This window comes from Planctomycetaceae bacterium (assembly GCA_021371795.1).
In the GTDB taxonomy this organism is placed as follows: Bacteria; Planctomycetota; Phycisphaerae; order Sedimentisphaerales; family UBA12454; genus UBA12454.
Genome location: JAJFVK010000013.1, coordinates 173,015 through 386,316 on the forward strand (window position 1 = coordinate 173,015; position 213,302 = coordinate 386,316).

The window sequence follows — 213,302 nt, forward strand, 5'->3', positions numbered from 1 at the left end:
TAAATACCTTACCTTCGCACTGGGCAGCGAAGAATACGGCCTGGAAATCCTGAAAGTCCGTGAAATCATCGGATATATGGATATTACAGCCGTCCCTCAAACACCTTCTTATGTGAAAGGTGTCATCAATCTGCGCGGACAGGTCATCCCTGTCGTTGATTTACGCACAAAGTTCGGAATGGAAACCGCACAAGTAACGGAAGAAACTTGTATTATCGTCGTCGAAATACATCAGGATGGACGTAAATTCAGTACCGGTATTGTAGTTGACCATGTCCAGGAAGTGCTTGATATAGATGGTGAAAACATCGAAGAAGCACCACAATTCGGCGTTTCAGTCAACACTGATTTCATTCTCGGCATTGGCAAAGTCGGCGAATCTGTAAAGATTCTCTTAGACATTGACAAAGTACTGGGCAGTAGTGAGCTTGAAGGTATCGGACAAGCATAGCAAAAAGTGTTCTGTAAAAAGTATCCAAAGTAAGTATCCAATTTTTTGGCAAAAAGTATTTTAAGGAGACTAAAAATGTTTAAAAATATGAAACTCGCGACCAAAATGTCGCTTGGATTCGGAGTATTAGTTTTCATCGCAGGCCTATTAGGTTATGTCGGTTGGATGGGACTAACAAGTGTATCTGAAAAGACGGATATTCTCGTCCAGGGCAACAGTTGCCAGCAGCTATTAGACCTTTGCGCAAAAATTCGCAGAGATTTCACAATTAATGGCTTTGCAAAAGATGAAAAAACCGGAAAAACAGCCGCAGACAAATGGTTCGACGCCTATGAGCAGTTTACAAAAGAGATTAACACTCTGACAAACATTAAAGGCTTGAATTCCACTAATAAGGAACTGGCAAGCAGTACTTTCAGCAAATCCAAAGGCTATAAAGACGCTTTCGAGGGCCAGGTAGAAGCTCAAAAAATGAAAGACGACGCCTTTGCTGAATGGGGCAAAGTCGGCAATGAAATCACTAAAGAAATCGCAGATACAAAAACTAAAGTCATTGACCCTGCAAGAAACGCCGCTCAAGAAGCAAAAGATACAAATGCCATGATTAAATGGGCAAAAGTTGATGATAAACTTAATGCCGGAATCGTAGCTAATTTCCTGCTCTTGAGAGTTCAGGCAGTCTATTTGGTTGCAAAAAATACTGACACTCAATACAACAATTACGTCACGCAGCTTAATGTTTGCAAACAGGCCAAAACTGATTTTACTGACCTGGTAAAAGGCAACAGTGAGCTTGAACAAGTCGCTGCCAAAATAGGTGACTATTTCGGCAAATATGAAACAGCCGGTGCAAACTATTACAAAGGTATGATCGCATATTCCAAAGCAGATAAGGATATGATAGTCAGTGCTGCTGATATGGTTCAGCTTGTTTCTACTCTTAAAGAAAACCTGATGAAAGAACTGAACACATTAAGCACACGTACAAATACTCTTATGATTACAATGGCATTATGCGGCATAGTTCTTGGCATAATACTTGCGTATTTCATTACCAAAAGTATTGTGGGCCCAATCGGCAAAATCATAGCCGGTTTGACCGATGGAGCCGAACAGGTTGCTTCCGCGTCCGGCCAGGTTTCAAGTGCTTCGCAGTCTCTTGCTGAAGGCGCTACCGAACAGGCCGCTGGTCTGGAAGAAACATCTTCAAGCCTTGAAGAAATGTCTTCTATGACAAAGCAGAACGCTGACAACGCACAGCAGGCAAATACGCTTGCAAGCGAAACACGCAAAGCCGCAAATAACGGCTCTGAAGCTATGGGCAGAATGAGTTCAGCTATTCGTGACATACAAAAATCATCTGATGAAACAGCGAAAATCATTAAGGTCATCGATGAAATAGCTTTCCAGACTAACTTACTTGCATTAAATGCCGCTGTTGAAGCCGCTCGTGCAGGCGAAGCAGGCAAGGGTTTCGCAGTTGTCGCTGAAGAAGTTCGCAATCTTGCGATGCGTTCAGCCGAAGCCGCTAAGAATACAGCTAATATGATTGAAGAGTCTGTAAAGAATTCAAAGAACGGCGTTGACATCGCTAATGAAGTCGGCAAAGTTCTTGAAGAAATAGTATCGAGCATCGGCAAAACAACCGACCTCGTCGGTGAAATAGCCGCCGCTTCATCTGAACAGGCACAGGGCATTGACCAGGTCAATACAGCCGTCGCCCAGATGGATAAGGTAACACAGCAGAACGCTGCCAATGCTGAAGAGTCTGCAAGTGCTTCTGAAGAGTTAAGTGCACAGGCAGAACAGATGAACCAGATAGTACAGGAACTGGTAAATCTCGTCGGCGGAAACAACAACAAGTCAGAAGCACGTCAGGCTCCGGTAGTTCATAAGACTGCACAGAAGCATTTGACAACTTTTGACCATGCGATACATCATGTCGCCAGTGGCACAGCCAAAAAGGTTGAAAAGAGAGCCACAACAGCACAGAAAGCCGCTGCTGCAAGGGCTATTCCTTTGGATGACCACAACATAAAGACGGATGATTTCAAAGATTTCAACAGCTAACAATTAGCTGACTGAAATAACTTATATTCCAGGCAGGTACATCATACCTGCCTGGATTTTTTTTGCTCTAAAATATTCCTGAAGCCGCTTTACAATAATGTTCGCATTGATATAATGGCTCAGTGGAGTTAAATTAACAAGGATGTAATTATGAACACGCCGCTTTCCGAAAACGAATTAAACGCAATAAACGCATACTGGCGGGCAGCAAATTATCTTGCAGTCGGACAAATCTATTTATATGACAACCCCCTGCTTAAAGAACCGCTGAAAATCGACCACATCAAGCCTCGCCTGCTCGGCCATTGGGGAACAACACCGGGTCTTAATTTTATCTATGTTCACCTCAACCGCATTATCAAAAAATACGACCTTGATATGATTTATATCGCCGGCCCCGGCCACGGAGGCCCTGCTATGGCGGCCAACACGTATCTGGAAGGAACATACACTGAATTCTATCCGGGCATTTCGCAGGACGCTGAAGGAATGAAAAAATTCTTCAGGCAGTTCTCTTTCCCCGGCGGAATACCCTCGCACGCAGCGCCTGACATTCCAGGCTCAATTCACGAAGGCGGCGAATTAGGCTATTCTGTCTCGCACGCATTCGGAGCGGCTTTCGATAATCCCGATTTGATTGTCGCAGCAGTTGTCGGCGACGGCGAAGCTGAAACCGGCCCCCTTGCGACCGCGTGGCATTCGAATAAATTTCTTAATCCTGTTACTGACGGAGCCGTTCTGCCGATTCTGCATTTAAACGGTTATAAAATCGCCAATCCAACTGTTCTGGCAAGAATCCCGCAGCAGGAATTAGACGATTTATTCAGGGGTTACGGCTACAAACCATATCTCGTTGAAGGCAGCGAACCGACAGAGATGCACCAAAAAATGGCGGAAACGCTCGATACGATAACTTCAGAAATAAAAGAAATTCAGCACAACGCTCGCAACAACAATAAGACGGAACGCCCAACTTGGCCGATGATAATTTTTAAAACTCCAAAGGGCTGGACTGGCCCAAAGGAAGTTGACGGTAAAAAAACCGAAGGCTCATGGCGCTCGCATCAGGTGCCCTTCTCACAAATGTCGGAAAAACCGGAGCATGTTACATTACTTGAAAACTGGATGAAGAGCTACAAGCAGTGGGAACTTTTCGACGATAACGGTAAATTCAAGGCTGAATTCGCAGAACTTGCGCCAAAAGGCAACCGCAGAATGGGGGCTAATCCGCACGCCAACGGCGGACTGCTGCTGAAAGATTTAAGAATGCCCGATTTCCGCGATTATGCGGTCAATATCAACGAGCCGGGAAGTATGAGAGCCGAATCGACCAGAGTGCTCGGGTATCTCCTGCGCGATATAATGAAACTCAACAGCGAAAATAAAAATTTCAGAGTATTCGGCCCTGATGAAACCGCGTCTAACAGACTCGATGCGTTATTTGAAGTTACAGGCCGAACGTGGATGGGGCAAACACTGCCCGAAGACGATGAAAAACTCTCGGCGGCCGGCAGAGTAATGGAAATTCTTAGCGAACATACCTGTCAGGGCTGGCTTGAAGCATATCTGCTGACCGGTAGACACGGCTTCTTCTCCTGCTACGAAGCGTTTATTCATCTTATTGACTCAATGTTCAATCAGCACGCAAAATGGCTCAAAGTTACGCGGGACGAAATCCCGTGGCGGCGGCCGGTTGCTTCGCTGAATTATCTTTTGACTTCGCACGTCTGGCGGCAGGATCATAATGGTTTTAGCCATCAGGACCCGGGCTTTATAGACCACGTCGTAAATAAAAAAGCCGACGTTGTGCGAGTTTATTTCCCGCCGGATGCCAATACCCTGCTGTCCGTTGCCGACCACTGCCTGCGGAGCAGAAATTACATCAACGTTATCGTCGCCGGCAAACAGCCGGAACTCCAATGGCTGAATATGGATCAGGCTGTTAAGCATTGCACGTATGGAATCGGTATCTGGGAATGGGCAAGCACAGACAGGGGAACTGAACCGGATGTCGTAATGGCCTGTGCCGGCGATGTACCGACGGTTGAGACGATGGCAGCCGTGAAAATTCTGCGGCAATATGCGCCGGATTTAAAAATCAGAGTCGTCAACATTGTCGATTTAATGACGCTTCAGCCGAACGAGGAACATCCGCACGGCCTGACAAATAAAGATTTCGACGGCATATTTACCGCTGATAAACCTGTTATCTTCGCTTATCACGGCTATCCGATGCTTATACATCGTTTGACGTACCGACGAACAAACCATAAAAATATCCACGTCAGGGGCTACAAGGAAGAAGGTACAACAACAACGCCTTTCGATATGCTCGTACGAAACGATCTGGATAGATTCCATCTTGCGATAGACGCTTTTGACAGAGTGCCAAAACTGGCCAATATCGCCGCTTACGCCAAACAGGAACTACAGTACAAAATAATCGACCATAAAAATTATATTTTAAAGCATGGTATCGATATGCCTGAAATCAGAGATTGGAAATGGAAGGACTAAAATAATTTTGAAAGTTACGCTCTGTAAACAAGGCTTGCAAATGACGGTTTATCCGCGTCTATAAAGTTGCGTCATTTGCGAGAGCTTGCGCGATATTTCGGCGGTGAGCAATCCGTCTTTTAATCGCCATCGCCAATTGCCCTGCCTTTTTGCGGGATTGTTCATTCGGCTTTGCTGTCCAAGATTCAAAATATCCTGCACAGGAAAAATCGCAACTCTGGCGGCAGAGGCCATTGTCCGCCCGATTAATTCCCAGTTCAATTCACCAATAGGCACCCTTTTGCCGAGATATCTGAAAAGATTTTTCTTCTTTTTCGCCTCTGCTTCATTTGTAAACCAGCCGCGAATCGTGTTATTGTCGTGCGTACCGGTATAAACTACGCTGTTTTCAGTATAATTACTCGGCAGATGTTCGCTTTTGCCTTTGTTATCATCAAAAGCAAACTGCAAAACTTTCATACCTGTCAAATTCAGCTTTTTTATCAACGCCTTGACGTCTTTAGTGATATGCCCCAAATCTTCAACGATTAAATCAGCGTTTGGAAAATTTTTAAACAGCGTATTAAAAAAGTCCTCGCCCGGCCCCGGCATCCATTTACCGTTTATTGCGGTTTTATCTTTTCCTGGAATTTGCCAGTATTTTACAAGCCCGCGGAAATGGTCTATGCGAACCACATCAAATAATTTCAGATTTTGCCCGAATCGCTGCATCGGCCATTGGTAATTTGTCTTTTTTATTCTCGCCCAATCATAAATTGGATTACCCCATAACTGCCCTGTTTTGCTGAAATAATCAGGCGGAACGCCGGCTTTAAAAATCGGCTTTTTATTTCGCAGTTTGAAAATATCCCGATGCGCCCATACATCCGCACTTTGATATGCGACATAAATCGGAATATCGCCAATGATTTTTATTCCGCGAACATTACAATATTCTTTCAGCGCAAACCATTGCTTGAAAAACAAGTATTGCAGGAATTTTTCTTTTTCTACACATTGTTTTATTTTGTCGTCTGTTGTTTTTTCAGACCATTTCGCCCAGTCAGAAGTTTTGTATTCCTCCGTCATCGCGGCAAAAACAGAATAATCATCAAGCCAGTATTTATTTCCACGGCAGAATTTTTTAAAATCTTTTTTATCAGAATGTGATTTGAATTTATTAAATGCTTTATCGAAAAGTTTTGATTTGTAACTGAAGACTTTTTTAAATTCCACGCGATTTTTCGAAAAGGCCGGCGGATTGCTTATATCGGCTTTATTCAACAAACCGGCTTTGTACAAAAATTCCGGACTGATAAGCATCGTGTTGCCCGCAAAAGCTGAAAGCGAATCATAAGGCGACCAGTCTTTGAATCTGTTCGGAGGCGTAAGAGGCAGAATCTGCCAGTAAGTTTGGCCGCTTTTTTGTAAAAAATCTGCGAATTTAAAAGCCTGCGGGCCGAAATCGCCGATTCCGAACCTGCTCGGCAGTGAAGTGATATGCAGTAATATCCCGCTTGCTTTGTTTTTCACGTGTTTTTATAAATTCATTTTGGTATGTATTATATTTAGAAGTGATTTGGCATTGACCGGTTTTTGAAGTACGCCGCTTAATCCCAATTCTGAATAGTCTGTGTTCTGACTCAAACTGTCGCCGACACTTGAAAGCATATAAATCGGCGCCTTGTTGTTCAGCAGTCTGATTTCCTTTACAAAATTCAATCCCGCGTCAACTTCCTCCATCATTAAATCGACAAGAATAAAATCAGGTTTTGATTCCTTATATTTTTTCAGACCATCCTCCGCAGAATATGCCTGAACCATTTCCATCCCACTTGCCTCAAGAATAATTCTCAAACCATTAAGCACATCAGGGTCGTCATCAATCGCAAGAATCACAAATTTCTTGTCTGCCATCTGCTTTCCCTTTCATTTCCTGAAATCTTCCAGCACTTCTGAAAAAGGCCTCAGCGCCCTTTCAAATATACCAAGAATATACGCTATTGCAACTCCATAATTTGTAATCGGCACATCTTTTTTTCGGCACTGCTCTATCCGTGAAAGAATCTGCCTGCGGTTGGTCATACAGCCTCCGCATTGCAATACAAGCTTATATTCCACAAGGTTTTGCGGAAAATCATTACCCTGATAAACATCAATTTTAAGCTCTCCCCCGACATATTGTGTCAGCCAGCGGGGAATTTTTACTCTGCCGATATCCTCGGCAATTGGATGATGCGAGCACGATTCAGCTATCAAAACCTTATCGCCGGGCTTTAAATTATCTATTGCGTGAGCGCCTTTTACAAATGCGTTCAGGTCGCCTTTGTATCTTGCGAAAAGTATTGAAAACGAAGTCATCAGAATATTGTCAGGCGTATCGCCCGCGACCTTCAAAAATGCCTGCGAATCGGTAACAACAATTTTCGGCGGATTATTTTCAAACCTCTTGAGAGCATCGCTCAATTCACGTTCCTTGACAACCACACAGTAAGCGTCATTATCAAGAATGTCGCGAATGCACTGAACCTGCGGCAAAATCAATCTGCCCTTCGGAGCCTCTTTATCGATTGGAACAACAAGTACCGCAAGTTCGCCCGGCTTCAAAAGGTCGCCCATAATTGTCGGCGTATTTATAAAATCTTCAGGAGCGGCATCTATCAACGCCTGCCTGAATTCCAAAATTCCTTTATTTTGATTAGCACAGGTCTGAACACAAACAACGTTCGTCAATTTTAGTTTTTCAATTACATCCTGTCGGACAGGTGCGATATCATATTTATTAAAAACAGCAATAACAGGCGTTTTGCGCTCTTTCAGTTCATCGTAAATGCCCTGCTCAAAACTGCCCCACTGGCCGTTATCGCTTACAATTACGCACAGTTCGGTTCTGTCGAAAACCTGTTTCGTTTTATCGATACGCATCTGCCCCAGAGCGCCGACATCATCAACACCTGCGGTATCGATAAACAGTACCGGCCCAATAGGCAAAAGTTCCATCGGTTTTTCGACAGGGTCGGTAGTCGTGCCTGCGACATCTGAAACAATTGAAACCTGCTGACGTGTAATAGCATTTAATAATGAGGATTTACCGACGTTCCGTCGTCCAAAAATTCCTATATGCAAACGTAATGATTTTGGAGTCGTTGTCATTTATTATCCGGGCTTCCGAGCATTGCAACTTTCTGCGGTGTAATCAAAGCGTCAAATTCCGCTTCGCTCATGATATTTCGTTCAAGAACAATTTTACGAACCGTCTTATTTTCATTTTTTGCCGCAGCGGCTATTTCCTGCGAAGTTTTATATCCGATTTTTTCTACCAGTGCTGTAACTATCGCTGTCGATGTTTCGATGTTTTGTTTACAGCGTTTTTCATTAGCCTCAATTCCGCTTACACAAAACTTCGCGAAAATATCGCACGCATTGGTCAAAAGCTGAATATTCGTCAGTATCGTATCGGCAATCAGCGGCATAAACTGATTCAGCTCAAGATTGCCCGCCGAACAGGCCTGCGTAAGCGCGACATCATTGGCCATTACCATAATCGCCGCCTGCGAAACCGCTTCTGGTATCACAGGATTAACTTTACCGGGCATAATCGAAGAACCTGCCTGTCGTGCCGGCAGAATAATTTCGCCGATGCCGCCGTCCGGCCCGCTGGAAAGAATCCGCAAATCGTTCGAAATTTTCAACAGATTGCTCGCCAGTGCTTTTAAAATTCCGCTTACCTCAACAAAAACATCCGTGTTTTGCGTAGCGTCAATTAAATTTTCCGCCCTGCACACCGGAAGTTTTGCAATATCTTTAAGATGTTCAGCCGCCCTGAAAATAAATTTCCGCGGTGCACCCAATCCTGTTCCAATGGCCGTGCCGCCGAGGTTTACGACTTTAAGCCTTTCGCCGCATTTATAAATCCGCCACCGGTCGCGCCCAATCGCATCGGCATACGCGCTCATTTCTCTGCCGAGCGTTGTCAGCACGGCATCCTGTAATTGCGTTCTGCCGAGTTTGACAATGTGCGCGAATTGCTTTTCCTTCTGCTGAAAAGTTTCGAGCAAAATGACAACCTTTTGTTCAAGTTCCGCAAGCTGCCATAATGCCGCAACTTTTAACGCTGTCGGATAAGTATCGTTTGTTGACTGATGAAGATTAATATCGTCGATTGGCGAAATAATATCATATTCGCCGGCCTTTTTGCCGAGAATAATCAATGCGCGATTGGCCAGCACTTCGTTAACGTTCATATTTGTGCTTGTGCCCGCCCCGCCCTGCAGAGCATCGACTTTTATATACTCATCGAGTTTGCCGGCAAGCATTTCATTGCACGCCTGCTCCATTGCGGAATATTTCGCATCATCGAGTTTTTTCAGTTCATAATTTGTTTTAGCGCACGCAAGCTTGACCGCACCAAACGCAGAAATAAGTTTTTTGTGTACAGGCCGAATCGCAAGAGGAAAATTTTCCATCGCACGTGCCGTATGAATACCATAAAGGCAATCAGCAGGTATTTCCATTTCGCCCAACAAATCTTTTTCTTTTCGTAACACCATATTCTGTATTCTAAAAGTACAAGTCTCTTTGCTCTGAATTTTTAATTATCTCAAGCCGTTTTTTAATTTCTTCTTTAATTCTCTCGTCTTGGACCTTTGAAAGTTCCGCCTCAATAAGTTTCAGGCCGGCTTCTCTTGTCTCTTTGGATGCGTAATCGACAAGGTATTCCATCAGGGTAGATAACGCATTCGGCTGACAGAATCGTTTTATAAAGCCGGGAATAGCGAATTCCATAAAATGTTCGCCTGTGCGTCCAAGCCTGTAACAGGCCGTGCAAAAACTCGGCACAAACCCGTCGTCGATAAGTTCTTTCATTACGCTGTCAAGACTGCGAATATCGCCGAGCACAAACTGCTCACGTTCTTTCACCTGTTCGCTGCCGCAATCGGTATAGCCGCCGATTTCAATTCTGCTGCCTGCGTCGATTTGCGAAACGCCAAACCCCATCATTTCTCTTCGCAGAGCGGGATTTTCACGTGCGGTTAAAATCAAACCGGTATAGGGAACTGCAAGTCTTAAAATCGCGACAAGTTTTTTAAAATCTTCGTCTTTTACAATCCATTTTTTATCAACATTAACACCTGCCGCCGGCTGAATTCTCGGAAAGCTGATTGTATGCGGCCCGACGCCGTAACTTTTCTGCAAAAACAGCGCGTGGCTTACAAGCCCCAAAGCCTCAAACCGCCAGTCATATAATCCAAACAGCGCACCAACACCGACATCGTCGCAGCCGCCTTCAAACGCCCTGCTCAAACCGTCCAGTCGATACAGGTAATCGCCCTTTTCCGTACCTGCCGGATGATATTTCGCGTAAGTCGGATGATGATACGTTTCCATAAAAATCTGGTACGTACCAATCCCGGCAGCCTTCATCTTTTTATATCCCTCGATATCCAAAGGAGCAGCGTTGATATTAACTCTGCGGATTTCTCCTTTGCCCACCTTTGTGCTGTAAACTTTCCTAACACACTCGGCCATAAAATCCGCGTCATAATCCTGATGTTCGCCGAAAACAAGAATCAATCTTTTATGCCCGACGTTTTCCAGTGCTTCGACCTGTTTGACTATTTCTTCACTGTTCAACGTTCGTCGGATTTGCTCTTTATTGGAAGACCGAAAAGCACAATAACCACAGTTATTGATGCATTTATTACCTATGTAAAACGGAGCAAACAGAACAATTCTGTTGCCATAAACTTCACGTTTGAGTTTTCGTGCCGCTTCAAAGATTTCCTGCGTCATTTCACTATCTGCAGCCAGAAGCACCGCTGTATCTTCGACCGACAGTGCCTGCTTATTAAGACTTTTGGCGATTATATCTCTTACCGCCTGTTTATCAGATTTGGTTTGGTCAACCAGTTTCTGCAAATAATCGTCATCAATGAAATCTTTTACTGTTTTGCTGAACGTTTTTTCTTTTTTCATAATTTGGCCTCGCTTTTGGTTCTTTCCGCAAATTTGAGCGAGACGCCCTTTCCGTTTCCTGCGGTTCTGTTAATCTTTTCGATTCGTTGCCTTATAGTCATATCGAACTCGAAAAGCTGCCGGCAGGTTTTACCTTCATATAAATTATAATGCTGCCTGTATTTCATAGGTGTAATATTCGGCATAATAACATTACATCCGCACGCAAGTGCTTTTTCATATCCGCTTTCAGGATTCATTGTTGCCAGCGCCGTCGTCGCGGGAATATTCGTCTTCGGACACAAAATTCTCGCAATCGCATATACCTTATACGTCATTTCTTCACTTGCCGGCACCTGATTTTTGTCATCGAGTAAAAATTTATCAATGTCTGCGACAAGTTTAGTATCGTTATGCTTTATATAAGGCCCGACGCCGATCATATCGAGGTCAAGCTCCTGAAATTTCAACAAATCATTTGCCAGTGTCTCATAACTTTGTCCCGGCAGACCAATCATCACACCGCTTCCCGCTTCGTATCCGATATTTTTCAGTAATTTTAACGCTTCGAATCTTTCAGCCGCACCTTCTTTGCTGTCGGGGTGTAATTTTCGGTATAATTCATCGTCGCTGGTTTCGAATCGAAGTAAAAACCTGTCCGCGCCGGCATCTTTCCACATTTTATAAGTTTCAGCGTCCCACTGACCGACGCTCAATGTTACCGCAAGTCCTGTTGTATTTTTTATTTCACGAATCGTCTCGGCCAAAAGACCTGTGTCTAATTTTCTGTTTTCACCGCTCTGTAAAACAACCGTGCCATATCCCAGTTCTTTGGCCGTTTGTGCGCATTCGACAATCTCTTCTTTGCTCATTTGGTAGCGTTCGATTTTGCTGTTGGATGCGTTGATGCCGCAGTATGAGCATCTTCTGCTGCAAACATTGGAAAATTCGATTAAGCCGCGAAGGTGAATTTCATCGCCGACATTTTCCCTGCGAACTCTGTCGGCCTCGATAAAAAGTTTATCGAGTTCAGTTGGTTCCTTCTGCTTTAGCCGGGATATTATTTGCCTGTGTTCCACTTTCATCTTTTGGATTTTGTTGTAAATTTTTCGCAAGTTCCGCAGTAAAAACGCTGCCTTTGGAAAATTCGCTCTGCACGCTGATTTTCCCGTCATACATCTGCACTAATTTATTTACAGTCGAAAGTCCAAGTCCGCTTCCAATGATATTTCTTGTCTGTTCGTTTTTGATTCTTACAAAATCTTTGAATAATTTCTTTGTCTCTTCTTCTTTCATACCGATGCCGGTATCGCTGACTTTTATAATCACGAAATTTTCATTTTCACTTATATTGACATCTACTTTGCCGTTCTCTTTATTGTACTTGACGGCATTGGACACGAGATTGTTGAGAATTATGTCTATTTCGAGAACATCGCCGTTCATCGTAATATTGTCCGGCCCCTCGAAATTGATGGTTATATTATGTTCTTTCGCCGCTTGAGCCGACGTTTCAATCGCTTTTTTGGTATGCTCGCAGATATTTACCGTTGTAAATTCTCTTTTTCGCTGTTCGGATTCGATTCTGGTCAAATCGAGCAAATCGAATATCAGTTTTTTCATACCTTCGAGTCTTATCAGGCTTCGTTCTATCATAGACTCGTAAACTTCAAGGTCGTTGCCCAGAATTTTCTCGTTAACAATATTCAAATACCCCTGAATCGCCGCCAGCGGAGATTTTAATTCGTGCGCAAGAATCGAAATAAATTCAAAACGCACTTTTTTCTTTTCTTCCGCAAGTGCCATCGCCTGCCGTTTGTATAAAATTCTCACCGAAGCCTTGCGAATAAGATTTTTAAGCTCCGCAGGTGAAAACGGTTTGGCCAGAAAATCGTAAGCACCGTTTCGTGTCGCCTCTACTGCCGTCTCAAGCGATGCGTAAGCTGTCATCATAATGACAAGGATATCTGTTTTATTTTCAGCCAGCTTTACAAGAAGTTCAAGTCCGCTCATCCCCGGCAAATTAAGGTCGAGTATCGCCATATCCGGCTTCTGCGATTCGATTATTTCAAGTCCACGCTCTGCGCTTTCTGCGTCAATGACTGTAAAAGCAACTTCCGTTTTCATCTCCGGCAGATTAACGACGTAATCGTTTAAAACTCTCGCTACACCGGAACGCATTCCGGGTTCGTCATCAACTACAAGGACTTTGAATAATTCAGCCACAGCTAATTTCCTAAAAGCCTGTTAAGCTCCTTTTTAAGCTGCTCAAATCTTATGGGCTTTGCCAAGAAAGCATCCGCACGAATCCACGACTTTTCTTCTTTCGTACCGGCGTCGAACTGGAAGCCCGTTTCGTTCGTAACAGCCGTTACCATTATAACCGGAAGATTATTATATTGTTTCTTTATGTGATAGCAAAGCGCAAATCCTGCGTCTGTTTCTTCCATCATCAGGTCAACTATCGCCAAATCCGGCTTGTTTTTCTGGAGATATTCTTCCGCTTCGGCCCTGCTGAACGCCTTGTCGATTGAATAATCCGACTGTTTGAGCATAATTTCCAGTTGTTCGATAAAGTCTGTGTCATCATCAACGATTAAAATTTTCTTACTCATTTTTTTACTTCCAAATTTTAAATGTTAAATTATTACTGGTATCCGATAATATGTTTTCTCGGGAACGATACTGTAAATGTTGAACCGGTTGGCCCTTTGCTCAAATCGACGTTCGACTCGACCTGTATATCGCCCCTGTGCATTTTGATAATTCCGTAAGCTACCGCAAGTCCAAGACCTGTTCCTTCGCCGATTTGCTTTGTTGTGAAAAACGGGTCGAAAATTTTCGATACATTTTCTTTTGCAATTCCGGTGCCGTTATCAACGACTTTAACATTCATTCTTTTATCGTCGCCGCCGATTACTATTTTTATCAAACCGCTTTTATCCACCGCGGCAATAGCGTTAGAGACAAGATTGCTGAACACCTGGCTCATCTGGTCGCCGTCAACTTCGGCAATCGTATCTTTCGTTTGAGTTTCAACTTTTATTTCAACGCCTTTTCCGTTCGGAATGGCCTGTATCGCTTTGTCGACTATATCGCAGATATTCGTAGGCTGCAAAATCGCCTTGTTCTTTCTGGCGAAATTCAACAGACCGCCGACAATCTTCTTGCACCTGTCGGCCTGCTCGGCAATGAGCTTTAAATCATCCTTCAGTGCCGGGTCTTTTTCATACTTCTCAAGAAGCAGATTAGCGTACATCAGAACAACACCCAGCGGGTTATTAATCTCGTGCGCAACACCCGCCGCAAGCTGGCCCATACTCGCCAGTTTTTCAGATTGCATCAGCGCTTCCTGCGTACTTGCAAGCTGCGTATTGGACTGTGCCAAATCATCGACAGTCTTATGAAGCTGCTCAATGGAATAAGGCAGACACATTTCGCTCTCTGCCAAACCCTTCCAAATCGCAATCGCGTGCTGTCGGCACGTCGGATAACCACAGGCTCCGCAGTTAAGTTCATCAGCAGGAGTATTTTTGCCCATTCGTTTCAGAATCTGCTCGATTTCTTCTTCCTGCGTTATTTGTATTCGCTGGTCGTAAACCGCGAATTTACGTAAAAGGTCAAGGCCGTTAAATTGTTCAAGATATTTGTCCCATTTTTTCTGGTCAAACTTTTTCATTTTCCCCTGAACATATTTGCTGACAGACGCTTTTCTGCTGAACAATGGTTTGGTATTTGAAACGCCCGGCCCCATAATGCAGCCGTTGCAGGCCAGCGATTCGAGCAGTTGAACATTCAGTCCGGTTTCGTCGAATTCACGGAAAACTTCAACAAAACTGTTGCCGCTTTCGACAGTTCCAACGTTTCCCTTAATAAGGTCTTCCCTTATGTCTGCGGTTTGAAACAATCCGCCGCTTATTGGGAATATCGCACCGATACCGGCAAACGGCTCATCAAAGCTGCTGTCCTGTGAATTTTCAGGCGTGATGTTCTGTTCTGCGAGCATTTCACGCAGTTCGATGAATGTCAGCCCAGCCGCAACTTCGCTAACCATATTTACGCTTGCAATTTCGCCTTTTTTAGCAATGCACGGCCCAACAAAGACAATTTTCAAATCATCGCCATGCATTTTGCGAAGCACTTTGGCCGTAGCGACCATCGGCGAAACAATTGGCGCAAGATGTTCGACGAGATTGGGATGGTATCGTTCGACATAAGCGATTATAGCCGGACAGCTTGTCGCTATATAATTTGAATCCGGATTTTCCTCAAGTAATTTTCGATACTTGTGGGCAACCAAATCTGCGCCGAATCCGACTTCGTTTACATAGTTGAATCCGAGCTTGCGAATCATACCGACCAGCTTCTGCCAGTCGATACTGTCGAATTCCGCAGGAAAACTCGGCGCAAGAATCGCCGCTGTTTGGCATCCGGACTTTAATATATTATAGACCTTTGGTTTACTGTCGATAACCTGCTTTGCCTTCTGACTGCATACACGAACACAGTTTCCGCAGCCGATACACCTTTCGGAGATAACTTCAGCGCGTCCGTTGGCAATCCTGATTGCCTTGGCCGGACATTCGCGAACGCAAGTATAACAAATCCTGCATCGTTCGCCGAGCGTCGTTATCAAAGGTATATTACTGCTGTCTCGCATATTATTCCATATCCTATGTTCTGTGTTCTATTTAATTACCTGCCGTTTAGCATAATGCGTATGCAACAGGTGATGACTCTTTTCGCCCAGCGGTTTGCCGAGGAATTCGTCATACAGTCTTGCAACCGCTTTATTGCTATGCGAAGTCCTGATAGAATCATTGGCGTCGATACTGTAAAGCGCCTTCATTCTTGCCCGCACTGCCTTGAGGTCGCCGTTCAAAGGCTGACCGCCGCCGGCGATACATCCGCCCGGACAGGTCATAACTTCGATGAAGTGCAAATCGTTTCTGCCGGCTTTTATTTCTTCCAGCAGTTTCGATGCGTTGCCTAATCCGCTCACAACCGCAACGCCGACTTCAAGACCTTCGATATTCAGCTTGGCAGTCTTTACACCGTTAAGACCGCGAAGATCTTTAACTTCGAGTTCTGCCAGTTCTTTGCCGGTAATCATATAATATGCTGTTCTGATAGCAGCTTCCATAACGCCGCCGCTGACGCCGAACAGTTTGCCCGCCGAGCTTCTCATACCAAAAGGCGTATCCGCTGCATCCGGTCCGAGTTTCTTGATATCGATTCCAAAATAACGGATTAATTCCGCAAGCTCACGAGTCGTAAGAACCGCGTCAACATCCTGAATGCCGTTCTGGCCCATATCGGGTCTTTCGCATTCGAATTTCTTCGCTACGCATGGCATTATCGAAACGCTGTAAATTTTAGCGGGGTCAATATTTTCCTTTTGAGCAAAGAAGCTTTTGATAATTGCACCGAGCATCTGCTGCGGGCTTTTGCAGGTAGAAAGATTCGGAATAAATTCCGGATAGTTCTGTTCTACGTATTTAATCCAGCCCGGCGAACAGCTTGTCATCATCGGCAGTACTCCGCCGTTTTTAACTCTGTACACCAGTTCGGATGCTTCTTCCATAATCGTCAAATCCGCCGAGAAGCTCGTTTCGAAAACTCTCTTGAATCCGAACATTCTCAAAGCCGTTGTCATAATTCCGCAAACATCTGTACCTGCCGGTATGCCAAACTCTTCGGCCAAACTTACCGAAACAGCCGGTGCATGCTGAACAACGACATATTTATCCGGGTCTTTAAGAGCCGCGATAACATCATTAACGCTGCTGTTTTCACGCAGAGCGCCGGTCGGGCAGACCATAATGCACTGTCCGCATTTGATACAGCTTGAAACGTTCATTCCCTGCTCGAATGCCGTGCCGACTATTGCTTTGCTGCCGCGGTTGACGAAATCGATTGCCGATACGTTCTGAATTTCTTCGCAGACTCGAACGCACCTTCCGCAAAGCACGCATTTATTGGGGTCGCGGATAATCGACGGGCTTGAAGTGTCAATATTGTATGCGTTTCTTGCGCCTCTGTAAACACGTTCGCGAACGCCGAGTTGTGCCGCGAGGGTTTGCAGACCGCAGTTATTATTCCTGACGCAATAAAGACAATCATCCGGGTGATTCGCCAGCAGAAGCTCTACAATTGTTTTTCTGGCTTCCATAACTCTTGGCGAATGCGTCCAGATAATCATTCCGTCATTGACCGGAAAAGCACAGCTTGGAACAAGTCCGTTCATACCGGCTATTTCAACAACGCACAACCTGCACGCGCCTGTCGGAGTCAGGCCGTCGATATGACAAAGAGTTGGTATATCGATGCCTTCTCGCCGTAAAACTTCAAGCAGCATTTGGTCTTTATCAGCTTTTATTTTCTTACCATTTACTTCTATCGTTACCATATTTATCTCTTTAAAATTCTATCCCGAAGGGATTCCAAAATTTTTATTTTTGATTTACGATACTTCAACTGCCTTGAACGGACAAACCTCAACGCAATTGCCGCAGCCTATACACTTATCTTCGATAATGTAATGCGGAGCTTTCTTTGCGCCCTTAATTGCCCCAACCGGACACTTGGTCGCGCACAAAGTACAGCCTTTGCATTTCTTTTCGTTAATTTTGTAATTCAGCAGTTCCTTGCAAACGCCTGCCGGACACTTGCGGTCATAAATATGAGCTTCGTACTCTTCAGGAAACCATCGCAGCGTGCTCAACACAGGATTCGGAGCCGTCTGGCCTAATCCGCAAAGACTTGTATCCTTGATTACCTGTGCCAGTTTGCGAAGCGACATAACGCCTTTGAATCTTTGCAGCGTTTGCGAAGTCGTCTTGTTGTGATAGTTTGAGCAGATGCCGTTGAGAATCTCGAGCATTCTTCGCGTACCTTCTCTGCACGGAATACATTTGCCGCAGCTTTCTTTCTGAATGAAATCCATAAAGAACCTTGCAAGGTCAACCATACAGGTTCCTTCATCCATTACAACCATACCGCCAGAACCCATCATTGCTCCGACAGTTTTCAGTGATTCATAATCGATTTGGATATCCAGATGCTGCTGCGGAATACAGCCGCCCGAAGGCCCGCCGATTTGCACGCCCTTGAACTTCTTGTCTTTTTCAATACCGCCGCCGATATCAAACACAATTTGTCGTATCGTCGTACCCATCACAACTTCGATAAGGCCGGTGTTCTTAACTCTGCCGCTCAACGCGAAAACTTTCGTGCCTTTGCTGGTCTTTGTTCCGACCGACGCGAATTTTTCCCATCCGATATTGATAACATCCGGCAGATTCGCCAGCGTTTCAACGTTATTGATGATTGTCGGCTTATCGAACAGACCCCGAACGGCAGGATACGGCGGCCTTGGTTTTGGCATCCCGCGTCTGCCTTCGATACTGTTCATAAGAGCCGTTTCTTCGCCGCAGACAAATGCGCCCGCGCCTTTTTTAATCTTTATCTCAAGCTCAAATCCGCTGTTGAGAATATTTTTGCCGAGAATCCCGTACTTCTTGGCCTGTTCCATCGCCTGGATAACTCGTTTGATTGCCAGCGGATATTCCGCTCTGATATAAACGTAAGCCTTGCTCGCGCCGATACCGTAAGCTGCGATTGCCATACCTTCGATAAGTCTGTGCGGGTCGCCTTCGATTACCGCCCTGTCCATAAACGCGCCAGGGTCGCCTTCGTCGGCGTTGCAGATAAGATATTTCTGGTCTGCCGAGTTTGCGCGTGCGAATTTCCATTTCTTGCCGGTAACGAAACCGCCGCCGCCGCGTCCCCTTAATCCGCTTTTCTCGACTGTGTCGCAAACTTCGTCAGGCGTCATACCGTTAATCATTTTCGCCAACGCCTTATAACCGCCCGCAGCGACGTATTCTTCGATACTATCGGGGTTGATAATTCCGCAGTTGGCAAGCACTAATCTTTTTTGATGTTTGAAAAACGAATATTCGTTCATATTCAAAACTGAATCCCATTTTTCAAGTCCTTCTTCAGGATACTGATAAATCGGTTTTACTTCGCCGATTTTGCCTGCCAGCACATCGTCCAATATCCCCGCGACTTTATCTTCCGTAACTTTCGAGAAAGATACTCTGCACTTGCTGCCGGTCTTGACTTCCATAATTGGTTCAGCCGTGCACATACCGATACATCCGACCTCGACGAGTTCTGCGTTCAGTCCTTTATCACGGATATAATTGGTTATAGCTGTTACCGTTTTGCCTGCGCCTGCCCCCAGTCCGCAGGTTCCCGTTCCGACATAAATATATGTTTTACCGGCCTGTTTTGGTTTTACCGGAATTCCGAAATCACTTGCTTTGTCCATCTTGAACTGCCTTTTCACGATATGAATTAAGAATTTTTTTTACAGCTTCCGGCGTTACAGATGCGTGGAATTCGCCGTTGACTGCGACAACAGGCGCAAGTCCGCACGCTCCAATGCACGCCACGACCTCCAGACTGAACAACCCGTCTTTGGTTGTCTGTCCGGGTTCGATTTTGAGTTCATTTTTAACCGCTTCCAAAACCTTAAGCGAACCTTTTACGTGGCAGGCTGTCCCTCTGCACAACTGGATTTTGAATACGCCCGGTTTAACGAACCTGAATTGGTTATAAAATGTTGCTACGCCGTACACCTTTGCGCTTGGCAGTTTCAAATGTTCGCCTATCTGACAAATTGCGCCGCGGGAAAGGTATCCTTCAATATCCTGAACTTCCTGCAAAATCGCGATAAGACTTTCGCGCTTGGCATTCGGATATTTCTCTAAAACTGTTTTAATCTCTGACAAATTGAACCTCCGGATACGAATACTATTTGTACTTATGATAAATATTTACATTACTATGCTGGCGATTTCACAGGTATTATGTTCCTTGTGAAAAACGCCGCCTTTTCGAGATACATTGTTAAATCTACATTTTCCACAAACACACCCTGCCGCAGCTTCAGCGGAACAGGTGCGAAATTTACAATTCCTTTAATACCCGCTTCAAGAAGAATCTGCGCCACTGCCTGCGCCTGTTCTGCCGGAACGGATATAATACCAAGACTAATCCCTTCGCTTTGGATAATCTCATTAGCTCTGTCAATTGAATAGCACCGACAGCCGTGAATCACTTTATTCTGAAGTGCAGGGTCCTTATCAAATGCCGCCTTTATAACGACATTATTGTGACGTGCGTGAAAAAACGCCAATACCGCCCTGCCCAGATTTCCAACCCCCACAATGCAGAAATTATCCGCTTCGCCGCCGGTCAGAAAGTCTTCAATATGCCCCATTAACTCTTTGAGGTCATAACCGGCATTAGCCCGCCCATTGGTGCCTATAAACATAAAATCATGTCTAATCTGCGAGCTTTTAACACCGGCCAATTTCGCTATTTCGTGCGAAAACGCCTGTTTTTTGCCGCTATTTAGCAAATTACCGACTATGCGTCGGTATAAGCTTATACGTTCTATTGTTTTTTTAGGTGCCATATTCGTTTAATTTTTGACAGCGTTAATCTTTTAACAAGTTACAACACATTTACCAAAAAGTCAAGTTTTTTTTTATTAATTTTTATATCAATTTCCTGCTGAAATATTGCATGCGCGTTGACTCATAGTTTTTGTTACTGAAATTTCGTCGTTGCCTCATTAAAATGTTACCAAAAACCAGGAGGTATACGAGGGGCAATAAAATTAGTACACATGCAAAAGAAGAGTTGATTCAGGTCTTGAAAGTTCAGTATCAAAAATCGGTAAAAATGGAAAAAGTCAGGTACTCAATCAGTTCACAGCTTTTCTTTTAACTACGAGTTGCACATATTAAAAACGCCCGATAATAATGTGCGAAGAATATTGTACGTTATCAACCAGCATTAGACTGTCTTTTGACTGCTCATATAAAAAAACTGGACGTTTTCTGGACGCTGGGAGATGTTTTTATGATATATATTGAGATTTAAGAAATGAGATTAAAGACAATAAGCGATTATTTATAAATGACTTATATTATTGGGCCTGCAAGGATTCGAACCTTGGACCAATGGATTATGAGTCCACTGCTCTACCGCTGAGCTACAAGCCCTAAAGAGTTGTGCGAGTTTACAATCTGACGGACATTTTTGCAAGACTAAAGATTATAAAGCTGACTGTCATTCAGAACCTCAAAACCGGCTTTTGCAACAACCTCATCGGCATTACTCTGCGCATAGTTCTCAATTTCCAAGACACAAATACCCATCTGGCTCGGCTGCAAAACAAAACCATGAGCGTCAATTATATTAATATTGCTCTTTGAAAGCGCACTTAGCAATTTATGCAAATTGCCCGGCTTGTCTGGCACAGAAACCGCCAATACATCTTTTAACGCACAGGCACACCCCAAATCTGCCAAAGACAAATACGCCTCCTGCGGCTTGTCAACAATCAATTTCATCAGGCCGTAATCTGTTCGGTCCTGAATAGCGAAAGCTTTTATATCAATGCCCGCTTTCTGAAGGTTTTCAGTTATCACTTCAAGCCTGCCCGGCCTGTTCTCTACAAAAATATGAAGTTGTTTTGCCATATTGGTACTCCTTTACAATTTCTCACGAGTATCTACTACGCGAACTGCTTTCCCTTCCGAAATGGGTAATGAGCCTTGTTCGTGCAGTTCAATTGCCGGTTTAATTGTTATTGAAGCTTTTAAATCATCGCCAATTTTAGATTTCAATGCCTCTATTTGTTTCGCTTCGCCAAGGAACATCTTGGGATATAATTCAACTTTCACAACCAGTCTGTCAAGAGCGCCATGTTTCTCAACAAGAATTAAATAATTCGTTCCTACTTCCGGAATCTTCATTATCACTTCTTCAATCTGCGATGGGAACACATTAACGCCGTTGATAATCAGCATATCATCCGACCGGCCCAAAATTCGAGACATCCTGCGATGGGTTCTGCCGCATTTACACGGTTCGGTATGCAGATATGCAAGGTCACGAGTTCGATAACGCATCAGCGGCATCGCGGTTCGAATCAGATTTGTCAATACAACTTCGCCCTGCTCGCCGTCCTTAACAAGTTCACCTGTCTTGGGATTTATAATTTCAACTATGTAGGAATCTTCCCAAAAATGTAAATCACATTTATACTGACACTCAAACGCAATGCCCGGCCCGTTCATTTCGCTCAAGCCGTAGGAATTATAAGCATCAATACCGTAAAGCTCTTCGAGTTTTTTGCGTGTGTTTTCTGAATGCGGTTCTGCTCCGATGAATGCTTTTCTCAAAGCCAAATCGCTGCGTGCGATTCCAAATTCAGCAAGCTTGGAATGAATGTGCAGCAAATAACTTGGCGTAACGTGAAGTACAGTGGTTTTAAAATCCTTCATTAACTGTACTTGTCTTTTCGTATTGCCGCTGGCGGCTGGAATAACCATCATACCGACCCGCTCGGCTCCGTAATGCATACACAATCCGCCGGTAAACAGCCCGTAGCTCATCATATTTTGCAGAACATCAGTTTTATCCGCGCCGGTACAAGTTATACTCCTTGCCACCAGGTCTGTGGCGTTGTCAAGGTCTTTAGCTGTAAGATAAATCACAGTCGGAATTCCGGTAGTGCCGCTTGACGTGTGAATTCTGACAACTTCGCTTGTATCGACTGCGAGCAGGCCTTTGGGATAACTTTGACGCAGGTCGTCTTTCATTGTAAAAGGAATTCGGCGAAGGTCGTCAAGACTTTTCACATCATCCGGCGATTTGATACCAACCGCAGGAAGACGTTTTGAATAAAACGGCGTCTTTAAAGCCGCTGCGATTATATTCTTAAGCCTCTCAAGCTGAATCTGTTTGATTCTGTCTCTGGTTGCTGTTTCTACTTCTTTGTTCCAAAATTTTATTTCCATCAAAGCTCTCTTACCCCCTGGGCTCCAACGATTTTAATATTATGCTTTTTAAGGATTTGCGCCGCTTTATCAACATCATCAAAGCGGAAAACCATCAGCGCCTTATCCGAAGATTTTTCCATAAAGCCATACATATACTCAATATTTACATCTTCATCCGCAAGCACTTTCAAAATGTCCGCCAAACCGCCGGGCTTGTCTTCCACTTCTACCGCGATAACATCGGTGATTCTCGCGACGATGCCGGCATCCTTTAAAACTTCAACCGCGACGTCCGGATTATTTACCACAATTCGCAGAATGCCGAAAGATTCTGTTTCCGCCACATTCAGCGCGCGAATGTTCACATCTTTTTTACCCAGCAAAGAACAAACATCGTAGAGTCTTCCTTTGCGGTTTTCCAAAAATATAGATATCTGTTTTATTTTCATAATACACCCTTTTACATTTGGCGTTTATCAATAACTCTTTTTGCCTTGCCCATACTTCTTTCGATAGTTTTGGGTTCGACGAGCGTAACTTTTGCACTAATTGACAATACAGCACTGATTTCCTTATGGATTTTTCGTTTCAGCTCTTCAAGCTTTTTCACTTCATCGCTGAACGTCTTACTGTCAACTTCCACAAGCACTTCAACTTCATCAAGCTGATGCTGCTGACGGTCAACTACAATTTGATAATTCGGAGATGTCCCGTCAATACCAAGCAGAACGTGTTCAATTTGAGATGGAAATACATTTATGCCGCGAACAACAATCATATCATCGGTTCTGCCTTTAATCTTGCTGATGCGAGGAGATGTTCTGCCGCATTTGCATTTTTCGTAAGTCATACTTACAACATCTCTGGTTCTGTATCTAATCAGCGGAATCGCCTGCTTTGTCAGTGTTGTAATAACTAATTCGCCATCTTCACCTTCGGCGACAGGTTCGCCAGTATCGGCATTTATAATTTCAGGATAAAATACATCACTGAAAACGTGCAGACCATTTTTGTGCGGACATTCCTGCGCAACACCCGGCCCGATAATTTCCGAAAGACCATAAACATCCGTAGCGAGCATATTCCACGCGGCTTCGATTTCGCCACGCATTTTTTCGCTCCACGGCTCTGCGCCGAATACGCCGACTTTCCAGTTACCCTTCGTCGGGTCGATGCCCAATTCCTTGGCCTCTTCAGCCATATATAAAGCGTAACTTGGTGTACAGGTAATCAGTTTGGGCTTAAAATCCTGCATAATCTTCAACTGCCGAGCGGTGTTTCCGGAAGACATCGGAATAATTCTGCACCCAAGCGTCAAAGCGCCATAATGAACGCCCAAGCCGCCGGTAAATAAACCATAACCGTAAGCGTTTTGCACTGTATCACCCGGCTCGGCTCCCGCACAGGCCAAACAGCGAGCCATAACCTCGCCCCAAAGAGCAAGATCGTCTTTTGTATAACCGACAAGAGTTGGATTGCCTGTCGTGCCGCTTGAGACGTGAATTTCCTTAACATCCTTCTGGTCTGCGCTGAACAAACCATAAGGATAGTTGTCGCGCATATCGATTTTTGTAGTAAACGGAAGTCTTTTTATATCGTCAATCGAACGAATATCGTCCGGTGTTATCCCCGCTCTGTCAAATTTGTCTTTATAGACCTTGCACTTGCTGTAAACCAATGCTGCTAATTTTTTAAGTCTTTCCGATTGCAGCCGCTTAATTTCCGCAAGCTGCATACATTCGAACGCTTCATTCCAAATCATCGCTATAGCCTTCTGCTTAAACCTAAAACCATATTGTACCAAATTTTATGATTTATTCAATAAAAAAAGCCCGGCAAAAATACCGGGCTTGGAAGTGCATAGCAATCAGCATTAGAATGTATATTCAATGTTTACTCTTGTCCACAGGGCCGGATCTCTACTGCCTTGGCTATAGTAGTTTCCCGGCACGAAATATTCTACAACAAAGTGTCCTTTTAAATTTTTTGTTAATTGATACTTGAGCCACCACGTTGCCAACTGTCCTCTGAATTTTCCTGAATTTGAAAATGCGATTGAGTTGGCATGCGGCCTGTTCTTTTCTGTATTTTCATCCGCCCAGAGCAGATGATAATCAGTACTCATTGTAACATTTTCCGTCAAATTCATACTGTGTCCGAAATTCAGCCTGTAGAGGTTTGTCGTCTCGGCGATCATAGTTTCGTTGATATAGGAATAGATATAAAGTTCGCTCCATTGCGGCCATTCGCCCCACATTGGGTCAAAAGCCGTATCCTTGCCATTGTCTGGATCATCGCCGGAAAGATATTCAAATGTACCGTGCAGAACATTTTTCTTGGGGTCGTTGAAATGATAATCAATCCTGTGGACAGTACCAAACGCCTGCATTCTTTCTTGATTGCCCGATAAAGTATGGGTTGCAGAGTTTACAGTACCTTCTTTTTCGCCAAATTGCACAGCGCCTTCAGATCTGAATTTCCAATGTTCACTGCCAAACATTGGGCCGCTCAATGCACCGCCGATAGTGTATATTTCAGCTTTCCTGCTCCAGTTGGCAGAAAAATCGCGAGGCCTTGCGTCAACAGGATTATCATTTCTATAGATGAAGTAAGCTTCTTTTTGCAGGTTTGGATTAGACTTGTCGGTCAAATACAATATTACACCCTGCTCATCCTGCTCGGTTGTATGTTTGTTTATATCGTGAAAAGGTCTTAGCCAGGCATCTTCGTCCGCTCTGTTAAAGACATAAATCATATCAAGTGTTGTATCTCTGTTGGGTATTTCATAAGTAAATCGCAGAGCATCAAAAAATCCGGTTCTCGAACCATCGAGAGGAGTGCCTTCGGCTATCAGCCAGCCTTTACCGAGAACAATATCCTGCCGACCAGCAACCATTGTCAAAGGCAAATCGAACAGATTACGCACCGTCAGGTTGAAATGATCCCACATGATTTCTTCATATTGAAAATTCTTGTCTTTATTATCAGGTTCGTCCCAGTTTCTAAACTCCCATGTCCACCTGATATTGAAATCAACATCATCAGAAAGTTTTGTCTTTGTCCACATCCTGAATCTATTTCGAGTATAATGATATGTCCTTTGCGCATCGTTATTGAGACTATCAATATTCGGAGAGTAAACATAACGCCATCTCACATCTGCTCCCATACTTAACCATGGAGTCGGATTATGGAACCAATCTCTGAACTTATCAAAGCCGGACTTGTTCGCCGAAGACGCTGTTTCTGTCGCAACAGCAGCCGTTGAAGCAGCAGGTGCAGTTGCTGCCGCAGGTGCCGGAGATGCCGTTGGTGCGGGCGTCGCAGACTTAGGCGGAGTGTTGGGCGTTGAAAATAATGATTCGGCTTTTACAATTGAAACGAGAAATGTCGCCGTGATAAGAACCGCTAAAAGTGTCAATCTTTTCTTCATGTTTTTCTCCGTAAAAACAGGCTCTTGAATATTTCATCTGAAATCGTTTATTTTATTTAGAAAAGCATTTATCCAATAATTCTTTTTTCGGCGTTTTCGTCATAAAAGCAATAATAATTGCCACAAGAATCGATATTGGCAGCGCAACAATCAGCGGGTCAACCACCGGCCAGTTAGGGAAACCCGAAAGAATACTGGTTTTGCCGTCAGTAAATTTCTGAACAATTCCAATGTCTCCCGCTTCCTGTGCCTTTACGAAAATCAGCCAAAATGATGTTGCCACAAAGCCTGTTATCATCGAAGCGATAGCAGCCGCTTTCGTCATACGCTTGAAGAATAACCCGCCTAACAGTGCTGGCAAAAAGGTTGACGCGCATAATCCGAAGAAAATAGCTGTCGCCCTGGCGATAATAATCGGGCTTTTTTGAGCAAAGTAGCTCAACACTACCGCTATCACAATTCCCAATACTATACCGCACCTTGTGATGCCCATCGTTCCGCCGGCGTGCTTGGGATTAAGCTGTTCGTAAACATCTCTGCCTATCCCCGTGCCCATCGTATGAAACTGGCTCGAAAGCGTACTCATAGCCGCAGACAGCAGCGTCAGCAAAAAGATAACACCAAACCATTTCGGCATCGCAGACGTTACATACAGCGGTATAATTTGCCCTACGTTGCCGCCTGCATACACAACCGAGATGCTTTTGCCTTTGAGAACAGCGACATCCTTACTTTCGATTATTATCGCACCGGCAGTTTCACCTGTCAGTCTGACAGGAGCCAATTTACCCTCGACATCAAGCCAGGCACCGCTTTGGTCTTTATTCATCACCTGAATTACAGCCATATTCTTTTCAGCGTCCAATACTTTTACAACGCGTCCGCTGATGTCTGCACCGTATTTATTGAAATAGGCATTGGACAAAGACCCCACAATAAAAGCAACGCCTGTCATCAAAAGAATAAAAACGCCGCCAACTGGTACAGCTCTGTTCAATTCCCTTTTGCTTTTTACCGTCATAAACCGAACGACCAACTGCGGCTGCGCCAGCACACCAATACCAACGCCCATCGTTATCGTAGATATAACCGTCCACCACAAATCATATTTCTTATCGCCGAAGCCAAACAACGGCATCGCCGTCCAGCCCTGATGCCCAATTTCTCTAAGTTTGCCCGGCACAAGTGAAGCCATATCTGTAAGAGCCTGATGACCCGCTGTCATGCCTCCGAGTTTTATGTATGTCCAGACAAGCAAAATGCCCATCCCGATAAACATAATCGCGCCCTGAAGAGCATCTGTGTACATTACGCCTTTAAGTCCGCCCATAATCACATAAGCAGCCGTAATAACACTGAAAACCAGCAATGCAACATTATAATCAATGCCAAGCTGCGTAGATAAAAACTCACTGCCGCCAATCAAAACCGCCGAAGAATACAACGGCATAAATACAAAGATTAAAACTCCCGCGAAAACCTGAATGAATTTACTGTCAAACCTTCTGCCCAAAAGTTCCGGAAACGTGTGAGCGTCGAGTGCGTGTCCCATTCTTCTTGCCGGGCCGCCGATAAACACGAACGCTATAAAGATGCCGACAAATATGTTTAAAAATGTCAGCCATAAAACGCTGAAACCGAATAAACCCGCAGCGCCGCCGAAACCGACAATCGCCGAAGTTGAAATAAACGTCGCGCCGTAGCTCAACGCCATAATGACCGGATGCGCTTTCCTGCCGGCAACAAGATAATCCGTTGCGCTTTTTGTACCCCGATAGCCGAGCCATCCGAGATACACGACAACAAGCAAGTAAACTACAACTGCCAATATTGAACCAACCCCAACCGTATTCGCCAATTCCAGATTCATAATTTAAATCTCCATGATTATTTATTCAGATGTGAAATGCGATTTGCAATACTGATATCAAAGTTTTTCTTCAACTTTGTCTTCTTCGGCTGCCCAGTGTTTGTCTTCAGCTTTGATTTCCGTAGCGCCCTTGTTCCAGGCAAAAATGCCATACACCACACACAACACCGCACTCAAGATACATAAAACGAAAACTAATGAAACCCATTTATCCTGTATCCCTAACATATCAGTCTCCATAAAAAAAACATATCAACCAACATCGTAACAAATGGTCAACATAATATTAGATTGTCGGTTATTTAACACTAAAATCTGTACTTTTTTTAACGATTTAATAACAAAACGTTTCAACTGCGTTTTTGGCACTGAAAACGCGGTTTTTAAAGACATTTTTTGAAATGACAGACCTTTCTAAATCAGAGAAAACCTGTTGAATTTGAGATTTCATAAAGATACAATTCTTTTATGAGAGTGAAACTATTACAAGTATTTCTTTTTTGTGCGGCCTTTGGTTGGGCAATCAGTATCTTTGGAATTTTCCTTCCATGGCAATCAGCCGTATTTCAATTAAAAGGTTTAGGACTAACCGAATTACCTCAAGACCCGATGCTGAATTACTGGCTGCGAATGACAGCGGGGGCTTTTACTGCTATTGGCATTTTCATTTTCATCGTCGGCTTGAACCCCAAACGCTTCTGCCCTGCTGTTCCATTGATTAGTATTTTTCTTATTTGCGAAGGATTAATTCTGCTTGTATATGGTTTAAAATTGAAACTCGAACCGGTCCCCTTTTATGTCGACACCGCATTCTGTCTTGTTACAGGTTTGGGAATTTGGTTCCTAAGAAAAGAGGCAAAAAATGAGTGAGATTTCGCCCAGAAAAGACAAACTCAATTGGGGTAAATAATTTTACCAGATTCTTGGAATCAAACGGTAACGCACTTTCTGCGTGTACTCAATATACCCCGCCAATTCATTTCGCAGCATTTTGTCCTCGAGATATGTCCTGACAATAATTGTAATCACCGCCAGACCTGCCGGAATCAGTCCCCAAAGCGAGCCGAGAGTCAAAGCCTGACTCGGCAGCCAAAACAGAACACCCAAATAGCCGGGATGTCGAACAAAGCTATAAGGCCACTGCTGCACAACATATTGCCCCCTGTCGGTTTGAATGCGCACTCTGCTGGAGAAAAAATTATTTGTGAACATCGCCCAGATAATAAACGAATACGAAATATACATCACCGCATTACTAATCACATAAACAATTACCGGAAAATTCGACGACCAGCCGAATCGACCAGCGTCAAGAGACGAAAGAGCAATTACGGCCATACACAGTAAAGTAAAAATCCTGAAAATTATTCTGTCCCACGATTTAACACCCGGCCCCGGATTAAGACGTTCACTTACAAGGTCTTTTCTATAGATATATTGACCGGTCGTCAGAATCGCAACCACACTGTAAAACACAGCAAACACCCAGCCCTGCCAATACGTAATCCTCCCCGCGAAAATAAAAATCATCGCAATGGTAGTCAAAAACGTGATTAGAGTTTTGAACAACAAGGATTGTGTCGAAATCTCTCTGTTTTGTAAATTTCCCATCTTGCAAAATATTATAAAAAAAATCGGAAAAAAGTCCAGCAAATATGTTATAATAACTGACGGCGGAATATGTATCAGACAGTTAAATATCTTGTTTTGAATTTTTTCCTCACAATTTCAGTCGGCAGCGTCGCTGCTGATTGCAGCGATTTTGAAATTGACGGTACGTACGAAGCATCGTGGGACATACCATTAATATATTTTCTGTTTAAACACGCACCGGAAGAGCCGCCGCTTCTGTACGAAGATGAGTTTCTGCCTAATTACGGTTATCTGGATACGGGCGCTTCGGGGATATTAATGTCGCGTTTGACCGTAGATCTTATGAGGATTACAACTGACGCAAATGCGGTGTTTGTCGATACGGGAGTTGCAGGTGATGAATTCTTCGATGTGTCCGAATCTTTATATATCGGAACAGCCGACTTCGACAGCGAGGACATTGAAAATCCGGATATTTATCGTCTTACCGGCCCGTGGAGATTTCAGGTCAGCGTTGAGGATTCCGAATCTCCGATAGATGTTCTTGGAATTCCTATAATGGCAGGAAAAACGGCAATTATTACTCCGGTAAAAGATTTTGAAGGTGACAGGTTTTCTACCTCCGCGGATATAAAGGACTCGAATGACGCAAATATTCCTGCAACCGATTTTCAGGTCGCTCTGCGTTTTGAAAAATATATCAATCCGTCAAATCCCGAAAACATCCTGCCTTTGCCTGCGATGGCGTATAATCCTGTGATAGATAATATCACTGTCGAGTATAATGGTGTCAGTTCTACAGGCAGCTTTCTATTCGATACCGGCGGACAAGTAAGTATCATCTCGGTTTTGCAGGGAATGAGTCTTGGACTGGTCGATGCCGATGGCGAGCCGGTAGTACCGGCAGCTTTTTATGTTGAGATAGCCGGTATCGGCGGAGGAGCAACCCTGCCGGGCTTTACGCTGGGCAGATTGTCTGTTCCGACGCTTAACGGTTTTAATCTCGTTTATCTAAACGCGCGAGTCTGCGTGCATGACATTGGCATTCTCGATGAGGATAGCGGCGAATTTATTATTCTTGATGGGGTATTTGGTGATAATTTTACCTGCTCCTCAATGGATACGAATTCGGCGGAATTGGATATGAGCTCAACACCGTTTGACCATATAGTAATCGATACGCAAAGAGGCTTGCTGGGTTTCGATGTCAATTCCACTTATTCTCTGCCAGTGTGCAGGTACACGGATTTGAAAATAGACTGCATTGTTGACATAAATGATTTATCAATTTTAAGTCAAAATTGGCTTAGAGCGGATTGCAATAACATCAACGGTTTTTGTCAGGGTACCGACATCGACAAAGACGGCAGAGTAAATTCGGGCGATTATGCGATTTTTGCGGATGACTGGCAAAGCAGAAAATGCCAATATGCATGCGGAAGCGAAAGCAATCCAAGACCAACAGCGGATTTAACCGGCGATTGTCGGGTGGATTTCGACGATTTGCAAATTGTCGCTGAAGAATGGCTCAAAACCTGCGATTGGCTGAACTTTAGATGCCGCGGCGCGGACTTGGAAAACGATGGCATAATAAACTTCAAAGATTTCAACCGGATTATCAACCAGTGGTATCAATAATCAAAATTTTCTTGACTTTTGGATACCAAAAAGAGTATATTCCCCCATCTTTAAATTTGGTTAAATTCAGGAAATTACAGTGAAAGCAAGTGAATTAAGGCCCGGAATGGGCGTCGTGATGGACGGTAAACTTTGTATTTGTGCTAAATCGGTACATGTTACGCCGGGCAATCTGCGTGCATTCGTACAGGCTAAGCTTCGCGGCGTTAAAGACGGCGTTATGTTTGAAAAGCGTCTCCGCTCAACCGAAGACCTTGAGCAGGCATTTCTCGACAGACGTGAAATGCAATATTTGTATTCCGACCAGACCGGCCTGGTACTAATGGATAATATTTCGTATGACCAATTCACTGTTCCGCTCGAAATGGTTGAAGACGTGGTTAAATTCCTGAAGCCTGATACAAGTGTTACCGCTCTTCTCCACAATGAAATTGTAGTTTCGCTTGAACTGCCGAACGTTGTCGAGTTGAAAGTTGTGGACACTGCACCGCAGCCCAAAGGCGCAACCGCTACTAATCAATTGAAAGACGCCGAACTGGAAACAGGCCTGCATACTCGCGTACCGCCGTTTATTGAGGTTGGCGAAATTATTCGTGTCAGCACTGAAGATGGCTCGTATTTAACAAGAGCAAAATAGTAAACGTTACAACGTCATTGCGACCGGAGTTCCGCGTTCGCGGGACGAAGCGGAGAAATCATTTAATAGTTCTTATCAACTGCAAAATCATCTGTACGGTTCTCGGTCTTTTTTCGAGAACATAAGTAATGTACTCAATCATTAATTCTTCTGCCTGAATTAAGGCCGCTGGTTTTACATCCGCACATTTTTCAGGATTATTAAGACAAACTGCAGTTTCCAGTGTTATCAATTTTTTATCGGCAAAGGCCGACTCACAATCTCTGCATACAAATCCGCCGCCGGCCACGCTGAAATAATATTGTTTTGAGCCTGTATTGAATTTGCGTTTGCAGTTTACGCACATATCAGTTGTCGGCATAGAACCGGTATAGGTCAGCAGGTCAAATTGAAACGCCATAAGAAACATCGGCACTTTGCTATCTGGATTTTCATCGAGTTTTTTCAGAAACGTCATCGCTTCCTCGAAAAGTTCAGGATGCGGGTCGTGTTCACGTGTGAAAAGATTTAGAAGTTCCGCTGCGAAAAAACTGCAATTAAGCGCAAGTAATTTTTTGCGAATGCCTGTACTGAAAAATGTCGGATTAAACTCTGTAAGCGTACCAAGTTTATCCCCATCTCTAATCGAGTAAACCATATCGCCCGCAGAACAAATTTCAATCGCTCCCGAAAAGGAAGTTTTTGTTGTTCTTCGCGTGCCTTTTGCGATGACAGAAACTTTCCCGCCTGCGTAAGTGAAGAAAGTAAGAATCTGCGAACTTTCGGAATAATCCGTCGAGCGGATACAAATGCCCTTATCTTTTATAAGTTCCATATACCGCTCCGAAACCGAATTCCTGAAGAATCTGGTCTTCCGTTTTGTGCATTTTCGCGGCCTTGCGAACCGTCAAATCATCGAACCCCAGTTGATGAAGCAGGCCGTGCAGAATATAAAGCACAAGCTCTGCTTCAAATGAATGCCCGCGAAGCTTTGCCTGCCGCTGTGCCAATTGAGCGTTTACAATTATATCGAAAATTTTATCGCCCGCGTCGGAGACATCAAAACTTATCACGTCCGTAACGCTGCTTTTTTTCAGGAATTCTTTATTTACTTCGACAATACGTTTATCGTTTGCGATTTCAATATTTATCAGCGCCTTTCGCAGGCCGAATTTATGTGATGTTTTTTGGACAAGCTCAACAACTCCGGCTTTTCTGAAAGGGATTGACTTGCCTTGTTTGAAAATGTTGACTTTTATGCCGGAAGGCTTGACGCTTTTTTCAGGCATTTTCATTCTCTTGCTCTTGCTTTTGTTCTGACTCTTCCTGCTCATGTTGTTCTTCCGTCGCGGTTTGATGATGCGGTTTTCCGCCGAATGTCGGATACGCTACTCTGCCATGATAATGAGCCGCAAGGCTCTTGGAGATCGTTTCCTCGATTTTGCTTAGCTCTTTCAGTGTCAGTTCACATTCATCGAATTGACCGTCCTGCAGTCGTTTAATCGCCATATTATGCACAATGGTTTCAATCTTTGTCGGCGTAATTTCCGTTTGCGCCCTCACAGCGCCTTCAACAGAATCCGCAAGCATTACAATCGCCGCTTCCTTTGACTGCGGACGAGGGCCGGAATATCTGAACTCTGATTCGGCAGGCGGAATATCGTCGCCGGCTTTTTTGCGGGCCTCGACATAAAAATATTCTATTAGTGTCGTGCCGTGATGCGTTTCAATAAACTGCCGAATAACCGCCGGCAATCCGTACTCTTCGGCAAGTTCCATTCCGTCTTTTATATGGCCGGAAATAATCAACTGGCTCATCGCCGGCGAAAGCTGGTCGTGCTTGCTGGCGCTGCCCATCTGATTTTCAATAAAATATCTTGGCTTGCCGATTTTGCCGATGTCGTGATAATACGCGCCTACTCTGCACAAGAGCCCATTAGCACCAATTGATTCCGCTGCCGCTTCTGAAATCGAACCAATCAGCAAACTATGACTGTATGTGCCCGGCGCATCCATCGCGAGTTTTTTCAGCAGAGGTTGATTGGCGTCGCTGTAATCAAGCAGCGTCATACTCGTCGCGATTCTAAAAACCTTTTCGATTAAAGGCAGAAATGCCTGTATAACCACCGCAACGCAGATAACCGCTATCATTACCCAGCCGGCATCAGCGAAAATATGACGATTAAAACCGACCTCAAAAAGATCCGTTACAAAACTTATTAAAAAAACCGCACTGCCTGCAAAAACTCCGACTTCAAGAATTTTAATTCTCGTTCTTACTTCACGAAGCAAAAAACTGCTCGTTACAGCACCTGCCACCATAGTCAAAAATAAACTGAAATCTGTTTCATGGCCGGACGCAAGGCAGGCAAGCATAGAATATGTAATACTCATCGCCAGCGCAAAACGCTGTTCATAAACAATGGCCAAAACTATCGATCCGCCTACCGCAACCGCGACAGTTATATAAAGACTGCCCGGAAAAAGTGCGCTTAATTTTGTCAGGACAAGCAAGATTAAAAACAGGCAAACAATCGCAGTAGATCGCAACGGACTTTTCAAAAGTAGGGAATTATAACGATAAATATATAAACCGCTCGAACAGCAAATGGCCGCGACTAAAATAACAATTGAGATTACCTGATGGACGGGACGATAATTAAATGCACTGTGAGTCAGATTGATGCTTAAAAGAAAACTGGACATGATGGCAAAAACCAGAAGTATCGCGACTTCAAGCAAAAGCCCGCTGTTGACAAAACTAACCAGCTTCGCAAACTTGTCGGCTGCGATAGCTTCACGAAGCTGCTTTCGCCTCGGACTCAAATTTTTTTTAAAAAATCCCATTATTGCGATTTTCTCTTTTTCTTTGCTTCGTACGCCTGGACGATATTCTGCACTAAATTGTGCCTTACAATATCCGTATCGTCAAGCCCAATTAACGAAATACCGTTAGTGCCCGCAAGCGTCTCCATCGCGTCGAGCATACCGCTTTTCTGCCCGCGATCCAAATCCGTTTGCGTAATATCGCCGGTGATAATCATTTTCGAGCCTCTGCCCATACGCGTCAGAAACATAAGCATCTGCGTCGGCGATGTATTCTGCGCCTCATCGCAGATGATACACGCCTCATTGAGCGTTCTGCCCCGCATAAAAGCCAGCGGAATAACTTCGATTATATCCATATCCGCAAGTTTTCGCATCTGCGCAAAATCCATCATATCTTCAAGACTGTCAAACAACGGCCGCAGATACGGATTTACTTTTGCTTCTATATCGCCCGGCAAAAACCCGAGCTTTTCACCCGCTTCAACCGCAGGCCGGGCAAGTACAATCTTACGAATTTGTTTTCTCTTCAGCATTGACACCGCGACAGCGACCGCAAGATAAGTTTTTCCCGTTCCCGCAGGCCCCGTACAAAAAGTCAAATCGAAATTCAGCATCGCCTCAATATATCTTCGCTGTCCCCGCGTAAAAGGCTTTATCATCTTCTTGGGCGAGAACACCGAGACACCAAACCCTTCATCCGGCTCGATGCTCACTTCTACTTTGCTGATTAATCCGACAACATCGTTAGCGTCGAGTTTGCCGAACCTGCCCAAATGTTTCTGCATCAATTCGACAACCTGCTCCGCTTTTCTGACCGCTTCTTCCTGTCCGACTATCACAACCGCGTCATCGCGTGCCGTAATATTAACGCCGCATCGTGCGCGAACTATTCTTAAATGCTCATCTGCGGGCCCGAAAATTTCGAGCCGCTTTTTAGAAAACAATTGTACTGTTAATTCCAATTTGCTGCCTTATATAACAAATAAAAAATATAAATACGCTAAAACACCTGCTGCCAGCGGTGAATCGATGACATCCAGCACGCCGCCGAAACCCGGCACGAATGCCGCCGAATCTTTAGTCTCGGCCGCTCGCTTGAGCATCGACTCGGCCAAATCGCCAAGCTGCCCGACAAAGGCAAACACCGCGCCGAATAGAACAGCCGGCAATATCGGCATTATATCAAAAACTTTGGCAAATATCGAGGCCGCAATTACCGAAAATAACACCCCGCCGCCCATACCTTCCCAGGTCTTTTTCGGGCTGATAATCGGTGAAAATTTGTGTTTGCCGCAAATCCGGCCAACTGTGTAAGCTCCTATATCGCAGAACTTTACGACAAAAATAAACATCAGGAACGCAAACGGCCCAAAGTCGATTCGCAGTTTCATAACAAAACTTGTCAAAGCGCCAAGATAGCAAATCGCAAGCAAATTACCTCCGATATTTGCGAACGCCCCGACAGCGGCATACCTCATTCCCTGCCATAAAAAAATCGCAAGAGTACTCAAACTGAACACTGAAATAAAATAGATTGCCGCGAACCTGATGCTGTCTTCCTCGAAAAATTGAGCAAGATACCATCCGCCTGCAAGCAGAATGCTTGAGGTAATGGTAATAGGCAGAAAAATTTTCGCGCCACTTGAGCCGATGAGTTTGCCGAGTTCAATATTTGCCGGCACCGCGACAAGAACCAGGAATATTAAAAGTATTGAGCCTTGAACAGGCAAATCGTTTTTTTGCGCACTCAAACTGCCGTCGAGATAGCCGTCGAGCAATATCAAACCAACAAAAAATATCGTCATCAATGTTCCGAATATCAGTCTGTATTTGAGCACAAATTTTTCCCTTAAAATTTATACCAGTCCCGGCTTAATATCACCCAGTCTGCGTGCGCGTTTGGAATATTCAAGTATCGCTTTGTCAATATCTTCAGGCATAAAATCCGGCCAGAGGGTATCAGTAATATAAAACTCGGCGTAAGAAATCTGCCAAAGAAGAAAATTGCTGATTCGTTTTTCGCTCGATGTGCGTATCAGCAAATCAGGGTCAGGCAGCCCGGCAGTATAAAGACTGTCGTTGACAAGCATCTCGTCAATCTGGTCAACAGTAATCGTGCCATTCATACAGTCCTGTGCAATTTTTTTTGCCGCGTCGATAATTTCTTCTCTGCCGCCGTAATTTAGCGCAAGAGCAAGAACCATACCCGAATACTCTGATGTAATCTCGATTGTCTTATGAAGTTCTCGAACAAGTTTTGGCGGAAGTTTTTCCGTTCTGCCAAGATGCACAAGCCGAACATTGTGTTCTTTGAGCGTTTTGCGTATTCCAACAAGATAACGTATATAAAGCTGCATTAAAAACGCAACTTCCAGTTTCGGCCTCTTCCAGTTTTGCATACTGAAAGAATAAAGAGTCAGACATTCGACTCCTATATCAACGCAGTAATCGACAATTTTCTCGACAGTCCTTGCCCCCTGGCGATGTCCCTGAAACCGCGGAAGCCCGCGATTGGTCGCCCATCTGCCGTTGCCATCCATAATAACTGCGATATGTTTTGGAAATTGAGCTACTTCAATGCCGAGCCGTTTGGCGGCAGCTATACGATTTGTCTCAATTGAGGGAATTCCGTTAGGCACTTTTACTTCCTGAATATCGTTTGTTTTCTCGAAGGCCCAACGCCAATGATATTAACAGGAAGTCCAACCGCTTCTTCCACTGCTTTGACATATTGACGTGCCTGTTCCGGAAGTTTTTCAAAACTGTCAACCTGGCTCAAATCCTGACCAAAACCTTTTATAGTTCTGTAAACGCATTTCACTTTCGCAAGCCTGTCTATATTCGACGGGAACATTTTTACCGGTTTACCGTCGATTGTATAGCCTGTGCAAATCTTCACTTCATCAAGACCCGCCAGCGTATCGAGGTGCATCATCGCGATTTCATTTATACCGCCGATTTTCGCAGCGTATTTGACAACCATCGCATCGAACCATCCGCATCTTCTCGGCCTGCCGGTCGTTGTGCCGTATTCATGGCCTTTGTCGCGAATATACTGTCCTGTTTCGTTTTCAAGCTCTGACGGAAACGGCCCTGCGCCAACGCGTGTCGTATATGCCTTCACAACACCAATGAAATTATCAATCATCTGCACCGGCACGCCGCAGCCCGGCCCTACGCCGAGAGAGCTGGCATTTGAGCTTGTTACGTAAGGAAATGTACCATGGTCAAGGTCAAGCAAAGCGCCCTGTGCGCCTTCGAAAAGCAAATTCTTCTTCGCTTCGATTTGCTCGTGCAGATAAGCCGTTGTATCACAGACGTACTTTGAAAGTCTTTGCGAATACACTTTGCATTTTTCGTAAATTTCGCCCACATTCATCGGTGCCGCATTATATAACGCACCAAAAATCTTATTTTTGTATGCAACGATATTTTCGAGTTTATCTTTTAATTTATCAATCTCGAGCAAATCAGCCATTCTGATTGCGTAACTTCTGCCGACTTTATCCGAATAACACGGGCCGATTCCACGAACAGTTGTTCCGATTTTATCCTTACCAAGAGATTCTTCACGAAGCCCGTCTTCTGCCTTGTGATAATCGAGAACAACGTGTGCGTTCTCACTTATAAAAAACCTGCCGTCGAGAGTTATGCCTCTTTGAGCCAGCGAATCAATTTCAGCCAGCAAAATTTCCGGGTCAACAACAACGCCGTTGGCTATAACACAAACAGTATTTGGCCGTATCGCACCACTCGGAAGAAGATGAAGCGCAAATTTTGTATCGCCGATAACAACTGTATGTCCTGCGTTAGCGCCGCCACCGTAACGGACAACAATATCGTTCTTCTCGGCAAGTATATCAACGACTTTGCCCTTACCTTCATCGCCCCATTGTAATCCTACGACACAAATGTTCATATTTTATCCTTATTGAATATTGAAGATAGAAGATTGAAGATTTTTTGAAGAAGATTGTAAATTTTCAATCTACAATCTTCATTTTTCAATCATATTTTAGCCTGTTATTTGGGACACAAGGACTTCCAAAACTTCGTCCATATTGTCCCAGCTTTTGTTGCTTATTTTCTTCTCGGCAACTTTGCCGTCTTTACCTTTATACGTTATAATAAAAGTTCCCTTTGCGTCATAATCGGTTTTATTAATGCTCTCGATTGACTTATACGGTATTTCTTCGATATCGCTAAGAATAAGCTTTTCGTCGGCGGCGACAATCCTCTTATTTCTCATCGAATACGCGTATATTGCCACCAAACAAGCAGCACCAATCATATATGGCGGAGCTTTGCGATGGAAAACAAGTGTAGGGTCAGCCTTTCCATCCTTCGTGTGTTTCGCGATTAATTTCTGATTGTATTTACCATCGTAAAGAAACCAGACACCCGCAATAAACAGAATCATAAACCAGATTTTATAGTTTGTCTTTTTGTACTTGGCGAGTGGCGCAACAACAGCCATTTTTAACCTCCGTAAAAATCCATTTTCCTATTTATTTTTATCTCCGATGTGCGATAGCATTCGTCAAAGGCATAACAATATTCGGCACAACCTTTTCATCCATATATTCAACCGCAATACCGCAAATTTTATCGAACATTTTATCCATTTCAAATTCCTGCCCAGCCTGCGGATATTGTCTGATTGTCAAAAACAGACTTATAGGCTTATCCGAATCGAATTTACCGCCGCGGATTTCAGACTCTTCAGTTCGCGACTCGATGGCAAGCCTTGCCCTTGTCGAGCAGTCTTCATTGAGTGCGATTATAATTGAAGGCGAAAGATTAATCGGCCCCGGCCCGGGAACATCGAACACTCTCGAAAAAGCCGAACCGCCGAACAATGCTTCAGCGATAATATCATTATGATTGCCGGCATAATCGAAATCCATACCGAAAGTCAAATCGATGGATTCAATATCAAGACTGCGGACGCCGAGCATATAAGGAACCAAACCTATTACAAACTTCGGCAGATCCAATGCTTCCTGAAAAGTCGTCGGATTTGCACAGCCTGCGCCAAGCCTGTCGGAATCGACACTTGCCCAGCGATTCAGTTCAGACTGGCTCGACTCTTCCAAACTGTATTCGCTTCCATCCCTGTTGAGAATTGTCATCGGGGAATATTGCTTTTTGATACGCTCAAAAAAAGACAGCAGAATATCCCTGTCCGAAGGCAAATCGAAACGGGTGTTTATATACATATCTACATAAAAATCGTCGCAAAACGAATTATAGCTTATCGACATAGAATGTCCTGCTCCAAAAACCAGTTACGAAAGCATTATCTCATAAAGGTGTGATAAAAACAAATAAATTTCTCCACTGCGGGCATATAAAACACGACCGAAAACATACCTGAAAGGTATTATTTTGCGGTCAACAACCAAAACACCAATATTGCGGCGATAATCCTGTAGATGCCGAATGGGGTAAGGCCGTGGTTGGTGAGCCATTTTACAAATCCTTTTATTGCCAGAATGGCGAAAATCATACTGAAAAGCAGCCCCACCGCCATACCATCAAACCCAACAACCTGTGTAAGAACCGCCCAATCTTCCAGACAGGATATAAATGTTGCCCCCAAAAGAGTCGGAAGCGCCAGAAGAAAACTGAATTCCGCGGCCGTAACCATATCCAGTCCGACCAGTACCGCTGCTACAATCGTAATCATACTTCTTGAAGTTCCCGGCCACATCGCCAGAACTTGAGCGATACCTATGATTGCCGCCTGCCAATAAGAGATATTTACAATTCCAATTACAGACAATCGTTTTTTTCTGAACCCCATACACTCAACGATAATCATTATCACACCGCCGACAGCCAAACCGTAAGCGACAGGAACAGGAGCAAAAAGCTGCTGCTCGATAACTTTGTGCAGCGGCAAGCCTATTATTGCGGATGGCAAAAACGCAACCAGCAAAAGGAAAAACAATTTTAAACCATCACGATTCCTCCCCAGCAATCCTGTACAAATATCAACAACCCTTCTGCGATAGAGTCCGACCACCGCCAGAATCGCTCCAGACTGTATAACAATGTTAAAAGAATTAATCGCTTCCATTTTATCTTTATCTAAAACTCGCCCAAACGGCCCAATATGGTCGCTAAAATGCGTCAATCCCATAAAATGGCCGGCAAGAATAAGATGCCCGGTCGAAGAAACAGGCAGATATTCCGTCAGGCCTTCTACTATTCCTAATATCGCGGCGTGAACAACAGATATTTTCTGAACGTCCGACTGCTGCTGAACATCGTTCACGTCCCCGTTTGCCGCGAAAATAAAAAATGAAATACTAAAAACAAACAGGAGTGTAAAGATTAACTTGTGTCGTTTCATAATTGCTCAAGAAAAATGGAAATGTAAAAAAAATCAACTGCCCATTACAACGAATCTTGCAAGGTAGGTAACAATGCAGACAACCGTCCCTGCCATTACGCCGGCAACCAAATCGTCCGCAAGAATACCCAAACCTCCGTTAAGCTGCTCCATTTCGCGAACAGGCGAAGGCTTCCAAATATCAAAAATTCTGAAAAGTATAAACGCCGCTATCGCAGGCGGTAAAACTTTACCACTGGTTACAGCCGCTGGGAATAACGCGACTGCCTGGCCGGCGAATTCATCTATCACCACCCAGCCGGGGTCTTTTCGGCCGAAATGTTTGGCAAAAAACACACATAAGACACTTGATATTACGATAGCCGCCAGAAGAAAAACAATCGAGATCATCTGTATCGGCCAAAAATAATGAACAGCCAGAAACGCCGCCAGCATCAGCAAACTGCCGAATGTGCCGGGCATCACAGGTATAAACCCTATGCCAAAACAGGAAAGTACCATATTTTTCATTTTCATAAAGAGTAGTATAATCCTTAAAAATTAAATTAAAACTAAAAAAACTTCCGAAAATTGATTGACTTACGCCTGTTTAAAAGCTATTATTATTGCAACATTGTTGCAATACGAGACAGGACTATGAATATCGAAGATATTCACAAAACTATAAAATCCAAAGGCAAACGCCTGACAAAAGTCCGCAAAGCGATTATTGAAATCCTGATTCAGTCGCCTTGCCTGCTTTCAACGTCTGACCTTCTGTCAAAACTCAAAGCCCGCAGAATCCAGCCGGACAGGTCAACAATGTACCGCGAACTAATGTTTCTGGTGCAAAACAGTATTATTAATAAAAATATCATCGCGCAAAAAGATTATTTCGAACTGCCGACCGACCATCACCATCATCTGGTCTGCACCGGCTGCAACGCCATCAAGAAAGTAATTATGGGCAATCATCTGGTCAAAGAAGAAAAACTGCTTGAAAAAAATCATGAATTTACGATTACAAACCACTCTGTAGAGTTCTACGGCCTTTGCAGAAACTGCCGGAAATAATAACTATGAAAAAAATCATATTCACAATACTTGTTATATTAATAATTATGGCTGGACTTTTCACAGCAGTAAAATCCAGCCGCAAGCTTCAGCGGGATGACGGTAAAATCACAATTGTTACAACGCTGTTCCCGTTATACGATTTCGCGAAAACAATCGGCGGCGATAAGGTTAATGTCTCGCTATTACTGCCGCCCGGCGTTGAGCCTCACTCATTTGAACCAACCCCCGGCGATATCGCGAAAATCAGCAATGCTGATATTTTCATTTTCACCGGCGAATTTATGGAGCCATGGGCACACGAAATTTTGAGCGGAATTTCGAACAATAAACTTATCGTTGTTGTTGCAAGCACAGATATAAGTCTGATACCGGCGGCACAAAAACACGAACACCATCACGAACAAAACGAAGAAGCTGAGCACCATGAACAACACGTACATAATGAACATGAAGGTATGGACCCGCACATCTGGCTTGATTTTGATAATGACAAAATAATTATCGACAATATCACAAACGCTCTTTGCAAAGCTGACTCCGCGAATACTGATTTTTACAAAAGCAATGCCGAAGATTATAAAACGAAACTTACTCAACTTGATAATTCCTACAAAACACAACTTTCCGGCTGCAAAAGCAGGACAGTTATTTTCGGCGGCCATTATGCTTTCGGCTATCTGGCGAATCGATACGGCTTACAATATCTCGCCGCACAGGGACTTTCGCCGGATTCAGAACCAACCGCACAGGACATCATCACACTTATCGAACAAATCAAAAAAGAGAACGTTCATTATGTTTTTTATGAAGAGCTGACAAGCCCGAAAATCGCGGAAACTTTGACTAATGAAACCGGTACAAAAATGCTCCTGCTCAACGCCGGCCATAATGTCAGCAGAAAAGATTTGGAAAATAATGTTTCATTCATTGATATAATGGCTGAAAACCTGCAAAATTTGAAAACAGGATTGGAATGTAAATAAAAAAATGGCAATCATAAAAATTAATGATGTCTCAATCTCTTACAATGCTCACGAAGCATTGAAGGATGTTTCGTTTGCAATCGAACCGGGCGATTTTATCGCACTTGTCGGCCCGAACGGCGCTGGCAAGACAACGCTTGTAAAATCTATTTTCGGCCTGGTATCGCTAAATTCAGGAGACATAGAATTATTCGATACGCCGGCAAAAAGATTCGCCGATTGGGGCAAACTCGGCTATCTGCCGCAGCAGTCTTCGACAATCAATCCGCTTTTCCCGGCAACCGTTGAAGAAGTAATAGAGCTTGGTTTGTTATCGCAAAAGAAAAATCCGAAAAGTATTACCGGTGAAGACAAAACAAAGGTCAATGAAATAGTCGAAAAATTAAAAATAACTGACTTAAAAGGAAGAATGCTAAGTGAGCTTTCCGGCGGTCAGCAGCAAAAAGTCCTTTTGGCACGCTGTCTTGTTTCCAACCCGCAACTGCTGATTTTCGATGAGCCTTCGACAGCGCTCGACCCGGATTCGAGAGAATCTTTTTTTGAGCTTATCAAAAATTTAAACAAGCAGGATGGCATTGCGATATTATTGATTACGCACGATGCCGGTTTCGTAGGAAAATACGCACAGAAGATGCTCTACCTCGACAAAAAAATTGTTTACTTTGGCAATTTCCGAGAATTTTGCAAGTCGGATGATATGCGTCAGTTCTTCGGCGAACATTATCAGCATATAATCTGTCACCAGCATGATCATAAGAGCACAAATTAATGGAAATAATAAACTTTTTACAATACGCATTCATTCAAAAGGCTTTTCTGGCCGGTTCATTCATCGCTGTAACTTGTGCGGCGTTGGGAATGTTTCTGGTTCTTCGCAAAATGTCGCTGATTAGCGACGGCCTTTCGCACGTAAGTTTCGGCGCAATCGCTATCGGCCTGTTTTTCGGCACATACCCGTACTATATCGCGGTTCCGATTGTTATGGCTGCTTCATATTTGATTTTGAAAATCACTGAAAAGGCGAAAGTTTATGGCGACGCGGCTATCGGCATTGTCTCGGCTGTCGGCATCTCCGGCGGCGTGATTATCGCGAGCCTTTCAAAAGGTTTTAACGTTGACCTTCTTAGTTATCTTTTTGGAAATATTCTTTCCATCCGAACAAGTGAAGTAGTCTTGTCCGTACTGCTTTCGCTTGTCGTACTGGCGATTCTTTACTATTATTACTGGGATTTATTTTCCGCCACGTTCGATGTCGAATACGCAAAAACCACCGGCATAAAAACCAGCCGAATCAGTGTGGTTTTGACACTGCTAACATCTCTTGTGGTTGTGCTTTCTGTGAAAGTTGTCGGCGTTATGCTCGTATCATCGCTTATGATTTTGCCTGCCGCAGCCGCACTTCAAAACGCAAAGGGGTTTCGTGCCGCGATTTTCATTGCATGCTGTTTTTCGCTGATTTCCGTTTTGCTCGGCATAACATTTTCGTTTTTCCTCGATATACCGGCCGGTGCAACGATTGTGATGATTAACGCTGTGATTTTCGCTTTGGCGGTAATCTATAAAAGAATCGCTTAATTTATTTAATCATCTCTAGACAATACCTGTCCGTCATTCCGGAAACATAATCGCACACTGTTCGTTCCAGACCGAATTCAGGAATAAGGTTTTGATAAAATTTCGGCATCAGCGTCGGGTTATCGCGGAATTTGCAGAAGACTTTTGTCAGCCATTCTTTTGCCTGCGATGAAACTGCTTTGACAACCGGATTTTCGTACATATTCTTCAGAAGGAAAATCTCAAGTTCACGAAGTCCCTTTTCAGATTCGTCGCTGATTGCGATAAGATTATCGCTTCTATCGAGCACCTGCTGTAAGTTTTGAATATTTTCTTTTTTGATTAACGCTTTGCTTGTTTCAATGCAATCGCCGACAAGCATATCGATAATAACTTTCGCGATTCGCATATACTTAATTGCACCGCTTCCGTGAGCTTCCGCCTGACATCTCACTATTGCCCCTTTGCAGAGGTCGAGATTTTTTATCATTTCATAATTCAGAACTTTTGCGCGAAGGCCGTCCTCCAAATCGTGGCAGTTATAAGCGATTCTGTCGGCAAGATCAGAGATTTGCCCTTCCAGCGAACAATTTATTTCCGGATATTTCTGACTTCTTAAAGGATTGTCGAAATGTGTTTTATGCTTGGCAAGTGACAGCCTGGTTTCGTACATCAAATTTAAGCCGACAAAATCAAGATATGGCTTTTCAATCTGATCTACAATTCGCATTGTTTGAGAATTATGCTCGAACCCGCCGAAATCCTTCATCAATTCATTTAACGCCGCTTCACCGCTGTGGCCGAACGGGCTGTGTCCCAAATCGTGCGCAAGACAAACAGCTTCAGTGAGAGCCTCGTTCAATCCAAGTACTTTTGCGATAGTTCTGCCAATTTGCGAAACTTCGATACTATGCGTAAAACGCGTTCTATAATGGTCATTGATTTGCGTTGTAAAGACCTGTGTTTTGCCCTCAAGTCTTCTGAACGCAGATGTGTGAATAATTCTGTCCCTGTCACGCTCGAATGCTCCGCGATATGCGTGTTGGGGCTCTTTGAACTGCCTGCCTTTGCTGTTGGCCTCGGTTACTGCATAAGCTTGCAGAGAATCAGACATAGTTATATTCCCGGCAGATTATTTTTTACGCTTATATCTTTAAGTTGGCTATATAACTCCCGCATCCCCTGGCTGATTACATCTGTTCCGCCGCAAACTTCCATAAAGTTCGTATCGCCGTCCCATCTGGGCACAATATGAATATGCAAATGACCCGGCACGCCCGCACCTGCGCATCTGCCGAAATTCATCCCGACATTAAAGCCGTGCGGATTGACCGCCAGTTTCAAAGCCTTTTGGCATGCGACGATGAGTTTATTGGCGTCCAGAAGTTCCTCATCGTTCAATCCCTCGAAATCCGGAACATGTTTAATCGGTGCGATAAGCAGATGCCCGTTATTGTATGGAAAACGATTAAACATTACGATCGCTGTTTTAGTTCGCCAAAGCACAAAATTCTCGCAGTCTTCTGCGGGATTCTGCACATTATGACAGATAAAGCAATCGTGTTTTTCCGCCAGACCTTTGATATATCCGATCCTCCACGGCGCCCAAAGATTAAATCGCTTCAATCAGGGGTCTCCCTTCGCTTATTCGACAAGCGTCATTGTTATCTTCTGCTCGATTGTTATATTCGGCGTAAGTTCATCACTGCCGAGTCCAAATATCGACGCGCTGACTGTCGCTTCATATTCCTGTGTATCGCTTTTGATTCTGCCTTTATCGATATCGAAAAGCTGTTTGCCCTGCCCTGTTATAGCAAGCACTTTATATCCCTGCAGAAAACCAAACATACCTTTCATCTGGAATCCACCGCTGTACGGCAGTGTAACATCCGCAGGTGTTTTGCTCAAACTGTATGTGCTTGCGATTGCTGCAAGATTCTCATTACCGGCCTTTTCAACGCCTGCCAGTTTATATTCGACATTTCTGCCGATTTTGGAAACGTAAGGCATCGGAGCCAAAAGTTTAGAACTCCACTTGCTTTTCTTATCAATTCCTTTGAGCGGGTTTTTAATAGTTGCCGTCGAATCCCATATATTAGATTGCGTTGCGAGGAAATCCATTACCATATCAGGATTTTTAACTTTGCCTCTCTTTGTTTCCCCGCCGCTAAACGCTTTGTCAGCCAGTTCTTTGGCAGTGCTGTCCAATGAGGAATAATCCATGATTTTTCCGGTAGGACTGATTGTCAACGTAAAACTTTTTCCTGCAAGGCTCTCCACTGCATCAGTTTTGTCCTGTGCTCTGCCGGAGCCTGTTCGCATAACTTTCGCGGAATTGCAGGTGGCCTCGATAACGGAAACGCCGGTCGGGTCAACTTTGACAGGTTTGTATGCGATTTGCATTTCGAGCTTTTCTATTTGCGTTTGCTCTTTGCCGTCCTGCTTGCCCTTTGAGTATTTGCCGCTCGGGTCAAGATTGACGTGCATTGTTCTTTCGCAGACAAAATTATAAACAAGCGTCTGATTTGGCTCGAAATCAACACTCAAAAGCAAAGGGCCTTTTAAATCAGCGCCTTTTGGCACTTCTGTTTTTTGCTGCTGCTGACAGCCTGTGAAATAAAAAGCCGTTATACCTACTACCAAAACCGCAGAAATCCATTTCTTCATAATTTTACTCGCAATCCGTTAGTTATTTTAAAAAAAGTTAATCGACTCTCTCAATACTGTAATTGTATGTGAATCCCATTGTAAGCTGGTCAGGCCCTTTATCGCTTTTCTGTTCTTCTGATGATTCTGCTGCCAGCCACTGTGCTTTTAATGTTTCGTTATAGCTCTTGATTTGGCCGGTTGTAAGATTGATTATCATTTTACCGGTATAATTGTCTTTTTCATCGAACATATTCGCGAACATTCCCATTCCGGCGTCTTTTTCATTTGTGCCTTCGACTCTCTTGGAACTCGGAACCGCGTTCATCTCAATGGTCGCGATAACTTGGCCGTTTTCATCTTTCGTATCAGTCAGTGTATAAATTTTCTCAAAACTCTTTGACCTCAACATTCCTGCCGGAGATGTAGCCAGCGAACTCCACTTGTCGCCTTTTTTGCACGGCCCTTTTGCGTCCAGAAACGCCATTACCTGATGACGTCTTGCGATTTCTTCATCGCTTAGCAGTCTGGCCGCAATTTTTTCATCCGCTCCGCCTTTTACTGCTGCTCTGGCGGCTGCCGCGTCAACAACTTCAACGCTTCCCTTCGGTGAGAATTTAATCTTATAGCTTGCGCCGATGAGTTTCATCAAAGGCGAAGCTTTGTCATTTGCATTTTCGCTGTCGAATCCGACTTCCTTGCCCTGTGAATCGGTGGAAGTTTGTTTCAACTGTTTAACGGTGATATTCGCCGTTGTGTTGCCCTGTGCGTCAACAGATTCGACTTCCTGCGTAAATACCATTACGATGTCGCCGCCGGTATGACGTTCTTTTGTCTTATTAATTGACGGCTGAATAAACTGGTAATCCTTGCTCGACCCTGTAACAACCTTATAAGTAGTTACGCTTTTGGCCGCCGGCGTCAATTTCATCTCGGCATTCGGTACACATCCTGTTAACACTGCCGCTATTGTACATACACAAATTACTTTGAAAAGTGTTCCAACTTTCATTGCATTCTCCTAAAATCAATCAAGTAAAATAGTTAATCCATTAATAGTACAAACCGGAATTATAACAAGTATAATTTCCAGAGCAATTTTTTTTGTAAAAAATATGGTACGGCATCCAAAATAAGGAACTAAACAAACCTGCTCCCTCTGTTTTTCCCTTGCGCAAAATTGCAAAATAAACGCTTCGAAACATATAAAAAACAATTAAAAACCTTTCAAAACAGCTTTAAAACATAGCGAATTTCGTAAATTCACGTGCGAAAACAACTCAAAAGTCTGCGTTTTCAACACCTCTCAACAAAAATCAACAAAGATTTGTAGCAAATTGACAAAAAATGTGAGTAAATTCGTAAAAAAAAATAAAAAAATAACAGAAAAAATTAAAGATGACTAGTGTCCACAAAAATATGCGCAAGCTATGAGACAAAAAAGTAAAAAGGTCAAGTTTTCCTCAACTTTATACGGGTATTATACCATATTTTTGTCGGGAAATCAAGAAAATTTCGCAAAAAAATTTAATCACAGATTACACGGATCTACGCTACGCTCCGACACGGATTTTTTTGCACCACCCCCGCCTGCGCGGGGCAGGCTCCGAAAAGAAGGACACGAAGATTTATTTTTTATTCCAAACCTTCTATCGCATTTCTAAATTCCAAATACTCCGATTCGGTCATACTCTCTCTAACCGCAACATCATTCTCCCATACATCATCCAAGCAATTCACACCACCATTTCCGACTCCGCGGAAATGGTACGCATCGCCGTTCCGGCGACGGCTAAACTTTCTGATGACTGCAACATCATCATTTGCGAGCCAATCAATGTCGGTCTCGGTTACATAAGGTTGTTATACGCAAACGAAAATTTTCCGCTTATTCGTTTATTTCTTATGTATTTGTGTTTATAATACCCATTGAACTAATTGTAAAAAAATTTGTAACTTATTTAGGAGTAAATACCTATGAAAAGTGACGCCGTCAAAAAAGGCTTCCAGCACGCCCCTCACAGAGCACTGCTTAGAGCCTGCGGTCTAAAAGATTCCGACATTAACAAGCCATTCATCGGCATAGCAAACAGCTTTTGCGAAGTCGTGCCCGGCCATAAACACTTAAATATTGTAGCTCAAAAAGTCAAAGCCGCGGTTAGAGCCGCCGGCGGAGTACCTTTTGAGTTCAATACCATCGCTATATGCGACGGCATCGCAATGGGACATACCGGTATGAAATATTCACTGGCATCCCGCGAAATTATCGCTGATGCGGTTGAATCTATGGTTCGCGCTCATTGCTTTGACGGTCTTATCTGCATTCCGAACTGCGACAAGGTTACGCCGGGAATGTTAATGGCATCCGTTAGAGTTAATGTCCCGACAATTTTCATCTCCGGGGGGCCGATGGCTGCCGGCAAAGACTCAAAAGGCAATGCCGTCGATTTGATTTCCATTTTTGAAGGCGTCGCGTCATACAAAGCCGGCAAAATCAACGCGAAAAGACTGCACGAACTCGAATGCACCGGCTGTCCGTCTGTCGGAAGCTGCTCGGGTATGTTCACGGCCAACAGTATGAACTGCCTTTGCGAAGCTATCGGTATGGCACTGCCGGGCAACGGAACTGTCCTTGCCATCAGCAAAGAAAGAGACAAACTCTACAAAGCGGCCGGCAAACAGATTATTGAATTGGTTAAGAAAAACTTAAAACCGTTAGACATCATCACACCAAAGTCAATCGACAACGCTTTCGTTCTCGATATGGCAATGGGCGGTTCAACAAATACCGTTCTGCACACTCTGGCAATCGCAAACGAAGCTGAAATAAAATACGACCTCGAGCGAATCAACAAAATCAGCAAGAAGTGCCCGAACATCTGCAAAGTTTCACCGTCAAGTCACTGGCACGTTGAAGACGTCAACGCCGCCGGCGGTATCAGTGCGATTTTAAAAGAGATTAGCAAAATCAAAGGTATGCTGAATCTCAATTGCAAAACCGTTACCGGAAAAACTCTCGGCCAAAACATCGCCAAAGCGAAAATCAAGAATTACGAGTGCATACACAAACTCAAAGACGCATATTCAAAAACTGGCGGCCTTTCAATTCTCAAAGGCAACCTCGCACCGAACGGCTGCGTAGTAAAAACCGCAGGCGTTGCGGCGAAAATGCTAAAACACACCGGCCCTGCTGTTATATTTGAAAGCCAGGAAGAAGCCTGCGATGGCATCCTCGCCGGCAAAGTAAAAGCAGGCGATGTTGTGATTATTAGAAACGAAGGCCCGAAAGGCGGCCCCGGTATGCAGGAAATGTTAAGCCCGACAAGCTATATTATGGGTGCAGGCCTCGGCGAATCAGTCGCGCTGATTACCGACGGCAGATTCAGCGGCGGAACTCGCGGCGCATGCATCGGCCATGTAAGCCCGGAAGCATCGGTCGGCGGGCCAATCGGTCTGGTTAAAAAAGGCGAAATAATCGAAATCGATATCCCTGCGAAGAAAATTTCGGTAAAAATTTCGAATGCCGAACTTGCCAAACGCAGGAAAAAATTCGTCGCTCCGAAACCAAGAATCACAAAAGGCTCGCTCGCTAAATATGCCGCGATGGCAACCAGCGCAGACACCGGCGGAATTCTGAAATGGTAAAAAAGGAAAAACTTTTTGAGTAAATTTTCAAAAAAATCTAAAGCTCCAACTTGCTATATTATTGCCGGGCCGAACGGCGCTGGAAAGACAACGTTTGCGCTTACTTATTTACAGGAAATAGCAGGTTGTCGAAACTTTATAAATGCGGATTTAATCGCACATGGACTTTCACCTCTTGATTATCTGGCCGCAGAATATGAGGCTGGCAGGATTTTTTTAAAAGAAATATACTCAAATATTGAGCGAAGGATTGATTTTGCTTTTGAAACAACACTATCTGGACGAAGTTGTATTAGCCTACTAAAAAAGCTCAAACTCGATGGATGGAAACTTGTACTATTTTTCCTTTGGATTCCAAATGCAGATTTTTCCAAGAAAAGAATCAAAGAGCGCGTCGCACATGGCGGCCATAACATTCCGTCTGAAACTGTTGACCGGCGGTTCCCCAGAGTAATGGGCAATTTCATAAGAACGTATATTCCTTTATGCGACAATGTTTTTTGTTATGACAATTCCAACCCTAAACCTTGTCTGATTTTTGAACAAGACAAAAAAGGGATGAGAGTTGCACAAAATGATATTTATTTGCAGATTGTGAGGTTTTCGCAATGACCACAAAAGAAACCAATAAAATGGCCAAAGCAGCACAGAAAACTCTGCGCAAAGCGGTTGTACGGGATTTTCAGCGAAAAGCATTGCTTGGGCAATATGTTGTAATAAATCAAAATGGAAAAACTCGACGAATTTCAGCAAGAGAGGCTTTGAAAATTGCCAAGAAAAAATAATAATTGCTGGTACGCGGCCGGTCTGCACTTTGAGTGTCAGCAGTGCGGAAATTGCTGCTCCGGCCCTGAAGAAGGCGTTATCTGGATAAAAAAGCAGGAAATTGAAAAGCTCGCCGAGCATCTGAATATGACCCCGGCCGAACTGCACAAAAAATATCTGCGAAGAATCGGTCTGCGTATAACCATCAAGGAAGACCAGCGGACAAAGGACTGCATTTTTCTGCGGCCGATTAACGGCTCGAAAGGCTGCTCGATTTATAATTTCAGACCGGCACAATGCCGTACCTGGCCGTTCTGGGAGCACAACCTGTACAGCCCGGACGATTGGAACGCCGCTGCGCAAAAATGCTCCGGCATAAACAAAGGCAGACTATATACATTTGATGAAATCGAAGAACGAAAAAATATGTGATAGCGTCAAAGAAATTTATTCCTGGCTCGATGCACAGATTAAATTATTTGACGCGGATTGCTCGGCGTGCGGGAAATGCTGTGATTTCGATTCTTTCGGCCATAAGTTATATATCACTTCGCCGGAATTGTTGTATTTTTACGAAAATTTAAAGCCATTGCAAAAAATGACCGCCGGCAGGTGCCCATATCAAAAGCAAAATCAGTGTACCACCCGTGAATTTCGCTTCGCCGGATGCCGAATCTTTTTCTGCAAAGGCGATTCTGAAAAGCAAAACGCCCTGTGCGAAGAAGCAATCAAAAAATTCAAAGCGTTATGTGATGAATATGATTTTCCATACCGCTATATGGAATTATCCGCAGCGTTAAATGAAAATATAAAATGATTCTTTTCCTTTTACAAGTGGTCGTTATTTCCCTTTCCGGCGTTCTGGCTCCGGGGCCTGTAATGACCGCTGCGATAGCACAGGGTACAAAATCCAAGCACGCGGGATTTTTTATTTCGCTCGGCCATTCAGCGATAGAGCTGCCCCTTCTTGCGGCGATTGCATTGGGTATTGGTTTTATTTTTGAATACCCCGCAGCCAAAATAGGCATCGGTCTCATCGGCGGATTGTATTTGCTATGGATGGGCTGGGGAATGTTCAAAGAGTTTAAAAATTATCACGAAACAAAATTAACTTTCAATTCCCGCGGCCCTTTCATCACGGGTTTTATCCTTTCGGCAACAAATCCATATTTTCTTTTGTGGTGGGCAACGGTAGGATTGAATCTTGCGAAAGACGCTGCCGGCTTTGGAGTTCTGGCGATAATATTATTTGCAATTGTGCATTCGCTCTGCGATATGACCTGGCTGGAGATTATTTCGTTTACAAGCTACAAAGGCTCAAGATTATTAAGTGAAAAGAACCAGAAAAACATTCTTATTGTTTGTGCCGCAGCGATTATCTTTTTCGGCTTTTATTTTATAATTAAAAGTCTCATATATGCCGTATAGAGCGTTAGTTACGGCTTTTTTACGATAAATAACGCATGAAATTTTTAATTTTAGTTGAACTTTATGCCGATTAAAGTGTATACTTAATGTGTTCACTTGGTTTATTTGATAAAGGACAAGCAAATGAGAGCTTCAATATTAGACCTTCGCCGAAATATGCGGCAAATACTCGCTGCGATAGATCATAATGAGTCTGTCATTTTGACATATCGCGGCAGCGAAAAAGCAACCATTGTCCCAAAAGAGCAGGTACGAAAGATTGACATAAAAAAACACCCCGCTTTCGGAATATGGGCTGACAAAAAAGACAATGTTTCCGCTGTTGTTCGCAATATGAGAAAGGGACGATTCGATGCTCTTTGATACAGATATATTAATCTGGTGTTTAAGAGCAAATGCCAAAGCTGCACAGGCAATTGAAAATGCCGCTGAAAGAAGTATTTCCACCATCAGCTATATGGAGCTTCTGCAGGGTGCAAGAGATAAAAAAGAAATCAAAGCAATTAGAGATTTTCTGAAAGATACCAGCTTTACAATTATTCCTGTAACAGAAAACATCAGCCATAGAGCATCTGTTTATATGGAAGAATATTGCCTGAAAGTACAAATGAGCCTTGCAGATGCACTTATTGCCGCCACCGCAACAGAAAATAACATCCAACTCTACACCGGCAACAATAAACATTACAAACAAGTAAAAGAGTTGAGTATTAAAATTTTTAGACCATAGTATTTATTAATTCGTAAAAACTTCAATCATTTTCAAGAGAAATGCTCTTCTTATCGCATCATAACCTCTTGGGTTGGGGTCTTCGATGTTTGAATCATACCAGTAATGCGGGTCGTCTTTGCAATAGGTTTTCAGCCAGAATTTTTTGCTGTTTATGCCGTGGCCGAGAAAAGGCGTGTGAATATCGACCAGATGCACTTTTCGGTATTGCTTGTCGCAGTCGGCAATAGCCTTATTATACTCGTCTAAAATCTTTAATCCGTCCGGCCATCGCCGCATACCTGTAAATAGGCTGTTGGTATTACCGCAGCCGTCAGTTGGGTCGTAAATGTTCGCTATGAAGATTTCGCACCCACCGGGGAATTTTTCAGTTATCACAAAGACCATATCGTCCAGACGTTTGCGGAAATTTTCAATCCACGGTTTTGCCTGTTCAAAAGTTGCGCCGTACATCGCGCATTCGGCAGGTTTCGATTTGCCATAGCTGTGTATCAAATCGTTTCCGCCTGTGGTGATAACAATAATGCCGAACACATTCTGCGACTGAACGGGAAATTTTTGAATCTCTTCAAGATGCTGCTTCGATACTGTTTTTGAAACAGCGATATTCCTCGACATAAATTTCGGAAAAACAGCCGTGAGCGTTTTGCCTATCATATCGCAGCAATCGTCAGCAGGATTAGCAATTAACCTGTCAAAATAAGATTGCCCGTTCAATGCACCAAAGCCTTCAGTGATACTATCGCCTGCGCCGAGCAGAAAAACCATATCCTGCTTCCAGACCTTTTGGAATGGTTCAGCAGGTACTTGCGGCCCTGCCGGGCCTTTGCCCGCCGAAGCAGGAATGCTAAAATAAACATACGCCCCAATCGAACCGACAATAACCGCACCGGCCGCGACAACAAAAACCAAAATTGACGCGATGATTATAATCGTCTTTTTCGCAGACATACATCCCTCCCTGGATTTTCTTGCTTTTTATTTTGCCAGCACCAGCGGACTAAAAATTAGATAGAACACAAGCGTAATAACCACAACAACTATGCCCGCTATCAGCGCGCCACGTGAACTGTGCAGTTCAATCGAGGTGTTCGTCTTAAATGTTATCGGCTGTGCGAGCGGTTTGACTATTCTCAAAATAGTCATCACAACCAAACACAACGCAAAGCATATCGCCATTCTGTTAAGGAACTGAATATTCGGCACAGAAATTTTATATGATATATGAAAGATTTCAAGAACACGATTGATAACATTAACAAAAGGCCCCGGAACCTTCAAAACACCATAGGCAATAATATTCGTAAGCAAACCGCAAACGCCGGCAGAAGCAGGTGCTTTGCGAACGATAAAGCCGAACACGAATACCGCCAAAATACCCGGCGAAATAAAGCCCTGTCCTTCCTGAATAATCGTGAAAATACTGTTGCTGATTTTCGGATTGCCAAGCTGCGGAGCAAGAGCGATAGCTATAAAACTAAAAATAACCACGCTTAATCGCCCAATAAATACGATAGACTTCTGTGAAGCATTCGGCGACATATATTTTTTGAAAATATCCATCGAGAAAATTGTCGAGGCGGCATTCAGCATCGCCGCAAGCGAACTTACAACAGCGCCCAGAAGCGCCGCGAACACAAAACCAATAATGCCGACCTTTTGCGGAAGAACATTACCCAAAAGCTGCGCAAGAGCCGTGTCATATTTAAACGCAATGAATTTTTCAGTTGCAACAAGTTTGCCTGCTGCTTTGGCGGCGGTTTCGACCGATGTGTTATACGTTTCAAGTTCGCCGGCAAAATTCACTAATGCGCTTTTCCATGATTTATCATCTGATTTGAAAACTGTAAATTCAGCAGGTACGGCTGATTCCAATTCCGCTTTTGTCATTGGAAGCACAAAAGCATTTTTAGCTTTCATTTCTTTCAATGCCTTCTCATTATCGACAACTGCCAACATAAAAATGCCCTGCGGCCAATTTGTTATCGCATTGGCATCCGGCGACTGAATGATTTTAACGAGGCCGGTGTTCGGATTTGCCTTGAGATACCGTGCGAAAACAGGTGCGTTGTCGCGAGCGGCTTCGTACTGCATATTTTTCGAATACAGGTTAAACGCTATCATACCCGGTATGACGATTGTAAACGGAATAATCAGTTTTAACGCCGCGGCAAAAACGATACCTCTCTGGCCTTGAGCCAGAGATTTTGAGCCGAGTGTTCTCTGCGTGATATACTGATTCAACCCCCAATAATAGAAGTTTGGAATCCACAGACCCAGCAGCAGAGCCGTCCACGGCAGAACGCTGTCGGTTGCGGGCAGGAACATATTCATACGAATTTTATTAAGACTCATAAACCGCTCAACAGCTCCGGTTCCGGGTGTAAAAGACTGCACCACAACTTCGCCGGTGTGAACATCGACAACTTTCGCCGCTTCTGTAACGCCGCCGAGTTTGACGAATGCAAAAACCATTATCACTGCCCCGCCGACAATCAGTGCGCTGCCCTGAATCAAATCCGCCCATGCACAGGCTTTCAAACCACCCGCCGCGACGTACAGCATCGCGATTATACCGATAACTAATGAGCCTGCCAGCAGCGTTACATTGTATCCCATCTGATTGGCAAGAGTCTTGATTGTAAGAGCGCCGGAGTATGTTACCGCACCAAGAAGCAGCATATAAATAAACATCGTGGCAACAGCCATAATCGCTCTGGCCGCCGAATTGTATCTGTATTCGAGAAATTCAGGAATCGTGTAAATGCCCGCGCGGAGAAAATATGGAAGGAAACAAAACGCGACAACGACAAGCGTAATAGCTGCCATCCATTCGTAACTTGCGATTGCCAAACCGACATGACTCGCGGCGTTACCGCTCATACCAACGAACTGTTCCGTTGAGATGTTGGCTGCGATAAGTGAAAATCCAATCAGCCACCAGCTTAATCCGCGACCTGCCAGAAAATAATCTTCGCTTGTGCTTTCGTGCCTGCTCTTGATAAGGCCGACTGCTATAACACAGATTACAAACACCGCGAATACGATTACATCCAGAATCCCTAACTCCATTTTCTGCTCCTTATTAATATGTTAGATATTTGTTAAAACCTGTAGGATACTGAATCAGCATACTTTGTCTATTGTTTTTTTTATGTTTTTAGACAGAAATTCACTCTGTCAAGTAATGTTTGCTAAGCCTGTTAAGGTATGTAAATTTTCGGATGGTTTTATCTTCGCCAGGCAGCTTTGCGAACCATCAAGGGCGGAAGTTGTGTGGTTTTGGTGTTGGGGCTGGATTCTCCAATCGCACCCCTGCTGCTTGGATACCAGAAAAACGCAGACCCAGCTTTCGTTCTGGCAGAACTAAAAAGCCGGCTCAAAATCCCCCATCTGCTTGTTTTTTCGGTAGTCATCATAACAAAGGCTCTATCGGTCTTATTTTTACCCATCTTAACACATATTTTTATGGGATTTCTTTTGATATTTTGATGGATTTTATAGGTCTTTGAGTCAATTTTGGCTGAAAATGCTAACGTTTTTGTGACAAAATAAGCCAATCCCACGGATATGGTGCTTTCATCCATTTTGGAGGAGCGGCAAATTCAGTATCCCATTTATATTCGATTTTTTGCATATTGATGATTTTCATTTTGTTTTCAACCATCATCGCTTCGAGTTCTTCTTTGAGATAATGTTTTGTTGGGACACCATCAATTGGAACAATACCGTGACAGAGGTTTTTTGAATATGTTTCCGGCGATGTAAAATTCGCGGAGTATGCTTTTATGGGATTAATACCATCACGCAGATTCCACTGTGCAAGCATATAATTTGTCAGCATTACAGACTCAATCGAAGGAACTACCATAAGCAAATGCCCATTTTTCCGAATATGTTTAATCATAGAATCGAAAATTTTTATCCTGACTGAATGCGAAGGCATAATCAGCAAATTAACACTCATGCCAAAGTGGGTTTTCGGAAATTCCAAAGCATTGTCTGCCAAATCGGCAACTGTATATTCGATGTTTGATAAATGTTTATATCTTTTTTTGGCACGAGCGATGAATTTATAAGAAATGTCTATTGCGTTGACTTGCTGAAAATTTTTCGCAAGTATGCCGAGCAAGTGCCCTATTCCGCAGCCGAAATCATTGACTGTTTTTGACGATGAGCCGTATTTTTCAATCAGCCCGCAAATCAGTTTGCGCTTATCATTTTCCAAAACACTGAAGATTTCATCTTCGTACTTGTCGGATAATCCGTTCCAATATTCGCGTTTCATAAAACATCCCTGTATAGAGTATAACTGAATTATACAGAATATCTGCGGATGCAATAGGAAAATTTAGAGATTGCCTTAAGAAGTGGTTTTTATTTTTTTCTGCGGAGCAGACAAAGGCCGGACAAAAGCAGCATAACAGACGCCGGTTCAGGAATTATATGCAATGCATCAACCGCGAAATATGATTCCAATTGGAAATCCGCCGTATCGCGTACTGAACATTCGAGAGTATATGTGCCGCAATTAAAATCGGTAAATGCTTCGCTTTGGAACGTTACCCAGCCGTCAGTCGAGCCGTAATTGCCAACATCTGCGACGCTAATGTGAACCAATATAATATCACTTAAACCGCTGTCTGACTCTGCAACAAGCCTGATTTCCGCGTAATCGTCCCAGGGAGTATAATCGCAAGTGCCGAAGAAATAAGCTCCGGTAATCATATCGCCTGCCTGAACATCTATTTGTTGAGATATTCTGCCATAGTTAACGGAGGAATCCCCATTGCTAAGCAGGGCAAACTTACTGCCTGCGTACGGAGTCAGTTCTGTATCGGTATCTATTTGCCAGGCTGATTTATCACCGGCGTAATCATTAGGTAAAAAACTGCTTACCACAGCGCAATAATTTTCGACATGCCAGCCTGACGGAATATCAAAACCACTACCCGGCTCGGAAGATTCAAAACCAGAATTATTAATAGAGCCCGCTGATAAAACACAAGAAAAAATCAATATCCATATCGTTGCGAATAAAAAAGTCTTTTGCAAAGGAAACCACTTTCATTATCAAAGTCAAAAAACAGATTCTCCAATCCCGTTACAATGACTTCTGCTATAACTACCCCAAGTGCAAAGTGACTTTGTACTAAAGCCATGAAAAAAATAGATTTTCCCATCCCAATTACAATGACTTCTACTACTTGCTCCAAGTGCAGGACGTATTATACCAGAAAATATTAATTGAGTCAAGGCCTTAGCCAGATTTTTTTTAAAAACCGTATGGCGCGTTGATTTTTCTTTATTTTTGTTTAAAATACACCGTTTTATAAGGATTGTAAATGAGTGAAAATAAGAAGAATTACAGCCAGACCCTGAATTTACCGCAAACAGCGTTCGCGATGAAAGCGAACCTTACCCAGCGTGAGCCGCAGCAGCGTAAAGCCTGGGACAAAAAAGAGTTATATAAAAAAATACTGGAATCACGTGCCAATTCCCCGCTGTATATTCTCCACGACGGCCCCCCTTATGCCAATGGCGATATCCACATGGGACACGTCATTAATAAGGTTTTGAAGGATATAGTCCTCAAATACAAGACTATGCAGGGATTCCAAACTCCTTACATCCCCGGCTGGGACTGCCACGGTCTGCCTATCGAGGCAAAGGTTTTTGCGGAACTGGGCGAAAATGCCAAAACTTTGAGCAAGCCAGAGATTCGCAAACTCTGCAAACAGTACGCAAGCAAATATGTCAAACTGCAATCAAAGCAATTTAAAGACCTTGGCATTTTCGGCGATTTTGAAAATCCGTATCTGACACTCAAGCCGCAGTACGAAGCGGGAATGTGCGAAGTTTTCGCACAGCTCGTCGAAAAAGGCCTCGTCTATAAACAGCTAAAACCGATTCACTGGTGCGCAGAATGTAAGACCGCGCTTGCCGATGCAGAACTGGAATATGAAGACATTTCTTCGCCGAGCATTTTTGTTAATTTCCCGGTTACGAACGAATCGCTCGAAAAATTAAAATCCCTTGGCCTTGTAAAAGACAATGACAGCACAGTCTGCTTTATGATTTGGACAACAACGCCCTGGACGCTTGCCGCGAATTTGGCGGTTATCGTCCATCCTGACTTTGAATATAAATCCGTTACTTACACTCTCAACGGCAAAAAATTCACATCGATAGTCGCCGTCGCTCGCATGGAAGCAGTTATCGCGGCAGGCAAACTTACAGATTATTCCATAAGCGATGTTTCGGTAAAAGGAACAGAGCTTGTCGGCCTGCGTTACAACCACGCTTTCGTCGAGAAAAATCCGACAGAAAAAGACGCGTGGAAAGTTATCCCTGCGAATTTCGTTACGACAGAAGACGGCACAGGCCTTGTGCACACCGCGCCCGGCCACGGACTTGAAGACTATATGGCAGGTCAGCAAAATGGTTTGGGCATTTATTCACCTGTGCTCGACGATGGCAGTTATGATGATACTGTGCCGGCCGAGCTTCAGGGCAAAAACGTGCTGAAGGTTGACAAGGAAGTAAACGAAATCCTGAAGAGCAACGGCCTGCTTTTCGCCGAGAGCCAGATTATGCACAGTTACCCGCACTGCTGGCGAAGCAGAACGCCTGTAATCTTCCGCGCAACAGAGCAGTGGTTTATCGGCGTTGACAGACCAATGCCCGATGGCAAAACGCTGCGAAAACTGGCACTCGAAAAACTGCCAAAGGTAAAATGGATTCCCGCATGGGGCGAAAAACGAATCACAGGTATGCTCGAATCACGGCCGGACTGGTGCATCAGCCGTCAGCGAAGCTGGGGTATGCCGATTCCGGTATTTTATAATTCACAAGGCGATAGACTCTTGACGAAAGATTCCGTGCTCGCCGTCGGCAAACACTTCCGGCAAAAAGGTTCGGATAGCTGGTTCACAGATTCGCCAAAGGAAATCCTCGGCGAAGATTTTCAACTGCCAGCGGGTTTCAGCTTTGACGATTTGCAAAAAGAAGAAAATATTTTCGACGTATGGTTCGAATCGGGATGCAGTTGGCACAGCGTTGCGGAAAATGCAGGTTGGCCGATTCCAGTCGATTTGTACCTCGAAGGCTCCGACCAGCATCGCGGCTGGTTCCAGCTTTCACTTTTGCCGGCGTTGGGCTGCACAGGCGGGGCGCCTTTTAAAACGGTATTGACGCACGGCTTTACAGTTGACGCCGAAGGCAAGAAGCAGTCGAAATCGCTTGGCAATTACGTCAACGCACAGGAAGAAATCACAAAATACGGCTCGGACATTCTGCGTCTTTGGGTCGCCAGCGTAAACTATCAGGAAGATATGCGGTGCAGCGATACGCTAATCGCAAGACTTCAGGATGCGTACCGCAAAATCAGAAATACGATTCGTTATTTGCTCGGCAATACGTCTGATTTCGACCCTGCGAAAAATTCCATGCCTTATGAAAAAATGCTCGAGATTGACCGCTGGGCAGTTCAGCAGTTGGAAAAACTCGTCAGCGAAGTTACAGATGCGTATGAAACTTTCCAGTTCCATCGTGTTTATGGCTTGATTTATAATTTCTGCGTTGTCGAGATGAGCAGCATTTATATGGACTTGCTCAAAGACAGACTCTATTGCGACGCGAAGGATTCCGCTTCACGCAGAAGCTCGCAGACGGCAATGTATAAGATTCTCGATGCACTGACAAGGCTTCTGTCTCCGGTTCTCGCGCATACGGCGGAAGAAATTTACGAAGCGATGCCATTTAAATCTGAATTGGCCGAAAGCGTTCATCTTTTAAAAATGCCGACTGCTGATAAATCGATAGATTGGCAAAAAGAAGAACCGAAATGGGAAAAGCTGATGAAACTGCGTGATGAGGTTCTGAAAGAACTTGAGAATTTGCGCAAGAATGAGCTTATCGCAAGCAATCAGGAGTCTTCGGTTACGATTTCGACGGATGATGCTGAATTGATTGATGTCGTTGAGAAACTTGGCGAGAAGAATTTTGCCGCCCTTTGCATTGTGAGCGAAATAAAGCTGAATAAGCAAAAGGCTGAAAAGTTGATTACTGCGGAAAAAAGCACACACGCAAAATGTGCAAGATGCTGGAATTACTGGCCAAGCGTCGGCAAAAACGCTGACCAGCCGGAACTCTGCGACAGATGTGCAGAAGTTGCGAAAGGACACTGATTTACACGGATTATTTAGACACGGATTAACACAGGATTTACACTGTATAAGAAAAAGGCCGAGATTGATTTCCCGGCCTTTTTTGTTTTACTACTTTAACCGCAGAAACACAAAAAAACAGACGAGCATCCCTATCTATCAGGACTTTTAGTAAGTTGTTCCAACTTATTTAACCATCCGTTAAAATGAGGACATTTTCCACGTATGTTTTGTACGCCTATAGCTTCAGATATAGTTTTCCCCATAGCAACTTTACGATAGCCATTGTTCAGTTTAAATATTCTTTTAAATGGAGATGTTTCTGCTCCATCGTTAATCTCTTCCGGCTCTCCACATTCCTCTAAAATATTATCTATATTATTTTTAGTCACTGCTATTTTATCCGCAAGTATTGAAGGGTTACTAAATAATAATGCTTCAAATTCATGCATTTCAATGTAAGGAATAAAACGTTTTCTAACATTAAGTTCTGGAAACAACTTCTCAATTCTCGCCAAGGTCGCCGTTTCCACTTTCTCAGCTTTTTTTATTGCGGTAAGCTTGCCATGAATCTTTTCATTGCCAGGCCAATTTGAGTCTAATCTGAAATAATCAAACATAGTAGACACATAGATATTCTGCCTTTGCATGAGGAATCCTTCAATATCTATCTTAGCCCTGTCGAAATTAATATTGCCGCCTTTATGGTCGTGTTTACCAATCAAAGACGGATGTAAATAAATCCCCTTACAGCCCATTTCCGGTGCAAGCACATATCGGATAAATGTCTGTTCTGTTTGACCTTCGCATATAATGTACACTTCCACATTACTCACAAACCGGCCCTCCGGTTATTATATTCTTTCGCCAGAGTTCGCCTAGTGAATATTCTTTAAGCCAATGAGCAAGTTCTTTTGCATCTAATTTTTTAAAAGTCGACGCCCCATCTTCCCGATTAACAACAATAATATCTTCAGGATTGAATTTATCTATCAAATGCGGAGATTGGGTAGAAACGATTACCTGAGTTTTTTTTGCGGCGGCCTGAATCAGTTCTGCCAGTATTTCTATGGCGTAAGGATGCAGACCAAGTTCCGGCTCATCAATAATAATTGTGGATGGAAGATTAGGCTGCAATAAGGCCGTAGCCAGACAAATAAATCGAATCGTACCATCGGAAAAATGATATGGCTGCATCGGGTAATCAGAGCCTTTTTGCTTCCAACTTAAGTTGACTTTCTCTTTTTCGCCATTTTGCCTAGGTTTTAATATAAAGTCATCGAAGAAAGGCGTTACCAATTTAATTGATTCTACTATCTCTGCATAAGCATTGGATGCATTACCACGGAGTTCCAGCAGGAATGGCGCAATATTAGAAGCGTTAGGACGTAGTCTCATATTATCCGCCGTTATCTCAGAACGTCGCATTGGAGACGTTGCGCTGGTATCATGAAAATGATAAACCACCCAGTTAGATATTGAATCGTAAATATAATAGCCTACACCATTGTAACTGGGATGGCTTATTGACTTTTGATCTTTATTTGCGGTGATTTTACTTTCGCGATTGCCCTCACCAATACACCACCCATTATCCTTATATTTTTCCCATTCCTGTGTTATAACAAAATCTTCAGATGCAGTGGGTTCTAATTCAAAAGAATAAGCATTGTTTCCAAATCTGAATTCTGCTTTAATCACTTTTGTTGATTTAGGCCCATTAAACATGAAATCGTCTGCTCCGCCACGATTTCGGATGAAGTTGGCAAAATTTTCATCAACCATAGCCCGAAGCATACGGAATATGTCAACAAAATTACTCTTGCCTGCTCCGTTTCCACCTATCATAACATTGAGTTTTTTAAGCTCAAAGTCTTCAAGCGACTTAATTGACTTAAAGCCTTTTATTGTTAATTTGTCTAAAGCGTTACCCATAACTACGATCCTTACGCTGATTATATATCTTTTCCTTACCCATATCTGGTTAACCTACAATAATACCAAGATTTATCTATCAAATCCTGCTATAATTCTTGGATCTAAATGTTCCAGTTCCTCTATTATAATCAGGTTAGGAAAAAGTAAAAGAGAAAATACTGACGTGGATTTAGCGGGATTTGACCCCACACTGAAAGTGGGAGCCAAACAACCTAACCAATTATTTCAGAGAGATGGTTTTTTCTTTGAATTTAATGTCATCGCAATGGAAATGTAGTTACTTTCATACAAAATCCAGTAAATCAGTGGAATGCCTGTTGGCATCCTGTGGATCAGCGATTAAACAAATTTTTTAATATTTCCTGTATCTTCGATGCGGTTTTTTTGCGCGGTGGGATTTGATAATCTTAATGCAGCCGAAATACGAACACACGGCCACAACTGCGCCGATAATAGTACAGCCTATCCAAAGTTCCGGGCCGATTGTTTTCGACAGCGTCCAAAAATGCTGCCAATACTCCTTCGTCATAAAACCGGTTATCATATTGCTCGGCGAAAGCAGCTTGTTTAACGCTTCTATTACCTGCTGATGAGTCAACGCCCTGCCGGGTGCGAAAATGTGAAACAAAAACGCGCCTAAAAGATAACCAGGATAATAAATAATAAAAAATGTAAAAACATTCGAGACCCAAACGCTCACAAACGCCGCGAACTTATTCGCCCGCAGCAGAAAACTCAACAAAACCGCAATGATAATATGCAATCCAACCAGCGGCGACCAGGCCATAAACAAACCGATAGCCAGCCCCAACGCGATTTTATGCGGCGAGTCGTCGATGTGCAGTACTTTATATTCCAAATAACGAAACAATTTATTTCTTCTGATTTTTGCCACAGATATCTTTTCTTTCAGCCACAGAGCTCACCCCTTCTGATTTTGTTTTCAAGTCCCCACAAGGGGGATTGTAAGCACAAAATCCTGAAGATTCAGGGGCTTTCGCTCCGCTTCAGCAGAGTTCACAGAGATTTTATTATTCATTATTTCAACTGTTCACAGATTAACTCAAAGACGCTTTCAACAGATACATTTTTTATATTATGTTCGGAATTTTTGCTTTCCACCTCATCACCTCGCACAGCACCGTCAACGGCCGCGACAGCATTCGGTCTGCCGTAAGGCCCGACTCTTTTTGGATTAGTAAACCCAAATATCAAAACCATCGGTACATTTAATGCCGCCGCTATATGAGCGGGTCCTGTGTCATTACTGATAACCGCTTTAGCCCCCGCCAGCAGCGCAACAAGCTGCGGAATATTAGTTTTGCCGGCGAGATTAACAACAGGCACACCCGCCGCTTTTTGAATTTTTTCAACGGTTTCGCTTTCAGATTTCACACCGACCGCGACAATACCGCTTTGATATTTGCCGTTAATCTTTTCAGCAAGAGCGGCAAAATTTTCTACCGGCCATTTTTTCTCATCGACAGTCGCGCCGGGCACAATGACAGCGTAATTATCTTTATTGACGTTATTTTCAGACAGGATTTTCTGAATTTCCGTAATCGCCTTTGGTTGTGCCTTTAAGCCAAACTCAATTTTTCCTTTTAAAGGTGATACACTGCGGACAATTTCGAGAAAATAATCGACAAGATGCACTTTGGTTTGCTTAACTTTTTGCGTGTAGAAGATGCCTGTTACTTCCTGCGTTTTAGCAAGTCCGATTCTCTTTTTGCAGCCGCTGAACCACGCGAAAATCGCGCTTCTGAATCTGCCCTGCAAATCGAAAACAACGTCGTACTTTTCATCTCTCAAAATTTTAATCAGGCCGACAAATTCTTTAAACGCATCGAGATTGCACCACCATTTGCCGAGTTTTTTTCGGTTGAAGATAATAATTTTATGAACGCATTTATGATTTTCCAGAAGCGGAGCAAATTCCGGCCTGACAAACCAATGAATTTTGGCATTTGGAAAATTTTCCGCCAGTGCACACATTGCCGGCATCGCAAGAACGATATCGCCCAGTGCGCTTGGTTTAATTATCAGTATTTTCTTTATTTGCTCTGACATTTTTTTCTTAAATTTTCCGGCATCTTCGAGAACCGACAAAAATCTCATTTTAACAGTCACCTTTTCTATTTTGCGGAATAGCGTTTTCGACTGTTCGTGAGCGTATCCCATCGCATTACAATAAATTACAAAGCCGCGATAAAAATCGGCAATATTTACGCTTTTGAAACGAATCAAGGTCTTGGACAGATTTGCCAGCGTTCTGATTTGCTTTTCTTCACATCCAAAAAAATTATATTTTATGCCGTCAAGGTCGATGAGTTTTGCATCATAGCCGTCATCGTCTTTGCTGATGATGAAATTGCCCGCTTTGGAATCTCTGTGCCAAAAACCCGCCTTGTGAAGTCTTGCAACAATCTCGGCAACCTGCCGGATAACAGCTTTTCTCGCCGCAAGTTTATTAAATATTTCAGAATTTTTCCCATAAGCGACGTCATAAAGACTCATACTGTTCGGGATGTATTCGGTAACGTAGATATTTTCTCTGTTGTTCCAGAACACCGCGACAGGTTCAGCCGTTTCTATTTCTTTTTCTTTGAGAACCAGAGCGAGTTTGAAATTCCGCAGAGCTCTGGGCCCCCTGAAAAAATCAACAAGTCTTTTGACTACTGAATGAACGGTAATTTTTTTTACAACAAAAGGAATTTTGCCGTTCGCGCCGTCGATTTGCTTTAAAACAATAAAACTGCTTTTGTCAGACTTAAAAATCTGACTTGGATTTTTCGTCAGTTCGACAGGGTCAAAAACAAGGTCAGACCACTTCCGCACGGTCAGGCCTTTCCAGCCGTTGGACGGATTGAGCTTTATTATTTTTCTGGAAATCGCAGAATTCATTAGCACAGCATTTTAATCGAAAATGGTAATTTATCAAATGGCTTTTTGAGTGTATTTTTTTCGATTAAAATGTTACAATTCCGGTATGAACACAAAAGGCACATACATTTACGAATGGCCGAGGCCGATGGTTACGGTTGACGCTATTGTTTTCAACACCGCAGGCAGCAAGCCAAGACTTTTAATGATAAAACGCGGCAATGAGCCATATAAAGGCAAATGGGCGTTCCCCGGCGGATTCGTCGATATGGACGAGGAACTCGAAATCGCGGTCGTGCGGGAGCTTCAGGAGGAAACCGGCTTAACCGGCGTTAAACTCGAACAATTCCATACCTTCGGCAAACCCGGCCGAGACCCTCGCGGCAGAAATATCACCATCGCATTTATCGGCACAACAAAACAGGAGCAAATCAAAGGCGGAGACGATGCCGCAGAAGCTAAATGGTTCGAGATTGATGCCCTGCCGGAAAATTTAGCGTTCGACCATAAAGACGTAGCGACGTTGGCTACAAAGCATTTTAAAGAAAATATTAACCACGAATAAACACGAATCTACACGAAATATTTTTTTAGTGTTTATTCGTGTCCATTCGTGGTTCCAATTGTTTAGTGTATTATCCTCATCGCCCGCGAAGGCAGCGAAGTCAAAATTTCATGGCAAATTGTATCTGCCAGTTCCGCTAATCTGTAAACACTGCACATGCTTTCCGGGTCATTATCAATCACAGTTACATATTGGCCGACTTTCGCCTCCGGCAAATCGGTAACATCGATGACAGTCTTGTCCATACTTACTCTGCCCAGCACCTGCGTGAATTTATCGCCGACTTTTACAAACGCGTTATTCGAATACACACGCCAGTAATTATCCGCGTAACCAATCGGCACAATCGCGCCGACAGTATCGCGCCAGGCAGTGAAAGTTCGTCCGTAACCGATTGGCTGGCCTGCCTTATAATGATTTAACTGAACAATCGGCACTTCGAATTTCATCGTCGGCTCAAGTTTAACCTTCAGCAAATCAGGATGCTCTGCCCAACCATAAAGAGCAATGCCGCAGCGAACCATATCGAAATGAGCCTTTGGCATATTTAGCGTTGCCGCACTGCTTGCCGCGTGAATTATCACATCTTTGCAGGCCAGAAGCGACTGGCTCGACAAAAATTTCCGCATATTTTCATACTGATGTTCTGCGTAATCAAGATTCTTCTCGGCCGCGGTTGAAAAATGCGTATAAACGCCGGCAAGTTTCACATTGGATGCGGAGCGGATTTTTTGAATCAGTCCAGCCGCACGTTCGGCCTCGATGCCGCAGCGCCCCATACCCGTTTCGACTTTTATATGAACGTTCAGAATATCTTTTGTATCTTTCAGACAATTCTGAACATAATCCAGCGAGTCGAAACTGACAATCGCGCAGTGAATTCCTTTTTCCGCGCAAAACTGAATAGCATCCGGCTGATAGGCGATATGAACAGGCTCAAGAACAAGAATTTTCGTTTCGCCGACAATATCAGCGATGTATGCCGCTTCGTAAATGTTCGCGACAGCAAAAAAATCGACCTGTCCCTGTTTAAGAATTTTGACGATGTGCCTTATGCCATGGCCGTAACCGTTAGCCTTGACAACCGCGCATATCTTCGTTGCTGGTTTGCACAAACTTCGCACGGCATTGAGATTATTCAAAAACGCCTGCGAGTAAATATGAACCTTCTGGTCTTCCCGCGTGTACTGACTATTAATTTGTAATTCCATTTACTATCAAAACTACGTCGCCGTATCCGGCGTCGGCTAAACAACTGTTATTTATCGTTTTTAATTTGTTTGTAAAGAGCGAAAAGCTCTTTGAACGCCCGCAAAATCACTTTAAGATTCGCGCCTGTCTGTGTGCCTGCCGTTCTCGGATAATGATGAACGCCAAGCTGATAAACTTTATAACCTTTATTGTTAAATCTTGCAAATATTTCTGTATTAATCAAAGCGCCTGTGCTTTTCAATGTTATTTCATCAAAAATTTTGCGTTTGTAAAGTTTAAAAGCACAATCCATATCTTTTATTTTCATACCGAACAAAATATTGACCATCGTCGTCCAGCAAAATGCGTTAAGTTTTCGCATAATATTATCCTGCCTGTTGATACGAAAACCCGTTACGATGTCATATTCGCCGGTATATTTGAATAAAAGCGGAAGCTCTTTAATATCGAACTGGCCGTCGCCGTCGGTGTAGAAAACATACTCTTTTGTCGCCGCTTTAAAACCGCTCTGCAGCGCAGCGCCGTAGCCTTTGTTCGGAGAATGATGAACAACTTTAATATGATTATTTTCTGCGGCAAGCCTATCTGCGATTTTGCCGGTATCGTCCTTACTGCCATCATCAACCAGAATTACTTCATAATCAATACCCAAAGATTCGAGTAATTCGATTGCAGATTTGGCAACCCTCTCGATATTATCCTGCTCGTTGTAACAGGGGAAAAAAACTGACAGCGATTTAACTTGCCCGTTATCCATAAATTTTCAATCTTCAATTTTAAATTTTGACGTTACCACCGCGAAGTTTTGCTTATGGTTTCCAATTCGGTACCAAATTGCGGATATATTTCACTATCGTACTTTTGTTTAAATACCGGCTCCGTACCCGCCAGATAGTTGCCGATTATGATCGTAGCCATAAGCCTGTCGCGATAGCCGTCTTTTTTCATATAGTCGTCTTTATTCTTAAGATAATCGTCGAAATAATCGTGAAACACCTTGGACAATTTCGCGTTAAGCGTCGGATTGTTGTGTCCTGTACGAATCAGTTCGATAGCGGCTGTATTTGAAGGCTTAATCGACAATGCTTTTTCAAGAAGACCAAACGCCACATTGGAATCGCCGTCCTGCAATCTGACGATATTATAACCTGTTGTAAGCAGTTTTGAAAACTCGTCAGGAAACTTTGTCGTTCCTCTGAAAATTCCGGTATAAAGTTCCCGTCCCTGTTCGGATTGCACATTGACGAATATTTCCTGTTCATCATCCATATAGGCCGGCCGCCAGTTTGGATTTGTCTCAAGCCCCTTGGTTAAAACGGAATCAAACTGCGCAGCGGGCATAATTGTAACCCATACATTTTCTTTGATAAACTGCTCATCAAGCCACTGGCCGACTTTTTGATAATCGGAATTAGTCAGCGATCTGCCTGCCCTTTCAGCCGCTCGCACAGGGTCGCCGCCGCTCATAATATACATCCATCGCTGATATGCGTCGGTGTTGTACGCGGCCTGCGCCCTGCCGTCCATAAACAACTGCAAAGGCGTCTTGCCTGTGTTCGGGTCGGGGAATTGTCCGTAAGCCAGAAAACCACCTTCCGTCCAGTAATTGAATACCTCGCCGCGCATATTATTGTCGCGGACAAACTGGCAGGCCTTGAAAGGCTTTGCATACGATGCGCTCATTCGCATAAACACACTCGTCAGATAACCGCTGTCCGGCCAGGGTTTGAGATAAATAGCGTTATACCAATATCCCCACCAGCAGGTCAAAAATATAACAACCGCCAGAATCGCCGCGGCAAACGCTCTCTGTAATTCACGTGGAAACGGACTCATTACCGATTTGCCGGTTCCTCTTAAATTAACCGTCGCGACAATCATTCGGATGCTCGAATCAATAAACATCGCAAGAATCGGACAGGCCGCAATCGCAGCGACCGGAATAAATCTTCGTGAGCCGATTGCCATATATATTGTCATCGCAGCGATGGTCAAAAGCGGCAAATCAATCTTCGGCCATTCGTATTGCTCCTGACCCAGGTTTTCCTGCGGTTCCGTTTGAGCTTTGACTTTTCGCGCAACAACTTTCGGCTTGAGTAAAAGCGTGAAGACCCACACTGCCAGCAGCACCCACGCAATGATATACATAATTAAAAACGGTATTTCATCGCCGACCGGATTATCCCATTCAAAAGCCGGGTGCCATTCGTTTACCGTCTTCCACATCTTGGCGTGTTCGCTTAAAGTTACCTCGAAGGTATGCGTGATATTCGTAAGATGGAACGGATTGAAAATTATCATAGCAACCAGCGCAACGCCCGCCGCCGCAACCGTATGCCACCACGCTTTAGCGCTTATGGTATGCAGTCTTTGCCTGAAAGCGCCGAGCAGCAGCGCAACAATCACAAATCCGATAAACGCAACGAAAAAGGACAATCTGCTGTCGCCGACATAATCCTTGAACAGCGCATTATAATCCATCAGCGAATTAATGCCTGTCGGGAAAAATCTGCCGACAACTGAAATAAATACAATCACTGAAACAATTATCTGATAGAGAGCTATAATCGCAGGTTTGATATTTTTCAGGAACAACATTCCAATGTTAACGATCGCAAAAATCAGGATAAACCAGAATAACGCATCCTTTGCAATCGCCGGCGGAAGAGCCTTTACATCCAGTCCGTTTTGAAGAGCCTCATGGCTGTAAAATTTCACGGACATCGCGAAAAAAAACAGCCAGCCGAAACTGAAATACAACGCCATCGACAATTTCTTCGGCAGCAGATTCAGCAGATGCAAACCGATGAATGGCACAAGTACGATAAAGACGTAAATATATCCGCCGTGCAGATTGCACCACAAAACCGTAACAGGCACAATCAGCCAGATGTACAAATAATTTTTATAAACCGCCAGAACAAAAATAAACAACAGCATCGCCGTGAGCATATTTGAAAAACCCGCGGGCCTGATATCGAAAAATGTCCTGCCGATAAACAGTGCAAAACACGCGAAAATCGCAGAAAGAGCCATATTCGCACCCAGCGTTCTGCCCGTGTAATAGACAATGATAATCGTAGCGATATACAGCGCATACTTCCAGTAAACCAGACTGTCGTAAGTAATCTTCTGCTCGACGATTGGCTTATCGAATGTTTCAGCGTCGTGAATTGGCGAACTCTGTGTCAGCCAGTAGAAGAAAACGTGCGTAAGCCAGTTCTGGTCAACCCAGCCGGTCGGATGCCATTTTTTAACGGTTTCCAAACCGACAGTCTTCGTAATTTTCTGCGCCCAGCTCGGCCATTTTTCAATATCTGCCGCAGTCGGTCCGGCTTTGTGAGAGTTTGCGCTGAAAGGTTCGACGGTATCGACTCCGTGATTTAAGAAGTGTCTGCCGCAGGCCATCGCAACCCACGTATCGCCCGCACCAACCATGTGCGTTGCAGAATGAAGAGCGAACAGAATCATCGCCCACCAGAAAATCAGCATAATCCAGCCGCTCATCGGCTGCCGTTGGGAAATCTTTTCTAAATCAGTCATTATTTTCTTTCATTAATTTTTACAGTTCGGTTCATTGTATAAAATTTGCGGAAGTTCAAATCTATCGGCAACACCGTTTTTATCAACCATAGAGAAACTGCACGGCATCGCTATTGGGTCGGCAACTATTCGGTTCGCATTTGATTGAAACAGAAAAACACCGAGCACAAAGACTGCCGCCGCCGCCGAACTCAAGCCCCAGCCCCAAAAATCGAGCTTGTGGTAATGAGAAAAATTATGGGCAGTTGTTTGCGGGATTTGAGCTATAAGTTTGCCCTTAAGTGCAGACGGCACTTCAATATTGGAAAGAGAACGCAACTTTAACTCTATCGAAGATATTTCTTTTTTCCACATATTCATTTTGCCAGCAATTCTTTAAGCTTTTTCATCGTTTGATTAATCTGCCATTTTACCGTACCGACAGGCCTATCGAGAATTTCCGCAATTTCGCAAAAAGTAAGGCCTTCAATATAATGCAGCACAATATTTGTATAATCCGGCATATCCAATTTACGCATAGCATCGTATAAACATCGCGATTCTTCATCAGCCAAAACTTTGCTCAAAGGATTGATATCACAGGAATTTTTATCCCTGTATTCTTCATATCTTTCCAATAAAGAAATCTGCCTTTTCGATTTTCGGGCAGAATCAATAAACTTGTTATATGCGATTTTATACAACCATGTTTTAACAGAGCTTTTTGCCTTAAAGGTATCCGCATTTGACCAGGCTGACAAAAAAATGTCTTGAGTCAAATCCTCAGTCTGGGCCGTATTACCGGTCAGATATAATACAAACCGATAAATTTCCTTATAATTTTGACAAACAACATTTTTACATTCTTCAGTCGTTATCGCCATATTTTGGAGGCCGAGAAGTTCCTTCAAAAACCGTTAAATTCCCAAAAACTATCTAATAGACGACCGTCAACTTATAAAGGTTGGCAAAAAAATAAAAAAATTATCCCTTGAGCCATTTTTCTAATCTGTCGAGCCCTTTGGTAATCTGTTCCATAGAAGTCGCGAAGCTCAAGCGGATATTATTATCGCAGCCGAACGGCCCGCCCGGCACAAGCGCAACGCTTGCCTGATCGAGAAACGCCGATGCGAAATCCATACTGTTATTAATCTTCACCCCGCCGATTGTTCTGCCGAAATGAGCCGAGACATCCGGGAAACAATAAAATGCGCCTGTCGGCTTCGGACATTTAACGCCCTGTAATGCGTTTAACCGCTGCGACATATATTTGGCGCGTTTCTCAAACTCAACTCTCATTTTTTCAACTTCGTTATTCGGGTCACTGAACGCAACCAATGCACCTGACTGAACGAAACTTACAGGGTTCTGCGTCATATGACCCTGCAATCTGTCCATAGCTTTAATCACATCGATTGGGCCTGCGACATAACCGAGTCGCCAGCCGGTCATCGCATAAGCCTTGCTGAAGCCGTTTATAGTAATTGTACGTTTGAAAGCGTCTTCGCTCACAGCGGCAAAACTTATAAATTTTGTCGTGCCGTAAATCAGATGTTCGTAAATTTCATCGCTCAAGACCATAATATCCGTGCCTTCAAGCACTTTGGCTATAGCTTTCAATTCATCCGGAGTATAAGTGAAGCCGCCCGGATTGTTCGGGCTGTTTAAAAGGAACATCGCCGTCTTTGGCGTAATTGCTTTTTTCAATTGTTCAGGAGTAATTTTGTAATCGTTTTTGAGTTCCGTCTGCACGACTTTCATTACAGCACCGGCCAGTTTAATCGTTTCCGGATAAGTTACCCAGTAAGGAGCGGGAACGATAACTTCATCACCTTCGTCGAGAACAGCCTGCATACTTTCATACACAGAATGTTTCGCGCCGAGATTAACAATGATTTGTTCCGGTTTATAATTAAGATTATTTTCCTTCTGAAGTTTTTCAGCGATAGCTTTGCGAAGTTCAGGAATCCCGGGCGTCGGCGTGTACTTGGTCTTGCCTGCCTTGAGTGCAGCGATTGCCGCATCCTTTATATATTGAGGCGTATCGAAATCCGGCTCACCTACGCCGAAACCGACAACATCAACGCCTTTGGCTTTAAGTTCTTTAGCTTTGGTGTCAACCGCCATAGTCGCTGACGGAGGTACAGCCTGTGCCCTTTTACTGACTTTCATCTGATCCTTTCTGAATAGTAAATACAGTTTGGCATTTAAACCCTTTTCAGGCCAATATTAAAGCACATATTAATCGACAGGTCAATACTTAAAACCGGTATATAAGTACTTGCTTAATAACACTTTTTGAGTAAAATGCGGATGCTTTTAAGGATATAATATGCAATTTAACTGGACGGATGCGGTTTCGCTTGTGCTGGCGATAATTTTCGGCGGCTTCATTGGAGCCGAGCGGGAATATCGCGGCAAACCGGCAGGTTTGCGGACAAACACATTAATATGTCTCGGCTCGTGCATCTTCACTATGATTTCCACAACTCTTTCCGGTTCAGACCCGGGCAGAATCTCCGCACAAATTGTTACAGGCATAGGTTTTCTTGGAGCAGGCGCTATTATTCACAGCGGTATTGGCATCCACGGCCTGACTACCGCGGCGGTAATCTGGATTGTCGCAAGTATCGGAATGGCATGCGGAGCAAAAATGTATATTCTGGCCGCGGCCGCAACCCTGCTTTCACTTATAGTGTTACTGGTTCTGCCGTGGATAGAAAAACCAATCAGTAAAAATCATCCGTCGGAAAACCACCAAAATTAAGTTAAAGCACATTGCCCCTTTTGCCCATTTTCACATCCGATAAAAAACAATTTATTATTTAATTATTTTCTTTAAATGAACGATAAATGTAATTAGTATAAGTATATAATACCGCAGGTATTTTTTAATTGCGCGTCGAATGATTGTTACGTCATTACGCCGACTTCGCTAAGCCGCGAATTACAATCGCAATTATTTAAGCCCGTTGGTATAAGTTATGCAAGGATGCGGGTCAGCGGTATTATGGATAAGAACAAAACGTCTGACAAGAATTCCAAAGACGATAACGATTATCTCAAATGGTCGAACATTGGATTGGAATTCGGCGGGGTAATAGCGGTTTTCTGTTACATTGGGTATAAGATTGACGCTGTTTTAAACTCAAGTCCTTACTTTCTTCTTGGCGGTTTTTTTGCTGGTTTTATAGGAATGTTCTATCTGATTTATAAGCAGATGAACAATAAGAAATGATGAATCTGTTAAATAATCTTGTTTTGGGCGAGTTCAGCCCTCTCAAGCCGATAGTGCCGGTAATCCTGTTTGAGTTTAAAATAGGCCAGTACACCGTCCCTGTCAGTAATCATATGTTAATGATTGCTGCCGCTTCGGTGATACTTTTAATCCTGTTGCCTCTTGCCGCCTATCCGAAAAGACTTGCACCAAAAGGCCTCCAAAATTTAGTCGAGGCAATTTGCGTATTTCTGCGGGAAGAGGTCGCACGCCCTGCTTTGCACGAGCACACAGACAAATTCATCGGTTTCATTTGGACGATGTTTTTCTTTATTTTAACGCTTAACTTACTTGGAATGATTCCCACTGAAGCGATAATTCACGTGCTTACCAAGAAGGAAAACCACTTTGGCGGCCCCGCTACGGCCAACATCTGGATTACGGCCGGACTGGCGTTTACAACGTTTTTGGTAACACACATTGCCGGAATCAGGCAGCAGGGATTGATACATTACATAAAGACTTTTATACCGCCTGTTCCATGGTATATGGCACCTTTTATGTATTTCCTTGAAATAATCACTGCATTTGTAAGACCTTTTGCACTTGCGGTCAGGTTATTTGCCAATATCGTCGGAGGCCATACGATAATAGCCACACTGGTCGGATTGATTATCATTTTTAAAAATTATGCCATAGCTTCGGTTTCAGTCGGAGCTATCGTCGGAATGTCCTTTCTTGAACTTTTAGTGGCATTTCTGCAGGCATATATCTTTACAATTCTTTCAACACTGTTTATAAGTTTTTCAGTTTCACCTGAACATTAACTTTTTTTTGGAGATAAGTATTATGGATGGAATAGCAACTACAGCATTAGCAGTAGCCGCTGAAGGCAATAGCCTGGCAATTTTTGGCGCAGTTATCGGTTGCGGGCTTGCGATTATCGGCGCCGGCATTGGCATCGGTTTCATCGGCGGCAAAGCCCTTGAAGCGATCGCTCGTCAGCCTGAAGCACAGGGCAAAATATCTACTACGATGATTATCGCTGCCGCTCTTATCGAAGGCGTTACGTTCTTCGCTCTGATTGTATGTTTCTTAACACTTTTCTGGCTCAAAGGCTAAACAAGACAGGATTTAAAATGAATAAAAGAATCATAACAGCAATTTCGATTGCGTTATTGTTCGGCGGCACTGTTGTCGCGTCCGAAGAGGCCGCACCTGCACAGGAAGGCATCTTCAGCGGCTCTTACGCGGATGCCCTTTGGACAGTTATTGCTTTCGGCACACTGGTCATTGTTCTTGGCATTTTCGCATGGAAGCCCCTGCTTAGAAGCCTCAAGACCAGGGAAGATACTATTCAGCAGCAGTTATCCGATGCCGAGAACGCAAAGTCAAAGGCAGAGCATCTGCTCGATGAGCACAAGCATAAAAGCCTTGATATAATCGAGCGGGCCAACAAGTATGCCAATCAGACCAGCAAGGAAATTGTCGAACAGGCACGCAAAGAGGCACTGGCCATTACAGACAGAGCCAATGCTGAAATTGCCGGCGCACAAGGCATCGCATCGCAGCAATTGTGGCATATGGCTGGTAATATGCTTATTAATATCAGCCAGGAAGTGCTCGGACGAAGCATTACGCCGGAAGATAACAAGAGACTTATTCACGAAGCTATTGGAAAGCTGCAGGAAGAAAGCCTTAACAAATGATATCTTCAAATTTTTTATATAATTTGGGCGAAATTTACGGCCATGCACTTTTTGAACTCGCGGCCGAACGAGGCGAAGCGGACACTGTCAAAGATGACCTGGATGAAATTGACAGATTTATGTTCGCAGAAGGCGATTTCCACGCCATTATGTCTTCTCCTTTTCTCTCGGCCGAACATAAGAGAAAACTTGCTGAAACTTTGTTTACCGGCAGGGTCTGCGAATTAACTTTAAATTTTTTACTTGTCGCCGGTTCAAAGAATCGTTTGAGTGCGATATCGTATATGATCAAAAAATATGATAAACTTTACAGAGAATCCAAAGGCTACAAGGACGTGTGGATGACCATTTCGCACGCTATCGAACAAAGCGAAAAAGACGCGATAAAGGCATCGCTGACCGAAGCTTTCAAAACCGAAAATGTTACATTGGAATTCAATGTCGAACCGGCCATTATCGGCGGCGCTGTTATTAGATACGAAGGCAAGATGATTGACAATTCAATCCGAACCAGATTGCATCGAGCGGTCGATACAGTCATTTCTCGAGGCAGGAATTCAGGAAAAAGTATATGAAATTTGATATTAGTGAATTAGGCGGAATCCTCAAACAGGAAATAAGCCAGTATAAAAATAAGCTCGACGTTACTGCAGTCGGCCGGGTCGTTGAAGTCGGCGACGGCATCGCCAGAATCTACGGCCTGCAAAACGCTATGTCCGGCGAAATGCTTATGTTTGAAAACGGCGTTAAGGGCGAAGTATTCAACCTTGAGGAAGACTCCATCGGCGCGGTTATTTACGGCGATTATGTTAAAATCAAGGAAGGCTCCGATGTTCACTCTACCGGTCAGCTTCTGTCTGTTCCTGTCGGCAAAGAGCTTCTGGGCAGAGTTGTCAATCCGCTTTGTGAACCTATCGACAGCGGCCCTACGATTCAAACATCCTCGACAAGATACGTCGAATCCGACGCTCCTTCAATTTCGCAGAGACAGCCGGTAAAGAAACCTCTGCAAACCGGCATTAAAAGCATTGATTCAATGATACCAATCGGCCGCGGGCAGCGTGAGCTGATTATCGGCGACAGAAAAACCGGCAAAACAGCAATCGCTATTGACGCAATAATAAATCAGAAACAGGAAAACGTTGTTTGCATTTACGTCGCCATCGGCCAAAAGGAATCAACGGTCGCCGAAGTAATCGAAACTTTCCGCAAACACGGCGCTATGGAATACACAACGGTTATTACCTCCCCTGCTTCGGACATCGCATCGCTGCAATACATCGCACCGTATTCAGGTTGTGCGCTGGCTGAATATTTTATGTATGAACATCAGAAAGACGTTCTGATTGTGTACGACGATTTGAGCAAACACGCCGTTGCGTACCGTCAGTTAAGTCTGCTTCTTCGCAGGCCGCCGGGCAGAGAAGCGTATCCGGGAGACATTTTCTATCTGCACAGCAGACTGCTCGAACGCAGTGCAAAACTTTCCGACAAACTTGGCGCAGGCTCAATTACAGCCCTGCCGATAGTTGAAACTCTCGAAGAGCAGGTTTCAGCTTATATTCCGACAAACGTTATTTCAATCACCGACGGCCAGATATATCTGAAAAGAGATTTATTCCTTTCGGGTATCAGACCTGCTGTTGACGTTGGCACAAGTGTCAGCCGTGTAGGCGGCAACGCACAGGTCAGCGCTATGAAGAAAGTCGCCGGCAGATTAAGACTGTATCTGGCGTCATACAATGAATTGTTGAACTTCGCACGTTTGGGCACCGAACTGGACGCTGCGTCACAGTCGCAGTTGGACAGAGGCGCTCGAATGGTCGAACTGCTCAAGCAGCCGCAGTTTTCACCCGTTACCGTAGGCGAGCAGGTCATTACTATCTTTTTGGGACTAAGCGGCCTGCTGGACGATATTGCCATTAAGAACGTTGCGAAATTTGCGCAGTCGTTTACACAAAGATTAAAATCCGAACACGGCGATTACATGGAAGAAATCAACAAGAGCGGAAACTTCAGCGACGACCTTGCGGCAAAAGTTACCGAAGAAATCAAAAAATTCAAAGAAGCTAATGCGTTGATTTAGTTGATAGTTGTTAGTTAATAGATTCAGAATAAAATAATATGGCAGGAACAAGACAAATATTACAGCGGCGCAAGGCTGCCGACAGTATCAGGCGAATCACTCGCACAATGGAGATGGTCTCTACCGCCAAGTACAAGACATATCACCACCGCAGAGACATCGCCGCTGAATACGAAAACGCCCTTTCGCAAATCGGATACCTTATGGTTACCTCACAGGAACCGATCGACCATCCGCTTTTGAAGCAGAACAAGTCTAATCGTTCTTCTGTTTTGGCTGTGGGTTCAACTCGCGGACTTTGCGGCTCGTATAACAGCCATATCTCACATCTGATTGACGTGCATATTAAAAACGCCGCACAGTTCAATCGTGAGCTTGATATCTACGCGACCGAAAGCAGACTTTTAAGCACTATCGCATACAAAGGTATAACGCCCCAAAAAGTATATCCAAACATTGACAAATGTCTCGAAGGCGTCGGCATAGACGAGATTACAGACCACTGTATCGACCGGTATATGGCAGGCGAAATCGACAATTTTGATATTGCGTACATGCAGTACTTTTCAGCGTCGAGCCAGAGCGTGCAGACAATGACGATTCTGCCTTTGACGGAACTGATTGACAGTCTTACCACGCGTTCGACCGCGATTTGGCCTTACGATATTTCTTTCGAGGAATTTTATCTTTCGCCGAAAGCTTTTGAAGTAATCAAAGGACTGGCTCGAATTATCGTTCGGGCGTCTATTGAATTTTGTTTTATGGATGCCGCGTTGAGCGAGCATTTGGCGCGTATGGTTGCAATGAGAAGCGCAACCGACAACGCCGAGACTATGATTAAGAAATTAACAAACGAATATAACACCGCCAGACAAAGCAAGATCACGGGCGATTTACTTGACATTGTAGGTGGAACCGGAGCATTAACATGAAAAAAGGCAAATTAGTACAGGTTATCGGAAGCGTTTTCGACGCTAAATTTGATTTGCAGGATGTACCTGCCGTACACAACGCTATTGAGATAACTATGCCCAGCGGCAAGAAGTTATTCGGCGAAGTGCAGCAGCACCTTGGCGACGGCAAGATTCGCGCTATCGCGATGGGCAGCACACTGGGCCTCCGCAGAGGTCTTGACGTCTTTGACACCGGCGCCCCGCTGACGGTACCAGTCGGCAAGGAAACACTCGGCAGAGTGCTTAATCTGCTCGGCGAACCTATTGACGAGGGCGGACAGATTATGACAAACGTAACGCGTCCGATTCACCGCAATCCTCCGAAACTGTCTGAGCTTTCCGCAAAATCGGAAATGTTCGAGACCGGCATTAAAGTTGTCGATCTGCTTTGCCCGTTCGTAAGAGGCGGCAAAACAGGCCTATTCGGCGGTGCAGGCGTAGGCAAGACCGTCGTTATACAGGAACTTATCGCACGTATCGCAACCAAGCACGGCGGCTATTCAGTATTTGCCGGCGTTGGCGAGCGAACACGTGAAGGAAACGATTTGTGGCTCGAAATGCAGCACACTAAAATCGGCGACACTAATGATACCGTTTTAAATCATACCTGCCTTGTTTTCGGCCAAATGAACGAACCGCCGGGAGCAAGATTGAGAGTCGCATTGACAGGCATGACGCAGGCCGAATATTTCTGCGAAAGCGGAGTAGGCGACACGCTCTTGTTCATCGATAATATTTTCCGTTTCTCGCAGGCAGGCTCGGAAGTATCCGCACTGCTTGGCCGTATTCCATCAGCGGTAGGTTATCAGCCGACATTAGCCACGGAAATGGGCGAACTGCAGGAAAGAATCACATCTACACTCCGCGGCTCAATTACTTCGGTACAGGCGATTTACGTACCGGCTGACGATTTGACAGACCCCGCACCGGCAACGACGTTTACGCATTTGGATTCGTTTGTTGTGTTGAGCCGTGCGATTACACAGAAAGGTATTTATCCTGCGGTTGACCCGCTGGAAAGCTCATCTCGTATTCTCGATGAAAATATCGTTGGCAAAAACCATTACGACGTTGCGCAAAGAGTGCTCGAATATCTGCAGCGGTACAATGATTTGCGCGATATTATCGCGATTCTCGGCGTTGACGAATTGAGCCGTGAAGACCAGATGGTTGTCGCAAGAGCGAGAAAGCTCGAAAGATTCTTCTCGCAGCCGTTCCTCGTTACGTTCCAGTTCACAGGCCTTGAAGGTAAATATGTCGATAAGGCCGATACGATTGAAAGCTGCAAACAGATATGCGAAGGCAAATGGGATCATCTGCCGGAAGAAGCGTTTATGTATGTCGGAACAGTTGAAGACGCCGCACAGAAAGCCGCGCTGCTTACAGGTAAAAAATAATGTCTGAATCAAAAAACATGTTCAAATGTACAATTGTTTCGCCGGCAGGCAAACTGCTCGACTGCTCGGCATCGAGCGTCATCTTTATCGCGCACGACGGCAGCGTAGGCGTTATGAGTCATCACATGCCGATGCTCTGTGAACTTGGCATTGGCATTATGGAAATTAACTTACCGCATACCGACACATCCGAGGCCGGTAAAAAATTCGCATTGATTGACGGCGGTTTCGCGCTGGTTCACTCCAATGTTGTCCACATAATTGCCGCCGACGCCGTCATCGGCTGGGACGCCAAAAAAGACAAAATTAACATACTTGTAGACGCCAACAAGCGAAAGCTCAAAGATACACCTGAAAAATCCCCGCAACACGCGCATCTGCTGAAAAAGAATATTCTTTTGGAACAATTGTTGACTTATCATAGTGCGTAAGCGATTTGTACACCTGTGCAAGCCTTTTACATACCCTAAACCAGGCTTTTTTTACTTTGCTTCCTCTCATTTTCTGCTAATATTTTGTGCATGGCGACGAAAACACATAATTTATCCGGAAAATGGCAGTTTAAACAATACCCTGTTTCAGCACGAAGGATGCGCGACCTCAACGAAGGCAGCTGGCTCGATTGCACTGTCCCGGCTTCGATTTTCTCGTGCCTTATCGATGCGCAAGTCATCGACCGCAAAAAACTGGAAAATAATCCCAACGATTTTTATCAGGTAAGTGTTGACCCGTGGATTTTCAAAAAAACATTTGATGCGCCAGAAGATTTCCTGCAATCAGAAAAAATGGAGCTTGTCTTCGACGGCCTTGATACTTATGGTCGAATCTGGCTCAACGGAAAACTGCTCGGCAATACAGATAATATGTTTTGCCAGTGGCGTTTTGATGTCGCAGAACTGTTACAACCGAAAGATAACGAACTTCTTGTAAAATTCGATTCCGCAACCGAAGAAGGTCAGCGTCTGATGAACCGCTTCGGAAATTTCTATCCGACCGCACTGCCCGAATGTTCGCTGCTGATGCGGCCGTATGTTCGGAAATCACAGTGCCAGTTCGGCTGGGATTGGGCGCCGACAATGCCCGGCTGCGGTATCTGGCAGCCTGTCCGACTTGAAGCGTTTGACAAAAGCTGTATCCGTGATATCCAAATCGCAACGATAGACTGCGATAAATCAAACGCTGATATAAAAATTTCGGTACAGACGGATAATTTTGCGAAAAAACACATTAGCTGCGATATCAGCATTTGCGACTCCGACGGAAATATCGTTACATCGACAAGATTGGAATTGCCGAATAACCAAAACAACGCCTCGACAGTAATAAAAATCCAGCAGCCGCAGCTTTGGATGCCGCGAGGTTACGGCGAGCAGCCTTTATATAAACTCGAAGCCCGCCTTGTTTGCGATGACAGGCAAATTGATACGACCCTGAAAACTTTCGGCATAAGAACGGTGAAGATAAACCAGACTCCCGACGAATTCGGCACGAGTTTCCAGTTCGAAATCAACAATCAGCCTGTTTACGCCAAAGGTATTGATTGGATTCCCATTACGCTCTTCGTCGGCTCGGCGACGGAGCAGGATTACGAAAAGCTGCTCGAACTGGCAGTTGACGCTAATATAAATTTCATCCGCGTTTGGGGCGGCGGATATTACGAAACAAATACTTTCTATGATATCTGCGACAGACTCGGCATTATGGTCTGGCAGGATTTTCTGTTCGCCTGCTCTCACTATCCAGACCGCCAGTGGTTTATGGATATTGTAAAAAAAGAAGCGACGCAAAACATTATCCGTCTACGCAACCATCCGTCGCTGGTAATCTGGTGCGGCAATAATGAAATCGACTGGCAGCAGGCAATGCACACTCGCAAAGGCCAGAAATTCTACGGTAAAAATATTTACCATTCGCTTTTGCCGGAACTTGTCCGCGAGCTTGACCCGAATCGCGATTATATTAATTCTACGCCATTCGGTCCGTCCAAAGACCCAAATACGCCGAAAAGCGGAACCATTCACCAGTGGGACGTTTGGGCATGTATGAAACATACGGACAATTATCTTAGCACGATTCCGCGTTTTGTTTCTGAATTTGGTTTCCAGGCTCTGCCGTGCAAAAAAACACTGGAAGAACTTTTTGATATTGATGCTGCGCATACCGCCGCCGATTCGCTCGAAAAACATAACTATATGATAAACGGCATGAACAGACTGCTTTATTATATTAACGAACTGTTCCCGATGCCGCAAAACATCGATGAATTTATTTATCTGTCGCAGGTGGCGCAGGCTCGCGCGATTCGCAAATATGTCGAACATCTCCGCCGCAATTCGCATATCAACTCCGGCGTTTTGTACTGGCAGTTTAACGATTGCTGCCCGTCGATAAGCTGGTCTGCACTTGATTATAAGAATCGCAAAAAAGCGTTATACTATCACACTCGCAAATTTTACGCTCCGGTCGTCGTTTCCGCGTCAGCACAGATTACACGCCATCGCCCGCAGCATAAAACTATCGATGCGATTACAGCATCAGCCGTGAACAACTCGCTTTTACAGCAGACCGCATTGCTTGTGTGCAAACTTACGGATACGAATTTTAATGTTATAGATGAATTCAGCAGACCGTTATCTATTGGCCCCGGCTGCGTGGAAAAAGTCCTGCTGCCAAAGTCGTTCACTGCTGAAAAGAACCAGAACGACACGTTTATTCATATCCAGCTCCGCGGCGACAAAGAAATTTTAGCTGAAAATGTATTTTTCTTCGTGCCGGATAAATATTTTAATTTCACACCGGCAAATATCACGGTTAAAACTGAAAAAGTTGATGCGTTGAACTGGAATTTGATTTTAAGCAGCAAAAATTTAGTAAAAGATGTTCACATTGACTGCGCGTTCGATGCTGAATTAAGCGACGACTATTTCGACATATTGACGAACGAACCGGTAAATATTAGAATTAAAACAGATAAACCAATGGAAGAAATATTAAGTGGAATAAAGTTTGAATCTGTTAATTGTTTTATCGCGAATAAATAATGTTTACATGTCCAAACTGCCAGACCGAACTAAAGAGGATTAAGAGCAAATTCGGCATGTTCTGGTATTGCCCTTCCTGTAAAGGCCGGGCTGCCACGCTCGAACTTTTGCGAAAAATAATCTCCGGCAACTCTACAAGTAAACTATGGCAGCGGACAATTTCCGGCCAATATCCGCAAAAACGAAAGTGTCCATCCTGTGCAAGTCCGATGGCCGAAGTACCAATCATAAACGGTGAATACACCGTTTATCTCGATACGTGTAAAAGATGTCGTATGGTATGGTTCGACAACAATGAATATCAGCAGCTTCCAAAAATAAAACCGGAAGCAAAAATCACTGACAAACTCACGATGGAGCAGCGTGAAAAACTTGCTCTTGCAAGGTTGGAATTTGAAAAAGAAAAACAAAGAGCTGCAGATATCGGCTACTCGTCAGATGAAGCACCTGATAATTATGTACAAGTATTACTTGGATTTGTAGGGTTTCCAATTGAATACGACGATGAAAGAATCAAAAATACACCTTTTGTTACATGGACTTTAACCGCTGTAATAGCTATTGTAAGTTTTTTTGCTTTCTATAATCTGAGAGAAACAATAAATAATTGGGGCTTGATTCCTGAATATTATTACCGCCATTCGGGATTAACGTTAATCAGCTCTTTTTTCTTACACGCAAATATTTTTCACCTTGTCAGTAATTTATATTTTTTAATTATCTTCGGCGATAATGTCGAAGATTTTCTCGGCAGATTCAAATATATAGTATTAATAATTCTTGCGGCCTTGGTTGGAGATATTACTCATATATTATCCGACCCGCATTCATTAACTCCGTGCATCGGAGCAAGTGGCGGCATTTCAGGAGTTATCACTTATTACGCTTTAAGATTCCCTCACAATCAAATTGGAATGATGTGTGGCTACAGATTCTTATTTAGATGGATTCGTATGCCGGCTATCTGTCTGTTTGCTTTATGGATACTGATGCAAACAGTGGGCGCAATTGCCCAATTCCACGGGTTTAGTAATGTCTCTGCACTTGCACATTTGGGCGGCGTGGCAACAGGTTTTGTTTTCTGGCTTTATACTCGGCCAAAAAATAAGGCTTCAGAACATTCTGAAGCCTTGTAATGGAGATGATGGGAATCGAACCCATATTTCCGCGATGCGACCGCGGTGTGCTCCCGTTACACCACATCCCCTATACGAGAAAATTCGAAATCCTAATATCTAAATCCGAAACTACAGTTGCCATTTTTCATAGCATACAATTTTTTCGACACTCTCGCGAGGTCTGTGCACTTCCTTATCGGTCGGGTAACCGACAGGCATAATTTCAATTATTTCCACTCGGTCGGGAATGCCGAGAATGGGTTTAAGTTTTTCTGGATAAAACGAGCCAATCCAGCAGCTCGCCAGTCCTTCGGCCGTAGCCGCCAGCGCGATATGCTCCATAGCGATAGCGACATCTATCGACGCAATCGCCAGACCGCACCGCATTTTATAATCACTGTTGCTGCATCCGACAATAATCGCCGGTGCCGTGGCGATAAACATCTGCTCATTGGCCGCCATAGCGACTTCCTTACGCAGTTTTTCATCAGTAACGACAACAAACCGCCAGTCCTGCAGATTCTTGGCCGATGGCGCGAGCCTTGCCGCTTCGATTATCCTGTCGAGTTTGTCCTTTTCGACCGGTTTTGAAGCATAGCTTCGACAAGCATACCGTTTTTTTATTGCTTCGTATAAATCCATAAGGCGGCTATTATAATCGGTCAATTTTTATCGTCAAGAATTAAGAAAGAGAAATGACAAGATTAAATTGTGCAGGTTAACATATTTAAAATAAAAAGGCCGATATCAAATGTCGGCCTTTTTTGTTAATCTTTGTTATATTATTACTTTTTTCTCAAAAGCAAGCCGCCCAAAGTCAGAAGCAGAACTGTTGTTGGCTCTGGAATAACCAGCGATACTGATGCAGCTCCTACTACTCCATCCGCGAATACTATTCCGCCGCGATATGTAGTTTCTGTCGAAATATTCAAAGTGGTTTCAGTTGCACCATTTAAATCTATCTGCAGCACTACCAAGTCGGATAAATCCAATGGAATCGAATTGGAATTTGCGTACATTCCTAAATCGAGTAGATTAACAATCCAATCAAGATTAATATCTCCCGCACTAAAATCGCCATTTATCAGCCAGTTTTCTACAACCACTCTCAAATCAAGCAAATCAACAAACCCGTCATAATTCAAATCTAATTCCGGAAGATAATCATCGTATCCAGCTTCGCTGCAAAGAATATCCGCTGCCATTTCAAGAGTTATTGCGTTTGTCCCCAGACTTCCATATACTCCAGGATAACCAACCGGCGAAACCGGCGTACCCCAACTGGTTACAACACCAGACATATCCATCATAATTGTACTGGGGTATATTGGAAAATATGAACTTGCTGAAACCAAACTGGTAAAAGTTGCGCCATTCGTCAAAGTTGCATTTAACGCGATTCCCACAGGAACATTTAAACTATCTGCCCCACTGTAGCCGATTGCAACTTTTCCATCACCAAGATTGATTGCCGTAAGCTGAAAACCAGCGGTTGCAAAAAGTGATGAGCTTAAAGTGATGATACAACAACACACTAACCTCAAAGATACCTTCATTTTCCTCCACCTCCAAAAAAAAATAATTTCTTCACCGAATCAACTAAGGGTTAAGTATATTCAAGAATACAACTTTGTCAAGTCTAAAATACCTCTTTACATTACAATAAAAAATGGTATATTAATTCCATAAGCATAGAAAAGGATGATATGGCAGGAAATAACAAAGTACATCCGGTTCAATTCGCATCACTGTTTAAGCCCGCTTATGTAGTCTGTCACACACAAAAAACCGACCGCGATTCTGTTCTGCGCGAACTGCTGACCCAGCTTGCTTATCAGGCCGGAATTGGCAATGTGGACGAGGCCTTCAAGGAAGTGCAGCATCGTGAAAACGAAATTCCCACAATCGTCGGTCCGGGCATCGCAATGCCGCACGCAAGACTCGACAGCATCGACAAAATCATCGTCGGCGTGGCAACCGTAAAAGACGGTTTCGTTTACGCACCGGAACGCAGCAATAATACAGTTAAACTTATAATTCTCACACTCGCGCCAAAGATTGCCCCCGGCCTGTATTTGCAGGCGATTAGTTCTGTCGCGAAAATTTGTCAGGCTCCGGCCACTGCCGACACCGTTGCCAAATTAGACACGCCGGAAAAAATATGGTCGTTCTTCCAGACAAACGGAGCGACCCTGCCGGAGTTTCTGCGAGCCTGCGACATTATGGAACCTGTTACCGTAAAACTTCAGGAACACGATACGATGGAGCGTGCGATTGATTTATTTATCCGACACCTTGTCAGCGAAGTGCCCGTGATTGACAAAGATGGTGAACTCATCGGCGTGGTCTCTACGCACGAGCTGCTCCGCGTTTGTCTGCCGGATTATGTGCTGTGGATGGACGATTTAACGCCGATTATTAATTTTGAGCCTTTCGCGCAAATCCTGCGAAAGGAAAGCCAAACCTGGCTGGCGGAAATTATGACATCCGATTACGCAACCGTTGACGAAAACGCCCCTGCCGTACAGGTCGCAAAGGAAATTTCACGTCAGCAAACTGATATCGCGTATGTTATGCGAGGCAAAAAACTGATTGGCATTGTTTCGCTTGCGACATTTTTAAGCAAAGTGCTTCGGGAATAAAAATGACAGAGCAGGAAATAAAAAAACAGAAAATCAAAAATACATTATACCTCTGTATTATGCTCGCAGTAAGCGGCGCCGTCGGTCTGCTCGCGCATTCTCTCGATTTCAACAGACAGCAGGCGATGTCGTGTTCGATATTCATTATGATTATTATGGCCACGCTGCTGTTTTGGCAGTTCCGCCTGGCGATTGCGTTTGTCGGCATCGGCGTGCTTATGGGCACAAACGTGCTCACGCTGCCTACATTTATCCGTGAATGTAAAATCGATGTGATTCTGTTTCTCGTCGGGATGATGGTAACTGTCGGTGTACTGAAAGAGCTTGGCCTTTTTACATGGATAATTCAAAGCGTAATCACTATTCCGCACATCACCGGCAAAACATTTGTCATTATCATCGCCGTACTCGGCGCGTTTATGGCCTGCGCGGTTGACGAAGTTACATCCATCGTTTTCATCGCCACGCTGATTTTTCAGGTCTGCGATACGCTGAAAATCAAACCCACACCTTTCGTCATCATCGGCGTACTGGCCACAAACATCGGCTCTACCGGCACAATGCTCGGCAATCCTGTCGGTATTCTCATCGGACAAAAAGCGAATCCGCCTTTGAGTTTCGTTGACTTCATTACGTGGTCATTTCCGATAATGCTCGTAACGCTCACGGTCTCCATCATTCTTTTAATGATGATATACAGAAAAGACATAAAGCTGATGACAGAACGCCTCAACGACCGCAGGCAATTAGGCCTTGGATTGGGGCCATTGGTGAAAGTCCCGTATAAAAGCGGCCTGGCAGTGCTCGTTGGAATGATTACGTTCATCGCTCTGCATCACCATATCGAAATCAAACTCGGCCTTGCCCCGAATACAGTGCTGATTGTCGCGCCGCTGGTCATTGCGGGTCTGCTGATGCTCTGGCGGCACGAACGCGCACGCCATTATATCGAAGCCGACGTCGAATGGTGGACGCTGCTTTTCTTTATGATGCTGTTCGCAGTCGCAGGCACACTCGAAGAAACACACGTCTCGAGCAAAATCGCCGGCTATTTCCAACAGGCCTTCGGCGATAAGCCTGCACTTTTGACACCCGTAATAATTGGTGTTGCAGCTATTGGCTCTGCATTTGTTGACAATATCGTTTTCGTCGCGGCCTTTATGCCGATTGTCAACGACCTCGGCCACACGCCTCTGCTATGGGCATTGCTTCAGGGCGCGTGCCTTGGCGGCAATATTACAATGATTGGCTCGACCGCAAACATCGTTGCACTTGGTATGCTCGAAAAAAGGTACAAAGCGCACATTTATTTCTTCGAATGGCTAAAGGTCGGCGCGGTCATTGGCATCACATCCTGCATTATCGCATGGGGCGGAATTGCCCTTTTATCGCCTTATATGCCCACAAAACAGCAGCGGGAAGAAATGCGTCAAACACTCGAAAAGAAAACCCTCGAACTTCATCCGAGTTTAATTGGCGATTCTAACAATTGACACACGCCAAATCTTTGGTATTCTAACAATATGGCAAATAAAAAATTACCAAAAACCGGAACGATTGAAATAGCACCATCAATTTTGAGCGCAGACTTTTCACGTCTTGGCGATGAAATCGCACAGGTCGAAAAGACCAGCATAACAATGCTGCATCTTGACGTAATGGACGGTCATTTCGTGCCGAATATTACGATTGGCCCTGTTGTCATTTCAAAAATCCGCAAATGCTCGAATCTTTTCTTTGACAGTCATCTGATGATTAGCGAACCGGGAAAATACGCCGATGCGTTTATAAAAGCAGGCGTAGATAATATCACGTTTCATATTGAGGTTGTTCCGAATCCAACGGACTTCATAAAGAAACTGCACGATGCCGGTGTTTGCGCAAGCCTTTGTTTGAATCCTGAAACACCGGTTTCGGCGATAGAAAAATACGCGCCGCTGGCGGATATGATTTTAGTAATGACGGTTCACCCCGGCTTTGGCGGCCAGAGTTTCATTCACGAAGCCGCGAAGAAAATCAAACCGATTCGACAGATTGTCGGCCCGAATATTAGAATCGAAGTCGATGGCGGAATAGATGCGAAGACCGCACCGATAGTTACACAGTTAGGTGCTGATACACTTGTCGCCGGCAACGCTATTTTTGGTCAATCTGACCGCACTGCCGCGATTAATGCTATAACCAACGCTATTACAAAAAAATGACAGAAGAGCCTGATGTGTATCTTATTCCTTTCAATGGTTTTTCGGATATCGATGCCTCGCAGCTTTCAGTCGTACTTTCCCAAGATTTGAACATTGTCGTAAAAGCTACCGGATGCATGTCTGTCCCAAACGACTCATATGATCCTCTACGACAACAGCATGTTGCAGATAGATTTGGCTACTGTATACATTTGCCTTTTCGCTATTAGTTTTTTCACTTCAACCCCCCTTGTGGGACTTGAAGAAAAAAAACAGAGGGGGCGGATGTGTTAATTCGTGGTTCTTGAGCCGCAGCGAAACCCCTTCGGGGTTCTTTTCTTCGTGAAAATAAAGAGAGGGCAAAAAAAATCCCGCATTAGGAAATGCGGGACAGGGCAAAAAGGGAACCAAAAATTATTTCAAATTGTATTCAACTCTTATAAACAGGATTATATCGCAATCATCCTTTAAAACCAAATCGCGGAAACTGAATTTCTGAAATTTGAATCATAAAGACCTTCGGCAGTCTGCTGCCTGTCTTTTTATAGGACGGTTACCGAAAAATTTTTCGATTCGCATTGGTTTCGTTACTGTGAAAATAGGAAAAATTTTCCAGCAAAGGTACGATAATAACCGGCTTTAAATACTGCCGCCCTGCTTTTCGCCCCATTTTACACAAAAGCACTCTCGCAAATTTGTTTTTGGAGCGAATTTTTGATATAATCAATTTCGTAATTGGGGTAGTAACAGCACTGATTTTCATCGCGAATCATTTGGGAACTATAAAAAACGAAAGGGGTTTATTGATGGTAAGAAGAGTTATAACAATTTGTGTATTAATGGTCGTTTTAAGTTCAGTATCAGCGTTTGGGGCGGTATATTCACAGGTTCAGAGTTTCGCCGGCACTCCGAACATCAACAACACATTTACATTTAATCAGTTCAACACTTCTTTGGGAACATTAACCGGAATTCAGATTACATTAACGGTAAATTCCCAGGGCGGCATATATGTGCTTGATAACGATAGCGATTCAGCCGCAACCGGCACATTTGAATTCGGCGCAATGGGCAGCATGTCTTCGACTGATGTGATATTACTAAATTCGATGTTCGCTTCAATCCCCGGCAATGTCGGCGCGTATCAGACGCAGACGTTTTCACTTGCCGCGGATAATGGCGACGGCATTGGCAATTTGGATTCAACTGGCCCGGACGGAATGGCATATATCGGCCATAGCGAAAGCGGCTCCGGCACAGGAACTGTATCGAATATGTTATGGTCAATGGGTACCAAAGGTTTCCTCGGAACAGGCACATACAATATTCTTTGCAACATTATGCAGTGGTCGAACTTAACCAGTACCGGCGGCGTAGAATATTCAGTAACACCGGTAACTGCGAGCGGTTCGGTACAAGTAAGCTACATTTACGATGCTATACCAGAACCGGCAACCCTTGTAATACTCGCATTGGGAGCGTTGATACCAATGAAGAAAAGATTCAGAAAAGCCTAAAAAATGGGAAGAGTTCTCATATATGAAAGAAGCCTCGAAAATCGGGGCTTTTTTCTTGCGCCAACGGCCTGAAATTTGTAACACTTTAGCCGTACAATTTTTCGTAGGGGCAGACCCATGTGTCTGCCCAAAGGGCGAACACGTAGGTTCGCCCCTACATTTGGCTAAAGTGGTACAAAAATTAAATATATTTTTCTCTTGCATTGGCTGTTTTTTGTGGTATAATGCCTGTTGAATTTTGGTTGGGAGAAAGTATTTCAGCACCGGATTAGAAAACTCACATAGTTAGCTTACAGTGTTAGTGTATGCGTGTTTGGAGGCACCACTTTTATTTTTCAGGAGATTAAGTTATTCAGCGCAGAAATTGCGCGCGTTTTAAAGCAACGTATTTAGTTTAGTGTTCGTTTTAAACAGAAAGACTTAATTTTTGGAAAGTGAGGCCTTTATGAAAAAGGCGGTATTACTGACGTGTGTATCACTTCTCATCGCAGTTGTGCCGGCGTTCGGCTTAACAACTATTCCACAGGTATTCACCTTTGGCTCTTCTGCTACGTACTGGACAAATCCTCTGGTTGTAAATCAATTCGATAATTCTTTGGGAACATTGACCAGCGTTCGGATTTCTATCGACGGCGATATGAGCGCACTGCTGACCATCGTCAACAACTCAAAAAAGAGTAAATCCTCTACCGGCAACGCAAACGCCGAAGTGGAAATCGAACTTACAGGGCCGAGCGGATTGACACAAACATTGAATCTCACAAACAATGACGGCATTGATTATATGCTTGGCGCAGGAAATTCCCTTGTTTCTTCTACTCCTCTGACAGGCAGCGGAAATGCTATCGCAACCTGGGACACTGTTGCGATTCTTGCAGCGTTTACAGGCAGCGGCACTGTTAATTTGACTCTCGACGCATCAGGCGCAACTAATCTGTACAACACAGGCGGTTCGACTTACATCAGTGAAGATTCGACTATAGCCGCTGGTTCGAACGTATCAATTGCATATACTTACCATGTTCCCGAACCGGCCACCATTGGTTTGTTGGGTATTGGCGCTTTGGCATTTCTTCGAAGAAAAAAATAAATAAAAAGTGTATTTCAAAAACTTGCTGCTCGTGGCCATGGTTACGGCCTTCGCTTCAATAGTTGAAGCTGCTGAAATTAAGCAAACACGGAGTTTGAGCGAAACTGCGGTTTTCTCGCAGTTTGACAGCAAGTTAGGCAATCTTAATTATATAAAAATAGATGTTCTTTTAAATATCAGCGACGGACAGTTGTATTACGATAACGACAGTTCTTCACCGGCATCCGGAACTCTGCAGTTCGGAAAAGTTGTAAGTATTACATATACAACAGATGTAATTCTGAAAAATTCCGCCGCCCAGATGATTTTGGGCGATGGCAAGATTTACGGTTGCAATACCTTGAACTTCAGTCTTGCCGCTGACAACGGCGACGGAAAATACAACTATGATTCCACTTCGCCTGACGGCAGCGTTTTTTCGGGAAGCAGTTTGACATTCTCTGATTCCGGTTATATCGCAGATGGCTATTGGAATCAGGGCACGAAAGGCTTTATCGGTGCAGGTACGTATAATATTCTTTATTCCGTGAGCCGGTGGATTAACTTTTCCGGGAATAATATAAACGATATCGAATATTATTGTTCGCCTGCGGTTTCGTCGAACGGCAGCATTAGCGTAATATATTCTTATACCGCTGTTCCGGAACCATGTTCGTTTTGTTTGATTAGTGCAGGCTTTGCTTTAATTATGAAGAAAAGGCAAAAGCCAAAAAGATAATTTTAAAAATTTGTGTTTTATGACCAGTTTTCTCTTGCATTTTTAATTATGCAGGATATACTTGTTTTTGTTGGGAGACAGGTCAAAACACTTTTTTAAGTAAATAAAATTCAGCAATTCACACAGTTGAGTTTTTTAGTTTGTTTTACAGGGGACGAGTAAGTAGTTATTCAGCGAACTGGTAATTCGCGCGTTTTAAAGCAACGCAGTACCAATTTGGAGGCATATCGTTTTCACGGAGTCAAGTTATTCAGCGCAGGTATAGCGCGCATTGTATGTTTAAAATTATTTTGGAAACGTTATCAGAAAGGTACTTAAGGATGAAAAAATTACTTACAATCAGTTTAGCTCTAATGCTTGCGGCTTCAACAACGTATGCCGTAACAATCACTTCTATAAACGCTAATAACGCGATTACGAATTATGATTACGTAACAGGCAAGCTGACCATGACCGGCACAAGCGGCGGCAGCGTTCAATTTGACAATACAACGAACATGTCTCTTGGCGGCTCATTTACACTTAGCCTGTATTTGACAGATGCCTCTTTCGGCACAACAGCGGCGGCAAATCTTGATACATCAAAAGCCGCGACATTCTCATTTTACAATGGCAGTACTGTTTATCTGGCAGGCACAATTTCCAGTTTCAATCTTATTGAAGCATTCGACAACGGCGGTATGCTCGCAGGTCAGGGCGCATTCAGCGTCGATGCCGGCAGTACATTACTGTCAGCTTTTGGCAACACCGGCAATATCGTTGATATTACGTTCTTTGCTCCAGCAGCTTTGAACAATTTTAACACAATGAATTTTTCGTCAAGTCCGCAGACTCTTTCAAATTTCACAATCACATCCGTTCCGGAACCGGCAACGATGGGGTTGTTGAGTCTTGGCGCTTTTGGTCTTTTAAAAAGAAGGAACGTTAAAAAGTAATGCCACGGGCATTTTTAAATTGCGCGTCGAACGGCTAAATAAGTCATTACGCCGGCTTCGCTGAGTCGCGATTCACGAACGCAGTTTTTAGTACCGTTGGTAAAAATCAGGAATCCTTGGAGAGTCAATAAGAAGAAGTTATTAGGCGTTAGTAATCGAAGAAGAATTCTTATTGAAATGCCGCAATCGGCAATTTATTCGCCGACAGGCAACAAGGATTAAAAATGTTACGTTTCAACCTTCTTACAATTTGTATTTGTATTGCATTCTTTTCGTTCTGCGGAATTTCTGTTTATGGCAGCTATGATGTCTATATGCAGGAAAGCCCTCCCGGTTCAGGCGTTATTATGCCGGGCGTTGGTATGCACACCTTTCAAGACAAGGAAAACATTACGCTGACTACCGCTCCGAAAGCGGGTTATCGTTTTGTCGGCTGGCTCGGCGATGTCAGAGACCCCTCGGCTAATAGAACAAGTTTGGTCGTCGATGGTCCGAAGATTATCATCGCGGTATTCGAAAGAGATGAATACGCTTTCGAAGAAAAGGACCCGCAAATCAGCGTCGGCCCCGAAGCTTTGTTCCCCCGTTCCGATACTTACACCAACAGTATCAGTACATGGAGCGAGCCGTATGACCCGTATGACCCGGACTATCCAGAGGATCCTGAAGACCCAGGTGACGATCCGCCTGTTCCAACTCCGGAACCAACGACAATGGTACTTCTCGGCATAGGCGCGTGGCTTGCGAATAAACGCAGAAACGATTCGAAATAAAGTTAAGACAAACTTATAGAGATTGTCTTTGTAAAACTGCTTTCCAGTTTAATCGGATAAGCGGGAGTAACGCTTGTATAGCTTTTGAAAAAAGTTTTGCGCAGCGGAGTGTTTCCGTTTGCACAGAGCTATAGAGGTATTGAGTGAAGTTTCATGTATATACGAAATGAAATAATAATTTTATTGAAAGGTAAAAATATGAATAAAAGAAATCGCTTTCTAACGTGCATTGGGGTGGTTGTCCTGATGGTTACGCTGCAGACTACTCTATTCGGCGGATATTTTCTGCCCGCAAGCGACATCTGGCAGGGTTCACGTAATGTCAACATCAGCTCTGGCACTGCTTATGTCGAATATGCTGTGTATGATGCAACCGACTTACCAGATGAAATAGACATAACAACAACTGATAAATACGTTTATGCCTATCAGATTTTCAATGATCAGCCGGGCGACTACGATTTGCCGATAGCATCTATGATACTATCCGGCGGCAACACATCTGTGGCTCACAACATCGGCTCTTTAACTGACGGCACTACATCGGGCGTTTCACCAGACTATTCTGCAATCAACACTACAGACAGCACTTTTGTCTGGGAATTCCAAAATGGCCTTCTTGTGGAATACGCACATTCTATGTTCCTAGTATTCACCTCCGATTACGCTCCTAAAGCGGGAACTATCGCACTGTCAACTGAATATGGCGATGACATCCCAGTCAATGGTGATGGCACAACTACCGGAGATTCGTCTGCATCAGCTCCAGAGCCCACAACGATAGCGTTGTTGTCTATTGGCGCCTTTGGTTTATTAAGAAAAAAAGTGAAAAGAAGTTAATTGTAGGGCGACCTCTAAAAGCCAGTCCTCACGAAATTTGTCCTCGATCTGGTCGGGGAGTGAGTGGTGCTTTGGGAGTTCGTCTTAAAAAATCCTTGAGAAAGATTTTTTGGAAAGCCCTGCGAATACCAACAGTATTTTCAGGGCTTTTTTATGCGCTGTTAATGTAGTTAAAATTGATGATGAATTTTCCGCTTGACTTAGTCCCTTTTATCAGATATAATGCCGCCCAATCATTGGGATTTGGGGCGGAGAAAACATTTGGGCAGCCAACCGACTGGAGGGTTGGAAGGCTGGACATCAGTTAGTCAGGTCGAGAAAACGCGTAGCAGTGGTTTTTGCGCGTTCATTTCGCATATAATCCACTATTTCGGAGAAAACGGGCTGTTTTTCTGCGCTTTGTGCGTATGAAAGAGTCTTTGGCTTGTTTTCTGTAATTTGGATTTTGGAGTTATTTTGGAAAGAAGTTGTTGTATGGACTTGAGAAGAAATGTTATTGCGCCAATTCGTTCAGGCATTCCCCGTTTTCACCTGATTTTAGCCATCCTTATGCTTTTTGCCGTCCAGTCGCAGGCCATAATCTATTGGTCAGCAAGCAGCGGAAGCGGAACGGGCTTTACGTGGGCAAACGGAGGAAGCGATAAAGGCCTGTATGGCAACCCGGAAATAAACGGAAATACATTCGAGTTTACTCCCGGCACAGACTTCCAGGCAACAAGCAACGGTAATACAGTACTTACTTATGACCGGTTGCAGTTCGACATAACCGTTGACCCCGGCCAGACAATCCTTGGCGTAAAGATTGCCGAGCAGGGAGAATACAGCATTACAGGCACAGGCAGCGTCAACGCTTTCGGTGCAATCACCATTATCAATTTGGACCAAAACAATAAAATTACATCTTCGTTCCAGACCGACCCGACAATGAGCATTACTTCGGGAAGCGGCGAATGGAACGGACAAGCCGAAGTTGCCCTTACCGGCTGGTCACACATCAGAGTTATCATAACAAACTATCTTACTGCATCCAGCCCGGCAGGCTCTTCGTCTTATATAAGCAAAAATAAATTCGGCGCAGGCACAGATGACGATTCCATAAACGTCGAAATTCTGATTCCTGAACCGGCCACGCTGGCGATTTTCGCTTTGGGAATTTTAATTTTCCCTGTTACTAAAAGGCACAGCAGGCATATTGCGATAATTGCAATTTGCGCAATGGCCTTTATGTTCACAAATTCAGCCGACGCGGCTATCGACTGGGACACACCGAGCGGCTCATCGACGGCATTCGATTGGGAAAACGGACAAAGCGATAATGGTCTGTTCGGCCAGCCTCTGCTTGACACCGACGGAGCGTTTATTTTCGCACCAACAAACTTTTACTCAACATCTGCAAGCGGCAACGCTAATGACTCTCTCGAGTTCGATATAATTGCAAAGCCGGGCTACGTAATCACCGGAATCGGCGTTATCGAATCAGGCGAGTATGTAATTATCGGCGATGGTCAGGCTGAAGTAATCGCAAGTATTACAATTCAAAATCTTGTCGATGGCAGCAGTGTTCCTACCGCGAATATCAATGTGCCGATTTCAGGAGAAGGTTACAGTTTTTGGGATGGTTCGGTTTCTTTGACAGATCTAAATCTGACTCATATCAGAATCGCCATTGCAAGTTATTTAAATACTTCCGCTGTTGACGGCTACGCAGCATTGGTTAAGACAACTTTCGCGGTACCTGTTACCGTTCAGGCTCTTCCCGAACCGGCAACAATCGCCCTGCTGGCGTTCGGTTCACTGGCGTTCACCGTAAAAAAGAAATAAAACAGGCAAAACACACTTTTTATAAGCCATTCGAAACCATTGGAATGGCTTTTTTTATGCGCAATATTTATTGTGGATTTATTCTCGATACTATTATAGAATAATATCCCGGTATGGATATCGTTTACAAAAACAAGACGCTTGAGCGAATACTGATACTCACGAATATTACGGTAACAATTGTTGTCGTGCTTGTCGCCCTTGCGCAGCTCGGCTTTCACAATCCGCTTTTATCAACAAACACAATGTACGCGATACTCATCGCCTCGACGGTATCATTTATAGCAGACCAGTTTTTGAGATTTTTCAATGCACGTTCCAAAATGGACTACCTGCAGATATTCTGGTTTGGTTTCATTTCGATAGCGGTTCTTGTTGTCCTCTATTTTATTTCCGGCCTGTTCGCTGCACTTGGTTTTTATCTGCTTTTGCAGATTATCACAAAAGTATGCAGAACCATCGTCAATCTGGCCGCTTCGGGCAAAAGTCCTGCGATTGTTTTCGTCAGCAGTTTCATCGCCATCGCATTCGTCGGCTCAATTCTGCTGATACTGCCAAAAAGTCATACAGTGCCGATGAGTTTTATTGACGCTATGTTCAGCGCGACAAGTGCAACCTGCGTTACAGGTCTGACCGTTAAAGACACCGGCAAAGACTTTACATTCGTCGGACAAATTATCATTCTTTGCCTGATTCAGCTCGGCGGGTTGGGCATTGTAATTTTCGGTACAGTTTTCGCATTGTTTTTCGGTCAGACGCTTGGAATGCGTCAGACTGTCGCGATGCAGGATTTGCTTAGCGAACGAACTTCCGGAGTAATTGCGCATTTCATTCGTTTTATTTTCCTGACAACGATGATTATTGAAACGCTTGGTGCGATATTCCTCCACAATATGTGGACACAAGCCGCCCCGCTGCCGCGACACATCGACAACTTGTGGTTCTGTTCGGTATTCCATTCCATCAGCGCATTTTGCAACGCAGGTTTCGGTTTATTTTCGGACAACCTTATAAAATACAGTTTCAACTGGCAGATATATGGCGTTATATGTCCGCTGATTATACTTGGCGGTCTTGGTTTTGGCGTGTTGCATAACATTACTGATTTTTCCTGGTATAAATTTAAAGCTATTTTCATACACTGGGCAAAATCGCCCGGCCGTCAGATTGTTCCTGAAAAAATTCAGCTTCAGACGAAAATCGTTTTGCTTGCGACAATCATTCTTATCGCCGGCGGTATGATTGGGTTGCTCGTTCTCGAAAACAATACCGGCAACGGACATTTCGATTTGCCGACCGCGTTTTTTCAGTCTGTAACAGCCAGAACCGCGGGCTTTAATACCATAGACATCGCTTCGCTTTCAGCGCCTTCAAAAATGCTGCTGGTAATTCTTATGTTCATCGGCGGCTCACCCGGCGGAACAGCAGGCGGACTAAAAACCGTTACGTTGGTGATTATCATTATGGCTGTTTACGCTACCGCACGCAGAAGAGCCGAGGTGGAAATGTTTAAGCGTTCTGTTCCGCTCACTGCAGTTGGAAACGCGATTACTGTCGTTTCTCTGTTTATGCTTGTGTTTTTAACAGCAACGTTTTTATTGGCGATTACTGAACGGCATAACAATTTCGATTTCATCGATATTATGTTCGAAACGGCTTCGGCTTTGGGAACTGTCGGTTTGTCGGCGGGTATTACATCGTCTTTGACAACCGCGGGAAAATTCATTATTATTATAACAATGCTCATCGGCAGATTAGGCCCGCTTACATTGCTGGCCGCGATGACATTTAACATTAGACCGGCGCGTTTTAATTATCCCACTGAACCGGTAGTTGTAGGATAATTTACTCAAACTGACCAAAGTCAGTTTGAGAGTCATTAGTCGTTAGTTTTTAGTCGTTAGTTATTGAACCCCGCCTTTGCCGGGATACTGATTTTAATGCCCTTGATTTTTGGGAGTACCGATATGAAAAAATTTGCAGTTATTGGCCTGGGTCGTTTCGGCAGAAAACTCGCTGTATCGCTTACTATGAGCGAAGCGGAAGTAATCGCTATCGACCAGAATCGTGAAATTATCGAAGACATCCGCGACGAAGTAACGCACGCGGTAAGACTCGACTCCACGGATGACGACGCTCTTCGCGCACAGGGCGTTGACAAAGTTGACGTCGCAATCGTCGGCATCGGCCAAAGCGGCAGAGGCTTTGAATCGTCTATTCTAACGGTCGTAAATTTAAAGGCAATGGGCGTTCCGCGTGTTTACGCTCGCGCTGAAACTATGGTTCAGGGACAGGTGCTCGCCAAAGTCGGCGCAACTGAAGTGATTTATCCTGAAATCGAATCAGCAAACAGATGGGCCGGCAAACTTATCACTCCGCAAATACTTGACAAAATCGATTTGACGCCCGGCTATTCTCTTGCCAGCGTAATCGCTCCGAGTAGTTTTCACGAAAAAACCGTTCTCGATTTGCAGCTCCGCCAGAAATACGGCGTTAATCTCGTTTCGATTAAAAGAGGCGATAACGTCGAAGAACAGAGCCAGAAAGGTGAAATCATTAATGTACCGTTCCCGGAAACAGTTATTTATATGGGAGATACACTGATGGTTACCGGCTCGGATGAGAGTCTGTCCCAACTGCCCGAAAAATAGTATTGGGTTCTCATTTCAATCCTTACTTTTTATTACCGATAACATTGCCGGCAGTAAGTGAATTGCAGCAGGACGGACTTTGCGCAGAACTATTGAAAAATCATGCTCGCGGAGCGGCCAATGCAATTACAGGTTTGCGGAACGCATCGCATGATTAATCGAGTTCGATACCTTCAGGCACAGATTCGCCTTCTCTGACGATGCCCTTTTCGACTAATTTAGCATATTCGATGCAGTACCTTGCCCATGGTCTGGCTTCAAGTCTCGCTTTGGAAATGCCTCTGCCGGTTACTTCGCAGATTCCGTAAACTTCGTCTTCAAGACGTCCTATGGCAAATTCGATTTCGCGAAGAATTTTTCGTTCGCTGTCCAAAAGCCCAAGTGAAAATTCCTGTTCGTAGTTATCGGTACCGATATCAGCCATATGGATTGGCATACTTGAAAGGTCGCCGCTGGCGTCGAGTCGGGATTTTTTCAGAGCTTCATCTTCAATATGGTTCAGGTCGCCCATAATTTCTCGTCTCTTTTCACTAAGCAGTTCACGGTAATGCGTTACTTCTGCTTCGGTAAGGTATTCGCTGGTTTTCGTATAGACCTTAGCCGGCTCACTTTTTGCGACAGCCTGCTTTACCGTACTCTTACTTGTGTTTACCTTTTTTTTCATCGTATCCTTTTTTTTTATTTATACACCGCGTACACCACTTTTGAGCTACTCTATTGGATTATAGGTCCTAAAAAAATTGCCTAAATCCGCAGTTTTGAAGAGCAGTAATATAGTCAGCCGCCCCAACGTTTGCAAGACATTTTAATTTTTAATACAACCCTTTGTCTTGCAATGCCTTACGTCCTCTTGAATTGCTTTTCAAGTTCTGCCAGCGAAAATTTAATCGCTGTCGGTCTCCCATGCGGACATCTGCTGGCACGCTCGATTGCCTCTTTATCGGCTAAAAGTTGATGCATCTCAACTTGGTTTAATTTTTGTCCTGCTTTGACAGCCGCTTTACAGGCCGTCATATCAAGAATTTTGTGTAAAAGCCTTTCAGTATCCAATTTACCATCTGTCGCATCCAGAATGTCAAGCAAATCGGTAATAAAATCGACGGGGTTTACCTTTGCCAACAGTGTTGGAAATGATTGAACCGCCCACAGTCCCGGCCCAAACGGCTCAACGACGATTCCCAGCTTGTCTAATATGTTTTCAGCCTTATTAAGAGCGTCCTGCCGAGTTGGATTGACCTCAAAAGTCTCCGGAATGAGTAGCTTTTGAGACTCTAATTTAGAACCTGCATCGCTCGCCAGTCGTCGGCACAAATCTTCATAAATTATGCGTTCGTGAAGAGCGTGCTGATCGATGATTAAGAATCCTTCGTCAGTCTGCACTATTATATAACTGTCGTGAATTTGGAAATATTCGGTTTCAGGCAATTTTTGCACCGCCGCTGGTTCTGAATAAAAGTTATCACGATGCTGTGTTGCTGTAAAATCGCTTTTCTTCGCGAAATCTGAAAAATTGAACCTCGGCTGTGAAGACGATTGTTTGGCCGCATTGAAAAATCCCGCAATCGCGCCGGTTATCCCCTGTGATTGAGGATATATGCTTTTGTCCTGCGGCAAGGTAGCCGTTACATCCAAATCCATCGCGAGCATTTTCTCACGAATCAGCCCAAGCACCTGCGAGTAGATGAGATTTGCGTTATCGAATCGGACTTCGATTTTTGTCGGATGCACGTTGACGTCAAATTCGTCAGCTGGCAATGTAAAAAATATGAACACGACCGGAAATTTATCAGGCTCTATAATGCCTCTATAAGCGTCTCGTACAGCCGCTGAAAGAAATTTGTCGCGTATAAATCTTCCATTGAGAAAGAAATACTGAAATTTCGTATTCGCTCTGCCGTTTTCCGGTTTGCAGACAAACGCCGAAACGTGCATATTTTTTTCAGTGCTTTCGATATGCAAAAGTGAGTCAGCCAAATCGGCAGAAAACAATTTAGCGATTCGTTCTTTTACGTTCGCACCTGTGTTTAATTTATAAAGCTGCCTATCGTTGTGAAACAAACTGAACGTGATATTGGTGTTAGCAAGCACGATTCGTATGAACTGCTCGACAATGTGCGTAATTTCCGTGTTAGCTGTTTTGAGGAATTTTTTTCTTGCCGGCAGTTTATAGAACAAATTGCGTATTTCAATTATTGTGCCGACATTTGCGCTGCACGGCTGAATCTGCCCTTTTGTGCCGCAATCGATTTCGATTTTATTCCCTGCCAGTGGTGAGCCTGTCGAATCCACGATAGACTCCTGCGTTCTGCTGGTAACAGTAACTTTGGCGACCGAAGCGATACTTGCCAGAGCTTCGCCGCGAAAGCCCATTGTAGAAATGTTTAATAAATCGGCGCTGGATTTGAGTTTGCTTGTCGCGTGAGCCTCGAAAGCTACGGACAAATCCTGCGCATCCATTCCGCCGCCGTTGTCGATTACACGGATAAGTGCTTTGCCGCCGTCTTCAACGTAAATAGCGATTTCCGTCGCGCCTGCATCGATGCTGTTTTCGACAAGCTCCTTGACTACACTGGCTGGTCTTTCGATAACCTCGCCTGCAGCAATCATATTTATCGTATTCTGGTCAAGTACTTTTATTTGACCCATTATAACACCGGCTTTTATTTAAACTATTTTACGAACAAGCTTTTTCCGGTCATTTCAGCCGGCTGCGGCAGTTTCATCATTTCCAGCAATGTCGGCATAACATCGGCAAGGCTTCCGCCGTTGCGTAATTTTTTATTTTTGTTTAGTTCATCGAAAACAATCAGCGGAACATCGCCGGTTGTGTGCGAAGTAAACGGATTGCCGTCTCCATCGCTCATCTTTTCAAAATTGCCGTGATCGGCTGTAATAATCGCCGCTCCGCCAAGCTGTTTAACTTTTTCGAGAATCTTGCCAACGCAGCTATCGACGACTTCAGCCGCTTTAACCGCTGCGGACAGAATACCGGTATGGCCGACCATATCCGGATTGGCGAAATTAATGACAATCACGTCATATTGATTCGCTTCGAGTTTCTGCATAACGACATCGCAAACTTCAAACGCGCTCATTTCTGGCTGCAAATCATAAGTTCTGACCTTCGGCGAGGGAACAATCTGCCGGTCTTCGCCGGGGAATGGTTTTTCGGTATAGTCATTGAAGAAAAATGTAACGTGTGCGTATTTTTCAGTTTCCGCGCATCTGAACTGTGTAAGGCCAAGCTGACTGAAATAATCAGCGGCGATATTTTTCATCTTCGGCGGCTTGCGGAAAATAACCGGAGCCGGAATACTTGCATCATATTCCGTCATACAAAGATAATACGTCTTCGGCCTTACAGTTCTGCTGAAACCTGTAAACGCATCATCAACGAATGCTCTGGTAATCTCACGCGGTCTGTCGCCTCTGAAATTAAAGAACACAACGCCGTCGCCATCTTCAACTTTCGCCAAAGGCTGGTCGTTTTCACCCACAATACAAACCGGCTCAATAAACTCATCGGTAATTTTCTTATCGTAACTTTCCTGCATCGCCTGCTGTGCGGATTTCGCTCTGCCGCCTTTGCTCTGCGTCAGACACTCATAAGCGCGCTGCACTCTGTCCCATCGGCTGTCTCTGTCCATCGCGTAAAATCTGCCCATAATGGTCGCGATTTTGCCGACGCCCTTTTCAGTCATCTTCGCTTCGATGTCAGCAAGGTATCCTTTGCCGCTGTCAGGCGGTGAGTCTCTGCCATCAGTAAAAGCGTGCAGATAGACCTTTTTAAGATTATTGCTTTTAGCGAAATCGAGTATGCCGTAAATATGTTCGAGAATAGAATGAACACCAATATCACTGCACAAACCGAACAAGTGAAGTTTGCCATTGTTCTTCTTGACATAATCAGCCATCTTGAGCATTTCTTCAATTTTGAAGAACGAGCCGTCACGCATCGCCTTGGTGATTCTGACGGTTTCCTGGTCAACGATTCTGCCGGCACCCATATTCTGGTGGCCGACTTCGCTGTTGCCCATCGTGCCCGCAGGCAGGCCTACATCTTCGCCGGAGGTATGAACCAGACAATTCTGATACTGACTCATCAGCATATCATCCGTCGGCACTTTGGCCTGTTTTATTGCGTTGCACTTATCATCAGTGGGATTGGGATTGTAACCCCAGCCGTCACGAATAATTAAAACAAACGGTTTTCTCTTTAATGTAATTTTTTCTTTAGCCATAATACCTCTGCAATATTCAAATTTAATATATTTTAGACAGGTATGGTAAAAAAACAGGGTGTGAAAGTCAATTCAATTAAGTTTAATCACTGATAATATATAAACCGTACATCGGCTTTCCAGTTGTCTTTTTCGCCTTTGATTTTGGAAAGCGTAACGTTTGTGCATTGCAGGTTCGACCACCGCATATGCATAATCGAGAGGAATTTCGTGAATTTCTCAATGTCAATCCGTTCTATTGTCATCGAGGCGTCTTCGCTCGACTGGCCGCCTTTGACTTTTCGCTGCGGACTTGTACTCAATCTATAACCCGTCGGCAGAATTTTGCACAACTGCGAAACCTGATTGATGGCGGTGATAAAATCAAACCCTTCGCCGGCTTTTTTCTTGTTCGCATAATCGAGCCGCTGCGGGTCAAGTTCGCCAAGTATCAGTTGGATATGCTTTTGACCCTCGACGTAATCCTTCATTGAATTATCCAGCCGACCTTTAATGCCGGGGATTCCGACAATCAAAAGCCATACCGGCCATAAGCCGACCAGCACCGGCACAAGCACATAATAAAATATTGGTCTTTTGTATATCTCTTTCATTCTCTGGAATCCTATTTCAATTCTATTGTAAGTCTGAAATTGTCTCTGCCGTCTTTTGCCTCATAAGTCGCCGAGCCTCTGCGCAGTTTCGGATGCTTATCGGCGGCTCCGAACAGTTGCAAATTTCCGCCGAGACTTGTACTGCCGGTAATGTTCATTGTCTTTGTAGTTACCGCAATTTTGTCAATGTTAATATCAACGTTTGACGGAACGCTATTAAGCATTTCGAACAGGTAAGTAAGTTTCGCTTCTATCGAATCCTCGCCCGATGCGCTCAACAATCCGCTTTTAACGTCTTTGATTTTATTTATTTCTCTTTTCAATTTTTGAACCGCATCGTGTGAGGCGGTATATTTTCCGCCCGGCATCGCGATAACATATTCAGTTTTGAATTTCGCGTCGATTTTTTTGATATCTTTGCCCGCGGAAAAATAGTGCATTTGCAGCAAAGCGCCCAATACTATGAACAGAGCCGCAAGACTGACGCCGGCGATTTTGATTGTCTTTTCGATGACGGCTTTTTTGCCCTGATAAGGCATAAAGTCTGCGCGGAAATCGACCTTGTCTGTTTTGCCCGTAAGTCCCGCCGCTGCGCCTGCTGCTATAATAAGTTCGAGCGATTCACCAGCCTGCAATTCCGCATTGACCGGCAATGATACCTTTTGAGTAATATCGAGCTTATCGGCAGTCATCGAGGTTTGGGCTGCCAGAGCGGTTAAATCCAGTTTGTCTGTCGTATCGTAAACTTTTATCGCAGCCGCCCTGCCCTGGGCCGCAAGCGAAGACATAGACCGCATAATCTGGCCTGCGAAAAGCGATGTCTTGTTTTGTGCCGGCGAAGTCAGAAACGCGCGAACAATAGTTTTGCCCTCGCTGCCGGCCGGACAAATCATAAAACATTTCGTCTGCGAAACGGCGGCAATAACTGCGCCGCTGCCCGCACTATCTATAACTCTGCGCAGACATATCGAATCAGGCTCGATTGTTACCGGGTCGATTTTGTGCGTCTGGAGAGATTTAATAATTTCTGTAATCAAATCCGCGCCTGCCGCAAACGCCGAGACATCCGAGCCGGACATTTGTTTGCCGAGCATCTCGAAAGCTATCGCCGTTTGAGAAGCATCGACCGCCAGCGCCTCTTCAGCGTCAAACTTTACCGTTTGTGCGATTTGGCGGTAGTCCTGAAATTCAGAATGAAGTTTCTGCTGCCTGTAAAGCCTGCAATCAATAGCGACAGCCGCATCGGTGAAAACGAAATTCTTTTCAGCACAAAGCGACGCGATTTTGGCCGCGGTGTCGGAAAAGGAAAACTTCTTTGCCTGCGGCTCCGCCCCGGCAGCTGGCGCTTCAGGCGTTACAGTGAAATAATCCGATATTTCGATTCTGTCCGCCATTTTAGACGCAAGAACTACTGTCGTCTTGTCAGACGCGACATATATACCAAGATATTTATTTTGTTCCAACCGTTTACTCCGCAATTATTAGAAACCGCCTGCGGCGGAAACCATTTTACACTGGATTCCCCCACAGGGGTTTCCGCTAATGCTTCAACCGCCTCGCGGGAATGACAAGGTCATTATTCTATGATTATACCAATCTGTTCGATTTTGTCTTTTTCTTTTTTTACTGCCGCTGTTGCACAGACTCTGGCGACTCCGCTGGTCGCCCTGACCCTTATCGAATAACAATCGCTCAATGTAGTAATATACGGCGTTGATTTCTCGATTGAGCTGTAATAGCTTACGAGCCGTTTTTTCAAATCGTCGATACTCGCGAAAGGCTTTATTCTTCTTTCGTCAATAATTTTCTGCGCGATATCCGGCGCATCTCCGCCATAGGTAAATGCCGCTTCAAGCACGTGCCGCGGCGCAGAATTAATGTTTACCTTCTGCGTTCCCCACAGGCTGATGTATTTTAGAGCCGATTCCGGGCGAGTTTCATCCTCGTTGACAGGTTTTGCAAGCAAATCAAGATCAACCATCGGACTGTGCAGAATTTTCGCAAAGTCAAGTGTGTTCGCCGACGCGGGTCTGGTTTGCGTAACGGTTTTTGAAGCAGTTCTCTTCTGCCGCAGCCTGCTTAATCGTCTGGATGTTCTGCTGTTCGCTGCCGTCTGCTTGCTTGTGTTTGCGTCTGCTGCCTGTGTGGTCGTTGTGGTAACTTCTTTTAACGCCAGACTGAACGGCTTGACTTCCTTTATATCATCGAATTCAGTCTGCAGAGTCGCGATATCGCTTTGCGTCATCTGCATCCATTCGCAGAATGTTTTAACCGCGGCTTTTGATTCGTCTTTGTCATTGGCGTCCGTACTTAGCGCCCAGACCATCGGCAGCTTGGCGTTTTCATCGAGTATTTCAACTTCGATTTTCGCTGTGCCGAATTCTATTTCGATTGGTTTGCTCACGTAAGGCCACTGCGGCCCATAAGGCCCGCGAACATACATATTGTTCATATCATTAATATCTGTCATGGCCATACTGTTATAATCATTTATATCAACTGTGTTATAATCATAAGAATTATTGATATCGTTGACGTCGTTGGCATCCAAACGATTCAAATTAATAGCAGATGCTTTTGTAAAATCGCTGAAGCTCAAACCATTTGGGTCGGTCTGCGAAGCCAGTGTTACCGCCCATTGGCGCATCATATCCTTGTATTCCTGGTCGCTCATCGTGAAAAGGTCTGAAAAATCAGGCTCGTTCGGCCGTGAAATACAATTTGGGTCTAACCCCTGCATAGACGCAATCGCATATTTCAATCCCGATTCGCAGGCGTACCGCGCATTCTGATAATCAATCATATACTGCATTCTGTGCTTCCACTGGCTGACGGCCGCGCTTATCCGATAGACCAGCGCAGTCAGCAGCACCAGCACAATCACAGTAAAAATCAGTGCGACGCCGGAGCGTTGAGTTTTTATCAGGTTTTTATTTGCGTAAAGCATTAAGTTCTTTTGGTTGATGTATCTGTCAGACTATTTACATCGTTTATATCGTTCGGCAGATTCACATCATTAATATCGTTGATGTCGCCGATTTCGTTTGCGTCGCCAAACTCTTTATAGACAAAAGTATAAGGTATCTGCCTGAAACGGTTCACCGCGACAATTCTTGTTTTCACGGATTCTTCCGATACGGTCATATTGCCCAGAGCGTCCTGCCAGCGAGGCTCGAACGAAATGGAAATCTTCACCGCTTGCGGCAATTCCGCGTTTGTCCAGTCGGCTGCTGCGGATGTTGTTACAATATTGGGGTCGGAATTACCGTCAGTAACTTCAATCGCGAACATCGTAACGCCGCTGCAAACGGGAATGTACATTTCCCTTTGATATTTTTCCTTGCCCTCTTCGAGCATTTTATCTTCCATAGAATAACCGCTGTGCGCACGATAGATAATCAACTGATTGCCGTCGGCGGCGACTCTGCTTTGCCAGATAATTTTCTCAAAAGTCTGCGGCTGATTATCCTTGTCGTAATATTTACTCTCGATAATCATCTGCGAAATCCTAAACCCTTCGATGTCGAGCTTGTTTTTGATTGACATTGTTACGTCAGACGACGGCAGCGCGAGTCGGTCGATGTCTTCGGATATCCGCTGAATAATTTCCGTTGCGGTAAAGCCTTCCTTCAGCCGTCTGTCGATGGAAAACTGTGCCTTTCTGACGGTAGAATACACCGCAACAGCCGCAGCCATAATCATCATCGCGATAACCAGAGCCGCAAGCGTCTCGGCAAGAGTAAACCCGTAATTTTTATTATTTATATATTTCATTGCTGTGTGTTTAAGCTGTTTTCCAAAATTTTAAATAATTGATCCGCCGGCACTTCATCCCAACTGTTATAACCTTCCGGCACAGGCCCAAGCGAGTTTTGACTGTCGGTATTATTCCCCTGATTTTCACCGTCCTGCGAAGAATCCTCGCCCACAGTCTCGGCATAAGCCTGTTCACGCTGCTGCTGTTCCATAATCTGCATAATTTGCTTTTTTGTCAGACTCGTCAGCCAGTGCGTCAGTTCGATTTTCTGGTCGATGCCGTTGCTGTCTTTAAATTCCGATGTGCAAACCGCCCGCATCCACATCTGATTTGAAACAGGCTCATAAAATGATTCTACCGTTGTTTCCCATGTTATATCAGGATTGGTTTCGCTTGTTCCGTATTCGAGTTTATCGCTCAAAGACTTTTGCGCGAGCAGTTTTTCCATATTGTCTCTGGCAATTTCAAATGCCACCATTTTCGTCTGCCAGTCGCTGACAGTTTCCAGCGCACGATTGATTACTGTAAAGACCGCGGCGATAATCATACCGAGAATCACTATCGCAACAGACACCTCGATGAGAGTGAAAGCATTCCTAACAGCAAATTGTTTTTTTGTCGCAACCATAAATCATACATTGAAGATGGAAGAATGAAGATTGAAGATTGCCTGACAAATTGGCCTACGGGCGATTAAAATCTTCAATCTACAATCTTCAATATTCAATCGTCAGAATCCCATTTCTTCGGCCGTTCTTGGCTCGACGATTACAACATCGCCTTCGTAAAGTTCAATCATTCTGTTCAATTTGTTTATTATAAGCGTGTATTCGTTTCCGCTTTCATCCAGCAGCGAAATTTTCCCGCCATACTGCCAGCCGAATTTGCCGACTCTGAATAACGCCGGCTCCGAGTTCGTCCAGTCGCCATCGTCGAACAATACATACGCCGGCTGGAATCTGTCGCTGAATTCGCCAGTCTCGATGATTTCTTCTTCGAGGATGTCTTCGACAGCAACAAGACCTGTTGTTATTTCGCGCAGCGTATAGGTATATTGCGTAAAGTCTATGATAATTTCATAGCGTTTGCCCGTTTCGGCCGCGCTGGTTGCCGCCATTTGAAAGAGCCTGACAAGTTTATTCGCCCTGCTTTTGAAGCTGTCTTTGGCCAGTGCCCCTGAAAGATTCATCATCGCCATCGCAGTAAACAGCGAGATAATGAAGACCACCATAATGACCTCGGCCAAAACCGCGCCCCGCGGCGGCAGGCATTTTCGGAAAGCGAGTTTTTTATTCCTGGTCAACATCTGTGCTCAACAGGTCTTTATTAAGGTCTTCGCCACCTTCCTGTCCGTCAGCTCCGTAACTCATAATCAAATAAGGTTTGCCGTTTTCAGGATACAGGACATAAACAAAATCATGTCCCCACGCATCTTTCGGCACAGCCGATGAATCGATATAGCCGCCTTCCTGATAATTTTTAACATCGCTTGGCTGCTCGATTAAAACGGTCAGCCCTTCTTCCTCGGTCGGATATCTGCCGGTATCCATTTTAAACTGCGCAACGGAGTTATGCAGCATTTTCAGATTCGCTCTTGTCGTGGTAACGCGTGCCCTGTCAGTTTGGCCGAGAAAGTTCATCGCACCGACCGCGGCGAGCAGACCGATAATGATAATAACCGCCATAATTTCGATAAGAGTAAAACCGCTTTTCCGTTTGTTTTCTTTTCTTTGTCTCATTCTAAACCTTTCGTAAGAATTTATAATTCATTATCTTCCTTTGTGCCTTAGCGTCTTTGTGGCTATTTTTGTTTTTAAAAATTGCCGGCAGAAAAACGCAAAATCGGCAGCAGTGCCGCCAGCGCAATCATACCGACAAAAAACGCCATCACAACGATAATCAACGGCTCAATCGCTGCGCTCAATCTGTCTATTACAATATCCGAACTCGATTCAAGACTTTCACTTATGCTTTGCAGCATTTTCGTCAATTCGCCGCTTTTCTCGCCGACCGAAACCATGTGCGCAATCGCAGGCGAAATTACGCCGCTTTCACGCAAAGGCGTGGCAATATCAGCACCGGAAAGAATCCTGTCACGCGCTTTTTTTATCGCGTCAACCATTATCACATTGCCGGTAACCTCGGCGACAACTTTCAGCGACTCGGCCATACTCAAACCGGAACCGAGCAGCGTCGAAAGCGTAGAAGCAAAACGCGAAACGACGCCCTGCTTTACTAACGGTCCAAATACCGGCAGCGACAAAAGCGTTTTGTCCCGCAGGTACGCGCCTCTTTCGGTTTTCAGGAATTTTCGTACCATCACTACGATTATTATGATGCCGATTATAACAGCGTACCAGTAATGAATCAGAAAATAACTTACCGCCATGAGAGCTTCGGTTATCCAGGGCAGTTTCATACCGGCTTTTTGGAGCTGTACGATAATTTTCGGCAAAACATAAGTCGTAAGAAAAATAATCGCCGCGAAACCAATCGTAACAATACACGCCGGGTAAATCATCGCGGTCATAACTTTGGATTCGATACGCCGGCGTTTTTCCATAAAACCGGAAATTGTTTCCATTGTTTTGCCCAGCGTTCCGGTCGCTTCGCCGACTTTAATCATACTTATATAAATAACGTCGAAAAATTCAGTATAATCGCCCAGTGCCTCGGCGAAAGATTCGCCGGTTACGACTCTGTCGCGGATATCGGTGATAACATTTTTGAATCGCGCATCCATAATCTGCTCAATCATTACTGAAAGCGAATCGGTGAGCTTAATTTCAGAGTTAAGCAAAATGGACATTTGTTTTGTAAACTCAATGATGTGCGTTTTCTTCGTCCTGACCAGCAGGCTCATAAAACCGCTCTTAACTTCGCTCTCGGCGGCAACCTGGCTTACGTCGGTCGCGTGAATTCCGCGTGCGCGAAGCTGCTTGCGGGCAGAATACGGATTTTCCGCGGTAACCGTTCCCTTGACGGTCTTGCCGTTTGAACCTAATGCTGTATATGAATATCTCGGCATAAAAATTTAAAGATTTACCAATTTAAAATTTAACGATTTACTTCTTCGTATTCATAGTTCGTTTTGCTGAATAGAAAATTGCTCGAAGTTCCTTAGCCTCTTCGATAAGACTTTTTACTTTTTTCTCCTGCATCATTTTCTCTTCAACCGCAAATTCAATCCAAAATAAACTCTCATCTGCTTCTTCAAGAACAATACTAAGTTTTGATTTAAAATGTGCCTTTGACTGTGCCAGACAACTCGCCCTGTAATTTGCCGCAACAGATGTCGAGCATCTTATCAATTGCCCTGCAATATGATTGCCTAATTTTGTCCCTTCGATCGCTAATGCAAATTTCACACAACGATGTGCAAATTTATTTGTCCTTAATTTTAGCATTTCAGAATTCAACATATTTGTAATCACCTTAAAATTTATCAATTTTAAATTTTAAATCGTTAAATTTTAAATATTTACAGGTCCGCCTGGGTTACTCTCAAAACTTCGGCAATCGTCGTCGCGCCTGCCAGAACTTTTTTCGCACCGTACATTCGCAGCGTTTGCAGACCCTTATCAATCGCTTTTTGTTTTATCGCTCCGGCAGTCTGACGAACGTTTATCATCTCGCGAATTTGTTCGTCAACCATCATCAACTCATAAATGCCTGTTCTGCCTTTGTAGCCGGTGTTGAAACACTTGCTGCATCCTGCTCCGATGAAAAATTGTCCGCTGTCAGCTTCTAATCCCAGTTCGCGAAGTTCGCCTTCTGTCGGATGATATTCCTGCCTGCATTCCGGACAGATTCTTCGCACAAGTCTTTGCGCAAGAACAGCAATCAGCGATGAGCTTACGAGATACGGCTCGACGCCGAGGTCTAAAAGCCTGCTTATCGCACCGGCTGAATCGTTCGTATGCAAAGTGCTGAACACAAGGTGGCCGGTCAGCGACGATTGAATCGCCATTCTGGCGGTTTCCTCATCGCGAACTTCGCCGACCATTATAACATCAGGGTCCTGCCGCAAAACGTGCCGCAGAGCCGTTACGAACGTCATACCCTTTCGAGTCGCAACCTGCATCTGGCTAATGCCGCCAAGCTGATATTCGATTGGGTCTTCGATAGTGATAATATTTTTTTCGACCGCATTCATTCGGTTAAGCGCGGCGTAAAGCGTAGTACTTTTTCCACTGCCTGTCGGGCCTGTTACGAATATGACTCCGTGTGAACGGTCAAGCAGCGAATCGAAAACCTTCAAATCTTCGTCCATCATGCCAAGCTCTGAAAGACCTAACAGACCGGTGCTCTTGTCCAAAAGACGCAGCACACATCTTTCGCCGTAACTTGTCGGCACGGTACTGACGCGAAGGTCGATTTCACGATTGCCAAGACGTACCGAACATCTGCCATCCTGCGGCATTCTTCGCTCGGCGATATCCATTCCGGCCATAACCTTAATACGTGAGACGACAAGGGATAGAACATTGCGATTTAAACTTAGCGTATCGTATAAAATGCCGTCGATTCTATAACGGATTTGAATTTTGCCTTCGTAAGGATGAACGTGAATATCGCTTGCCCGCAGTTGCAGAGCGCGAAAGAGAATATCATTGACGAGCCTTATCACAGGCGGACGGTTCACGACGTCGAGCAAATCGTCTGCTGTTGCGACCTCATCGACAAGCTGGTCGAGATTTTGGGAGTCAAGTTCCTCGGCAACCTCATCGATAACAGTGCTTTTCTGTTCGTAAGCGGTATCGATTGCCGCGGTGATTGTCGCCTTGGTCGCAAGCGCGATATTAACCGCGCATCCAGTAAGCCTTGAAACATTATCAGCCGATTCGGTATCGAATGGATGTGAAAGAACAACTGTGATTACGCTGTCGTCGCCGGGCGTTTTTACGCCGATTAGATAATGATGCTGCGCATAAGTGGGCGGAACATTTTCTATGAATTGCTTTGGAACGTTAGCGGTGTCGATTTCGGAATGGAACTCTATTTTCAGTACTTCGGCAAAAAGCCGTAAAACCGCCTCTTCGGTGAAATGCGGACAGGTAAGCAGTATTTCATCAAGTCTTTGCGGACTTGAGGCGCTTTGCTCAATAAGATTTGCGAGCATATCTGCATTAACAAGCCCTGTCCTTTGGGCGGCTTTTATCAATAAATCTTTCATTCAACTGCATATCGAATTTAAAATTACACAACCGGTTTGCGGATGGTTAAAAATTTTAAATCTTAAATTTTAAATATTAAATCTGTTCATGCTTTATTTCGTCAAGATTTTCTGCGGTTCATTCGCATCATCCTGTTCGAGAACTTTTTCCGGATCTACTGTCGGGTCTTTTATACCAGGGAAGCTTTCGTGCTTTTGAAATTGTGCTTCATGGCGTTCAAACTCAATCTGATTCTTCTTTGATATTTGTTTCAACTGATTCAAACTGCTCATAGCATCCGGCCTTGATATATTTGCTTTAACAAATACATAGAGCCTGCTTTCTTTGTCAGAATTATTCACATTTCGGAAAAGAGCGCCTGCAACTGGTATATCACCAAGAAATGGGGTTTTTCCACCACTCTTGGATTGGTTCAGTTTATTCAATCCGCCGAGAATAATCGTACTGCCGTCAGGAACTGTTACTACCGTTTTTACATTGCTGGTTGTCATATCCGGAGGAGCTCCCGCCGGCTGGTTGCCAAAATCCTCACGAGTCATTTCGATTTCAAGCCGTAACAATTCGCCTTCACTAATTTGAGGAGTGATTGCAAGTTTTATTTTCGCACTGTAGTCTTTCCATGTTTGCGTTGTAACAGGTATTGGCGTACTGCCGGTGGTAGTACCGGGATAACTTTGTGTTTCTTCAGATACATAAGTTTTGTTAGTAGTCTCGATAGTACCCTCTTCGTTATCATTGACTAATATCTTGGGTTGTGCCAGAACTCTGCCGTAGCCTTTGGTATCAACCAATTTCAACAATGCTTGTATCCTGTCGGCGCTGTAATAGCCGTGTGTTGTACCACTGTCCAATTTGGCTTCTATATGGTCGCCGGTTGCAGCATTCAACACGGCGGTCGTGGTGCCTACGTTGTTAGTTACAAAATCCTTGGCGTTTGTTACAACGTCCAAATCAAACTGAAACGCATCGTTCTTTGTAACTTCCACAAGTGAAACGTCAATCAGTACTTGCGGCCTGCGTGTATCAAGGGTGTGTATAAGATTTCCAATCCAGTCCTGATTCTTTTTGCTCGCGTAAACGATAAGAGAAAAAGTTGCGACATCAGGAACTATAACAATATTATCTTCAGTATATTTTACAGTCTGCTGAATTTTGCCTTCTTTATCCTTTACCGTTTTTTCCATAAGACTGTTAAGCGTCTCGGCCAGTTTTTCAGGGTCCTGATTTTCAAGCCTGTAAATTCTGTATGGTATCGCCGTCTCAACCGGTTCGCGGTCAATGTAAGCAATTATCTGCGAAATCTGTGTATGCTGTTCCGGTGTTGCGTTTACCAGCAGAGAATTTGTCGATTCGAGCATAACCACCTGCGGCTGGTCGAGCAGATTGGCACCGGTTGCGCTGTCACCGGTCATTTGTTGTGTCATTGCAGGCTGTGGTACTGCGTCGCCACCGGGTCTGGTTACAGTCTGTCTTCTGCTTGTGCTTGTACTTGAGCCGGTGTTGGTTGTGCCTTCGATAATGTTCAGTTCTTTCAGCGCATCAACGATTTGCATAATATCGATGAATTGAATTTCGTATTCGCGAATAGTCCGCAAATCCTGCTGTGGCACATCTAAAGAATCGATGATTTTATCGACCGATTCCAATTCCGTCGGAAGACCTATCATTAAAATTCGGTTCGTGCGTTTGTCGAAATCAACATATACGCTTCTTGCTGTCGTTTCGCCGGTAGTTGTCGTGCCGGTCGGCACACCCGGCTGCGGTGTCGGCCTTACAGGTCTTGTTACACGCCCCGGTATCCCGCCGTCAGTCGCCGCGGTTGAAGTCGCTCCGATTGTTATATCTACTGTTCCCATCTGCTCGGCAAGCGCCTTAATTTTCGTTACAAGACTTTCAGCAATCGTATATTTCAAAACGCGGAGTTTGAAATCTTTCGGCGCACCCGGCACATCGACCAGCGCCAGCAGGTCTTCGATTCGCTGCATACGGAACGCATATTCGGTGATAACCAACGTACCGATTTCCGGAATTTCAGTGATATTGGAACCGAGTTTCATTTCCGTCAGTAATTTTCTCGCTGTTACGGTGTTGATGTATTTTAACCGCATTACTTTTGTTACCGCGATATCACCCGGCCGGATATTTCCGTCAACAAGCGTTGGGTCCTGATCGAGCGATTCGGCAACAGGAACGATTGTAACGAGATTACCTTTTCTGCTCATGGAAAGATTTTTGAATTTCAAAACCGATTCAAGCAGCGTGTAAAGTTCGCCAACGCGGATTTTACCCTGAACCTTCACGCTGACAGCGCCCATTACTTTAGTTTCATCGTAAAGATAATTCAAATTCAGATACTTGCCGACAAGCTCTATTAGCGTAACGATTTCGAGTTTGTCCGGCAGATTAAGCTCAAGTATTTCATCCCTGTTTGGAATATTCACCTCGTTTATCGCGGGCGTTTTTGTCTGTGCCGTTTGTTGCAAAACATCGTTAACTTCCGGCGTTAGTGTAACAACAGTCTCTGCCGTCTGCGGCTGTTTTTCTGGCTCGACAGGTTTTGCCTTATTAGCATCCTGTTGCGCTTTTGTAATTTCAGCCTGTGCCTGCCTTAATTGCTCGTCAAGTTTTGCTGCCTCTTGCTTTTCCTTATCCGCTTTTGCAGCAACGGCAAGCTCACTCATAAATTCGCTTAATCCGTCAACATCGGTTGCGGCTTCCTTTGCTTTAACGTTTTCCGTATTTGTTGCGGTCGCATTAGCCTCAACAACCGCCTGCGGCTCAACCGCAAAATTCGGTTCGCTGTTAACGCTCGCGTTAACGTCTGCGATGTTAGCATCTGCGGTTTTTGCTTCCGCGACGACTGGAGCGATTGCCAATTCATTTATTATTTTTATAATGGCTTCTGTTTCTGCTTTTGGCGCAATAACTACGGGCTGACCATTTATTTTATCGATGATGACTTTTACAGCCTGTGAATTTGCGTTGCCTTCAAGCAGATTGCCAACAGAAAAATTTTTGCCTAACTTTTCCCCAACCGCCTCATTGGTCGGCATTTGTTTGCCGGCCGCAATATCGAAAAATCTGATTTCGTAAGGCTCATTCTGGTCAACCAATTTCAGCAAATTGCCTGCGTACACAAGCATCTGCGGGTCCGTTGTTACTGACAATGCGCTGGTGCCGGGAATTATAACTGCCGAGCCGGGTATCTTACTTGCCGTGAGAAAATCTTTGGCCTGCTGGGCGGTAATATTTCGCATCGAAAAAATTCGAACGCGAACCGGCTCATTAACTTCAGCCGCCAAAAGCGGTAATGAACAGAAATTCACTGTAAATATTAATACAAACAGCAGCGGTACAAACACCCGCTGCCTTGTAATTCTTACATCAAAAGGCATTAAATTCTCCAAAAGCACCATTGCATAACTTTGAAGCGGTATATAAGGTTTTATCGGACAAATAGTCATAAAATGTTTAAAAATAATGCGTTAGAAGTATTGTTCCTGCCTCCGTGCAGCTCGGGCAAATTTTATTGCCCATACCAACAGTCTTAAACAACTGCGTTCTTGATTCGCGGCTTAGCGAAGCCGGTGTAATGACTTATGAACCGCTCAACGCGCTATTAAAAAATACCTGTGGTATTTACTTTTGTGTCCTGACTCTTCTTATTTTTACTGGTTCGGCCGGTTTGTTCGGCTCGCTATTGGCTGGAGCGGCACCTGCCGGCTGTGTTTTTTCTTCAACTTTAGGCTGCGGAACTGTGTCGGCCTTGGGATTTGGAGTATTCGTATCTCCAGTCGCAGTCTGCTGTTGCAACTGCTTGGCTTCGTCTTCCAGCATTTTCAGCATTTGACCTAACCCATCAAGTTCGTTTGCTTCAGAATCAGACATTCCAGCATTCGGGTCACTCTGCATCTGCTTAAGCCATTCGATATTATTCTGTGTGTTTTTGAGCTGCTCTTCCGGCGTGAGTTCAGGCTCAATCTGTGCCGGTATCTGGTTGACAACAGGGATTTCTGGAGTGGTTGCGCTGGTAACTTTTTCGCTGTTTGCCGACAAGATAACAGGCACGGATTTTTCGAGTTCGCCGGTATAAGATTTAACCAAGTCGAGCTTGTCTTGTCGTTCGGCAACAAGTTCGTATCTCCTGCCGTTATCATTAATTAGAACGCTTCCGTCGCCGACTTTCTCAATGTTCAAATGGCCGACTTTGCTGCCCTGTTTGACCCAATGCAGCCCCTTGCCAACCTCATCTATTAACGCCCATGACTGGGTCGTATCGCCAAAATGATAACTGGTGCCCAATAACTTAAACGCGGCACTTACCTCGACTTTTGGACGAATCGGCCTGTTGTCAGCCGTTGGCTGCTGAACCGGCTGCGGTGGCGGCGGAGGATTGATTCGTAACGCAAATTTTTTCGCCTGAACGACCAAAGGCGTGTCCTGCTGGCCGTCATAAGTTGTTTTGCCGGAATAACTTGTCTGCATCTGCTCGGCTACTCCCGGCTTAGACAAAATATCCTTTAAACCCGGCTCGGCAGCAAAAGACACTGAATTCAGCGCAACGGCCCCCACAACCATCATTGCCGTCGTTAATTTAATATGTCTGAAGTCCATAATCATCTTACCTGCCAAATCGAGAAACAATCTTACTTAATTTGACATCGGATAATCGGATAAGTTCCCATTAAATTAAAATAAAACAATCCCACTGTCGTCTATTATAATACATGCAAGTTTTATAGTTCAAAACTTTCGTCAAAACACGATTTTGCTGAACTTATAAACGATTTTGGACAAAATAAGTTTGCGCACATTTTAAATGAAAATCATTCTAACTATTTTGCTCACATCAGATTATCGTTTTTTGTCGTTTTTTAATTTTTTATCAAAAACAGTGTTTAATGTGCGCACGTTTCAGAGTTTTTTCGTTTTTTCGGCCAAAATCCGCGTCAAAAATCGAATTTTTCGAAAACTCGCAACATCCGCGCAGGTTTTCGCTTGCGCAAATTTTCGCAGACACTACATATAGTTGTCAGGTATTAGCTGATAGTCGATAGTGCGCTTTCTTGAGTGCAAGAATGTGCAAGGCGCAAGTTTTGGTGGTAACAAAATGAATGAAAAAGTATTTAAAATGCACCAAACAGAAGTGAATCAACATCAAACGGAAGTAAAATCGCAGGAAATAACAAAAATGGAAAATTGGCCTCTGCCAAACCTGCAACTTTTTACTCAGCCACTCAACGAAAAAACAAAAAACCCGTCGAGATTAACTCGACGGGTTTTATTTTTAACTCTTTACCCCTAACTTACATTCGGGACTCTGAAGCTGACCAATTATTTTTCTTTTTTCTTGGCCGGTGCTTTGCGGACTGGCTTTTCGTGTTTGTGATCGTGATGCTCTTCTTTATCAGCCTTCTTTTCCGCTTTCTTTTCAGTTTTTTCCGCCTTCTCGGCACTTTCTGTTTTTTCAGCTTTTTCAGCTTTCTTTACAGGTTTGACTTTTGCAGCGGCTTTCTCTGCGGCCTTTTTCTGTTTTTCTTCGATTTTTTTCGGCTCAATTTCTGAAACTTTTGCCGTCTCGAGAATTTTGTCTATGCACTTGAGTTCGCGAATTTCGAGGGCTGCTTCAGTCAATGAACCGTCACGAGCCATCTGCTCACGAAGTTTTTCCGGACGAGTCTGGCGGTACATCGCAGCCTGTGCGATATAGCCGTTGATTTCTTCTTCGGTCGCTTCGATGCTCAGCTTCTTGGCGACTGCATCCATAACAAAGAACGCTTTCAACTGCTGCTGTGCCTGCTGCTCGCTTGAATCCTTGAGCTCTTCCATCTGCTTTGCGACTTCTTCGGCCTTTGTGCCCTGCAGCAACATTCTTGTATATTGACGCTGGAGAATATTTCTTGACTGGTCTGCGACAACATCCATCGGCAGTTCGAAATCAACCTGTTCATTCAGGTAATCACGAACTTCCTGACGCATAACTTCTTTCTGCTGACGTTCGATATTCTTTTCATTTCTCTCGCGCAGGACTTTCTTCAGTTCGTCAACGTTCGCAACGCCGATTCTCTTGAAGAACTCTTCGTTCATTTCCGCCGGCTCGAGTTTCTTTACATCGTTTACTTTAATTTCAATTTCGACTTTTTTGCCGCGATATTTTTCATCGTAGAATGTCGCAGGAACATCTGTGCTGGTGGTTTTTGTATCGTTCGCCTTTGCGCCGACCAGAAGTTTATCCAAACCTTCAACGAAAACCTTCGCTACTAAGCCGCGTTCGTTAACGTTAATTTCAGTATTTCTAATCACTTCCATCTCGCCGCCTTCAGGCTTCAATACGACATCAGCGATAACCTGATCTTCGAGTGCGATTTTGCCCTCTTTTGGCTTATATGTGCCCAGACGGTTTTGAAGCTCTGTGATTTCCTTATCAAGCATTTCGTCTTTAACTTCGATTTTCGGCTTGTCAACGGATATGCCTTCGAGTGCCGGCAGTTCAAATTCCGGACGAACTTCGATTTCAAATTCGAATTTCATCGGGCCTTTTTCCGGCATCTCAACTTTTTCGTGTTCGATGTTCGGGTCGCCGATTGAATTGAGACTGTTATCCTTCAGTGCCGCTTCGCTGGCGTCCATCATCAGTTTCAGCTTTACCTGCTCTGTGGATTCCTTGCCGTAACGCTTCTCGAGAAGCCTTCTCGGCGCCCTGCCTTTGCGAAAGCCGGGAACGATAGCGTCTTTTCTCAACTGCTCATATTGTTCATCGAGAGCTTTGGTGATTTTCTCCGCTGGAATTTCAATCGAGACTTTCTTTTTGCATGGACCTGCATCGGAAATTTCGACGATGTTTTTGATTTCGTCTTTTGTTTCAGTTTGATTTGCTTCTTTTTCTTTTTTTGCCATTTTGAATTGCTCCGTTAAAAAATATTAATTTTCGCCCAAGCCCCTGCCGTAATCGGCAAAGACTGACCACTACATTCTTGTCCTTGTCAGCCTCTAAAACTTGAGATTGCTTCGTCGTCCCGCTTCGCTAAAAGCTACGCAGGACTCCTCGCAATGACAGAGGCGGTAAAACATATAAACAAAAAAACTTCAGTACCACCTTTTAAGGTAATATGCCTGAAGCCGATTCACGACCAAAAAATCCTTTTTGGCGGCTTTATGACATATCAGCAACCTGCGCCAGACTGACTTCAGCCGGTACCTTACTGATACTTTGTTTCGTTAATTTCAGACGCCACAAGAGCTTACATCCATTAACAAAAGCGGGTGATGAGGGTCGAACTCACGACATTCACGTTGGCAACGTGACGCTCTACCACTGAGCTACACCCGCAATGGAAACGGACAGTATAAATGAAACTTATAAGATTTTCAAGTGATTTTTTGCGAGTTTTTTGGGGAATTTCCGTATTCGCAACCATCTAAAATTACCCACGCTTTAAATTTACCTGCGATAAATAAAAGAAGAAAGTGTTTTATGCGCTTGCTCTGTAAACTATTTTGCCCTGCCTGATAACATTTGCGAGAAATCCGCTTTTGTCCATTGAACGGCACAACAGAACCGGCTCTATCAGGATATTCACATCACGGACAAGACCAAATAAATCCGCGCTTACCTTTAGATAATCGCCTTTGAATTTATCCACTACAACGGCAATATCAATATCGCTGGACTTTTTAGCCGTACCTCTGGCGTGCGAACCATAAAGTATGACCATCTCGACCGGCATATAATCCAGGACTTTTTGGGCGTAAAGTTTGGCTATTTTAACAATTTTTTTATCCATGTATAAAAGCCTTTAGTGCGTTTATATATCTCCGCACATTTTTTACTATTCAAAGACTTCAGCAAAAGCTGTTTATCTTCAGGATAACGAGCCTGAATATTAAGAGGCATAAGTTCGTTTAAAAGCGATAGATAACGTTTATCAACCTTTGCTGTAATTCCGCTTTTTTCAGAAAGTATAAGCAGATTATGAATATAGGGCGGTTCAGTTTTTTGAGTGTGCCAAAAATAAGCCTTCAACGACTTTTCCACAACCTGATGGCACAAAAAACCAACGTACAAATATCTCTTCTTGTCCAGCATTGCTTTTGCGCTGACTATGTCATAATGTGCGGTATCCATCCAATATTCAATTTTTTGCTGCACATTCATATTTCAACCTTTCCGTTGTATTTTCTACGATTTGGGTCTTTTTGTCAAAACTATTTTTCAATCTAAAACATCCTGCTTGCATTACCATTAGTATGCGCTAAAATGAGAGGATGGATGAACTTCTTAACAAAATAATCGAAGGCGATTGCATCAAGATACTCGGCAGCGTTAAAGAGCCGTTTGCGGATTTAATCTTTGCCGACCCGCCCTTCAACATCGGCTACAAATACGACAAATACAACGACAAACAAAAAAAGGAACATTATCTCGACTGGACACGAAAATGGATGGCCGCCTGTGTTAATGTTCTCAAGCCAACCGGTTCATTCTACATCGCAATCGGCGACGCTTACGCGGCAAACATAAAAGTCATCGCTGATGAACTCGGCCTGTTTACGAGAAACTGGATTATCTGGCACTACACTTTCGGCCAGCAGACGAAAGATAAATTCGCTCTTTCGCACACTCATATTTTTTATTTTGTCAAAGACAAAAATAATTTTACATTCAACGATTATGCTGTACGAACGCCGTCCGACAGGCAATTAATCTACAACGACAAACGCGCAAACTCTGTCGGCAAAAATCCGGACGATGTGTGGAAATGCTTTTCACGAGTGTGCGGAACATTCAAAGAACGCATGGGCTGGCATCCGTGCCAGATGCCGGAATTACTTCTCGCAAGGATTATCGCGGCCAGTTCAAACACAGGTGACTGTGTGCTCGACCCGTTTAACGGCTCCGGCACTACCGCTGTTGTCGCGGCCAAATACGGCAGGAAATATTGCGGAATCGACATTTCAAAAGATTATGTGAAAAAAACAATCGAACGAATCGGCAAAATATGCAATCAATCTTCTGATATGGAAGCCGACGAGATTAAAAGACTGTTCGTTGAAATGGGAATCGATAAAGCAAAACTTTTAAGCAGCGAAAAATTGATGGGAATTTTCGCTAAACAATTTGTTATTAGAATGAACAACGGCAAAGAATATGATAAGAAATATATAGCGTCTGTTATTGAAGATTTTTCCGAAAGTAAAAAATAATTAAAAGTTGAACGTTCGAGGTTCAGAGAGGTTTATATTAAGAAATTAACTTACATATTATACTTCGCATTATCTGCCCTTCTGCTGACAGTTATTCAGCAGCCGTTTAATTTGTCGTTTTTTGCGTGGATTGCGTTTGTGCCGTTTGTATTGGGCAGTTTATCAAATGAAAAAACAAAAAAAACTGTTCTGTTTGCATACATCGTCGGCGTTATTTATTGGCTGGGCAATCTCTATTGGCTGTTTCCAACTACACCACTCGGCTGGATTGCAGCCTGTTTATACTTCGCTGTTTATTGGCCATTGGTCGTAATCGCACTGCGGTTTTGCACCGAAAGAAAAATCCCATTATGGTTTTCAGTTCCAATTTTAATCGTCGGCGAAGAAACACTTAGAGGTTATTTATTTAGTTGGCGGTTTCTTGCGCACAGTCAATTCAGCAATATTTCATTTATTCAAATTACCGACATATTCGGCACGGCAGGAGTAAGTTTCGTTATCGCAATGGTCAATGGTTTAATCGCCGAAATAATCATCACCTGCAAAGAAAAAAGAAAAACTAATCTTATCATTGGTACCTCAATAACATTAATCATCATAGCTGCGGTAATTTCTTACGGCCGACACAGAATCAATCAAACGCCTGAATGTACCGAAGCCGGGCCGCGAATCGGTATTGTACAATCGAACGTGCCTGTAAAAGCAGGCGAAGATATGATACCGTTTGAACAGGTTTTTCTCGACCAGCTTGTTGACAGCAGACACGCATTCATTCAGGCTGCGCCGTCATTAATCATCTGGCCTGAAACGATGGTCGAGTCAGTACTGTCTGAAAATTATTTAAAACTTGTCGCCGACGGTTACGCATCAAAGGTTATTAACGGTTATCTTGTTCAGCACGCAAACGAAGGAGTGAATATCCTTGTCGGCGCGTTCGCGGCGGACGCGGCAGTAGATGCGAATAATAACATAAAACTCAACACCCGTTACAACACGGCGTTTTTATATGAACCCAATCAGCCTTACGCCCGCCAGCATTACAGTAAAATTCATCTCGTGCCGTTTGGCGAATACATACCTTTGAAAAAAGAACTGCCGTTTCTTTTTAAATTTCTGCTTTCGATGACGCCTTATGATTTTGACTACACGCTTGACGCCGGCAGTGAATATACGAATTTCAAAATCGCTGCCAACGGAAAAAATTATAATTTCGCGACATCGATATGTTTTGAAGATACCGTGCCGGAAGTTTGCAGAAAACTAGTAGCTGAAGACGGCATCAAACAGGCAGACTGGCTTGTGAATATCAGCAACGACGGCTGGTTTGTCCGGCCAAAGGGAAAAAAACTTAAAGCCAGCACTGAACTGTCCCAGCGTATGGCTATTAGTGTTTTTCGCGCGATTGAAAACCGCGTGCCGATGGTTCGATGCTCAAATACCGGCATAAGCTGTATGATAGATTCGGTTGGCAATATTGAGGATGGCTATATCGCGGGCACACTAAATCAAAAGGCCGCAAAACGCACCGCAGAGGCAGGCTGGCTCGTTGATACTGTTAAAATAGATAAGAGAGTTACCGTATTCAGCAAAAATCGACAGTTTTTACCAATTGTCTGTGCCATAAGTTTGATTTTATCGGTTGTTATGTCGATATATAAAAAGAAACTTAAAAATCAAAAATAAAAAATCAAAATTTCGTCCCGAAGGGATCTTCGCTTCGCTTCGAGAGTCCGACTTCGTCGGAACTATTTTTATTTTACTTGTGAAAGGCTGATTCTAATGAAAAAAATTGCAATAATTATGAGCCTATTATTTTTTGTTAATTGCTGCTTTGCTGAAGCTGATACGAAAGCGTTGCTACTGGAAGCCAAAGGAATAATCGCCGCCGGGATGCGAAGCACTGACGAAAGAATTCGTTCAAATGCGGTTGAAGCGGTGTCGGCAAGCGGAGATTCAAAATTAGTCGGCGAAGCCGCTGCGCTTTTGGTTGACCCGTCAGTAATTGTAAAGTTTTCCGCCGCAGTCGTAATAGGCGACATGAACCAGGCACAATACAAAGAAAAATTAGTCGAACTGACAAAAGACAAAAATTTGAACGTTGTGCTGGCAGGCAGCTATGCCCTTTGCAAGATGGGCGATGAAACCTATTTTAAGAAAATAACAGAAATCGCAGAAAACAATAAAGACCAAACTGTAAAAGCTAACGCGGCGATGCTTCTTGGTAAATTAGGAAGAAAAGAATCTCTGCCGATCCTTTATGGAATTAAGGACAGCGCGGACTCCACAAATACCGCAGCTTTCAACGCGACAGAAGCAATTGCCAGAATCGGCGATGAAAAAATCTATAAAAAGATTTGGGCAATGCTCATAAGTGTTTACGCAGACGATAGATATATGGGTGCTCAAGCGATGACAGCCTTTGGCGGAACCAGAGGCGCAGGCGCTTTGGCTTCCCTGCTCGATGACGATGCAAATGAGGTCAGATTGACAGCCGCCGGCCAGCTCGGTACTTTGGGCGACAAGAGCGGCAGCGGTACCGTAAAAAAATACCTTTCAGGTCCTGTACCAGAACCAAAAGAGGTTGCCGATAGATGTAACGTATTGGCGGCAATAGCGATAGGACAAATTGGCAATGAGGAATTGGCAAGCTATTTGCCAAAAATGCTCAAAAATAGTAATCCTTTTGTGCAAATTGCCGCAGCAAAGAGCATATTGATGATTGATAACGCCAAAATGTCAAAATAGTATCGCAGGGACATAAACAGACTCTGTGAATCTGTAATTATACTGTTTTTTTGCTGACTTTTTGTATAAATCAAGCTGAACACTAAACATAAGTCTAAAAAGTACTTGACCTTCGGCGGTAATATGCGTAAAATCTGGTCAAGCATTGTATTACTAATGTCGATTAAAAAGATTATTGATTATGTTGTTGTAATCAGCCTGAAAGAAACCGCAGCGAAAGGAGTAAGATGAGTACTCTTACGAAAATCTTAATAGTGTTATTAACGTTCTTATCCGTATTTTTATGCAGTATGACTGTCATTTATGTAATGACGGCAACCAACTATAAACAAGCATACGAGTCTCTGCAGACAGACTACGCAGGATTGCAGGAAAAAAGCAATACCTACGAACAGCAGGTTGTCGAAAAGACTCGTCAAATCGGCGAACTGTCTAACAAACTCGATGCAGAAATCTCTTCTCTTAAGGCTGACAAGGCCAAAATTGAACAGGATTTGAAAAATATTACGCGCGAGAAGGCAGACCTCGATGAAAGAGTAAAGACCCTTGCAACGGCGGCTTTGAAATTTGAAGAAACCGTTGGCGGAATGCAGGGAAACCTTACTCAAACAAGAAACGAACTTGAGCAGGCACGCGGCGAAAGCATTAAATTGAGCAAAAATCTCGATGAAATCACACAAAGCCTCGATGAGAAAATGGCGCAGCTCGAATCAGCAAACAATGAGAAGAAAAGACTGCTCGAAGAAAAAGACAAACTCGAAAAACAAATCTCCGGCAAAGTTGTTGATTTCCAGCCGGTTACTTCAACAGAAAACGGGCCGGCAGTACAAGCTATCGAATCCGGCAATCCGGTATCACTTCAGGGCAAAGTTACCGCTCTCGAAGGCGCACTGGCGACCATTTCCATTGGTTCTGCTGATGGCGTTGAAAAAGGAATGGTATTCCACGTTACCCAAAACGACAACTTTATATGCGACATCAAAATTACCGACGTTGACACAGAAGTATCGGCCGGCACGCTGGAATTAGTGCAGCAACAGCCAAGGGTGGGCGATATCGTTTCTACGACCTGGTAATTTGGATAAAATACGAAATTCTAAGACGAATTCCGAAATAAAATTTGACAGGAAATTAAAATGAGCGCATTACAAACAAGCAGCAATGTAAAACCTGCAAGCAACCTTTTCACGGCCTTGCTGGCACTAGCCTGCTTAGTAGTTGCAGGGGCCGCCGCTCTGGTTACATACAAAAACTTCTTCGATTATGGCACGCTATTCAAAATCATGGAAGTTTTTCAATAGATTATAAATAGCAAACAGATTATACTGCGGTCGCTATAGTTTGAAAGGATTTGACGTGTTTCTGGACCCACTGCTGGGCTGGTTTAGTATGGATATGGGAATCGACCTCGGTACCTGCAATACTTTGGTATGCGTGCGCAATGAGGGTATCGTTCTCAATGAGCCAAGCGTAGTCGCAGTCCGAAAAGGCACCAACATCGTTCTCAACAACGGCGAAGCTGTCGGTCTTGTCGCTCGCGAAATGCTCGGCAAAACTCCTGGAAGTATCTCCGCAATCCGTCCAATGAAAGACGGCGTTATCAGCGACTTCGAAATCACCGAAGCAATGCTTAGTTATTTCATCCGCAAAGTTCACGGCAGAAACAGCCGACTAATCAAACCAAGAGTTGTTATCGCAGTGCCAAGCGGTATCACCGCTGTCGAAAGACGCGCTGTTATAGATAGTGCCGAACGTGCAGGCGCACGAAAAGTTTTCATCGTTAAAGAACCAATGGCAGCAGGTATCGGCGCAGGTCTGCCAATTACTGAACCGACCGCATCGATGATTGTCGATATCGGCGGCGGAACAACTGAAGTCGCAATTATGAGTCTTGCCGACATCAGCACGTGCGAATCCGTTCGCATCGGCGGCGACGATATGGACGAAGCAATTATCACTCATCTCAAACGAACATACAATCTGCTCATCGGCGAACCTCGTGCAGAACAAGTAAAAATCCAGCTCGGTTCAGCCGCGCCTCTGCCAGAAGAATTGACAATGGAAATCGCGGGCAGAGATACGATTTCAGGTCTGCCGAGAAAAATTGTCATCACGAGCGAAGAAATACGCGAAGCTCTCAAAGAACCAATCGCAGGCATAATAGAAGCAGTAACACGAACACTTGAAAAGGCCGAGCCGGAACTTGCGGCAGACCTGATTGATAACGGTTTGCATCTTGCCGGCGGCGGATCGCTGCTTCGCGGGATGGACATAGTTCTTGCCAACGCGACAGGGCTGAAAGTTATTCGCGCAGACGAGCCTTTGACCTGTGTTGCCAGAGGTACCAGCGTTTATCTTGAAAACTTGGAAATCTGGAAAGACACAATGGACAACAACAGCGGATGGGAATAAAAAAAAATTAAAAATCAAAATTCAAAATGCAAAATTTTTGAATCCGCCTGCGGCGGAGATTTTTAGCGAATGGCACGGACAAAATTCAAACCATCGAAATTAACGCTTTTCATAGGTCTTTTTTTGACGGGTATTATCCTTCTGCTGCTTCCGCAAAGTATTACATCAAAAGTCAATTTCACGTTCATAGACATTTTCGATTATTTTCTTAATATGGGTTCGGCTGCGCAGAAACAGCGAATCAATGCCCCCGAAAGCTATGTATCAAAGCAGGAATATCAAAGACTGCAAACGGCTTTCGCCAATCTCGACCAACAGCACACAGAGTTGAAACAACAATTCGAAAAACTGAGCAAAGTCAGACTCACCGAGCCTGACCCGTCAAGCGGTCTTGTAATAGCTAAAATTGTAAACAGAAAAGAACATCAGCTAATTATCAATCGAGGCTCAAAAGACGGACTTGCCGCAGGCCAATACGTACTCGGCGATAACGCGGTAATAGGCCTTATCGAACAGGTTGCCGACGACATTTCAAGCGTGCAGCTTATCACAAGCGCATCCTGTAAAATGCCGATAAAAATTTCCTCGCCGGAAATAAACTCGTATTTTAACGGCACAATGCAGGGCGACGGCAAGGCGGCCGCGAAAATATTCAATATTCCGCAAAAATATAAAATCAAAACAGGCAATACCGTTTACGCGGCTGAAAGGCCGGGACTGCTGGCGTCGGCACGAATCATCGGAAAAATTTCCAAATGCAAATTGGGCGCAAAAAGCGCAGTCGTATGGGATATCGAAGTCGAACCTATTTATAATTTCGAAAATATAACCTACGTCGCAATCGTTATTATAAAAATGCCGGAGTTCAAATGAAATGGCTTAGATTTTCATTACTGATTCTGGCGACAACCGTCATCGGCTCAAGCGCTCTGATGGACGTTATCTCGCTGACCGAGCAGCACATTAAACCAAATCTGCTGTTGATAATGCTGGTCTATTTCGCGATAAACTGCAACAGTTACGATGCGATTATATGCTGCTTTTCCATCGGTTTGGCCGCCGACCTGACGGGCACGTTAATCGGTCCGTACTTTTTGAGCTACGGCATTATCGGCACTGCGCTTGCACAAGTTCGAAAATTTATAATTCTCAAGACAACCACTCAACAGGCTTTAGCAATTTTTGTTACAGGGGTTGTGATTCATCTTGTCGCAGTTATACTAATGAAATTTAAAATGTCGGACGCAACCGTTGCCGGTTTTTCCGTAACCTTCACGGCAAGTATATACTCGGCAATTTTATGGTTCCTGCTGAAAATGCCAGTGCAGGCATTGGGCAAATGGCTCGGCGTAGGCGTTTACAGATTCGGCAACCGTGTGGAAGAAAGAATATAAATAAACTTAAACTCAAACTGACCGATTCAGCGGTTGAGATTGCCACGGCTGTCTGCGGACAGCCTCGCAATGACAATTAGGCATTTGTCTGTTATTGCGAAGAATAAAATGACAAAGCAATAAAAATTATGTCGGACAAACGATTAAAAATTTTTGCTTTTTTTTGCATCATCCTTGCAGGCGTACTAATACTGCGCCTTGCGCACATCCAACTAAATCCAAAGTCAGCCTGGCAGAGTCAGCTTGAAAAAATAAAAGTCAATAAAAGTACAATGCTTGCCTCTCTTCGCGGCAAAATCCTCGACCGAAACGGAAAACTACTCGCGGACAACCAGGCATGTTTTACGGTTTGTATAGATTATAAACTTTCAAGACTTGCTGATGAAAGATTCTGGATAGCACAATCGCTGCGGTACACGACAGAAGAACAAAGGCAGCGAATTAAGGAAAAATATCAGGAAGACTTCAACAGTTTAAATGAGGCAACTATTAAACTTGCCGAATTTAAAAAATGCACGCCGGAACAAATCACAGAGCAAATCAATACTCAAATTAACGACCCGATATGGAAACTGCGTCTTTATCTGGCGGGCAAACGAAAATATCCCAATAAAAATTTTGAGCAGGAAGTACCGGATGCGAATGAAAGACTGCAAATCGCTTCTGAAGTCGATATCGCTGAAATGCACCAGCCGCAGTCGCTGCTTAAACTTGAAACTGAAGACGAAGTTGTCGCAGCACAAATGAAATTTATGAATATTGACGGTTTGGATGTGCTACCTTCGGACAGTCGAGTTTATCCTTATAAAAATACCGCCAGTCAGCTTATCGGCTGGGTCAGGCCGTGGAATCCGGACGACAACGAACCGAACGACCACTCGCTGGGCGATATGATCGGCTTTTGCGGAATTGAATATGTTTGCCAGCCGGTGCTGCGAGGCAAATCGGGAAAAATTGTCTATGACATAGACGGCGAAATTGTCAGCCGTACCGAAAGACAACTCGGCACTGATGTTCAGCTAACTATCGATATCGAATTGCAGAATAAGATTGAAAATCTTTTGAACAATCCGAATCTCAATCCAAAATTCGGCAGCGCGGTAGGAATTGTAGTCATCGACGTAAATTCAACCGACATTCTGGCGATGGTTTCTGTTCCTGATTTCGATTTGAATACTGCAAGGCAGGATTATGGCAAATTAATACAAGACAAAAATAAACCGCTGCTCAATCGCGATATATTAGAAGTTTACCCGCCTGGGTCTTCAGCCAAACCGATAATGCTCGCAATGGCAATGGCAGAAAAAAAAATAACGGCCGACGAAATAATTTCCTGCCCTTCCCATTCTGCTCCAACCGGCTGGCCAAATTGCTGGATATTCAGGCAGTGGAACTATGGACACGACAGCCAGTGGACTTATGACGGCGGCAATAAGGCACGAAACGCAATCAAGGGAAGCTGCAATATTTATTTCTCGCACATCGCGATGCGAATCGAGCCGCGAGTTATGCAGGAATGGCTGTCTAATTTCGGATTTGGCGAAAATGCGATGGAAATAAAAATTTCCGACAGAATGATTTACCAGTCGCCGGGCAACATAACCAGCGGCAGACCGACAAAAGATTATATTCCGCAAATCGAACCGGCAGAACGAAGATTTTTCGGAATCGGTCAGGGCAGCTTCCGCGCAAATCCGCTTCAGGTCGGAAACGCTTATGCTGCGCTGGCACGCAACGGTTATTTTCAAAAATCCAGAATCATCGCAACAGACCCTGTCGATAAAGGGCATAGTCTGCATTTAAATAATGACACCCTGGCGACCATTTACGACGGTATGTGGGCGGTGGTAAACGAAACGAACGGCACAGCTTCGTCGCAATTCGCGGGAGCGGGTTTTGAATCACAAGGCATAAAAGTTTACGGCAAAACAGGTTCGACTGAAAGACCCTATCACGCGTGGTTCGCAGGATTCGCAAAAGATACTTACGGGCATGTAATCGCATTTTCAGTTGTTGTCGAGGGCGGCCAGCATGGCGGCTCTGACGCGGGGCCAATTGCACGAGATATTGTGGCGATGTGCGTTGAAAATGGCTATTTAAAATAAAATCAAAAATTAAATATCAAATATCAAAATTGAGTCCCAAAGGGATCTTCGCTTCGCTACGAGAATCGGCTGCGCCGAGATAAAACAATAAAACTTCTGGCCGAAGGCCATTCCACATTTTTGATTTTTTATTTTTGATATTTGATTTACAGCTTGAGGTAGTTCATCGTTTGTTCGATGATTTCTTTTGCGACCGGCGCGGCGGCGGCACCGCCGGTGTAACCTTTTCCGAGGCTTCTGTTGGGTTTGCGAATTGAAACCATTACAACTATCGCAGGTTCCTTTGCAGGACAGCCTCCGATAAACGACGCGACATAATTTTGCTCATCGTAATGGCCTTTGTCGGCGATGTTCGCCGTTCCTGTTTTGCCCCAGACGGTTCGTCCTTCCACGGCGGCCTTTTTGCCTGTGCCCTGCTTGACAACATCGACTAAAGCTTGCTCTATAACCCATCGAGCGGCCTTTTCACTTATGATATAATTGCCTGTCTGGCCTGACCCCTGCAGTTTTATTTTATTGCCTTTGCCGCTGACAATCGCTTTGACAAGATGCAGTTTCGCAGGCCTGCCGTGATTTGCCAATATACAAAATGCGTTGGCCATTTGCAGCGAAGTAGTACTTATTTCGTGTCCGAACGGAACACGTGCAACGCTGTAACCGCTCCAGAATTTCAGCGGCCAAACAAGTCCTGAGTCTTCACCCGGCAGGTCGATGCCTGTCCTGCTTCCAAAGCCGAAAAGTTTTGCCCCTTCGTATATTTTTTTCGCGCCCATTTTCTGGCCAATTTTCGCCATACCGATATTGCTCGAATGCTGCAGAATTTCACTGATAGATAGATTGCCGTAACCCTGACGATATTCGCCGATTGTACCGAAGCCTTTGCCGCTGTAACTTCCATTTTCGCAAAAGATAACATCGTTCGGTCTAATAGCGCCGCACTCAATCGCCCAAGCGACCATAACGGGTTTTATAATGCTGCCCGGCTCGAACGGGTCGCTAAGAATATGATTGCCGAGGCTTTCCTTATCGACTCCCTTCAAATTCGAAGGGTCAAAATCCGGCAGCGATACATACGAAAGAATCCCGCCGGTACAAGGGTCGATTACCATCGCGACTCCGGATTGAGCCTGATATTCAGTTACCTGTTTTTGCAGAGCGGTACGGGTGATTTCCTGAATCGTCGCATCAATCGTCAATACGACATCGCAGCCATCCTGCGCAAAACCTTCAAAGCTGTTAATCTTTACAGGCCTTCTCGCAGCGTCAGCATAAAAAGTTCCGCCGCCGGTTTTTCCTTTGAGTACACTATCATATCCGAGTTCCAGGCCCGCAAGTCCTTCGCCATCGGTGCCGGTAAAACCGACAACGTGAGCGGCGACGCGGCCGAGCGGATAAAATCTCCGCCATCTGCTCTCGATGCCTATGCCGTCAATTTTAGCTATCTGTTTGCGGTCTTCTTCGGTTAATCGTATGTCGTTAATAATCGTAGCATAGCCGGCGTTGCGGGAAGTGAGAATGGCCTGGCTGATTTCATTCGCACCCAGTCCGGTGATTTGCGAAATCGCCTGCGCGGCCTCTTTGGTCTGCACAATTCTCGGCTCGGCAAATATCGAATCGGAAACATAACTTGCGGCAAGTATTCTTCCACAGCAATCAAGTATCGCGCCGCGTTTGGGCTGCTGGGTAAAACTTGAACGCTGCGCTTTGACGGATATCTGCTGGAAATAATCCTTTTTGTAATACTGGAGATAAAAGCAGCGAACGGCAACCCCAATAAAACCCAGGCCTATCAGTGAGAGCAGAAATAAAGCTAATTTTTTTCGCATACACAACCAATGGCGCAAGGTGCGTTAATTTGACTTTTTAACATTTTCTTTGACAACTTTTGATACCGCAGTAGGACTAATACTATTTTCCAGTTGAAGCTGTTTTTGCCAGAGCTGCTGCTTGAGACGAATTGTCTTCACTTGACTGGTTCTGAATTTATAAAATTCGCAATTTTCAGTTCGGCGAAGATACACCGCGGAAATCAAAACAAAAAACATAACCAGTATAACAAATATGTAACGATATAGACTCACTGTTTTCCACTTTCCGGCCGAATCAAATTACTTGGCAGGCAACTTTATTTTTGTTCCGACAACAAGATGGTCCGGATTGATAGTTTTGTTCAATTGCGCTATTTCATCATACCTGTTGCCGTCGCCCAAATATTTAACCGCTAATTTCCAAAGAGTGTCGTTCTCTTTGACTACATAATCTTTCAATGCTTTTGAATCTTTCGCCGCTGCGTCTTCGGTTTTTTTGGCGTCTGCTTTAGTAGTCTCTGTTTTCTTTGCTGCGGCAGCGGTCTTGGGCGTTTCGGTCGTCTTTTCAAAGAGTCCCGTATTTACCAGCTCCTGCTCCTTATCGCTCAATTTTGGAATTATCAGCTTTTGACCGATTTGCAGCGAATCCCTCGTTTTCATCGTGTTCTTGTTCGCTTCGTAAATATTCTGTATGTTTGCGTACTTACTGCCGGCTTTCGGCCCATAAAATTTTTGCGCAATCGAAACCAGACTGTCGCCTTCGGCTACTTCATAAGTTTTCCCATCAACTTTCGCAACCGCAGCGGTATCATTTTTAACCGACTCAACAGCCGCAGAAGCAGCGGTCTGGACATCTGTCGTTACAGGCTGCTGCGGAACTGTCGTTTGCGGTGCGACATTCTTTACCGCTTCGCTGGCGGCTGGAATAATGGCCTGCTGATAATTTTCGCCGCTTTGTGTTGTGTTAGTCTCTGCAACCGGTTCAGAAACCGGCGCGGACACTATCGTCTTTTTGTTCAGCAAAGCCGCGGCCTCCCTGCTGCTGCGGTCTATAATGCCCGGCTCTTCCGGCTTGCTGTAATGACCAATATAAGCGCCTGTTAAGTCCGGCTTGTCCTTCTTGCTTAGAAAGTCCGGCAGGCCGTTAATTACAAATGTGATCGCCACAATAAATACCAACGCTAAAAGCAGTCCTATCTTTGCATCGGTTGTCATTGTTCAAACTCCTTTTTCCAATCCTCGCATCAGCGAGGCCGGATTCCTAAATTTTTGCAGCTATTCTTAGTTTAGCACTCCGCGAACGTGGGTTTTCAATTTCCTCCGCTCGCTCGGCAACAATCGGTTTCTTCGTAATTATATCATAAACTCCGGAGGTTTTGTTATTTCTAAAATTATTTTTCACTAATCCGTCTTCCAGACTGTGAAAACTAATAACAGCCGCCCGGCCGTTCTTTTTCAGCAATTTTGGAATAACATCCAGAAAAATCTCAAGGTTGTCAATCTCCTTATTTACAGCGATTCGCAACGCCTGGAATGTTTTGGTCGCCGGGTGAATTTTGCCTTTTCGCGAATTCGGGTCGCAACCCAACGCACTACAAATAATATCCACCAGTTGGCCGGTTGTTTTAATTTTTGCCCTGCGAGTGTATTCAACGACGGAACGGGCTATCCTCCGTGACGCCCGCTCCTGTCCAAAATTAAATATCAGGTCAGCTAATCCCTTTTCGTCCCTGCTGTTGACAATGTCGGCGGCTGTAACGTCCAATCTGTCGTCGAGCCGCATATCCAATTTCATATCCTGTCCAAAACTCAAGCCCCTGTCCATATCCGCAAGCTGACCGGAACAAACTCCCAAATCCGCGAATATCAAATCAACGGCCTGAATACCATTTTCCCGCAGCACATTCGCTATCTCTGAAAAATTAGAGCGAACCAGCAAAACTTTACACCGAACGCCTGTTAAATTCTGTTTTGCGACCTCAAGGCATTTCGAATCGACATCCATACCGATTAGCATACCCTGCTCGCTTAACTGCTCGGCGAAAATCCTGCTGTGGCCGGCGAAGCCGACAGTTCCATCGACAACTATCGCATCGCTGTTAAGTTTCAGCTCTTGGCTGATGTACTGGGCCAATACTGGTTTATGTTCGGCAGGCATTTATTAACTTGTAAAAAAAATTCCAACAAATAAATGATAACCACGTTTAACTTATCGCAAGAATCGATTCCTGCTCAATAAGAGCCTGCACCTGCGGCGAAAATTCCACGCTTAATAAACTGGGGTGCAATCTCTGTACATTATGCAGTCTGTCAGCTAAAATATTGATAGATGCGAATGTGTGTTCGTCAGTCGGTCTCTTGCCTGTGAGACTTTGCTGAACCGTCGCGCAATGATCGATATCCGTAAACATTCACTTCACTCCTTTAAGAAACAAACTTCAAAAAAATTAAATTTCTTTTCCCTGTTTTGCGAGCACAGCCTGCCTTGCCTGCATAGTCTGCTGCTGGAATTGCGAAGAATGGTCATTAACATATTTTTCCCAGTCCTCAGTGTTCCACAACTCGATATGATCCCTCACACCGAGCAGCGTCAGGTCGTTGTTTAAATTCGCCCGCTTCCTAATTCTTTCACTTATTAAAAGTCTGCCCTGCCGATCCAGCTCTACCCTGCCGGCCAATGCGAAATTCATTCGTTCATACACGACTGCCTCGTCGGGGGCCACCGTCCCTGGCGACTCGGCAAGGGCAATTTGTTTAAAAGAATTTTCGGGATACAGGCACATAATTCCGTTTGCGCCCACCGATAAATAGAAACCGCTTCCGTGCTCCCCACAGTCTATCTGACTACGGAGTTTGTTTGGGATGAAGACCCGTCCTTTTTCATCCACAGTGCCTTCGTATTCACCTGTTAGTAAAAGCATGGAAAGTGTACCACTTTAATAAATTTACGCTCCAAATCCTACCACACTCCCCCACCTCGGTCAATAAACAATCCAGATTTTCTTTAAAAATATTAAAAATAGTTAAAAAAACATTATCGGATGTTAACAAATTAAAAGAATATTGATTGGGTATTAATAGAAAAACTTATCACAGCTTAACCATATTCGCTATTTTGACAAATATTTACATAAATAACTATTTTGGTGGATTGCACGAACAAAACATATTATTATATGTATATATATATAATGATATATACCAAGGAACATGATATGGATAAGAAAATTGCTCAAAAGGTCGCAGAAGTACTTAAGGCAGTTGCTCACCCAATTCGGCTGCAAATTATAGAAGCCCTTGAAAAAAAAGAGCTTACGGTAACAGTTCTGACTGAAACTCTGCTCGTTCAGCAGGCCGTTGTCAGCCGACATCTGGCGATTATGAGGGACAAAGGTATTCTGGATTGTCAGAGGGATGGTTTGAATGTATACTATCACATCGCCAACCCTAACGTAATTAATCTGCTACATTGCGTCTATCCTCATTGTGATAGCCAAAATTCAACTTAAAGAGTGAGAACAAGATTAATTTATTTGATATGGAACAGATTTTATAAGGGAGTTTTTTATGAAATCATTTCGAGACGGTGTTGTAGATTGGTCGCTTGAACATTACAAGTTAGTAACATTTCTAATGATTATCTTTGTTGCTGTGTGAACACCATACGCCACACGCGATGAGTATCGTCAACTGCTGACGTTCCGTTTGACCAAGCTGATGATAAATCAAAATCTGCGGCTGTCAATGTTCACATATTTTTCGCCGACAGACCGTGATGTCTATCTGCGTCCCAATGCTAATTATAAATTCACTGACAATTTATCGTGGGAGGCTGGTGCCAATATCTTTTTTGGCGACCACCCGTATACCTTTTTCGGCCAATTTGAAGACAACTCCAATATTTATACTGCAGTGCGATACAGCTTTTAGGGGTTGCCTTAAATAAAACTGCCGTAACTTTTTGAAGACGCTGTACATAGGCAACTTTCGAAAGATGATGTTATAGATAGACAAAAAGCGGGCGATGAGAACCGAACTCACATGACCAGCTTGGAAGGCTGTGTGAGGCGAGATATAAACATTGTAAACACAAAGACTTACGCTTGGGACAATCTGCGATTGCAGTAAACCTTGCAGTTAGTTATAGAATGTTGTATAATGAAAATGGTGATAAGCTCTCGTTTTCACGCAAAAGAAACGGAATGCCAGAACAAAAAAGTCGTGAAAAAAACATATTATTGTTATATTATCATCCCTACTTTCGAAATTGGTCCAGTTTTGAACAGGTAAACAAGGAATACACATAAGTTTTGTTGTCTAAAAAGTTTATGCAAAGATTGATTGAAAAAACGGATTTTAAAAATATTACAATTTTAACGCTGGTTAATCTGATAATTGGCATTTATTTAATTGCCACAACAGTTTTAATTTCAAAAGATGGCACATTATATATTAATAGCGCAAAACAATTTACCATCCAGAATTCAATTGAAGCAACACGCAATATAGAAATTTGCCCTGCATATCCATTTTTGATTTATTCAGCACATAAAACCGCAGGACTTTTTACTCATAACGAATCTTTACAAAGATGGATCATTTCTGCTCAGGCCGTTTCGCTACTAAGTAAACTAATAGCTTCAATAATATTATATTTTATAGGAAGTTTTTTTGTCGGCAGAAAAAAGGCATTTTGGGGAGTTCTTATTTTAAGCCTTTTGCCAGATGCCGCCGAATACGGCAGCGATGCTCTATCTGAATGGCCGCATATTATGTTTTTGACAATTGGATTTTTGCTGCTGCTATGGGGAAGTAAATATCGTAAAAGCTGGATGTTTGGTCTTGTAGGAATAGTTGCGGGATTAGGGTATTTAGTTCGTACTGAAGGTTGTCAATTAGTTTTATATGGCGGTGCGTGGCTGGTATTTAATCTTTTAAAGCCGCAGGAAAAAATGAAAAGGATAAGAGCTATAGGCGCTTTGATTTTGCTTTTGGCAGGTTTTGCTGTCATTGCAGCTCCATATATGAAACTTAAAGGATATGTGTTTCCTGACCAAACACTGCTGAAGCTTCCAGCCATTCTGAGCATAAATAACAATTCCAACTGCAAACCTGATATATATACATCAGGTTTGCAGTTGTCCAAAACGATAGGAAACAAAACCATTACAAAAAATATCTGCGAGACCTTGATGTATTATTTCGTTCCGGGACTTTTAGTCGGCTGCTGGTATTATTTTAGAAGGAAATCAAAATCGCCTGAACAGGCATTTTATTATGTAGCATTTATTGTTCTAAATATCATGATGCTTTTATGGCAGTCTTCCTGGTTGAACTATCTTAGCAGAAGGCATACTCTGACTTTAATAGTTTTTACCATTTTTTATATACCAATCGGCTTAGAGATAATTTCTGACTGGATATACGTAAAGTTTTTGAAACATAAATCCATACCGATAAACCAAAAGCAACGCTATTTTTATATTTTATTGTTTATTGGTATTGCGATTTGCATGCCGAAATTATTTAAACTTACCAGCACTCAGAAGTATGGGTATCGAGAAACTGCATCGTGGCTTAGTAAGAATACCCTTCCAACTGATACAATAGCTACACCGGATAAAAGAATAACTTTTTATGCTCAGCGGCAAGGAGTTGAATATTCTGAAAATAAAGAAATAACAACGGATGCAGATTTTATTGTAAAAATTATTAAAAATTCGAATGAAAAGTTTGAATTCGATAAATATAAAGAAAAATATGCGACGTGGGTGGACAAAAAGAAGACTAAAAGAATGATTGTGATTCGCTTATAACAAATAGCCGAGTTTTTCCACTGTAAATAATAGGTCTTCTACTGAATCGTCAATTTAAGCCTTGAAAAATAAGCATTCTCAAACATGATTGAATTCTTCAATCATGTTTGTTTTCTCTGTTGGAATGGCCTATTGCGCAACCAACAAGGACGGAGTCTAAATATAGTGCAAGAAATTTTAATTAAACCAGAAAAAAGAATTCCAGATTTCTGGGCTGAACTCTGGAGATTCAGAGATCTTTTTTTGTTGCTTGCCTGGCGTGATGTTCTGGTCAGGTATAAACAAACCGTTCTCGGTGTATTATGGAGTATTCTTCGGCCTCTTATGACAATGGTTGTGTTCACCCTGGTGTTTGGGAAAATCGCAAAACTTCCATCAGGAAATGTGCCTTATTCGGTTTTAGTTTATTCGGCGCTGCTTCCATGGCAATTCTTCAGTACAATTGTAAGTGAAAGCAGTTTGTCCGTGGTGGCTAATTCAGGGCTAATAAGTAAAGTTTATTTCCCAAGGATAATAATCCCTACGACATCCATGGTTGTTGCCAGTGTAGATTTTATGATATCTTTTTTTATACTAATATGCTTAATGTTCTGTTATGGATTTTACCCGACAATTAGAATGTTAGCAATCCCCCTGTTTCTCCCAATTTCAATATTCCTATCTCTCGGAATAGGTTATTTAATTTCAGCTTTAAATGTTAAATTCCGTGATTTTCAATATATAGTGCCATTTCTTGTTCAAACTTTATTTTACATATCACCAGTAGGTTTTAGCAGTTCAATAATTCCAGATAAATGGCGGTTAATTTATTCGTTAAATCCTATGGTTGGAGTAATTGACGTTTTCAGGTGGGCGATTCTTGGTGAAAGTCATAAAATTTATTTTTATGGTCTTTTAACCTCAATCCTAATTTCTCTGTCCATTTTTATTTTGGGGCTATTTTTCTTCCTGCGAACTGAAAAAGAATTCGCAGATGTGGTTTAAAAATGACTTTCGCAATCAAAGCAGAAAATTTAAGCAAGAAATACATAATAAATCGTAATAAGGAGAAGTACTACACATTTCGAGACACAATTACAAACTGTTTCAAAAGTACATTCAAAAAAACTTTCAACAAAAAAGAACATTTAAAGGCAAAGGAAGAATTCTGGGCACTGAAAGATGTATCGTTTCAGATAAATCATGGTGAACGAGTCGGCATAATCGGACGCAATGGTGCAGGAAAAAGCACCCTTTTGAAAATCCTTAGCCGTATCACCAATCCTACCACTGGGATGGCTCGTATAAAAGGCAAAACCTCAAGTTTGCTTGAGGTTGGGACAGGATTTCATCCGGAACTTACAGGCCGAGAAAACATTTACCTGAATGGTTCTATATTGGGAATGTCAAGAGCCGAGATTAAAAGGAAATTTGATGAAATTGTAGCATTTGCAGAAATCGAAAAATTCCTTGAAACGCCGGTTAAACGTTATTCCAGCGGAATGTATGTAAGATTGGCTTTTGCGGTAGCAGCACATTTGGAACCGGAAATAATGATAGTCGACGAGGTTCTTGCAGTGGGAGATATCCAGTTTCAACAAAAATGTTTCGGCAAGATGAAAGACGCCGGAAAGGAAGGTAAAACAGTACTTTTTGTAAGTCATAATATGGGCGCTATATGTGAATTATGCCAAAGAGGAATCTTATTAGAGGGCGGTAAAATGCTATATACCGGTACTGCCTCGGAAACTGTTTCGAAATATTTTGATACATTACATAAAGGTGGTAAATTTACAGTTCAAAATTGCGGACGAAGGGGCGGTTTGGGTGGTATTGAAATTTCTAATGTATGGATAACTAATTCAAAGAATGAAGAAATACAGTTTTTTTCACCAAATGAAAAAATCTACATAAATATTAAAGCCAGTATTGGCCTCAAATATAAAAATAAAGATAATCTTGAATTTGGAATGGCTATAGATAATGAAATTGGGACCCGATTATATACTTTTTTGTCTTCCTGGATTAACAAAACTTTTACAGCACAAAAAGACGAAATTATAGTAAGATGTATTCTTCCTACCGTCCCTCTGATAGGAGGGAAATATTTGGTTAGTGCAGTTGTAAATCATGGTCAAGAAGTTCTGGATGTAATCGAACATTGTGCGAGTTTTGACATTCTTTGTTCAGATCATTCCAATGCTCGCGGCAGAAGGAGTGATCACGGCCATTTATGCCTACCTTGTGATTTTGAGGTTGTCTCATAATATATGTTTAAAAGAGAAAAAAAAACTTTTGAATTCGCTCCAAACCTGTTGCAAAATATTATGAGCGATTCTGCTAATCCACTGAAAAGAATAGTTGAAATAATTCCTGACGGCTCAACCGTTTTGGATATTGGCGCAGGCTCCGGCATACTTGGGATGCTTCTCAAAATGCATCGTAAAAACATTATTATTGATGGAATCGAGCCGGATGAATATGCTGCATCTTTAGCACAATCCTCGTATCGTTTTTTTTATAATGGTTTCGCTGAACAGTTTATTGATAAAATTAAAAACCAAAGTTATGATTACATCATAATGGCTGATGTTGTCGAACACTTAAATGATCCTTTCACTTTTATCAATAAGTTACGGGAAGGAACAGAGCCAAAAACAAAATTTATTTTTTCCATTCCCAACGTTGCATTTGGTTCTGTTCGAATCTCTTTGCTAAATGGTGAATTCAACTATGTAGATTCCGGTCTGCTTGAAAGAACTCATCTTCGCTTTTTTACATTAAAAACGATAGAAAGCCTGGTTAAAAAACTGGATATGCATATCGAATTGCTGAATTTTCTTCAAAGAGATTTTTATACAACTGAAATTCCAATCCAAAATAATATCTCAAATTTACCAGCCTTGATGAAAATATATAAGGACCGCCTGGCATCTACATATCAGTTTCTTTTGGTTTTGACCAAATCAAAAGTCAACACCAAAAAAGAATATTATGGGCGCCCAGCCTTTAATCCGATTCTGTCTTATGTTAAATTGCCGCAAATGTTATCAAAATTAAAAAAAATGGCAAAATGGAGCCTAAGTAAATAATGAATAATATTGAGAAGATTTACCTTAACTTACTAAAACAATGTCTGACATATTACATATGGGGTGAAACAATTCAGCCCATTGAAATTACAGAATTCAACAGATTTAAAAAGCTTCTGATGACCATTTTTCTGAAAGTATTTGGAAATAATGTTAAGCTTGTTAAATCTTTCAGTTTCGATCCTGAAAAAAGACGAGAAGGACTCGACTGGCCGCCATTAGCTCATACAATGGTAGGTCTCAAGCGACTGGATAATCTTCAGTTCTGTATTGAGGATGTTATCAAGAACAATGTGCCAGGCGACCTGATTGAAACGGGTGTTTGGCGAGGCGGCGCTTCTATTCTGATGCGCGGCGTATTAAAAGCATATAACATTTCAGACCGAAATGTCTGGCTGGCAGATTCCTTTGAAGGACTGCCTGTCCCTAATCCTGAAAAGTATCCTAACGACAGAGATGATAATCATCACAAAATAAGCTTTCTTGCAGTTTCGATGGAAGAAGTAAAATCAAATTTTGAAAAGTATGATTTGCTTGACAGCCAAGTTAAATTTCTTAAAGGCTGGTTCAAGGATACCTTACCAAATGCTCCTATTGAAAAACTTGCGGTTATAAGGCTGGATGGGGACATGTATGAATCTACAATCAACAGCCTGGAAAATCTGTATCCCAAGCTTTCAAAAGGAGGTTATCTTATAGTTGATGACTATGCACTTGAGAATTGCAGAAAAGCTGTTCAGGATTTTCGTTCAGCTCACCAAATTAATGATGAAATAATTAAAATAGATTCAATTGGGGTTTATTGGCAGCGGAAATAAAACATTTTCTAAGTATTGAGCGATGAAGTTTTCTGGAGATCGATAATTTTGAATATGCCTAAGGTATCAGTTTGCATTCCAGCTTATAATCAGCCGGAGCTTCTTCGTAAAACTCTTAATTCTGTTATCACTCAATCTTTCGAGAATTACGAAATCATAGTAACAGATGATTCAACCGATGACCGAGTTGAAAGATTGATTAAAGAATTCAGCCCTAACCCAAATATCAGATATTATAAAAATGAAAAGCCTAAAGGTTCCCCTCAAAATTGGAATTATGCAGTTAGTCTTGCAACGGGCGAATATATTAAGTTAATGCATCATGATGACTGGTTTGAAAACCAAAACAGTCTTTGTGAATTTGTTCGATTGCTTGATTCCAACCCAAAAGCTGATTTCGCTTTTTCTGCCTGTTTGGCAAAAGATTTAGATGATACACTTAAATTCGTTCATAAGCCCAATCCTGAACAAATTAAAAAACTTCATGACAATCCTGATATATTATTTTTTGGCAACTTTATTGGTTCCCCAAGCACCACCATTTTCCGGAAAAAAATTGATGCGAGCTTTGATCCAAAACTCAAATGGATTGTTGACACCGATTTCTACATCAGAGTCCTTTGCAAACATAAGTTTATTTATTCTTCAAGCCCCCTGCTTTGTATTACAACAGGAACTGCTCAACAGGTAACAGGTGAATGCTGCAATAACAAACAAGTTGAGCTATTTGAGTATATCTATGTTTCAGGAAAATTAAAGTCAGCTTTCCCCAATTTTCGACGAATCTGGTTTTTCGCAAAGTTATTTAAAAAATATCATATTTTAACTTTCAAAGATATTTACGATGTCGATAACTCCCGCTGCATAAATGCGAAAGAGGTTACTATTGCATTGTTATTAAATAAAATTATTTTTTATGGCGAGAGAATTACACAATATCCAAGGAAAATCTTAAGACATTCGTCACGCATTATGAAATCGAAGAAGAATATTTTTGATTTAATCCGTTTAGTTATAGCGGCTTTCGTCTCGAAAAAATATTTTTATTTTAAATCATATTCTCAATGCGGAGAAGATTTGATTGTAAGCTATATACTTAAAAATTATCTTAAAATCGAATTTCCATCCTATCTTGATATTGGTACGAATGACCCTGTGCATTTTAATAACACTTATTATTTTTATCGGGCAAATTCCAAAGGGGTATGCATCGAACCTAATCCTGAATTATTTAAAAAAATCAAAAAAATTCGTCCCAAAGATATTTGCTTGAATGTTGGGATAGGCTCCAAGAATATAAAATCCGCTGATTTTTACGTTCTGTCAAGTGATACGCTTAGCTCGTTCTCCAAAGATGAAGCTGAAAGGCTGTGTACTTTACATGCACAAAAATCTGAAAAGATTCTCAAAATTCCTGTTGTAAATATAAACGAGATTATCGAAAAATATTTTGAAAAAACGCCAAATTTTGTTTCTATCGATACCGAAGGGATGGATTTGGAGATACTTAATGCAATAAATTTTTTAAAGTTCAGGCCTGAAGTTTTTTGCATTGAAACCCTTACATACGTTGAAGATAAGTCGGAGCGCAAAATAAACGAAATATCCTCGTTTATGAAAGACAATGGTTATGTTATATACGCCGATACATACATTAATACAATTTATGTTGATGAGAACGCATGGAAAAAACGATAAAAAATGATTTAAAACTCCATCTTGGTTGCGGCGAAATTTATATTGATGGATATACTAATATTGATTTTCCAAACAGTGAACATACGGTTCAACATGTCAAAGCTGATAAATATGCTGATATAACTAAACTGGATTTCCCCAAAAATTCTGTTGAAGAAATACGATTGCATCATGTTTTTGAACATTTCTCAAGACCTGTCGCGCTCGCTTTAATTTGTAAGTGGCGAGATTGGCTAAAACCGGGTGGTTTGCTTAGAATTGAAACTCCTGATGTTATGAAGGGATTTACAAAAATGGTACTGCCATGGATTTCCCGCGATGCGAAGCAGCAAATAATGCGTCATATTTTTGGCTCTCATGAAGCCGATTGGGCGATTCATAAGGATGGATGGTACAGGGTAAAATTTAAAAATACTTTAACAGCATTGGGATTTAAAAAACTGATATTTAAAAAATCAAGGTGGCAGTCGCTAAATAATATTGAAGTGCGAGCTTATAAAGGTGATATGGAAATGTCATTTTTAAATTACAAGGAAATCGTACAGACTCTTCTGAAAAAAAGTTGTATTACAATTCGTAGAAAACGCTTATCCGGCAGTGAACTTCAAATGCTTGATGTATGGCTGGAGATATTCGAAAAAACATACAAAAATTTATAATTACTGCTCTTCTGCTAAATGGATAATCAAAAAATTGAATCAAGACTTCCGCTTGTAAGCATTATATTGCCGGTCTATAATGGAATGCCCTATCTTGAATCATCAATTAAAAGCATACGGACTCAGACTTATAGAAATTTTGAACTAATTATTGTTAATGATGGTTCAAAAGATAATTCAATGAATTTTTTGCGAGATATAAAAGATTCAAGAATCAGGCTTTTTGAGCAGGAAAACATGGGATTGGCAGCCACTCTGAATAAAGGGATCGGTTATTCTAAAGGTGAATTTATTGCCAGGCACGATCAGGATGATATCTCATTGCCTTTAAGGCTGGAAAAACAAGTTGCTTTTTTAATAAACAACCACGATTATGCTTTAGTAGGAACCTGGGCCTCAATAATTAATAATGATGGAGAAACTGGTCGTGCTCATTTGCATCCAGCTGAAAATATTCAGCTTCAGTTTGAATTGCTTTTCGATAATCCTTTTGTCCATAGTTCGGTAATGCTGCGTAAAAGTATTTTTGAAGCTGTTGGTTTATACTCAACCGATAAAAACAGACAGCCGCCTGAAGATTATGAACTCTGGTCAAGAATCGCCCGGCATGCCAAAATCGCAAATATACCCGAAGTTCTGCACTTGTATCGTGAAATCCCTTCTAGTATGTCAAGAACAGGAATTAACCCTTTTCTTGATAAGGTAATTGACAGAAGTATCGAAAATTTAACTTGGGCCAATAAAAATGAAACTGATGAAACCATCAATATAATTTCTGCTCTTGCCCATAGGGCTTATTACCGAATTAGAACAAAACCAAAATTAATTAAAATTTTTTTAATGCTTTTAAAATTAAGTTTAGCTGTGAAAAAGAATTCTGGGGAATCAATTTTAAAACTGAAAAAAAGGTTCATTTTGCGATATTTCTCAATTCTGAATTCATATAAAGGTTATAAATTCCAAAATCAAAAATGAAAATCTGCTGCGTAATTGGTGGAACTGGGTTTATAGGTTCAAATCTTGTTCCTAAATTAGTTTCCTCTGGGAGATTCGTAAAAGTAATCGGAAGAAATCCTAATCCGATGGTTTCTTTACCGAAAAATTCTGAATATTATTCTGGAAATTACGGGGATTCTCGTTTTTTAGCCAAAATACTAAAAGGTGTAAATGAGGTTATCCATCTTGCATATTCTTCTGTACCGAAAACCAGTTATGATGATCCTATTCATGATATTTTGAATAATCTTCCGGAAACAGTTCAGCTTTTCAATTTAGCATTAAAAGCTAAAATTAAAAAAATTCTAATTGTATCATCTGGAGGAACAGTTTACGGAAAAATTGCCCGTTCCCCTGCTTCGGAATCCGTCCCTACAAATCCCCTCTCGCCATATGGAATCACGAAGCTTGCCTGTGAAAAATATGCCATGATGTTTTACGAAATTCATAATTTGCCAGTGATTTGTGTCAGGCCGGCAAATGCTTATGGAGAAGGCCAGAAGGCTTTTACAGGTCAGGGTTTTATTGCATCAGCAATTTGCTCCATTCTTCAAAAAAAAAAAATACAATTGTATGGTGATACTGGAACTGTTAGAGATTACATACACATAGATGATTTGACAAATGGAATACTTTTGGCTCTTCGCTCTGGCAAAATAGGGAATTGTTATAATATTGGAACAGGTCTGGGTAAGAATAATATTGAAATTCTTGAATTATTACGACCTTTCGCTGAGAAAGCTAAATTGAAAATCAAAATCAAAAAACTTGCACTAAGACCGTTTGATGTTCCATTTAATGTTCTTAATTTTAATAAGTTAAAAAAAGATACAGGATGGGAACCTAAAATTCCTTTAAGTTTAGGATTGCAGAAAACATGGGATTGGTTCAGTAAAATTCATGAGGAATATAAATGCGGATTTTAATGTGTTGTGAATTTTATGCTCCCAGTCAGGGCGGTGTTCAGAAAGTAATACAGGAAGTCGCAGAACATCTTGTACGCAAAGGGCATGATGTAACCGTTGCGACTTCAGCATTACCAGAGAGGAATTTTACAAATTTAAATGGTGTTAAAATAAAAGAATTTAAAGCATCGGGCAACCTAGTAGCGGGTTTGAGAGGTAAAGTAAATAATTATCAGGATTTTATCTTATCTGAAAATTTCGATGCTGTTTTGGTTAAAGCTGCGCAGCAGTGGACTTTCGATGCTCTATGGCCGATTATTGATAAAATTAAAGCAAGGAAAGTACATATTCCTTGCGGATATTCATGTCTCTACAATGATAATTTTAAAGAATATTATCAAAAAATGCCTGATATTCTCAAAAAATTCGATCATCTTATTTTTTATGCGGAAAACTATCGTGATATTGATTTCGTGAAACAACATGGAATCAAAAACTACTCAATATTACCAAATGGTGCAAGTGAAGTTGAATTCAGAGGTGAATCGTCTAATAATTTTAGAAAACAATTTAATATCCCAGCGGATGATATTGTTTTTTTATCGGTTGGCTCTCCTCCTTTCATGAAAGGTCATTTCGAAGTTGCCTTAGCGTATTCTATGTTAAACTTGCCGCATAACTCAACGTTGATTCTGAATGGAAATTATCAAAGTTTTGAAAATCCTTTCAGTAACCAGATAGATGGTCTTGTGTTCAGGCTCAAACAGAAAGCTAAAGATTTAGTTAAATTACTTTTGGGCCGTTCCAGATGTAACCTGAGTATGTTTTTCAAAACTATCAAATCTATTCAAAAACAAAAAAATAAAAGGATAATGATTCTAAATCTGCCAAGGGAAAAGGTTGTTTCAGCTTTTTTTCATGCTGATATATTTGTTTTTGCGTCACATATCGAATATTCCCCGCTCGTTCTATATGAATCTTCGGCAGCTGGTTTGCCTTTTATTTCTGCTTCGGTAGGAAATGCTGAAGAAATAGCTCGGTGGACTCAAGGAGGCATTGTTTATCCTGTAAAACAGGATGGGTATGGTTATGCAATATCAGACCCTGAACAATTGGCTATGCACATGACTGAATTAGCAGATGATAAATCCAAACGGGAATTACTTGGATTTAATGGCAGGAAAAATTGGGAACAAAATTATACGTGGGAAAAAATTACTGATATATATGAGAAAATTCTAGCGGGCAATCAATATGCTTCAAATCAAAAAATTATTTAATTTAAAAAATTTATCTTTAACAACTGCCAATCCAGTCCCTCTCCATGGAGGAAAAAATTTTGAAGTGGATATGTGGGCCATTTCCAAGTTTATATTTAAAAAAGTCATTCCGGTCATTGGTTGTCATCCATACCCCCTGAATGAATTATCCTTAATGGTTTCAACCATCTGTTGGCTGAAACCGACACACATTTTCGAATGGGGCACGCATTATGGTAAATCTGCCAGAGTTTTTTATGAAACAATCACATATTTCAATTTAAATACAGAAATTCATTCCATTGATTTGCCAATAGATCAGGAGCACGTTGAACATCCCAAAAATAAAAGAGGTATCTATGTCAAAAAATTCAAAAGAGTAAATTTACATTTAGGCGACGGCCTGAATAAATCTCTTGAAATTTATAACTCATGCAATCATATTGCTGTTCCTTTATTTTTTCTAGACGGCGACCATTCTTATGAATCAGTTAAAAGAGAATTAAATACGATATCAGCGAAAGTTTCAAATCCGAACTTTCTTGTTCATGACACTTTGTTTCAGTCATCTGAATCAAAATATAATATTGGCCCCAATCAGGCTGTTAAAGAGTTTCTAAAAAATAATTCAGAAAAATATCTTACAATAGAAACATCTCTGGGTTTGCCAGGGATGACTTTGATTTTAAAAAATGATAGTCATTAAATTATTAGGCGGCCTTGGCAATCAAATGTTTCAGTATGCTCTGGGACGACAGCTTTCATTGAAGCTGAACACAGAGCTTAAAATTGACTTATCGGAATTCCGTACTTATCCGCTTCGTCAGTATGAATTAAATTTTTTCGGCATCAATGAAAACTTTATTGAACGCGAAGAACTTAACAGGTTAAAAAAAAAGTATTTCAAATGGTTTTCAGCTAACTCTTATATGGTTGTTAAAGAGAAAAGTTTCTTATTCGAACCTGAAATCTTATCTCTTTCAGGTAATTTAATGTTAAAGGGATATTGGCAAAGTTACAGGTATTTCGATAGAATTCCAGAGACTTTACGGAAAGATTTTAGTCTTAAGCAGCCTTTTAGCAGACCATACCAATTGTTGACAGAAGAAATTTGCAATTCCAATTCTGTTAGTGTACATATCAGGAGAGGTGATTACATACAAAATAAAATAACGAATCAGTATCATGGAGTTTGCAATCTACAGTACTATCTGGATGCTGCCAATTTTATCGCACAAAAAATAAATGATCCTGTTTTTTATGTTTTCTCTGATGATCATGATTGGTTAAAAAGTAATTTTGTGATTCCTTTCAAATTTAAGCTAATCGCCGGAATCGAAAAACAAACATCGCAGCAGGATATGATTTTGATGTCGAATTGCAAACACCACATTATTGCAAACAGTACCTTTTCCTGGTGGGCAGCATGGTTAAATCCGAATCCGCAAAAAATTGTCATCGCTCCGCTTAAATGGTTTGCCGGTGCAAGAAACAAGACAGACGACCTCATTCCGATAGATTGGATTAGATTATAAAATGCCGCAACCTTTAATTTCAGTTGTGATGCCGGTATGCAACGGAGAAAAATTTCTTTCAGATTCTATTGAAAGCATACTAAATCAGTCATTTTCAGATTTTGAATTTATTATAATTGAGAATGGCTCAACTGACAATTCCTGGCAGATAATTAAGTCTTATTCAGACTCAAGGATTAAAGCCATTCGCTCATCAATAAAACAGGTAGGATACAATCTCAATCTTGGCATAATGAATTCTGTTGGTAAGTATATAGCCAGAATGGATTGCGACGATATATCCAATATTGACCGCCTTCGAAGTCTGTTTGAATTTCTTGAAAAGAATTCTGATATTACTGTTGTTGGTTCTGCTTTCCAGACCTTTGGTACCAATGTGAAAGAGAAAATCATTCGAATGCCAGAAACTAACAGCCTTATCAGACGCAAATTGCCGTTCAGGTTTTGCTTCTGTCATCCATCTGTTATGTTCAAACGAGAAGTTGTTCTCAATTATGGAGGTTACTGGAATTTCAATTCTTGTGAAGATTTGGATTTATGGTTGCGCCTTTCAAGAAATGCTAATATCAAATTTGCAAATCTCCATAAAGTTCTTCTAAAGTATCGCATCCACCCTGGTCAGGTAAAAGGTAAAAAAGAAACTTACATCGAAATGTCAGGACTTATGTTTCGAGAATCGCTATTGCGAAAATCTCCTAAATATTTTTGCGGGTTTCTTATTTCTCTTTTAAAAATTTTATTCAAATGATAATCCATTTCATACATAATCCCGTTAGCGCCAAAAGGTTCGTCGAACCCCTTGTGGATTGCCTAAATAAAAACAATTTCAAAACTGAATTATGGGTGGAAAACAAAATCGGGTTGGAACACTTTATTGATCAGATTGCCTGCCCGGTCAATTTTTGCGAATTTGATATTTCTCCCAATCCTTTTCAGTTTACTTTTAGGTGTCTTTCCCTTATCAAAAAATTAAGGAAGTTAAGACCAAAAGCAGTTCATGCTCATCAAACCCGGGCCGCTCTTATCCCCCTTTTGGCTGCCCGTATTTGCCGAGTCCCAATTAGAATTTATCATAATCATGGCATTCCCTATATTGGGCACAAAGGGTTTTTTAGGTTTTTTCTTTTCGCTTTGGAAAAAATTAACTGCCGTCTGGCAACAAATGTTATTACGGTTTCCCCAACCTTGAAAAGTATTATCGAAAGCGATATAAATCCGCCAAATGGTTGTTGTATTTTAGGAAATGGTTCAGCATGCGGCATAGACCTCAGCGAGTTCCCGAAAAATCTCTGCTCCGAAGGAGAGAAACAAATTTACAGAAAAGAATTAGGTATTCCTGAAAAAAGTTTTGTCGCACTTTTCTGCGGAAGACCTGTCAAAAGAAAAGGAATAGATGTCTTGTTTTCAGCTTGGGAAAAAACCAAGATTAATAGAGACAAACTATTGCTTCTTGCAGGTGTACATGATTCAGACTTAAAAAGAAAGTGGAAAACAATTCCTGGAATAAACCCCCTCGGGTTCGTTTCTAATATGAAAAAATTGTATTCTGCTTCCGACATTGTGGTTTTGCCAAGCTTTCATGAGGGCACAAGCTATACTATTCTTGAGGCGTTTGCATCTTTTAGAACTGTAATTGCTTGTGATATACCAGGAAATGATTATATTATAAAAAATCAGGTCAATGGTTTTTTGATACAGCCAGGCGATTGGATTGAGTTAAAGAACAAATTGGAACAGGTAAGCGAAAATGAAGATCTTCGTGATTTGGAATTGGCCGCCAGAGAAACTATTGAAAAAAAATTCGATAGGCGTATTTGTCTCAATAATTTAATTGATTTTTATTCAGAACTGAATTTATGATTATCAGTTTAAGTCTATTCATATTTGATATTTTCATGATATTGGGAATATTTCTATTATCCTTTGCATTAAGATATGGTTTGAATCTTCCTGAATATAACTTTTTGCCTTTCAAGCAAAACATTTTACCTATTATCCTTATTTATATGGTTTCTTTTGTTTTATCAAGATTTTACAAAAAACGGTTTACATCGTTCTGGGAATTATTCAAAAGAATATTTACAGGTATGGTGATTTCTACCACTTCAGGAGTTATCTTCCTTTATTTATTAAGATATAAATATTTGGCTTTTCCATCGAGTATTTTTTTGATTTCATTTTTTGTGGGAGTTATCACTTTATTTCTGTCACATGCGATTATTTTGGATTTATTAAAAAAAATCAACAAAAAAATAATTATTATTGGCCATCAAACTATCGAAGAAATTCTAGAACAGGGTTCAAGGATTGAGGAAATTAGAATCAAAAATGTTGAGCAATTACTGAATTATAGGGATGCCGATGAAATAGTTATTTGCGAAAAATTCCATTCCGATAACCAGATGAATCTGCTTGTATATCTACTGTTGGAATTGAAAATAAAAGTAGTATTCAGCCCCAAACTTTATCTACAGCTTTTAGCAGAGAATATTTTGGAACAGAGTTCAATTCAGTTTTTGACATCAGTAATTGGCAGAAAATCCGATTTTGAGGAATTTCTTATGAGGGCTCTCGATATAGCCGGCAGTATTTTATTTTTGTTGTGCGCCAGCCCACTCATTATTTTAGGCTCAATTTTGATTTGGCTAACATCCGGCAGACCAATTTTCTATAAACAGGAACGCCTTACAAAAAATGGCGAATCTTTCGTGCTTTATAAATTTAGAACTATGATAAATAATGCTGAAGATGCAACAGGGCCTGTTCTGGCTACCGAAAATGACTCCAGAATCACCAAAATTGGGCGTTTTTTAAGACAAACCAGATTCGATGAAATACCTCAACTATTTAATATTCTAAAAGGGGATATGAGTTTGGTGGGTCCTCGTCCCGAAAGACCGCATTTTATTAAAAGTAATAAATTGCTCAGAGAAAGTCGGCTTGCTGTCAAGCCCGGGCTTACAGGTTTTGCCCAAATTAGGAAATTATACGATTTACATCCCAGACACAAAATCAAATACGATTATCTTTATATTCAAAAAAGATCTGTGCTGGTAAACTTATATATTCTTCTCAAAACTATTCCTGTAATATTGATGAGAAAGGGTAGATAGATCGCTGAAATTGATTAAAAACTGACCCGCTGAAACAAGATTGCACAAAATCGCACACATCGCCACGTGTTGAAAACAAACTCCAGAGACCAATGGATGAATCCCGTACGGTACAAATATTATTTTACTATAAATCATTACAATGAGAAGACTTAAAGTTTTCACTGACGAAAGTTATTGCATGTACACATTGGTTCTTGTAGCATTTAGAGACTATGAAACAGGAATTATGGATTACATTGGTCACATGTCTTGCCTATTGCATTGACAACGAACTTTATAAAGCTATTGATTATCTTCGGGAACAGGTCCGGGTACTTATAGAGCAGCAGGAAAAACAGAATAAACGGATTCTGCTGACAAAGAACCAAAAAATGCGAGTAGCTGCCAAAACAAAGAAGCTCAGTAGAAAAATGTTGGAACAGTGTACAGTGCTGTTTACGCCAGATACCATACTTGGATGGTTTAACAAACTCGTTGCTGAGAAATATAATGGCGCTGAAAATCGCGGCAAAGTCGGAAGACCACAAATCAATCATGGCATAGTACAACTGGTCATCAAATTCAAAAATGAAAATCCGCGCTGGGGTTATCAGAAAATAACAGACCAGATTATGTATTTGGGATTTAAGATTAGCGAATCAACCGTCAAAAATATACTTATCGAAAATGGTTATAATCCTGAACCCGACTTAACCGTAAAAGCTACATGGTGGCAGTTTATAAAAAGCCATTGGAATGTCTTAGCTGCCTGCGATTTCTTTACGATTGAACTGCTCGTAGGACGAAAACTTATACGATGTACTGTTTTCTTTGTCATTGAGCTTTCTACCAGAAAAGTTTTCTTTGCACCCATTAAACCCCAGCCTGATGGTATGTACATGGAACAGGTAGCAAAGATTTTAACTGATTATGAAGATGGTTTTCTTAAAGGCAAGAAATACCTAATCCACGACAGAGACCCGCTTTACACGGATGGATTCCACAATATATTAAAATCCTCTGGTGTAAAACCGGTAAAGCTGCCGCCGCGAAGCCCTGATTTAAATTCTTACGCGGAAAGATTTGTGAAATCCGTAAAATCGGAGTATCTGGATCATCTGATACTGTCTTCAGTAAAACAGCTTGAATACGCATTAAATTCTTACCGTGACTATTATCATCACGAAAGAATTCATCAATCACTCGGCATGATAATTGAGCCGATTCATAAAACAGATGAAGATTCTGAAATCGTCTGCATCAAACGGCTCGGCGGCCTGCTCAAATCATATCACAGATTAGCGGCCTGACAAGCCATTGCTTTTCAGATACATCCACAGTGATTAGTGTGCGCTTTGCAGAAACTTTTATCAAAGACAGCATTTCCAACCAGCTAAAACAAAAAACTCAAAAGTTTTCAGCGATATCACTGACCAAATTTTCAATGTAGAGTCGAGATGTGGCGAGGTGGTAGCCAGCTGTAAATTAAATAATATTGATCCCTTTGCATACTTCAGGGACGTGCTGAGCAAAATTAGTACTCATCCGGTGGAAAAGATTGATGAGTTGCTGCCGAGTAATTGGAAAACACCGGAAAAATCAGCCGACAAAGCTGCCGCATAAATTTTTTGCAGGGGTGTGATTTGCCGAGATGATACGCCAGCACCACCCTGAGAATTATTAACTACCCCTCAATCAACATTATATTACGGCTGTTGACGTAATTCAATAACTTCACCGTCCGGACCACGTAAATAAACCACCCACACACCCGGTCGAAATTCAACCGGTTCACCAAGAAATTCAAGTCCTATCTCTTTGAATTTTTTTACATGTTTATGGAATTCATTGACCTCAAATCCGATATGAATGAGTCCATAGTCGCATTGTCGCATATCTTTTGCTCTATTGATTCCTACGGGATTGCTGTATTCAAATAGTTCGAGGATGCCATCGCCTAATTGCAAATGGGCAATTTTGCATTGTGCACCTTTGACGCCAATGACCCTGCCAATTCGGTCATCCGTAACATCCAATTCCATCAGAACCTTCATCCCCAGAAAATCCCTATAAAATTCCAGAGATTTTCCCATACTACTTACACCCAAACCAACATGTCCCAAGCTTTTAATCATTTTCTATTCCTTGTAGGCATTCACCGCAGCAGCAGCCACTTTTTTATGAACGTTCAGATCCAGCATATCAGGCAGCAACGCGCCATCCGGTGCAAGCGAAGCAAGCATTTTCGACACAGCTATCTGCATTTCAATCGTTATCTGTTTGGCCTTAACATCGAGAGCGCCTCTAAACAAACCCGGATACGCAAGAGCGTTATTAATCGTCCTGCCGTCAGCAGCAACCGCTGCCCCAGCCGCAAGCGCTTCGTCAACGCTGATTTCGCCAACCGGATTGCTCAACGGGAACACCAACGCGTTCTTTGCCATTGCAGATATCATATCGCACGATACCATTTTTGGCTGTGCAACACCGATAAAAATATCCCTGCCCTTAAATCCTTCCAGCAGTCCGCCCCTTACGTTATTCTTATTTGTTATCTCCGCTATTTTATGTTTGTACGGATTCATCTTTTCTGTTCTGCATTTATATAATGGCCCAACGGAATCATAAACAATAATATCTTTTATTCCGAATTTCAGAAGCATTTTTGTAATTGCTATTCCTGCGGCACCGGCTCCGACAATTATCGCCGTGCAGTCTTCGGGCTTGCGATTGGTTTTCTTCAAAGCGTTAATTATAGCGGCAAGACTTACCGTTGCCGTTCCGTGCTGGTCATCGTGAAATACCGGAATGTTAAGCCGAGCCTGCAATTTATCTTCAACTTCAAAACACGTCGGCGCAGATATATCTTCAAGCTGAATTGCGCCAAAGCTCGGCGCTATTTTGCAAACAGTCTCGACTATTTCATCGGGCTTTTTCGAATCGACAAGAATCGGAATCGCGCTTACTCCAGCAAATTCCGCGAAGATTGCGGCCTTGCCCTCCATCACCGGCAGTGATGGCACGATACCGATATTGCCCAGTCCAAGAACAGCCGTACCGTCCGTTACTATCGCCACTCTGTCGCACAAGCCGGTCAGTTCCCACGCTGATTCAGGATTTTTGACTATCTCATTGCAGACAAACGCAACGCCGGGCGTATAGACCATTCTAAGGTCGGTTAGACTTTTTATCGGCACTCTGCTTACCATTTCAATCGCACCGCGATGGTGCATATCAAACATATTATCGTTTACGCCGAGAATCTCAATACCCTCAACGCCATTAACAGCGATAACCACGCCATCCAATTGTTTTTTGTTGGAGCAAAACACCTGAACATCGCGAATTTTACTGATGCCCTCAATCCCGACCGTGCTGACATCGCCGAGATTCGCTTTTTCCTGCCCTATCGTCGCCAGCAGTTTGCCGAGCATACCGGGCTTGTCCTGAATCCTGCACCGCAGTGTATAAACTTCTGGAGCGCGATAACGCTCCTGCCAACTGATTCTACTTACATCCATCGCCATAAAAATCCTATCTTTTCAAAAGTTCCTGAATAGCATTACTTACTTGTCCAATTGACAGCATAGCTGCTGTTTCAAGCTGCTTTGAAACCGGCAATGGCACATCGACTCCCGTAATCATAGCGGCGGGTTTTTTAAGGGAATCGAAAAATCGTCTCTGACATTCAGCGACAATCCTATATCCGATGGCCATACTTGCTGCCGTCTGCTCAACAATAACCAATTTGCCTGTCTTGTTCAATGAAGACCCGATGGTCATATAGTCAATGTCTGCCGGACTAACCGACCGCAGGTCAATAAGCTCAATGTCAATACCCTGCGCACTTAGCGTATCGCCTGCCTGTTTACACAGATTCACAGCAGATGAATACGCCAGTACGGTTACATCTTTTCCTGTTCGTACCACATTTGCCTTGCCAAAGGGAATGCAATAATCAATATCGTCTTTTGGCACATCAGATTTTGCCGGGTAGAGTTCGTGATGTTCAACAATCAGCACCGGATCAAGTGAACTCATAGCGGTATTGAACAAACCGATATAATCGAATGCATTGGATGGCGCAACCACTCGCCAGCCGCTGAAAAGTCCAAAAAGCCCCACCGGATCCATCGAGTGCTGGCCGCCATAACCGCAGCCCATCGCAATACGCGTCCGTACTACGACCGGCATATCCGTCGAATTGCCGTATATATGTCTTAACTTGCCAAGCTGATTGAATAACTGGTCTGCAGCGACAAGAGCAAAATCAGGAAACATAATTTCCACGATAGGCTTAAGTCCGCTCATAGCAGCTCCGCCGGCAAGGCCGACAAAACCACATTCCGAAATGGGGGTATTGAGAACGCGCAGGGGATATTTAGCCGGCCATCCTTTAGTTGCACCATAAGGTCCGCCGCCAAAATTGGCGATTTCTTCACCGACAACAAATACCTTTGTATCTTGTTCGAGGTGCCTGCCCGTTACCGATGCAATCGCTTCGACATATTTCTTCTGCTCGAAATGGGTGAAATCTTCCTTCTCCTTATAGGTTATGCCTGCAAATTCCTTACCATCGCTCCGCAGTCCTGTTGTCAGGCTCGCGGGCGTTGGTGAAAGGCCTTCTTTAACCACATATTTTGTATCAGGCCTGGTACAGCATTGAGCCACGGCAGCATTTACGGCTGACTTTGCTTTTTCATGCAGAAATTCGATTTGCTGCTGCGTCAATATATTATGTCGTATAAGATTTTGTGCAAATATCGCGTGTGGGTCTCGCTGCTGCCACTGCGACTCTTCCTCCTTTGAACGATAGCCAAAATTACTGCCAGCAATTGGGCCGGCGTGGTGGGCAAAGCGGTAGCATTTCGCCTCAACAATAATGGCACCGTTACCACTGTGAACATAATCCACCGCATCATTGACCGCTTCATATACGGCAACAGGATCCATTCCATCGACGATACGGCCGGGAATATTGTATGCACAGGCTTTAGCCGCAAGGTCTTCAGTTGCCGTTGAGTTTTTGATTGATGTCGCAACAGCATAATGGTTATTCTCGATGAAATAGATAATTGGCAGTTTCCAGATAGAACCTAAATTAACCGCCTCATGGAATGCGCCCTGATTGACCGCTCCATCGCCGAGAAAACACACTGTTGCATAATTTTCTGTAGTGTATTTTGACGCAAACGCTGCACCTGTCGCAAGCGGAACACCGCCGGCAACGATGGCATTAGTGCCGATAACCCCGATTTTTGCATTCCGCAAATGCATCGACCCGCCTCGACCGCCACAACAGCCGGATGCAAGCCCCATAATTTCACTAAGAAGCGTGGTTATCTCCTGCTGTATCGTAACCGGCATATCCTGCTGCATCGCATCAAAATTTGATATGGCAGCATAGTACGAAATAACCTTCGCAAGGTAATGATGATGAGCGCGATGTGTTGAGGCAATTTTGTCGTTTTGCCGCAATGCCATCATTGTGCCTGCCGCACATGCTTCCTCACCTATACTTGTGTGCACCGGCCCATGAATACAACCATCTGCCGAGAGCTTTAACAACATCAACTCAAACTCTCGTATTAGAAAAACCGCAAAAGCCATATTGGCCAATGTCCGTTTATCAAGAGCTGTATAGCTGGACGTGTCTGATTCGATATGCTGCAAGTCACACTTGCACTGGAGTTTGCTGCGTTTCATTTTTTATTTAAACCTTTTCATTATGATATTTAATGTATGCGACTTTATGCTCGGTAAAAAATTCAACGCCGGTATGTCCTGCTTCCGGAATTCCGCAGCCGGACAATTTTACGCCGCCGAAGGTCAATTGAGGTTCCTTGACAGCGGTGGGGACATTAACGTGTGTCAGACCCACATCTGTTTTTTCAATAAACATCATCGCCTTTTCGAGGTCTCTTGTATAAATCGAGGAAGACAAACCGAATTTCACACCGTTAGCAATATCAATCGCTTCGTCAAATGAATCGACTGCCATGATTGACAAAACAGGACCGAAAATTTCTTCCTGCGCGATATACATGTGCGGTTTGACATCCATAAACACCGTAGGCTCAACAAAACAACCTTTGGCGAAGCTGCCTTCCATCATTCTGTTGCCGCCAATCACAAGTCTCGCACTTTCATTTTTGCCTTTTTCAATTGATGCCATAATACCTTCGACTTGCGCCTTACCACACACCGGCCCCATCGTTACGTGAGAGTCTGTTCCTCTGCCGACGACAATTTTTCGAATCTTGTCCAAAAGCAGACTCATAAAATCATTGAGTATTCGTTTTTCAATCAAAACACGACTGGTCGAAGTACACCATTGTCCCGCACATGCATAAGCTGCAAGAACTGCTGAACTCGCCGCTGCCTGCAAGTCCGCATCAGCCAGCACAACCAGCGGATTCTTGCCGCCCATCTCAAGCTGCGTTCTGGTAAAGTTAGCAGCCGCCTTTTGATGAATGCTTCTTCCCACTTCCGTTGAGCCGGTAAAAGTTACTGCTTTAATCAGCGGATTACTCACAATCGCATCGCCGATGACTGCGCCTGAACCTGTTATAAAATTCAGTACGCCCGGCGGCAGACCTGCCTCGTCAAAGAGCTTCACAAATTCCGCGCCAATCCCGGGTGTTAAATTTGCCGGTTTAAATACACAGGTGTTGCCTGTTATCAAGGCAGGGGTAATCTTTCGACAAGGTACGTTAAAAGGGAAGTTCCATGGTGAAATCACTGCGACAACTCCTAACGGTCTGCGCATACTGTATGCCATCACACCACTCTGTCCGGAAGGCATAACTTCGCCCGCCATTCGCAATCCTTCACCAATCTGAAACTCCATTTCTTTGATGGCGGATTCGATTTCGCCTTTGGATTCTTTCAGAGTCTTCCCGTTTTCAGCGGTGATTACCGCAGCAATCTGATCGACTCTGCTTTTCATTACTTGCAGGACTTTGACAAAATACTCTGCCCGCTGATAAACAGTGAGCCCGCTCCATGAAGTAAATGCCGCCGCGGCTGCTTCAATTGCCGTATTAACGTCTTCAACGGATGATTTTGGCCAGATGCCCGTTATTTCTGTCAAGTCCGCCGGATTACGCTGTTCATATTCCTGGCCACAGGAACTATCCAGCCATTGGCCATTGATAAAATTTTTGTTTCCCATTTTTACTCCAGCATTAAGTTAATAACCAAGTGTTACGCCGCCATCAATATCGAATCTTGCACCAGTTATAAACAACGCTTCGTCGCTGGCAAGAAAGGCTGCTAAATAGCCACACTCCTCTATCGTCCCTATCCTTCCCAGCGGGTGCTGTGCATAAATATATTTTCTGGCTTCAGAAGGATTCTTTTGCTGACTGAACCAGTCTTCCACAAGCGGCGTTGCAATCCAGCCCGGACAAATTACGTTGACGCGAATACCATCCGACGCAAAATCTATGGCCATATTTTTGGTCATTGCTATTTGTCCGCCCTTTGTAGCTGAATAGGCCGCTGCGTTCGGCTGGCCGACTACCCCTACCATACTGCTTATATTGATGATATTACCTTTAGTTTTGCGAAGATGAGGTATGCCATACTTAGAGCAAAGAAAAGTACTTCTTAGATTTGTATTTTGGATAAACTCCCATTCATCTTCAGATGTTTCCTCGGCGTTTTTTGACAAGTGATATCCCGCATTATTGACCAAAATGTCAAGCCTTCCATAGACTTCTATTGTTTTTTTTATCAAATTTTGAATGTCTGCACTTTTTGTTACATCTGTCTTTATGAAAGTAGCATTACCTTTTTTGGCTCCGAGCTCATTGACCATTTTTCTTCCCTCGTCTTCATGCCGACATGTTATTACAACTTTTGCTCCCTCTTTTGAAAAAATCCTCGCAATTCCTTCGCCAATCCCTTTGCTTGAACCAGTAATTATCGCAACTTTGTCTTTCAATCTCATAGTATTATTCCTCCTTTTTATAGTTCTGTAATCCGCACTCTTGGCGAACAATCTTTATGACGATATTTAAATCCATAAATACGGGCAGCGTTACCTCCAAGAAAAGCTTTTTTTTCGTTTTTATTCATAAAGTCGCAGCCTTTCACAGCCAGTTCGAGGCTCTGGCGATACGTAAAATCCACCATAGTCCGCGGATAGTCTGAACCCCACAGTAGTTTTTGCGCACCTACCGCTTTCGTAGCCTGTCTGATTTTTGATTGCGCCTGTTTGAATGGTGGTCCTTCCTGCCGAAAAAGCCAGATAATGCCGCCGCACTCGATATATACATTCTCAAATTCTGCCAATCTAATCTGGGACATCCAGTCGCCATGACCTGCCATACCGAAATGTCCTATGGCGATTTTGAGTTTCTTAAAATTCCTGACAATATTTTTCATTTGTCCGACTTGCACATCGCCCGGCATCAAATCAATTGAAAGCACCATTCCTTCAGCTTCCATTTGTTCCCAAACATACATTAAATCTGGGATATCAAGCCTAACGCCCAGTTGCGGCAAAAACATCGCCGGACATTTGATACCCCTGAACCCCTTTTTATGCACAAAAGCAAATTCATTTCTTAATCTTTTGGGTTCTCTAAAGTCGATAAGTCCATGTACGAAAAACCGACCAGGATATTTTTCTTGTGCCTTGAGCAGACACTCATTTTGATTGCCATCCAGATACTCCTGGGTTACTACCGCGGCATCAACACCGGCATCGTCGAAAGCCGCTATTGCCAATTCAGCGGAACTGCGGCAGTCTTTAAACCAACTTGGCATCCCCTGATATTCTTTTGAGCCTATTCGTATCACGCCGTTTGCAACCGGCGATACTCTCTGAATCCCCAGTCTGCCGGCAACTTTATTCCAAAGATGTATGTGCGCATCAATAACCATTTTCCACCTTTCGACCTTAGTCCATAATAAATCCGCCATTAACATCTATAATTTCGCCGGTTATGTAGTTTGTAACGTCTGAAACCAAAAATAGAACTGCGTTGGCCACATCTCCGGGAACTCCGATTCTGCCCAGCGGTATCATATCGTTGTATTTATCAATCTTTTCCTGAGAGATGCTTGCCGTCATTTCCGTATTGATTACACCAGGACATACCGCATTGACATTTATGCCGAAAGATGCCGCGTTTAACGCTATCGATTTGGTCAGGCAGATAACACCCGCTTTTGAGGCTGAGTAATGCGCACCGACTTGCGCTCCGCCGATTTTACCAGCTGCTGAGGCAATACTGACAATTTTGCCATAGCATTTTTGCTTCATCTGCCCAAGAACCGCCTGGGACAGCATAAACACGCTTTTAAGATTCACCGCCAGAACCTGATCCCATTCCTGTTCGGTTATTTTCCCAAACTCCGTCCGTGGACAAATACCCGCATTGTTGACAAGTATATCTATTTTGCCGAAGCGGTTTACTATAGCATTTACTAATTGAAAAACCTGGGCTTGTTTGGAGACATCGATCTTATAATCATACAGTCTTTCATTGTCCATTAAGGCAACAATTGCGGCCTTTTCAAAATTAATGTCTGTCCGCACAACAATTGCACCCTCTTCGTGCAATGATGCTGCGATAGACTTTCCCAATCCCTGAGCTGCACCTGTAACTAACGCCACTTTATTTTTTAATAATAAATCCATCAGCTTTGTCCGTCTTCGCCTGAAATTCATTTATAATTTCGTTCTTTGTTTTCTCGATATGCTCTCGCATAAGCCGTTCGGCCTCGCCGCCGTCTCGATTCATTAATGCCTTTACAATCTTAATATGATACACTGTGGCAGATTTGGAACGCGTTGCCGATCGGTAACCTGCGGTTCTGAACACCTGCACAAGATTGCCAAGGTTTATGAGCATTTCCTGCAACTTTACATTATTACAGCTTTCAATAACTATTTGATGCAGACTTGTATCAGCTTTTAGCAGCTTTCGTACATCATTACTTTTAAATTCATTGGTTAAATGCTCTAAAACATCGTGATTGATGTTGCCCGTGGCAAGCTTTGCCGCCAACCCCTCCAATGCCATGCGAATATCATAGACTTCAATCAAATCCTTTAGCTGAAAGTCTTGCACTGATGCGCCGCGTCGCGGCTCAACTCTTACAAAACCGTCTTTGGCTAAAGCATTTATGGCATCACGAAGCGGTGTACGGCTTACCCCCAAGTCACAACCAAGCTGTTCTTCCAACAGCCGTTCGCCAGGTTTGAGCTTGTGGTCAATTATCCGCTTGAGCAGTGTTTCATATATCTGGTCGCTTATTTTCGGAAAAGTCATAAAGGTGTTCCATAACTTATTGTATTTTGTATACAATATACAATAAAAGCAACTTGTCAATGATATTTTTAGGGGGATTAAAAAAAGTTCGAAGAATGTCATGATCAGGTTTTTGAGCCAGACGGGTTGGATTTCAACTGGTGATCCTCGCAATGTTTGAAAAAAATCCTATCTTGAAATAACTCGTTTTTCAACTTCTTTATTTGACATTATCTTCTGTTAACAATTCGCTGCAAACTACAACTGGTTTTAAAACTGTCTCAACAAGATTAATTTTTGCACAGGACTGTCTAAATTGATTCTATCTCCTTTGCAATTACCTGAACATCGTCTCGCTCTCTTGCCTGCTCAAATCTTGTATCTATAAACAGCGGATGAATCTTCTGGAGTGGAGTAGCTTTTATTACATGCGTTCCTCGCCATTCAAAGGTAAATTCGCTGGACGCAACGCGCTCAGTCGTACTGTAGATCTTACATGGATAAACAATTTCCACTTTATCGCATGGAACAAGTTTCCCCAGGGAAATGTAACCATTATTCGGTTCCACCTTATACAGTTTTTTGTTAATTTTGACTATCATCTCCCGCGGTTTTATGAATTCAGGAATTCGCACAAGAAGCTTACGCGGTTTTGAGATGTGAAAGGACAAAAAGCACTCTTCCTGGTTCACGGCTACGGCGATATCCGCGCATTGATGCCTGCGATTGATATGAAGATTGACCTTTAAAGTTGTATCATCATCCGTAACAGCATATCGCCATACATCGTACAAGCCTCTGGCACCAGCAGCGTTACAACATTGCTGGTTTGAATTGGAAAACATTGAATCATCAGACATGGCGGTAACAGCACCCCATCCAGCATAGCCACCAATGAGAGTACGTTTAAGAATATCACCTTCGCGAACACCTTCCACATTAATCGTTTTCTGGCAATTAAAGCCAAGTACATGCTGCGAGCGAGGTACAAAAGTCGTCTGATCAAACCAATCAGAATCCGTTATCTGATGAACGAGCAGATGGTTATTGGCCCATCTTTCGATATGATTCCAATACTGCGGATCTACATGTCGAGCCAGCAATATAGCTGATTCCAGCATATCGGTTAAACAGCATGTCTCAGAAAGGTTTGAACGGTTGTGCTCCGTGTTATTGATTTGTTCCGGAAACCATCCCGACAGTGTGCCTAAAGTCAGGGCCTTGGCAAAGAGTCTGATGCCAAATTCAATGTCATGCGTATCATTTTTGATAATTCCGCGTAAGATAATAGCTGTCATCAGACGACTGTATGAATGAAAATGTCCGCGATTAAACAGCCCTTCGAGTCCGTCATGGTCGATGATTGCCCATGATATCAAATTAGAGGCAAGTTCCAGCGCCGGTTCAAAACCGGTCAAACGATAAAATCTCATTAAGGGCATTGTGATTGATGTATTAAAAACAGATTTTCTATGATTGGAATCGTCCGGCGGATTTTGCCAACCGTCGCGTATAGTGTAATAATCTCCTGGAAAATCCGCATACTTTTTCAATTCCTGATAGCGTGACATCCCGGCAACGGCGAGAATATTCTGCTGTGCAATATTTCTATAGTTATGCTCGCCGGTATATTGCCATAATGAAGTGAGACCCAATAAAGTCCCCTGCTGCAGCCAGGCCGGCCTGGTATGAGGCACGTCCAATGTCCATGGCTCGGCCGGACACCATGACAGGTTGTCACGCCCAATCAAGCCCAAAAGCGTTGCCCGCATACTTTTATCTTCGACATGATCGATGTGGTCTCCGACCATTGTTCTCAAAAGCGTCAAAGCATCAACCGCACGGCCCAATCCATCGCCATACGACCAAGTGGCTAAAATAGCAGATAAAGGCCTGTCACTAAGGCGGGTATAAAAATAGGGGAGGTGCCCGCGTGCTTTGTCACAATGCTGTGTAAGGCAATTTATGGCTAACTTAGCCCTATCAACTAAATTAGGCAGAGTTATTCTGTCTGTTGGATGCATTATAGCCCCCCAATTAATAAACAAGCTGGAATACAGTCGATACTTTTTCCCGCAATATCCTGTGCCCTGTCGCTCTGACGATACTTAACCAAAGCATAAAGAGCGTGAAAACCTTCGCGAATATGATGCGGACAAAAGGTGCCAAATGTGCCGCCCATTTCTTTACGATTCAACGGCAAACACAATGGGCCGCTATAGGATAAGAACGCAGTATTGGCATGATAATCGATAGCAACAGGATCAATGGCAATTCCCAATACATCTTCCGCATTAAGCAAGGCGTTAAGATGACGGCCTGGTACATGGCTTTCACTACAATGGGGTGAAAAAGCAAAACTGCCATGAGGCCAAACTTCGGAGCCAAAGAAAGGCACATTATTATCATCAGCATTAAACACACTGCACATCGTACTACAGCCAAGCCTTATAGCCTCGGCAATATCGGTCGTATTGGCATTGTTGAGTTTTGCCATGTTGGCACTCCTATTAAAAATTTTATTTATAGGCATTGCAGCGTAACTTAATTGTCATAACCCTATCGCAATACAAATTTAAATACCGTGTCATAAGGGTCAGGATGAATTACAGGCGGATTAAATATTATATCTGCACCACTAAATTCAAATTCAACATCTGTGCCATCACACAGACATTCAATGTATTTTACCTTCGAAGCCAAACCCGGCAAAATCACTCTAAAGGATGGATATTTATCCAAACAGTGCATATATAACACACGGCCTTTTTGGGTGGTAATTGGACGAAACTCTGGACAACCTCCTTGAGGAAATTTGTAGTCGGCAGAACCCGCTCCATAAATAGATTCGCCATTTGTTTCAAGCCAACGGCCAATTTCTGAAAGAGTATCAACAAATTCGTGCTGAATTATGCCATGTGGAGTAGGCCCGACATTAAGAAGCAGATTGCCATTATTGCTTACACATGTGACTATATTTCTAATCAGCTCCTTGACGGGTTTGATCGCGTTATCACCCCGGCAGTAGCCCCAGGAAGAACCAATAGTCTCACATGCCTCCCACATGGGAGCGTTTTCGGCTCTTGCAACATCTTCTGCTGGAATGTATTGTTCGGGCGTACAAAAGTCTCCCGGAATGCCCATGCGATTATTAATTAAGATGTCCGGTTGAAGCTTTCGCATCATTTCGTGTAATTCTTTTGACCGCCATGCGGCAGCAGTTTTGCCATTGGCAGAGTCGGCATATGAAAAATCCGCGCAGTTATCGACATATGAGAAGTCTGCCCAAAAAATATCAATCTTTCCATATCCTGTCATTAATTCATGAATCTGATCCCGGAGAAACCGCTGATAATTCGAGAAGATTCTTCCTTTGTTTAGCTCGGATAGACGCGATTTGGCAGGATGCAGTTTGTCAACGGTAAAATGAGGGTGATGCCAATCCAATAGAGAATAATAAATTCCGACCTTGATTTCATTAGCTCGAAAAGCATCAACAAACATTTTAAGCACATCCCTGCCATAGGGCGTGTTAGTGACTTTGAAGTCAGTATATTTAGTATCCCACAGACAAAAACCATCATGATGTTTGCTTACGAAAACGGCGTATTTGCAGCCAGCCTGCTTTGCAAGTCTTGCCCAAGCCATCGGGTCATATTTAACAGGGTCAAAACGCTGGAAGAGACGCTCATAATGGTCATGGGGAACTTCTTCGAGAGAATAATACCACATATCTCTGCCGGTCAGGGCGTACAAACCCCAGTGAATGAATAATCCGAAACGGCTGTCCTGAAACCATTGCCTACTTGCAGGCGACGCAAAATCCACATTGGAAACATTTTGTTCGTTAAATTCTGTCATAAAACTCCATTCTGCTCATAATATTAGTTAAGAAACATATTCGCAAGCTAGTTCCATAGCAATTTCGCACCATTCCAAAAGTCGCCACTTTTAATATTTATGTAGAACTTTACAAGCATCTCCCAATAACACTACCTGCGATGAAGCTGCGTCTAATGGAACGCTCACATGGAGTTTGCCGTTGCACCATTCGATGTTATCCGGAACATTTGATTCGAGTTTACTATTTGACAGAACCCCTATCATTTCAGGCTCAATCCACGCTTCTATTTTGAGAGGCTGCTCCGAAATATTGAACAGATTTAGAACTCCGCCGATTTTCCCGTCCAAAGTATGCAGATGGGCTTCTTCATGTAATCCGTGAAATTCTCCTCGGACAAAATATTCCTTTAGCGCAAGATAGAGTTTCATCGCCTGTTTATAAGAGTCCCATCGCCTTTCTGGGTCTGGGCAATATTTGGCTACAATTTCAGGGTCGTAACTATGATATTTTCCGCCAATACCCAAATGCCTGACAGTTGATGCCGCCCACCAGAAAAAGAGACATTGGTCGTTGTCCGGAACCATGGAAATATGCAGGTATAAGGGAACATTTGAAGCCAGAGCATAATAATAAAGGGCTTTAGCTCTGCCTTCTTCTTTGAGATTCTTGAAACAATCCCACATAAACTCAAACCCCCAAATTTCCTGATAGGCAGCCTCTGGGCCAAACCCCTGCCTGAAGTAAATAGGAAGATATCTGCATCCCCAAGGCCATACCGGGTCATGGGCTTCAATAAGGATGTCAGGCGAACTGTCTCTCACCGCTTTAACCAAATCAAAAACAGCTTTAACATGATCGCTGGCTGTTGTGGGAATACTATGGCCATGATCTTTCGCAAAACATGGACCAAACCAACAGTATTCATCAATCATCATGAATTCTACACCAGCAGTATTGATATCCTGAATGCGCCTGATTTTTTCTTTCTTCCATTCTTCACATAAACTGCAAAAGTGCCATATACGCTGGGGGCGGGAATCTTGCGAAGGGTTAGAGCGACCTCTTTCCGCTATGGGATTTGGGCAATGATACCATGAATGCGGAAATTCATCTCGATATAGCCAAGCAGAATCCCGATATCCAAATTTTAAGTTATATTTTTGTCGTAATATTTCCTGAAAATCTGAAACCTTTCCAAGCCGTTTTTCATCCCATAGGGATGTACCTTCGCATTCTTCCCAGCCTGGATCAAGGTAGAGCAACTCACAGCCTATTTCTTTTGCCTTTTCCGCTTCTAAGAAAAGTTTATCTAAGGTGTAATGTTTATCAAGTTGTTCCTGATCACTATGGTACCAGCCAATATCATACAGTGTTTCCCAGTTGATCGGAGGATTGTATGTGTCTGAGAATGTGTGGCCTTTGGATTTCAGAAACAACTTATATTTTCGAAAACCCTGTTCCAAACCACCGGCGTAGACTTCGTAATGTGTAATTCCAAAAGTAAAGTTAGCTTTAGATCGCAGGACTTTAGCGTCTGACGGCTCATCAAAAAGGCAGAATCCCACGCCACCAAATTGCAGCACAGAATTACTATTATCCAGTTTCCTTTGAAGTTTCGCTATAGACATTTCAATATTATCATTGTTGTACTTCCCAACCAACAAACCAATTTTGTTATTAGTCCAGAGCCACGCTTCTGACCGCAATGCACCCTGTACTAAAGGAGGGAACACAGATGATATTTCGCCGCCCGAATTGGAACATTGTCCTTTGATCAGCTGATCACAGGTATAATCATGTTTTTGGCCATTTACCTGAATCCTGAAGGGAACAGCAATTAGCCGCCAATCCTGCTTATCGGCAAGACATTCGTGAAAGCCGCAGCTTATGTCATCAATTTTGATAGGTTCATTTGAAACATTATGAATTGTTATCGTCTCTTCTATCCGCTGTGCTGATAATTGTGAAAAGGTTTGTTTGAATCTTATAACATTACCCAACAGTCCGGTTATTTCGAAAACAGTCCGATGTTCCTCGTTTTCAGAAATTTTCCGGACAGACAGGTCTTTGACAATGTCTGTGTAAGATGATTGCCGGTCCTGTTCCCACTTCAGATAATACTTATATTGAAATCGCGAAATGGTTTTATCACCAACAATCAGGGAACAATAGAGTATCCTGTTTTCAGCCTGCAACTGTAATTCTGCCATATTTATTAATTCCTAATACTACAGCGTTACTTTGTTCATAAGTCTTTATTTTGCGTTGGTAATGGATTTTATCAAACCGCATTTTTGATGCCGCAAAATAGGTTTTATAAAAAACCAGCGTTGTCATACTAAATCCCAACTAATTCTTTCTTTATTTTTCACAAATTATTTTAGATCTATTTTTACTCCATCTCTTCCCATCTGCGCAATATCGTTGATGCGTCCCTTAAGACCGGAGAAATTTGCTTGTACATTTCGTATTTTTCTTTGTAAATCCTGTGACGCTTTGCATCTGGCTCAAAGGTACAATCAATTCTAACACACTTCGAAACGGCGTCCCGTGCGTTTGCAAAAACCCCGGTTGAGATACCAGCCAGCATGGCGGCTCCGAGAGCGCTGCACTCGATGATTTTGGGACGGACAAAGGGAACACCAAAAATATCGGCCTTTATTTTCAACCATTGATTAGACTTTGCGCCTCCGCCAGTTACGACAAATTCGTTAGTATCAATACCAATATTTCTAAGTGAATCAATACTTTCCAAAAAATAAAAACTTGTACACTCCATTATGGATTTAAGTATTTCACCTCTTCGTGTATTTATTTTCAGGCCAGCGATTACTCCGGCAGCATCACTTATAAAATGAGGCGCGCCACTTGCCTCAAAATACGGTAACGTCAAGAGCCTTGTAGGTTCGGCGGGCATTTCGCCAGCAAGGATTTCATAAATATCATCACCGGGTTTAATCAACTTCTTATCCGCGGAGGCGAAAGTATCACGAAACCATCGCACAAGTGAACCACTCTGGTTATATATAAAGGATACATACAGTCCTGCAATCGCATGATGCTCAATGTTAAGGCCGCTGGCAAGCATATATTCAGAATCCGGCAAATAGTCATACGTCGGCGTGATGCACTCAAACGTTCCAATTCCGCACACTGCTTTGCCAGCTGTATAAATTCCGGCACCTAATGAATTGCAGCACTGGTCATGAGCACCAACTACCACTTTTATGTTTTTAGGCAGATTGAGCTCTGCAGCTATCGAAGCACGTAAATGCCCCGCTATGGTACCACTGGCAACTGGCAGTGGCAGTTTTGCCTGCTCAATATCACAAAGCTTCAGCAGTTCATCTGACCATGTTTCCCTGCGAATATCAAACAGCAGAGTGCGGTTGGCAAGGGAGAAACTTGTCAGAGATTCGCCGCTAAGAATAAATGTTACCAAATCGCCCCACAACAAAAATTTGTCGGATTTCCGGTATAAATCTGGTTTATGGTGCTTTAACCACAGGAGTTTAGGTAGAGAATAGTTGGGACCAAGGATATTGGGGTTAATTTTATAAAAGTCCTTTTGTCTAATAACAACAGTGCGTTCGAGCAAATCCTTGCCGCGCACATCCGCGCCCAGGATACTATCGCCAAGAATGCTGCCATCAGCGGAAACAGGCGTCATTGCCTCGCCCAGCGAACTGACAGAGATTGCCTGCACAATATCTTTTGATGTTTGGGCTGCGGTTTCCGATATAACTTCCTTAATTGCCTTTACAACTACCCTACTGTCTAAATACACCCAGCCGGCCTGAGTGCGTAATGTCGGATACTCTCTGTAAGCTGCTGCAATACATTGCCCATTGCCTGAAAACACAACAACTTTACAGCCCGTCGTACCGACATCAATCCCCATTAGACTCATAATTTTACAACCTTGTATCCGAGATATTTTTCAAATGCCTCTGCGACAGGTTCAACTACATGCCCAGGCGTAACGCTTGCATGATGTCGATGCCCCATATAGCCTATTCGCTGAAGTGCATTCTGCAAACCATCGATTTCCGCTACGCCTGCACAACCAAAAAAATCTTTGGGTATTGAATCATCTGTAAAACGTCCCTGCCCCAAATAAAACTGAAGCTCCCCTGCGTTTGTCAGCATACTGCCAAAAGTTATAGGTGTTGGCGCAATCTCGCCGACATTACAGCCATACGAACAGCCCTTACCCACTGCATTGGCCAAAATAGCATGTTCGGTTATTTGCCCGCTCTTACTCATCATACTTTGTGGCACCGACCCGCAATGAAAAAGAATACACTTATTTTCATCATCGCCATAATTGTTGTTCCAATCAAGGCACGTCGCCGCATTACCAGAAGCCTTCGACAACGCATACATAGTTACCGCATTGCCAATATCAACCTCGCACGACGCCGCTATACCACGCTCATTCATCTCACTTAGCAGCACGCATGGGGAAATACCAAGCTGCTTCTGTAATTCTATCCAGCACCTGATTGCTATCGCATCCATGCCGAATTCTTCCACCACAGAATCAAGCACAACACCCAGTTTTACTATTTTGCTGAAAACCTTTTTCGGCGTACTCTTCCATGAAGAGTAATCGGCAAGACACCGGGCTTTTTCTTTGCACTTTTTATCATCATTTTTCAGAAATGTCATTCTATGAAAAATATCTGACAGGTCAAGCGTCTCCATTGTTATCCCATGCCGCTGCATAGCAAGCTCATCAATACGAACAGTCTTGAAAGCCGTAGTTCTAGCGCCGATAGCGCCTACGACCATATTTTTCATGGCATTTACCACACGACACAGTCTGCCAAAATAGTCAATGTTTTCGGCAAACTGTTTCGTTTTGGGATGCACCGTATGAGGCTTGAGAGCCGTAAACGGCAGACCATACTGACAGAATACATCCATTATCGAAATCTTACCGCAAAATGCATCTCGCCGAAGCTGGGGCGCCATTTTATCAAGCTCATCCGGATACGCCTGAATCAGAATCGGTACACCGCAATCCTTGAGCGCTGAAATCGCGCCAGTCTCATCTCCAAAATTCGGCAAACAAAGGATTACTCCCCCATATTTGCCTTTGTTATTACGCAGAAAATCGGCATATATTTGTCCCTCTTTGGGTGTTTCAACAGCACCAAAGCGTGTTGCCCGCTCGTCAAGCATAAGTGTTTTGTAGCCGAGCTTTGACAGGGCATCTTTCATTTCCCGTCGTGCAGTTTTCTGCAATGATGCAGGAAAAAAACCACGATTACCAAAAAATAATGCGAATGTCATTTTGTTTTCTTTCATAACAATTTCCTTTTCGTATTGTTTTCCATATTGTTTTCAGTAGCTTAAAATCCGTTTTGCAGAATTATTAATCTCTAATTCGTCATTTACAATGTTCATCACTGTCACATATACGGCCTGCTGAGCCTTGATAACTGATTCTTTGCGAGCAGCTTCATAAGACTGACGAATGGCGGTACCGATATTAATTTTTGCGATACCCTGCCGGATGCTTTCGATAATATACGCCTTTTTAATGCCTGAGCCGCCATGAATAACAAGAGGAACGACAGCCGCCTGGCTTATTGCTTTGAGATGCTCGATGTTAAGTCTGGCTTCAACTTTTTTTGTATCTTTCTTTGCGGAGGAGATTGCGCCATGAATATTCCCAATTGCCACAGAAAGCCAGTCAACATTTGTTTCGTCCACAAAGCGTTTAGCCTCTGCTGGAGATGTGAATCCCTTACCAGAGGCAAATAACTCTTCGTAGGGACAAATTGGGCCGGCTTCATGCCCCATCACCGCACCAAGTTCGCCTTCTACAGGAATCCCGGCTTTATGCGCCATATCAGCCACTTTCCGTGTGGCAGCGATATTCTCGGCCAGAGACAATCGCGAGCCATCAACCATAACTGATTCATATCCCATATCTACAGCTTCAGAGATAATTTTAAAATAGTCAACCAGTTGATTATCCTCATCTATTACCGGCACATGGTCAAGGTGTAGACGCGTATATTTTTCATCTTTACACTTTTGGTATTCGTTATATATTGCACGCAGACTGCCTGCTTCAAATTTTTCCCATTCCAGTCTTGCTACCGCAATAAGCCCAAAGCACTGTGTGTCCCGCAGCGCTCGCACCACCGGTTCCATCATTGGAAGATAGGGTATATTGAAACTGGGAACAACTATATGTGACTTTCGTGCAGCACACATAATTCCCTTTACCGTTTGTATCATCATTTTCTCACCACCTTTTCATTTTCTGTTACACAATGTCATACTAATATATAAGATGTTATCTTAATTGCTGAATACCTGTCTCATTTTATCACAATAATAACACACATTGTCCCACTTCGCATCCGGTGCAATACGGTGATCTGGACAAGGAATATATCCACCTAATTCCACTAATGGCCTAAGACGTTCGACTTCGGCATCAATGGCTGAAAAATCCTGCGAAAAAACTGTCTTATTCATCCCACCAACACCCCTGATTTTTTTACCATATTTTTGACGCCATGGTTTAATCGAGGCATTCCAGGTACCAACCTCAATTGGAAACATAGTATTCACGCCATTCGCAAGCCAGGCAGGAATAAGCGCATCGATACACCCGTCACAGTCGAGCGAAACAATATCAATACCATGTTCTCCAAGCAAATCGGTAATACGCTTGTAGTGGGGACCGACTTTCTGTTCGAAAATCTGGGGAGAAATCAGAGGTCCGTTTTTGAAACAAATGTCTTCCCAGAAATGCGCAAAATCAAATTTGGCACCCGTTATAAGAACACTATCGACAATTTTATATGAGAGTTCGCCTACCGTGTTGATAATTTCATCAAAAAGTTTTTCGTCATCTGCATAAAGATAGCTCAAGCCTTCTAGCCCAAGCCAATTCCTTATCTGACCCAAGAGGCTGCCGCAAAATAGCCCTACTGGATTTTCTCTATTTTTTTCTTCTTTAAGAAACTTTAACCCTTCCGGTACAAATTTAAAAACTGCTTGGCCCGCCGTGACAAAACCTTCGTTAACACGTGAAATAGAAAACTGTAACTTTGGCAAGTAGTGGTCTTCCCAAGATGCACGATCCTTGAGTAAATGGTCGAATTCCTGCGGTATAGAAATTTTACCAGGTTTTACCAAAATTATCACACCATCTTCATTAAGAACCTTTTTGGAACCATCAGAGTATTCCTCAATTACCTTCTCTTCAAAAACAGGCCTAAGCTTATTAGCCGGCAGAAAGCACGTAAGCCAATTAAAGTCAAAACCAAGCTTTTTACTGATTTCCTTGTCGTATGGCGTAGCATCTGCCCAATTCAATGCCTGCTCCTGTGTGATATGACCTTCGCAAGCCCACTTATGCAATGTCTCTTGCCAGTAACCAAAATGTACAATAGGAAGACCATCATATTTCTGATGTCGTAAGATTGCCAAAGTTCGCTGACGGTTATTCATTAATATTATACCTCCAAATTATTTCATCTCATTTATCATTGTTCGACACAATTCAGTGCGGCTCATTGAATAATATTATTTATTTGTTCAAAATTTTCGCAATAATGTTCACACAGTCCCTTAGTGCCACTTTCAACTATATTACCTCCGGCGATTCCAATTGGCGCAAATCCGGCAAGTTTCAGCGAGCAGATACCTGCCCCGCTGTCTTCTATACCGACTACATGAAATCTTTTTTCAACGGCTATTCCCATGCCTACTCTGCTGCATTCAGAATAGAGCCACGGGTGTGGTTTAGGAGAAAGCTCGCCTAGTGTGCCAACATCACCCTTTCTCAAAGGAAAACCAGCGGTAATAATGGCATCATAAAAAGTTTGAGGGTCGTCTATATTCAGACGCCTAAAGACCGAAATAATCGCAGGCCATGCTTTTTCATACAATCCAGAAGTGACCAGCCCAATTTTTATTCCTTTGCCCTTAATGCCGAGCAAAAAGTCTTTAAGTCCAGCAGTCGGTGAAAATGCATCTATACGACCACGACCATGCACAATCTCATTAAGTTCTCTTCGGGAATGCTCAAAGTAATAATCACGTATAAGTTCAAGCGTTTTATCAGGACAATATTTCCTAATACAGTATTCCAAATGCTCTGAAACACTATGCCCTGAAACATAAGGAATATCCGACTCTTCCAGTCCAAACTTCGCATTACCAATCACACTTGCTACAGATCGCTCTATTATCCATATCCAGAAATCTTCGCTCCGTACAGTTGTTCCATCCAAATCCATCAAAACCGCGTCAACCGGCTTTTGGATTCGAACTGGCTGTACCGCATAATACGCCGGATAACCAAGTGAGGATTTAACATACGCAAGAACCCCACATTCTAAAAAAATAAATTCAACCTTTCTGTCCCGCGTTGCCAATATACACCTGACACCATTTCTACCAACGCGAAAATTATCATCGCTACACTTTTCGAGCGAAATGAATTCTGATTCCTTGGCGTTTGGACCAAGAATAGACAACTCTATTTTTGCCTTTTTGGCATGTTCCGTTAATACCATTTTTTTCCTTCTACGCTCGTTACTCTTGATAATCTATTGAAATTTTATATTCGTCACCTTGCACCGTATCAAATGCACAACGATGATTAGGATGTTTAATTTCCCCAACCCAAATAACTTTATCCTTAGACATTACTGTCGCAGTACCGGCACACTTAGCAGGAATCCGTATATCAACAGAACTACCGCATATCGATTTGATTTCAATTAGTCGAACGCGACCCTCCGCCCATATCGCAGATACCTCGAAACCACCGCGAGCTTTTAGCCGCCTGAACTGTCCGTTCGGCCAACGACCTGGCAACGCCGGCAAAATACGAACCACACCATTGTGTGATTGCAAAAGCATTTCAGCAATAAGAGCCGTTACTCCCATGTTTCCTTCCACCTGGAATAACCATGGGGTATCGCCTGATGTGTCCGCCCAAACAGTCCCCCAGCCCAGTCGTCTAAAATCAAAACAACTGCTCAAAAGATTATCCATGAAAAAGGCTTGTGCCATAACGTCCAAACACTTTGCGGCCTCTTCAGCTTCTCCTAATCTTGCATGCAATAATCCCATCCACACCCATGTAAAATCCATCCAGTCATCGAATCCCCAGTATTTACGATGTTCCATCGCTTTGCGATAAGCATTGAGCAATTTCGGATCCGACTCCGCGCTGACAATGCTTGCGGGATATAACCCTACCAGATGAGAGAGGTGCCTTTGAAAGTGGTCATATACGGCATCTTCCATTTCAGACAGCTTGCCGTCTTTGTCAATGCCGGGTTCGGGCCACTTTTCGAGTAATTTTTTACAGGACAAAACAATTTTCCAATCGACATCGACATTGCTGCCGGCATTTATATAATTTCCGAAAAGTTCTTTGATAAAAGCTAAATCTATCTCAGCATTTTGGCCAAAGAACGCATTTCTGTCATCAGCTTTGTTTTCCGGCGAATACCCAGGTGTGATTATTATATTTCCGCCATCGTCTATCTGAATATAGTCCAGATAAAATTTGATGGCTTCTGTCATAAATGGAATGGCTTTATACTGAAGAAAATTTTTGTCCTGCGTATATTCCCAATGCCACCACAAATGCTGCGACATCCAGGCCGCCGTACATGGAGATAAATTCCAAAATCCCATATTAAATCGCCCGGTCAGGTCTGAACAGTTTGGCAACATTAATCCATTCATGCCAAAAATCTGCTTTGCATTATTTTTAAAAGCGGGAATTTGCTGATTAAGCAACTCGGCCAACGGCAAATGACATTCTGAAAGATTGGCTACCTCTACGGGCCAGTACGCCATCTGAATATTAATGTTATAATGAAAATCACAACTCCAGGCCGGTGAAAGGTCATTATTCCAGATACCCTGCAAATTAAGAGGCAGAGTTCCAGGACGCGAGCCACTAATCATAAGGTATCGCCCCATTTCAAACATTCTTTCTAAAAGAGCAGGCGAAGCTTCTGATTTTTCTCTGCAATCCTGCAATAATTCGGTGTTGGTTTTTTCTGAAAATGTCTGACCGCCCAAATTGACAGAACATCGAGTAGAAAAAGATTTGTAATCTTCTACATGTGAATCGTATAGTTCTTTAAAAGTGATTTTCTTAATATGCCTCAACCGAGACAAACATTCGTCAACAGGATTACTGCATTCTGTATCAACATATACATTTGCTAAAAAAATTATGCTTTTGGCATTTTTTATTTCAGCTCGATGACCGACACTATGCAGGACGGTAGCAGGAATGGGCATAAGCCGCTGCTCTCCGCTATCTATCATTACGGCCACTGCCGCCGCAAAAGAAACTCCTTCATCAGAACGCCCCGATAAAACCAATATGCCATCTTTTGTAATATCAGTCTTTACCTCCCATAAATAATCGCACTTTTCTTCTGTTTGATCGTTTTTTTTTACATTCACTGCGCTGGCAGCCTGGGTCTTTGCCGTCTCAAGCGACCTGTCGCTTATTGGACGTACCAGGTCGATGCGAACAACAGGCAACTCGGACGAACCATTTGATGTTATCTTTGTAACTGATACGTCATTGACCGCTGACACAAAAGACAGCCACTCAAAAGCATTATTGTTGGCGTTATACGCAACCCTACACACAGCTTCATTAAGATCAAGCTGGCTTTTATATCCCTGAGCACCACAATTATGCCTTACAGAAACACGAATTTGAGCAGCCGGCTGATACGAATTAACACCCAAAAATGAACTTCCACTGGAATTCTTCGGAGTAAGTTCCTGGCTCAAGGCCTCAGCACCCGCCCATCTCTTTTCTCTGCATAACCGCCTTATTTCCTTAAAAATTTCAGATTTATCTTCCAGTTCGTATTGGATATTATTACGCCACAACCTATCGGCATTAAGCGTAATATATGTTTCAAAAGGCCCTCCCCACATCATAGTACCAAGTCGCCCATTGCCAAGCGGAATACCATTGCTCCAGTTAGCGGCTGGGCTACAGAGAGACAACACCGGTTTATGTTCATCGGCCGATGATTCCAGAGAAACATTTATCGTATCGATAGTTTTATTTTTCTTGCTCATAAGGCTCAATTTTCCTGAATTTAATTTAGTATATTCCGGCTTTTACAAACTGCTGTATAGAATCGGCAAGTATTTTTCTCATATTATCCATTTCCGATTCGTTCAAAACGGAAGGAATAGCGGGAATTTTTGCCATAACTTGCTGAAGAGTTTTTTCACCTTTATCAGCTATTGCTTTATGGTCGGCATCTTGCGATAGCCTCGCCTTTTCTATCAGGCTACGAAGAGTTACGATATAACGAGCATCATAGATACCCTCCTGAACAGCTTCCCATGAGATGGTAGTAAGTAACCTCCCCTGTTCATCAACAAATGCATATTGGCACCCCTCCTTATTCAACAACTGGTCGTAAGGTTTGTATAATGGCGCACCATAATATGTCCATTCCGTAAAGCCTGTTAAACCCATCTTTTCTATTCCAATGCCCGCAAAATGACGTGGAAAATTATATGTGTTATACTGACAGAGAAATCTTATTCCCCAGGCCTGTGAACCATTGGTCTTGACATAATTCATAAACTCATTATCAAAACGCCAGAGGTCTCCGACACACACATCAATACAGGACAACGCTTTGTACACACCCAATTTATAAATCGTGCACAACGTTTGCTCATGGGGAAATACCTCTTTAAAAAGACGATATTCCAGCAATGACCATTCTAATGGTATCATATGACCGGGTAAATCAACAGCACCAGGTTCATCATCAAAATACCACAAAATCTCGGGCCAATTTGCCTCTTTAGCATGTTTTACCATCTGCCGGAAAACATCCTGAAGAACAGGTTTCAAATCGTCCGGAAAATCTTTTGCCTTAAAATCAACCGCCGCCTGCCCGTAATAATCATAGGCTTTAAACTTTTGACCATCAACGCGGTTAAACATCTGCAAGATGCGGCTGCTTAAAAAACGAGGGTAGTATGCCACCGGACGATTGAAACCCTGTTTTTTCAACTCAGCCATCGCCAAATCAGTCTGCGGAAATGATATTTTCACAGTATTACCGTCGCGCTCAAGCACAGGTTCTACATGGCCGGGAGGACAGATAAGCATAGAATTAACCCCATGTGCTTTCATATCTGCAAAATCCCGCGGAGTATTTTCATTAAACCCAGAATAATAATATACCCCCCACCACATACCCTCTTTCAACTCAAAATCAAGAACATTGATACTTATTTTCAATTCAGCCGGTTCACCTTTTTCCGGTCGGATAAAAAGACTCCCTTTATACTCACCGCTTTTTACAGAGCGAGGAGTATCAACTGCCAGCCAAATCTGCCTGCTCTGTCCCTTAATCGCTTCTACCAGTGTACCCGACGCATCTATAAGTTTTGGAGCTTCCTGATACCATGGATTCCAATAATTTCGCCAAAGACCAAGTCGAACTGGACGCACAAGTACTGTTTCCTTAGGCAATGTTTCTCCGCCGTCTCGTGTCAGTACACCAACAGAAACATCAACATTGCCGAGGTCACGCAACGCATATATCGCAAATTGCATATGCCGTTTTTCTCCGAGACTGACATCTGTGGAAAGTTTGCAGGTTCGCTCTTCCGCAATGGGACTGCTGAAACGAAAAACCTGATCGGATGCACTACGATGGTAAAGAATATAACCACGTTTGTTATCAATATCGTTTACGCTGTTCGGAAATGGTTCAGGCTTGGGTGTAAGATCATTAAGCTCTGTACCGTTAACCACTATTGTATGTTTGCCGTCAGTATATACTCTTTCTGTTACTCCATCAGTTAATATTTTTTCCGTAACCTCTCCGGCCTTTAATTCGCCAGCGGAAATAATACACATCACCACAATAAAAATAAATGTTCTTACCATGTTTCACTCCTTAAGTTAATGGTTAAAACCTTTTTGCAAAAATATAACTTTATGCAAAACAACGAGTTCCACGCCTTGTTTTGTTTAATCATCTCCACATCGGTATTGGTCCATAAAGATTACCACGCCAGATATGAATAGGTGTCTTGAACTGATAATAATTACCCCATAACGACCCATAAATGAGTGTCTCGCACACCACTTGGCAAGAAGAACGGGAACAACATGTCCATATAGAGGCATATCGTATTTACAGAACCAATGAATTATAATACCATTTAAGACCCATTACCACATGCTTGTGAAAAGCAAGCGATAACAGGTGGCATTAGCAACACTTTCTGCTAACAACATCGCAGCCAAAAACCAAAAACTACTTTCTTCCATCAAAAAATAAGAATTTTAAAAATCACAGAAAGCGATGTGCATCCCGCTCAACGCATTTCCATTCACCCGTGCGCCTTGCATAAATCACAAACACCCTCTCAACGCCATCATCTGACGTTAATCACACCTGTTTCTTATACATGTATCATTGTAGCAGCGCAAAAACAGAAGTCAAGAAAAATCCTGAGTTTTCTACAAATCAAATCTTGCAAACTTAGCCACGTGCTTTCACAGTTTCTTGACTACTATTACCATGCTTCTATAAAAATTATTCATTTTGCAGAAGTTTTTTAATCCCCATTCCGTACAAAAACGGCAGTATGGCCGCCAAGCAATTCTTTAAAATCAGGCTGTGTGGCGATGGCATTTTTGGCATCAAGTCTATAGGGATAAGAAGTATGATTTATTATTACTTTGCCCTTTTCAAACAGTACTATTTCGATGCCTCTATGACGTTTTTTTGAGAAATTATGCTGGCTTAAAAATGACTCAACCGGAGTACTTTTGATAATCGTAAGCGGATAGTGATTATCACGTCCGTAAGAACCCGTCATTGGCAGATGATATCTATTGGCATAGGCATAACCATAATTAAATCCAAACGAATAGACGAATCCTTTGCCAATCTTCTGACGCGCAATCGCGGTTTTTTTATCCGATAAATAATAGGCGAGAACCTCTCCAGTATCAAAACTCATAAAACACGGGGAATCCACAACAACTTTTTCATCACATACAAAACTATCACTGCCATGCTGATTTGCACCAATGGGAAAAATTGCCTTAGCGAGACCTGATGCAGCACTGTGCATAATTATCCCGCCACATTGAACAAAAGAGATTAGTTCTTTCTCAAGCTCATAATCTCGTAATACATCATACATTGGATCGGCAGGCAAACACAGCACGTCATAACCGCCAAGACTGCCTCTTTTGACTTGTTTAGCGTGAACTACGTCAGGATTTAAGCCGCAATCAGCAAGCTGGATATGCCAGCCAAGTAAATCATGGCGATTCTTAAAAAAAACTTCTCCTAATGTAACATTTTCTAATACAGATGACGCAAAAGGAAAAAGAATCGCAACATTGCTTTTAGTTCTATGCCCCGCTATTTCTCTTATATCCGAAAACCAATTTAGGCCGCGTTTCAAACTATCTTTATGTTCAGCCGGCCAAAGCCCATAATTACCGCCGTCATCAAGTCCGTTATAACCATACACATTTAAATCACTTGCTCCCTGCGCAAAAGCAGTGGCAATAACTTCCTCTGGCGTGACAAAATTATAAACATCTATTTCCGTATATCTACCCATAAAAAGACTGGCGATAAAACCATTGCCTTTTGATGCAGACCGCATCATTGCCGTTTCACTGCTGACAACATAACAATTCGGAACAACCTGAGAATCCAGCGGTAATGTAGTAAAAGTGGCTGAATCTGCAAGCTCACCAACATCCCACAAATCAAACCCTCGTAATGACATATCCCAGGGCTTAAAGTTTCTTCTGTCCGGATAAAAATATTTCCACTGGGCCAAACCGGGATAAAGATAAAATTCTGAATTCTGTTCGCGAAGACCTTTGCAAAGTTTTTTCAAATAATTGCGCATTACTTCAAGCCGATACAACTGATTGTCGGCATAACGATATATATTTACATCACGGTTTTCATATTCATCAATCGTTGGAATTTCAGGACATATTCCAACACTCTCCGGTTTGTACCAGTAGTCTCTGAAGGTCATATCATCAATAGAACTAAAATTAGTGCCATATCTGCTATTAATAGCCTCGATAGTATATCTACCCTCTAACCAACTGCGATAATGATCCTGACCGTCTTTATCAAAACTTGGCAAACAGAGCGGTTCATGATAAAAATAGAATGGCATTCTTTCATTGCCGGACTCATCCACCGCTTTTTGTGATGCCTGACCTGCTATCTTTCCATAAAGATTTAAACAATGTTTAACATGAGCTTCTATCTGCCTATCTGACCAGTGGCGGTAGCCTATCATAGGTTTGCCATCTGCACCTATTGGAGGATCAATAAATTCCGGCGGATAGTCATAAATTCCAAGATAGTAAAGATTGTCTCCACACAAATAAAGAGGGAGAAAACTTACACTTAATCCAAGCTCTTTACAGCATTGCACTATAAAAAGCTGCATTTCTACATAAGGCGTAAGCTTCTCATCCTTAAAATAACTGCTAAAATTTGACCACAATTTAGAGTCTAAAACTATCCCATTAAAACCTAAAGACTTTAAGTCTTTAAGACCATCTATAACTGCTTGCTTTGATGAAAAATATGGCTCAAAAAAGTTACCAAACCATGCCGTAAACAGTGGCCTGATCTTATCCTTTTGTCCTTTTACTAATAACATATGGTTTACTTTCGACTATAATTTTTGTTTTTTTGCACTGCAATCCCTTCGACTCACTATCACCATAATTCGGAACATTTAAGATATTTGCATATGCTGTAAAGACTCTGATCATATAATTCTGAAACTTTTATATTTTACACATCACACCCTATGTGAATCATTCCGCATATGCAATAAGGCAATCATACTTGTATTATAAACGATGACGTTCCGTCTGACAATAATTGGCTAATAATGACCAATAAATAGCTGCGTTAAGCACACCGCTGGGAGGAAGAATTGCAATATCATAGTTCGGAACATCCACGCAGGCATCCGCCAAAGACCAGCAAGGATCTATAAATATAATATTGGATGTAGCTGGCGATTGAGCAGACTGTACACTCAAATACGCTAAAGTAAAGCCTCTTTCGGTAATCTGTTCCAATAACAGTTTTGGAGCATATTGATAGCCGAGATAAAGAATAAATTGTTCGGGGCCATATATAGGAAACTCCTGATGAACACCAGGTATTTCATGTAAAGACGACTTAAACGGAATGGGCTGTGGAGCACGAACATCCTGAAAGTGCTCAGGGAACATGTGCCCTATTACCCATGCAGTACTGGCATTGGGCTCTGCCGCATGCCACGCAACAACAGTACGGTCTAAAGCATTGCTGTCATTAATGACAATGCGATTCAATGCAGCTTGTATGGCATCCATATATGCTTTGCCTAAAACACCAGGCATAACTGGCGGAATTTTAAAATCTTCGTGGAATGTTTTGCCAATATACTTCTCTGCTCGCAATCGTGCGCCTTCCAAACCGTAACTCTGATAGAAAATGGGCATCTTACCCTCTCTGAGTGAAGCAAACGTAAACTCGCCTGTCCACGTCCAGAGATTTAGAATATTAAGAACGGTATCGATTGGGCAAAGCATTTGCCTACCGTTATAATTAACAGGCAAGCCTGATGAGGTAAAATTCTTCATGAGCACTGTTGCGGCTGGCTGATTGATATCCTGTGGTAGTGAGCCCGAAGCAAAAGCTACCACATATATCCCCTCGTGGTTCCACGTTCGTAATGCTGCTAAGTCCAAAGAATTTAAATCACCTGCAACAGCATAGAGAATGCTATCACCACGACGCAATGAGTTCACATCGAGTGGTCTGATGTCCATAAGACCACCGGCTCGGCCAATAGCTTCGTGGATAAAATCACGTTGCCTACCAGAAACCCAGAGTTTGCCGCCGGCAATAGTCCGCAATGCCACTTGTTGGGCACTCGCGGTAATACGCGGAAGTTGCTGACGACAGCCATCGATGCCCTGATTTAAAAGCTGTATATAGCTTTGTCGATTTGTGTTATATGAACTAGTACCAGCGTTTACCCTCTCAGATTCTGAATTGGCTGATATAGATTGGAGTTCAAAACTCGATACACTGTAACATTTCTGATTCAGCACACAAAAACCCAAAAAAATAAAGCAGAAAGATCCTTTCCACGTTGATATCTTCATATCGAATTCCTTACGTTTGAATATAGAAAAATAGCTGTCACACGCATAATTATCAAAAACTTAGCAATTGTGATATCTCCTTGAAAGGTGTGCCCGCAATTTTTACGAAGTTTAATCTTTTTCAAATATGCTTGGCCCGTTAGCCAAGCTAATGATTCGAAAACACTTTCCCAATCTTACATTCGAAGACCCGCTTTACTTTCATGGTATATACCAGAGACAATAAAAAAATACGAACCAGACATATGAATTTGTTACAACATCAATGCTTATTAAAAACCATGTAGCAAATATTTAGGCGGTACTTGTTCAATATTTAAGGCACCAAAAATCGCATTTATTTAGTGCCGTTGGTGCAATTCTATGTACGCATACACCTTTTGAAAACCACCGGGCCACAACAAAATTTAGACATGCCTCTCAATGGCAAAGCGATCGCTAAACTGCACTTATGACGACTCGCTACTTTTTATACCACAAAGAATTCCCCTTTAGTAGTGACACCTTAAGTATTTCTGAATGACCATCCACAAACCCCATACATATGCCTCTCAAGGGATGCCGCCCTTTTTTCGCATCTTTGGTTGCAAAGACATCAGGCCACTTTAGGGTCACCCGAGTGACGGTATCGCTACCCGGAAGATATTCCTCTGTATTTTGGGTTGGACTATATGACATCCACTCTTGAGCGTAAAAAGTCCCCGAATCACATACCAGCATTACATTGCCAGGTTGTCGAACATTCATTTGTTTCACAGGTAACATACCACCGTTGGTGATATCTTCATTACCATTACCAGTAAGATTTATATTCAAACCATAGTTGCCGTGGACAGGGCTGGCGGCATATTGAGTCGACCGACCATTGGGGCATCTGGCCAATGCAAACTGTTCACCCAGATTCTTGCTCATTATTTGCGGCCAAAACCAATAATTTCCATACCAATAACCGCCTGGCGGCGTAACGTCAGGCTTCTCCACCCACAGAGGTGTAAAATAATCTTTGTTATCCATGCCGTAGGTCTTCGCAGCCAATAGTATTTGTCCAGTGTTTGCTTTACACATCACTACCTTGGCACTTTCTCTCGCCCTGGTCAACGCGGGCATCAGAACCGCTAGTAAAAGGGCAATAATCGAAATCACAACAAGTAGTTCTACAAGAGTAAAAGCACGGTATCTTTTACTTTTCCCGAGATGTCCCATTGTTATATCCTTCCAAAATTATCTAAACAGTCTTATCTCAAATAAACCAACTACTCTCATTTTTAGGACTGACCTCACATTTCACACTGCAAGGTCGGTCCCTGCATTCAACATCATGCTATTGGCACATCGTCGAAACATTCCACGTACATTGCAGCCAGTCCTGTGCCATAAGGTATACATCTACAAAATTAACCTTACAATCCCCACTGACATCGCCATTAAGCACTGATGTACATTGTGCTCCTTGTTTAACAATTGTCAGCTCAAGACGCGGAGCAAAATAGTCAGTCGCATTTGGGATACCATTGTAATAAGAGTCAGGTACATAGTTTTTAGAGTACCATTTGGGACACAAAGAACTGGTTAAATTATCAATCACTATACTCAGCGTACCGCCACTACCAGCATTCTCTACACCCTGAACCACATCTGTGGATATTCTTCTGGCATTGTAATTCTGGCACGTTCTTAAAGTTCCTATCTGTACTCCTTTGGACGGCATATTCCTGTACGCGCAAGTAGTCTCGCTCCATGAAGAACTGTTGAGTTCCCGTATCGGAAATTCAACCATATTATTAACATCACCGGCAGCGCCTGAATTCATTACGCCAAACTGGTACAAGCTCAGTTTTGCCGCAGTCACAACCTCATCAGCCGCAATTGTCGGCAGGGTAAATTTAAGCAACGATTGATAATATTGACCCCAGTAACCGGCAGTTAAATATGTACTGTTGTATACAGCACCATAGTTCCAATTGTACACATAGCAATCGTCAGTCGGAGCAACCGAAACCATCCTTTGAGCAGGGCCTATCAAAAGCGCCAGATGAGGCTTCCAACCCTGTTCTTTCGAATACCATTGCCGGGTCGCTAAGTTCTTTTGGAGGGTAGCACTTCCTATCATAACATTGAGCGTACCGCCGCTTCCGGCATCTACAACCGCTTTATGGACGTCTGTACGAAGATATTCGCCGTTATATCCTGGGCCTGACTCGACAACAGCAACTAAATTGCCCGTCGTCGGTTTGTTGTTCCAAGTACAGGTAGTCTCAGTCCATGCGCCGGTAACGGTCAATATCGGCATTGCAAGCAGAAGACTCGTATCACCACCCCCGCTTCCACCTTGCGTCAAACCTAAATATGCGCCCGCAAATCCCTGCCCGTCAGCAAGCGTTGGCAGTTTAAAACTAAACAACGAGCACCAGTTTCGCCCCTCTTCGTAATTACCCGCAATCAAGTAGATATTGTTGTTATTTGTCGTGGGGTTCCAACTATCAACATAACAATCCTGATTAACATCTGTTACAAAAGCGTAGCTTAAGTTAAAGCTCATCAACGCTACTACTGAAATTCCTAATATCAATAACTTTTTAATTTTCATGTTTGTTCCTTTCATGCCAAAAAATCGTAACTCCCGGTACTCACCATTAATGGCACTGGCTTGAATCGCTCCAGTTACATTGCAACCACTGTGACGCCATCAAACTAAAATCTTCGAAATTAACCACACAGTTCCCATCAATATCTCCAGCAAGCGATGTAGAACAGTGTGCTACTTCAAGATGGTAAATATCGACATCAAGACTTGTCATTGGAATACTCATCGTATATGTGCCCGATACTTGTGTTAGTGTCCGCGTATCTTTGCCAGTACCGGTTTCATTAACGAGCGTTGCAGTCAAACTGTTTAAGGCTACCGGAAGATTCGAAATGCTCACATTGACAGTAGCGGAACTGCTCATATTATTGGCTAAAATAAGATAATAGCCTGTTTCGTCCTTAACAAGTAATTTTCCAACCTGTTTAACAGTCTTACCGCTCCACAAATTGGCATCATAGGTCGTCGTTACAGTTCCTACATCGTAACCTGTTTCAAGCCCATTCTCCAATAAGCGAAGTTCCTGCATCAGAGGTCCCATCACATTAGTCAGAAAATTCTGATATGCTGTAGACTGATTAGCAAGGTCATTATATTCAAAATAGTACATACCACGCATATAATTCGACGCAACTGATGACCAGGTTATGTATCTCTGCTCATTTAATGTCGGATAGCGATAGTAATTCGTCTGGCCGCCATATGAAAAATCATTCCCGACTGCCTGAGAACAGAGCAATAAACCGCGGAGCATTTGACTTATAGTAGAATTCTGTTTGTGCTCGTTAACCTGGCTTATCAAACTGGTTAAAGTGCTGTAATTCATCACTGGTGTACTATACGCAATTGGATAACGGTCGTAACAAACAGTGTCAACAGTGGTAAGACGATCATTGTAATCTGCCTCGGCCTGTGTTGTCTCCCAATTCTGAAAGACCATTGTCTTTGGTTTCCAGCTATGCGCCTGATCCGCTATCCACTGTTGCTGCTCAACAGTAGGTACAGATGCGCTATCAAGCAATTCATCACCTACAGTATACCCCAGAAAATTCGCATTATGGCAATCGGATGCGATCGCCTGCATAGCCTCTCTGTCGTCCACTAACAGACCTCTGTTCAGGCGACCGACCTCACCCCCTGAAATTCCAAAAACTACTTTTAGCCCATATTTTTTTGCATAGAAAAGATATGTATCATGAAGTGATTTATTAAAAGCAGGTCCATTGGCAACTATGACCGCATTTGCTCCTAATGTTTGCATTTGAGCAAATGCCGCGTCAATCGTGGGACCATCCTGCCCAGCCTCAACGTTATACCACCAGCCATATGGGAAGAAAGGAACGCCGTCCGGCGTCACGGCAGGTCCCATTGGATAATCAGTCGGCGACTCGGTTTGATACATTATTCTCGGTCCCCTGCCTTCCTCAAACGTACATGCCCACCATCCGCCACTGCCAGCGCCACCCGAATAGTCACGGTTCACATCCATGACAAAACTGATAGTGCCACCGCTTTCCATCGCATCGAGTACATCAAAGTCTACCCATGCGCCTGTATCACTATACCCAATTATTTTTGTATCGACCAGATCGCCTTCATCGACCAATGGCCATGTACTTAGCTGAAACTTTGTTGGTTGTGTGACCCAATTAACATCATTGGTCCACAAATTATTAGTTTGCCAAACACGAAATTCCGCCACCGTATCATATTGGTCCCCGGTCCAACAATAGTAACCAGTCGGCCAAATCCTCAACTTGGCCGAGGTATAGGTCTGATTGGAATTAAGCGTTGGTAGATCAAACCTAAGATATGTATGCGCGATTCTCTCGCCAGCTTCAGCCCCATCCATTAACCATAGCACCGTCGATGTCCCACTGTGATTCTTCCAAGTATCACACCATGCGTCTAAACTCGATAGCACGGTTACGCATGGGTCAACAGCAGCATTGGCAACTCTCAACAGCAACGCGACCAAAACTAAAAAACCTGTAATCCTTTTCATCATCTACCTCCGCTAACTAAAACGCTTAATAGAGTATTTACGTACACAAAGACACCTTAAAAATCAGAAACTTCGGAATCTGATTCTTCCTTTCACATTTTAGCACATGCCTGAACCTTAAATGTTCAGGCATGTGCGCTAAAAAATCCTTAATTCGTGCGTCTTGACCGAAGGCCTAAAACACTGCCTACCAGCAACAAACTGATTGTAACTGGCTCAGGAACTATGGTGTATTCGATTCTCGGCCCCGCTTCTGTCTCAATAGCATTCATCCAGATACCGCCGCCGCCACCAGTATAATCACGGTCAACATCCATGACCAGTCCAAGCGCTACGCCACTTTCCATTGCGCTCAGCACATTCCAACTAAGCCATGAGTTGTCGGTATCCTTGCCATAATACTGGGTATCAATCAGATCTCCGTCATTCGTTAATGGCCAAGCCAGCAACTGGAATTTCGTCGGCTGAGTAGGCCAGTTTGTAGCGCTGGTCCAATCATTATTCTTCCAAACACGGAATGCAGCCTGAGTAGTCCAAGGATCAGATGTCCAGCACCAGAAGCCAGTTGAGAAAATCTTCAAAGTAGCACTTTCAAAATATTCCCCAGGGGCAAGTGTCGGCATATCAAAACGAATATACGTGTGAGTAATTCTTTCGCCAGCGAACACCCCGTCCATCAGGGCCAACACAGTCGAAGTCTTACCCACTGTGTCTGCCTGATCCCAAGATGAAACACTTCCATCCAAGGTTGCATAAGCCACACCATCACCTACAGTAGCTTGGACAACATTCATTCCAAACATCGCCATCACAACAACACAAAAAACCACTACTACATTTTTCATACATTCCTCCGTTAAAAAAATGACTTTAAAAAATTACAGAAAGCAACACACCTTCTATTTCAACGCTTTCTCATTCACTCATGGTACTCTGCATAAATCTGAATGTAAAATACACTTGTCTTTCATACTTGTATTATATATTAAAACAAAAACAAAAGTCAAGAAAAAAATTATCATTATTTGTTTTTTTTGAGTTAGTCGATTGAATTGTAAGTTGTTTATTGACAAGCTGATACCTCTTGTACTGTTTTACATAAATGGATTTGCCCCAAAATTCTTTAAAAACTTTGCACACAAAGCCACGGATATATCGCAAATCGAATGCCAATCAGTTGAAATCCTCGGATTTCCGTTTTCACTTTGAGGGACAAATGCGTTTCCCTGCAGTGAACTGCATAAAGCGAAAGATTACCTCAAAACTATCCTTATGATATTTCCTCGTTCAAATACAATACATGCATACAATACCTGTATTATAATATTAAATAAAACAAAAGTCACGAAAAAAATTGTTATTAGTTTTTGAGGTAGCCGATTAAATTGTAAGTTATTATTGACAAGCTTACATCTCATACTGTTTTGTATGAATGGATTTACACGCTTTCTGTCCCCACTTATTCAGCCAAGGCGTTTTGCAACCTGATCGCCCAATTAGCCATTTTTCTTCTCATTCCATCGGCATCTACACTCGTCCACCGATCCCTATAGGCCTTTGCGTCGGACATCCATGGGATAGTCTCCATCTCTCGGTCGAGCCATAACTGGGCACGTCTCGCCAGGTCTCCGACTTTGCCGCCTTCAATGTTGCCCTCATCGATCAGCTTCCGCAGGGTTCTGAGATACCGGCTGTCGTCGATTCCCTCGCGAACTCCTTCGAGAGTCATTGTCGTTATGGTGGTGGGGTCGGCACCGTTTGGGTCGCGGTAGATGAAAACCGCATCCTTCAGTTCTCCTCTCAGGGAGAAATATCTGTCAGTATAGTAAGGCACCTTGCCGAGATCGCCTGCTGCCCATTCCCACTCCATTATGCCATCCATCTGCCCCTTTTCCGCAAGCAAAGTAAGCCTTCTGACGCCCCAGAAATCGGCTTCTCCGATGAACCAGGATATCCCGTAGAGTTTGCAGTCATGTTTGCCCGAGATTTTTCGCCAGGCTCGATTGGCTGCCGCGTTATTTAGGCAATGAGCCATGTGACAGATATCAAGGTCGATCCAGTCCTCGACGGGCTCAAACCACGAGAATGCGTAGAGAGTCGAGGCCGTCTGCATCTCCGGGGCAACCTTCTTGCTCAAGGAAAAGAGTATCTTCGCCTGTTCGGACTTCCAGCCCGGACCTACAGGCTCATCGACGTAATAGATGTGAAAGGATGGCCAGTTAGCCTCCAGTGAATGATTGTATATATTGCGCAGAACCTTGCCGAGTTTGTCAGCCATATCCTGTGGAAACTTGTCGGCTTCTAAATAAATGGCACTGAATCCTCGATCATCGACCCGTTGGGGGAAATCCTTCTCTGCCCCCACCGCCCGGATGACAAAGGTTGGGAGGTGGCTCATTGCGACGATGGGAGGATTTGGGAAACCGGCCTGCTTGTATAAATCCACGATCTTGTCGTAGTAGCCAAAGTCGATGTCCCACTCGCCTTTGTCGTTGAACTTAAGCCTGAGCGTTCCATTTTGTGCTTCGAGCATCAGAGATGTCAGGCCGAGTTTTCCACGCATGAACTTCATGTCCCGCAGTATCATCGACCAGTTCATCGCTTCTTGGGCAATGCTTGGCGTAAGGGGGTCCCAGTTAGGTCCCTGTGCATAGAGAACCATTCCCCAGTCCAGCGGCTGTGATAGCTTCAGCGGCAACACCTCGACCACAAACGGAATTTCCGTGGGTTCGGCATTCTGTGGGATGATCAGAACCTTGGTCTTATACAGCCCCGGCTGGGCGTTTTGGGGTACGTACACGCTCAGCCAAATCTGCAAGGTCTGCTCTGGCTGGGAAGCCGCCTCTCTTGCGGGTTCAAGCAGCCACGGGGTCATCTGATAGGCCTTGAACTCGGGATACAGGGTGTACCGCTGAATGACGGACTTGACCACCCGGACTTCGACAGCTTCGAAAGGTAGCATCTGGTTGGAATCCGTGACAAGCTGTCCAACTGAGAACCGAACCTTGCCTAAGTCGCGAATGGCATATATGCCAAAACTCGCAGGCTCATATTCGCCCGGGCAGGCAAAGATTGATAGACAATCGATACGCTCTTGTTTGCTTGGTTTCGTTTCGGGCAACATGCCAACACGGCCAGACTTGGAGAATACCACGTAACCCAAGTCAACTTCCATTGTAGTTGGAGAGAAGTCGGCCTCTTCCTTGGGCGTCTTGTCGAAGAATTCGTTCCCTTCAACGATGATGGACTTGCGGCCGTCTTGGTAGGTTCGTTCGAGCACCTCCTTTTCGAGCTGAATTTCGGTGTAGTCCTTGCCATCGACTTGTGCTTTTTCGGAAGCAGGAGCATGATTGGCTGGAAATATCAAACAGAAACAGAACAACAATGGCCAGAGAATTCCTTTAATGAACGTGAATGTACTGTGGAATTGTAAAGAGTAATTTAACATTGCATTAGTCTCCTTTACAGATAAGGGATAGTGGTTTCAGACGCAACATAAATGCGTTTGGAAACCTTCAAACTGATATTTAGAGGGTCTGTTGCACAATGTTTTCGAATCCAACCATTGGACTCGACGGCTACTTGTGGCATTGCCGCGAAGTTATATCTATTTATCTTTTAAGGTATTTTGTAACTCCATGATTAACTGAGCGATATCCTTCCGAACAATACAAGCACTATAATTTGACCATTCATAGCTGGCATTCGCCTCCTGAACCCATGGAATACGTTCCATTATCTTCACAAGTTTCTTTTCAGCCGCTTCGCCTATCGCTTTTTCATGTGAATCAAATGATATTTTTGTGTCTTCGATCGCCTTAACAGCGGTCCTGATGTAACGTGAGTCATCCGCACCTTCTCGCAGACCCAAAAAGGCCATACTATTAAACTTGCGTCCATCTGAAAACTCCGCAATCCATGGACCACCTTTCCAACTATATTTCAAAAAATAGTATGGCTCAAATTCTCCCTCCATTTTGCTTATCGGTGTTTCAAGCCAGAATCTCATCCCTTCCAATTTTCCTTTTTCTGCCAGCATCGCCATTTGCCGCACTTGCCATAATGTATCATATCCACCTATAAAGTCTATTCCATATAATTTGTTAACAGCTTCGTGCCAACGGCGATTTGAATCAGCATTAGCACAAGGGTGGATGTAATTAGCAATATCTAAATCCACATTCCCAAAGTATTTAAGGGATTCAAGTGTGTAAATAGTGCTGGCAGTTTGCAATTCCGGCGCACATTCTCTTGCAACCCCAAGCATAAATCTTGCTTTTTCACCAACAGGTATGCCTTTTAACGGTTCGTCCGCAAAATACACATAAAACGGAGGCCATTTCTGTTTGATTGAATAATCATATATACGACGTACAATCTTCTTTGAAAACTCGCGAATGTCATCAGGGATATCATCCGCTTTGATTCCGGGATTGCCTTCAGCAATTTTAAACTCCGCTGTCTTTCCTTTGGCTGCAGCAATGTCGCCAAAAAGGCTTTCCATCGAAATTATTGGAGGATCCACAAAACCGGCTTTTCGATAAATGCTCAACGACCTATCATATGCAGATAAATCTACCTTCCCATCCGGTTTGAAAATCGAATTGGGGTAAACCGGTTTGACAGTCGAATTGGGGCAAACAGTATAGGACATAACAACTCCTGTCACACCATACTGACGCAGAATCTTGAACGTGCTTAAAAGACCATTCTCATCTCTCGCCGAGGCATACGCAAAAATTCCCCATGGCATCGAAGGTGCAAGCTTCACGGGAAGAACTTTTAGATTGACCAGGAACTGACTTTCTCCGCCTTTTTCAGCATGAATTTTAATCGGTATTGTATAATCTCCCGATCGCGTATCTTCAGACACATTGATGTCAACCACAAATTCAAGATTCTGTTTTTCCGAAGAATTCGCAATATTTGTAAACTCAATCCATTTCGTTGTCCAGCGACATACAGTAGAACTGTAATCTGTTTGTTCAACGCTGGGGCGAACAACATAAACTGTATATGGCAAAATCCGGTCTTTTCCCATAACTTCCACTGATACCCTACCAATATCTCTTAATGGCCGCACGCAAAAAGTTACTGGCTCGGATTCCCCCGGACTTGCAAAGATATCTATTTCATTTTTGATTTCAGATGTGGCAGGACGATACTCCGGCAAAACACCATCTTGTTCTTTGGGGACAAAAACTACATATCCCCTTTTATAATCTTCACTATGATATTCAGGCTCCAGGTTAGCAGGCTCAGGTGAACGAATGAAGGTCAGAGGTTCATCTTTTTTCTTACCTCCATCCCTATCCTCAACAAACAATCTCACCGTACCATCAGAATACACCTTTTGAGTAACAAACGGCCAAATTTTCCTTTCGGAAACGACAATAGAAAGGCTTGCTTCTTTTTGAAAGCATTTACTATTTTCAGCTTTTACCTCAATCGATAGAATACCAAGAATAATGATGGCATTTGAAAGAAAACTGAATACCCTGGTCATAATAAACTCCTTTACGTCAACATTTTCTTTGAAAAATCATTTCGTGGTTAAGTTCGCGATCGTACAACAACACTGAAGTCAGGTCACCACCGCCTTTTATATTTTTCAATATACATCTACGATTCACTTTGTACTTTCCGAACTAAACTCCAACTCAACAGTTACTATCTTGTTTACGCCAGCATTGATTATAACACCGCCAGATGAATTAATAACCAGAGTACCCATGCGTTCTTCGTTCAGATTGGTTATATAAGCGTGCTGGGGTACAATCCAAGTTTTAATCTCGCCAGTTAATTGTTGACTTGTTGGGTTATAAACGCGTACTATAAGTGAATTCCTGTCTTCAGCTTTCTTAACGGCTGAGACTATCAAACCTTCGGGGTGTACGCATAAAAGGCTCGTTTCGGCAGGTAACTTGCCTTGTTTGTGTGCCGTTGTTTGTACTGCGGTTATCTCAACATTAAACTCTTCTGCTTGTCGATAAAGACCTCCGCGTTCCCAGTTTTCCTCATGCGGATAAATAGCATATTCGAATTCCAACATACCTTTACATTGCCCGCCGTGCTGTTGTGGATAGGACACCTCATTGCGCAGGTCTGTACAAATGAGATTTCGCACACTGCGAAACAGTGTAAGGGCTAGGGTGGAGCGATCATCATTCTGCGCCTCATATTCTGTCAGGCAGTTGTTCACTATTGCCAAACCATGCATCTCATCCGAAATATCTACAAAATGCTGTTGGGGAAGTGTCTGCATTTCGGGATAAAATAATCCCTCAGAATTCTTTTGCGGCACAATCGGTCGTTTATCAACTGCAAAATGACCTGATGCGCACGCATGCTCTGCTTTGATGCCGGTTGGGAACATCAAACGCAATCTGTGATCCGCAGCCGTATTATTGACATTGGTCTTAATATCAACTCTTTTGGAACCGCGTTTAAGCGTAATGTGTGAGGTAATGCATAATTCAACATTCTGATCTGCTCTTCTGCTTTCACCCCTGATTCCATACTCTGGCCTGTGAGCAAATGCTGGCACTTCCATTTTTACTTCAACCAGTAAAGTGCTGACAAGATCACCATTTTGCTCACAGCTTATATTTGCCTTTGCTCCGAGACTGCTGCATATCTTACTTTGATATGTTGGGTAATACGACCAGTAGTCTCCAATATCCCCAGCGTCTTCAAAATAATGAAGACCTGAATACGAACGGCCATTGGCCTTATCAAAAATGCTCAACGTGCCATTTTCGTCAATGCTTACCTTGAGATACTCATTTTCGAGCGTATTTACGGCTTTCGAGAGTTCATTACCTGAACTCTCTCTCATCGGCGGCCACACCATCGCCTTTCGGTAGAATTTCTTTTTCGTGGAGATCCGAAATATTTTATGTGATAAAGCGGCTACCTCTCCACTATCAATGTAACATGTATGCCGATCCACATAATATGGCCATGGCCTTGAGTTAAGGTCATGAACAGCAACAATAGCTTCTTGTCGCGATATTGTCTGCACTGTTATCTCATTGCCCTGCGAATCTTTCAAGACTATATCCCAAGCATCCCATTGCCGCGGCGTATCAATACAAACCAAAATAACATCGCGAACAGAGTAAGGCAGTGGATTAAACACAACAAGAACATTTTCATTCTCTTCACAATGTGAAAAATCGGTCTGTTTTATGATTTCGGCCGTGAGCTGCTCGTATACAACTTCACTGATTTCTAACGCCTGATCCAATCTGTTTAAGGTGTCGTTTGCTGTCTTATCCTGCGTTACACCGTTTATGGAGTCATGCGGATGCGATTGGAAAATATATTTCCAAGCCAGATCAAGGAACACCTTGGGATATTCACCGCCAAGCATCAACAACATCGAAGCCAACGGTTCTGTTTTACGCAGGATTATGTTCTGTACCTTTTTATTGAGTTGTTTGATCACAATGCGCGAGGCCAAGGCATTTGCTGAACAAAAACAGGGTGGGCCATCCCGCAATTCACCCTTAATAGTTCTTACGGTAGCCGGATCGAGTTGCTCTGTTACAGCGGCAATATAATCCTCAAGCCGGGAGTGTACAAATTTCTTATCATCGAAGCATTTGTTTAAATCGGCAATAATCTTGGTTATATCAGGCTGCGGAGTTGAAAAATCACATCCACTTAGAAATAAACGCCTGCTTTGGACAACTGTGGCATTGGTACCGTTCCATGCCTGAAGCATCTGTTCCTTGAGTTTCTGCGGATGATACGAATCCTTATTTTGAATTACAAAATAATCATCGTAGCGTTTTTCAAAATTAGCCTGGTGACTGGCAATACCTGCAATGGTAGGATCAAAGACATAATCTTCAGATAACCAGTCTACACCAAATTTCAATGGAATATATACTCTATGAAAGAAATTAGCGCGAGCAAGTTCTCCTAGTCTGGTGGTCAAAACTTTTGTTCCATCAGGGGATTCCCAGAAAAATTCACTTTCAGGAGCACGCTCTTCAGAAACTTTTTTCGCTGTAATAATGAAATCGAAACCGAAGCCCTTATATATCTGTGGGAACTGGGCAGTCTGTCCCCAACCAAAAGTCGTGTACCCAACCTTGAGGCAATTCCCGAATTCCTGACTGAGCCTTATACCTTTGAGCAAATTTCGAACAAGGCATTCGCCGTCAACGGGATAAAGGTCCGGGAGCGTATACCACGGCCCGATAGCTATCCTGCCATCTTTCACAAGTTTTTTTATCCTGTCTCTACTATCTGGCCTCACCTCGAGGTAATCCTCGATAGGTGCAAATTGACCATCTAAGATAAAACTTTTATAAGCCGGATTTGTCTCAAGAATATTAAGCAGCTGATCCATGAACTCAACCAGCAATGTTCTGGTTTTCCACATCGGATATCGCCATTCGCGATCCCAATGCGTATGCGGCACAACATACCCAATAAACTTCTGATCATCTTTCATTTTATTAGTCCAAAATCTATTTTTCAATTTTGCTCTTTATTGTCAACTTGTTCGTCTTCCTTAATCACTCTTCCATTGTCTTTGTCATTTCTTACCTGCGTACGCAAGGTATGCACCATGTACTTGAGGTCAACCATTCCTCCGGTTATGAACCATACCGTTATTATTAAGCCCGCAACGAAATGGAATATAATATAAATATGCCAGAATTTGGCCCAACTGTCGGTCGTGACTTGTACAAACATGCTGTAGATAGAACCAAAAATAAAAATGGCTGAAAACACTATCGTCCACAGAATTGCACCGACGTAGATACACTTGTCAGCTACTGAAAATTCCGGCCCCATGCCCAAAACTTTACAAAATCTTGTTGTTTCCAACTTTTCTGGCTGCGATTCCTCTGGGTCAGCATAGATTCCACGATGGAGCATCCGATCGAGATTAAATTCCTTTTTCTTTCCACCCAACAGCGACACCAATATATAGACCGCTATCGATGAGATACCGGCAATGAACATTACCCAAGTACCGTTGAGCGAAAATTTGGGATAAATCTGACTGATCACAACTCCAGAAACCGCCAGTATTGAACCTACGATCATCGCACTCCATGCACCGGCTGTTGTGCCTCTCTTCCAGTATAAACCACCAATAATAACCGATCCTGCACCACCAAGGAAAATTGCCGCCGTAACATTGAAGAACATCATTATGTAATCTGTTTGACGGAAGAGAAGACTAAAGATGAAAATAAAAACTGCGACCCCCACAATTGACCAGCGGAGCAAACTTAAATGCTGCCGCGGTGTTAATGGTTTTTTTCTTAAAGGCATGACCACATCCTGAATGAAAATACTTCCCCAAGAATGGAGATAAGATTCATGATTGCCTATAAAAGCCGCCACCATTAAAGCACACATTGCCCCCATTATTCCTGTTGGCAAATAATATCGCATGGCGACTGGAACCGTCATCTGTTTTTGTATCATTTCATTATCAATACCGGCCAACGCATCATTGGCAAGTGCGGCCTTGGCTGCAAAATCGGGGTGATGCATAAACGTATAGGCACTCAGAGCCAGCAACAAGACAAACAAGCTGGGAACTACCAGACGCCATGCTCCTAAAACATTTGACATTCGGGCTTCATGTGGATTACGGGCAGAGGCGTTGTACGCCTGAGTCCCCTGCCATGCCATAGCAAGATAGATAGGCATGAATACGCACACTATCATAAAGTAGGGTATATCAAAATCGGGCGTATTACTCATGTCAAATGGATTCAAAAGAGACGCGCCATCCGGTGCGATTTGTAAGCCCGTCAACACTTGTTTCCATGAAAATGTTATTAAGATGGCCGCCATCACTACAACAAACAAGATCATACCAAGGATTCCCTGCACAAAATCCGTTATGATAACCGCCACTTGGCCACCAGCCAGTGCAAAGAATACCGAGATAGACACTAAGAGTAGCATCGTTATAAAATATGTCGAGATTTCCATTCCTACAACAGGAATAGTGATATCGGTCGGAAGATTGCAAAAATAAATGAAAAATCTCGACCCAACCGCCGGAAATATCCCGAAGTTAATTACACCCGAAATAAAGGCCAATAATCCGCCAAAAATACGAAAGCTCCTGCTGTAACGAGCTTCAAAGAATTGTGCCAACGTCAGGACGCGTGTTTGGCGGTAGCGGTATATTACCCAGCCAGAAAGCGATATGATTAATCCTACCGGCAATAGCATCAGGCTCCACCAAACGGCCGAAAACCCCGATTGGTAGTACACCTCAAAATTTGCCACAATGGTAATGGCGCCGAGATAGACCATATTGCCTGAAACTGCGAGCAGGTATCGTCCCGCACACCGTCCTGCTGCTAGAAAATCTGCCACACTGCGCATTAATCCCATGGTGCCTATAGCAGTCAGGGTCAGGAAAGAGCACATCACAATAACTATAGACCAATCAATCCAATGCATGCTATTATTTCCCTTTTAAAGTTTATTGTCATAATGAATCAAGAGAACCCCTGATGATTTTTACAAGGGATTCAGTTTGCACTTTTAAAACATTAACAGCCTTTTGGCCGCTAACAGCAAGATTCGCCATGAAAAACTCATAGTCAGGCAGAGAAAATGCAGGGTCGCTGATATGACTGTCAATAATAGTCTTGGTAGGAACATATTCCACTCTGGGCTTTACGCCCAAAGCCTCACCAATGGCTGCTAAATAGCTTTCATGCGTAGCATTCCATGAAATTGCATTAAAAATCTGCCCTCGACTCTTGTCAGGCTGCAAAACCGCTTGTGCAAAAATCTCCGCGACATCCTCAACATAGGTAGCACTGATAGCCACGTCGGTTTGTTCGGATACCTGCACCACCTTGCCGTCGCGTATCTGCCTAAAGAAAGTCGGATTACGCAGCCCCCACAATTCGAGCGGTATCATGCCCTTGCCCAAAATAACACCGGGGCGAATAATAGTCACAGGAAAATGTTTCAGATTGTGCAATGCCATTGCCTGCTCATCCGAATGTTTCTTGGCAATAAATGCCCCGCCGAATTTTTCAATGGCGTATGTTGGGGCGTCTTCACTAACCGGAATCTTCCCGGTAGGCACATAGACCCCTGCGGAACTGCAGTGCAGATAATGTAAAACATGCCCCCCAAATATCTGGTAATTCTGTTTTATCAGATTCGGGTCGGGATGCACATTAATAACCACATCTGGCTGGACTTCCTTTAACGCAAGCCGGCACACCGCTTCATCACGGGTATCGCCCAAGCGATGCGCAATATCAGCATTCATGTACCGAACAAATCGTTCATCCATGGACATGTGAACCACGGTTACTTTTTCACCATAGTTGCTCAATTTGTTAGCGATGCAATGTCCGAGCCAGCCGGCTCCTGCCAACATTAATACTTTTCTCATTTGTTTACCTTTCTTTATAATACGTGAATCATAGGCTTTAAGCAGGTCAGAGTTTGCCGAACTGCAATATCAGGATCAGGTTGAGGAATTATCTCTGCGGAAAGATACCCGACAAAACCGGCTTTTTCCAATGCAGCGATAATTTTTGAAAAATCAAGATGACCAAAACCTGGCGCCCATCTATTACTATCTGCCACATGCACATGACCGATATAGGCGGCGTAATTCCGAATAGTTTCTTCTATCGAAACCTCCTCAATATTCATATGAAAGCTGTCAAGCAATAATTGAAAGTTGGGAAAAGACAGCTCCTTAATCAGCTCAACAGCTTCTCCGGCGGTATTTATCAGATTGGTTTCATACCGATTAAGAGGTTCGATTACCACTGTCGTGTCATTCTTCGCGGCGTATGTAAGACACTGCACAAAACACTCTTTCATCCATCCCAGGCATTGTGATTTATCCATATCGGCTTCAACATTGCCTCGTAGCAGCCCTATTATCACTTTGGCACCAAAGCGTGAGGCTAAATCGATATGTTGTTTAACCCGTGCAACTGCCTGACATCTTACAGATTCTGCGGGATGAGAAAAACTTAAACCTTCCTGCAAATAAGCCTGCCCTGTCCCAAGTGCCACCAACTCCAGCCTATATTCCTGCAGCAAATAAACCAATTGGTCATAATCAACATCAGCAGGATTTCGTATTGCTAACTCAACACCATCGTAACCAAGCTGCGAGGCATTTTTCAAACCAGCCTCAAAATCACCCTTATAGGCCAACGCGGAAAAATCTGTCGGGTGCGTGGATATTACTATACTCAACTTCATAAAAGCTCCCTACTGACAATACTTTTACATTCCTACCTTAGGCAATCCATATACCGACTTCCAGCCAGGACTCATTGGTTCCTGTAAGTATGGTTTCATCTCCTTTGCCGTTCGCAAGGTAACTTCTTCCACTGGCGGTACCTGACCGGGAGGAAAGACTTCCAAAATTTCTTCCACCAATAGTCTGATGTAGCTAAGAATTGCTGCCAAGGGGCGTTTTGCCTTTTCAGCCGTAGCCAACGTAGGTTTGCCTACAACTCCTTCAGGCGTCCCTGCAATTTCTATTGGTGCATGTCCTTCACACTCGGACCATCTACTCGGCCTGCCATAGGCGTCAACCGAAGTATCCATATGGCCAATCGGCAAGTACGATCGCGATTCTGTATCCACAGCATGGTTCATATGTACCATATCCGGAAATAACAAAAGCCCAAGAGATGTTTCCGACTCGTCGGCATGAACAAACGTCGTATCAAACTTACCGCCATGCTCTTTGGTTCTGAAAAATTCACGCACCGCGCGATGCCAGTCAATTACACGATAAATACCAGGTAACTGGTACCTCTTACAGAATCTTTGCATGGCAGCTTCAAGCACCCATAACTGACCGTGGTTATTAACAATAATCTGCTTGCGAAATCCATCGTTCCACAATCCCAGCATCACATCATTGAGCAGCTCTATCGCCACTTCTTCGCGTACAATCACCGTCCCGGGCATACCGATATGATGATAGGGATGGCATCCATACATCAGAGGAGGCAACGCTATATTGACAGCTTTCCCTTGTTTGGCAGTATATCTTCGCACTCCCTCGCAAATACCGGTTACAAACAACGTGTCCATAGCACTGATGGTATGTTCCCCATGATTTTCTGTACATCCCACGGGTATCAATACAATATCATTTTTTCTGCGATTAGCCGCTATCTCATGGCGAACGGTAGTCTGAATATAAGAACCGGGTTTGGTCCACTCCGGCGGAGATGGTATACCATATTCTGCCAGAATAGCATCAATTTGTGAATCGCTGGCTTCCCATATATCCTTCTTCATTCGGCCTACTGTATTATTCTCAAAAAACAAATCAGGCTGATTGGTTGATAATCGTTTTTTGTTATCCATTGATCAATTCTCCATATTTTACACAGTAATATTTTTTTAAGGCTCTATAACCACTTTCATCGTATCCAGCTCAACTGATTTTTTCAGTCCAGCCTCGGCCTCATCTATTTTGTAGCGATGAGTAACAACTTTATCGAAAGGAAACATCTTCGAATATTTATCCATCAGTTTCAATACCGGCCCATAATGCGTAAACGGATGGTTGCTGACTCCGATAAGCCGGACGTTTTTGGCGCACAGATATCGATTAACATTTAATTCCACTGTGCCGGTATCTACAAAATTGCCTGCTTCTATGTATGTTCCTCCCTTGCGAAGCATCTCAAGCCCTTCGACAAGAGCTTGCGGCGAACCTGTACATTCAACAACTATATCCGCACCGCGACCATGTGTCTTCTCCTTCACTATTGCAATTCTTTCCTCTCTTGAACTACTACCAAAATTCAGCAAGTAATCAGCTCCGAAGTCTTTCGCCATATTAAGGCGAAAATCACTCTTATCGATTGCTATTATATCCCCTGCGCCAAGAATCCTGCTTTTCAACAGGCAGCCAAGCCCCATAGGCCCTACTCCCTGTACCACCACTGTATCGCCTGCCCCGAATCCCTCGTTGGCCAGCGAGTAAACCTCTTTGGCTCTGTCAACAGCATAACTTACCGTAAACAGCTCCGTCAAAACTGCAACCTCAGGTTTCATGCCATCAGGAACTTTATACACAAATGTCTCTGGCATAAGATACATGTACTCTGCCCATCCACCAAAAAGATACGGAGACTGCATGCTTGAATATGCATTTCCATACGCCTTTATGTGTTCACACCACGGATAACCGAATGTGTTGCGACAGTACCAGCATTTGCCGCAAATAATATCAGGACACATCGTTATCCGATCGCCAACTTTCAGTTCCTGTCCATAAAAATCAAATTTCTTTCCAGACTTCTGACATATCTCTTCGATTATGCATACGTTCTCATGTCCAGGAATAATTGGAAATGGCGTATCTGTCTCAGCAGGTGTACCCGCGTATTGCTTGCTTCTGCCTTCAAAAGTATGTTTGTCAGTCCCGCAAACGCCGGACATTTCCATTCTGACAATCATAGACCCTTCTTCATGCAGTACTGGATATGGAAACTTCTGGATCTCGATTCTACCCGGCCCGGTCATCACCGCAGCCTTTACTTTGTTATGACTCATAATAACCTCAAAAAATATTTTGTAGTTTTATACTAATCACTCTGAAAAATCATGTCTTTGTCCAAAGACAACAAAAGTTAGTACTACAAGTCATCTCAAAACCATCTTTTTGACGTTTTCAAGGCCATAAAGGCGTTTTTTGAGGTTTTGAGATAGGCTCTATTAATTACAAACAGCTCAATACACAAGTACAAGTAATAATACCAATTAGTGTTACTGAACCATTGTAATCTTGCATTCCGTCCTGTCGGTGCGTAATGATATAATATTTTCAGGAACCTGTTCCAATGTTATCTTTTTCGTAATAATGGGGGTCATATCCATGCCTGAGGCCATGGTGGAGATCACAGATGCAAATATCCCATGGCCGGAATGTCCCTGTGCACCAACAATTGATGCCCTACGAACCTGAAATACTTCACCAGTTACAGGAATCTTATAATCTGCTCTGGCCACAATAACCACAACAGCATTCAATGTTCGTCCATTCCAGATACATTCTTCAATTCCGCCGAATACCTGATGAGGGAGTCCAGTCGCTTCAAGATAAAGATCCGCTCCCGTGCCATTGGTAAGTTTGAGCACTTTTTGTGCGAAATCTTCTTTGGCAGGATTAACCGTAGCCGTAGCCCCCATTTTTATACCCATTTCCAGCCGTTCGGTTTGTGTCTCAGACAGAATTACGTTTGCCGCTCCTGCCCGCTTCAAAATGGCAATCGCCGCCATTCCTATGGGGCCGCCGCCAAGTATGACTACATTTTGCCCAGGTCTAATGCCGCCGCCCCTCTCGATAACCGCATGATACGCCACAGATGTTGGCTCAACCAGACTACCGGCCAGAAAGATATCGTCTCCACTGTACATTTTCTCAAGCTGGCTTAAATTCCAAAGATATCTCGCATCAACTGCTATGTACTTTGTATATGCCCCATCAATGGAAAAGCCTATTTCCTTAAGAAGTTCGCAGTGATTAGGATAACCATCTGCGCAAGGCTTACACACCGAACACCATACCATTTCTTCAGAACAAACTTTCTCTCCTCCTTTATACGGCTTCCCTGTATCCTTATCTATAGCATTTTTGCCTGCCTCAACAACAACACCGGCGAATTCATGACCAAGCGTAACTGGAAAAGCAGTTAATCCAGGGTAGAGAATGTAATTATTGTCATCAGGCTGGGCCATGTGTACATCACTACCACAGATGCCACAGGCTTTCACTTCAATCAGAACTTCAGTATCCAAAATTTGTGGCTTACTCTTTTCGATAATCTTCAACCTTGGGTTCTTCCAGACCTTGCTGCCAAGATAAGTCAATTTCCCATCAACATCTTTTGAACCGAGGCTGAAGCCTGCTTTTGGTTCCCAATCTGCATACAAAACCACTGCTTTCATAAATCCCTTTCTTTCCCATGTGAGACTACACTAGGGTTACTCGCTTTGACCGTGATACCTTGACAAAATAGCCGCTATCTTCCGCCTACTTTCTGAACCACCCTGTGCTCCTGAAGCATTCGCTGTTCAATCTCAAAAAGCATATCTCTTGCAGCATGCAGATTTTCCAGTGGTGCCCAGGTATAACCAAAAATGCAATAGGCTGTTGATCCTACTTTGTCAAACATTTTGATTTGCGATCGCACATCATCAGGACCACATGGTGAAACTGCATGTACATCACCGCCGCGGAATTCACAGCGATCACCCACTGCCTCTTTGTCAATCATGTGCATATAATACTTCTCATCAGCGCTCATGCCCGAACTGCCGCTGATGCCATCAAGTACAGTTGCCAGATCTCTCATGCTTGTACCATATATCCATCCATAGTGGCGAAATCTCTGAAAATTGCTTCCCACCGATGGATCTAATCCGGCGCCAACTGTAATATGAGGAGCTTCGGCTTTAAGCAGTTCCTTGACACGTCTTGCTGCTTCCACCATCGTTTGAATCTTGAAACGACACCACTGGTAAACCTCCGGCTCTTCCAACAACAGACGGGCAAGTCCCGCTTCGCCTTTGAAAAACCCTTTCTGTCCCAGTCTCATAGTTACTGACGCATCCCGCTTAAGACAGCCATCGGCCAATACTTGTATCCTGTCTTTGATGTTTTTCCAGTCATAACCCCACGCATGAGCCTGCCTGGCACAATGTTCGCAAAAACAGGGTGCGTTTAACAATAAAAATTGTGGATCAATATCCGCAGCCCATTCCTGCCCGTTATTTATCGAGGTGTACCATCCTTCGCCATAACATCCACCAGCCCAGTATTCGATGCCGAACTTGTCTAATCCTATCGATGAGATATCATAATGGCGGATTATTTGCCGAACTGTACCTAAATAATAACCTATCACATCAGGATGGTTAGGGCACAAACCGTGTTTTTGCCGTCCGCCAAAAATGTCTATCGGAGTACACTCCGGGTATTTCCTTGCTAAGTAAGGATTCTTGAACACTGGAAACCATACAGACATATTCATCTTGCGTTTCTTGCATGCTTGAGACAAAACCGCCAAAGACTCAAACCCTTCCAGCAGTGGGTCTTTGGAACGATCTGGTTTTATCTTTGTGTCCTTATAACAATCCAAGTCTGGGGTAACAAAAAACCTGCCATCTTCGGGAAAATACCGTCTGATCTTCTTGTTGTGCGGCATTACACCTCCCCACCAAAACGCCGCTGCCTCTTCCCAATAATAGCAAATTGGCGAAAAAATCGCATTAGCCCCTATATGCTCAATTGCTCCATCAAGAAAACGATCAACACCCTCTTCCAAAAGATCCCACGGATATGCCGGGGTCGAAACTGTAAAAGCCTTAATCATTGGACACACTGTTGTATTACTCCTTAAATATCAAACAACGAACGAGGAACACAAAACGTCATCACTATAAACATAATACCTGTATATTAGTCATGTGCAATATACTATCACATACGAAGACAAGCGTCAAGCAATAATTCTTTTTTTGTCGTTCACTTTTTTAAAGCCTAATCGGGAATATTCTACCAATAAAAAGTATAAAATTGCAACACACTACGATAGAAGAGGTTAAGCAACGCAAGCAATAATCAAATTGGCAATCCCTCTTTTATTTATACATGTTTTTTCTTGACACAAACACCTTTTGTATGTAGAATTACAAATTAAACAGGTATGATGTTAAGGTGTATTTTGCAAATGGTATTATGGAATTAGTTAAACAAAAAAAACAAGTTCAAAATTGTCCCGTATATCAGCCTCTGGTTGAAAATCTCATGACCAAAATCGACAGTGGTCAGCTGAAAGAAGGGCAGCAAATTCCTTCAGAAGCTGAACTTGCCACGAAATACCGCATTTCACGAAGCTCTATTCGGCAGGGGCTTAACCAATTGGTAAAATTGGGAAAAATCCAGAAAATCGGCGGAAAAGGTACTTATGTACGGACTATAAATAAATTCAGACCTGCTAATTTAATTGGCTCCAGCAACAAGGCCATAAGTCTCATTGTTCCAAGTATCGATGACCGTTTTGTCGCAAAAATACACACGGGTATCGTACAGGTGCTGGAAAACACCGATTTCAATCTAAGTATCCGCAGTTCCGAAAACACCACAAAACTTGAAGCTGCTAATCTGAATCAAAGTATTGACCACGACAGTCTCGGCATAATTCTCCTGCCTTTGTGGGGACTCGATAATGCCGCACAAGTCGAAAATCTTAATGAACAAGGCGTTCCAATAGTGCTTGTGGACCGCAGTATCCCCAATTTGAGTCTTGATTGTGTATCCACGGACAATTTCCGAGGCGCAATTATCGCCATTGACTATCTTGTAAAAATGGGGCATCGTAAAATCGGTATGATACGCGGCGTATCCAATTCCGCAAATGATGGCAGGTATAACGGTTACTGTGCCGGTTTACAAAAGCACGGCATTCCTTTCGATGAATCTTTGGTAGTTGAACAGGAGTATTACGACCATGGTCATGAACCCGTAACTGGCGGACAACATGAGATGACCGCGATTTTGGAACAGGCCGTTCGGCCTACCGCGGTATTTGTCTGCAACGATGTTCTGGCGTTCGGAGCTGAACAGGCCGCTATAAAAATGGGGTTTAAAGTGCCAGACGATATTTCAATTATCGGTTTTGATGATTTGCGACATGCATACCTTGCCCCAGTACCTTTAACGACCATCCATCAGCCCGCGGTTGAAATTGGACAAACCGCCGCACAGCTTTTGCTTGAAAACATCAAGACACTGACTTCAGGTATAAAACAAAAGGTACAAAAAATTGAGTTTATTCCTCATCTGGTGGTACGCCAATCTGTCTGTCAAATTCAGCCACAGTAAATTCGTTGTCAAAGATCAAAACTTCAGATATGGCAAATCAAGACATAGCTCTGCGAATGCATCACGCGAGGTAAATCGCCAAGGATTTCACCGACAGCGATGAGATTATTTTCAACAATGTCAACATGGTCGGTCTGGCCGAGCAAATCATCGATATCCTGGTTATGACTGATAAATATCGGTCTCGATGAACTGCCTGTACTCAACCCCTGCAGGTCAATGACCACAGGATATTTCCAGCCATCAAGTGCCATCGGACCACCGGTATATGCAGTCATTGAAAAACGCCTGTTCTTGGGTTTTTCATTTTCACCAATTGCCTCTGCTGCTTCGATTGAAAAATTTGCTGTTAAATTTAATTTACTATTCTTCATCTTCGTTTGTCTCCATAATTGAAGTTGTTTGTTTTTCTGGTGAAATTCCAAGCTCATTCATAAGCTGTTTTTCTCTGGCGCGCTGGCGAAGCTCTACTTCCCAGTCCTTGCCCTGCTTTGCATATTCATCTGCCAAAGTTGTAGTATGATTAGCTAAACGCATTTGCTGTGCTTTTGCCTCTTTGGCTGGATCGACATGCTCTGTGCCATCCCAGAACCATTGATGTGAATAATGCCGCATAGTCCGCCAGTTCAGCGGCAAATAGTCCGAGATTAAAATCGCCTCATTGAGCCATGCCTGAAGAATACGGTCTAAATATGACAAGTGCCTATGTCCGCCTGATCTACCCTGATACTCTTGTAATATGTCTGATGGTCAAGCCGGCCTGAGGCATAGTTGTAACCCGATGAATTACATGCTGCGATATTAAATGGCATATTCAGACAGCGGGCTATCTCATTTAGAATCTGATTTTTAAATTCACCATAAGTTGTAGTTGGCTGATGTGCCTCTATCTGACCCAACTTCCAGCCATCAGGAAGAGTTGTTGCCATTCGTTTTTCAAGCTGAACAACATCCATCGGCTCTAAATTAGCTGCCTCACCATTTGCCGGACTGTCCGTATAAAGCACGGCTGCAAAATCAGCGGCTGTTTCAGCGGCGGCAATAACAGCCAATGTATATCTTCTCAATTGGGCAAAAAGCGGCAACGCAGGAGTGATTTCCGGAATGCCCCTGCTTTGGCCGGGCCTGTCTACCCTGAACCAATGAATCATTGACTCGGCATCAATAGTGTTATATTCACAAAAAGCTGTACTCGACATTGAGCCGGGATGGTTTTTGAGAACGAAATAGCCGGCAGGATTGCCAAAAGAATCGAATTCGATTCCATCTACCTGATTGTTTGACATGTAGTTTTTTGACCACGGCGTTGAAATCTGGTCTGCTTCGATTAATCTTAAATCAAGTTTTACCGGAGAATTTAGATTACGGTTGACTGAAAGTATTCCGAATGCTTCACCATCAGATGCTCTTGCCATTCGCATAGTACGAAGTTTTTGAGCGAGGCGGATTTGTGAAGCCCAGTTCATAAACTCTGTTTCAATGATGCCGTTACCATAATCATCATCGGTCAGCATCTGGAGCCGTGGCCCTGTGCCAACAACATCATTGGCAAGCGTAGTAACTATGCCGCGAGCATAACTGTTATTGGCAACTTCGTAGCGAGAGCGGTTACGAAGAGTTTTGCGGACATCAGGGCTTGCAGCGCTATCAGCAGAAAGCGAATCTGCATTTAACCAGTGGCGATGATTATCAGTTGTGGTCTGGGCAGCATCAAACCTCGCCCGCAGGATACGTCCTGCCGACTGAAAGGTCTTTTGCTTTTTATTTTTACCAAACCACCACATTATTCTGCTCCTGGAGGTGATAATTTTGAGAATTTAATACCAAGACCTTTTCTCTGGGTCGCATTCTTACTTGCCAGGTATTTATCCGCCGCAATCTGGTCTGCCAGCGGATGCTGCTCGACGGAAACCCCGTCGCTGGAAACTTTTGCGGGGCCGGATGCGTTATCCTTTATTTTTTCTTCTAAATTTTCAGTCATAATTGCGGGAGAAGGATTCGAACCTTCATCTTCCAGGATATGAACCTGCCCGAGCTGCCATTGCTCTATCCCGCCAAAGCAACTAAATACACGAATACAAAAAAACAAGCCGTCCGGGTGTTCGGCCCCGAACGGCTTTTATATTTTCTGGATTACCTGCGAGGATCAGTCGCAAGCTACCCGCGTTATTTAGTTGTCAAGTTTGATTATGACATGTGGAAATCGGTATGCAATAGTGATATCTTAAAGAATGGAAATTGTTACATATGTAGACTTTTTTGGGCATATCCCGCATAATTCGTATATATGAATTTGACATATTTTGCTAACGGCAGAGGGTTATTGCCAAATCCCGGTATTTAGTAAAAAACAATAGTTGCAATAAGCATATAATTCCAATCATTCTTTGACATACAATCCCTAACCCGGCATAGCCGGAACCAAAAAAGTTAAAATTATTCTTTACGCTGCCAGACATTTCTCCGACAATCCTTCACTTTCAAAAATCATATACGGAGAATTTGAACGATGCAGAACTTTATTGAGCGGCATAGAACTAAAATCAAGGGAGTCATCTCCTGTTTTGATAGAATCGTACTTACAGGCACAATACCCGGCATCTGCTATGCGCAAGGCATGAGTACGTTTTTGACCGCAAAAAACATTCGTATATTTGACTTTACTAAATGGGCTGAACCGCTCCGCGAAGAAATTCGTTCCAATGCTGAAAAAATCGCAACTGATAACGGCCTCAAAATTGACTTTATCCACAAAAAGAATTTCCGAAAAGAAGACCGGATCAGCGATATTATCGCACAACGCGGAACTCATCCAGGACTGGTACACATCTACTCGGCGATGGAAACCTGCACCGCCTATGAACCCTGGCATGACAAAAACACTCACAAAACCTTTCTTAGGACTGTTGGCGGCAAGTGTCTGCATTATTACTTTTACTTTATTAATGCTGATTTGGGACTGTGTTATCTTCGAGTGCCCACATGGGCGCCGTTCCGGCTGCAATTCTATTTTAATGGACATAATCTGCTCGCATCGGCGCTCAATAGAAAAAAGATTGATTTTCAAATGCTTGATAATGTCTTTGTGCAAATTGACGATTTTGATAAAGCTCAAAAACTTGCTGACGACATCAATGTCAAACGTATTCATCGGCAACTGGATGGAATCGTTAAACAATACTGTCCGATCATTCGTCATTTTGCCGACAACTGCCACTGGAGTTTTATGCAGGTCGAATACGCCACTGATATAATCTTCAAGCATAAAAATGACCTCAAACCGATCTACGACGAAATTGTTCGCACTGCTATTCACTCGGTTAAGCCCGAGAATATAGAATATCGCCACATTCCTTGGCCGTAAACTTCATGGCGGCTACGAGGATGAAATGGGCAATAACTTTAACACGAGAATCGAGGGAACTTGCATTAAACATCGGATTGGCAAAGTTGCCGTCAAGATGTATGACAAGTTTGGTCTGGCTCTTCGAGTTGAAACTGTAACCAATGATGTCTCTTTCTTTAACACCACCGAAGGGTGCAACACAGGGACGGCACATGGGAAATGAAAGAAGCGCCGTTGAAAAAATCCATTTACAGTATGCCTCTGCTTGTCGAGCTGATGAAAGCATCCAATCGCAGATATCTTGAGTTTATCTCTGCTATTGATGATCCTTCCGGCGGAATCAAAGACCTCAATAAGATATCCGGCTCGGTCAAAGACGGCCGGCGAAGTTATCGAGGATTCAATCTCTTTGACGACAATGACCTTGAACTGTTCAGTGCTGTTATTCGCTGAGAGTTTAATATCAGCGGATTCAGTAATCGTTGCCTGCGTAAAGTTGTCAAGGGTAAAAAGGGTCATCAGGTATCCAGACTTCTTAAGAGACTGCGAAACCACGGCCTGATTAAGAAAATCGCCAATACATACAAATACTATCTGACTGCTTTGGGACGCAGAGTTACTGCAACGGCTTTGAAACTGCGCGAGATGTATATTATCCCATCCTTGAGAGGCGTCATTGTCAGATGATTTATATTTTATGGTTCATCCGGTTAATGCGTAGGTGGCCTTGTGCAGGTGCAGGATTCGGAGCTTTAGATATTCATCATCTCGGTAGCCGCAGGCTTGCCGTTGTAACATCCCGATCTTGCGATTCATCACCTCCAGTTTGCCAGTGCTGATCGGATGTTTATACCAGTTCAAAATAAACGGCTTCCATAACATTAAC

192 protein-coding genes, 4 tRNA genes and 2 pseudogenes (1 of these 198 cut by a window edge) are annotated in these 213,302 nt (G+C 43.2%); 76 read left to right on the top strand and 122 right to left on the bottom strand.

What is annotated here, in order from left to right; genetic code table 11:
* The 3 genes from LLF92_06255 to LLF92_06265 all read left to right on the top strand — a co-directional run.
* Window positions 1-451 carry the 3' portion of a chemotaxis protein CheW gene (locus LLF92_06255; GenBank protein MCE5340715.1) on the top strand. Its footprint begins 59 nt before the window's first position, so 451 of the gene's 510 nt are visible here — the last part of the coding sequence; its start codon lies off the left edge, out of view; it ends in the stop codon at window positions 449-451.
* 75 nt (window positions 452-526) lie between these two features.
* A complete protein-coding gene (locus tag LLF92_06260; protein ID MCE5340716.1) occupies window positions 527-2,521 on the top strand; it encodes a methyl-accepting chemotaxis protein in 1,995 nt (664 codons plus the stop codon).
* 150 nt (window positions 2,522-2,671) lie between these two features.
* Window positions 2,672-5,038 (top strand): phosphoketolase family protein, encoded by a 2,367-nt coding sequence (locus LLF92_06265; GenBank protein MCE5340717.1) that lies wholly within the window; start codon window positions 2,672-2,674, stop codon window positions 5,036-5,038.
* 48 nt (window positions 5,039-5,086) lie between these two features.
* On the opposite strand, the gene malQ is transcribed toward LLF92_06265, so the two are convergent.
* The 21 genes from malQ to LLF92_06370 all read right to left on the bottom strand — a co-directional run bounded on the left by malQ (window position 5,087) and on the right by LLF92_06370 (window position 28,370).
* Window positions 5,087-6,550 (bottom strand): 4-alpha-glucanotransferase, encoded by a 1,464-nt coding sequence (gene malQ, locus LLF92_06270; GenBank protein ID MCE5340718.1) that lies wholly within the window; start codon window positions 6,548-6,550, stop codon window positions 5,087-5,089.
* A gap of 6 nt (window positions 6,551-6,556) precedes the next feature.
* Window positions 6,557-6,934 (bottom strand): response regulator, encoded by a 378-nt coding sequence (locus LLF92_06275; GenBank protein MCE5340719.1) that lies wholly within the window; start codon window positions 6,932-6,934, stop codon window positions 6,557-6,559.
* A gap of 12 nt (window positions 6,935-6,946) precedes the next feature.
* A complete protein-coding gene (gene hydF / locus LLF92_06280) occupies window positions 6,947-8,170 on the bottom strand; it encodes a [FeFe] hydrogenase H-cluster maturation GTPase HydF (protein MCE5340720.1) in 1,224 nt (407 codons plus the stop codon).
* Window positions 8,167-9,567 carry an aspartate ammonia-lyase gene (locus tag LLF92_06285; GenBank protein ID MCE5340721.1) on the bottom strand — a complete coding sequence of 467 codons (1,401 nt, stop codon included), beginning with the start codon at window positions 9,565-9,567 and terminating at the stop codon, window positions 8,167-8,169. Before LLF92_06285 ends, hydF begins: the two co-directional genes overlap by 4 nt.
* A 10-nt stretch (window positions 9,568-9,577) precedes the next feature.
* On the bottom strand, window positions 9,578-10,993 hold the full coding sequence (gene hydG, locus LLF92_06290) for a [FeFe] hydrogenase H-cluster radical SAM maturase HydG (GenBank protein MCE5340722.1): 1,416 nt from the start codon (window positions 10,991-10,993) through the stop codon (window positions 9,578-9,580).
* Window positions 10,990-12,057, bottom strand: coding sequence for a [FeFe] hydrogenase H-cluster radical SAM maturase HydE (gene hydE / locus LLF92_06295; GenBank protein MCE5340723.1), 1,068 nt, complete (start codon window positions 12,055-12,057; stop codon window positions 10,990-10,992). The genes hydG and hydE overlap by 4 nt, the downstream gene beginning before the upstream one ends.
* Complete coding sequence (locus LLF92_06300) at window positions 12,002-13,198, bottom strand: hybrid sensor histidine kinase/response regulator (protein MCE5340724.1); 1,197 nt, start codon at window positions 13,196-13,198, stop codon at window positions 12,002-12,004. Before LLF92_06300 ends, hydE begins: the two co-directional genes overlap by 56 nt.
* A 2-nt stretch (window positions 13,199-13,200) precedes the next feature.
* Window positions 13,201-13,587, bottom strand: coding sequence for a response regulator (locus LLF92_06305; protein MCE5340725.1), 387 nt, complete (start codon window positions 13,585-13,587; stop codon window positions 13,201-13,203).
* A gap of 32 nt (window positions 13,588-13,619) precedes the next feature.
* Window positions 13,620-15,632 (bottom strand): 4Fe-4S dicluster domain-containing protein, encoded by a 2,013-nt coding sequence (locus tag LLF92_06310; protein ID MCE5340726.1) that lies wholly within the window; start codon window positions 15,630-15,632, stop codon window positions 13,620-13,622.
* A 27-nt stretch (window positions 15,633-15,659) separates the two neighbouring features.
* Window positions 15,660-17,381 (bottom strand): [FeFe] hydrogenase, group A, encoded by a 1,722-nt coding sequence (locus LLF92_06315; GenBank protein ID MCE5340727.1) that lies wholly within the window; start codon window positions 17,379-17,381, stop codon window positions 15,660-15,662.
* Window positions 17,382-17,435: 54 nt separating this feature from the next.
* Window positions 17,436-19,310, bottom strand: coding sequence for an NADH-quinone oxidoreductase subunit NuoF (locus tag LLF92_06320; protein ID MCE5340728.1), 1,875 nt, complete (start codon window positions 19,308-19,310; stop codon window positions 17,436-17,438).
* Window positions 19,294-19,773, bottom strand: coding sequence for an NADH-quinone oxidoreductase subunit NuoE (nuoE, locus tag LLF92_06325; GenBank protein MCE5340729.1), 480 nt, complete (start codon window positions 19,771-19,773; stop codon window positions 19,294-19,296). Before nuoE ends, LLF92_06320 begins: the two co-directional genes overlap by 17 nt.
* 53 nt (window positions 19,774-19,826) lie before the next feature.
* Window positions 19,827-20,462: a redox-sensing transcriptional repressor Rex gene (locus tag LLF92_06330; protein MCE5340730.1), complete on the bottom strand. Its 636-nt coding sequence runs from the start codon at window positions 20,460-20,462 to the stop codon at window positions 19,827-19,829.
* Between the two features lie 520 nt (window positions 20,463-20,982).
* Window positions 20,983-21,054 (bottom strand) — tRNA-Ile (locus LLF92_06335).
* Window positions 21,055-21,099: 45 nt separating this feature from the next.
* On the bottom strand, window positions 21,100-21,534 hold the full coding sequence (locus LLF92_06340; protein ID MCE5340731.1) for a hypothetical protein: 435 nt from the start codon (window positions 21,532-21,534) through the stop codon (window positions 21,100-21,102).
* A gap of 12 nt (window positions 21,535-21,546) precedes the next feature.
* A complete protein-coding gene (locus tag LLF92_06345) occupies window positions 21,547-22,857 on the bottom strand; it encodes a phenylacetate--CoA ligase (GenBank protein MCE5340732.1) in 1,311 nt (436 codons plus the stop codon).
* A complete protein-coding gene (locus tag LLF92_06350) occupies window positions 22,857-23,288 on the bottom strand; it encodes an ACT domain-containing protein (GenBank protein MCE5340733.1) in 432 nt (143 codons plus the stop codon). Before LLF92_06350 ends, LLF92_06345 begins: the two co-directional genes overlap by 1 nt.
* 11 nt (window positions 23,289-23,299) lie before the next feature.
* On the bottom strand, window positions 23,300-24,601 hold the full coding sequence (locus LLF92_06355; GenBank protein ID MCE5340734.1) for a phenylacetate--CoA ligase: 1,302 nt from the start codon (window positions 24,599-24,601) through the stop codon (window positions 23,300-23,302).
* A gap of 111 nt (window positions 24,602-24,712) precedes the next feature.
* Complete coding sequence (locus tag LLF92_06360) at window positions 24,713-26,272, bottom strand: alginate export family protein (GenBank protein MCE5340735.1); 1,560 nt, start codon at window positions 26,270-26,272, stop codon at window positions 24,713-24,715.
* A 52-nt stretch (window positions 26,273-26,324) separates the two neighbouring features.
* Window positions 26,325-28,142 (bottom strand): sodium:solute symporter family protein, encoded by a 1,818-nt coding sequence (locus LLF92_06365; GenBank protein ID MCE5340736.1) that lies wholly within the window; start codon window positions 28,140-28,142, stop codon window positions 26,325-26,327.
* 57 nt (window positions 28,143-28,199) lie between these two features.
* Window positions 28,200-28,370 carry a hypothetical protein gene (locus LLF92_06370; GenBank protein MCE5340737.1) on the bottom strand — a complete coding sequence of 57 codons (171 nt, stop codon included), beginning with the start codon at window positions 28,368-28,370 and terminating at the stop codon, window positions 28,200-28,202.
* A gap of 240 nt (window positions 28,371-28,610) precedes the next feature.
* Here LLF92_06370 and LLF92_06375 point away from each other — a divergent pair, with 240 nt between their 5' ends.
* Window positions 28,611-29,012 carry a hypothetical protein gene (locus tag LLF92_06375; GenBank protein ID MCE5340738.1) on the top strand — a complete coding sequence of 134 codons (402 nt, stop codon included), beginning with the start codon at window positions 28,611-28,613 and terminating at the stop codon, window positions 29,010-29,012.
* Between the two features lie 42 nt (window positions 29,013-29,054).
* On the opposite strand, the gene LLF92_06380 is transcribed toward LLF92_06375, so the two are convergent.
* Complete coding sequence (locus LLF92_06380) at window positions 29,055-29,753, bottom strand: isoprenylcysteine carboxylmethyltransferase family protein (GenBank protein ID MCE5340739.1); 699 nt, start codon at window positions 29,751-29,753, stop codon at window positions 29,055-29,057.
* 69 nt (window positions 29,754-29,822) lie between these two features.
* On the opposite strand from LLF92_06380, the gene LLF92_06385 reads away from it, so the two are divergent.
* A complete protein-coding gene (locus LLF92_06385) occupies window positions 29,823-31,373 on the top strand; it encodes a hypothetical protein (GenBank protein ID MCE5340740.1) in 1,551 nt (516 codons plus the stop codon).
* 79 nt (window positions 31,374-31,452) lie between these two features.
* A complete protein-coding gene (gene efp, locus LLF92_06390) occupies window positions 31,453-32,010 on the top strand; it encodes an elongation factor P (GenBank protein MCE5340741.1) in 558 nt (185 codons plus the stop codon).
* Between the two features lie 58 nt (window positions 32,011-32,068).
* Here the strand turns inward: efp and recO are convergent, their stop codons facing one another.
* From recO to LLF92_06445, 11 genes are all read right to left on the bottom strand, one after another.
* Complete coding sequence (recO, locus tag LLF92_06395) at window positions 32,069-32,824, bottom strand: DNA repair protein RecO (GenBank protein ID MCE5340742.1); 756 nt, start codon at window positions 32,822-32,824, stop codon at window positions 32,069-32,071.
* The gene (gene ybeY / locus LLF92_06400; protein ID MCE5340743.1) at window positions 32,805-33,323 is read right to left on the bottom strand and encodes an rRNA maturation RNase YbeY; all 519 of its coding nucleotides are present in this window, start codon (window positions 33,321-33,323) and stop codon (window positions 32,805-32,807) included. Before ybeY ends, recO begins: the two co-directional genes overlap by 20 nt.
* On the bottom strand, window positions 33,271-34,836 hold the full coding sequence (locus LLF92_06405; protein ID MCE5340744.1) for an HDIG domain-containing protein: 1,566 nt from the start codon (window positions 34,834-34,836) through the stop codon (window positions 33,271-33,273). Before LLF92_06405 ends, ybeY begins: the two co-directional genes overlap by 53 nt.
* Window positions 34,836-35,780, bottom strand: coding sequence for a PhoH family protein (locus LLF92_06410; GenBank protein MCE5340745.1), 945 nt, complete (start codon window positions 35,778-35,780; stop codon window positions 34,836-34,838). Before LLF92_06410 ends, LLF92_06405 begins: the two co-directional genes overlap by 1 nt.
* 9 nt (window positions 35,781-35,789) lie before the next feature.
* The gene (locus LLF92_06415) at window positions 35,790-36,656 is read right to left on the bottom strand and encodes a phosphatidate cytidylyltransferase (GenBank protein ID MCE5340746.1); all 867 of its coding nucleotides are present in this window, start codon (window positions 36,654-36,656) and stop codon (window positions 35,790-35,792) included.
* 18 nt (window positions 36,657-36,674) lie between these two features.
* The gene (locus LLF92_06420) at window positions 36,675-37,457 is read right to left on the bottom strand and encodes an isoprenyl transferase (protein MCE5340747.1); all 783 of its coding nucleotides are present in this window, start codon (window positions 37,455-37,457) and stop codon (window positions 36,675-36,677) included.
* 2 nt (window positions 37,458-37,459) lie between these two features.
* Window positions 37,460-38,737 carry an adenylosuccinate synthase gene (locus LLF92_06425; protein MCE5340748.1) on the bottom strand — a complete coding sequence of 426 codons (1,278 nt, stop codon included), beginning with the start codon at window positions 38,735-38,737 and terminating at the stop codon, window positions 37,460-37,462.
* Window positions 38,738-38,833: 96 nt separating this feature from the next.
* The gene (locus LLF92_06430) at window positions 38,834-39,295 is read right to left on the bottom strand and encodes a PH domain-containing protein (protein ID MCE5340749.1); all 462 of its coding nucleotides are present in this window, start codon (window positions 39,293-39,295) and stop codon (window positions 38,834-38,836) included.
* Between the two features lie 37 nt (window positions 39,296-39,332).
* Window positions 39,333-40,082, bottom strand: a complete 750-nt coding sequence (locus LLF92_06435; GenBank protein MCE5340750.1) for a hypothetical protein — start codon at window positions 40,080-40,082, stop codon at window positions 39,333-39,335.
* A gap of 119 nt (window positions 40,083-40,201) precedes the next feature.
* Complete coding sequence (locus LLF92_06440) at window positions 40,202-41,176, bottom strand: undecaprenyl-diphosphate phosphatase (GenBank protein ID MCE5340751.1); 975 nt, start codon at window positions 41,174-41,176, stop codon at window positions 40,202-40,204.
* A 33-nt stretch (window positions 41,177-41,209) separates the two neighbouring features.
* Window positions 41,210-41,692, bottom strand: coding sequence for a phosphatidylglycerophosphatase A (locus LLF92_06445; GenBank protein ID MCE5340752.1), 483 nt, complete (start codon window positions 41,690-41,692; stop codon window positions 41,210-41,212).
* Between the two features lie 120 nt (window positions 41,693-41,812).
* Here LLF92_06445 and LLF92_06450 point away from each other — a divergent pair, with 120 nt between their 5' ends.
* From LLF92_06450 to LLF92_06465, 4 genes are read left to right on the top strand one after another with little or no spacing between them, the layout of a single operon-like run.
* Entirely contained in the window at window positions 41,813-42,229 is a 417-nt protein-coding gene (locus tag LLF92_06450) for a transcriptional repressor (GenBank protein ID MCE5340753.1), read from the top strand.
* A 5-nt stretch (window positions 42,230-42,234) separates the two neighbouring features.
* Entirely contained in the window at window positions 42,235-43,215 is a 981-nt protein-coding gene (locus tag LLF92_06455) for a zinc ABC transporter substrate-binding protein (protein MCE5340754.1), read from the top strand.
* 4 nt (window positions 43,216-43,219) lie between these two features.
* A complete protein-coding gene (locus LLF92_06460; GenBank protein MCE5340755.1) occupies window positions 43,220-43,984 on the top strand; it encodes a metal ABC transporter ATP-binding protein in 765 nt (254 codons plus the stop codon).
* Window positions 43,984-44,790 carry a metal ABC transporter permease gene (locus LLF92_06465; protein MCE5340756.1) on the top strand — a complete coding sequence of 269 codons (807 nt, stop codon included), beginning with the start codon at window positions 43,984-43,986 and terminating at the stop codon, window positions 44,788-44,790. Before LLF92_06460 ends, LLF92_06465 begins: the two co-directional genes overlap by 1 nt.
* A gap of 1 nt (window position 44,791) precedes the next feature.
* On the opposite strand, the gene dgt is transcribed toward LLF92_06465, so the two are convergent.
* The 4 genes from dgt to LLF92_06485 are packed head-to-tail and all read right to left on the bottom strand — an operon-like array spanning window position 44,792 to window position 48,427.
* On the bottom strand, window positions 44,792-45,883 hold the full coding sequence (gene dgt, locus LLF92_06470; GenBank protein MCE5340757.1) for a dNTP triphosphohydrolase: 1,092 nt from the start codon (window positions 45,881-45,883) through the stop codon (window positions 44,792-44,794).
* 2 nt (window positions 45,884-45,885) lie between these two features.
* Entirely contained in the window at window positions 45,886-46,395 is a 510-nt protein-coding gene (locus LLF92_06475; GenBank protein ID MCE5340758.1) for an HIT domain-containing protein, read from the bottom strand.
* Window positions 46,396-46,413: 18 nt separating this feature from the next.
* Window positions 46,414-47,436, bottom strand: a complete 1,023-nt coding sequence (locus LLF92_06480) for a hypothetical protein (GenBank protein MCE5340759.1) — start codon at window positions 47,434-47,436, stop codon at window positions 46,414-46,416.
* Between the two features lie 37 nt (window positions 47,437-47,473).
* Window positions 47,474-48,427 (bottom strand): hypothetical protein, encoded by a 954-nt coding sequence (locus tag LLF92_06485; GenBank protein MCE5340760.1) that lies wholly within the window; start codon window positions 48,425-48,427, stop codon window positions 47,474-47,476.
* 965 nt (window positions 48,428-49,392) lie between these two features.
* Here LLF92_06485 and ilvD point away from each other — a divergent pair.
* From ilvD to LLF92_06525, 8 genes are all read left to right on the top strand, one after another.
* On the top strand, window positions 49,393-51,060 hold the full coding sequence (ilvD, locus tag LLF92_06490; protein ID MCE5340761.1) for a dihydroxy-acid dehydratase: 1,668 nt from the start codon (window positions 49,393-49,395) through the stop codon (window positions 51,058-51,060).
* A 15-nt stretch (window positions 51,061-51,075) separates the two neighbouring features.
* Window positions 51,076-51,672, top strand: coding sequence for a hypothetical protein (locus LLF92_06495; GenBank protein ID MCE5340762.1), 597 nt, complete (start codon window positions 51,076-51,078; stop codon window positions 51,670-51,672).
* Window positions 51,669-51,845, top strand: coding sequence for a hypothetical protein (locus tag LLF92_06500; GenBank protein ID MCE5340763.1), 177 nt, complete (start codon window positions 51,669-51,671; stop codon window positions 51,843-51,845). Before LLF92_06495 ends, LLF92_06500 begins: the two co-directional genes overlap by 4 nt.
* Window positions 51,829-52,257, top strand: coding sequence for a YkgJ family cysteine cluster protein (locus tag LLF92_06505; protein MCE5340764.1), 429 nt, complete (start codon window positions 51,829-51,831; stop codon window positions 52,255-52,257). Before LLF92_06500 ends, LLF92_06505 begins: the two co-directional genes overlap by 17 nt.
* The gene (locus LLF92_06510) at window positions 52,229-52,642 is read left to right on the top strand and encodes a hypothetical protein (GenBank protein MCE5340765.1); all 414 of its coding nucleotides are present in this window, start codon (window positions 52,229-52,231) and stop codon (window positions 52,640-52,642) included. Before LLF92_06505 ends, LLF92_06510 begins: the two co-directional genes overlap by 29 nt.
* Window positions 52,639-53,253 (top strand): LysE family translocator, encoded by a 615-nt coding sequence (locus LLF92_06515; GenBank protein MCE5340766.1) that lies wholly within the window; start codon window positions 52,639-52,641, stop codon window positions 53,251-53,253. Before LLF92_06510 ends, LLF92_06515 begins: the two co-directional genes overlap by 4 nt.
* A 123-nt stretch (window positions 53,254-53,376) precedes the next feature.
* Complete coding sequence (locus LLF92_06520) at window positions 53,377-53,616, top strand: hypothetical protein (protein ID MCE5340767.1); 240 nt, start codon at window positions 53,377-53,379, stop codon at window positions 53,614-53,616.
* Window positions 53,606-53,983 carry a type II toxin-antitoxin system VapC family toxin gene (locus LLF92_06525; protein ID MCE5340768.1) on the top strand — a complete coding sequence of 126 codons (378 nt, stop codon included), beginning with the start codon at window positions 53,606-53,608 and terminating at the stop codon, window positions 53,981-53,983. Before LLF92_06520 ends, LLF92_06525 begins: the two co-directional genes overlap by 11 nt.
* A 6-nt stretch (window positions 53,984-53,989) precedes the next feature.
* Here the strand turns inward: LLF92_06525 and LLF92_06530 are convergent, their stop codons facing one another.
* From LLF92_06530 to LLF92_06550, 5 genes are all read right to left on the bottom strand, one after another.
* Window positions 53,990-54,934, bottom strand: coding sequence for a GDSL-type esterase/lipase family protein (locus LLF92_06530; protein MCE5340769.1), 945 nt, complete (start codon window positions 54,932-54,934; stop codon window positions 53,990-53,992).
* A gap of 27 nt (window positions 54,935-54,961) precedes the next feature.
* Entirely contained in the window at window positions 54,962-57,055 is a 2,094-nt protein-coding gene (locus LLF92_06535; GenBank protein MCE5340770.1) for a sodium/solute symporter, read from the bottom strand.
* 158 nt (window positions 57,056-57,213) lie between these two features.
* Window positions 57,214-57,435, bottom strand: a complete 222-nt coding sequence (locus LLF92_06540) for a hypothetical protein (protein ID MCE5340771.1) — start codon at window positions 57,433-57,435, stop codon at window positions 57,214-57,216.
* An 80-nt stretch (window positions 57,436-57,515) separates the two neighbouring features.
* Window positions 57,516-58,325 carry a class I SAM-dependent methyltransferase gene (locus tag LLF92_06545; protein ID MCE5340772.1) on the bottom strand — a complete coding sequence of 270 codons (810 nt, stop codon included), beginning with the start codon at window positions 58,323-58,325 and terminating at the stop codon, window positions 57,516-57,518.
* 35 nt (window positions 58,326-58,360) lie between these two features.
* The gene (locus tag LLF92_06550; GenBank protein MCE5340773.1) at window positions 58,361-59,038 is read right to left on the bottom strand and encodes a hypothetical protein; all 678 of its coding nucleotides are present in this window, start codon (window positions 59,036-59,038) and stop codon (window positions 58,361-58,363) included.
* A 290-nt stretch (window positions 59,039-59,328) separates the two neighbouring features.
* Between LLF92_06550 and ileS the strand changes: the two genes are divergently transcribed.
* On the top strand, window positions 59,329-62,172 hold the full coding sequence (gene ileS / locus LLF92_06555) for an isoleucine--tRNA ligase (protein MCE5340774.1): 2,844 nt from the start codon (window positions 59,329-59,331) through the stop codon (window positions 62,170-62,172).
* Window positions 62,173-62,303: 131 nt separating this feature from the next.
* Here the strand turns inward: ileS and LLF92_06560 are convergent, their stop codons facing one another.
* The 4 genes from LLF92_06560 to waaC form a co-directional block, all read right to left on the bottom strand.
* Window positions 62,304-62,987, bottom strand: coding sequence for a DUF4276 family protein (locus LLF92_06560; GenBank protein MCE5340775.1), 684 nt, complete (start codon window positions 62,985-62,987; stop codon window positions 62,304-62,306).
* Window positions 62,980-64,086 (bottom strand): AAA family ATPase, encoded by a 1,107-nt coding sequence (locus LLF92_06565; protein ID MCE5340776.1) that lies wholly within the window; start codon window positions 64,084-64,086, stop codon window positions 62,980-62,982. The genes LLF92_06560 and LLF92_06565 overlap by 8 nt, the downstream gene beginning before the upstream one ends.
* A gap of 355 nt (window positions 64,087-64,441) precedes the next feature.
* On the bottom strand, window positions 64,442-64,984 hold the full coding sequence (locus tag LLF92_06570) for a DUF2062 domain-containing protein (GenBank protein MCE5340777.1): 543 nt from the start codon (window positions 64,982-64,984) through the stop codon (window positions 64,442-64,444).
* 143 nt (window positions 64,985-65,127) lie between these two features.
* The gene (waaC, locus tag LLF92_06575) at window positions 65,128-66,993 is read right to left on the bottom strand and encodes a lipopolysaccharide heptosyltransferase I (protein ID MCE5340778.1); all 1,866 of its coding nucleotides are present in this window, start codon (window positions 66,991-66,993) and stop codon (window positions 65,128-65,130) included.
* Between the two features lie 85 nt (window positions 66,994-67,078).
* Between waaC and LLF92_06580 the strand changes: the two genes are divergently transcribed.
* Window positions 67,079-67,537, top strand: coding sequence for an NUDIX hydrolase (locus LLF92_06580; GenBank protein ID MCE5340779.1), 459 nt, complete (start codon window positions 67,079-67,081; stop codon window positions 67,535-67,537).
* A gap of 62 nt (window positions 67,538-67,599) precedes the next feature.
* On the opposite strand, the gene alr is transcribed toward LLF92_06580, so the two are convergent.
* The 6 genes from alr to LLF92_06610 all read right to left on the bottom strand — a co-directional run bounded on the left by alr (window position 67,600) and on the right by LLF92_06610 (window position 74,443).
* The gene (gene alr / locus LLF92_06585) at window positions 67,600-68,748 is read right to left on the bottom strand and encodes an alanine racemase (GenBank protein MCE5340780.1); all 1,149 of its coding nucleotides are present in this window, start codon (window positions 68,746-68,748) and stop codon (window positions 67,600-67,602) included.
* Between the two features lie 47 nt (window positions 68,749-68,795).
* The gene (locus LLF92_06590; protein MCE5340781.1) at window positions 68,796-69,506 is read right to left on the bottom strand and encodes a glycosyltransferase family 2 protein; all 711 of its coding nucleotides are present in this window, start codon (window positions 69,504-69,506) and stop codon (window positions 68,796-68,798) included.
* 32 nt (window positions 69,507-69,538) lie between these two features.
* Window positions 69,539-72,292 carry a hypothetical protein gene (locus tag LLF92_06595; protein ID MCE5340782.1) on the bottom strand — a complete coding sequence of 918 codons (2,754 nt, stop codon included), beginning with the start codon at window positions 72,290-72,292 and terminating at the stop codon, window positions 69,539-69,541.
* A gap of 12 nt (window positions 72,293-72,304) precedes the next feature.
* Window positions 72,305-72,652, bottom strand: a complete 348-nt coding sequence (locus LLF92_06600; GenBank protein ID MCE5340783.1) for a hypothetical protein — start codon at window positions 72,650-72,652, stop codon at window positions 72,305-72,307.
* Complete coding sequence (locus LLF92_06605; protein ID MCE5340784.1) at window positions 72,649-73,155, bottom strand: RNA polymerase sigma factor; 507 nt, start codon at window positions 73,153-73,155, stop codon at window positions 72,649-72,651. The genes LLF92_06600 and LLF92_06605 overlap by 4 nt, the downstream gene beginning before the upstream one ends.
* A gap of 100 nt (window positions 73,156-73,255) precedes the next feature.
* A complete protein-coding gene (locus LLF92_06610; GenBank protein MCE5340785.1) occupies window positions 73,256-74,443 on the bottom strand; it encodes a pyridoxal phosphate-dependent aminotransferase in 1,188 nt (395 codons plus the stop codon).
* 160 nt (window positions 74,444-74,603) lie between these two features.
* Here LLF92_06610 and LLF92_06615 point away from each other — a divergent pair, with 160 nt between their 5' ends.
* The 12 genes from LLF92_06615 to LLF92_06670 all read left to right on the top strand — a co-directional run bounded on the left by LLF92_06615 (window position 74,604) and on the right by LLF92_06670 (window position 85,810).
* Complete coding sequence (locus tag LLF92_06615) at window positions 74,604-75,038, top strand: MgtC/SapB family protein (GenBank protein MCE5340786.1); 435 nt, start codon at window positions 74,604-74,606, stop codon at window positions 75,036-75,038.
* Window positions 75,039-75,281: 243 nt separating this feature from the next.
* Window positions 75,282-75,509: an AtpZ/AtpI family protein gene (locus tag LLF92_06620; protein MCE5340787.1), complete on the top strand. Its 228-nt coding sequence runs from the start codon at window positions 75,282-75,284 to the stop codon at window positions 75,507-75,509.
* Window positions 75,506-76,315: a F0F1 ATP synthase subunit A gene (atpB, locus tag LLF92_06625; GenBank protein ID MCE5340788.1), complete on the top strand. Its 810-nt coding sequence runs from the start codon at window positions 75,506-75,508 to the stop codon at window positions 76,313-76,315. The genes LLF92_06620 and atpB overlap by 4 nt, the downstream gene beginning before the upstream one ends.
* 22 nt (window positions 76,316-76,337) lie before the next feature.
* On the top strand, window positions 76,338-76,610 hold the full coding sequence (gene atpE / locus LLF92_06630) for an ATP synthase F0 subunit C (protein MCE5340789.1): 273 nt from the start codon (window positions 76,338-76,340) through the stop codon (window positions 76,608-76,610).
* A 17-nt stretch (window positions 76,611-76,627) separates the two neighbouring features.
* On the top strand, window positions 76,628-77,197 hold the full coding sequence (atpF, locus tag LLF92_06635; protein ID MCE5340790.1) for a F0F1 ATP synthase subunit B: 570 nt from the start codon (window positions 76,628-76,630) through the stop codon (window positions 77,195-77,197).
* Window positions 77,194-77,772, top strand: coding sequence for an ATP synthase F1 subunit delta (gene atpH, locus LLF92_06640; protein MCE5340791.1), 579 nt, complete (start codon window positions 77,194-77,196; stop codon window positions 77,770-77,772). The genes atpF and atpH overlap by 4 nt, the downstream gene beginning before the upstream one ends.
* Window positions 77,769-79,283 carry a F0F1 ATP synthase subunit alpha gene (atpA, locus tag LLF92_06645; protein MCE5340792.1) on the top strand — a complete coding sequence of 505 codons (1,515 nt, stop codon included), beginning with the start codon at window positions 77,769-77,771 and terminating at the stop codon, window positions 79,281-79,283. Before atpH ends, atpA begins: the two co-directional genes overlap by 4 nt.
* 38 nt (window positions 79,284-79,321) lie before the next feature.
* On the top strand, window positions 79,322-80,215 hold the full coding sequence (locus tag LLF92_06650; protein MCE5340793.1) for a F0F1 ATP synthase subunit gamma: 894 nt from the start codon (window positions 79,322-79,324) through the stop codon (window positions 80,213-80,215).
* Window positions 80,212-81,633 (top strand): F0F1 ATP synthase subunit beta, encoded by a 1,422-nt coding sequence (gene atpD / locus LLF92_06655; protein MCE5340794.1) that lies wholly within the window; start codon window positions 80,212-80,214, stop codon window positions 81,631-81,633. The genes LLF92_06650 and atpD overlap by 4 nt, the downstream gene beginning before the upstream one ends.
* Window positions 81,633-82,064, top strand: a complete 432-nt coding sequence (locus LLF92_06660) for a F0F1 ATP synthase subunit epsilon (protein MCE5340795.1) — start codon at window positions 81,633-81,635, stop codon at window positions 82,062-82,064. The genes atpD and LLF92_06660 overlap by 1 nt, the downstream gene beginning before the upstream one ends.
* A 90-nt stretch (window positions 82,065-82,154) precedes the next feature.
* Complete coding sequence (locus LLF92_06665; GenBank protein ID MCE5340796.1) at window positions 82,155-84,674, top strand: hypothetical protein; 2,520 nt, start codon at window positions 82,155-82,157, stop codon at window positions 84,672-84,674.
* Entirely contained in the window at window positions 84,674-85,810 is a 1,137-nt protein-coding gene (locus LLF92_06670) for a rhomboid family intramembrane serine protease (GenBank protein MCE5340797.1), read from the top strand. The genes LLF92_06665 and LLF92_06670 overlap by 1 nt, the downstream gene beginning before the upstream one ends.
* Here LLF92_06670 and LLF92_06675 read toward each other — a convergent pair.
* The 3 genes from LLF92_06675 to LLF92_06685 form a co-directional block, all read right to left on the bottom strand.
* Window positions 85,811-85,881, bottom strand: a tRNA-Ala gene (locus tag LLF92_06675).
* Window positions 85,882-85,921: 40 nt separating this feature from the next.
* Complete coding sequence (locus LLF92_06680; protein MCE5340798.1) at window positions 85,922-86,434, bottom strand: nitroreductase family protein; 513 nt, start codon at window positions 86,432-86,434, stop codon at window positions 85,922-85,924.
* Window positions 86,435-86,577: 143 nt separating this feature from the next.
* Window positions 86,578-87,348, bottom strand: coding sequence for a PEP-CTERM sorting domain-containing protein (locus LLF92_06685; protein ID MCE5340799.1), 771 nt, complete (start codon window positions 87,346-87,348; stop codon window positions 86,578-86,580).
* A 150-nt stretch (window positions 87,349-87,498) separates the two neighbouring features.
* Here LLF92_06685 and LLF92_06690 point away from each other — a divergent pair, with 150 nt between their 5' ends.
* The 12 genes from LLF92_06690 (at window position 87,499) to LLF92_06745 (ending at window position 100,962) form a co-directional block, all read left to right on the top strand.
* Window positions 87,499-88,434 (top strand): PTS sugar transporter subunit IIA, encoded by a 936-nt coding sequence (locus LLF92_06690; GenBank protein MCE5340800.1) that lies wholly within the window; start codon window positions 87,499-87,501, stop codon window positions 88,432-88,434.
* Window positions 88,435-88,436: 2 nt separating this feature from the next.
* Window positions 88,437-89,927, top strand: coding sequence for a hypothetical protein (locus LLF92_06695; GenBank protein ID MCE5340801.1), 1,491 nt, complete (start codon window positions 88,437-88,439; stop codon window positions 89,925-89,927).
* Between the two features lie 30 nt (window positions 89,928-89,957).
* Entirely contained in the window at window positions 89,958-90,638 is a 681-nt protein-coding gene (gene rpe, locus LLF92_06700) for a ribulose-phosphate 3-epimerase (GenBank protein ID MCE5340802.1), read from the top strand.
* A gap of 785 nt (window positions 90,639-91,423) precedes the next feature.
* Window positions 91,424-92,134 (top strand): choice-of-anchor E domain-containing protein, encoded by a 711-nt coding sequence (locus tag LLF92_06705; GenBank protein ID MCE5340803.1) that lies wholly within the window; start codon window positions 91,424-91,426, stop codon window positions 92,132-92,134.
* 445 nt (window positions 92,135-92,579) lie between these two features.
* The gene (locus tag LLF92_06710; protein MCE5340804.1) at window positions 92,580-93,224 is read left to right on the top strand and encodes a PEP-CTERM sorting domain-containing protein; all 645 of its coding nucleotides are present in this window, start codon (window positions 92,580-92,582) and stop codon (window positions 93,222-93,224) included.
* A gap of 7 nt (window positions 93,225-93,231) precedes the next feature.
* Window positions 93,232-93,942, top strand: a complete 711-nt coding sequence (locus LLF92_06715; protein MCE5340805.1) for a hypothetical protein — start codon at window positions 93,232-93,234, stop codon at window positions 93,940-93,942.
* 320 nt (window positions 93,943-94,262) lie between these two features.
* A complete protein-coding gene (locus LLF92_06720) occupies window positions 94,263-94,877 on the top strand; it encodes a PEP-CTERM sorting domain-containing protein (GenBank protein ID MCE5340806.1) in 615 nt (204 codons plus the stop codon).
* Between the two features lie 224 nt (window positions 94,878-95,101).
* Window positions 95,102-95,650 (top strand): PEP-CTERM sorting domain-containing protein, encoded by a 549-nt coding sequence (locus LLF92_06725; GenBank protein ID MCE5340807.1) that lies wholly within the window; start codon window positions 95,102-95,104, stop codon window positions 95,648-95,650.
* A 198-nt stretch (window positions 95,651-95,848) separates the two neighbouring features.
* Window positions 95,849-96,490 carry a PEP-CTERM sorting domain-containing protein gene (locus LLF92_06730; GenBank protein MCE5340808.1) on the top strand — a complete coding sequence of 214 codons (642 nt, stop codon included), beginning with the start codon at window positions 95,849-95,851 and terminating at the stop codon, window positions 96,488-96,490.
* Between the two features lie 474 nt (window positions 96,491-96,964).
* Window positions 96,965-98,311 carry a hypothetical protein gene (locus tag LLF92_06735; protein ID MCE5340809.1) on the top strand — a complete coding sequence of 449 codons (1,347 nt, stop codon included), beginning with the start codon at window positions 96,965-96,967 and terminating at the stop codon, window positions 98,309-98,311.
* Between the two features lie 113 nt (window positions 98,312-98,424).
* Window positions 98,425-100,155: a hypothetical protein gene (locus LLF92_06740; protein ID MCE5340810.1), complete on the top strand. Its 1,731-nt coding sequence runs from the start codon at window positions 98,425-98,427 to the stop codon at window positions 100,153-100,155.
* A gap of 123 nt (window positions 100,156-100,278) precedes the next feature.
* On the top strand, window positions 100,279-100,962 hold the full coding sequence (locus LLF92_06745) for a TrkA family potassium uptake protein (GenBank protein MCE5340811.1): 684 nt from the start codon (window positions 100,279-100,281) through the stop codon (window positions 100,960-100,962).
* 154 nt (window positions 100,963-101,116) lie between these two features.
* Here LLF92_06745 and LLF92_06750 read toward each other — a convergent pair whose 3' ends face one another.
* The 15 genes from LLF92_06750 to LLF92_06820 form a co-directional block, all read right to left on the bottom strand.
* Window positions 101,117-101,626 (bottom strand): TraR/DksA C4-type zinc finger protein, encoded by a 510-nt coding sequence (locus LLF92_06750; protein MCE5340812.1) that lies wholly within the window; start codon window positions 101,624-101,626, stop codon window positions 101,117-101,119.
* Between the two features lie 176 nt (window positions 101,627-101,802).
* Entirely contained in the window at window positions 101,803-103,608 is a 1,806-nt protein-coding gene (gene mutL / locus LLF92_06755; GenBank protein ID MCE5340813.1) for a DNA mismatch repair endonuclease MutL, read from the bottom strand.
* 23 nt (window positions 103,609-103,631) lie between these two features.
* On the bottom strand, window positions 103,632-105,203 hold the full coding sequence (gpmI, locus tag LLF92_06760) for a 2,3-bisphosphoglycerate-independent phosphoglycerate mutase (GenBank protein ID MCE5340814.1): 1,572 nt from the start codon (window positions 105,201-105,203) through the stop codon (window positions 103,632-103,634).
* An 86-nt stretch (window positions 105,204-105,289) separates the two neighbouring features.
* Window positions 105,290-105,796 (bottom strand): hypothetical protein, encoded by a 507-nt coding sequence (locus tag LLF92_06765; protein MCE5340815.1) that lies wholly within the window; start codon window positions 105,794-105,796, stop codon window positions 105,290-105,292.
* An 11-nt stretch (window positions 105,797-105,807) separates the two neighbouring features.
* Window positions 105,808-107,259, bottom strand: coding sequence for a hypothetical protein (locus LLF92_06770; GenBank protein MCE5340816.1), 1,452 nt, complete (start codon window positions 107,257-107,259; stop codon window positions 105,808-105,810).
* A gap of 113 nt (window positions 107,260-107,372) precedes the next feature.
* Entirely contained in the window at window positions 107,373-108,743 is a 1,371-nt protein-coding gene (locus LLF92_06775; protein ID MCE5340817.1) for a type II secretion system protein GspK, read from the bottom strand.
* On the bottom strand, window positions 108,743-109,570 hold the full coding sequence (locus LLF92_06780) for a prepilin-type N-terminal cleavage/methylation domain-containing protein (GenBank protein ID MCE5340818.1): 828 nt from the start codon (window positions 109,568-109,570) through the stop codon (window positions 108,743-108,745). Before LLF92_06780 ends, LLF92_06775 begins: the two co-directional genes overlap by 1 nt.
* Window positions 109,567-110,181 (bottom strand): prepilin-type N-terminal cleavage/methylation domain-containing protein, encoded by a 615-nt coding sequence (locus LLF92_06785; protein MCE5340819.1) that lies wholly within the window; start codon window positions 110,179-110,181, stop codon window positions 109,567-109,569. The genes LLF92_06780 and LLF92_06785 overlap by 4 nt, the downstream gene beginning before the upstream one ends.
* Before the next feature lie 102 nt (window positions 110,182-110,283).
* Window positions 110,284-110,859: a hypothetical protein gene (locus LLF92_06790; protein ID MCE5340820.1), complete on the bottom strand. Its 576-nt coding sequence runs from the start codon at window positions 110,857-110,859 to the stop codon at window positions 110,284-110,286.
* On the bottom strand, window positions 110,843-111,292 hold the full coding sequence (gspG, locus tag LLF92_06795) for a type II secretion system major pseudopilin GspG (protein MCE5340821.1): 450 nt from the start codon (window positions 111,290-111,292) through the stop codon (window positions 110,843-110,845). Before gspG ends, LLF92_06790 begins: the two co-directional genes overlap by 17 nt.
* 74 nt (window positions 111,293-111,366) lie before the next feature.
* Window positions 111,367-112,581: a type II secretion system F family protein gene (locus LLF92_06800; GenBank protein ID MCE5340822.1), complete on the bottom strand. Its 1,215-nt coding sequence runs from the start codon at window positions 112,579-112,581 to the stop codon at window positions 111,367-111,369.
* Window positions 112,582-112,618: 37 nt separating this feature from the next.
* Window positions 112,619-112,975, bottom strand: a complete 357-nt coding sequence (locus LLF92_06805; GenBank protein ID MCE5340823.1) for a four helix bundle protein — start codon at window positions 112,973-112,975, stop codon at window positions 112,619-112,621.
* 59 nt (window positions 112,976-113,034) lie between these two features.
* A complete protein-coding gene (gene gspE, locus LLF92_06810; protein ID MCE5340824.1) occupies window positions 113,035-114,729 on the bottom strand; it encodes a type II secretion system ATPase GspE in 1,695 nt (564 codons plus the stop codon).
* A gap of 93 nt (window positions 114,730-114,822) precedes the next feature.
* Complete coding sequence (locus LLF92_06815; GenBank protein ID MCE5340825.1) at window positions 114,823-118,125, bottom strand: hypothetical protein; 3,303 nt, start codon at window positions 118,123-118,125, stop codon at window positions 114,823-114,825.
* Between the two features lie 244 nt (window positions 118,126-118,369).
* A complete protein-coding gene (locus LLF92_06820) occupies window positions 118,370-119,344 on the bottom strand; it encodes a hypothetical protein (GenBank protein MCE5340826.1) in 975 nt (324 codons plus the stop codon).
* A gap of 496 nt (window positions 119,345-119,840) precedes the next feature.
* On the opposite strand from LLF92_06820, the gene LLF92_06825 reads away from it, so the two are divergent.
* Window positions 119,841-120,035, top strand: coding sequence for a hypothetical protein (locus tag LLF92_06825; GenBank protein ID MCE5340827.1), 195 nt, complete (start codon window positions 119,841-119,843; stop codon window positions 120,033-120,035).
* Between the two features lie 29 nt (window positions 120,036-120,064).
* Here the strand turns inward: LLF92_06825 and tig are convergent, their stop codons facing one another.
* The 4 genes from tig to LLF92_06845 form a co-directional block, all read right to left on the bottom strand.
* Entirely contained in the window at window positions 120,065-121,627 is a 1,563-nt protein-coding gene (gene tig, locus LLF92_06830; GenBank protein ID MCE5340828.1) for a trigger factor, read from the bottom strand.
* Window positions 121,628-121,988: 361 nt separating this feature from the next.
* Window positions 121,989-122,060, bottom strand: a tRNA-Gly gene (locus LLF92_06835).
* Window positions 122,061-122,202: 142 nt separating this feature from the next.
* Window positions 122,203-122,514, bottom strand: coding sequence for a nucleotidyltransferase domain-containing protein (locus tag LLF92_06840; GenBank protein ID MCE5340829.1), 312 nt, complete (start codon window positions 122,512-122,514; stop codon window positions 122,203-122,205).
* Entirely contained in the window at window positions 122,490-122,885 is a 396-nt protein-coding gene (locus LLF92_06845) for a HEPN domain-containing protein (GenBank protein ID MCE5340830.1), read from the bottom strand. Before LLF92_06845 ends, LLF92_06840 begins: the two co-directional genes overlap by 25 nt.
* A gap of 110 nt (window positions 122,886-122,995) precedes the next feature.
* On the opposite strand from LLF92_06845, the gene LLF92_06850 reads away from it, so the two are divergent.
* The 9 genes from LLF92_06850 to LLF92_06890 all read left to right on the top strand — a co-directional run bounded on the left by LLF92_06850 (window position 122,996) and on the right by LLF92_06890 (window position 132,590).
* Entirely contained in the window at window positions 122,996-123,934 is a 939-nt protein-coding gene (locus tag LLF92_06850) for a site-specific DNA-methyltransferase (GenBank protein ID MCE5340831.1), read from the top strand.
* Window positions 123,935-124,018: 84 nt separating this feature from the next.
* Window positions 124,019-125,617 carry an apolipoprotein N-acyltransferase gene (lnt, locus tag LLF92_06855; protein ID MCE5340832.1) on the top strand — a complete coding sequence of 533 codons (1,599 nt, stop codon included), beginning with the start codon at window positions 124,019-124,021 and terminating at the stop codon, window positions 125,615-125,617.
* Between the two features lie 96 nt (window positions 125,618-125,713).
* Window positions 125,714-126,679 (top strand): hypothetical protein, encoded by a 966-nt coding sequence (locus tag LLF92_06860; protein MCE5340833.1) that lies wholly within the window; start codon window positions 125,714-125,716, stop codon window positions 126,677-126,679.
* 227 nt (window positions 126,680-126,906) lie between these two features.
* Window positions 126,907-127,755 (top strand): hypothetical protein, encoded by an 849-nt coding sequence (locus LLF92_06865; GenBank protein ID MCE5340834.1) that lies wholly within the window; start codon window positions 126,907-126,909, stop codon window positions 127,753-127,755.
* Between the two features lie 60 nt (window positions 127,756-127,815).
* Window positions 127,816-127,980: a hypothetical protein gene (locus LLF92_06870; protein MCE5340835.1), complete on the top strand. Its 165-nt coding sequence runs from the start codon at window positions 127,816-127,818 to the stop codon at window positions 127,978-127,980.
* Between the two features lie 88 nt (window positions 127,981-128,068).
* The gene (locus LLF92_06875) at window positions 128,069-129,091 is read left to right on the top strand and encodes a rod shape-determining protein (GenBank protein MCE5340836.1); all 1,023 of its coding nucleotides are present in this window, start codon (window positions 128,069-128,071) and stop codon (window positions 129,089-129,091) included.
* A 69-nt stretch (window positions 129,092-129,160) separates the two neighbouring features.
* Window positions 129,161-129,964: a rod shape-determining protein MreC gene (locus LLF92_06880; GenBank protein ID MCE5340837.1), complete on the top strand. Its 804-nt coding sequence runs from the start codon at window positions 129,161-129,163 to the stop codon at window positions 129,962-129,964.
* Window positions 129,961-130,485 carry a rod shape-determining protein MreD gene (gene mreD, locus LLF92_06885; GenBank protein MCE5340838.1) on the top strand — a complete coding sequence of 175 codons (525 nt, stop codon included), beginning with the start codon at window positions 129,961-129,963 and terminating at the stop codon, window positions 130,483-130,485. The genes LLF92_06880 and mreD overlap by 4 nt, the downstream gene beginning before the upstream one ends.
* A gap of 128 nt (window positions 130,486-130,613) precedes the next feature.
* Window positions 130,614-132,590: a hypothetical protein gene (locus LLF92_06890; protein ID MCE5340839.1), complete on the top strand. Its 1,977-nt coding sequence runs from the start codon at window positions 130,614-130,616 to the stop codon at window positions 132,588-132,590.
* 146 nt (window positions 132,591-132,736) lie between these two features.
* On the opposite strand, the gene LLF92_06895 is transcribed toward LLF92_06890, so the two are convergent.
* The 5 genes from LLF92_06895 to LLF92_06915 all read right to left on the bottom strand — a co-directional run bounded on the left by LLF92_06895 (window position 132,737) and on the right by LLF92_06915 (window position 137,319).
* Window positions 132,737-134,416: a penicillin-binding protein 2 gene (locus LLF92_06895; protein MCE5340840.1), complete on the bottom strand. Its 1,680-nt coding sequence runs from the start codon at window positions 134,414-134,416 to the stop codon at window positions 132,737-132,739.
* Between the two features lie 282 nt (window positions 134,417-134,698).
* Window positions 134,699-135,613 (bottom strand): LysM peptidoglycan-binding domain-containing protein, encoded by a 915-nt coding sequence (locus tag LLF92_06900; protein ID MCE5340841.1) that lies wholly within the window; start codon window positions 135,611-135,613, stop codon window positions 134,699-134,701.
* 46 nt (window positions 135,614-135,659) lie between these two features.
* Window positions 135,660-136,556 (bottom strand): 16S rRNA (cytosine(1402)-N(4))-methyltransferase RsmH, encoded by an 897-nt coding sequence (gene rsmH, locus LLF92_06905; protein ID MCE5340842.1) that lies wholly within the window; start codon window positions 136,554-136,556, stop codon window positions 135,660-135,662.
* A gap of 46 nt (window positions 136,557-136,602) precedes the next feature.
* The gene (locus tag LLF92_06910) at window positions 136,603-136,809 is read right to left on the bottom strand and encodes a hypothetical protein (protein MCE5340843.1); all 207 of its coding nucleotides are present in this window, start codon (window positions 136,807-136,809) and stop codon (window positions 136,603-136,605) included.
* A 36-nt stretch (window positions 136,810-136,845) separates the two neighbouring features.
* Window positions 136,846-137,319: a hypothetical protein gene (locus LLF92_06915; protein ID MCE5340844.1), complete on the bottom strand. Its 474-nt coding sequence runs from the start codon at window positions 137,317-137,319 to the stop codon at window positions 136,846-136,848.
* A 294-nt stretch (window positions 137,320-137,613) separates the two neighbouring features.
* On the opposite strand from LLF92_06915, the gene LLF92_06920 reads away from it, so the two are divergent.
* The 18 genes and pseudogenes from LLF92_06920 to LLF92_07005 all read left to right on the top strand — a co-directional run bounded on the left by LLF92_06920 (window position 137,614) and on the right by LLF92_07005 (window position 155,873).
* Window positions 137,614-137,907 (top strand): metalloregulator ArsR/SmtB family transcription factor, encoded by a 294-nt coding sequence (locus LLF92_06920; protein MCE5340845.1) that lies wholly within the window; start codon window positions 137,614-137,616, stop codon window positions 137,905-137,907.
* A gap of 801 nt (window positions 137,908-138,708) precedes the next feature.
* Window positions 138,709-140,214 carry a glycosyltransferase family 39 protein gene (locus LLF92_06925; GenBank protein ID MCE5340846.1) on the top strand — a complete coding sequence of 502 codons (1,506 nt, stop codon included), beginning with the start codon at window positions 138,709-138,711 and terminating at the stop codon, window positions 140,212-140,214.
* 165 nt (window positions 140,215-140,379) lie between these two features.
* On the top strand, window positions 140,380-141,198 hold the full coding sequence (locus tag LLF92_06930) for an ABC transporter permease (protein MCE5340847.1): 819 nt from the start codon (window positions 140,380-140,382) through the stop codon (window positions 141,196-141,198).
* Window positions 141,199-141,200: 2 nt separating this feature from the next.
* On the top strand, window positions 141,201-142,460 hold the full coding sequence (locus LLF92_06935; protein ID MCE5340848.1) for an ABC transporter ATP-binding protein: 1,260 nt from the start codon (window positions 141,201-141,203) through the stop codon (window positions 142,458-142,460).
* A gap of 3 nt (window positions 142,461-142,463) precedes the next feature.
* Complete coding sequence (locus tag LLF92_06940; GenBank protein MCE5340849.1) at window positions 142,464-143,285, top strand: class I SAM-dependent methyltransferase; 822 nt, start codon at window positions 142,464-142,466, stop codon at window positions 143,283-143,285.
* A complete protein-coding gene (locus LLF92_06945; GenBank protein MCE5340850.1) occupies window positions 143,285-144,103 on the top strand; it encodes a TylF/MycF family methyltransferase in 819 nt (272 codons plus the stop codon). The genes LLF92_06940 and LLF92_06945 overlap by 1 nt, the downstream gene beginning before the upstream one ends.
* 54 nt (window positions 144,104-144,157) lie before the next feature.
* Entirely contained in the window at window positions 144,158-145,801 is a 1,644-nt protein-coding gene (locus tag LLF92_06950; GenBank protein ID MCE5340851.1) for an FkbM family methyltransferase, read from the top strand.
* Window positions 145,786-146,460 carry a class I SAM-dependent methyltransferase gene (locus LLF92_06955; protein MCE5340852.1) on the top strand — a complete coding sequence of 225 codons (675 nt, stop codon included), beginning with the start codon at window positions 145,786-145,788 and terminating at the stop codon, window positions 146,458-146,460. Before LLF92_06950 ends, LLF92_06955 begins: the two co-directional genes overlap by 16 nt.
* Before the next feature lie 18 nt (window positions 146,461-146,478).
* Window positions 146,479-147,435, top strand: a complete 957-nt coding sequence (locus tag LLF92_06960; protein MCE5340853.1) for a glycosyltransferase family 2 protein — start codon at window positions 146,479-146,481, stop codon at window positions 147,433-147,435.
* The gene (locus LLF92_06965) at window positions 147,432-148,382 is read left to right on the top strand and encodes a GDP-mannose 4,6-dehydratase (protein ID MCE5340854.1); all 951 of its coding nucleotides are present in this window, start codon (window positions 147,432-147,434) and stop codon (window positions 148,380-148,382) included. The genes LLF92_06960 and LLF92_06965 overlap by 4 nt, the downstream gene beginning before the upstream one ends.
* The gene (locus LLF92_06970; protein ID MCE5340855.1) at window positions 148,370-149,641 is read left to right on the top strand and encodes a glycosyltransferase family 4 protein; all 1,272 of its coding nucleotides are present in this window, start codon (window positions 148,370-148,372) and stop codon (window positions 149,639-149,641) included. Before LLF92_06965 ends, LLF92_06970 begins: the two co-directional genes overlap by 13 nt.
* Complete coding sequence (locus LLF92_06975; GenBank protein ID MCE5340856.1) at window positions 149,616-150,326, top strand: class I SAM-dependent methyltransferase; 711 nt, start codon at window positions 149,616-149,618, stop codon at window positions 150,324-150,326. The genes LLF92_06970 and LLF92_06975 overlap by 26 nt, the downstream gene beginning before the upstream one ends.
* A complete protein-coding gene (locus tag LLF92_06980) occupies window positions 150,313-151,155 on the top strand; it encodes an alpha-1,2-fucosyltransferase (GenBank protein ID MCE5340857.1) in 843 nt (280 codons plus the stop codon). The genes LLF92_06975 and LLF92_06980 overlap by 14 nt, the downstream gene beginning before the upstream one ends.
* Before the next feature lie 28 nt (window positions 151,156-151,183).
* A complete protein-coding gene (locus tag LLF92_06985) occupies window positions 151,184-151,903 on the top strand; it encodes a glycosyltransferase (protein ID MCE5340858.1) in 720 nt (239 codons plus the stop codon).
* A gap of 95 nt (window positions 151,904-151,998) precedes the next feature.
* Window positions 151,999-153,015 (top strand): glycosyltransferase, encoded by a 1,017-nt coding sequence (locus LLF92_06990; protein MCE5340859.1) that lies wholly within the window; start codon window positions 151,999-152,001, stop codon window positions 153,013-153,015.
* Between the two features lie 80 nt (window positions 153,016-153,095).
* Window positions 153,096-154,268: a sugar transferase gene (locus LLF92_06995; protein ID MCE5340860.1), complete on the top strand. Its 1,173-nt coding sequence runs from the start codon at window positions 153,096-153,098 to the stop codon at window positions 154,266-154,268.
* A gap of 215 nt (window positions 154,269-154,483) precedes the next feature.
* Window positions 154,484-155,560 (top strand): integrase core domain-containing protein, encoded by a 1,077-nt coding sequence (locus LLF92_07000; protein ID MCE5340861.1) that lies wholly within the window; start codon window positions 154,484-154,486, stop codon window positions 155,558-155,560.
* Between the two features lie 157 nt (window positions 155,561-155,717).
* Window positions 155,718-155,873, top strand: a pseudogene (locus LLF92_07005) (transposase domain-containing protein).
* 83 nt (window positions 155,874-155,956) lie between these two features.
* Here the strand turns inward: LLF92_07005 and LLF92_07010 are convergent.
* From LLF92_07010 to LLF92_07190, 37 genes and pseudogenes are all read right to left on the bottom strand, one after another.
* Entirely contained in the window at window positions 155,957-156,385 is a 429-nt protein-coding gene (locus LLF92_07010; protein ID MCE5340862.1) for a VOC family protein, read from the bottom strand.
* Window positions 156,386-156,388: 3 nt separating this feature from the next.
* Window positions 156,389-157,777, bottom strand: coding sequence for an NAD-dependent malic enzyme (locus LLF92_07015; GenBank protein ID MCE5340863.1), 1,389 nt, complete (start codon window positions 157,775-157,777; stop codon window positions 156,389-156,391).
* 7 nt (window positions 157,778-157,784) lie between these two features.
* A complete protein-coding gene (locus LLF92_07020; protein ID MCE5340864.1) occupies window positions 157,785-159,956 on the bottom strand; it encodes a hypothetical protein in 2,172 nt (723 codons plus the stop codon).
* Window positions 159,957-159,963: 7 nt separating this feature from the next.
* A complete protein-coding gene (locus LLF92_07025; GenBank protein MCE5340865.1) occupies window positions 159,964-161,424 on the bottom strand; it encodes an aldehyde dehydrogenase family protein in 1,461 nt (486 codons plus the stop codon).
* Between the two features lie 18 nt (window positions 161,425-161,442).
* Window positions 161,443-162,204 (bottom strand): glucose 1-dehydrogenase, encoded by a 762-nt coding sequence (locus tag LLF92_07030; GenBank protein ID MCE5340866.1) that lies wholly within the window; start codon window positions 162,202-162,204, stop codon window positions 161,443-161,445.
* Between the two features lie 17 nt (window positions 162,205-162,221).
* Window positions 162,222-163,142: an amidohydrolase gene (locus tag LLF92_07035; GenBank protein MCE5340867.1), complete on the bottom strand. Its 921-nt coding sequence runs from the start codon at window positions 163,140-163,142 to the stop codon at window positions 162,222-162,224.
* 16 nt (window positions 163,143-163,158) lie between these two features.
* Window positions 163,159-163,902 carry an SDR family oxidoreductase gene (locus tag LLF92_07040; GenBank protein ID MCE5340868.1) on the bottom strand — a complete coding sequence of 248 codons (744 nt, stop codon included), beginning with the start codon at window positions 163,900-163,902 and terminating at the stop codon, window positions 163,159-163,161.
* Complete coding sequence (locus LLF92_07045) at window positions 163,880-164,536, bottom strand: GntR family transcriptional regulator (GenBank protein MCE5340869.1); 657 nt, start codon at window positions 164,534-164,536, stop codon at window positions 163,880-163,882. The genes LLF92_07040 and LLF92_07045 overlap by 23 nt, the downstream gene beginning before the upstream one ends.
* Window positions 164,537-164,826: 290 nt before the next feature.
* The gene (locus LLF92_07050) at window positions 164,827-166,539 is read right to left on the bottom strand and encodes a glycoside hydrolase family 127 protein (protein ID MCE5340870.1); all 1,713 of its coding nucleotides are present in this window, start codon (window positions 166,537-166,539) and stop codon (window positions 164,827-164,829) included.
* Entirely contained in the window at window positions 166,539-167,012 is a 474-nt protein-coding gene (locus LLF92_07055) for a hypothetical protein (GenBank protein ID MCE5340871.1), read from the bottom strand. Before LLF92_07055 ends, LLF92_07050 begins: the two co-directional genes overlap by 1 nt.
* Window positions 167,013-167,074: 62 nt before the next feature.
* A complete protein-coding gene (locus LLF92_07060; protein ID MCE5340872.1) occupies window positions 167,075-168,376 on the bottom strand; it encodes an alpha-L-fucosidase in 1,302 nt (433 codons plus the stop codon).
* A 90-nt stretch (window positions 168,377-168,466) separates the two neighbouring features.
* Window positions 168,467-170,569, bottom strand: a complete 2,103-nt coding sequence (locus tag LLF92_07065) for a hypothetical protein (GenBank protein ID MCE5340873.1) — start codon at window positions 170,567-170,569, stop codon at window positions 168,467-168,469.
* Complete coding sequence (locus tag LLF92_07070; protein MCE5340874.1) at window positions 170,544-170,696, bottom strand: hypothetical protein; 153 nt, start codon at window positions 170,694-170,696, stop codon at window positions 170,544-170,546. Before LLF92_07070 ends, LLF92_07065 begins: the two co-directional genes overlap by 26 nt.
* Before the next feature lie 55 nt (window positions 170,697-170,751).
* Complete coding sequence (locus tag LLF92_07075; GenBank protein ID MCE5340875.1) at window positions 170,752-172,269, bottom strand: hypothetical protein; 1,518 nt, start codon at window positions 172,267-172,269, stop codon at window positions 170,752-170,754.
* Window positions 172,266-173,672, bottom strand: a complete 1,407-nt coding sequence (locus tag LLF92_07080; GenBank protein ID MCE5340876.1) for a hypothetical protein — start codon at window positions 173,670-173,672, stop codon at window positions 172,266-172,268. Before LLF92_07080 ends, LLF92_07075 begins: the two co-directional genes overlap by 4 nt.
* Before the next feature lie 36 nt (window positions 173,673-173,708).
* Window positions 173,709-174,617, bottom strand: coding sequence for a class II fructose-bisphosphate aldolase (locus tag LLF92_07085; protein MCE5340877.1), 909 nt, complete (start codon window positions 174,615-174,617; stop codon window positions 173,709-173,711).
* A gap of 60 nt (window positions 174,618-174,677) precedes the next feature.
* Window positions 174,678-175,838 (bottom strand): uroporphyrinogen decarboxylase family protein, encoded by a 1,161-nt coding sequence (locus LLF92_07090; GenBank protein MCE5340878.1) that lies wholly within the window; start codon window positions 175,836-175,838, stop codon window positions 174,678-174,680.
* Between the two features lie 62 nt (window positions 175,839-175,900).
* Complete coding sequence (locus LLF92_07095) at window positions 175,901-176,908, bottom strand: HAD hydrolase-like protein (GenBank protein MCE5340879.1); 1,008 nt, start codon at window positions 176,906-176,908, stop codon at window positions 175,901-175,903.
* Between the two features lie 19 nt (window positions 176,909-176,927).
* Window positions 176,928-179,465: a glycoside hydrolase family 95 protein gene (locus tag LLF92_07100; protein ID MCE5340880.1), complete on the bottom strand. Its 2,538-nt coding sequence runs from the start codon at window positions 179,463-179,465 to the stop codon at window positions 176,928-176,930.
* 25 nt (window positions 179,466-179,490) lie between these two features.
* Window positions 179,491-181,308, bottom strand: a complete 1,818-nt coding sequence (locus LLF92_07105) for a DUF6067 family protein (protein ID MCE5340881.1) — start codon at window positions 181,306-181,308, stop codon at window positions 179,491-179,493.
* A gap of 677 nt (window positions 181,309-181,985) precedes the next feature.
* Window positions 181,986-184,082 carry a hypothetical protein gene (locus tag LLF92_07110; GenBank protein ID MCE5340882.1) on the bottom strand — a complete coding sequence of 699 codons (2,097 nt, stop codon included), beginning with the start codon at window positions 184,080-184,082 and terminating at the stop codon, window positions 181,986-181,988.
* A gap of 196 nt (window positions 184,083-184,278) precedes the next feature.
* Window positions 184,279-185,589, bottom strand: coding sequence for a hypothetical protein (locus tag LLF92_07115; protein MCE5340883.1), 1,311 nt, complete (start codon window positions 185,587-185,589; stop codon window positions 184,279-184,281).
* A gap of 462 nt (window positions 185,590-186,051) precedes the next feature.
* Complete coding sequence (locus LLF92_07120; protein ID MCE5340884.1) at window positions 186,052-186,792, bottom strand: type II secretion system GspH family protein; 741 nt, start codon at window positions 186,790-186,792, stop codon at window positions 186,052-186,054.
* Between the two features lie 118 nt (window positions 186,793-186,910).
* On the bottom strand, window positions 186,911-188,128 hold the full coding sequence (locus LLF92_07125; GenBank protein ID MCE5340885.1) for a DNRLRE domain-containing protein: 1,218 nt from the start codon (window positions 188,126-188,128) through the stop codon (window positions 186,911-186,913).
* A 94-nt stretch (window positions 188,129-188,222) separates the two neighbouring features.
* Window positions 188,223-189,662 carry a hypothetical protein gene (locus tag LLF92_07130; protein MCE5340886.1) on the bottom strand — a complete coding sequence of 480 codons (1,440 nt, stop codon included), beginning with the start codon at window positions 189,660-189,662 and terminating at the stop codon, window positions 188,223-188,225.
* Between the two features lie 27 nt (window positions 189,663-189,689).
* Window positions 189,690-190,178 (bottom strand): annotated as a pseudogene (locus tag LLF92_07135) (DNRLRE domain-containing protein).
* A 149-nt stretch (window positions 190,179-190,327) separates the two neighbouring features.
* Window positions 190,328-191,023 (bottom strand): hypothetical protein, encoded by a 696-nt coding sequence (locus LLF92_07140; protein ID MCE5340887.1) that lies wholly within the window; start codon window positions 191,021-191,023, stop codon window positions 190,328-190,330.
* Window positions 191,024-191,637: 614 nt separating this feature from the next.
* Entirely contained in the window at window positions 191,638-193,626 is a 1,989-nt protein-coding gene (locus LLF92_07145) for a hypothetical protein (protein MCE5340888.1), read from the bottom strand.
* 159 nt (window positions 193,627-193,785) lie between these two features.
* On the bottom strand, window positions 193,786-195,684 hold the full coding sequence (locus tag LLF92_07150) for a hypothetical protein (protein ID MCE5340889.1): 1,899 nt from the start codon (window positions 195,682-195,684) through the stop codon (window positions 193,786-193,788).
* 123 nt (window positions 195,685-195,807) lie between these two features.
* The gene (locus tag LLF92_07155) at window positions 195,808-198,645 is read right to left on the bottom strand and encodes a glycosyl hydrolase-related protein (GenBank protein ID MCE5340890.1); all 2,838 of its coding nucleotides are present in this window, start codon (window positions 198,643-198,645) and stop codon (window positions 195,808-195,810) included.
* Window positions 198,646-198,668: 23 nt separating this feature from the next.
* Window positions 198,669-200,630 carry a hypothetical protein gene (locus LLF92_07160; GenBank protein ID MCE5340891.1) on the bottom strand — a complete coding sequence of 654 codons (1,962 nt, stop codon included), beginning with the start codon at window positions 200,628-200,630 and terminating at the stop codon, window positions 198,669-198,671.
* 28 nt (window positions 200,631-200,658) lie between these two features.
* Complete coding sequence (locus LLF92_07165; protein ID MCE5340892.1) at window positions 200,659-201,585, bottom strand: NAD-dependent epimerase/dehydratase family protein; 927 nt, start codon at window positions 201,583-201,585, stop codon at window positions 200,659-200,661.
* A 14-nt stretch (window positions 201,586-201,599) separates the two neighbouring features.
* Window positions 201,600-202,415 (bottom strand): sugar phosphate isomerase/epimerase, encoded by an 816-nt coding sequence (locus tag LLF92_07170; GenBank protein ID MCE5340893.1) that lies wholly within the window; start codon window positions 202,413-202,415, stop codon window positions 201,600-201,602.
* 24 nt (window positions 202,416-202,439) lie between these two features.
* Window positions 202,440-203,540, bottom strand: a complete 1,101-nt coding sequence (locus LLF92_07175; protein MCE5340894.1) for a creatininase family protein — start codon at window positions 203,538-203,540, stop codon at window positions 202,440-202,442.
* A 36-nt stretch (window positions 203,541-203,576) separates the two neighbouring features.
* Complete coding sequence (locus LLF92_07180) at window positions 203,577-204,737, bottom strand: zinc-binding dehydrogenase (GenBank protein MCE5340895.1); 1,161 nt, start codon at window positions 204,735-204,737, stop codon at window positions 203,577-203,579.
* 213 nt (window positions 204,738-204,950) lie between these two features.
* On the bottom strand, window positions 204,951-206,132 hold the full coding sequence (locus LLF92_07185) for an alcohol dehydrogenase catalytic domain-containing protein (GenBank protein ID MCE5340896.1): 1,182 nt from the start codon (window positions 206,130-206,132) through the stop codon (window positions 204,951-204,953).
* A 74-nt stretch (window positions 206,133-206,206) separates the two neighbouring features.
* On the bottom strand, window positions 206,207-207,559 hold the full coding sequence (locus LLF92_07190; protein MCE5340897.1) for a hypothetical protein: 1,353 nt from the start codon (window positions 207,557-207,559) through the stop codon (window positions 206,207-206,209).
* A 365-nt stretch (window positions 207,560-207,924) separates the two neighbouring features.
* Here LLF92_07190 and LLF92_07195 point away from each other — a divergent pair, with 365 nt between their 5' ends.
* A complete protein-coding gene (locus LLF92_07195) occupies window positions 207,925-209,070 on the top strand; it encodes a GntR family transcriptional regulator (protein ID MCE5340898.1) in 1,146 nt (381 codons plus the stop codon).
* A 23-nt stretch (window positions 209,071-209,093) separates the two neighbouring features.
* Here LLF92_07195 and LLF92_07200 read toward each other — a convergent pair whose 3' ends face one another.
* The 5 genes from LLF92_07200 to LLF92_07220 all read right to left on the bottom strand — a co-directional run bounded on the left by LLF92_07200 (window position 209,094) and on the right by LLF92_07220 (window position 211,127).
* Window positions 209,094-209,444 (bottom strand): hypothetical protein, encoded by a 351-nt coding sequence (locus LLF92_07200; GenBank protein MCE5340899.1) that lies wholly within the window; start codon window positions 209,442-209,444, stop codon window positions 209,094-209,096.
* Window positions 209,434-209,769 carry a hypothetical protein gene (locus LLF92_07205; GenBank protein MCE5340900.1) on the bottom strand — a complete coding sequence of 112 codons (336 nt, stop codon included), beginning with the start codon at window positions 209,767-209,769 and terminating at the stop codon, window positions 209,434-209,436. Before LLF92_07205 ends, LLF92_07200 begins: the two co-directional genes overlap by 11 nt.
* Window positions 209,757-210,854, bottom strand: coding sequence for a phage portal protein (locus LLF92_07210; protein MCE5340901.1), 1,098 nt, complete (start codon window positions 210,852-210,854; stop codon window positions 209,757-209,759). Before LLF92_07210 ends, LLF92_07205 begins: the two co-directional genes overlap by 13 nt.
* Complete coding sequence (locus tag LLF92_07215) at window positions 210,854-211,051, bottom strand: hypothetical protein (GenBank protein ID MCE5340902.1); 198 nt, start codon at window positions 211,049-211,051, stop codon at window positions 210,854-210,856. Before LLF92_07215 ends, LLF92_07210 begins: the two co-directional genes overlap by 1 nt.
* Window positions 211,052-211,053: 2 nt before the next feature.
* A tRNA-Met gene (locus LLF92_07220) sits at window positions 211,054-211,127 on the bottom strand.
* A 452-nt stretch (window positions 211,128-211,579) separates the two neighbouring features.
* Between LLF92_07220 and LLF92_07225 the strand changes: the two genes are divergently transcribed.
* From LLF92_07225 to LLF92_07235, 3 genes are read left to right on the top strand one after another with little or no spacing between them, the layout of a single operon-like run.
* Window positions 211,580-212,434 (top strand): hypothetical protein, encoded by an 855-nt coding sequence (locus tag LLF92_07225; protein MCE5340903.1) that lies wholly within the window; start codon window positions 211,580-211,582, stop codon window positions 212,432-212,434.
* 25 nt (window positions 212,435-212,459) lie between these two features.
* On the top strand, window positions 212,460-212,639 hold the full coding sequence (locus tag LLF92_07230; protein ID MCE5340904.1) for a hypothetical protein: 180 nt from the start codon (window positions 212,460-212,462) through the stop codon (window positions 212,637-212,639).
* Window positions 212,636-212,869 (top strand): hypothetical protein, encoded by a 234-nt coding sequence (locus LLF92_07235; protein ID MCE5340905.1) that lies wholly within the window; start codon window positions 212,636-212,638, stop codon window positions 212,867-212,869. The genes LLF92_07230 and LLF92_07235 overlap by 4 nt, the downstream gene beginning before the upstream one ends.
* 249 nt (window positions 212,870-213,118) lie before the next feature.
* On the opposite strand, the gene LLF92_07240 is transcribed toward LLF92_07235, so the two are convergent.
* Window positions 213,119-213,302: transposase (locus LLF92_07240; GenBank protein MCE5340906.1), on the bottom strand; the 184-nt coding region annotated here is incomplete at its 5' end.

Bases quoted from the DNA above. Each gene is read 5' to 3' on its own strand.
- LLF92_07025 (MCE5340865.1), bottom strand. From the start codon at position 161,424: ATGGGAAACAAAAATTTTATCAATGGCCAATGGCTGGATAGTTCCTGT.
- LLF92_06805 (MCE5340823.1), bottom strand. From the start codon at position 112,975: ATGTTGAATTCTGAAATGCTAAAATTAAGGACAAATAAATTTGCACAT.
- rpe (MCE5340802.1), top strand. From the start codon at position 89,958: ATGGCAAATAAAAAATTACCAAAAACCGGAACGATTGAAATAGCACCA.
- gpmI (MCE5340814.1), bottom strand. From the start codon at position 105,203: ATGGCTAAAGAAAAAATTACATTAAAGAGAAAACCGTTTGTTTTAATT.
- LLF92_06350 (MCE5340733.1), bottom strand. From the start codon at position 23,288: ATGAAAATAAAACAGATATCTATATTTTTGGAAAACCGCAAAGGAAGA.
- LLF92_06405 (MCE5340744.1), bottom strand. From the start codon at position 34,836: ATGGGATTTTTTAAAAAAAATTTGAGTCCGAGGCGAAAGCAGCTTCGT.
- LLF92_07075 (MCE5340875.1), bottom strand. From the start codon at position 172,269: ATGAGTCTAATGGGGATTGATGTCGGTACGACGGGCTGTAAAGTTGTT.
- LLF92_06735 (MCE5340809.1), top strand. From the start codon at position 96,965: ATGGACTTGAGAAGAAATGTTATTGCGCCAATTCGTTCAGGCATTCCC.
- LLF92_07190 (MCE5340897.1), bottom strand. From the start codon at position 207,559: ATGATTAAGGCTTTTACAGTTTCGACCCCGGCATATCCGTGGGATCTT.
- LLF92_07010 (MCE5340862.1), bottom strand. From the start codon at position 156,385: ATGATTAAAAGCTTGGGACATGTTGGTTTGGGTGTAAGTAGTATGGGA.
- LLF92_06900 (MCE5340841.1), bottom strand. From the start codon at position 135,613: ATGACAACCGATGCAAAGATAGGACTGCTTTTAGCGTTGGTATTTATT.
- LLF92_06750 (MCE5340812.1), bottom strand. From the start codon at position 101,626: ATGAAAAAAAAGGTAAACACAAGTAAGAGTACGGTAAAGCAGGCTGTC.
- LLF92_06525 (MCE5340768.1), top strand. From the start codon at position 53,606: ATGCTCTTTGATACAGATATATTAATCTGGTGTTTAAGAGCAAATGCC.
- LLF92_06865 (MCE5340834.1), top strand. From the start codon at position 126,907: ATGAGTACTCTTACGAAAATCTTAATAGTGTTATTAACGTTCTTATCC.
- LLF92_06740 (MCE5340810.1), top strand. From the start codon at position 98,425: ATGGATATCGTTTACAAAAACAAGACGCTTGAGCGAATACTGATACTC.
- LLF92_07150 (MCE5340889.1), bottom strand. From the start codon at position 195,684: ATGACCAGGGTATTCAGTTTTCTTTCAAATGCCATCATTATTCTTGGT.
- hydG (MCE5340722.1), bottom strand. From the start codon at position 10,993: ATGAAAAAAGAAAAAACGTTCAGCAAAACAGTAAAAGATTTCATTGAT.
- LLF92_06670 (MCE5340797.1), top strand. From the start codon at position 84,674: ATGTTTACATGTCCAAACTGCCAGACCGAACTAAAGAGGATTAAGAGC.
- mutL (MCE5340813.1), bottom strand. From the start codon at position 103,608: ATGGGTCAAATAAAAGTACTTGACCAGAATACGATAAATATGATTGCT.
- LLF92_06370 (MCE5340737.1), bottom strand. From the start codon at position 28,370: ATGTTAGGGATACAGGATAAATGGGTTTCATTAGTTTTCGTTTTATGT.
- LLF92_06780 (MCE5340818.1), bottom strand. From the start codon at position 109,570: ATGAAATATATAAATAATAAAAATTACGGGTTTACTCTTGCCGAGACG.
- LLF92_06605 (MCE5340784.1), bottom strand. From the start codon at position 73,155: ATGGCGATAACGACTGAAGAATGTAAAAATGTTGTTTGTCAAAATTAT.
- LLF92_06960 (MCE5340853.1), top strand. From the start codon at position 146,479: ATGGATAATCAAAAAATTGAATCAAGACTTCCGCTTGTAAGCATTATA.
- LLF92_06895 (MCE5340840.1), bottom strand. From the start codon at position 134,416: ATGCGAAAAAAATTAGCTTTATTTCTGCTCTCACTGATAGGCCTGGGT.
- LLF92_06510 (MCE5340765.1), top strand. From the start codon at position 52,229: ATGAAATCGAAGAACGAAAAAATATGTGATAGCGTCAAAGAAATTTAT.
- waaC (MCE5340778.1), bottom strand. From the start codon at position 66,993: ATGAATTCTGCGATTTCCAGAAAAATAATAAAGCTCAATCCGTCCAAC.
- dgt (MCE5340757.1), bottom strand. From the start codon at position 45,883: ATGTCTGATTCTCTGCAAGCTTATGCAGTAACCGAGGCCAACAGCAAA.
- LLF92_06600 (MCE5340783.1), bottom strand. From the start codon at position 72,652: ATGAATATGTGGAAAAAAGAAATATCTTCGATAGAGTTAAAGTTGCGT.
- atpH (MCE5340791.1), top strand. From the start codon at position 77,194: ATGATATCTTCAAATTTTTTATATAATTTGGGCGAAATTTACGGCCAT.
- gspE (MCE5340824.1), bottom strand. From the start codon at position 114,729: ATGAAAGATTTATTGATAAAAGCCGCCCAAAGGACAGGGCTTGTTAAT.
- LLF92_07130 (MCE5340886.1), bottom strand. From the start codon at position 189,662: ATGGATGTGAACCGTGACTATTCGGGTGGCGCTGGCAGTGGCGGATGG.
- LLF92_07110 (MCE5340882.1), bottom strand. From the start codon at position 184,082: ATGTTATTAGTAAAAGGACAAAAGGATAAGATCAGGCCACTGTTTACG.
- LLF92_06330 (MCE5340730.1), bottom strand. From the start codon at position 20,462: ATGGCACCTAAAAAAACAATAGAACGTATAAGCTTATACCGACGCATA.
- LLF92_06660 (MCE5340795.1), top strand. From the start codon at position 81,633: ATGTCTGAATCAAAAAACATGTTCAAATGTACAATTGTTTCGCCGGCA.
- LLF92_07215 (MCE5340902.1), bottom strand. From the start codon at position 211,051: ATGACTGAAAATTTAGAAGAAAAAATAAAGGATAACGCATCCGGCCCC.
- LLF92_06380 (MCE5340739.1), bottom strand. From the start codon at position 29,753: ATGGGAAATTTACAAAACAGAGAGATTTCGACACAATCCTTGTTGTTC.
- LLF92_07145 (MCE5340888.1), bottom strand. From the start codon at position 193,626: ATGTTAAATTACTCTTTACAATTCCACAGTACATTCACGTTCATTAAA.
- LLF92_06565 (MCE5340776.1), bottom strand. From the start codon at position 64,086: ATGGGTAACGCTTTAGACAAATTAACAATAAAAGGCTTTAAGTCAATT.
- LLF92_07090 (MCE5340878.1), bottom strand. From the start codon at position 175,838: ATGAATAACCGTCAGCGAACTTTGGCAATCTTACGACATCAGAAATAT.
- LLF92_06530 (MCE5340769.1), bottom strand. From the start codon at position 54,934: ATGTCTGCGAAAAAGACGATTATAATCATCGCGTCAATTTTGGTTTTT.
- LLF92_06920 (MCE5340845.1), top strand. From the start codon at position 137,614: ATGGATAAGAAAATTGCTCAAAAGGTCGCAGAAGTACTTAAGGCAGTT.
- LLF92_07100 (MCE5340880.1), bottom strand. From the start codon at position 179,465: ATGAGCAAGAAAAATAAAACTATCGATACGATAAATGTTTCTCTGGAA.
- LLF92_07105 (MCE5340881.1), bottom strand. From the start codon at position 181,308: ATGGTAAGAACATTTATTTTTATTGTGGTGATGTGTATTATTTCCGCT.
- LLF92_07070 (MCE5340874.1), bottom strand. From the start codon at position 170,696: ATGACAACGCTGGTTTTTTATAAAACCTATTTTGCGGCATCAAAAATG.
- LLF92_06385 (MCE5340740.1), top strand. From the start codon at position 29,823: ATGTATCAGACAGTTAAATATCTTGTTTTGAATTTTTTCCTCACAATT.
- atpB (MCE5340788.1), top strand. From the start codon at position 75,506: ATGATGAATCTGTTAAATAATCTTGTTTTGGGCGAGTTCAGCCCTCTC.
- LLF92_06940 (MCE5340849.1), top strand. From the start codon at position 142,464: ATGTTTAAAAGAGAAAAAAAAACTTTTGAATTCGCTCCAAACCTGTTG.
- LLF92_06725 (MCE5340807.1), top strand. From the start codon at position 95,102: ATGTTACGTTTCAACCTTCTTACAATTTGTATTTGTATTGCATTCTTT.
- LLF92_06965 (MCE5340854.1), top strand. From the start codon at position 147,432: ATGAAAATCTGCTGCGTAATTGGTGGAACTGGGTTTATAGGTTCAAAT.
- LLF92_06275 (MCE5340719.1), bottom strand. From the start codon at position 6,934: ATGGCAGACAAGAAATTTGTGATTCTTGCGATTGATGACGACCCTGAT.
- LLF92_06690 (MCE5340800.1), top strand. From the start codon at position 87,499: ATGGCAGGAAATAACAAAGTACATCCGGTTCAATTCGCATCACTGTTT.
- mreD (MCE5340838.1), top strand. From the start codon at position 129,961: ATGAAATGGCTTAGATTTTCATTACTGATTCTGGCGACAACCGTCATC.
- LLF92_06320 (MCE5340728.1), bottom strand. From the start codon at position 19,310: ATGGACAAAGCAAGTGATTTCGGAATTCCGGTAAAACCAAAACAGGCC.
- LLF92_07065 (MCE5340873.1), bottom strand. From the start codon at position 170,569: ATGGCAGAATTACAGTTGCAGGCTGAAAACAGGATACTCTATTGTTCC.
- recO (MCE5340742.1), bottom strand. From the start codon at position 32,824: ATGGAACTTATAAAAGATAAGGGCATTTGTATCCGCTCGACGGATTAT.
- LLF92_07035 (MCE5340867.1), bottom strand. From the start codon at position 163,142: ATGGTTATTGATGCGCACATACATCTTTGGAATAAAGTTGCCGGCAGA.
- LLF92_06315 (MCE5340727.1), bottom strand. From the start codon at position 17,381: ATGGTAACGATAGAAGTAAATGGTAAGAAAATAAAAGCTGATAAAGAC.
- LLF92_06375 (MCE5340738.1), top strand. From the start codon at position 28,611: ATGAGAGTGAAACTATTACAAGTATTTCTTTTTTGTGCGGCCTTTGGT.
- LLF92_06610 (MCE5340785.1), bottom strand. From the start codon at position 74,443: ATGAAAGTCAGTAAAAGGGCACAGGCTGTACCTCCGTCAGCGACTATG.
- LLF92_07000 (MCE5340861.1), top strand. From the start codon at position 154,484: ATGAAACAGGAATTATGGATTACATTGGTCACATGTCTTGCCTATTGC.
- LLF92_06535 (MCE5340770.1), bottom strand. From the start codon at position 57,055: ATGGAGTTAGGGATTCTGGATGTAATCGTATTCGCGGTGTTTGTAATC.
- ilvD (MCE5340761.1), top strand. From the start codon at position 49,393: ATGAAAAGTGACGCCGTCAAAAAAGGCTTCCAGCACGCCCCTCACAGA.
- LLF92_07045 (MCE5340869.1), bottom strand. From the start codon at position 164,536: ATGACTTTTCCGAAAATAAGCGACCAGATATATGAAACACTGCTCAAG.
- LLF92_06360 (MCE5340735.1), bottom strand. From the start codon at position 26,272: ATGAAGAAAAGATTGACACTTTTAGCGGTTCTTATCACGGCGACATTT.
- LLF92_06665 (MCE5340796.1), top strand. From the start codon at position 82,155: ATGGCGACGAAAACACATAATTTATCCGGAAAATGGCAGTTTAAACAA.
- LLF92_06465 (MCE5340756.1), top strand. From the start codon at position 43,984: ATGGAAATAATAAACTTTTTACAATACGCATTCATTCAAAAGGCTTTT.
- atpF (MCE5340790.1), top strand. From the start codon at position 76,628: ATGAATAAAAGAATCATAACAGCAATTTCGATTGCGTTATTGTTCGGC.
- LLF92_06720 (MCE5340806.1), top strand. From the start codon at position 94,263: ATGAAAAAATTACTTACAATCAGTTTAGCTCTAATGCTTGCGGCTTCA.
- LLF92_06800 (MCE5340822.1), bottom strand. From the start codon at position 112,581: ATGCCGAGATATTCATATACAGCATTAGGTTCAAACGGCAAGACCGTC.
- LLF92_06620 (MCE5340787.1), top strand. From the start codon at position 75,282: ATGGATAAGAACAAAACGTCTGACAAGAATTCCAAAGACGATAACGAT.
- hydE (MCE5340723.1), bottom strand. From the start codon at position 12,057: ATGAAAGTGGAACACAGGCAAATAATATCCCGGCTAAAGCAGAAGGAA.
- LLF92_07120 (MCE5340884.1), bottom strand. From the start codon at position 186,792: ATGGGACATCTCGGGAAAAGTAAAAGATACCGTGCTTTTACTCTTGTA.
- LLF92_07015 (MCE5340863.1), bottom strand. From the start codon at position 157,777: ATGGCGATGGATGTAAGTAGAATCAGTTGGCAGGAGCGTTATCGCGCT.
- rsmH (MCE5340842.1), bottom strand. From the start codon at position 136,556: ATGCCTGCCGAACATAAACCAGTATTGGCCCAGTACATCAGCCAAGAG.
- LLF92_07060 (MCE5340872.1), bottom strand. From the start codon at position 168,376: ATGACAGAATTTAACGAACAAAATGTTTCCAATGTGGATTTTGCGTCG.
- LLF92_06310 (MCE5340726.1), bottom strand. From the start codon at position 15,632: ATGCGAGACAGCAGTAATATACCTTTGATAACGACGCTCGGCGAACGA.
- LLF92_06950 (MCE5340851.1), top strand. From the start codon at position 144,158: ATGCCTAAGGTATCAGTTTGCATTCCAGCTTATAATCAGCCGGAGCTT.
- LLF92_06790 (MCE5340820.1), bottom strand. From the start codon at position 110,859: ATGTTGACCAGGAATAAAAAACTCGCTTTCCGAAAATGCCTGCCGCCG.
- LLF92_07040 (MCE5340868.1), bottom strand. From the start codon at position 163,902: ATGGATTTATTATTAAAAAATAAAGTGGCGTTAGTTACAGGTGCAGCT.
- LLF92_06745 (MCE5340811.1), top strand. From the start codon at position 100,279: ATGAAAAAATTTGCAGTTATTGGCCTGGGTCGTTTCGGCAGAAAACTC.
- LLF92_06845 (MCE5340830.1), bottom strand. From the start codon at position 122,885: ATGAATGTGCAGCAAAAAATTGAATATTGGATGGATACCGCACATTAT.
- LLF92_06945 (MCE5340850.1), top strand. From the start codon at position 143,285: ATGAATAATATTGAGAAGATTTACCTTAACTTACTAAAACAATGTCTG.
- LLF92_07175 (MCE5340894.1), bottom strand. From the start codon at position 203,540: ATGGATAACAAAAAACGATTATCAACCAATCAGCCTGATTTGTTTTTT.
- LLF92_06860 (MCE5340833.1), top strand. From the start codon at position 125,714: ATGAAAAAAATTGCAATAATTATGAGCCTATTATTTTTTGTTAATTGC.
- LLF92_06680 (MCE5340798.1), bottom strand. From the start codon at position 86,434: ATGGATTTATACGAAGCAATAAAAAAACGGTATGCTTGTCGAAGCTAT.
- LLF92_06615 (MCE5340786.1), top strand. From the start codon at position 74,604: ATGCAATTTAACTGGACGGATGCGGTTTCGCTTGTGCTGGCGATAATT.
- LLF92_06910 (MCE5340843.1), bottom strand. From the start codon at position 136,809: ATGTTTACGGATATCGATCATTGCGCGACGGTTCAGCAAAGTCTCACA.
- LLF92_06650 (MCE5340793.1), top strand. From the start codon at position 79,322: ATGGCAGGAACAAGACAAATATTACAGCGGCGCAAGGCTGCCGACAGT.
- LLF92_06985 (MCE5340858.1), top strand. From the start codon at position 151,184: ATGCCGGTATGCAACGGAGAAAAATTTCTTTCAGATTCTATTGAAAGC.
- LLF92_06815 (MCE5340825.1), bottom strand. From the start codon at position 118,125: ATGCCTTTTGATGTAAGAATTACAAGGCAGCGGGTGTTTGTACCGCTG.
- LLF92_06450 (MCE5340753.1), top strand. From the start codon at position 41,813: ATGAATATCGAAGATATTCACAAAACTATAAAATCCAAAGGCAAACGC.
- LLF92_06445 (MCE5340752.1), bottom strand. From the start codon at position 41,692: ATGAAAATGAAAAATATGGTACTTTCCTGTTTTGGCATAGGGTTTATA.
- LLF92_06590 (MCE5340781.1), bottom strand. From the start codon at position 69,506: ATGGATAACGGGCAAGTTAAATCGCTGTCAGTTTTTTTCCCCTGTTAC.
- LLF92_07195 (MCE5340898.1), top strand. From the start codon at position 207,925: ATGGAATTAGTTAAACAAAAAAAACAAGTTCAAAATTGTCCCGTATAT.
- LLF92_07055 (MCE5340871.1), bottom strand. From the start codon at position 167,012: ATGGCAAAACTCAACAATGCCAATACGACCGATATTGCCGAGGCTATA.
- LLF92_07165 (MCE5340892.1), bottom strand. From the start codon at position 201,585: ATGAGAAAAGTATTAATGTTGGCAGGAGCCGGCTGGCTCGGACATTGC.
- LLF92_06875 (MCE5340836.1), top strand. From the start codon at position 128,069: ATGGATATGGGAATCGACCTCGGTACCTGCAATACTTTGGTATGCGTG.
- alr (MCE5340780.1), bottom strand. From the start codon at position 68,748: ATGGAATTACAAATTAATAGTCAGTACACGCGGGAAGACCAGAAGGTT.
- LLF92_06870 (MCE5340835.1), top strand. From the start codon at position 127,816: ATGAGCGCATTACAAACAAGCAGCAATGTAAAACCTGCAAGCAACCTT.
- LLF92_06775 (MCE5340817.1), bottom strand. From the start codon at position 108,743: ATGCTTTACGCAAATAAAAACCTGATAAAAACTCAACGCTCCGGCGTC.
- LLF92_06455 (MCE5340754.1), top strand. From the start codon at position 42,235: ATGAAAAAAATCATATTCACAATACTTGTTATATTAATAATTATGGCT.
- LLF92_06765 (MCE5340815.1), bottom strand. From the start codon at position 105,796: ATGAAAGAGATATACAAAAGACCAATATTTTATTATGTGCTTGTGCCG.
- LLF92_07030 (MCE5340866.1), bottom strand. From the start codon at position 162,204: ATGAGATTGAAAGACAAAGTTGCGATAATTACTGGTTCAAGCAAAGGG.
- LLF92_07095 (MCE5340879.1), bottom strand. From the start codon at position 176,908: ATGGTATTAACGGAACATGCCAAAAAGGCAAAAATAGAGTTGTCTATT.
- LLF92_06685 (MCE5340799.1), bottom strand. From the start codon at position 87,348: ATGAAGGTATCTTTGAGGTTAGTGTGTTGTTGTATCATCACTTTAAGC.
- LLF92_06305 (MCE5340725.1), bottom strand. From the start codon at position 13,587: ATGAGTAAGAAAATTTTAATCGTTGATGATGACACAGACTTTATCGAA.
- tig (MCE5340828.1), bottom strand. From the start codon at position 121,627: ATGGCAAAAAAAGAAAAAGAAGCAAATCAAACTGAAACAAAAGACGAA.
- LLF92_06880 (MCE5340837.1), top strand. From the start codon at position 129,161: ATGGCACGGACAAAATTCAAACCATCGAAATTAACGCTTTTCATAGGT.
- hydF (MCE5340720.1), bottom strand. From the start codon at position 8,170: ATGACAACGACTCCAAAATCATTACGTTTGCATATAGGAATTTTTGGA.
- atpE (MCE5340789.1), top strand. From the start codon at position 76,338: ATGGATGGAATAGCAACTACAGCATTAGCAGTAGCCGCTGAAGGCAAT.
- LLF92_06595 (MCE5340782.1), bottom strand. From the start codon at position 72,292: ATGACTGATTTAGAAAAGATTTCCCAACGGCAGCCGATGAGCGGCTGG.
- LLF92_06710 (MCE5340804.1), top strand. From the start codon at position 92,580: ATGAAAAAGGCGGTATTACTGACGTGTGTATCACTTCTCATCGCAGTT.
- LLF92_06260 (MCE5340716.1), top strand. From the start codon at position 527: ATGTTTAAAAATATGAAACTCGCGACCAAAATGTCGCTTGGATTCGGA.
- LLF92_06955 (MCE5340852.1), top strand. From the start codon at position 145,786: ATGGAAAAAACGATAAAAAATGATTTAAAACTCCATCTTGGTTGCGGC.
- LLF92_07085 (MCE5340877.1), bottom strand. From the start codon at position 174,617: ATGATGATACAAACGGTAAAGGGAATTATGTGTGCTGCACGAAAGTCA.
- LLF92_07200 (MCE5340899.1), bottom strand. From the start codon at position 209,444: ATGAAGAATAGTAAATTAAATTTAACAGCAAATTTTTCAATCGAAGCA.
- LLF92_06520 (MCE5340767.1), top strand. From the start codon at position 53,377: ATGAGAGCTTCAATATTAGACCTTCGCCGAAATATGCGGCAAATACTC.
- LLF92_06480 (MCE5340759.1), bottom strand. From the start codon at position 47,436: ATGAAGAAATGGATTTCTGCGGTTTTGGTAGTAGGTATAACGGCTTTT.
- LLF92_06345 (MCE5340732.1), bottom strand. From the start codon at position 22,857: ATGGAAATAAAATTTTGGAACAAAGAAGTAGAAACAGCAACCAGAGAC.
- LLF92_07160 (MCE5340891.1), bottom strand. From the start codon at position 200,630: ATGCATTGGATTGATTGGTCTATAGTTATTGTGATGTGCTCTTTCCTG.
- ileS (MCE5340774.1), top strand. From the start codon at position 59,329: ATGAGTGAAAATAAGAAGAATTACAGCCAGACCCTGAATTTACCGCAA.
- LLF92_06935 (MCE5340848.1), top strand. From the start codon at position 141,201: ATGACTTTCGCAATCAAAGCAGAAAATTTAAGCAAGAAATACATAATA.
- LLF92_06915 (MCE5340844.1), bottom strand. From the start codon at position 137,319: ATGCTTTTACTAACAGGTGAATACGAAGGCACTGTGGATGAAAAAGGA.
- LLF92_07050 (MCE5340870.1), bottom strand. From the start codon at position 166,539: ATGCATCCAACAGACAGAATAACTCTGCCTAATTTAGTTGATAGGGCT.
- LLF92_06500 (MCE5340763.1), top strand. From the start codon at position 51,669: ATGACCACAAAAGAAACCAATAAAATGGCCAAAGCAGCACAGAAAACT.
- LLF92_06785 (MCE5340819.1), bottom strand. From the start codon at position 110,181: ATGGTTGCGACAAAAAAACAATTTGCTGTTAGGAATGCTTTCACTCTC.
- LLF92_06285 (MCE5340721.1), bottom strand. From the start codon at position 9,567: ATGGTGTTACGAAAAGAAAAAGATTTGTTGGGCGAAATGGAAATACCT.
- LLF92_07115 (MCE5340883.1), bottom strand. From the start codon at position 185,589: ATGAAGATATCAACGTGGAAAGGATCTTTCTGCTTTATTTTTTTGGGT.
- LLF92_07080 (MCE5340876.1), bottom strand. From the start codon at position 173,672: ATGAAAGAAAACAAAATGACATTCGCATTATTTTTTGGTAATCGTGGT.
- LLF92_06430 (MCE5340749.1), bottom strand. From the start codon at position 39,295: ATGGCTGTTGTTGCGCCACTCGCCAAGTACAAAAAGACAAACTATAAA.
- LLF92_07125 (MCE5340885.1), bottom strand. From the start codon at position 188,128: ATGAGCTTTAACTTAAGCTACGCTTTTGTAACAGATGTTAATCAGGAT.
- LLF92_07140 (MCE5340887.1), bottom strand. From the start codon at position 191,023: ATGAAAAATGTAGTAGTGGTTTTTTGTGTTGTTGTGATGGCGATGTTT.
- LLF92_06515 (MCE5340766.1), top strand. From the start codon at position 52,639: ATGATTCTTTTCCTTTTACAAGTGGTCGTTATTTCCCTTTCCGGCGTT.
- LLF92_07230 (MCE5340904.1), top strand. From the start codon at position 212,460: ATGGGCAATAACTTTAACACGAGAATCGAGGGAACTTGCATTAAACAT.
- LLF92_07180 (MCE5340895.1), bottom strand. From the start codon at position 204,737: ATGAGTCATAACAAAGTAAAGGCTGCGGTGATGACCGGGCCGGGTAGA.
- LLF92_06975 (MCE5340856.1), top strand. From the start codon at position 149,616: ATGCTTCAAATCAAAAAATTATTTAATTTAAAAAATTTATCTTTAACA.
- LLF92_06435 (MCE5340750.1), bottom strand. From the start codon at position 40,082: ATGTCGATAAGCTATAATTCGTTTTGCGACGATTTTTATGTAGATATG.
- LLF92_06820 (MCE5340826.1), bottom strand. From the start codon at position 119,344: ATGGACTTCAGACATATTAAATTAACGACGGCAATGATGGTTGTGGGG.
- LLF92_06440 (MCE5340751.1), bottom strand. From the start codon at position 41,176: ATGAAACGACACAAGTTAATCTTTACACTCCTGTTTGTTTTTAGTATT.
- LLF92_06425 (MCE5340748.1), bottom strand. From the start codon at position 38,737: ATGAACATTTGTGTCGTAGGATTACAATGGGGCGATGAAGGTAAGGGC.
- ybeY (MCE5340743.1), bottom strand. From the start codon at position 33,323: ATGAGCAGGAAGAGTCAGAACAAAAGCAAGAGCAAGAGAATGAAAATG.
- LLF92_06695 (MCE5340801.1), top strand. From the start codon at position 88,437: ATGACAGAGCAGGAAATAAAAAAACAGAAAATCAAAAATACATTATAC.
- LLF92_06265 (MCE5340717.1), top strand. From the start codon at position 2,672: ATGAACACGCCGCTTTCCGAAAACGAATTAAACGCAATAAACGCATAC.
- LLF92_07210 (MCE5340901.1), bottom strand. From the start codon at position 210,854: ATGTGGTGGTTTGGTAAAAATAAAAAGCAAAAGACCTTTCAGTCGGCA.
- LLF92_07155 (MCE5340890.1), bottom strand. From the start codon at position 198,645: ATGAAAGATGATCAGAAGTTTATTGGGTATGTTGTGCCGCATACGCAT.
- LLF92_06970 (MCE5340855.1), top strand. From the start codon at position 148,370: ATGCGGATTTTAATGTGTTGTGAATTTTATGCTCCCAGTCAGGGCGGT.
- LLF92_06850 (MCE5340831.1), top strand. From the start codon at position 122,996: ATGGATGAACTTCTTAACAAAATAATCGAAGGCGATTGCATCAAGATA.
- LLF92_06485 (MCE5340760.1), bottom strand. From the start codon at position 48,427: ATGAAAGTTGGAACACTTTTCAAAGTAATTTGTGTATGTACAATAGCG.
- atpD (MCE5340794.1), top strand. From the start codon at position 80,212: ATGAAAAAAGGCAAATTAGTACAGGTTATCGGAAGCGTTTTCGACGCT.
- atpA (MCE5340792.1), top strand. From the start codon at position 77,769: ATGAAATTTGATATTAGTGAATTAGGCGGAATCCTCAAACAGGAAATA.
- LLF92_06365 (MCE5340736.1), bottom strand. From the start codon at position 28,142: ATGAATCTGGAATTGGCGAATACGGTTGGGGTTGGTTCAATATTGGCA.
- LLF92_06980 (MCE5340857.1), top strand. From the start codon at position 150,313: ATGATAGTCATTAAATTATTAGGCGGCCTTGGCAATCAAATGTTTCAG.
- LLF92_06580 (MCE5340779.1), top strand. From the start codon at position 67,079: ATGAACACAAAAGGCACATACATTTACGAATGGCCGAGGCCGATGGTT.
- LLF92_07170 (MCE5340893.1), bottom strand. From the start codon at position 202,415: ATGAAGTTGAGTATAGTAATATCCACGCACCCGACAGATTTTTCCGCG.
- LLF92_06355 (MCE5340734.1), bottom strand. From the start codon at position 24,601: ATGATTTGGAATGAAGCGTTCGAATGTATGCAGCTTGCGGAAATTAAG.
- LLF92_06840 (MCE5340829.1), bottom strand. From the start codon at position 122,514: ATGGATAAAAAAATTGTTAAAATAGCCAAACTTTACGCCCAAAAAGTC.
- LLF92_07225 (MCE5340903.1), top strand. From the start codon at position 211,580: ATGCAGAACTTTATTGAGCGGCATAGAACTAAAATCAAGGGAGTCATC.
- LLF92_07235 (MCE5340905.1), top strand. From the start codon at position 212,636: ATGAAAGAAGCGCCGTTGAAAAAATCCATTTACAGTATGCCTCTGCTT.
- LLF92_06340 (MCE5340731.1), bottom strand. From the start codon at position 21,534: ATGGCAAAACAACTTCATATTTTTGTAGAGAACAGGCCGGGCAGGCTT.
- LLF92_06705 (MCE5340803.1), top strand. From the start codon at position 91,424: ATGGTAAGAAGAGTTATAACAATTTGTGTATTAATGGTCGTTTTAAGT.
- gspG (MCE5340821.1), bottom strand. From the start codon at position 111,292: ATGAGACAAAGAAAAGAAAACAAACGGAAAAGCGGTTTTACTCTTATC.
- LLF92_07185 (MCE5340896.1), bottom strand. From the start codon at position 206,132: ATGAAAGCAGTGGTTTTGTATGCAGATTGGGAACCAAAAGCAGGCTTC.
- LLF92_06540 (MCE5340771.1), bottom strand. From the start codon at position 57,435: ATGGGTAAAAATAAGACCGATAGAGCCTTTGTTATGATGACTACCGAA.
- LLF92_07020 (MCE5340864.1), bottom strand. From the start codon at position 159,956: ATGAAACGCAGCAAACTCCAGTGCAAGTGTGACTTGCAGCATATCGAA.
- LLF92_06730 (MCE5340808.1), top strand. From the start codon at position 95,849: ATGAATAAAAGAAATCGCTTTCTAACGTGCATTGGGGTGGTTGTCCTG.
- LLF92_06460 (MCE5340755.1), top strand. From the start codon at position 43,220: ATGGCAATCATAAAAATTAATGATGTCTCAATCTCTTACAATGCTCAC.
- LLF92_06890 (MCE5340839.1), top strand. From the start codon at position 130,614: ATGTCGGACAAACGATTAAAAATTTTTGCTTTTTTTTGCATCATCCTT.
- LLF92_06825 (MCE5340827.1), top strand. From the start codon at position 119,841: ATGAATGAAAAAGTATTTAAAATGCACCAAACAGAAGTGAATCAACAT.